The sequence below is a fragment of the Paenibacillus sp. FSL M7-0656 genome (assembly GCF_038003225.1).
GTDB lineage: Bacteria > Bacillota > Bacilli > Paenibacillales > Paenibacillaceae > Paenibacillus > Paenibacillus amylolyticus.
On the sequence record NZ_JBBOOT010000001.1, the window covers coordinates 1,211,101 to 1,441,786 of the forward strand.

The 230,686-nt window shown below is 45.6% G+C and carries 177 protein-coding genes and 1 riboswitch (2 of these 178 running past the window's edge); of the genes, 43 read left to right on the top strand and 134 right to left on the bottom strand.

The window, feature by feature from the left end; all coding sequences use genetic code 11:
* From MHI01_RS05110 to MHI01_RS05170, 13 genes are all read right to left on the bottom strand, one after another.
* Positions 1-187 carry the 5' portion of a beta-galactosidase gene (locus MHI01_RS05110; protein ID WP_340982677.1) on the bottom strand. The gene continues 2,153 nt to the left of window position 1, outside the view, so 187 of the gene's 2,340 nt are visible here — the first part of the coding sequence; its start codon is at positions 185-187; the stop codon falls past the left edge of the window.
* 51 nt (positions 188-238) lie between these two features.
* Positions 239-3,577 carry a tetratricopeptide repeat protein gene (locus MHI01_RS05115; protein ID WP_127545687.1) on the bottom strand — a complete coding sequence of 1,113 codons (3,339 nt, stop codon included), beginning with the start codon at positions 3,575-3,577 and terminating at the stop codon, positions 239-241.
* Positions 3,578-3,750: 173 nt separating this feature from the next.
* Positions 3,751-4,461, bottom strand: a complete 711-nt coding sequence (gene treR / locus MHI01_RS05120) for a trehalose operon repressor (RefSeq protein ID WP_076249494.1) — start codon at positions 4,459-4,461, stop codon at positions 3,751-3,753.
* 127 nt (positions 4,462-4,588) lie between these two features.
* Positions 4,589-12,091, bottom strand: a complete 7,503-nt coding sequence (locus tag MHI01_RS05125; RefSeq protein ID WP_340982678.1) for a fibronectin type III domain-containing protein — start codon at positions 12,089-12,091, stop codon at positions 4,589-4,591.
* A 156-nt stretch (positions 12,092-12,247) separates the two neighbouring features.
* On the bottom strand, positions 12,248-13,270 hold the full coding sequence (locus MHI01_RS05130) for an SDR family oxidoreductase (RefSeq protein ID WP_076249496.1): 1,023 nt from the start codon (positions 13,268-13,270) through the stop codon (positions 12,248-12,250).
* 96 nt (positions 13,271-13,366) lie between these two features.
* The gene (locus MHI01_RS05135) at positions 13,367-13,792 is read right to left on the bottom strand and encodes a cupredoxin domain-containing protein (RefSeq protein WP_017688751.1); all 426 of its coding nucleotides are present in this window, start codon (positions 13,790-13,792) and stop codon (positions 13,367-13,369) included.
* 205 nt (positions 13,793-13,997) lie between these two features.
* A complete protein-coding gene (locus MHI01_RS05140) occupies positions 13,998-14,951 on the bottom strand; it encodes an EamA family transporter (RefSeq protein WP_340982679.1) in 954 nt (317 codons plus the stop codon).
* A 106-nt stretch (positions 14,952-15,057) separates the two neighbouring features.
* A riboswitch (purine riboswitch) is annotated at positions 15,058-15,168 on the bottom strand.
* A gap of 147 nt (positions 15,169-15,315) precedes the next feature.
* Entirely contained in the window at positions 15,316-17,535 is a 2,220-nt protein-coding gene (locus MHI01_RS05145) for a DEAD/DEAH box helicase (protein WP_340982680.1), read from the bottom strand.
* Positions 17,532-18,875 carry an ATP-binding protein gene (locus tag MHI01_RS05150; RefSeq protein ID WP_340982681.1) on the bottom strand — a complete coding sequence of 448 codons (1,344 nt, stop codon included), beginning with the start codon at positions 18,873-18,875 and terminating at the stop codon, positions 17,532-17,534. The genes MHI01_RS05145 and MHI01_RS05150 overlap by 4 nt, the downstream gene beginning before the upstream one ends.
* 6 nt (positions 18,876-18,881) lie before the next feature.
* Entirely contained in the window at positions 18,882-20,459 is a 1,578-nt protein-coding gene (locus tag MHI01_RS05155; RefSeq protein WP_340982682.1) for a TerB N-terminal domain-containing protein, read from the bottom strand.
* A 238-nt stretch (positions 20,460-20,697) separates the two neighbouring features.
* Positions 20,698-21,288, bottom strand: a complete 591-nt coding sequence (locus tag MHI01_RS05160; RefSeq protein ID WP_340982683.1) for a biliverdin-producing heme oxygenase — start codon at positions 21,286-21,288, stop codon at positions 20,698-20,700.
* Between the two features lie 302 nt (positions 21,289-21,590).
* Positions 21,591-24,713: an MMPL family transporter gene (locus MHI01_RS05165; RefSeq protein ID WP_340982684.1), complete on the bottom strand. Its 3,123-nt coding sequence runs from the start codon at positions 24,711-24,713 to the stop codon at positions 21,591-21,593.
* A 79-nt stretch (positions 24,714-24,792) separates the two neighbouring features.
* Positions 24,793-25,365, bottom strand: a complete 573-nt coding sequence (locus tag MHI01_RS05170) for a TetR/AcrR family transcriptional regulator (protein ID WP_017688759.1) — start codon at positions 25,363-25,365, stop codon at positions 24,793-24,795.
* Positions 25,366-25,524: 159 nt separating this feature from the next.
* On the opposite strand from MHI01_RS05170, the gene MHI01_RS05175 reads away from it, so the two are divergent.
* The 4 genes from MHI01_RS05175 to MHI01_RS05190 all read left to right on the top strand — a co-directional run bounded on the left by MHI01_RS05175 (position 25,525) and on the right by MHI01_RS05190 (position 28,521).
* Positions 25,525-26,322 (top strand): Nif3-like dinuclear metal center hexameric protein, encoded by a 798-nt coding sequence (locus tag MHI01_RS05175; RefSeq protein ID WP_340982685.1) that lies wholly within the window; start codon positions 25,525-25,527, stop codon positions 26,320-26,322.
* A gap of 527 nt (positions 26,323-26,849) precedes the next feature.
* Positions 26,850-27,275 carry a DMT family transporter gene (locus tag MHI01_RS05180; RefSeq protein WP_105409482.1) on the top strand — a complete coding sequence of 142 codons (426 nt, stop codon included), beginning with the start codon at positions 26,850-26,852 and terminating at the stop codon, positions 27,273-27,275.
* 44 nt (positions 27,276-27,319) lie between these two features.
* Positions 27,320-28,018 (top strand): Crp/Fnr family transcriptional regulator, encoded by a 699-nt coding sequence (locus MHI01_RS05185; RefSeq protein ID WP_340982686.1) that lies wholly within the window; start codon positions 27,320-27,322, stop codon positions 28,016-28,018.
* Positions 28,019-28,032: 14 nt separating this feature from the next.
* The gene (locus tag MHI01_RS05190; RefSeq protein ID WP_062834134.1) at positions 28,033-28,521 is read left to right on the top strand and encodes a DMT family transporter; all 489 of its coding nucleotides are present in this window, start codon (positions 28,033-28,035) and stop codon (positions 28,519-28,521) included.
* Between the two features lie 85 nt (positions 28,522-28,606).
* On the opposite strand, the gene MHI01_RS05195 is transcribed toward MHI01_RS05190, so the two are convergent.
* The 4 genes from MHI01_RS05195 to MHI01_RS05210 all read right to left on the bottom strand — a co-directional run bounded on the left by MHI01_RS05195 (position 28,607) and on the right by MHI01_RS05210 (position 33,810).
* Complete coding sequence (locus MHI01_RS05195) at positions 28,607-29,323, bottom strand: YebC/PmpR family DNA-binding transcriptional regulator (protein WP_036608916.1); 717 nt, start codon at positions 29,321-29,323, stop codon at positions 28,607-28,609.
* Positions 29,324-29,602: 279 nt separating this feature from the next.
* A complete protein-coding gene (gene cysI / locus MHI01_RS05200) occupies positions 29,603-31,324 on the bottom strand; it encodes an assimilatory sulfite reductase (NADPH) hemoprotein subunit (RefSeq protein WP_340982687.1) in 1,722 nt (573 codons plus the stop codon).
* A gap of 53 nt (positions 31,325-31,377) precedes the next feature.
* Complete coding sequence (locus tag MHI01_RS05205; RefSeq protein WP_340904154.1) at positions 31,378-33,213, bottom strand: assimilatory sulfite reductase (NADPH) flavoprotein subunit; 1,836 nt, start codon at positions 33,211-33,213, stop codon at positions 31,378-31,380.
* A gap of 219 nt (positions 33,214-33,432) precedes the next feature.
* Positions 33,433-33,810, bottom strand: a complete 378-nt coding sequence (locus MHI01_RS05210; protein ID WP_445744919.1) for a winged helix-turn-helix transcriptional regulator — start codon at positions 33,808-33,810, stop codon at positions 33,433-33,435.
* Positions 33,811-33,999: 189 nt separating this feature from the next.
* Here MHI01_RS05210 and MHI01_RS05215 point away from each other — a divergent pair, with 189 nt between their 5' ends.
* On the top strand, positions 34,000-34,560 hold the full coding sequence (locus tag MHI01_RS05215; protein WP_282321617.1) for an NAD(P)H oxidoreductase: 561 nt from the start codon (positions 34,000-34,002) through the stop codon (positions 34,558-34,560).
* 213 nt (positions 34,561-34,773) lie between these two features.
* Here the strand turns inward: MHI01_RS05215 and MHI01_RS05220 are convergent, their stop codons facing one another.
* Positions 34,774-39,969 carry an S-layer homology domain-containing protein gene (locus MHI01_RS05220; protein ID WP_340982689.1) on the bottom strand — a complete coding sequence of 1,732 codons (5,196 nt, stop codon included), beginning with the start codon at positions 39,967-39,969 and terminating at the stop codon, positions 34,774-34,776.
* 483 nt (positions 39,970-40,452) lie between these two features.
* Positions 40,453-42,009 carry an ABC-F family ATP-binding cassette domain-containing protein gene (locus MHI01_RS05225; protein WP_340982690.1) on the bottom strand — a complete coding sequence of 519 codons (1,557 nt, stop codon included), beginning with the start codon at positions 42,007-42,009 and terminating at the stop codon, positions 40,453-40,455.
* 197 nt (positions 42,010-42,206) lie between these two features.
* On the opposite strand from MHI01_RS05225, the gene MHI01_RS05230 reads away from it, so the two are divergent.
* Complete coding sequence (locus MHI01_RS05230; protein ID WP_100528913.1) at positions 42,207-42,680, top strand: SET domain-containing protein; 474 nt, start codon at positions 42,207-42,209, stop codon at positions 42,678-42,680.
* Between the two features lie 230 nt (positions 42,681-42,910).
* On the opposite strand, the gene MHI01_RS05235 is transcribed toward MHI01_RS05230, so the two are convergent.
* From MHI01_RS05235 to MHI01_RS05265, 7 genes are all read right to left on the bottom strand, one after another.
* Positions 42,911-43,531, bottom strand: coding sequence for a DUF1349 domain-containing protein (locus MHI01_RS05235; protein WP_235193804.1), 621 nt, complete (start codon positions 43,529-43,531; stop codon positions 42,911-42,913).
* A 45-nt stretch (positions 43,532-43,576) separates the two neighbouring features.
* Positions 43,577-44,923 (bottom strand): dihydrolipoyl dehydrogenase family protein, encoded by a 1,347-nt coding sequence (locus tag MHI01_RS05240; protein WP_340982691.1) that lies wholly within the window; start codon positions 44,921-44,923, stop codon positions 43,577-43,579.
* A gap of 50 nt (positions 44,924-44,973) precedes the next feature.
* Entirely contained in the window at positions 44,974-46,488 is a 1,515-nt protein-coding gene (opuFB, locus tag MHI01_RS05245; RefSeq protein WP_340982692.1) for an osmoprotectant update ABC transporter permease/substrate-binding subunit OpuFB, read from the bottom strand.
* Complete coding sequence (locus tag MHI01_RS05250) at positions 46,481-47,455, bottom strand: ABC transporter ATP-binding protein (RefSeq protein ID WP_076249515.1); 975 nt, start codon at positions 47,453-47,455, stop codon at positions 46,481-46,483. The genes opuFB and MHI01_RS05250 overlap by 8 nt, the downstream gene beginning before the upstream one ends.
* Positions 47,456-47,675: 220 nt before the next feature.
* A complete protein-coding gene (locus MHI01_RS05255) occupies positions 47,676-48,536 on the bottom strand; it encodes an ergot alkaloid biosynthesis protein (protein WP_340982693.1) in 861 nt (286 codons plus the stop codon).
* A complete protein-coding gene (locus MHI01_RS05260) occupies positions 48,526-48,972 on the bottom strand; it encodes a nuclear transport factor 2 family protein (protein ID WP_340982694.1) in 447 nt (148 codons plus the stop codon). The genes MHI01_RS05255 and MHI01_RS05260 overlap by 11 nt, the downstream gene beginning before the upstream one ends.
* Before the next feature lie 131 nt (positions 48,973-49,103).
* Entirely contained in the window at positions 49,104-49,688 is a 585-nt protein-coding gene (locus MHI01_RS05265; protein WP_340982695.1) for a TetR/AcrR family transcriptional regulator, read from the bottom strand.
* A gap of 168 nt (positions 49,689-49,856) precedes the next feature.
* On the opposite strand from MHI01_RS05265, the gene MHI01_RS05270 reads away from it, so the two are divergent.
* The gene (locus MHI01_RS05270; protein ID WP_076214772.1) at positions 49,857-50,219 is read left to right on the top strand and encodes an iron-sulfur cluster biosynthesis family protein; all 363 of its coding nucleotides are present in this window, start codon (positions 49,857-49,859) and stop codon (positions 50,217-50,219) included.
* A 242-nt stretch (positions 50,220-50,461) separates the two neighbouring features.
* Positions 50,462-51,235, top strand: a complete 774-nt coding sequence (locus tag MHI01_RS05275; RefSeq protein ID WP_340982696.1) for a M15 family metallopeptidase — start codon at positions 50,462-50,464, stop codon at positions 51,233-51,235.
* Between the two features lie 134 nt (positions 51,236-51,369).
* On the opposite strand, the gene MHI01_RS05280 is transcribed toward MHI01_RS05275, so the two are convergent.
* Positions 51,370-51,609, bottom strand: coding sequence for a hypothetical protein (locus MHI01_RS05280; protein WP_340982697.1), 240 nt, complete (start codon positions 51,607-51,609; stop codon positions 51,370-51,372).
* A 130-nt stretch (positions 51,610-51,739) separates the two neighbouring features.
* Here MHI01_RS05280 and MHI01_RS05285 point away from each other — a divergent pair, with 130 nt between their 5' ends.
* Positions 51,740-52,372 carry a nitroreductase family protein gene (locus MHI01_RS05285; RefSeq protein WP_340982698.1) on the top strand — a complete coding sequence of 211 codons (633 nt, stop codon included), beginning with the start codon at positions 51,740-51,742 and terminating at the stop codon, positions 52,370-52,372.
* Between the two features lie 269 nt (positions 52,373-52,641).
* Here the strand turns inward: MHI01_RS05285 and MHI01_RS05290 are convergent, their stop codons facing one another.
* Complete coding sequence (locus MHI01_RS05290; RefSeq protein ID WP_340982699.1) at positions 52,642-53,802, bottom strand: leucine-rich repeat domain-containing protein; 1,161 nt, start codon at positions 53,800-53,802, stop codon at positions 52,642-52,644.
* A gap of 166 nt (positions 53,803-53,968) precedes the next feature.
* Between MHI01_RS05290 and MHI01_RS05295 the strand changes: the two genes are divergently transcribed.
* On the top strand, positions 53,969-54,427 hold the full coding sequence (locus MHI01_RS05295; protein ID WP_340982700.1) for an AraC family transcriptional regulator: 459 nt from the start codon (positions 53,969-53,971) through the stop codon (positions 54,425-54,427).
* 96 nt (positions 54,428-54,523) lie between these two features.
* On the opposite strand, the gene MHI01_RS05300 is transcribed toward MHI01_RS05295, so the two are convergent.
* The 3 genes from MHI01_RS05300 to MHI01_RS05310 form a co-directional block, all read right to left on the bottom strand.
* Positions 54,524-55,780, bottom strand: a complete 1,257-nt coding sequence (locus MHI01_RS05300) for an aminopeptidase (RefSeq protein ID WP_340982701.1) — start codon at positions 55,778-55,780, stop codon at positions 54,524-54,526.
* Positions 55,781-56,018: 238 nt separating this feature from the next.
* Positions 56,019-57,611 (bottom strand): acyl-CoA synthetase MbcS, encoded by a 1,593-nt coding sequence (mbcS, locus tag MHI01_RS05305; RefSeq protein ID WP_253508015.1) that lies wholly within the window; start codon positions 57,609-57,611, stop codon positions 56,019-56,021.
* A gap of 267 nt (positions 57,612-57,878) precedes the next feature.
* Positions 57,879-58,883 carry an aldo/keto reductase gene (locus MHI01_RS05310; RefSeq protein ID WP_340984829.1) on the bottom strand — a complete coding sequence of 335 codons (1,005 nt, stop codon included), beginning with the start codon at positions 58,881-58,883 and terminating at the stop codon, positions 57,879-57,881.
* Between the two features lie 201 nt (positions 58,884-59,084).
* Here MHI01_RS05310 and MHI01_RS05315 point away from each other — a divergent pair, with 201 nt between their 5' ends.
* On the top strand, positions 59,085-59,930 hold the full coding sequence (locus MHI01_RS05315) for an AraC family transcriptional regulator (protein WP_340982702.1): 846 nt from the start codon (positions 59,085-59,087) through the stop codon (positions 59,928-59,930).
* Between the two features lie 69 nt (positions 59,931-59,999).
* Here the strand turns inward: MHI01_RS05315 and MHI01_RS05320 are convergent, their stop codons facing one another.
* The 13 genes from MHI01_RS05320 to MHI01_RS05380 form a co-directional block, all read right to left on the bottom strand.
* Complete coding sequence (locus MHI01_RS05320; RefSeq protein WP_082762737.1) at positions 60,000-60,398, bottom strand: Asp23/Gls24 family envelope stress response protein; 399 nt, start codon at positions 60,396-60,398, stop codon at positions 60,000-60,002.
* Between the two features lie 28 nt (positions 60,399-60,426).
* On the bottom strand, positions 60,427-61,506 hold the full coding sequence (locus MHI01_RS05325; protein WP_036608593.1) for an AI-2E family transporter: 1,080 nt from the start codon (positions 61,504-61,506) through the stop codon (positions 60,427-60,429).
* 35 nt (positions 61,507-61,541) lie between these two features.
* Positions 61,542-62,999 (bottom strand): sensor histidine kinase, encoded by a 1,458-nt coding sequence (locus tag MHI01_RS05330; protein WP_340982703.1) that lies wholly within the window; start codon positions 62,997-62,999, stop codon positions 61,542-61,544.
* Entirely contained in the window at positions 62,977-63,684 is a 708-nt protein-coding gene (locus tag MHI01_RS05335) for a response regulator transcription factor (RefSeq protein ID WP_047842723.1), read from the bottom strand. Before MHI01_RS05335 ends, MHI01_RS05330 begins: the two co-directional genes overlap by 23 nt.
* A gap of 240 nt (positions 63,685-63,924) precedes the next feature.
* Positions 63,925-65,370, bottom strand: a complete 1,446-nt coding sequence (locus MHI01_RS05340; RefSeq protein WP_253508002.1) for a 4-hydroxyphenylacetate 3-hydroxylase family protein — start codon at positions 65,368-65,370, stop codon at positions 63,925-63,927.
* Positions 65,371-65,543: 173 nt separating this feature from the next.
* Positions 65,544-67,502: an ABC transporter permease gene (locus tag MHI01_RS05345; RefSeq protein WP_340982704.1), complete on the bottom strand. Its 1,959-nt coding sequence runs from the start codon at positions 67,500-67,502 to the stop codon at positions 65,544-65,546.
* Positions 67,477-68,247 (bottom strand): ABC transporter ATP-binding protein, encoded by a 771-nt coding sequence (locus MHI01_RS05350; RefSeq protein ID WP_036608600.1) that lies wholly within the window; start codon positions 68,245-68,247, stop codon positions 67,477-67,479. Before MHI01_RS05350 ends, MHI01_RS05345 begins: the two co-directional genes overlap by 26 nt.
* Positions 68,248-68,558: 311 nt before the next feature.
* On the bottom strand, positions 68,559-69,542 hold the full coding sequence (locus MHI01_RS05355) for a sensor histidine kinase (protein ID WP_340982705.1): 984 nt from the start codon (positions 69,540-69,542) through the stop codon (positions 68,559-68,561).
* Positions 69,539-70,243, bottom strand: a complete 705-nt coding sequence (locus tag MHI01_RS05360; RefSeq protein WP_047842720.1) for a response regulator transcription factor — start codon at positions 70,241-70,243, stop codon at positions 69,539-69,541. The genes MHI01_RS05355 and MHI01_RS05360 overlap by 4 nt, the downstream gene beginning before the upstream one ends.
* A gap of 41 nt (positions 70,244-70,284) precedes the next feature.
* A complete protein-coding gene (gene nagZ, locus MHI01_RS05365) occupies positions 70,285-71,625 on the bottom strand; it encodes a beta-N-acetylhexosaminidase (protein ID WP_340982706.1) in 1,341 nt (446 codons plus the stop codon).
* 398 nt (positions 71,626-72,023) lie between these two features.
* The gene (locus MHI01_RS05370; protein ID WP_340982707.1) at positions 72,024-73,127 is read right to left on the bottom strand and encodes an NADH:flavin oxidoreductase; all 1,104 of its coding nucleotides are present in this window, start codon (positions 73,125-73,127) and stop codon (positions 72,024-72,026) included.
* A 332-nt stretch (positions 73,128-73,459) separates the two neighbouring features.
* Complete coding sequence (locus MHI01_RS05375) at positions 73,460-74,773, bottom strand: hypothetical protein (RefSeq protein ID WP_340982708.1); 1,314 nt, start codon at positions 74,771-74,773, stop codon at positions 73,460-73,462.
* A gap of 181 nt (positions 74,774-74,954) precedes the next feature.
* The gene (locus tag MHI01_RS05380; protein ID WP_074094829.1) at positions 74,955-76,004 is read right to left on the bottom strand and encodes a 2,3-butanediol dehydrogenase; all 1,050 of its coding nucleotides are present in this window, start codon (positions 76,002-76,004) and stop codon (positions 74,955-74,957) included.
* Positions 76,005-76,390: 386 nt separating this feature from the next.
* On the opposite strand from MHI01_RS05380, the gene MHI01_RS05385 reads away from it, so the two are divergent.
* A complete protein-coding gene (locus tag MHI01_RS05385; protein ID WP_340982709.1) occupies positions 76,391-77,428 on the top strand; it encodes a LacI family DNA-binding transcriptional regulator in 1,038 nt (345 codons plus the stop codon).
* Between the two features lie 178 nt (positions 77,429-77,606).
* On the opposite strand, the gene MHI01_RS05390 is transcribed toward MHI01_RS05385, so the two are convergent.
* Complete coding sequence (locus tag MHI01_RS05390; RefSeq protein WP_339187831.1) at positions 77,607-78,575, bottom strand: D-2-hydroxyacid dehydrogenase family protein; 969 nt, start codon at positions 78,573-78,575, stop codon at positions 77,607-77,609.
* An 80-nt stretch (positions 78,576-78,655) separates the two neighbouring features.
* The gene (locus MHI01_RS05395; RefSeq protein WP_036670661.1) at positions 78,656-79,237 is read right to left on the bottom strand and encodes a TetR/AcrR family transcriptional regulator; all 582 of its coding nucleotides are present in this window, start codon (positions 79,235-79,237) and stop codon (positions 78,656-78,658) included.
* Between the two features lie 286 nt (positions 79,238-79,523).
* Here MHI01_RS05395 and MHI01_RS05400 point away from each other — a divergent pair, with 286 nt between their 5' ends.
* Positions 79,524-80,744 carry an MFS transporter gene (locus tag MHI01_RS05400; RefSeq protein WP_340982710.1) on the top strand — a complete coding sequence of 407 codons (1,221 nt, stop codon included), beginning with the start codon at positions 79,524-79,526 and terminating at the stop codon, positions 80,742-80,744.
* Position 80,745: 1 nt separating this feature from the next.
* On the opposite strand, the gene MHI01_RS05405 is transcribed toward MHI01_RS05400, so the two are convergent.
* The 13 genes from MHI01_RS05405 to MHI01_RS05465 form a co-directional block, all read right to left on the bottom strand.
* Positions 80,746-80,907 carry a hypothetical protein gene (locus MHI01_RS05405; RefSeq protein ID WP_155985038.1) on the bottom strand — a complete coding sequence of 54 codons (162 nt, stop codon included), beginning with the start codon at positions 80,905-80,907 and terminating at the stop codon, positions 80,746-80,748.
* A gap of 32 nt (positions 80,908-80,939) precedes the next feature.
* Positions 80,940-81,395, bottom strand: a complete 456-nt coding sequence (locus MHI01_RS05410; protein WP_047842714.1) for an SRPBCC family protein — start codon at positions 81,393-81,395, stop codon at positions 80,940-80,942.
* Between the two features lie 160 nt (positions 81,396-81,555).
* Entirely contained in the window at positions 81,556-82,641 is a 1,086-nt protein-coding gene (locus MHI01_RS05415; RefSeq protein WP_076318079.1) for an HD-GYP domain-containing protein, read from the bottom strand.
* A 283-nt stretch (positions 82,642-82,924) separates the two neighbouring features.
* Positions 82,925-84,760 carry a UbiD family decarboxylase gene (locus MHI01_RS05420; RefSeq protein WP_047842712.1) on the bottom strand — a complete coding sequence of 612 codons (1,836 nt, stop codon included), beginning with the start codon at positions 84,758-84,760 and terminating at the stop codon, positions 82,925-82,927.
* A 215-nt stretch (positions 84,761-84,975) separates the two neighbouring features.
* Positions 84,976-86,307 carry a sensor histidine kinase gene (locus MHI01_RS05425; RefSeq protein WP_253507985.1) on the bottom strand — a complete coding sequence of 444 codons (1,332 nt, stop codon included), beginning with the start codon at positions 86,305-86,307 and terminating at the stop codon, positions 84,976-84,978.
* 2 nt (positions 86,308-86,309) lie between these two features.
* Positions 86,310-86,978, bottom strand: coding sequence for a response regulator transcription factor (locus tag MHI01_RS05430; protein WP_253507983.1), 669 nt, complete (start codon positions 86,976-86,978; stop codon positions 86,310-86,312).
* 29 nt (positions 86,979-87,007) lie between these two features.
* Complete coding sequence (locus MHI01_RS05435; protein WP_253507981.1) at positions 87,008-88,972, bottom strand: ABC transporter ATP-binding protein/permease; 1,965 nt, start codon at positions 88,970-88,972, stop codon at positions 87,008-87,010.
* A gap of 385 nt (positions 88,973-89,357) precedes the next feature.
* On the bottom strand, positions 89,358-91,310 hold the full coding sequence (locus tag MHI01_RS05440) for an S-layer homology domain-containing protein (RefSeq protein WP_340982711.1): 1,953 nt from the start codon (positions 91,308-91,310) through the stop codon (positions 89,358-89,360).
* 90 nt (positions 91,311-91,400) lie between these two features.
* The gene (locus tag MHI01_RS05445) at positions 91,401-92,459 is read right to left on the bottom strand and encodes a dockerin type I domain-containing protein (protein WP_340982712.1); all 1,059 of its coding nucleotides are present in this window, start codon (positions 92,457-92,459) and stop codon (positions 91,401-91,403) included.
* A gap of 192 nt (positions 92,460-92,651) precedes the next feature.
* Positions 92,652-93,944, bottom strand: a complete 1,293-nt coding sequence (locus tag MHI01_RS05450) for an amidohydrolase (protein WP_340982713.1) — start codon at positions 93,942-93,944, stop codon at positions 92,652-92,654.
* A 78-nt stretch (positions 93,945-94,022) separates the two neighbouring features.
* The gene (locus MHI01_RS05455; RefSeq protein WP_036608638.1) at positions 94,023-94,316 is read right to left on the bottom strand and encodes a hypothetical protein; all 294 of its coding nucleotides are present in this window, start codon (positions 94,314-94,316) and stop codon (positions 94,023-94,025) included.
* Positions 94,317-94,390: 74 nt separating this feature from the next.
* On the bottom strand, positions 94,391-95,494 hold the full coding sequence (locus MHI01_RS05460) for a saccharopine dehydrogenase family protein (RefSeq protein ID WP_340982714.1): 1,104 nt from the start codon (positions 95,492-95,494) through the stop codon (positions 94,391-94,393).
* Complete coding sequence (locus tag MHI01_RS05465; protein WP_036608640.1) at positions 95,478-96,185, bottom strand: class I SAM-dependent methyltransferase; 708 nt, start codon at positions 96,183-96,185, stop codon at positions 95,478-95,480. Before MHI01_RS05465 ends, MHI01_RS05460 begins: the two co-directional genes overlap by 17 nt.
* Positions 96,186-96,314: 129 nt before the next feature.
* Between MHI01_RS05465 and MHI01_RS05470 the strand changes: the two genes are divergently transcribed.
* Complete coding sequence (locus MHI01_RS05470; protein WP_340982715.1) at positions 96,315-97,421, top strand: helix-turn-helix transcriptional regulator; 1,107 nt, start codon at positions 96,315-96,317, stop codon at positions 97,419-97,421.
* Positions 97,422-97,663: 242 nt separating this feature from the next.
* Here MHI01_RS05470 and MHI01_RS05475 read toward each other — a convergent pair whose 3' ends face one another.
* From MHI01_RS05475 to MHI01_RS05500, 6 genes are all read right to left on the bottom strand, one after another.
* Positions 97,664-98,677 (bottom strand): FecCD family ABC transporter permease, encoded by a 1,014-nt coding sequence (locus tag MHI01_RS05475; protein ID WP_017688818.1) that lies wholly within the window; start codon positions 98,675-98,677, stop codon positions 97,664-97,666.
* On the bottom strand, positions 98,674-99,699 hold the full coding sequence (locus MHI01_RS05480; RefSeq protein ID WP_051447083.1) for a FecCD family ABC transporter permease: 1,026 nt from the start codon (positions 99,697-99,699) through the stop codon (positions 98,674-98,676). Before MHI01_RS05480 ends, MHI01_RS05475 begins: the two co-directional genes overlap by 4 nt.
* Before the next feature lie 117 nt (positions 99,700-99,816).
* Positions 99,817-101,784, bottom strand: coding sequence for an AraC family transcriptional regulator (locus MHI01_RS05485; protein WP_340982716.1), 1,968 nt, complete (start codon positions 101,782-101,784; stop codon positions 99,817-99,819).
* A gap of 287 nt (positions 101,785-102,071) precedes the next feature.
* Positions 102,072-102,959 carry a membrane protein insertase YidC gene (yidC, locus tag MHI01_RS05490; RefSeq protein WP_340982717.1) on the bottom strand — a complete coding sequence of 296 codons (888 nt, stop codon included), beginning with the start codon at positions 102,957-102,959 and terminating at the stop codon, positions 102,072-102,074.
* Positions 102,896-103,246 (bottom strand): hypothetical protein, encoded by a 351-nt coding sequence (locus MHI01_RS05495; RefSeq protein WP_176872672.1) that lies wholly within the window; start codon positions 103,244-103,246, stop codon positions 102,896-102,898. The genes yidC and MHI01_RS05495 overlap by 64 nt, the downstream gene beginning before the upstream one ends.
* Before the next feature lie 92 nt (positions 103,247-103,338).
* Positions 103,339-104,958, bottom strand: a complete 1,620-nt coding sequence (locus MHI01_RS05500; RefSeq protein ID WP_340982718.1) for a DUF4153 domain-containing protein — start codon at positions 104,956-104,958, stop codon at positions 103,339-103,341.
* Positions 104,959-105,092: 134 nt separating this feature from the next.
* Between MHI01_RS05500 and MHI01_RS05505 the strand changes: the two genes are divergently transcribed.
* Entirely contained in the window at positions 105,093-106,904 is a 1,812-nt protein-coding gene (locus tag MHI01_RS05505) for an ABC transporter substrate-binding protein (RefSeq protein WP_340982719.1), read from the top strand.
* Positions 106,905-106,947: 43 nt separating this feature from the next.
* Here the strand turns inward: MHI01_RS05505 and MHI01_RS05510 are convergent, their stop codons facing one another.
* On the bottom strand, positions 106,948-108,288 hold the full coding sequence (locus MHI01_RS05510) for an FtsW/RodA/SpoVE family cell cycle protein (RefSeq protein WP_340982720.1): 1,341 nt from the start codon (positions 108,286-108,288) through the stop codon (positions 106,948-106,950).
* The gene (locus MHI01_RS05515; RefSeq protein ID WP_340982721.1) at positions 108,285-108,620 is read right to left on the bottom strand and encodes a PadR family transcriptional regulator; all 336 of its coding nucleotides are present in this window, start codon (positions 108,618-108,620) and stop codon (positions 108,285-108,287) included. The genes MHI01_RS05510 and MHI01_RS05515 overlap by 4 nt, the downstream gene beginning before the upstream one ends.
* Before the next feature lie 283 nt (positions 108,621-108,903).
* Between MHI01_RS05515 and MHI01_RS05520 the strand changes: the two genes are divergently transcribed.
* From MHI01_RS05520 to MHI01_RS05535, 4 genes are all read left to right on the top strand, one after another.
* Complete coding sequence (locus tag MHI01_RS05520; RefSeq protein ID WP_340904070.1) at positions 108,904-109,488, top strand: AAA family ATPase; 585 nt, start codon at positions 108,904-108,906, stop codon at positions 109,486-109,488.
* Positions 109,489-109,797: 309 nt separating this feature from the next.
* Entirely contained in the window at positions 109,798-111,837 is a 2,040-nt protein-coding gene (locus MHI01_RS05525; protein WP_340904069.1) for a serine hydrolase, read from the top strand.
* Between the two features lie 128 nt (positions 111,838-111,965).
* On the top strand, positions 111,966-114,305 hold the full coding sequence (locus MHI01_RS05530) for a sensor histidine kinase (RefSeq protein WP_340982722.1): 2,340 nt from the start codon (positions 111,966-111,968) through the stop codon (positions 114,303-114,305).
* On the top strand, positions 114,302-114,937 hold the full coding sequence (locus tag MHI01_RS05535) for a response regulator transcription factor (protein WP_340982723.1): 636 nt from the start codon (positions 114,302-114,304) through the stop codon (positions 114,935-114,937). Before MHI01_RS05530 ends, MHI01_RS05535 begins: the two co-directional genes overlap by 4 nt.
* 134 nt (positions 114,938-115,071) lie before the next feature.
* Here the strand turns inward: MHI01_RS05535 and MHI01_RS05540 are convergent, their stop codons facing one another.
* From MHI01_RS05540 to MHI01_RS05590, 11 genes are all read right to left on the bottom strand, one after another.
* Positions 115,072-116,037 carry a sugar phosphate isomerase/epimerase family protein gene (locus MHI01_RS05540; RefSeq protein ID WP_340982724.1) on the bottom strand — a complete coding sequence of 322 codons (966 nt, stop codon included), beginning with the start codon at positions 116,035-116,037 and terminating at the stop codon, positions 115,072-115,074.
* A 288-nt stretch (positions 116,038-116,325) separates the two neighbouring features.
* Complete coding sequence (locus MHI01_RS05545) at positions 116,326-118,044, bottom strand: hypothetical protein (protein WP_340982725.1); 1,719 nt, start codon at positions 118,042-118,044, stop codon at positions 116,326-116,328.
* A gap of 205 nt (positions 118,045-118,249) precedes the next feature.
* Positions 118,250-119,122, bottom strand: coding sequence for a carbohydrate ABC transporter permease (locus tag MHI01_RS05550; RefSeq protein ID WP_036608671.1), 873 nt, complete (start codon positions 119,120-119,122; stop codon positions 118,250-118,252).
* Positions 119,123-119,160: 38 nt separating this feature from the next.
* The gene (locus MHI01_RS05555) at positions 119,161-120,063 is read right to left on the bottom strand and encodes an ABC transporter permease (protein WP_017688833.1); all 903 of its coding nucleotides are present in this window, start codon (positions 120,061-120,063) and stop codon (positions 119,161-119,163) included.
* A gap of 111 nt (positions 120,064-120,174) precedes the next feature.
* Positions 120,175-121,776 (bottom strand): extracellular solute-binding protein, encoded by a 1,602-nt coding sequence (locus tag MHI01_RS05560; protein ID WP_340982726.1) that lies wholly within the window; start codon positions 121,774-121,776, stop codon positions 120,175-120,177.
* 394 nt (positions 121,777-122,170) lie between these two features.
* On the bottom strand, positions 122,171-122,599 hold the full coding sequence (locus MHI01_RS05565) for a hypothetical protein (protein ID WP_340982727.1): 429 nt from the start codon (positions 122,597-122,599) through the stop codon (positions 122,171-122,173).
* A 184-nt stretch (positions 122,600-122,783) separates the two neighbouring features.
* Positions 122,784-125,027, bottom strand: coding sequence for a helix-turn-helix domain-containing protein (locus tag MHI01_RS05570; protein WP_340982728.1), 2,244 nt, complete (start codon positions 125,025-125,027; stop codon positions 122,784-122,786).
* A 21-nt stretch (positions 125,028-125,048) separates the two neighbouring features.
* Positions 125,049-126,272 (bottom strand): MFS transporter, encoded by a 1,224-nt coding sequence (locus MHI01_RS05575; RefSeq protein WP_243391424.1) that lies wholly within the window; start codon positions 126,270-126,272, stop codon positions 125,049-125,051.
* 49 nt (positions 126,273-126,321) lie between these two features.
* Positions 126,322-127,374 carry an ROK family protein gene (locus tag MHI01_RS05580; protein WP_282321666.1) on the bottom strand — a complete coding sequence of 351 codons (1,053 nt, stop codon included), beginning with the start codon at positions 127,372-127,374 and terminating at the stop codon, positions 126,322-126,324.
* Positions 127,375-127,410: 36 nt separating this feature from the next.
* Positions 127,411-128,616 carry an ROK family transcriptional regulator gene (locus MHI01_RS05585; protein ID WP_253507901.1) on the bottom strand — a complete coding sequence of 402 codons (1,206 nt, stop codon included), beginning with the start codon at positions 128,614-128,616 and terminating at the stop codon, positions 127,411-127,413.
* Between the two features lie 672 nt (positions 128,617-129,288).
* Positions 129,289-130,128, bottom strand: coding sequence for a YitT family protein (locus MHI01_RS05590; RefSeq protein WP_017688839.1), 840 nt, complete (start codon positions 130,126-130,128; stop codon positions 129,289-129,291).
* Between the two features lie 374 nt (positions 130,129-130,502).
* Here MHI01_RS05590 and MHI01_RS05595 point away from each other — a divergent pair, with 374 nt between their 5' ends.
* From MHI01_RS05595 to MHI01_RS05605, 3 genes are all read left to right on the top strand, one after another.
* Positions 130,503-131,561, top strand: a complete 1,059-nt coding sequence (locus tag MHI01_RS05595) for a fatty acid desaturase (RefSeq protein WP_036608678.1) — start codon at positions 130,503-130,505, stop codon at positions 131,559-131,561.
* Between the two features lie 87 nt (positions 131,562-131,648).
* The gene (locus tag MHI01_RS05600; protein ID WP_036608689.1) at positions 131,649-132,797 is read left to right on the top strand and encodes a sensor histidine kinase; all 1,149 of its coding nucleotides are present in this window, start codon (positions 131,649-131,651) and stop codon (positions 132,795-132,797) included.
* Positions 132,794-133,393, top strand: a complete 600-nt coding sequence (locus MHI01_RS05605; protein WP_036608692.1) for a response regulator transcription factor — start codon at positions 132,794-132,796, stop codon at positions 133,391-133,393. Before MHI01_RS05600 ends, MHI01_RS05605 begins: the two co-directional genes overlap by 4 nt.
* Before the next feature lie 181 nt (positions 133,394-133,574).
* Here the strand turns inward: MHI01_RS05605 and MHI01_RS05610 are convergent, their stop codons facing one another.
* From MHI01_RS05610 to MHI01_RS05640, 7 genes are all read right to left on the bottom strand, one after another.
* Positions 133,575-134,486: a hypothetical protein gene (locus MHI01_RS05610; RefSeq protein WP_340982729.1), complete on the bottom strand. Its 912-nt coding sequence runs from the start codon at positions 134,484-134,486 to the stop codon at positions 133,575-133,577.
* 44 nt (positions 134,487-134,530) lie between these two features.
* Positions 134,531-135,271 carry a polysaccharide deacetylase family protein gene (locus MHI01_RS05615; RefSeq protein WP_074094795.1) on the bottom strand — a complete coding sequence of 247 codons (741 nt, stop codon included), beginning with the start codon at positions 135,269-135,271 and terminating at the stop codon, positions 134,531-134,533.
* 470 nt (positions 135,272-135,741) lie between these two features.
* Positions 135,742-136,245 carry a ferritin gene (locus tag MHI01_RS05620; RefSeq protein WP_047842684.1) on the bottom strand — a complete coding sequence of 168 codons (504 nt, stop codon included), beginning with the start codon at positions 136,243-136,245 and terminating at the stop codon, positions 135,742-135,744.
* A gap of 156 nt (positions 136,246-136,401) precedes the next feature.
* Positions 136,402-136,521, bottom strand: coding sequence for a hypothetical protein (locus tag MHI01_RS05625; protein WP_017688846.1), 120 nt, complete (start codon positions 136,519-136,521; stop codon positions 136,402-136,404).
* 100 nt (positions 136,522-136,621) lie between these two features.
* Positions 136,622-136,879 carry a YolD-like family protein gene (locus tag MHI01_RS05630; protein WP_036608707.1) on the bottom strand — a complete coding sequence of 86 codons (258 nt, stop codon included), beginning with the start codon at positions 136,877-136,879 and terminating at the stop codon, positions 136,622-136,624.
* 153 nt (positions 136,880-137,032) lie between these two features.
* Positions 137,033-138,724: a DUF11 domain-containing protein gene (locus MHI01_RS05635; RefSeq protein WP_340982730.1), complete on the bottom strand. Its 1,692-nt coding sequence runs from the start codon at positions 138,722-138,724 to the stop codon at positions 137,033-137,035.
* Positions 138,721-145,431, bottom strand: a complete 6,711-nt coding sequence (locus MHI01_RS05640; RefSeq protein WP_340982731.1) for a DUF7507 domain-containing protein — start codon at positions 145,429-145,431, stop codon at positions 138,721-138,723. The genes MHI01_RS05635 and MHI01_RS05640 overlap by 4 nt, the downstream gene beginning before the upstream one ends.
* A gap of 232 nt (positions 145,432-145,663) precedes the next feature.
* Here MHI01_RS05640 and MHI01_RS05645 point away from each other — a divergent pair, with 232 nt between their 5' ends.
* The gene (locus MHI01_RS05645) at positions 145,664-146,803 is read left to right on the top strand and encodes a GGDEF domain-containing protein (RefSeq protein ID WP_282321673.1); all 1,140 of its coding nucleotides are present in this window, start codon (positions 145,664-145,666) and stop codon (positions 146,801-146,803) included.
* Positions 146,804-146,906: 103 nt separating this feature from the next.
* Here the strand turns inward: MHI01_RS05645 and MHI01_RS05650 are convergent, their stop codons facing one another.
* Positions 146,907-147,428: a hypothetical protein gene (locus tag MHI01_RS05650; RefSeq protein WP_036608711.1), complete on the bottom strand. Its 522-nt coding sequence runs from the start codon at positions 147,426-147,428 to the stop codon at positions 146,907-146,909.
* 71 nt (positions 147,429-147,499) lie between these two features.
* The gene (locus MHI01_RS05655; RefSeq protein ID WP_340982732.1) at positions 147,500-149,152 is read right to left on the bottom strand and encodes a sensor domain-containing diguanylate cyclase; all 1,653 of its coding nucleotides are present in this window, start codon (positions 149,150-149,152) and stop codon (positions 147,500-147,502) included.
* Positions 149,153-149,601: 449 nt separating this feature from the next.
* Between MHI01_RS05655 and MHI01_RS05660 the strand changes: the two genes are divergently transcribed.
* The 6 genes from MHI01_RS05660 to mnhG are packed head-to-tail and all read left to right on the top strand — an operon-like array spanning position 149,602 to position 155,510.
* Positions 149,602-152,556 carry a Na+/H+ antiporter subunit A gene (locus MHI01_RS05660; protein WP_282322184.1) on the top strand — a complete coding sequence of 985 codons (2,955 nt, stop codon included), beginning with the start codon at positions 149,602-149,604 and terminating at the stop codon, positions 152,554-152,556.
* Position 152,557: 1 nt separating this feature from the next.
* Positions 152,558-152,896, top strand: coding sequence for a Na(+)/H(+) antiporter subunit C (locus MHI01_RS05665; protein WP_036608715.1), 339 nt, complete (start codon positions 152,558-152,560; stop codon positions 152,894-152,896).
* Positions 152,889-154,367, top strand: coding sequence for a Na+/H+ antiporter subunit D (locus MHI01_RS05670; protein WP_047842678.1), 1,479 nt, complete (start codon positions 152,889-152,891; stop codon positions 154,365-154,367). Before MHI01_RS05665 ends, MHI01_RS05670 begins: the two co-directional genes overlap by 8 nt.
* 6 nt (positions 154,368-154,373) lie before the next feature.
* Positions 154,374-154,850 (top strand): Na+/H+ antiporter subunit E, encoded by a 477-nt coding sequence (locus MHI01_RS05675; RefSeq protein WP_036608718.1) that lies wholly within the window; start codon positions 154,374-154,376, stop codon positions 154,848-154,850.
* Positions 154,850-155,134 carry a Na(+)/H(+) antiporter subunit F1 gene (locus MHI01_RS05680; RefSeq protein ID WP_017688855.1) on the top strand — a complete coding sequence of 95 codons (285 nt, stop codon included), beginning with the start codon at positions 154,850-154,852 and terminating at the stop codon, positions 155,132-155,134. The genes MHI01_RS05675 and MHI01_RS05680 overlap by 1 nt, the downstream gene beginning before the upstream one ends.
* Positions 155,118-155,510 carry a monovalent cation/H(+) antiporter subunit G gene (gene mnhG, locus MHI01_RS05685; protein ID WP_017688856.1) on the top strand — a complete coding sequence of 131 codons (393 nt, stop codon included), beginning with the start codon at positions 155,118-155,120 and terminating at the stop codon, positions 155,508-155,510. Before MHI01_RS05680 ends, mnhG begins: the two co-directional genes overlap by 17 nt.
* Positions 155,511-155,648: 138 nt before the next feature.
* Here mnhG and MHI01_RS05690 read toward each other — a convergent pair whose 3' ends face one another.
* The 6 genes from MHI01_RS05690 to MHI01_RS05715 all read right to left on the bottom strand — a co-directional run bounded on the left by MHI01_RS05690 (position 155,649) and on the right by MHI01_RS05715 (position 163,620).
* Positions 155,649-156,821, bottom strand: coding sequence for a rhamnogalacturonan acetylesterase (locus tag MHI01_RS05690; RefSeq protein ID WP_143781413.1), 1,173 nt, complete (start codon positions 156,819-156,821; stop codon positions 155,649-155,651).
* A gap of 51 nt (positions 156,822-156,872) precedes the next feature.
* A complete protein-coding gene (locus MHI01_RS05695) occupies positions 156,873-157,892 on the bottom strand; it encodes a dienelactone hydrolase family protein (protein ID WP_076327838.1) in 1,020 nt (339 codons plus the stop codon).
* A 190-nt stretch (positions 157,893-158,082) separates the two neighbouring features.
* The gene (locus MHI01_RS05700) at positions 158,083-160,329 is read right to left on the bottom strand and encodes an MMPL family transporter (protein ID WP_076327837.1); all 2,247 of its coding nucleotides are present in this window, start codon (positions 160,327-160,329) and stop codon (positions 158,083-158,085) included.
* 114 nt (positions 160,330-160,443) lie between these two features.
* The gene (locus tag MHI01_RS05705; RefSeq protein ID WP_282321679.1) at positions 160,444-161,598 is read right to left on the bottom strand and encodes a type III polyketide synthase; all 1,155 of its coding nucleotides are present in this window, start codon (positions 161,596-161,598) and stop codon (positions 160,444-160,446) included.
* Positions 161,599-161,831: 233 nt separating this feature from the next.
* Positions 161,832-162,452, bottom strand: a complete 621-nt coding sequence (locus MHI01_RS05710) for a flavin reductase family protein (RefSeq protein ID WP_282321680.1) — start codon at positions 162,450-162,452, stop codon at positions 161,832-161,834.
* Positions 162,453-162,621: 169 nt separating this feature from the next.
* Positions 162,622-163,620, bottom strand: a complete 999-nt coding sequence (locus MHI01_RS05715; RefSeq protein ID WP_282321681.1) for an ABC transporter substrate-binding protein — start codon at positions 163,618-163,620, stop codon at positions 162,622-162,624.
* 422 nt (positions 163,621-164,042) lie between these two features.
* On the opposite strand from MHI01_RS05715, the gene MHI01_RS05720 reads away from it, so the two are divergent.
* The gene (locus tag MHI01_RS05720; RefSeq protein ID WP_180361767.1) at positions 164,043-164,693 is read left to right on the top strand and encodes a hypothetical protein; all 651 of its coding nucleotides are present in this window, start codon (positions 164,043-164,045) and stop codon (positions 164,691-164,693) included.
* Positions 164,694-164,830: 137 nt separating this feature from the next.
* Here MHI01_RS05720 and MHI01_RS05725 read toward each other — a convergent pair whose 3' ends face one another.
* Entirely contained in the window at positions 164,831-166,066 is a 1,236-nt protein-coding gene (locus MHI01_RS05725; protein WP_340982733.1) for a multidrug effflux MFS transporter, read from the bottom strand.
* Between the two features lie 6 nt (positions 166,067-166,072).
* Positions 166,073-166,816, bottom strand: coding sequence for a GTP pyrophosphokinase (locus tag MHI01_RS05730; protein WP_036608962.1), 744 nt, complete (start codon positions 166,814-166,816; stop codon positions 166,073-166,075).
* 245 nt (positions 166,817-167,061) lie between these two features.
* Here MHI01_RS05730 and MHI01_RS05735 point away from each other — a divergent pair, with 245 nt between their 5' ends.
* Entirely contained in the window at positions 167,062-167,946 is an 885-nt protein-coding gene (locus MHI01_RS05735; protein WP_340982734.1) for an alpha/beta hydrolase family protein, read from the top strand.
* Between the two features lie 86 nt (positions 167,947-168,032).
* Complete coding sequence (locus MHI01_RS05740; RefSeq protein ID WP_340982735.1) at positions 168,033-168,749, top strand: YoaK family protein; 717 nt, start codon at positions 168,033-168,035, stop codon at positions 168,747-168,749.
* Positions 168,750-168,876: 127 nt separating this feature from the next.
* On the opposite strand, the gene MHI01_RS05745 is transcribed toward MHI01_RS05740, so the two are convergent.
* A complete protein-coding gene (locus MHI01_RS05745; RefSeq protein ID WP_036608744.1) occupies positions 168,877-169,773 on the bottom strand; it encodes a LysR family transcriptional regulator in 897 nt (298 codons plus the stop codon).
* Positions 169,774-169,910: 137 nt separating this feature from the next.
* On the opposite strand from MHI01_RS05745, the gene MHI01_RS05750 reads away from it, so the two are divergent.
* The 3 genes from MHI01_RS05750 (at position 169,911) to MHI01_RS05760 (ending at position 173,267) form a co-directional block, all read left to right on the top strand.
* Positions 169,911-170,615 carry an O-methyltransferase gene (locus tag MHI01_RS05750; protein WP_127551599.1) on the top strand — a complete coding sequence of 235 codons (705 nt, stop codon included), beginning with the start codon at positions 169,911-169,913 and terminating at the stop codon, positions 170,613-170,615.
* 77 nt (positions 170,616-170,692) lie between these two features.
* Complete coding sequence (locus MHI01_RS05755; protein ID WP_340982736.1) at positions 170,693-172,003, top strand: MFS transporter; 1,311 nt, start codon at positions 170,693-170,695, stop codon at positions 172,001-172,003.
* Positions 172,004-172,151: 148 nt separating this feature from the next.
* A complete protein-coding gene (locus MHI01_RS05760) occupies positions 172,152-173,267 on the top strand; it encodes an AbrB family transcriptional regulator (RefSeq protein WP_255319953.1) in 1,116 nt (371 codons plus the stop codon).
* A 127-nt stretch (positions 173,268-173,394) separates the two neighbouring features.
* On the opposite strand, the gene MHI01_RS05765 is transcribed toward MHI01_RS05760, so the two are convergent.
* The 13 genes from MHI01_RS05765 to MHI01_RS05825 all read right to left on the bottom strand — a co-directional run bounded on the left by MHI01_RS05765 (position 173,395) and on the right by MHI01_RS05825 (position 190,584).
* Complete coding sequence (locus MHI01_RS05765) at positions 173,395-173,598, bottom strand: hypothetical protein (protein WP_017688872.1); 204 nt, start codon at positions 173,596-173,598, stop codon at positions 173,395-173,397.
* Between the two features lie 77 nt (positions 173,599-173,675).
* The gene (locus MHI01_RS05770; RefSeq protein ID WP_017688873.1) at positions 173,676-173,939 is read right to left on the bottom strand and encodes a YkgJ family cysteine cluster protein; all 264 of its coding nucleotides are present in this window, start codon (positions 173,937-173,939) and stop codon (positions 173,676-173,678) included.
* A gap of 222 nt (positions 173,940-174,161) precedes the next feature.
* Positions 174,162-175,010, bottom strand: coding sequence for a chemotaxis protein (locus MHI01_RS05775; protein ID WP_340982737.1), 849 nt, complete (start codon positions 175,008-175,010; stop codon positions 174,162-174,164).
* Between the two features lie 225 nt (positions 175,011-175,235).
* A complete protein-coding gene (treP, locus tag MHI01_RS05780) occupies positions 175,236-177,254 on the bottom strand; it encodes a PTS system trehalose-specific EIIBC component (RefSeq protein ID WP_340982738.1) in 2,019 nt (672 codons plus the stop codon).
* 28 nt (positions 177,255-177,282) lie between these two features.
* The gene (gene treC / locus MHI01_RS05785) at positions 177,283-179,004 is read right to left on the bottom strand and encodes an alpha,alpha-phosphotrehalase (protein WP_340982740.1); all 1,722 of its coding nucleotides are present in this window, start codon (positions 179,002-179,004) and stop codon (positions 177,283-177,285) included.
* Positions 179,005-179,300: 296 nt separating this feature from the next.
* Positions 179,301-180,656: a C4-dicarboxylate transporter DctA gene (dctA, locus tag MHI01_RS05790; protein ID WP_340982741.1), complete on the bottom strand. Its 1,356-nt coding sequence runs from the start codon at positions 180,654-180,656 to the stop codon at positions 179,301-179,303.
* A gap of 238 nt (positions 180,657-180,894) precedes the next feature.
* Positions 180,895-181,587 carry a metal-dependent hydrolase gene (locus MHI01_RS05795; protein ID WP_338708621.1) on the bottom strand — a complete coding sequence of 231 codons (693 nt, stop codon included), beginning with the start codon at positions 181,585-181,587 and terminating at the stop codon, positions 180,895-180,897.
* A gap of 102 nt (positions 181,588-181,689) precedes the next feature.
* Positions 181,690-183,402, bottom strand: coding sequence for a glycoside hydrolase family 13 protein (locus MHI01_RS05800; RefSeq protein ID WP_445744896.1), 1,713 nt, complete (start codon positions 183,400-183,402; stop codon positions 181,690-181,692).
* A 345-nt stretch (positions 183,403-183,747) separates the two neighbouring features.
* Positions 183,748-184,206, bottom strand: coding sequence for a VanZ family protein (locus MHI01_RS05805; RefSeq protein WP_127551585.1), 459 nt, complete (start codon positions 184,204-184,206; stop codon positions 183,748-183,750).
* A 41-nt stretch (positions 184,207-184,247) separates the two neighbouring features.
* Positions 184,248-185,117, bottom strand: a complete 870-nt coding sequence (locus tag MHI01_RS05810; protein ID WP_340020142.1) for an AraC family transcriptional regulator — start codon at positions 185,115-185,117, stop codon at positions 184,248-184,250.
* Between the two features lie 264 nt (positions 185,118-185,381).
* Entirely contained in the window at positions 185,382-187,814 is a 2,433-nt protein-coding gene (locus MHI01_RS05815; RefSeq protein WP_340982742.1) for a glycogen/starch/alpha-glucan phosphorylase, read from the bottom strand.
* Positions 187,815-188,284: 470 nt separating this feature from the next.
* Entirely contained in the window at positions 188,285-189,388 is a 1,104-nt protein-coding gene (gene glgD / locus MHI01_RS05820) for a glucose-1-phosphate adenylyltransferase subunit GlgD (protein WP_036608765.1), read from the bottom strand.
* A gap of 26 nt (positions 189,389-189,414) precedes the next feature.
* Positions 189,415-190,584: a glucose-1-phosphate adenylyltransferase gene (locus tag MHI01_RS05825; RefSeq protein WP_036608767.1), complete on the bottom strand. Its 1,170-nt coding sequence runs from the start codon at positions 190,582-190,584 to the stop codon at positions 189,415-189,417.
* Positions 190,585-191,211: 627 nt separating this feature from the next.
* Between MHI01_RS05825 and MHI01_RS05830 the strand changes: the two genes are divergently transcribed.
* Complete coding sequence (locus tag MHI01_RS05830; protein ID WP_340982743.1) at positions 191,212-193,698, top strand: hypothetical protein; 2,487 nt, start codon at positions 191,212-191,214, stop codon at positions 193,696-193,698.
* Here MHI01_RS05830 and MHI01_RS05835 read toward each other — a convergent pair.
* The 4 genes from MHI01_RS05835 to MHI01_RS05850 form a co-directional block, all read right to left on the bottom strand.
* On the bottom strand, positions 193,669-194,757 hold the full coding sequence (locus MHI01_RS05835; RefSeq protein WP_340982744.1) for a hypothetical protein: 1,089 nt from the start codon (positions 194,755-194,757) through the stop codon (positions 193,669-193,671). The two genes, MHI01_RS05830 and MHI01_RS05835, sit on opposite strands and share 30 nt — an antisense overlap.
* A gap of 44 nt (positions 194,758-194,801) precedes the next feature.
* A complete protein-coding gene (locus tag MHI01_RS05840; protein WP_340982745.1) occupies positions 194,802-195,740 on the bottom strand; it encodes a tyrosine-type recombinase/integrase in 939 nt (312 codons plus the stop codon).
* 158 nt (positions 195,741-195,898) lie between these two features.
* Positions 195,899-197,050, bottom strand: coding sequence for an iron-containing alcohol dehydrogenase (locus MHI01_RS05845; RefSeq protein ID WP_340982746.1), 1,152 nt, complete (start codon positions 197,048-197,050; stop codon positions 195,899-195,901).
* A gap of 246 nt (positions 197,051-197,296) precedes the next feature.
* Complete coding sequence (locus tag MHI01_RS05850) at positions 197,297-198,991, bottom strand: M3 family oligoendopeptidase (RefSeq protein WP_340982747.1); 1,695 nt, start codon at positions 198,989-198,991, stop codon at positions 197,297-197,299.
* 606 nt (positions 198,992-199,597) lie between these two features.
* Between MHI01_RS05850 and MHI01_RS05855 the strand changes: the two genes are divergently transcribed.
* Together MHI01_RS05855 and MHI01_RS05860 are read left to right on the top strand one after the other, a co-directional pair.
* The gene (locus MHI01_RS05855) at positions 199,598-200,353 is read left to right on the top strand and encodes a hypothetical protein (RefSeq protein ID WP_340982748.1); all 756 of its coding nucleotides are present in this window, start codon (positions 199,598-199,600) and stop codon (positions 200,351-200,353) included.
* Between the two features lie 117 nt (positions 200,354-200,470).
* A complete protein-coding gene (locus tag MHI01_RS05860) occupies positions 200,471-200,683 on the top strand; it encodes a hypothetical protein (protein ID WP_017688899.1) in 213 nt (70 codons plus the stop codon).
* Between the two features lie 49 nt (positions 200,684-200,732).
* On the opposite strand, the gene MHI01_RS05865 is transcribed toward MHI01_RS05860, so the two are convergent.
* Positions 200,733-203,480: a PAS domain-containing hybrid sensor histidine kinase/response regulator gene (locus MHI01_RS05865; protein ID WP_340982749.1), complete on the bottom strand. Its 2,748-nt coding sequence runs from the start codon at positions 203,478-203,480 to the stop codon at positions 200,733-200,735.
* Between the two features lie 210 nt (positions 203,481-203,690).
* On the opposite strand from MHI01_RS05865, the gene MHI01_RS05870 reads away from it, so the two are divergent.
* Positions 203,691-204,515 carry a protein-glutamine gamma-glutamyltransferase gene (locus MHI01_RS05870; RefSeq protein ID WP_076327827.1) on the top strand — a complete coding sequence of 275 codons (825 nt, stop codon included), beginning with the start codon at positions 203,691-203,693 and terminating at the stop codon, positions 204,513-204,515.
* 188 nt (positions 204,516-204,703) lie between these two features.
* Here the strand turns inward: MHI01_RS05870 and infC are convergent, their stop codons facing one another.
* From infC to MHI01_RS05960, 18 genes are all read right to left on the bottom strand, one after another.
* The gene (infC, locus tag MHI01_RS05875) at positions 204,704-205,195 is read right to left on the bottom strand and encodes a translation initiation factor IF-3 (RefSeq protein WP_047842654.1); all 492 of its coding nucleotides are present in this window, start codon (positions 205,193-205,195) and stop codon (positions 204,704-204,706) included.
* Positions 205,196-205,315: 120 nt separating this feature from the next.
* Complete coding sequence (locus MHI01_RS05880) at positions 205,316-206,248, bottom strand: manganese-dependent inorganic pyrophosphatase (protein WP_100528825.1); 933 nt, start codon at positions 206,246-206,248, stop codon at positions 205,316-205,318.
* A 444-nt stretch (positions 206,249-206,692) separates the two neighbouring features.
* Entirely contained in the window at positions 206,693-207,445 is a 753-nt protein-coding gene (locus MHI01_RS05885) for a metallophosphoesterase family protein (protein ID WP_340032774.1), read from the bottom strand.
* Between the two features lie 99 nt (positions 207,446-207,544).
* Complete coding sequence (locus MHI01_RS05890) at positions 207,545-208,552, bottom strand: LLM class flavin-dependent oxidoreductase (protein ID WP_340390234.1); 1,008 nt, start codon at positions 208,550-208,552, stop codon at positions 207,545-207,547.
* A gap of 234 nt (positions 208,553-208,786) precedes the next feature.
* Positions 208,787-210,724 (bottom strand): LTA synthase family protein, encoded by a 1,938-nt coding sequence (locus MHI01_RS05895; RefSeq protein ID WP_340982750.1) that lies wholly within the window; start codon positions 210,722-210,724, stop codon positions 208,787-208,789.
* Between the two features lie 115 nt (positions 210,725-210,839).
* Positions 210,840-213,212 (bottom strand): putative PEP-binding protein, encoded by a 2,373-nt coding sequence (locus MHI01_RS05900; RefSeq protein ID WP_340982751.1) that lies wholly within the window; start codon positions 213,210-213,212, stop codon positions 210,840-210,842.
* A 261-nt stretch (positions 213,213-213,473) separates the two neighbouring features.
* Entirely contained in the window at positions 213,474-214,508 is a 1,035-nt protein-coding gene (locus MHI01_RS05905) for a fibronectin type III domain-containing protein (RefSeq protein ID WP_340390231.1), read from the bottom strand.
* A 366-nt stretch (positions 214,509-214,874) separates the two neighbouring features.
* Positions 214,875-215,348, bottom strand: a complete 474-nt coding sequence (locus MHI01_RS05910; protein ID WP_340390229.1) for a hypothetical protein — start codon at positions 215,346-215,348, stop codon at positions 214,875-214,877.
* A 219-nt stretch (positions 215,349-215,567) separates the two neighbouring features.
* On the bottom strand, positions 215,568-217,046 hold the full coding sequence (locus MHI01_RS05915; RefSeq protein WP_340390227.1) for an AraC family transcriptional regulator: 1,479 nt from the start codon (positions 217,044-217,046) through the stop codon (positions 215,568-215,570).
* Positions 217,047-217,337: 291 nt separating this feature from the next.
* Positions 217,338-218,342: an ABC transporter substrate-binding protein gene (locus MHI01_RS05920; RefSeq protein ID WP_036608793.1), complete on the bottom strand. Its 1,005-nt coding sequence runs from the start codon at positions 218,340-218,342 to the stop codon at positions 217,338-217,340.
* 178 nt (positions 218,343-218,520) lie between these two features.
* The gene (locus MHI01_RS05925) at positions 218,521-218,895 is read right to left on the bottom strand and encodes a hypothetical protein (protein ID WP_315370902.1); all 375 of its coding nucleotides are present in this window, start codon (positions 218,893-218,895) and stop codon (positions 218,521-218,523) included.
* A 22-nt stretch (positions 218,896-218,917) separates the two neighbouring features.
* Complete coding sequence (locus tag MHI01_RS05930; protein ID WP_282321701.1) at positions 218,918-219,580, bottom strand: 3'-5' exonuclease; 663 nt, start codon at positions 219,578-219,580, stop codon at positions 218,918-218,920.
* A gap of 60 nt (positions 219,581-219,640) precedes the next feature.
* Positions 219,641-220,216, bottom strand: a complete 576-nt coding sequence (locus MHI01_RS05935; RefSeq protein ID WP_047844272.1) for a histidine phosphatase family protein — start codon at positions 220,214-220,216, stop codon at positions 219,641-219,643.
* Positions 220,216-222,438, bottom strand: a complete 2,223-nt coding sequence (locus MHI01_RS05940; RefSeq protein WP_340982752.1) for a class I SAM-dependent methyltransferase — start codon at positions 222,436-222,438, stop codon at positions 220,216-220,218. Before MHI01_RS05940 ends, MHI01_RS05935 begins: the two co-directional genes overlap by 1 nt.
* 27 nt (positions 222,439-222,465) lie before the next feature.
* On the bottom strand, positions 222,466-223,302 hold the full coding sequence (locus MHI01_RS05945) for an aminoglycoside phosphotransferase family protein (RefSeq protein WP_127546229.1): 837 nt from the start codon (positions 223,300-223,302) through the stop codon (positions 222,466-222,468).
* Positions 223,303-223,315: 13 nt separating this feature from the next.
* Positions 223,316-223,906: a GNAT family N-acetyltransferase gene (locus tag MHI01_RS05950; protein WP_127546225.1), complete on the bottom strand. Its 591-nt coding sequence runs from the start codon at positions 223,904-223,906 to the stop codon at positions 223,316-223,318.
* 8 nt (positions 223,907-223,914) lie between these two features.
* Positions 223,915-224,361 carry a RidA family protein gene (locus MHI01_RS05955; protein WP_047842646.1) on the bottom strand — a complete coding sequence of 149 codons (447 nt, stop codon included), beginning with the start codon at positions 224,359-224,361 and terminating at the stop codon, positions 223,915-223,917.
* Entirely contained in the window at positions 224,358-225,260 is a 903-nt protein-coding gene (locus tag MHI01_RS05960; protein ID WP_127546221.1) for an AraC family transcriptional regulator, read from the bottom strand. The genes MHI01_RS05955 and MHI01_RS05960 overlap by 4 nt, the downstream gene beginning before the upstream one ends.
* A 127-nt stretch (positions 225,261-225,387) precedes the next feature.
* Between MHI01_RS05960 and MHI01_RS05965 the strand changes: the two genes are divergently transcribed.
* The 3 genes from MHI01_RS05965 (at position 225,388) to MHI01_RS05975 (ending at position 228,652) form a co-directional block, all read left to right on the top strand.
* On the top strand, positions 225,388-226,677 hold the full coding sequence (locus MHI01_RS05965; protein WP_340982753.1) for a Gfo/Idh/MocA family oxidoreductase: 1,290 nt from the start codon (positions 225,388-225,390) through the stop codon (positions 226,675-226,677).
* A gap of 142 nt (positions 226,678-226,819) precedes the next feature.
* Complete coding sequence (locus MHI01_RS05970) at positions 226,820-226,966, top strand: hypothetical protein (protein ID WP_405159145.1); 147 nt, start codon at positions 226,820-226,822, stop codon at positions 226,964-226,966.
* Between the two features lie 30 nt (positions 226,967-226,996).
* On the top strand, positions 226,997-228,652 hold the full coding sequence (locus MHI01_RS05975) for an MGH1-like glycoside hydrolase domain-containing protein (RefSeq protein WP_340982754.1): 1,656 nt from the start codon (positions 226,997-226,999) through the stop codon (positions 228,650-228,652).
* Between the two features lie 176 nt (positions 228,653-228,828).
* Here MHI01_RS05975 and MHI01_RS05980 read toward each other — a convergent pair whose 3' ends face one another.
* A complete protein-coding gene (locus MHI01_RS05980) occupies positions 228,829-229,173 on the bottom strand; it encodes a hypothetical protein (protein ID WP_017688921.1) in 345 nt (114 codons plus the stop codon).
* A gap of 123 nt (positions 229,174-229,296) precedes the next feature.
* Between MHI01_RS05980 and MHI01_RS05985 the strand changes: the two genes are divergently transcribed.
* Positions 229,297-229,719, top strand: coding sequence for a hypothetical protein (locus tag MHI01_RS05985; RefSeq protein WP_101313901.1), 423 nt, complete (start codon positions 229,297-229,299; stop codon positions 229,717-229,719).
* A gap of 199 nt (positions 229,720-229,918) precedes the next feature.
* Here MHI01_RS05985 and MHI01_RS05990 read toward each other — a convergent pair whose 3' ends face one another.
* Positions 229,919-230,686, bottom strand: partial view of a bifunctional cytochrome P450/NADPH--P450 reductase gene (locus MHI01_RS05990; protein ID WP_340982755.1) — the end only. 2,406 nt of this gene lie beyond the right edge of the window; only the last 768 of its 3,174 coding nucleotides appear in the window; its start codon lies beyond the right edge, outside the window; its stop codon occupies positions 229,919-229,921.

Here is a 230,686-nt window from a genome sequence, read left to right on the forward strand (position 1 = left end):
AGAAATGAAACTCACCTACCACAGGAATATGGGGTTTAGCATTACGAGTCATATAATAGTTTGTAAAATCATACGATTCCCCTCGTGGGCTTTTGCCGCCACTGCCAGTCATGCGACCCGCACGAATCTCTTTATCTTCCGCATCCAATATGAAACGAATCTGGCTACCTGCTATAGTATCATTCATGGATTATATAACTCCTTCGATATAAATGGGATGTGTTGAAACGATTATCAATTATCGATGGATGATTGCCCCTTGATGATTCGGGTTTTTCTCCAATATCCGCTCCAACTCAAGTTTGGCTTCACTTGTCCGCCCCAGCCCCAGAAGACCCAATGCCCGCATATACCTGCAATGTTCTTCATTTCGCTGATTGAGATCGTCGTCAAACACTAGAAAATCGGGCAGAGATACCGCAAAATAATCCATTCGGATGTGATCATGCATATGTCTTTCCGCATAGTCTATGAGTTTGTTAAAGCGTCGGTTTGCTTCCTTCACATTGCCAAGTTTCTGCCAGGCCAGACCCTGATAATATATGGATTCCGGCGGTTGATCATTATAAAACATCGCGCTTGCCGGTTCATTCAAACCGATGGATGCTTTGTGGAAACTTTCCTCTGCCGCCTGATTACTCTTCAGTTGCTGGTAGGCACAGCCAAGATAAAAGTAAACTGGGTTGTCTCTGGCTCCCTCCAATTTACCTTCACCTAAGTTCTCCGGGTAAACCAAAGCCTTCTTCAACAATTCCATTGCTAGTTCAGGTTGTTGTTTCTCCAGTTTTCGCTTCGCCAGTTCTGTCAGTGCCGTAACATATTGTCCTGTTACCTTGCCTTCTCCACCCTCCCATGGATGAAACCGCCGGGTCTGAAGGGCATTCCATGCTTCTTGATGACTACCTTGCATATTCAGTAAAGTCACCCACTCGATATACAGATCATCACGGTGGTGAACCAACTCCATATGTTGTTCCAGCAATTTGACTCGATTCTCGCAGGAATACCCTATCTTCTTGTGCAATTGATCCAACTCGTAGAAGATTCGGGCATCCTGTGAATCCAACCGGAAAGCTTCCTCTAATGATGCCAGTGCAAGATCGGGGCGATTCAGCTTGTTATAATAAGCCAGTCCCAGATTCCGATGTACAGTCGAATATGCAGCATCCACCTCGCGTGAAGTTTCCCAATGGGTAATTGCTTCCTCGTAGCGTTTATGATCATATAACCAATTTCCCAGGTAATAGTGAGCACGCGCATCATTCGAATCCACTGCCAATGCATCCTGAAGCACCATGAATTCAAATAACGTATTAGGAAAACAATAATCCGTTGGAGCAGCTTTTCCCTGCTTTTTACATTCTCGGGCCTGCTCCACATCCCCCAGCTGACGATACAAGTAAGCCTGAACATAACCAACCATAGGATACGGCTGTGCAATTTCGGATTCAACATAAGAGAGTACCGTCAGTGCTTCTTCCCACAATCCACAATCCGCGTAGTCTGCGGCTAGATTCAGATAATTATAAACGTCTCCTCGCATCAGACGATGGAAATGCTCACGTGTTCGCCCCGCTTGTTCTCTCTCTGAAGGTGCAGTTGCTCCGCTGTAGATCAGGACTAATTCATGTGCAGCTCCAAATTCAACCGGGTCCAGTTCCAATGTCTCACGCGCATATTGAATGGCCTGTTTATTTTGACCCAATCTACGTAACAGAGCCACCTTCAGATGGCGAGCCTTATAATTTCTGGTGTTACGAATCAGCGAACGTTCGATGTGATCCAAAGCTTCGATGTACCGATGTTGCCCCGTATCGATCTGAGCAAGCATGTAATAACCTGTATCCTGATACTGTGCAGACCATACGGCTTTATACAGTGCTGCGTAGGCTTCTTCCTGTTTCCCCTGTAATTTCAAACTTAGACCGAGTTGGTAAAAAGCTTCACTATCATATGGATTCGTGTTTTTCCATGTCAGCGATTGTACTGCCTGTCTGAAATGCTTCTCTGCATCATGAAACAGCCCTCTACGCAGCAGCAATGTGCCATACGCTATGTTTAGACGAATATCCGTTGCATCACGCTTCAAACCTTCCACATAATAAGGTTCCGGTTCATACGTGGCATGCCGATATTGCTCCAAATGAAGACCAGCCAGATATAGTTGTTCATTCGTACGAATCTCGGATGGTAGCGGAAGTGGTGTGGCCGGATCGGGCACTTCCTGAATCTCAGAACGTTCAGGTTGATAGGCTACAAGTACTTTTCCTTCCGCAGTTCGAACACTTAACTTCAACTGATGCCATTCATCTTGTCCGCTCCACGGGAATGAAGATTTATATAGTTCCGTAGGTGAGATATTACATCTCTCATGGAGATATACCGTGGTTGGACCTATCGCTTCAACGGTCACTTGTTCAAAAACCGACGTCGCATATACCATTACGGTTACCATTCCGGTCGTTTCGTCCATTTCCAGATTAACCGCTGCATCAATCGTTGCATTTTTGACCATACCAATTCCTTTATACGGCATAAAATACTGCGAGAATGATTTCGCTTCATAGGGCTGTAACCACGTAAAATCAGGTTGATTATCGGTATAGATCCCGGTCATTAATTCAATATAAGGTCCATCCTCGTCCGTTAACTGACGATCCCAGGCTTGCCCGAATTCCCCGTTCCCCCAGGTCCATTGCTTCTTGCCCGGAGAAATATGATGATTGGCTACATGCAACAAACCTGCCTGAATCCCATGGTCATAACCCCCTACAAAATTATAATCCGACTTATACGCCATATAGGATGTTGGAACCGGTATGTTTTTGTATCGCGAGATATCCACACCTTCGGAATAGTCCATCTTGTAATAGGTGCCGGTTGCGATGGGAAAGCGGGATACGTCCCGTTTTCCATGGTCCAGCACAGCCGTTACATCAGGTGGAAACACGGATTGCGTATGATCGTTGACAGCTACAGCCGGGTTGGCCCACCATAGAAAAGTTTGAGGTGCGCTGGTGCGATTGTATACCTCGGCATGGATTTCAAGATAGGCTTTGCCGGGATGTAATGTGAAGCCAGCGGTCATTTTGGTACCATACATGCGGTCAATCTCACCCACCCACACGGTAGCGCTCCCATCTTGATTACTGCCAAATGTATAATCGACTGGACCAAACGTGTTGGGCCGATGATGCTGTGGCCAGTTGAATTCAATTCCTCCGGAAATCCATGGCCCTGCCAGACCCACGAGCGCAGGTTTAATCACCCGGTTATAATATACAAAATCGTAGTTGTTGGTCCGATCCAGCGCACGATAGATCCGTCCACCCAGTTCGGGCATCATCTCGATACGTACATATTCATTTTCGAGAATAACTAATCGATACGACTTCATTTTGGCCTCATCTTCAATGCTGTCGATCACGGGATGCGGGTACACCTTACCCGAACTCCCCTGGTAGATTCTCTTTTCAAGAAACATCGGATTTTTGTCCGGTTTACCTGTACCATAGGTTGGAATATCTCTGGTTTCTTCCCATATGCGAACATTTGATTTCGCTGTCACGTGATTCAATTCCCTCACTCCTCGGCCTCGTATATATTGTGATCATACGCTCCGACATGCAGGAAGAACATTGACATTAAGCGGTTCTTGATGGACGATCTTCGGATTCCCCCATAACCAAAGAGAGCACCTATCCACTCAATAAAGCAGTGAAAGGTACTCTCTAATCGATCTTGATTAACTTATCTGCGACGTGCAAAATCCACAAATCTGAACTTGTCCGGTCTGTGCCTCGACTCCGTATACTGAAATTGACTGGCATCCTCCAGGTACACCTGGCTCCTCACCACAACTACATTGTGGAAACCTTCAAGGTCAAGTAGTTCCCTGTCCTCTGCGGTGGGTTCTTCCACCAAAATCTCTTTTTTGGCAAACGAAATCGAAAGCCCCAGCTCTTGCTCAATGTACTGATAGATGGAATCATTACAGATCTCTTTGCTGAGCCCAGGAACAAGCCGCTGGCTAATATAATCTTTGTCCAGTATGACATGCTCTCCATCCACTTTGCGCACACGTCTGATCTCCCAGACCTGTTCATTCAGGCCAAAGTTAATTTTTTTGTGCAACGCCTGATCCACCTGTTGCTCCTCGAAAACCTTCACATACGTTTGAGCACGATGTCCCATTTTTTTGGCCAATTCCTTGAAGCTAACCAGACCTGAGATGGGAAAATCGATCTTGCGTATATCTAGTACAATCGAGCCCTTGCCTTGAATCTTCTGAATATAACCTTCTTCATACAACATTTTCAATGCTTTGCGAATAGTCTCTCGAGACGTTTGATAACTTTCCGATAGATCCAGTTCCGATTGAAGTAACGTCCCTGCCTCAATCTCTCCGGTCCGAATACGATCTGCAATATCTTCATATATCCGGATAAATTTATTATTCATTATTCATCACCATTGTTCATTACCCTTTTTTTATCATATTGGCAACCATTATAGCATTAAAAACCAATCAAGCGGTAATGTCGTTACTGCCGATGATTGCAGTATCACATGTAAGAATCAATTCAATCTAGATATGACGATCAAACGCTGACGCTTTCTCCACTTGATCTGTACGGTTCGCATCCATAACTTGAATCAGCTTATTTAAACGGAAGATCAGCGCTGCAGCTTCGGATCTGCTTAAGTGCTGCATGGGACGGAAGCTGCCGTCTTCATATCCGGTAATCATGTACAAACTTGCAAGTTCCTGCACTTCTTCTTTGGCCCAATCAGATACATCAGTCTGGTCGGTAAACGCTCTTGGGGAAGTCAGCGGTTCCGGTCTGATTTTACGAACAACATTTGCTATAATCTTGGATGCCTGTTCCCGTGTCACCAGCGCATGTGGAGCGAATTTGCCGTTCCCCATGCCTTGAACCATCTCATGATGAACGGCTGCCTTAATCTCAGGAGCAAACCAATCCTCATCGTTCACATCCTGAAATTCATGTTGTTCATTAACCGTTGTGTCCACACCCATCAGACGCACGATTAATGCAGTGAACTCCGCACGGGTGATCGGACGGCGTGGCTCGAAGCGAGTTTCACTTACACCTTGAATGATATTTTGTTCCGCCAGCCAGGTGATCTGATCTTTATTGAATGTTTGGCTGATATCAATAAATTTGATGATTTTTTTCACAGGTACATCAGGCTGCTCAGACGGTTCTGGTTGTGAACTCACCTCATCGGCTTGTTCCGATGTACCGTTTGGACTCGGGGTTGCACCGCCACCGCTCCAGGAGGATGGTGGATACGGAAAAGTCATGGCTGTTGCCCGTTTTCTTTCACTTTTTTCACCTGCTGAATTCTCCGTCCATACTTCCACCTCATAATGCTGCTCGGCATTCAGTCCTGTCCATACATGACTGCGCTGCGTGCCACGGTAGATCTCACGATCTTTATGGGTGATCACAATCACCTCATTTATTGAATCCAGTTCCCAAGTTAGCTTAATCGCACTTGTGCCTTGCGCTACGGCTGCAACTGTCAGATCCTCGGAAGGCAACGTCTCGAATTCCGGAACCTGGAGCGCCTCACCCTCACCTGCCTCATTAAATGGAACGATTGCAAAGTCAGTATAACGCTCGGCACTGTTTAATTCAGACACATGTATGGATGTCTCCGTTGTTGTTCCCACAAGCTCTTCGTTTCGATAAACTCGATAACCCCCAGCACCAGGAATCAGTTCCCATACAATGTCTGCACCATACATGGAACGCCCCTCTACTACAGGAGATGAAGCAGCACTACCAGGCAAAGTCATTGCATGAAGGTAATAACCACCATCACTACTGCCGGAGGCATTCATGGCCTTCACTGTATAGATATAGTTCACGCCCGGTTCGAGTTCCTTGTCGTCATAGAACAGTTCGTCTGCAGGAACACGAGCAATCTCTACACCGTCACGCTCAATGATAAACTGCTCGGCACCTTCGACCCGGCTCTGTTCCAATAGAAGACGAATGTGGTCCTTCGCCGAATGATACTCCACTTTGACCGGAGCTGCTGGCTTGGTCAGGACAGAATACGCCAGCTTCTCCGATGCATCTCCTTGATCATTCTCTGTGTAGATTTCAATCGAGTACTGTTTGCCTGCATCCAGTTGATCAACAATAAACTCTTTTTGTTTGCCTCGGTATACTTCTGTACCATCCAGTAATATAACGAAAGTTTCGTTCCCATAAGGGAAGTCCCATTCCAGTTTGGCGTGATCTGTCTCCGGATATATCTTCATTTCCAGTGAATCCACATGAGGCAAGGTGTAAAAAGGAGTCACGATCATTGGACTTCCTGAACCAGCCGTATTATAAGGAATAATCTGTATCTGATCATATCGGGTTGCACTCTCCAGATGAGTTAATCTCACCTCTGTGATATCCCCTTCTTCAATCGTGGTGAACATCTGATCTCCGATACGTACGGTATATCCCTCCGCACCTTGTACCTTTGGCCAAGAGATCAATCCCTCTTTTTCCCCAATCTTGCTTGCATGTAAAGGTTCATGAATGATCGCAGGCAACGTTCGCAAGTGAACTTCGAAACCGGAATCACTCTCTCCCGTTGCATTGGATGTTTTGATGGTATACGTGTAATGCTCTCCTGGTGTCAGTCCAAGATCTTCAAATGAAGCTTGATCCGCTGGAACCTTAGCGACTTCAACACCATCCCGCATAATGATGAATTGCTCTGCTCCCCGTGTTGAGCTTCCAGTCAGGTCCAATACCGCAGTCTTATCTGTGATGTGTGTTATGCCTGCCGTCTGAGGTGATATGGGTTTCGTTAAAACTTGAATCTGAATAGACTCTGACCGATGCCCATCTTCATTAATCGCAACAAGTTCGAATTCATACGCCGTGCCATCCAGGATACTATTGAGATGTACAGACGGTTCAGACACGCTCTGCACATCTCCCGTTACCCGATTACGAATCTCATATGCTACTGCTCCCTGAACAACATCCCAAGCCAGATCCACCACATGTGTTCCGGCTTTCACTGTTATACTTTCCGCAACCAATGGCAACGTTTGAGTCATTACACTGAAAGTAAGCGGCGCACTCGTTCCACTCGTATTGACTGCCCGAATCACATAAGTGTATTTCGTTCCTGGCAACAGATCCTTGTCTACGAAATGGGTTTCACTTAAATCCATCTGAGTGATCTCTCTTCCATCCCTTTCAATGACATAATGATCTGCCCCTTGGACACCAGTGTTACTGAAATCCAGACCCAGGCTGTTTTTTGCCACATCATATAACGCAATCTTAACGGGTTTCTCAGGCAAAGTCAGCAGAGATACATCCGTCGCTTCAGAACGAGTTCCCTGTCTGTTGACCGCCCATAGTTGATAGCGATGCCACGTTCCATCCTTGAGTCCTGTAATCGTTGCTTCATTCTCCATTCCTCTATAGATCTCCTTACCATTCTGCTCAATCACGTATTCAGCGGCACCTTCCACGACAGACCAGGAAACTTTTGCATGATGTACTCCTGAATCAACAAGTACTTCGGCAGGCGACACAGGTTTGGACAATCGGATGAGCTGAGCTGTTTCACCTGATCCAGAAGCATTCACAGCCTGAACTTCCAAAGCGTACTCTGTACCTGGCAACAATCCCTCAAGCATGTAGGCCAGTTCTGGTGTTCTGCCCATTTCTGTTCCATTGATTTTCACAATATAGAGATTCGCCGTATCTACAGCTTGCCATGCAAGTCCCATACTTGTCTCACCAGTCGATGTGACATTAAGTCCTTCCGGCCTGCTAGGTAGCGTAAGAATTGTACTACTGGTAGATACACCGTACCCGGCAGCATTGCCCGCCTGTACTTCATAGGTATACTCATGACTGCTTGACAGGTGGTGAACTGCGAGTTGTGTATCTGATATCTCATGGCTCTGTCCATCGGTGACCACCCGATATTTCGTTGCCCCAGCTACAGGCTCCCAGCTCAAGATTGCTCCCTGTTCAGTTACTTGAACAACGTGAAGTCCCGACGGGCTCTCCGGTAGTGTTGTTCCTGATACCGAACTGCGTATCCCCTGTCCACTTCCGTTCACTGCTTGTACATCCAGTTGATAAGATGTTCCTGAACTCAGTCCCGCATAGACCCATTCTTGGGTTCCGGCAGAAACCGTTCCCGACATCTCTCCATTCAACCATAACTCATAACGATCGGCTCCTCGTACTGCTTCCCAATTCAGACGAAGGCTCGCTGTGGAAGCATCGGATACCTGTAAGCCGGACACTTGCCCAGGTAAAGTCTTGAGCAGAGGTAATCCTGCCAACGGTCCTGTTCCTGTCTCATTTCCGGCAATTAACGTATAGCTGTACTCCGTTCCGCTATCCAGACCCGAGTCCAGATACTCCGTCTGCTCTCCTTCATATATGGCTGCTCCATCACGTGAAAGACCATAATACGTTGCAGAAGTCACTGTCTGCCATTCTAATGAAATATCATGCTCCTGAATTTGAACGGCCATAAATTCTCCGGGCATTGCCGGCAGTGTGAGAAATCCGGTTCTACTGCTACCACCTGCTCCACTTTCATTCATTGCCGTTACCAAAATGTTATGAATGGTTCCTGGAACGAGGTTGCTAACATAGGGAAGGCTGCCAGGATCAGATACCGTCTGATCAAATACGGTGGCACCGTCCGAAGTAGTCGCGATGATGCGGTAAGCATCTGCTCCTCGTACTGAATCAAAATGAATTTCGGCCAAATTGGGCTGTGAATCTACTTTTCTAACGTGCAACGTTCCGGGAGCTGCCGGGGTAGTTAATACTTGAACACTTACTGCATCACTTACTCCGGTATGGTTTCTCACTCTAACTTCATATTCATAGACCTGACCACCGCTTAGGGAGTTATCGATTATACTGTGGTTAGGATAATCCAGTGTCCATGACTGTCCTGTCGTTTTATTCGTTATCTCATACTGATATCCATCGGTATACCTTTCCCCAGTTGGCAAATCCACTGTAAGTTCAGCTGAAGTCTCAGCGATCTGTGTCGTTTTCACATGAGTCGGTTGCTGGGGCTTGCGTTGAATAAGGTAAGGTGATGATGTTGTCTCATATGTATTCCCTGCTCTGTCCATGGTTTTCGCATGGATGTACCATATACCTTCCGATTCGATGGATATTTTATGCTGGTCAGAGCGAGCTTCAAGCCAATGCTCCGGTGATTCTGCACTGTTCGTAACTTGATAGAATCGTTCCCGTTCCTGAATGCCTGAGTGGGCATCGGCATACTGAATGGTAGTGGATATATCTATATCCGTCCAAGCATGTCCGTTCGGTGCAAATGTAATCGTTGGAGCCATCTGATCCACATAGGCGATTCGACTCACTTCCTTGCTTACATTACCAACAGTATCCCTTGCTCTAGCCCGAATGGTGGTAGCGCCGTTTGTGCTTACTGTACCCGTATTGCCTGCAATATAAGGAGCATCGTTCATGCTGTATTCATAGGATATCGCTTGTTCATCCACACTTCCAGCGATAGTGAATTGCACATGTTCTTTACTCCATCCAGAAGGGCTTAAACTAATCACCGGCTCGGTTGGAGCTGTCGTGTCAATTCGAACTGTAGCCTGAGCGGACGTGCTTATATTGCCTACACGGTCAAGTGAGCGTGCATATACGATCGTTTCTCCCTCATCGGTAACCGTCACTTCGCCCGTGTAATCGATCCAGGGACCTTCTTTGTTAAGTCGATATTGGCTCTTGGCAAGCCCACTGCCCGCATCTTCACCACTGTTTATTGCAAAAGTTACATCCTCATTCGTCCAATCCTCTTCACTTAACGCAATCGTTGGTTGCTCAGGCCCAGTCTTGTCGATTCTGGCTGTTGCCGAAGTGGAAGCACTGACATTGGCGGCCCGATCAACACTTCGTGCGTAAATCTCAGTTATCCCTTCTTCACTTAGTGTAAGAGGAGCCTTATAGTCGATCCATTCTCCCTCACTTCCCAGCTTATATTGTGTCAGACCAATGCCACTCGCTTCGTCCGTACCCTCCGTTAATGTCACGATTACCGCCGCTTTTGTCCAATCGGGCGGATTCAGCGAGATGACAGGTGGCGTTGGTGCCGTCCGATCTACTCTGGCTGTCACAGCCGTTTCCTGTCCTGTATTACCAAACGCATCAATACTGCGTGCCATAACAGTTGTGTTGCCTTCACTGTTTACGGTAAACGGATCGCTATATTCACGCCATTCTCCTGCCGGACCAACTTTAACTTCAGTCTTCTGAGTTCCGCTCAAGGCATCCTTTCCTTCTTCAACCGTGATGAGAACATCTTCCTTGGTCCATGAGGATGGAGTGACTGTAACGGAAGGAGCAGTTGGACCCGTTGTATCTTTAATCATCTCTCCAGCGGATATAAACGGGGTCTGTATCCCTTCACCATTCAGTGCCGCCACAAGAACTTCATATTTACCATCCGCGAGTCCGGTCAGGGCAAATTCTGTACGTGTGGAAGTTGTTGTTCCCGTTGCGAGGACTTGCCCACCTGGACTGCGTATTTCCGTTTTGTAATGAGTGCCCGCAGGATTGCTATTATTATTCCAACTCGCTGTAACAGAGTTGCCTGATTGTGTCACAGCCGCAGCAGCGGGTGGATTCGCCAATGTATATTTGGTGGATGGACTGGAGTACCCCGTGAAGGAACCACTTGAATTTTTGGCACGTACAGCAAAAGAATAACTGGTATTCGGAGTGAGCCCTGTCACCTGCCGACTGTTTGACGCACCTGTATCCACGATCTGATTCGTGGTCATATTCTTCAGCTCATATGTAACAGAGGCGTCATTGGCCTTCTTATCCCAGTTGACCGTCAAGTTATTAGGGTTAACCAGTGTATAAGTCGGCGTTCCAGGCACAACAAAACTTCTAACCGTAAAGTTAACGGTTCCTGCTGAGGACACTCCACCTTTGTCATCCATGACCCATACTTGCAACGTGTGCGTACCATCTGGCAGGGTGTCAGGCAATGTGTAGTTAGTGTTGAAAGACTGATTTGAACCCGTCGCGGTCATCTGGGTCAAAATGTTCTCAGACCCACCATCAATGGACCATTTCACGGTCAATAGGTCTCCTACATCCGTATCTCGCGTTGTACCAGAGATCTGAAGTTGCTCGCCTTTGTAATACGTTTGCCCCGAAGAAGGAGCCGTTAGTGTAAATGAAGGCGGAACGTTCTGAGGGCCGATTCCCACGATCGTTGAAAATTTGCGTGAAGCCTGATTCGCTGTTGCTTTGGCATTCCACCAGAATTGCGCAGCTGTATCACTCGCCGTAACGGTCTGCCCTGTAGTGAATGACGAAGGTGAAGAACCCCCTGTTAGCTGCGCATTGTCCGGACCGCTGTACTGTCCCATGTATATGCGATCTGCATTCACAACATTGTACGTATTCGCATAAAAAGCCGTGACCTGAACGCCGCCGCTGTAATTGCGCCATCCATTCTCGATGACTTCAAACGGAGATGCATCATTGCCATTCACCATCGTATCCCAATAAAATGTTCCACCCAAATTCAGTGCCGATCCACTGCGGTTGATGGCTTCCAGTTCAACCTTCATGTATCCACCTTGTGAGGTAGCATTAACGATAGATACACGCAAAATATATTCGACATTGTCCTTTTGCCGGGACATTTCAATCACATTATTGTTAATTCGGTAATAATTAAGCGGCAATGTTTTGAAGTTCACGGGTGATCCATTATGGTCGATAATGGTGGATACATTCCCTGTATCACCACCGTAAAATACATTTGTGTTTGGTAGTAATACAATTCTGTATTTACCATCACTGTTCATCTCCACTTTCACCTTGGAGGACTGTACAGCCTTCATGCTGGACGTATCGGATACAATCCCGATGGTTTCAACCGTTTCAGCCATTACCGTCGTTGCGCCCCATTCAAGCAACAGGGCTTGAGGTGATAATAACGCAAATGCCAATACCACTTTGGTTAACTGTTCCGCTTGTTTCTTCACACGTTTTCCTGATTTCTTCAACGTCTACTCTCCTTTTTGGCACACAAAAAAAAGGAGGCACCCCAACAAAGGAACGATGTCCTAAGTTGGGGTGCCTCCCCTAACAAGTGTCATTTTTTCTTGATTATAACGATTAAGCACATGAATGTAAACACTTGATCATGAACGCCTTACTTCTCATTTCTCATCTCTGATCTTTAATAACGCTTCGTCTAGTGCGCCAACGACCTTGTCACACCATACATCAAATTCCGGATCTTCGGTCTGTAATTCAGGATGCGCCAGAATGTGCTCAATCGTACGTCGAATGCCCTGATCAGCTCTTGTCGTTGCTACAAATTCCGGAACAAGCCGCTTCAGCTTGCTGTTATCAAAGACAACGGTATTGGCTTTGTCACCCAGCAATCCGCCGCGAAGATCCTGATCACTGCATGCGGCCAAGAACTCAGAGGGTACATGCACCGCATGAAGCTTAACGCCCAACACACCAGCTATAATCTCATGAATCTGATTCCAGGTGACGGATTCATCCGAGGTGATATGTACCGATTCACCAATGGCATGGATATTTCCCATAAGCCCAATAAACCCTTTGGCAAAATCAGTATTGTGCGTAATGGTCCACAGTGAGGTGCCATCTCCGTGGATGATAACGGGTTTTCCTTCACGGATACGCTTGAGAACCTGCCAGCTGCCTTGAGCACCATGAACACCGAGAGGTACCGATTTGTCGCCATACGTATGGCTCGGACGCACGATGGTAACAGGAAACCCATGCTCGCGGTATTGTTTCATCAGATAGTCTTCACAGGCAATCTTGTTGCGAGAATACTCCCAGTATGGATTCGATAAGGGCGTACCTTCCGTGATCCGGTAATCGGCCAGAGGAGTCTGATACGCTGATGCTGAACTTATAAATATAAACTGCTTGGTTTTATCCTTGAACAAACGGTAATCTCGCTCCAATTGAGACGGTACAAAAGCGATAAAGTCTGCCACAACATCAAATTCCAGATCAGCAATCAGTTCCGCTACACGTGCCTCGTCATTAATATCGGCTTGAAGTACGTTGACCTCACTAGGTAAGTCATCGTTATGATTGCCACGATTAATTAAATAAAGTTCACAGCCTTGCTGTGCAAGCATCTCCGTAATGGCCGTACTGATGGTGCCTGTCCCTCCAATAAATAGCGCTTTCATTTCGCCACCTCCTGATCGATTTTACCCACTTTCTCATGATATCACGCACCAAAAAAAGGAGCAAAGCTCGGTGACCCGAAACCTTGCTCCTTCTGCTTATACGACCTTAATCGTTGCATATATCATGTACATGCCGCAATGGATCTCATATTCTCCCTTGGGCAGATCTTTGTCGACCGTATAATAATTGGGTCCCTTTTGCATGTATAGATCCATGCCAAGCTTTTGTGATCCCACTGATTTCACATGTGTCACCGACCGGGTCAGAATAAAGTTGATTTTGGTCGGTACGCCAGCTTTCACCTCGATAACGTCTGGTCCAAAACCATCGTTGCTCACGTCCACATCAATGACTTCATATCCCTTCAAATCCTCCGGAGTCTCAGCTTGTGCAGTTACTGCACTTCCCGATCCCGGGGATACGTCTTTGCCCATAAAATAAACCAAAAATGATCCAAGCAGTACAACAACGGTCAGACCCAGCGTTAACCAAGGCCATGTTTTTCCAAACCAGCTTTTCATATAAACACTCCTCATTCGATGTCCCATCAATATTCAATCAACAGACGGATGTATTCATTAAGCATACCTGATTCGCATGACAATGAAAATGACCCCTCTGGGCTATTGCGATTGAGCAAAAATATTTCAATAGAAAAAGCCTGATTTCTCAGGCTTATCTACGGGTATTCCCGTTCATGCTTTGCTATATCCCTTTTGGTATAACTCAGGAATAGATCGGTGTATTCCGAATTCGTCTCATGCGTAATTTATACAACTCTGGCAGGGCTACACCAATGAGCACAATAATAACTCCGAACCACTGCAATCCGCTGACATGCTCATGGAGCACGATTGAGGATAACAATACTGCAATTGGAAGCTCAACTGCACCAAGGATTCCGGCCATATCACCACCAATATGCGGAACGCCAATAGCGAACAGTACTGGTGGAATGAATGCCCCGAAGAATCCAAGTAGCAATCCAAATACAAGCAACTGGCTCCAGATCAATCCGTTAAAGAGGAATGTCGGTGGGAACAAAATGCACAACAAGATCAATCCGCCTGTAACCATCCACGCACTGCGGAAGGCTGGATGCGCTGAAGGAACCGCTTTGCCGCTGAACAAGACAAACAGGGAATAACTTACGGCTGCCATTAGTCCAAGAGCAATACCCAGACCGTTGAACTCACCCAATCCTTGTTCCAGGAAACCCGCTGCCAGCAAAGTTCCACCAAACAGAATGATCAACGTCAGGAACGTGACTTTGTCTGGACGTTGCCGTTTGCTTATCGCCTGAATCAATACGCTAATCCATGTGAACTGGAACAACAGGATAATGGCAAGTGAAGCCGGAATGTAACGCAAAGACTGATAATACACGAGACCTGTAATTACCGTTGGTGTTCCAGCAGCCATCAATATCAGACGTTGTTTCCACGTCAACCGCTTGAATACCTGTGCCACGGCTCCTGATGCTTTGCCATTTGCCTGTGACTTACGTTTTGTTCTAAATTTTGTGTATAGCGCGAGCATCCAGGATAGAAGAAAACCCGTGATCAGCTGTGCTCCCACAACCTCTCCAAGTTTATATCCTTCGCCGTACGCCAGAACCACAATCGTGGATAATATGCCATAGCTCATCGCTCCCGCGAGAACGGACAGATAATATTTCATTGTGAATAAACCTCCTGATGATAAGAAAAATACGCCCGCATGTTGGTTCATGCCAAGGTCACAGACACCATCTAAATGCAAAAAATCCTAACTACGAGCAAGGAATACATTGATTCCTTGGCATCGTAGTTAGGAAGTATAGGCTTCCCGTAGAGACCCTCGCCCTGTGTACACTTTCGGCCTGCGAGGTTATACGAAATGATATATGCAATTTGATGTAATTCGTGTGTGACGACTTTTCATATATTACATGGGAGGTGAGATGGTGTCAACCCTATTCCGTATAAAAAGTTGAACTAAATTATTACACCGAGTCGCTTCGATCGCTGTACCATTCTTCGAGCACTCTAATTACGCAAAAACGTCATGTTCGATTGGAGCCTGAGGAGTCCCACTCCAATGTTTGTTGTAAACCTGCCTTCAATCCATCCAAATCCAGCCCATCTACGGCAAAAGCCTCACGGATCAAAGGCGGCGCGACAAATTCATCATACTTGCCCAGATAAGGTGCTTCATCTTCAGCCAGTAACGCAGATGCGTCTTCAGCCGCCCGACACTCACTCATAATCTCGGCTAACAATGTTCGTTCATCGACCTTGCCCGACACTACAAAATAATATGGCTCCATGGGCACAACCGAACGCAAGGCAAGTTTCTTGGACAGATTATGCTTCATCAGGCGCTCCAATGTACGGAATGATTTACTTCCCACCCAAGGAAGAACGTACATCGAATCTCCCCCTGCCGGAATCACGACCTGCTTTAACAGTCCGCTTTCACGAGCTAGGCGGCGCGCCCGTTCAAGTCGATTGACGGCTTGTGGTGACAGATAGGGATAGATGGTCGAGTCGGACAACACTTCACGCATTTTCTGTACGACCGACGTATGAATATCTCCTCCCGCGCCAAGCCATAATGTATCTACTTTACCTTTTGCAGACTTCACATACACAGCCTTGTGCTTGTGATCGACCTCTTCCACTTTCCACAGTTTGCCTGCGAGCGAGAAGCAATAGCCAGGTGGGGGCACGGTTGTAATCGAACCAATCTCTTCAGAGCCGTTCAGTACTTTATGTTCCTCATCGTCCTTAAACACGGCGTAGAAGCGATAATTATTCACAATTTTCTCACCTGTCAGACCGATGATCAATGTTCGATCCTCTGTCCATTGCAGATGATCCGTCTCAATGAGGTAATTCAGGAAAACCTGATATTGATCAGGTCTAATCAACGCAAATGGGGCCAGCGAAAGGATGGCTTCCGCAAGATCTCTCGGCTCCGCCTCCCCCATACTTTTCAACATGCTCATCGTCTGATGGTAGAGCACACCTATGGGCATTTTGCGAGCTTCAAGCGGCTCGACCCATTTGGTTTTTACATATAGTTCGATAACAGCAATCGCACGCATCAACGTCCACGGCATACGTGCTGGCAATTGCGCTTCCTCATCCTCTTCCTCCGGACATACAAAAAGCATCTCCGATGCCATGTCCTCTCGTCTCCCTGAACGTCCCAGACGCTGTACAAAGCTAGACGCACTATACGGTGCACCGAGCTGAACCACACGTTCCAGTTCGCCCAGATCGATGCCCAGTTCAAGCGTGACCGTTGCCGCAGCAACCGCAGGCCCCGATCCAGTGCGTAGGGCAGCTTCCGTCTCTTCCCTCAGCATAGCCGAGATACTTCCATGATGCACATGGAACACATCACGCTCTTGCCTGCGAGCCGCGACTCGCCGCATCTCAAGAATGGTGACTTCTGCATCCGTTCGGCTGTTGGTGAAGATCAGCGCTTTTTTACGATGTGTGCTCTCATAGATGAAGTCGTAGTACGCTTTGCGTGCGTTATGAAGCTGCTCCGCCTGCTCCTCGTCCTGTGCATCTGGAAAAGAGAAATGTTCCACCCGCAGTCGTAGCTTGCGACCGCCCGGGGAAGAGACCACATCCACTCCCTGCTGCGTTCCCGCAGCAAGCCAAGATGTAGCCGTATCATAGTCACTAAGTGTAGCGGACAAGCCCACTCTTCGCGGTGCACAGCCAGCCATACGCTCGATTCTGGCAAGTTCGCTGAGTACTTGAATGCCCCGATCCGCTCCCATGAAAGCATGCACCTCATCGATGATGACATACCGCAGGTCATGAAACAGCGCCGGGATTGCATTCGGTCGATTCATGAGCAGACCTTCCAGCGATTCTGGAGTTATCTGGAGCACACCGGACGGATTTTTCATCAGTTTTGTTTTCTCCGCCTGAGGTACGTCCCCGTGCCAATGCCAAACCGGAATATTTCCTTCGGATAACAGATCCTTAAGACGTTCGAATTGATCATTAATCAGGGCTTTCAGAGGTCCAATGTACAAAATACCAACCGACTTGGAAGGCCGTTCATACAGCTCGGTCAATGCAGGAAAAAAAGCCGCCTCCGTTTTGCCGGAGGCCGTTCCCGCCGCAATCAGCATATGATGCGGGGTATGAAAACAGATATTGCAGGCCTCAATCTGGGCAGGACGAAGCGACTCCCATCTTTTTTTATATATAAATTCCTGAACAAACGGCGCCAGCCGATAGAACGGATTATCACTCATAATTCAAACTCCGTCAGAAAGTCGTCCAGATCATCTGTATTCGCGGAAGCATCTGCCCCTTTACCCGTTTCCTGAGGTTTGGCAACCCGCTCGCCAAGTAATTGAGTATAAGTCACTTCAGGATTCTGGTGTAACGTATGCAGAACATCCATAAAGTCTCGTACTACTTCACGCGTGGTCAGCAATTCATCCGCACCCAGCCGGTTCACCGCCGTTTGCATAAAATCAACCAATTGTTCATCCGTCAGACTTGCGCTGTATCCAAAATGCAGGGCATGAATCTGCCGCAGCTTCTGGAGCAAAATCAGAATCTCTTCATGCGATAACATCGCCAGCTTCAGGATCGGACCTGTGTAATTCGCATACGCTTTGGCTGCATAACGACCATCAATAAGCCTGGAGCGAAGCGCTTCATAGCTGTATAATCCGCGCCGTTCATCCTCCACAAATTGCGGCGTACCACCTACAAATATACCCAGGTGCTCCGCTTTGCCCTGCATCGTATCATTGAACATGGTCAGCAATTTCTCATAGTTGCTTTGGCGGGAGACACTGTTTGTAATTTTGTACAGATTCACCGCTTCATCAATGAACAACAGCAATCCTTTGTAACCAATGTGCGCTGTGAATTCAGACCACAATTTGAAGTAGTCATACCAGTTATCATCGTCAATAATGACCCCAACAGCGAGTTCTTTTTTCGCTTCCGTTTTGGTTGCAAATTCTCCTCGAAGCCAGCGAAGCGCCGCCTGTTTGCGATCATCATCAGCCAGCTTGTACCCGTTCCAGTACGACGCCAGTACTTTGGCAAAATCAAAGCCGTGAACCAGATTCTGCATCTCCCCCGTCACCGCATAGATCTGCTTCTCTACTTCCAGCGGCAGAGCGGGATCATCCGGGCGCAAGTTCTGACTCTGCATCGTGGACTGTTGCAACCCTGCGATCCATTTTTGCAAAATCGGCTCCAACGCTCCCCCATCCGGGCGTGTGCGTGTAGACAGACGAGTCATCAGTTCGCGATATGTCGCAAGTCCCTGCCCTTTGGTTCCCACCAATCGACGCTCAGGTGACAGATCCGCATCCGCAACAACGAAGTCACGATCCATCGCATAGTTACGAATCATTTGCAAAAGAAAGCTTTTACCGCTGCCGTAACGACCCGTAATGAGTTTAAACGCAGCGCCTCCCTCGGCGATATTATCCATATCCCGCAAGATGGCTTCCACTTCCGGTTTCCGACCAACAGCAATCTGCTCCAGTCCTATGCGCGGGACAACACCAGCTGTCAATGAATTTACAAGCGCGGTGGTCAGCCGCTTTGGTATTTTAAGTTCTGTCACTGCGTATCACCTCTTCACATGTTCGAACACATCTATATAATCAGGAACAATCCGTTCACCATCAATCAGAAGATCACCGATCGTTTCCATAGCCACATCATTAATTTCATCCAGCAGAAGCGTAGGCATCGTTCCATATTGCTCAGCCAGACGCATCAGCTCCGTATCTGGACTTGCGCCAAGTAGGACATGAATCGTTTGCACCTGCTGGGGGGAGAGTTCATTGGCAAAGAGCAGCCATTCTTCATCCAGATCAGCCTCAGCAGACTCGTCCCACTGCAACCTAATCGATTCTACTTCCGCTCCTGTTGCAATCTCTACTGCAGATGGCTCCGACTCCATGGAACCTTCAGTTGGAGTGATCTCATTCCTTGCTTCCAGTACATCGAATGGATTACTTGTAACATTTGCGCTATTAACCTCTTCATCCTTCACTTCAGAAGGGTGATCATCCTCAATTGTAAGCGCCAATCGCACGTACTCACTTTCCTGCTGTAAAGACGCCAGTTTCTCTGAATCAATACGAATCATCGGTTGTTCCACGGACTTCGCCTGTTCGATCGCGTATGTTTTGTCCAGGTATCGCTCAATCAGATTTGCAAGTTCGGGTTCAAGAGTCTGTCCTCGCAATCTGCCTCTGAATCCGAGCAGTTCACGAAGTTTATTTTCAGTACATCGATAGATCCGCGTAACCATCTGCACAAATTCAGCATGTTCACCTATGGGCATATATCTGAACGATACCGATCTTCCATAGATCGATTCATCATAGACTGCTTTGCGAAACAGAATGCGCTCCATCGTGCGTTCATCGTTGGGATCACACTCAGGCAACAGTCCAACTTGTCGCGTACGTTCCAGATACGAATCAACCAAGGCCATGACCCGCGGGATGTACTGCTCCATCACTTCTTTGCCGCCATCTCTATAAAATTTACTGAGTGTAATATCGTAATCATAATATCTTTGCAGCATATTCAGCGATATATCCGATGCCTTATCCTGTAAAATACGTTGCAGCTCCCTATCCAGCATCTCTGCTGGCAGGTATCCGCCTGAAAGGCCCATGATCTCGGATAAGGACATTTCCATCTGATGGACCAGCACATAATCGACCATCCACTCTTGCATATATATATTTAATTGGGGCAACCGTTCACGGTAGTTCACCCATAGCTGCTTCAATTGATCATAACCATCCTGAGGATTCTGCCAGCCAATGCCGTTAATTAACTCGTAGATATGAACAAATAGATAGGACAGATCGGTATCCGGGTATCTCCCCTGACGTACTTCCTTCCTCCAAAACATATACCACTTGCGCTGGGCTTCGTTCATCACGCCATACGTTGGCCAGTAACTCATAAAGGGAACCCACGGGGATACATCCCCCTCCATCTCTACCCACTGCTTACCTTCCTCTACAAAACGTTTTTCTGAGGACAATATGCCTCCTCGATGCTGCATCGTATCATGTGCAGACTGCACAATGGTTGAACGATCAGGAACCGGAACTGCTGCTGTTTCAGGTTCTTCACTCAGATCTATCTCCATAAATTCCAATTGTCTTGAGTTGTCTTTCATAGAACGTTATCTCACCCTCCTCCAAGACAGAATACGAACAAGTGTATCCATAGGGATCATTATATCACTTGTGCTGTGTCTGCGGTGACGAAATTTAGACATTCCTGGACACAAAAAAGAAGGCATTTCTGCCCTCTTTTCATCATGTCTATTTAACTTTTCTCTGTCCTCTCCGTTAGGTGTAAATGTATTGTTTCAACTTATATAGGTTCCTTTTAATATATGAAAAAAGTCCGCCCTACGTATTAATCCATTGATCTAATAGTCGGAATGTCTCTGATGCACTGTGTACCATGTTGTCATGATCTTCTGGAGTGCTGATGGACTGCTGAAGCAAACCTGTAAACTCGCTCCATCTTGTTCTTGTCTCAGAGCCGTAAGCATTGAAATATTCCAATCCACGATCAGCTTCAATGGTCAGGAACTGCGACAAGCGCTTGGTCATGATCTGTCCACCGTTCGTGGACCCCTCAATTACATACAGATATCCGAACAAACGGGCAGGTGTTGAAATATCCGGCAGTTCTTCACAGAGCGGAAGTTGGCTGATTTCCTCTTCACTGGCACCCAGATTTCGTAAATCTTTCTCCAACAGTCCAGCCTTGCCTCTAATCTCGATATCCAAACCCGTACTTCCCCAGAAAGGCTGTTGTACAGCCTGAACTTCCAGCGGTTTCAGGAATCCATAAAACTTCTCTAAATATGTTCTATATTCTTCTATAGTCACAGTTTGATTCATAATGGCTTTTGCATAAGGGTTCTGTTCTACTTGTCTGTGATAATGAGCTGTCTCGCTCTTCAGACGTTCCATAATTGTTGTTGCTGTCATCGTAGTTATCCCCTTTCACAATCTGTTTTATTGTTGCAAATGAATGCTGATCCTCAGTATATTGAAATAGAAACTGCTTTTCTTGCACTCAGCTCCATTTAAGACAAACAAAGACTCTATGTAAGTATACTTATTCTTGTTTGAGAAAACTATATGAATCCGTCATTGTTTCACGTTAGATTATTTCCCGCATTGTTATGATAACTAGTTATAATTCATAGGATAAAAAAATAAAAAACGACCCCTGACGTCATGTTTGTCAGGAATCGTTTGATATAAAGATGATTTATTTGTTTATTTGTTTATTTGTTTATGGGATCGGACCCCGAACCCCAGTTTTTTAACTTGTGTAATAGACTGATTAGAGCCGGAAGCAAGATTGGGAGCATGACAAAACTTAGCAAAACCAATCCGATGATGACAGAAATAGCTACTTCAATCAGTGTAACAACACCGGAAGGAATTAGTGCGGCGAAGGTACCTCCCAATATTACTGCCGCCGAGATCACGACCCCTCCTATATTACGGGAAGCTTCCGTAATTTTATGAATTGGATCTCCTTCAATCTCACGATATTTCATCATGAGGAAGATACTGTAGTCCACACCAAGTGTAACAATCATGATCAGACTGAAGAAAGGAACGTTCCAGCTCAGATAGTCAACGCCAAGCGGTCCAACCATCAGCAATTCATTCAGACCGAGGGCCACATAATACGTCAGGAATAACGCACCTATAATGATTACAGTCTGCCAAAACGAACGAATAATGAACAAAAGTATCAATCCAATTCCAATCAGCATGATCATGGACGTCCGAATCAGATCACCTCCGGATAATTCTTTCATATCCAGGTTCTGTGACGGTATGCCGCCCAGTGCCACTTTCGCCTCACTCAAATCCGTGCCAACCAAAGCCGTTTCCAACTGCTTTTTAAGATTTTGAACAACATCCATCGCTTCTTTCGAATAAGGATTGTCGGTCAAAATGATGGTGATTTCCGCTGTCTTCCGGTCCGAAGACATATACATGTCGAGCGAAGTTAGAAACTCTTCTCCTTTTAATACTTCTTCTGGAATGTAGAAGCTTTTCGCAGCATCAGACTGGCCAAGATGACCCAAATAATCTTCGGCATCACCAAGACCCTTCGACACATCTGAGAGTCCTTTTGTACTTTCGGTCAATCCGGATTTCAACTCACCCATTTTGTCCTGCAAATCGTTCAGACCGCTTAACAACTGACTCTGTCCTTCATTAATCTGACCCAGCCCATCTTTCACTTCCAATGTTTTACCCGCTATCTGCTTGGTTCCATTGGCTCCAGTGGCCAAACCTTTGGATAGCTCGCCAGCACCGTCTTCAAGCTGGCCGACACCTACAGCAACCTGAGTCAGACCGCCACTAATTTGAGCCATTGACTCGTTGGCTTCCTTGAAAGAAACCATAGCCCCATTGTACTGCTGTATCAACGGGTCCAGCTGTGTGTATAACGCGTTCAGTTCAGTTTGAGCCGCTTGAGAAATATTAATCACTTGTACAGCATCTTCTTCTTGTTGTAACTCAGGGTGATTCACAATTAGACGGGTCATGCTGCCTTCGATCTGAGCATAGGCATCAAGCGCTCCCTTAATAGCTGTCTTGATGCTTGTGAAAGTACCACTAAAGGAACCAAATCCCTGTTCAAGTTGCGTATACCCTTTTTGCAGATCATTGGCGCCTTTAGACAGGACTCCAACCTTTTCTTTAAGGGTAGTAAGTCCGTTTTTCAACGTCTCTGCCCCTTCTTCCCCATTATTCAGCCCATCAGATACCTGATTCATGGCGTCTCCCAATGCATTTACTCCAACTTGCAACCGGCTTGTCCCGTCAATCAACAGCTGTACGTTACTTAAATCATTTGATGATTGAAGCTGTCCAGCTGCAGAGGACAAACCTTCCTTAATTTCGCCCACACCATCGTTTGCTTTACCAATACCCTGATTAAGCTCCTCTGCTTGATCGTTAATATACAACTCTTTAATTTGGACTCCAGTTGGTCGAGTGACACTGTAAACCTCAGAGACACCTTCCACCTTGGACATCTTATCCGTCAGATCATCCAGTGCCTTCAGCAATGTCTGATTGTCCATTGCCTGCTCGGATTGCACAACCAATGTTGTTGGCGCTGAGAATCCTGGTGCATAATGCTCCATAATAAGATTAATCCCCTGTTTGGAATTGTAGTCATTATTGACTTCAAACAGGTCATTATAACTTAGTCGATTACTGTAACTGAATAATAAAGGAACACTAATCACCGCAACCAGAATGATTGCCAGGAAAGGTCTTTGTACCGATTTGCGGGATAAAAATCCCCACAGTCGGCTGTCCGCATGGCCTTCGAATTTTTTCGATGGCCAGAACATTTTTTTGCCCATGACAACCATGAAGAACGGGTTCAACGTATTGAGGACGATAATGAGAACCGCTACTGCGATCGCCACCGCAGAGGTTGCTTGATATAACTGAAACTTGGCAAGCAGGAGTGAAAGAAACCCGATGAATACAGCGATGCCGCTATACAATACGGTTCTGCCTGCTGTTTTAAATGTCGTTTTGGTCGCAAGAATCACATCGCCATTTTGTCTACTTAGTTCCTCCTTGAATCTGGTATATAACAGGATATTATAATCCGTCCCAATACCAAAGAGGATAACGACCATAAATATCTGAGTAAAGTTCGAGAACGGAAAGTTAAACCAATCTACAAGATATCCCACAATAGCTAATGAAACAACGTAAGATATACCTACCGTGAGCAGTGAAATAACAGGTATGATCGGCGATCTAAAAATAATAATCAGGATAACGAGGATGAAAATGATTGCGATAATTTCTGTTTTCTGCACACCGTCTTCAATCGATTTACCAAAATCATCATCGATCAGGTCAGCTCCCGTCAGATATGTATCCACATCAGGGATGGCTGAAGATTCTTTTAACAGACTAATCACTTCCGAAAGAGGAATATTGTCATCTTTAGTGACGGTAATTTGAGTCAGGATCGTGGTTCGGTCCTCGGATATAAGCCGATCAGCTTGCTCTTCACCATCCAGATGGGTTGTGATCGTCTCAATATTCAGTTGCTTTTTCTGATTTTTCAGGTTGGATAAAACGGATTCGATCTCCGTCTTTTGCTGGTTCGTTAATGCTTGTGTATCTTCTCCACTATTAAATACAGCAATGATGGAATAAGTATTCCCGCTATCCTTATCCATATCTTTCAACATAGTCGCAGCAACCTGGCTTTGTGCCGTTTTAGGAATTGAAATCTGTCCTTTTTCTTTTACCAGTTGACCAAAATCAGGCATCGCCACTACAGAAACGAGAGTAATAAGTATCCAAAAAATCAGGGAAATCGTTCTGGGATTCTTAAGTTTATTCATGATTTATCTTCACACACCTTATGTCTGGTATAGGAATGAATATTCATTCCGTTTATGTTGTAAAAAAAGGCCAATAGAATCAATGGACTCTAATGGCATTCCACAGGCACTCCTCAAGCTGGTTCATTAGCTCCGGCGTCGCTTCCAGGAGACCTTTGTTAAAGTGTTCAAACAAATGTATGAAAGCACCGTAAACTATATTCATTAAAGCTTCTGTAGGCAGTATAAGAATGGCTCCTTGCTGCTGCCCCTTATGTATGCATTCATTCAGAAACCCCATAAATTCATTGACACTTTCCTTGCTTTCATCGTGAAAATGCAATGCATTACCCGTAGAATTAATAAACTTTAGGCGATCCGGGTCGGACTCTGCGAACTTGAACAATCCACGAAAAATATGATGAAACTGGTCACGTACAGGTATCGGCTCATTCGGAAATCCTTGTTTTAAGGCATCAAGAAACTCCCTGATACTTTTCTGAAAAAGTTCATTCAACAATACTTCCTTGTTCGTAAAATAACGGTAAATAGTACCTGCTCCCACCTGAGCCGAATCAGCAATCATCGGCATGGTTGTTGCATCGAATCCCCGCTGGGCAAAAAGCGTTAAAGCAGCTGCAAAAATATCATCTTTTTTGCTGCTTTTAGCCATGTGGCTATCCCTCCTTTATATAGGAATGAACGTTCATTCCGTTATGTTTGATCAGTATAACTCCTTTTGTCACTTCAAGCAAGACCTTTCTATTCTACTGTTTATTCTTCAAAATGATACAATAACAATAAAATCTATTATTTTGGAGGACTTATGTTCATGAATATAACCATTCAAGACATTATACAGTATCTCACAGCCCATGTAGAGTTACCGGAGAACACGGTAGATCGGCTGATTACTGGCTCGTCCGACCAAACGGTCACGGGTGTGTTTGTTACTTTTATGCCCACTCAACATGTCATTGAACATGCCGTACAACGTGGGGCCAATCTAATTATCGCTCATGAATCCCCCTTCTACAACCATCACAGTCATACCGATTGGTTAGCCAATGATCCAGTTTATGAAACTAAAAAAAGCTTGATCACCGAAGCAGGCATTTCCATCTATCGATGTCATGATATCATCCACCGCTTCCAACCGGATGGCATTACCGAAGGACTGATTCAGGCCTTGGGGTGGTCCTCTTATGTAGAGCAACGACTACCGGAAGCAGACGTCCTTTCTTTTCCGGAAGGAAGCACCGTTGAAGTTATTGCTCACCATGTGAAAAGTTCCCTAGGCATCGATTATGTACGCGTTGCAGGCAATGCGGAAATAGTCTGTAGACGTGCAGCGGTACTGGTAGGTTTTCGTGGTAATGGACATGTGACGATTCCCTTGATTCAGAATGAGCAATTGGATCTCATCATCGCTGGAGAAGGATTCGAATGGGAGACACCGGAATATATCCGTGATGCTGTGCGACAAGGCAAGTCCAAGGCATTGATCATGATGGGGCATGCAGAGAGCGAGGCTTCGGGAATGAAGCTATTAACAGACAGGTTGGCAGAACGTTTTCCTGAATTGTTTGTTCGTTTTATAGGCGAGAAGCCTGTGTACACTGTGATCTAATAGGATCATTGGATTTGTATGGAGAGGATCAGAATCTTCTAGCTGATTGCTTCTAATCTCATTGCCTTTCCTACCCCGGAGCTTTGGCTACTTTCTATGCTCCGGGGTACGCTGGGCAGACTCTCGTTTCATTTCTTGGACAGCTACCGAACCTGACACACTCTATTTAGCGAATATTTGCCGATTTTCAAAAGTAATGAATCGTTGACACCCTATGCCTCCATTCCCCCTGTTTTACCGCCCATTTCTACCCAACATAGCCCATTTAACGTCGCTGAGATTTGTTAGATTTCTCAATTCAATCGAATCAGTACAACAAGGTGTCACTAGTTCGTTAGATTATGATGAAAAATGAGTACTGAGCACATATGCCACGCATCTTTTCATGCCCCCCATCTGGATTTCCCGAGTTCTTTATTGTACTCTAAATGCTGTGACTTCAAAGCTCAGGACATTTGTCCTTGGCGTTCAGAGTCAATTTATCATTTAATAATAGAAGTCGAAGTGATTGAATAAGGAGCGTACATATGAGAGGAATTATTTTTGCATTACTGGGCGGCGCGTGTATCACGCTCCAAGGTGTTGCCAATACTCGGATTAGCACCGACATGGGCACATGGCAGGCCGCTACGATTACACAACTGACGGGATTCATCTTAGCGGCGCTGATCCTAATCTTTGTTAGAGACACCAACCTTCAAGGACTCAAACAAGTAAAACCTATGTACTTGGCTGGAGGTGCTTTTGGCGCCGTCATTATTTTCAGCGAAGTGACAGCAATTCAGCAAATTGGGGTTACATTCACGATCTCGGCCCTGTTGATTGCTCAGCTGTTCCTGACTTTTCTGGTAGATAGTAACGGATGGTTCGGCGTGGTGAAACAAAAGATGAAACTGCCGCAATTTCTGGGCATTGCCTTAATGGTGACTGGTGTCATTATTATGAAACTATAGTTTTTGGAGAAGGATTGAACATATCGTCGGGGGTGAATAACAGCGTGCAAGAGATCCATAACGAGCAACAATTAATGCAGTATCTGAAGCAATATCAACTCGAAACTGTATTTCACGAGTCCCTGCGTACACATATGACGTTATGCCACTTTGAGAAGTGTGAACTGATCTGTCGTGAAGGGGAAACTTCCGAATATTTGTACGTACTGGTCGAGGGTAAAATCAAGATTTTCACCACCTCCGCTCAGGACAAAACGCTGGTGCTTTGTTTCAAAACACCGCTTGAAGTTGTCGGTGACATAGAGTATGTCCGTGAAAGCGATATTGTTAATACGGTTCAGGCCGTGTCACCTGTGGTGATGCTTCGCATTCATTATCAATGGCTCGCTGAGCTTGCCAGCGATTATGCACCTTTACTTAAATTTTTGCTTAAAATCATCTCTCACAAATTTTACATTGACTCGAACTTTTCCAATTTCAACCTGATGTATCCCGTTGAGGTTCGTCTAGTCAGCTACCTGCTCTCCATCTCAACAGAAGAAGCGGGCAACGTCGTTCATGAAGAGCTGGACGCGTTCAATCTGACCGACATCGCGAATCTGATCGGCACCAGTTACCGACACCTGAACCGGGTCATCCAGAAGCTCTGTGCAGACGGGTTAATTGAACGACATCAGGGATTGATTATGATCAAGGACCGGGCGGGTCTACGTGAAATAACAGGCCACAACATTTATGAATAAGGAGTTCGACAACCATGTTAATCACAGGTATTTCGCTTGCGCTACTGGCAGGTGCACTTGTCAGTCTGCAAACGATTTTTAATAGTAAAGTCAATGAACGCACCGGTTCATGGTCCACAACAACGATGGTGCTTTTCACCGGATTTATTGCATCTTTCCTAATCTCTCTGCTGGTAGAGGGCAAGAATACATTCAGCTTTCAGCATATGCAGCCCTGGTACTGGCTCAGCGGAGCCATTGGTGTTGGTGTAGTCTTCTGTCTCGTGCAAGGGATGAAGCTACTTGGTCCCACATATGCCATCTCGATCGTGCTAACATCCCAGCTGAGCTTTGCTCTATTGTTTGATTCCATGGGGTGGCTCGGTCTGGAGCAAATTCCTTTTTCGTGGAATCAGCTGCTGGGTGTACTTGTCATAGTGGGAGGAATTGTGTTGTTCAAGTTCGGTGGGGGTAAATCGGAAAAATCAGAGCAGTCCCCTGGAACGTTGCAGTCTGACTCGTAAACGAACAAAAAAGAGTGTCCGTCCAATCCCATAGATTGGTCAGACACTCTTTTTATACAATCAAACCACATATCGTTTCGTTCTCTTATACGAACTCTACGTTATGGTAAACTTGCTGAACATCTTCAAGGTCCTCAAGCGCATCGATCAGTTTCTCGAACTGAGCTTGTGCATCCTCTGGAAGTTCAATATGGTTTTGCGCAAGCATGGTCAGCTCGGCTACTGTGAACTCAGTAATACCAGCAGCTTTGAATGCTTCTTGTACAGCGTGGAACTGATCCGGTTCTGCATATACAATTACAGCATCGTCTTCGTCCACGATATCACGTACATCCACATCTGCTTCAAGCAAAAGTTCCAATACTTCCTCGGAGTTTTTGCCTTCTATACCGATAACCGCTGTTGGATCAAACATGTAAGCAACTGAACCACTGACACCCATGTTGCCAGCGTTTTTGTTAAACGCAGAGCGCACTTCCGGCGCTGTACGATTCACATTGTTGGTGAGTGCATCAACGATGACCATCGCACCATTCGGTCCGAAGCCTTCATAACGCAGCTCTTCATAGTTCTCATCCCCGCTGCCTTTTGCTTTTTCCATCGCACGATCAATGATGGCTTTGGGTACATTATACGTTTTGGCACGTTCCAGCACGACTTTCAGTGCACGGTTCGCTTCCGGGTCCGGTTCGCCCTTCTTGGCAGCTACATAGATCTCAACGCCGAATTTAGCGTAGACCCGGCTCGTGTTTGCATCTTTTGAAGCTTTCTTTTCCTTGATATTATTCCACTTACGACCCATATCGTTTCCGCTCACTTTCAACATTTAATCTGCTTTCTACTATGCCATTATATCTTGTTGAGCGTACTTCAACAAGTTAATACACACGAAATAATGGGAATAACTGCGGTGATTATCCATCTCTATTTGAAGATTAGTCTCAGTTTATCCTCTCATAAATCTCTCAGCAGCAACTAACGTTACCTCTATTCACTCCATATATAGCAGACAAGAAGCACCCCATAAAGGAATGCTTCCGCCCTAAATCAGTCCTAATTTCAGTTCATCTTACCCGGTCAATTACGCGTGAAATTGTCGACCATCCAACACTTCAGGAACATAACCCGCACGAATGACAAAGTCTCCGAAATGTTCACCTTCATTGCGCTCTTTGGCATACTGGTTCACCATTGGAGTTAATGTGTCCAGAATCTCGGTTTCGCCAATGTTTTCTTTGTACAGCTTATTCAAGCGATGTCCGGTGAAGCTACCACCGAGATACATGTTGTATTTACCCGGCGCTTTACCGATAAATGAAATCTCCGCCAGCATCGGTCTTGCGCATCCGTTCGGGCAACCCGTCATGCGAATGACAATCTCTTTGTCTCTCAGCCCGGCTTCGTCCAGTACAGGCTCCAGTTTGTCGATCAGGGACGGCAAGTAACGTTCGGACTCAGCCATCGCAAGGCCGCAGGTCGGAAACGCAACACAAGCCATCGAACTTCTGCGTAGCGCAGAGTAATGTGCACCATCGGTTAGATTGTATTGCTGAATCAGAGCTTCAATCTTTTTCTTCTTCTGGCTGCTGATATTACCGATGATCAGATTCTGGTTCGCAGTCAGACGGAAATCACCCGTATGCACTTTGGCAATTTCACGTAGACCCGTCATGAGCGGATAGCCGTCTACATCTTTTACCCGGCCATTCTGAATGAACAGCGTGTAGTGCCATCTGCCATTATTACCTTTTACCCAACCATATCGATCTCCGTTTGTCTCGAAATGATACGGACGTGCCGCATCCAGTTTCCATCCCAGACGGGTGGTCAGCTCTTCGACAAACCACTCCACACCACGATCATCCAGCGTATATTTGAAACGAGCATGTTTACGAACTGCACGATCTCCATAATCACGCTGAATCATAACTGTTTTCTCTGCAACATCAATCATTTGCTCCGGCGTACAGAAACCAATGACTTTGGACACCTGAGGATAGGTTTTGGCGTCACCATGAGACATCCCCATGCCACCACCAACGGAAACGTTGAAGCCTTGTAGCCTGCCGTTCTCCACAATAGCAATAAAGCCAAGATCCTGTGAATAGACATCCACATCATTGGATGGCGGTACAGCAATACCGATCTTGAACTTCCGTGGCAAATACACTTTGCCATAGATTGGTTCAACTTCTTCGTCCGAGTCCTGGGAATCAACCACTTTCTCCCCATCCAGCCACAGCTCATGATAAGCCCGGGTGCGAGGGTCCAGATGATTGCTCACCTGACATGCCCACTCATACACTTCAGCATGCACATCGGATTGATTCGGATTAGGGTTACACATCACGTTACGGTTTACGTCACCACATGCAGCCAGTGTGCTTAACAACGAATCGTTCACTTCGCGAATGGTGTTTTTAAGATCCCACTTCAGTACGCCATGCAGTTGGAAAGACTGACGTGTGGTCAGACGAATCGTCTCATTCGCATATTTATGCGCTACCCGATCCATCATCAACCACTGCTCCGGGGTTACAATCCCACCGGAAGCACGCACACGTAACATGAATTGGTATGCAGGCTCCAGCTTGGATTTGTGACGCTCGTTACGCAGGTCACGGTCATCCTGCATATAACTACCGTGGTGTTTCATCAGACGGTTGTCGTCCTCTGGAATAGCCCCCGTGATACGATCAGCCAACGTTTCGGTCAGACTTCCGCGCAAGTAATCACTTTTGATCTTTATATCTTCCACATCGCTATTCGTGCGCTGTGGGTTAAGTAAGTTATTATAAACCATGCTGCTTTCTCCTCTCGTCTCTGCGGGATGGTGCAATCCGGCTGGGCCGGTGATTAATAGACGTCCCGCTGATAACGTTTCTCCTGCTGTAACCGTGTCAGATATTCCGATGCCTGCTCAGGCGATAAACCGCCTTCTTGTTCAAGAATCGTGGTGAGCGCAGCATGCACATCATGTGCCATTTTTTTCTCGTCACCACAGATATATACGCTTGCACCTTCCTGAAGCCACTGGTACAGTTCTTTGCTGTGTTCCAGCATGCGATGTTGTACATACACTTTCTGTTCCGTATCACGTGAAAAGGCTACATCCATCTTAGTGAGCACACCATCTTTGAGCCAACGTTGCCATTCCGTCTGGTACAAGAAGTCCGTGGCGAAATGCTGATCTCCGTAGAACAGCCATGTCTTGCCCTCTGCTCCTGTCTCTTCACGCTCACCAAGGAAAGATCTGAACGGCGCCACACCTGTACCTGGGCCAACCATGATGATCGGTGTATCCGGGTTCTCAGGCAGCTTAAAATTCGGGTTATGCTGTATATATACAGGCAAGGTGTCGCCAGCTTCGATTCGTTCAGCCAGATGTACCGAGCATACACCGTAACGTTCTCTGCCACGTGCTTCATAACGTACCGAACGAACAGTAAGATGAACTTCATCCGGGAAAGACTTCGAACTACTCGCTATGGAGTATAGACGTGCCGGAATTTTGCGAAGAGCAGCTACAAATTCTCCGGCAGGAATCCCTTTCAGATTATAATCATGAACCAGATCCAGCAGATCACAGCTATTCATGACCGTGCGGAATTCGGAATCATCTGCGAGTAACGCTGTCAGGCCACTCCCAGGATTCAGTTTCGCAAGTTGTTCCACGACCGGTTTCGTCACAGCTGTAATTTCAAAATAACGCAGCAACGCTTCTTGCACAGATGTCTGATCGCCATTTTTATTCACGGTCACGCGTTCATCGGCATTCCATCCCATGGCTGCAATCAATTCATCTACAAGGCGCGGATGATTCTCAGGGAATACCCCAAGGCTGTCACCTGGCTCGTAATCCAGGCTGGAACCTTCCAAAGACAACTCAATGTGGCGTGTTTCACGGTCCGATCCTCTGCCATTCAGATTGAGATTCTCCAACACTTCAGCCTTAAATGGATTCGTACGATCATATTCGGATTCTCCGCTGCTCACCGCAGCTGTAACAGCCTCCGTGGTTACCGTACTCGCAGCAGCAGATGTACTGCTTAAGGATGCCAGTACTTCATTCATCCACTCCGCAGCTGCTTCATCAAAATCAACATCACAGTCCACGCGTGGTACAAGGGCTGTACCACCTAATTCCTGCAATCGTTTATCGAAGTCCTTACCTGTCTGACAAAAGAACTCATAGGAGGTATCTCCCAGAGCCAACACCGAGTAACGAAGTCCTTCAAGCTTTGGAGCCCGTTTGCTGTTCAGGAATTCATGCAGCGGAATCGCATTATCTGGTGGTTCGCCTTCGCCATGCGTACTGACGATAATGAGGAGATTTTCAATTTTCTTGAGTCCGTTCGGTTTGAAATCCCCCATCGATGACAACGTTACCTGAAGACCTTGCTCTTCAAGTTTCTTGGCCAGCTTTTTCGATAGGCCACTGGAATTCCCGGTTTGTGAACCAAAAAGCACGGTAACTTCCCGGGATACTGGCGGAGCACTGACAGGTGCAATACCTGTAGCTGGTGCAGCCTGTACCAGGTTAGCTGGAGCTGTTATTGTCGCGCTTGCCTGAATTGCTGCAATATATCCGCTCAACCAAGTACGTTGTCCATCGGTCAATGTAGGAATAAGACGATTAAGCAGTTCAACTTGTTCTTGATTAAAAGGGCTGTTTGTCACTTGAAGTTCCACTGTTTGCCACCTCGCGCATTGCTTCGATTTTAATTCCGACTAAAATCATCACATTAATTTAATTTCTTCTCTCTAAAACCTAACACACCGGGTGTTGAGGGTCAATTTCAATGATTTTATAGCATTTATCAGTTTCGCTGATAAAGGACAAAAAACAACAAAAACCCTCCTTTTTAAATCAAGGACGGTTTTGTTATATTTTTAAATTTGACAGCCAGCTCAAGTTGAAGTTGAAAGTGGAGTATAGTCACTAAAATGATTTCCCAGCACTCTGCTTTTATCTCCGTATACTCTGTCCAAGTGATTCTCTCCCCATAGACATATGCGGTCAATGATGTCCTGTAGTGTCAAGCCGTACTCTGTCAGCTCATACTCTACCTTGGGCGGAATCTGAGGATGAATGATCCGATGGATGATTTCATTCTTTTCCAGTTCACGCAGCTGCTGGGTTAAGACCTTCTGGGTAATGCCAGGAATGGCTCTGCGAAGTTCGCTTGTTCGTTTTTTACCTGATATCAGCTGATGCAGAATAAGAATCCTCCATTTTCCACCGACCAGTTCCAGCATCGCCTGCACACCACTCTCATATTTTTTCATTTCTTGTTCCACTTGTACTCCCCCATAATTCACATATATGTATATCCGTTATTAAAAGTAACCGAAGAACCCCAAAGTATCTACAGCACTCTCAGGTGCGTACTTCTCAAGAAGATGTCATGAAACTTATAATAACATTGGTCAGAATGTTTAACCAAAATAAAAAGAAAAAAGGATGGTTACTCCTACATGAAAGTTAAACTGGTCGTTACTCACCCAAGACAGGATTCCCTAACATTTGCCGTGATGAATCGTTTTATAGAAGGTATGCAGGAGAATTCCCATGAAATCGATATCCTCGATCTATATCATGACGGATTCGATCCCCTATATCGTGTAGAAGATGAGCGAGACTGGCAAAATCCCGATAAACAGCATGCCCCTGTGATTCGCAAAGAGCTGGATCGTGTGCTTGCGGCTGATGCCATTGTATTTGTTTTCCCGGTCTGGTGGTACAACGTTCCCTCCATGCTCAAAGCTTATCTGGACAAAGTATGGAACATGGGGCTGCTGAACAAGGCAAACTCCAAAAAGGCACTGTGGATTGCACTAGCTGGGGGGACGGAGGCTTCATTCCATAAATACGACTATTACAACATGATTTCGAATTATCTGAATAACGGTATCGCGGGTTATGCAAGAATGCAGGAATCACGAGTCGAATTCCTCTATGAAACCATTTCAGAATCCAAAGAACATATTGAAAGCTTGCTGGAGCAAGCATACCAAATCGGCAAACATTACAATTAACAATTCGCAGAAATTACAGATAACATTCGTAGACATTACAGATAACATTCGTAGACATTACAGATAACAACTGTAAAACGACATGAAGATACATGTTCGTTGAGTAAATTACTTTTCGCCCATGGCTGGCTTATAATTAAGAAGGCTTACTCCAACCTGGGCTCCAGGTCAAAGTAAGCCTTCTTTTTCACGCGCTACGATTCTGGTGTATCATCATTTCTTCCATACCAGTTTGCTCATCATCGCATATAACAACGTAGCCGATTCGGCTCGGGTTGCTTCGGCAAGTGGTTTCACCTCACCGTTGTACCCGTGGGCGATGCCCAGATCCACAAGTAATGCCACACTATCCCGGGCATAAGAGCGAATCTCGGAAGCGTCGCGGAAACGAGTAAGGTTATCTGTTCCAGCCTTCTCGGAGTCAACCAGTCCAGCCGTTGCAAGTGCGCGAACTGTTAATGTCATCATCTCTTGACGAGTGATCGTGGACTCTGGCAAGAAGCGCCCGTCACCTGTACCACTGGTGATACCTAGCGAACGCGCAGCTGTAACGGCTTGGTAATATGGAGCCTTTTCGTTTACATCAGAGAACGCATTCCCGGAAGAAGCATTCAAGCCCAGCGCAGTCATCAACCACTGCATGTATTGGCCGCGGGTCATCTCCTGTTTTGGATGTAACTGCGTGGAATCACCACTTGCCTCAGCATCAATTACACCTCTAACAGCCAAAGCCTCCATTGCTTTCTTGGCCCACTGCACTTCTGCAAGATCTGCGAATGTCTGCTCAACAGGCACAACAGCATAATTTCCTGTGAGTGATGTGACGGAAAATACAAGTTGCCCGCTTTTTTGATCGTAGTAACTTTGCGGCAATGGGGTTGCCACACCGTTCGCGCCAATGGCAAATGCTACAATCCGATCCTGCTGAGCATTTTGTGAGGATTGGAAAGGCAGACGAAGTATTAACTGGCTTTCCGATGGCCATGGTTGACCATCCAGTTGAAGTTCAAGCTGGACTCCATAATTCGTGCCGAGCTGATCTGCGACTGTTTCTGGCAGCTCCGTTCTGACCAATCGGATTGATGCAATCCCATCACCAACTATATCTTTTGTTAACAGTGTCGCGGGAAGCTCCAACATTCCCAGCTCTGTAACAATGTTGAACACATGTGACTCGCCCTGATCTATTAACGCAGAGGCAGGCAGAGATACTTCATATACCGTTGCTCCCGAAACCGGCTTCAGCCGAAGTTCGACCAAGCGCTGACCCGCATCTGTTGAGGGGGCAACTTTAAAAGCATCTTTAATCGTTGAAACATCCACGTTGGACTGCACTACACCCTTCTGATCAGACTGTCCCTGCAACTCCAGAACAGAACGGTCCTTCTCCGGTTTAGGTTGTGGTACCGCATTCTCTGCACTTGAGTTACCACTTCCGGATTGTCCACCATTGCTGGATGAACCAGAACCATTTCCTGGATTTCCACCGGAATTGCCACCTGAATTACCACCCGAACCAGGGTCCGTGCCTCCAGGGGAAGGAACAGATGCTGGCACCTTCACTTTCAACGGTATAGTCAGGGCTCTACTGTCGTCAGAAGTTCGAGTAATTTCCAACTCCAGTGTTACTGTTGTTTCCTTAGATGGTGGGACAATCGTTCCATCAGTTTGAATGACCGACGGTACCGAACTGGAAGCGATCTTCACCGTGAAACCTTGCGGCACGGAAGGGAACTTCAGTTTTTTTGCACCTGCGGAAGGCTGTTCCAACGCTGTAATGCTTGTGGCTACATCAGCAGCGCTCTGCTGAGCCGTGTGCACCTGATAAGCGGAAGATACACCTCGCACCGATTGCCCCGTGGCATCCAAAGCCTCTACTTTGTAATAATATTCCGTGCCGGGGTTCAGTTCACTGTCCGTGTACTCCCGTCCATTGCCGCTGTAGACCATCTTATACTCACCTTGCTCACGATCTGAGCGGTAGAGCTTGTAGCTTGCTGCACCAAGATGAGCATCCCAGCGAAGCGTTGCGCTCGTTGAATCCAACGTATCAGCATTAAGGCCAGCACTATCATTTACAGGTGGCGCGGCGTCAGGTTTAACGATCATAATCCAGCTAATCATCGGGTCCTGCGATGCCGTATTGCGCACGGTCAACTCCAGCTTGTTGTCCGACACGCTGATGCCTTTGTTGGCTCTAACGCTGGCAGGCGTAAAAGTAACTGCTCCGGTATTGGTGCCATTGATGATGAAATTCGCTCTGCGCGATGTATTGCTCCACGGATCGTTGAATCCGGCGTAGACATCGTATGTCCCGTTTGGCACATCAAATCTATAGGTTAAGTCCGTGCCTTTAGGAGAATTGCTGACATTTCCACCGTTCAGATAACGTACGGTCGAGAATATATCCCCGCCATTCGAACCGGATGCCAGTGCATCTGCGCTGACATAACCCCAATTACGTCCCTCAGCCGGAGCGTACATCTGATCCGCCGTTTCCGGGTTGGCAAGCGTTCCTTTCATATAAGCACCCATGAGACTGTAATCAGCCGTTTCGTAACCTCCGCTATTCACGAAATATAGTGTATTCTCCGGAATGACATTTACGCGAACTGCCTGCTTTTTGTTGTTATATTCCGGTGTCGTTACCTGTAATGTGAGCGGTCCAGGCTTGGCAAAATCCTCTGCCGTCATGGCCCGGTTATCAATCGTCCATACTGCTGGCGTTGATACCAGTGCTCCACCGTCGCGCACATTCAATGTTGTTGGCAGGGATGGTACTTTGCCTAACGCCACGGCTTCTGGCAACGGATCAGCAATATCTACCTTTCCCATCGAATTCAGCAGATCAGGTGTCCAGCTGTTATACCACTTGATCGCGATGTCGGAGCCTATTCCAAACTCAATTGGCAAGAACACGTATTTTGCAGCATCATTCGAGAAATTGCCACCATTCCACGTATCCCCCACGTAAATGAATTTGCCTTTTTCCGGATCGACCGGAATGACGGAAGTGGTCTGTGTGCCAAATGCCTTGCCTGGATCAGGATCGGTTGGCAACGTACGCACGAACGGATTGGTCTGCGTTGACCACGGGCCAAAGATGTTGTCCGCCACCGTCACTTTGTTTTCGTTAGGGGCCCAACCGGAAGCTCCCGAAGTCAAAATATAATATTTCCCCTGATACTTGAACATCGCCGGTGCTTCACGTTGCCCTCCCGGGAACACACGCACGTAATCGACGCCGTATTCCGCCTGATAGGTGGAATCTCTTACCGGATTGCCTTTGTCATCCGTTCGACCTTCCTTATGCCACCCTGTTACGTCACTGTAGTCTTCATTCAATTTGGAGATGTAGAGCGTCAGGTTTTCTTCGCTGGAATAGATCAGATAGCCGGTGCCGTCATCATCCTTGAACAACGTCATATCACGTGCCATACCCTTATCGGTTGGGAAGAAATCTTTCTCCCCTTCGGGAGCTCTGTCCATCCGGTAACTCTTCTGATATACAAAAGGTCCTGTTGGAGAGTCACTGATAGCGTAGCCAGCCCGTGCTTTACCGTAGTTCGCATTATTGTTGTACGGGTCCTTGTCTCCGTCCATATGAGCCCACATCACGTATTTCTTCATTTTGTCGTTATAGATGACCTTAGGCCGCTCAATGATCCGTCCTTTGCGGATATCTGCCCAGATATCCACGCGGTCTTCACGCCCCGCATACAATTTGGAGATCAACGGGTCATTGTCAAAATCATCCATGGATTGAAGTGTTGTTAAAGCCATGCCTTCATCCTTCCAATTCATCAGATCCTTGGATGAATACACACGCACACCAACAGCTGGCCAGCCGCCCTTATGATATTCGCCATACCAGTAATAGGTCTCCGTCTGTTCATCATAGAAAAAGCCAGCCCCATGAGCATCAATCGGCTTCCCGTCCAGATCTGGCCACAATTGCCCTGGTGTAATGCTTGTGCGAACTGTGGCAACACCCAGCGGTGCGGATGCTGGAGAAGTTACGCCGTCCACGGTCGCCTGAATGATGTAAAAATATCCTGTGCCCATCGTCAGACCGCTATCGTTAAACGTGTTTTCATTGCCACTATAGACCTGCTGATACGTACCCGTAGCACTGGTTGAACGGGACACGATATACGTTACATCAGATCCAGGCAAGACATTCCACCCCAGAGAGATTGATGTGTCCGTCACAGCTGTGGCAGCGAACTCTGCTGGAGAGTCAATGGAGTATGTCGTGGCTTCTGCAACAGTGAATGCTGACTCACCAGCTGCGTTATAGGCTGTTACGCGATAGCTGTAGCTGGTGCCCGGCTCAAGTGCATTATCCGTGAATGTGAGCCCTTTCCCTTCGTATATCTGCTCGTATTGCTCACTGCCAGATTCGGCCCGAACCACGCGATAACCCGTTGACTTGTCAACGGCGGGCCAAGATAGCTTCACACTCGTGGCATTGAGTGCTTCGGCCTTTAATTCGCCCGGAGCCTGTGGTGCTGCGGCTGTCGTCCGAACTTCCAGCGGAGCAGTCCATAATGATTCGGTTAGGCCTCCGTATTCATAAGCGAGCCTGTAATAATACACCGTATCCCCGCTCAATCCTTCATCCATGTGTTCCAAAGTTCCGGTACTGGTTACCAGAGAATAACCGCCTTCAGGCGTAGAGGAACGGTACAAGCGATAGGCTGATGCTCCCGCGATTTCAGACCATTGCAGTGAAACCGAAGAAGCCGTCTGCTCAGCAATAGAGAGCTGAATATCGTTCCCAGGCGGTTGCTCGGCAATGGTCACGTCATCTGCATGTACCGACTGCCACTTATTCCGAATGCCCACAGTACCTGACCCGTATGTAGGATCGACCAGATCAAATACCAACCGATCGGAGCCGTTTTCCGCGATATACCCGCGAATGGTGGTACCTGATAACACCACTTTGAGCGTGTACCATGTATCTTTGGCAAAAGCATAGTCCACCGTTTTCAAAGTTGTGTCTGATCCGTTCACCCGTTTGGAGAAAACGAGTTTATTATTGGGAACCTGCATTTGAAAATAGTAAAAGTTGCTCTTATCCTGAAACCGCGGCAATATTCCCGGATACCCCTGACCGGCTCCCGTGTAAAAGCGCATGGACACGGTCATGTCCGACATGGAGTCTCCAGTAGAGATGATGCCTTCATTGGTATCGCTCTGGAAAAGCGTAAAGTTGGACGCATCTGTCGGGTCAGCGAACACTTCCCAGTTGCCTGAGCTTACGTTCCACGCGGGTGATTCCGTGAAATTCCCATCCGAAAAATCGTCCTGCAACAACGTGGCGGGTATACTGCTCAGATCGGCATACGCCTTACTCGGTAGCATCAACGGTCCCGAAGACAGCGCAAGTGTTGCTGATAACATAAATATGATGGGTTTCCTGAGTTTATCCAATGTTCATTCTCTCCTTTGGCATGAAAGATGAAAGCATGGTTCATGTATGCGCGGTGTTGTTGTTCAGCCTATCCTCAGCAACCAGTGGTCAGTAACGAGCTTTTGTCCACCCCTTATTTTAATGAAACCGGTTTCATTGGAGTGCAAAAAAAAGACCCGTCTTCCCTTCTAAGTGCAATGATACCCATACGGAATACCGTGTTTTCTTTGCCCCTATGCAGTGAAACAGGTTTTTAATATATAAATGTAATCGCTTTCCTGAATTATATTATTGCCTTATTCAAGCTGTCAACTGTGAATTGGGCTCAAACATTTTTCGTTAAAACCACGCAAAAAAGACGCGAGTTCTGCCTGTTTTGCAAGCAAAATTCGCGCCTTTTCTCACGCTTCTAGCTTGTTCGCAAGCTCGCACGTGATTTGTAATCAAAAGCGGACTTTTTGAACAACCTCTATTTAGAATACTTTTGTTGTCCACGACTCACAGTTCCACGTCTCCGTAACGACATCACGGTAGAATTCCGGTTCGTGGGAAATCATAAGAATACTGCCTTTGTAAGCCTTGAGCGCACGTTTCAACTCTTCCTTGGCATCAACGTCCAGATGGTTCGTCGGCTCATCGAGCACAAGCAGGTTGGTTTCATTATTGATCAGCTTACAGAGACGCACTTTAGCTTTCTCGCCACCACTCAGTACAGCTACCTTGCTCTCAATGTGTTTTGTAGTCAAACCACATTTTGCAAGTGCAGCGCGCACCTCGAATTGGGTATAGGAAGGGAACTCCTGCCAGATCTCTTCAATACATGTATTGTAGTTGGCATCCTTCATCTCTTGCTGGAAGTAACCAATCTCCAGATGTTCACCACGTTGAACGATTCCTTCCAGAGCTTGAATTTCACCCAGAATACTGCGCATCAGCGTTGTTTTACCGATTCCGTTCGCACCAACAAGGGCAATCTTCTGTCCGCGCTCCATACGCAGATCCAGTGGTCTGGACAACGGTTCGTTGTATCCAATTACAAGACCTTTGGTTTCGAAAATGAGCTTGCCGGATGTTCTTGCATCACGGAAGTTGAACTGCGGTTTCGGTTTCTCCTTGGCGATCTCGATGACATCCATCTTGTCGAGTTTCTTCTGTCTGGACATCGCCATATTACGTGTAGCAACACTTGCTTTGTTCCGCGCTACAAAATCCTTGAGGTCAGCAATCTCTTGTTGTTGGCGTTTGTACGCCGACTCCAGCTGCTGTTTTCTCATCTCATGCACTTCCTGGAAGTGATCATAATCGCCCACATAACGAGTTAGATTCTGGTTCTCCATGTGATAGATCAAGTTGATAACACTGTTCAGGAACGGAATATCGTGAGAGATCAGAATAAAAGCATTCTCATATTCCTGCAAATAACGTTTCAGCCATTCGATATGCAATTCATCCAGATAGTTCGTAGGCTCATCCAGGAGCAAAATATCGGGTTTTTCCAGCAGCAGCTTGGCAAGCAGTACTTTGGTACGTTGTCCACCACTCAGGTCATTGACGTCTTTATCCAGACCGATATCCGTCAGGCCCAGACCACGTGCAGTTTCATCCACTTTGGCATCAATCATGTAGAAATCCTGGTTTGTCAGCGTATCCTGAATCGTACCTACGTCTTCAAGCAGTTGTTCAAGCTCCTCCGGGGTAACATCGCCCATTTTGCCATACATATCATTCATTTCCTGTTCCATGTCAAACAAATACTGGAACGCGCCGCGAAGTACGTCACGGATCGATTGGCCTTTATTCAATACAGCATGCTGGTCCAGATAACCAACCCGCATCCGTTTGGACCACTCCACCTTGCCTTCATCCGGCTGAAGTTTTCCTGTAATAATGTTCATGAAGGTGGATTTACCTTCACCATTGGCCCCGATCAGACCAATATGTTCGCCCTTCAACAGGCGGAATGAAACGTCGTTAAAGATAGCACGGTCACCAAAACCGTGACTTAATTTTTCTACATTTAATATGCTCATTCATGACACCTTTTCTATATAGACTTAATTCTTTGTATATTATAAGCGTTATATCCTGCACAACTCAACGCCATATTAAAAATTATTCCACCTTTTTGTCTGAAATTTGCCTTATATGAAAGTATGGGTTAAAATTTTGCCTTAACGAATTACTATTATATAGAACGGAGCTCTTCGAAGAGCATCAGGTGAAGATTATGATTGAAGTGAAACAATCCAAGTTGGGTGATGGTGGTGAGTTTAACCGCGGGGTATTTGCTACCGTTGATATTGCCAAAGGAACGCTTATCCATCAGGCACCCGTTGTGCCTTACCCAAATGAAGATCATGAGCATGTCGAAAAAACGATTCTGGAAGATTACGTGTTCGAATATGGGGCGAATCATACCGCAATTCTGCTCGGTTACGGCAGTCTGATCAACCACTCCTATGAACCTAACGCTACTTATGATATCAATTTTGATAACCACACCTTTGACTTCTACGCGTATACAGACATCAAAGCTGGCGACGAAATCGTAATCAATTACAACGGTGAGGAAGACAGCATGGACCCGTTATGGTTCCTGGACGATTACGAGGAGCGTATGCTGGAGTTCAATAAGTCCAATGATGATGAGGGTGAAAAAGAGACTGAACCCCATTCCCTGGATACGGACACGAGTAAATAAACGTTAAACTCAAGTAAAGTTCGCAAGCACTCTGTTGTATGTGCGAAAAGAACTCACTGTACCCGGTGAATGATGAAATGAGTAACTGGAGCCTTTTCACAGTCCAAAGTTTAAACACACAAATAAGCAAGTCCTCCGTTAATGGAAGACTTGCTTATTTGTGTTGTCTTGCTTTCTAAGCCAGATACACCTGTTCATGTTTTATTGTTTATCGTGCATCTTAACTTGTTTTAATCTGTAATCGGCGGATCTGTATGCAAGTCTTGATCGGGTGTCGTGGATCTCCACTTGGTAAAGGCTACCTCGAACCCTGCTCGCTTTGGTGAACACAGAAATGGACCTGCATGTTTGTTCGTTGGATAGGCAAACCGTGCAACCCGAATCGTACGCCAAGGATGCTCATCTGTGCGTGCACGAATGACAACAGCCTCATTACTGTAGGAGGCTCTGATTGTTACGATTCGTCCACCCCACTCTGGCACAGGAGAGAGTGACCAATCGGAATACGTATCCGTCACGACGGCTCCAACATGTGCCACACCATCATTGACCTCAACTCCGGCCTTGATCCATTGGTCTTCTCCGTACCATAACATTAATCCCGCCTGGTCATATAATTCGGTGAATGAGCTTAGATCAAACGATACCTCAATCGCTTCCGTTCCGTCCCATGGAGCAAGCATGGCATGTCCATCCCGATGACAGAACCCGTAGAATGTGTTCTCCCAGAAGTCACTACCTTCCCGAGCTTCCACAACGAAACGATCCCCATCCATCCGTGCAGCAACGGGTTCCTTAGTCCACTTGCCTTCATGAAGCCCAATAAAATCCGATGACATCGTTATTTTCATCCTTTCTTCCGTCCCAAAGGGGGGTTCATCCTCACTTCATCACTTCTAAATTAAAGAACCCAGATCCGATGCAGCAGTAGGATATGCAAAATTCATGGTGTTTAACTGATCGATAGTCAGATTGAACTGAATCGCCATTGCAAAAAGGTTAATCAATTCTTCTGTTTTGCTCCCGAGCACATGCGCGCCCAGAATACGCCCGGTTGATTTATCGATCACCACTTTGGCCATGGCAAATTTTTCATGAGTTCGCTTGTAAGTATACCATTTCGACATATCATTTACCTGCACCTCGTAGCCCTCTTTTTTGGCTTGTTCCGTGCTCATACCTACAGCTCCAAGGGCAGGGACAGTAAACACAATGGAAGGCATCACCTTATAATTAGGTTTGTGTTGATTTCCCTCCAACAAATTGAACGATACAGCCCGGGATTCCTGACCTGCTAACGGGGTTAAAGGCAACCCTTTTGTATACGTTACATCGCCAGCAGCATACACTCTCGGATTACTTTCACTTTGCAAGTACTCGTTCACCGTAATCCCCTTTTTGCTGTAGCTGACGTTGGCTTTCTCCAATTCCAGCCCATCCACATTGGGAACACGCCCCGCTCCATGAACGACAAGTCCGCACTGCCACTGGTGATCCGCACCATTACGCGTGCCATGAACGACATAGGCGTTCCCCTCTTGCCGTATGGACTTCACCTCCGCGTTCAAGTGAACATGAATGCCGATCTCTTTTGATTTTTGCAACAAAGATTCTACAAGCTCCGCATCAAACGACTTCAGAGGCTGTTCACTCCGATGCAGGATATGGACTTCTGTCCCGGCTCTGGCCGCAATATGCGCAAACTCAAATGCAATGTATCCACCGCCTACCAGAACTAATCGATCCGGCAGCTGTTCCAGATCCAGAAAGTCATCACTATATAAAAGATGCTCTGAGCCCTCAATCTCAAGTGGCGCAGGTGTTGCACCGGTAGCAATCAGGATGTGTTTGCCATGGAGCACTTCTTCTCCAACTTGAATATGGTCTTCATCGACAAATGAAGCTTTACCATGGAAAGTATCCATTCCGGCCTGTTTGAATTGATCTTCACTTGCTCTAGGTATGCTCTCGGTAAAGGTGCGTTTAAAGGCCATAAGTTCAGACCAGTTGATGGTCGCCTGTCCCTGAATTCCTTTCCCTTGCATCCGTTCATTCCAGTCAATCAGCTCAGCCGCTCCAGCCAGCACTTTCTTGGGATCACAGCCGCGCAGTGCACACGTTCCGCCGAACTCACGTTCATCAATTACAGCGATTTTCCAGCCAGCTTCAGCGCAACGGGTGATAACAGAGCTTGCCGCGCTTCCTGTTCCAATTGCAATCAAGTCATACGTTTCTTGTGTCATCATGGTTCCTCCTCATCCTTTTGGTGCATCTATTGCAGGGATGCCTGAAGTTACAGCAATCCAGCCTGTTTAAGGTACTCTGCTGCAACCTGTTCAGGATTCTCTCCCTCTACGTTCACGTCATAGTTCATCTGACGCATCTCGTCATCCGTAATTTTGCCAGCCAGCTGATTCAGCACCTCAACCAGTTGTGGATATTGATCTGCCGTTTCTTGACGAAGCATCGGCGCGCCTTGATACGGTGGGAATAACTCCTGATCATCCTCCAGCACAACGAGTTCATACTGTCTCAACTCACTGTCTGTGGAGTAAGCATCAACGAGATTAATATCTCCGCGCTGAAGAGCACCATAGCGAAGCTTGGGTTCCATTGTTGCAACGTTCGGGAATTCAATCCCATACTTTTTCTGTATGCCAAGGTATCCGTCTTCCCGATCCGAGAATTCAAGTGTGAATCCTGCTTTGATCTGCTGCTCAACCGGTTTGAGATCCGAAATGGTCTTGAGATTGTATTGATCTGCGATGCTCTTTGGAACGGCCAACGTATACGTATTGTTGTAATCCATTGGGTTCAGCAGCACCATGTTGAACTGGCTTAACATTCCGTCTCTGGCTTGTTCGTAGACCTCTGTTCGATCCGTACTCACAGCCGTTTCCTTCATAAATTCGGAGATCGCTGTCCCCGTGAATTCGGGATAGATGTCAATATCACCCGACTTGAGTGCATTGAAAAGGAATGGCGTTTTGCCTAACCCGGGTTTTAGTTCAACGGTCAGGTCTGTGTCTTTTTCGATTAACAATTTGTACATATTAATGAGAATTTCGGGTTCCGCCCCCAATTTCCCGGAAATGACGAGATCCTTCTGACCACCACGTGCCACGAAGGGAATGGTAATCACAAGTATCGCGATTATTGCCAGCGAACCAAGGGTAACCAATGTTTTCTTAAAGGATAACCGCTGGAACTGACGCAATAGTGCATCAAACAAAATAGCCAGCAAGGCAGCCGGAATGGCTCCAAGAATGATCAGTTCCGTATCGTTCCGATCAATGCCTAGCAAGATTAATGCACCCAAACCTCCTGCGCCGATCAAGGCAGCAAGTGTCGCCGTTCCTACAATAAGCACCATCGCGGTCCGAATTCCGGCCATAATGACAGGCATCGCCAGTGGCAGTTCCACTTTGATTAGACGTTGCCAACTATTCATGCCCATCGCATTTGCCGCTTCCACCATGGAAGGATCAACTTCGGATATGCCTGTGTACGTGTTGCGAAGTACGGGTAGCAGTGCATACACCACCAATGCAATAATTGCAGGAAGTGTGCCTATGCCGAATAACGGGATGAGCAATCCGAGAAGCGCCAAGGAAGGTATCGTCTGCAACACAGCCGTAACCCCGATAATTGGTTCAGCCACTCTTGGTTTGCGTGTAAGGTATATACCAAGCGGAATAGCGATGAGGACAGCAAAGAACAATGCGATAAATGAGATCTGAACATGTTCCAGCAGAGCAGACAACAACTGACCTTTGCGCTCACTGAACACCTCCGTGAATCTATTCATGTCCTTCACCTCGTTCCTGTAACTGACCAGACCAGTATTTCATCAGATCAACTCGACTGATCTCGCCAATAATCTGGCGGTTACGTTCAACCAGCAGATGGTCATGGGAAGCCATGATATCAACTAATTCCGTTAACGTAATGGATACAGGAACGGCAGTTTTGGCTGATTTTGGCACATGACCCGGTGAGAGTGGTGACATGATGGATTCGAGATCAAAATCAGATTGTGAACTCGTATCGGTGTTAGGACTTCCAACAAATTCACGTACGAAGTCATTAGCTGGCTGTCGGATCAGTTCTTCCGGGGTGCCTACCTGCAAAACCTGTCCATCCTTCATAATGCAGATGCGATCCCCCAGCTTCATCGCTTCCTGAATATCATGGGTGACAAACACAATTGTTTTTTTCATCTGACGCTGGATATCCAAAATATCATCCTGTAATTTCTCCCGACTCATTGGATCGAGTGCACTGAACGGTTCATCCATCAAAACTATCTCGGGATCGGCAGCGAGTGCACGCAACACACCAATTCTCTGCTGTTGTCCTCCGGATAACTCGGACGGTTTACGCTCACTGTACGTATCTCCGTGCAAACCCACCATATCTAGTAACGTATGTACACGCTCCTTGATTTGATCTGACTTCCATTTTCGGAGTTCAGGAACAACTGCAATATTTTCGGCAATTGTCATATGCGGGAATAGTGCAATCTGTTGCAGCACATATCCTATATTCCAGCGCAATTCGTGAATGTTGTATTCATCGATTGGGCGTTCATTAATGCGCACTGTTCCATCTGTTCGCTCAATCAGGCGATTGATCATTTTGAGCATGGTGGTTTTGCCACATCCACTCGGACCAATCATGACGAACAATTCTCCCTTGTTAATGTTGAGGTTAACCTGACGCAAAGCCGTTGTTCCATCAGGATATTGTTTTGATACATTTTCGAACTGAATCATTCGCTCTCTTCGCCCCTTTATCTAGGGCGTGTTTCAGACACGCCCTAACATTCATCTTCATCTATTTCCCCAAAAGTGTGTTCGTATAATCACTGCTTTCCGTAGTGTCCTTTGTTAGGGAGAGATCCATATTTGAATCAACGATGTCAACATGCTGGTAGACATGCAAAAAGACGGGCACCAGGCACCGTCTTTTCATAATACGAAAATATTTCTTCCATTATTTCCATACTTCCATATGATTCTGAATAAATTGCTCGAATGAAATCGGGTTATTCCCCGTTAATTTTTTCACCGTATCCGTCGTTTGATCTTCTCTCCCCTCCTCCCGGATAGGCACATCCAGTCCTGCGAGGGCAGCAGCGTATTCTTCTGACATTCCTGCGCGAATCATGCTGTTCCTCAATTCATCATCGGACAAAGATTCATGCTGGATGGACTGACCCAGTACACGGCTCAAGACGTCTGCAACCTGTCCATAGGACAACGTCTCCGGCCCTGTAATGATATGCTCCGTATTATGAGGAACAACATCTGTTAGAGCATGGAAGGCCACCGCAGCGATGTCATCTGCACTAACAAATCCAATTTTTCCGTTACTCGTAGCACTGTAAATTTTCCCGAGTTGCTTCGTCGTCTCCCGATGCGGTCCCTCCGTAAAGTTCTCCATAAAATAGGAAGGCTGCAATACAGCCCACTCAGGAGCATGGGCTTTTATATACTGATGTACTTTGCCAAATATAGGACCATTCTCATCGATCGAAGCACTGCCAAGTAAAACGAATCGCTTAACGCCGTTCCACAATGCTTCCTTGATGAACGGAATGATGACGTCTTCTGGGTTCATATCCATGACTGGCATGACAAGGTACACCTGATTCACATTTTTCAGCGCCAGCGCATATGTCTCGGAATCATACCAATCAAAATAGACATAATTATCGGCAGAACCAGAAAGAGATGGTTTAGTTCTTCCTGCCAAACGCACCGGATAATGATGCTTTTGAAGTATGGCCCCAACACGGCTTCCTGTCTTTCCATTAGCTCCGGTAATAAGTGTCAACGGTTTATCATTGATCATGCTTGTTTCCTCCTAAGTCCGATTCGAGTACGACCATCGGATTCCAATAGTCTTTATAATGTGTAATTTTTCCATTAGAGTGGCTCACTACAGAGATGTACGTTTGGTTGTATGGCTTGCCTGTAACTAATGAACGCCCTTTACAAGTAAATTCAGCCACAAACTGTTGTTTCGTGGAATCAGCCAAGATCACCGGTTCAGAAAACTGCTGGATTTCAATCATCCCCAGTAGATTATGAAGATGATTCGTAATTGCGGCTTTGCCTTCCAGTTTCTGAGGATATCCTGCTGGTGCATATGGGAATTCGAAAATAGCGTCAGATGTATATAGCTCCAACCATTGTTCTAGTTTTCCCTCCAGTAGCAATTGAGTAAATCCATGCATGATCCGATACGGTATATTATTGCCCTCTTCCAACTGCTGAGATTGTGTCATCCTTATTCCTCCTTCAGTTTGTTTGGTGTTCTTTTTCCAGACCAATCGGTCTATAATGATCAAAAAATAAACGCCCTAAGCGTTCATTTCCAAGAAAACGTAAAGAATTCTTACTCAAATCATGTAAAACGTTAATCCAAAGCCCTTAGGGTCATCTGTACAAAATCTCGTAGCGCTTCTGCGCTTGCACCGCTCTTCGCCGTAAAGGTCAATGAGAGTCGGGAATAATTCAGAAAACGGGCAAGACCGGGCAATTCTTCCTCTGCATGCCTCAGTTCGCCACTCCTCTGGCCTCGTAACAGCGCAGTATGAAAAACATCTTCCATTTGTTGGTTAGTGGTTTGAATAAAGGCCGCGATTTCGTGATTTTGTGGTGCCTGTTCAACCGCGCTATTAATGATGAAACATTCATTACGACGTTCGTTGTCTGTCAACACGTTAACCGCTTCGTTGAACAACTCCGTCACGCCTTGCCTCACATTTGTACATTCATTTAATAGTCTGATCCCCGCCTCTGTCTTCTGCTGAATATAGAATTTAAGAGCAGAGACAAATAAATCATGTTTAGTTCCGTAGGTGTCATACAGGCTTTGCCGCGCAATGCCAAGTTCACTCAGCAGTAAGCTCAAAGATGTACCTTCATAACCGTACGCTCCAAATACAGACGTTGCTTTTCTTAGAACAGTCTCCGTGTCAAACTCCTTGGCTCTTCCCAATTTCAGACCTCACCTCCCTATTCATTAACTAAAGAATACCTTTTCCAGACTGATCAGTCAAGAAAATAAATGCTTTGATTTTTGCCAAAGTGGTATAATGGGAATAGAAGCTGAATGAATTCTTTTACCATTTACCAACCATGACCACATATAAAGGAGTGTACCTATATGTATATTCAAATTACAGATTTGGCAGCAAAACGATTGACGGAAAGCCTGAATGACCAACCTGGATATTTCAAAGTGATCTATGACTTGGAAGGTTGCGGATGTAACGGAGTTATCGCTATTATCATTGTTGATGAACTTGCGGCTCTCGACGCGCAGATTGAAACCAATCTGGTTCCGTTCTATGTTGATCCGAAGCAGCAGCTGAACCTAGAACAACACATGAAGCTGGATACGGAAGAAAATTATCCTTCTTTTAAACTAAGCAGTGATTCTGGTGTGCTCAGCGCCAACGTTCGCGTTCGTGACACCCGTGCAGTAACTGCAGGAAGCTCCGGTGGATCCGACGCCTGCATGCTGTAACACAGTCTCCAGCATACTTGAAGTAATCTAGCATTATCTTTCTTCACATCAAAAGCCGTTGCATCTAATGCAACGGCTTTTTTAACGTGCTTTTCTTTATATGCCTCTATCAGAGTTGAAGAAGAAGAAGAAGAATCTAGCAAACTTTGTTTACAACTCGGAAACAATTGGAGAACCTATGGATATAATCCTCTAGTATACTCGGTATATAGATTCATATATTCCGAGGAGGAACACACATCATGAAACCTTTTACTCGTAAATCCATCATATCTACAATTCTCGTAGGCTCTGTTGTAGCAGGTTCTGCTTTTACTACGTTTCCCATCACTTCAAGCCTGAATTCCGTCGCGTCTGCTGCAAGCTCCAGCTTCACTCAATTTCTGCATGATAATGCACCTGGTCGTACGATCAAAACGATTAAAAATGTGGCAACTGTGACCAATGTGTCCAGTACGGTTGTACTTGTCAATAAAAAGAGAAATCTGCCTTCAACTTATGCACCTCAAGATTTGGTTGTACCTAATATTCCTTTTAGCTTCTCTGGCTCCAGTCCGAAGAAACAGATGCGTAAAGTAGCTGCAACAGCGCTAGAGAAACTATTTGCGGCTGCCAAAAAAGACGGCATCGATATCAAAGCGGTGTCTGGCTATCGCTCTTATGCGACCCAGAAATCGATCTTTGACCGTAATGCCAGCATCAAAGGTGAAGCTGTTGCCAATAAAACAAGTGCTCGGCCAGGACAAAGCGAACATCAGACCGGTCTAGCTATGGATATCTCCAGCGCTTCGGCTGGTTATGATCTTCAGCAAAGCTTTGGCAACACCAAAGAAGGCAAATGGCTGAAAGCCAATGCCCACAAGTACGGCTTCATCATCCGTTATGGCAAAGATCAGGAGAAATTGACTGGTTACTCCTATGAGCCATGGCATGTACGTTATGTCGGAGTATATATTGCTGGTGAGATTACCAACCAGAAACTTACGCTGGAGCAGTATTTGGAACGTGCTAAATAAGGCAGGTTTGAACCCAAATCTTAGACAGTTATTTGATTAGATAAAAGAAGTGTGACTATTGATAACATGGCTGAAGGAGAAGATGGGGCCGCAACTGGCCCTCTTCTGCTTTAATTTCTCATTTACACACTTCATCATGTTCCAACGATTTTTCTAAAGACCAGTGGCAGTCTCTTCAGACCTTCTGTTCCAGCCCAAGAGCCTACGCCAGCAAGTATTGCATTATGGCACAAATAAAGTGCAACATTGTACACGATAGGGCCTAGAATAATCTCCACGACTACAAAACGTTTTAACGTCGAAGATTGGATCACATATACCCGAAATTCATGAGGGTCACGTCCTCCCATATACTTTGCGATCAATGCTTTCATGAATCACCTCTAGTGTTTTATTTTAGCGTATGGCAGACAATCCTTGTCTTATTCTAAAATAATACTTACATAAAGTAACTAAGTGTGTTATAGTCAGTTTATAAATCATACATAAGCGAGGGAAACTACCATGAGTGAGTTGGAGAATCTAGTCAAAAACCGTAGATCGGCCGTTATTTTTGAAGAAGGAATTGAAATTTCGGATTTGGAACTGCAAGAAATGTTTGCCCTGAACAAATTTGCACCATCTGCCTTTAACCTGCAACACACGCACTATCTTGTGATTAAAGACGAGGAACAGAAAGAGAAAGTCTATGAGGCTTCCCAGCAATATAAGGTAAAAACAGCTTCTGCAGTCATCGTGGTATTGGGCGACGTCAACGCGCATCATCATATCCGCACGATTAACGAAGGCCTGCTGAACCTGGGCGCTCTTACTCCGTTCCAATACGAGCAGGAATCCCAAAGTGTCACCGAATTTTACGAATCTCGCGGAATATTCTTCCAACGTGAGGATGCGATTCGCAATGCCAGCCTGTCTGCCATGCAATTGATGCTGATCGCTCAGGATCGCGGTTGGGACACTTGTCCAATGATTGGTTTTGACTCGGAAGAACTGCAACGGAGTCTTGAAATCCCTAACCATTACGTACCGGTTATGCTGATCACCATCGGCAAAAAGTCGGAAGCCAAACAGCGCCCACGCGGTTACCGTAAACCGATTAACGAATATGTTAGCTTCAACAAAATGCACGCTGAATAACATATAATATAACAAATTATATAAGTTGAACTAACATTTACACGATAACGGAGAGGACAGAAAAAACCTGAAAAAGCGAAGCGTTCGCCTAAAAGCTTTCTGAAAGAAAGCTGCATCGGAAGCATACGCTATCCCCGGATTTTCCCCTTTAGAAAAGGAATGGAATTAAAATCTGGGGATAACAGCGATTGGAAGGTTGTTCTGTCATCGTAGTGTCAGTGTAAATAATCTTTAGTTCAACACAACAAAAAAGCCACGATCTCGTGGCTTTAATACGTTTCATAGATCAACGTATCCAACATGTGAAATTCATCGTCAAACTCCGCATATATGTACAGTCGACCAGCAGGTGTATCCCCCGCATCATAACCCAATCGGAAATATTGATCTCCCTGAAATTCTGCATCAGCCAAAATCAATGTATTGATATCTTCGTCCGGATGAGCCTCGGCAATGGTTTTAAGTGCCTGCTCACCTAGCATGTCCCACCGTTTCCACGTCTCTTCCATATATGGGGACAATATTTCCATCTCTGTCTTGGTTGAAACCTGTGCAGTGAATACCAGTTCTTTATCCTGAATAAGTAAGCTCATCTGATAGTTGGACATCGAGACGTCATACTGAAACAACCCCATACCCGGAACTTCATGATTGGATTCAAACATTAGATTATCTGCATACTGCAGTCTTTCCAGCTTGGGATTAGCGCTATAATCCAACTCGGTTAATTTGTTCTCGGAACAGTACAACTCTTTTAGTTGTACGTTATGGCGAATATCCAGCTTGCTAATATGGTTGTTAAAACAACGGATACTCTCTAAAACCATATTTGAACGAAAATCCAACTGTTTAATATGATTGTGGTTACAACGAAGTTCAATCAAGTTTGGACAACCGGTTACATCAAGTTCCAGCATGTAATTGTTGGCGCAATCAAGTCGCCGCAGTTGTTTATTGTGTTCAAGTTCAAGTGAGAAAAGAGCGTTATAACTGCAACTAAGTTCCTCCAACTGCTCAAGGGGCTCTGAAGCCAGCTCCGACAACATATTCCAATGACACTCCACCGTTATAAGTTTGGAATTATGAGAAAGATCCAATTTGCGAAGTCGATTAAAACTGCAATCCAGCACCTGCAAATCCGAATTGGAACGGAGGTCCAGTGTAAGAAGCTGATTCTCTCTGCAACGTAACGTCCTCAGCTTGTGATTCTGAGCCAGATCCAAACTGGTCAATTGATTATAGGCACAATCCAGCTCTTGAAGACCCCAGAAATACTCGATTCCATCAAGATTGCTAATATTGTGATTTGAGAGTTCTAATATCTCAGCCTCACAAACGTCACTCTCCTGGATGAAATCCCGCTGCTCACAAAAACGATCCAACACAACTTTCCTGAAATGTTCATCCGTGAAGGCATAAGTAATATCCATGTCTAACGCCTCCCCCTCTCGTTTTGCTCTATTGGAACAGTCTTCCAACATATTATCACTATTCTATGAGTTTCGTCGCCGGGATTCAACAATTACCTAAGCAAATTCTTTTATACCATGTTAGCATCCAATATGTAAGAGAAATCGTACAGAGAGGAAGATTTTCATGGAAATGGTTATCGAAAACCTCCCATCGTATCGTATCGCCTATGTTCGACAAGTCGGTCCTTACGGTCCAGCCAATGCTCAAGCGATGAATACGCTGAAACAATGGGCAGACAAAAACCAACTGCTTCATGAATCAGCAATTTTATTCGGTATTCCACAAAATGACCCAACTACCACACCTCCTCAGAACTGCAGATATGATGCTTGTATTGTTATCACTGAATCTGAACGTCTGGAAGATGAGTTTGTTGAGATTGGCGAGTTACTAGGCGGAGATTATCTCATCTGTAAGGTGAGACATACGGCAGAAGCTATTCAGCAGGCATGGAATGTGATCATCCCTCATTTACAAACAAGTGGTTATCAGATGGACAACAAGCCGGTTATAGAAAGATATCGTTGGGAACTGCTTAATCAGCATTATTGCGAGATATGTGTACCTGTAAGACCCGTGTAACCCATGTTACGAGGAAACGAAAAAAGTGACTTCAGGTTGAAGTCACTTTTTTTGTTAACGACTGTTACTACTAGCTAGTTAAGACTTGTTAAGATATTAAAATGCCCAGTTGCCTTTACGGAATACCGGCTCGATTGTACCGTCTTGTAACTCACCATCGATATCCAGTTCAGCGGAACCGATCATGAAATCAACGTGAGTCAAGCTCACATTACACTCATGCTTCAGCAACTCTTCGTTCGACATGGTTGTGCCATCTTTAATGTTGAATGGATACGCACTTCCCACAGCCAAGTGGCAAGATGCATTTTCATCAATACCCGTATTGTAGAAAATGCGATTCAGGTTGGAGATCGGAGAGTCATGTGGTACGAGTGCGACCTCACCCAGATAACGTGCTCCTTCATCGGTGGCAAACAGGTTCTTCAAATGCTCTTCACCGGATGCTGCCGTAAACGCTACAACCTGTCCATCCTTGAATGTGATTCTCATCTGGTCTACCAGTTGCCCGTTCAGGTTCAAAGGCATTGTGCTGCTGACATACCCATTCACTCCACTGCGCTTAGGCATGGTGAATACTTCTTCTGTCGGCATGTTGGCAACCGTGTATACGCCTTGTTTATTTTCGCTACCACCGCCACCCCAGATGTGGTTGTGGACCAATTCAATTTTCAAGTCTGTACCTGGCGCACGGTAATGCAGGCTCTTATAGTTCTTTTTGTTCAGAAGATCACTCATATTATTCAAGGTATCCAGATGTTCTCTCCAATTTTGTACGGCGTCTCCGCCATCTACACGGTTCATTTTGAAGATGGTTTCCCACATCACGTTGATTCGGTCTTCTTCCGGGATGTCGGCAAATACTTTGTTCGCCCAAGCTTTGGTTGGGGCCTTGATCAGACACCAGCTAATTTCATGGTTGCGTGTGTATTTGGCATATCCGCGACGTGCGTGTGCAGCTGCCTTAGTAGCACGGGAAACGCTGTCGGAGTCAATTCCGTTATACAGTTCAGGATCTGGAACTTTGATCGTCAAGGTAGCGCCGCCTGCTTCCGCAAACTTCTCCATCATATCCGCTTTCCAGGCTGGATAGTAGTCAAAGCTGTCATTGGAACCATGTTCAAAACGACTGCGGGTAATGTTGTCATCATCGAAGTCCACTTGTACATAGTTTGCACCAGCCGCATAGGCTTTTTGCACAATCAGACGTGTGAATTCAAGCGTTTCGATTGGTGCAGTAACGAGCAGATCCTGTCCTTTTTGAATATTCACGCCAACTTTAACAACTAGTTCTGCGTATTGTTCCAATGACTTTTCAAAGGTCTGTTCAAAGGTCTGTTCAAATTGACTCATGGTTGTGTTCACTCCTGTTTCATATATTATGGCATGGTTTGCAAACTTGGGATCTGTTGAGTGGCCGTTACAGCGAAGGATCGTTCTTTAGATCGTCGTTGTCTCCAAATTTTCTTCATCGTATTTTTCAAAGGTTAATATTCGGAGACAAATACGACCGCTTTCGCTTCTGCAGAAATCGATTCCTTCTCTTTCACTACGCAGGCACAATCCCCAAAATTTCATCTATACAAATGATCTAACCATTACGTTTTTCTTGTTCACGTAACTCGATCCGGCGGATTTTACCAGAGTTAGTCTTTGGCAGATCCGTAACAAATTCGATCTTACGTGGATATTTATAAGGTGCTGTGATTTCCTTGACGTGGTGTTGCAGTTCACGCATCAGTTCCGGTGAAGCCAGTGAATCGTCTCTCAACACGACAAAAGCTTTGACAATATTGCCACGGATCTCATCCGGACTTGCAACCACCGCACATTCCTTCACACTGGCGTGTTTCATGAGTGCTTCTTCCACTTCAAATGGTCCAATCGTGTAACCCGAACTGATGATAATGTCGTCACTGCGACCTTCAAACCAGAAGTAACCTTCTTCGTCTTTGCGTGCACGGTCCCCTGTTACAAAATAATCGCCACGCTGACTTGCTTCCTTCCGTCCCTCATCCTGATAATAGGACCGGAACAAAGCTGGCATCTCTTTGTGTACCGCGATATCCCCCACTTCACCCGCAGGCACAGGTTGTCCCTCTTCATCGATGATTTCAATCAACCCAGGTGTAATCGACTGACCCATCGAGCCAATACGTACAGGCGCATCTTTGAGACTGCCGATTAACAACGTGCTCTCGGTCTGTCCATATCCGTCCCGAATAGTCAGGTCAAAATGACGCTGGAAGATTTCAATAACTTCCTGATTGAGCGGTTCACCCGCTGAAACAGCACTGCGCAGATGAGACAGGTCATAATGTCCAAGATCATCTGCTTTGGCCATCAACCGATATTCTGTTGGTGTACAGCAAAGGACATTAATCTGATGTTCCTGCATCAGTTCCAGATAACGCTTGGGCTGGAATGATCCATTGTAGACCAGTCCAGTCGCGCCTCTTCCGAGTACCGACAGGAATGGGCTCCAGATCCATTTTTGCCATCCGGGTGCAGCCGTTGCCCATACCGTATCCGATGGTTGAATATCCAACCATAACGAGGAAGCGATCCGCAGGTGGGCATATCCCCAACCGTGGCTATGTACAACTCCTTTGGGATTACCTGTTGTGCCCGAAGTATAAGCAAGGATAGCCGTATCATCACGATGAGTCTCCACCGCAACCATCTCTTCGGGTTGATTCTGCATTAACTGATGCACATTGACCCAACCTTCAGCAGGTACGCTAACTTCTCCATTCGGTGATGCCACGATTCGATGTGCCAGTGACGGCAGATCCGCGTCCATCTTTTCTACTTCTGAGGTCGTCTCGGACCATACAATAACAGCCCGCGCCTCAGAGTGACGCAGACGATATTCCAGATCTTTTGCCCGTAACATCTCGGAGGAAGGAATAACGGCAATCCCCAATTTCAGACAAGCAATATAAATGACATAGGCAATAATACGGCGTGGTACCATGACCAACACCCGATCACCCTTCTCTAGTCCAAGTTCACGCAGACCTCCAGCAAGACGATTCGCCTGCTTAAATAAATCACCATACGTGATCTCTTCCACCTCTCGTTGATCGCTGAGCCATCTAAGTGCAATCCGCTCTGATGGATGATTCTCCATCTCGGATGTCAGGTTATAGCTTTCAGGCGAAATCCACTGTTCAAAGTTCAAATGGAGCCTCTCCTTCGTAGTTCAATTGTAAAGCTTCTATATATTATACCCTAAATCCTAGGACCAGGTGCTATGAACTAGGTTCATTCTGAAAAAATAAACATAGGTCAATTAATGAACTATTATAATAGATCTTATCCTATAAAGAAAATGACATATACAAAATGGCGCCTCCCCTGATTGATCAGGTAGGCGCCATTTTCATTCTTCATTTATATTACATTAGTTTTACCTAACTATAATTTTCACACAGCTATACTGTGTATGTTACCACGGATAATTACCCATTCCATCCAAAATGCTTTCGATCTCATTCAACTCTTCCGTTGTCAGGTCAGGTGCGCTGAGCGCAGCTACATTTTCTTCAATCTGGGACACACGGCTTGCACCAATCAGTGCAGAGGTTACACGGTTACCGCGCAAGATCCAGTTCAGAGCCAGTTGGGAGATCGTCTGACCTCTTCGTTCCGCAACCGCCTGAAGTGCATCGAACTTGGCAATCCGTTCGTCCGTATATGCTTCTTTTTTCAAATTTCCTGTTGGATTGACGCGTTCTTCCTTGATCTTGTCGACATATTTATTCGTCAATTGACCGCGGCCAAGTGGACAGAACGCAATGGAACCTACGCCTTGCTCATCCAGTACGTCTTGCAAACCGTCTTCAATCCAGCGATTCAGCATCGAGTAGTTTGGCTGATGAACCAGACATGGCGTACCTAAACGACGCAGAATAGTTACCGCTTCTTGTGTCTGTTCTGCATTATAATTGGACAAGCCTACATACAGTGCTTTACCTTGCCGCACGATATGATCCAGCGCCGTCATCGTTTCTTCCAATGGCGTGTCCGGATCTGGACGGTGATGATAGAATATGTCCACATAGTCCAGCCCCATCCGACCAAGACTTTGATCGAGACTGGCAATCAGGTTTTTGCGGGAGCCCCACTCGCCGTAAGGTCCATTCCACATATGGTAGCCTGCCTTCGATGAGATAAGCAGTTCATCCCGGTAAGGACGAAGATGTTTTTTGTAAATCACGCCAAAGTTCTCTTCCGCTGATCCTGGAGGTGGACCATAGTTATTCGCCAGATCGAAATGGTTAATTCCGAGGTCAAAGGCACGCAAAATCATTTCTTCCTGAATATCCAATGTACGGTTGCCACCAAAGTTCTGCCATAGACCCAGCGCAATTTGCGGAAGTCTGATTCCGGATTTGCCGGAACGTACATATTTTATCTCATCATATCGTTGTTCACTCGCAGTATAGGGCATCGTTATTCTCACTTTCCTGTAAGGTTTGTTGAATCCCTTTTCATCTTAGACATTTTCCTGGATAAACGGTATGGCATTTCACTTTGAACATATGGAATAATGATTGTTATCTATATATACTAATGTTAAATAGTTAATCTTTTCAACTATTTAGTATGTTAAAATGCAAGATGAGACGAAATCGTACAGGAGTGAATACCCTTGATTACGTATATGTTCAAAAACAATCATTTTCAGGAGCTACAGCTCCTTCATTATGGTACGGAAGCATGTACACCAGGTCACCACTTTGGCCCTGCCATGCGAGACTATTACAAAATTCATTATATTTTGAATGGCAAAGGCACCTTCGAAGTTGGTGGCAAAACGTATTCCCTGCACAAAGGGCAAGGATTTCTGATCGTTCCGCATTCCGTCGTGCATTACGAAGCAGATCAGGATGACCCATGGGAATACAGCTGGGTTGCTTTTCAAGGCAGCAATAGTTCATCCTTTTTACAGCAGGCTTGTCTGTCAGAGCATCATCCGATTTTTGAACTGGGCAATGAGGATGACGAGATGCGATCCTGTCTGCATCGAATGATTAATTCGCGGCATACCCATAAAGGCTGGGAGATCAGCATGACTGGGTTGCTATATCAATTCTTCTCTATTTTGATTGATCAGGCCAATTCAGATCATCTTCAACCCATGCCGGATTATTCGAAGGAAACGTACGTAACGCAGGTAATGGACTTCATTGAAATGAACTATGCCAATGCCATTACCGTTCAATCCATCGCGGCCCATGTCGGTTTGCAGCGCAGTTACCTGTGCTCTCTCTTCAAGGACCAAATGGGAAGCAGTATTCAGTCGTATCTGGTCCATTACCGGATGCGCAGGGCAGCCGAATTGACGCTTGATCCCTGTCTGACCATTGGTGATATTGCCCGTTCTGTGGGCTATACCGATCAATTGCTTTTCTCCAAAATGTTCAAAAAAGTGATGGGCGAAGCGCCCACCTACTACCGCAAACATAAAACAGCACCCTCCCAGTTAAGTTGTTAATTGGGAAGGTGCTGTTTTTGTTAATCGTTTATCCTTACAAACGTTATTCCTTACATTCTTTTTAATTGTTTATACCGTCTCCGGCATGGATACACCAACGACTTGTACTTTAATTTCATTGACCATAACGCCAGCTAATTGTTCTACAGCCTGTTGAACATTATGTTGAAGTTCACGGCAAACCTCATGCATCTTGTTGCCATATTGAATGTTGATGCGCAGCTGGATGGTTGCCTGATCGTCTTTGACGTGTACGTCAATCCCTTTTTGCAGACTCTTGCCGCTGATACTCTTGGCAATCCCTTCAGTCAGTCCAACTGACATGGAAGATACGCCAGCCGTTGATTGAGCCGCCATCCCTACGATCTTGGACAGCACATCATTCGAGATATGAATGGTACCCATTTGAACAGATTGAGGTGCGATATATTCAGGTTCATTGTATTGTTTTTCGATAATTTCAGACATGTGCTCCACTCCTTCGAATAATTAAATTCTATGCATTCTGCCATTTGTCCTTGAAGAACATGTTATAGATTCGAACCAAAAGAATTTTAACGATCATATAAACCGGGATAATAATCAGGATGGCAATAATTCCACCCAGGTCGCCTGCACCCAACACCAGAATGATGGTCGTGAGCGGGTGAATATCCAGCTTTTTGCCGAATACGTACGGTGCAACCAGGTTGTCCTGAATCTGCTGAGCGACAAGAATAATAATCAGAGACCAGATGGCAACCGATGGTGATACCACGAGACCCATGATCACAATAGGTACGGACGACACAATCGCGCCGATAAACGGAACAAAGTTCATGATGACCGCAATTACCGTGAGCAGTAATGCGTACGGCAGTCCAATGATGAGGAAACCGATATACATCAATACACCCAGCGCCAGATTGACCAAAACTCTTCCCACGATAAAACCACTCAACGCCTGATCAATCTCAATTACAACATCACGGCTGTCATTTTGGAAACGTTTTGGAGCGATATGTGCCAATTTACGACCAAATTTCTCGCCTTGTAACAGCATATAGAACAAAAGAATAGGTAGTGTAAACAAGATGATCGCAAAACTGGAAACAAGTGAGAAAAATCCACTTACATAGTTGGTTACAAAGTTAAATCCTTTGTTGATATACTCCGTGATCTGGGAGAAAGGTGTCGAGCCCTCAGGGAACAAGGCCTGAATGGCACCATTTTGCTCCAGCTCTCTGAGCTGGTCACTTAATGAATTAATTAAACTTGGTGCGTTATCGACCAGATTGATCAGTTGCTCACGTAACGATGGCCATAAACCAATGATGAAGAACACTCCCAGAATAGCAATAACCAGATAGATTAGCAAAATACTTAGCGTGCGATTTATTTTCTTTTTCTCCATATAATTCACAAGCGGCCTTAGCAGATAATAAAAGAACACCGACAACATCATCGGCACGGTAATGACCGTGATCATGGTGACGAGCGGCTGAAAGATGAAGCTTACACGTGATAATAAATAGATATTAACCAATATCAGCGCCAGTGCAATACTGAACCGGACAAACGTATTTACTTTGAACAAAATATTTCCCCCCACATGGACATTTCTTCTCTTATTTAATTTGGAATCTCAATGGTAAACACGGTGGTCTCTCGCCCACGCCGGGAAAGGATCAGCCGTCCGCCCATTTTCTCCGTATTACGTCGTGCGATGGACAAACCAAGTCCGGTGCCTCCGGTCGCTGTCCGCGCCTCATCCCCTCGTACAAACGGGTCAAAGATCGTTGACCATAGTTCTTGAGGTATGCCCACTCCGTTATCTGCCACCTCTATCACCACATGGGTATGAAGCGGAATGAGTTCGACGCGCAGTTCGGTCCCGATTGGATTATAAGACAGAGCATTGGTAATCAGATTCTGAATGACTCTGGATAACAGCTCCGGATCATACCTCGCGTAGATCACCTCATCAGGAACAAGTACATGAAGGACAAACTGTTTCTGTTCAATCTCCCCATAAGTATCTGCCATAATCTCGCGCAGGAATTCTCCAATCTCTCTTCTCTGAATATGCATGCGAAAATCGGGCGAATCCACCTTGAGCAGCTCCAGCATATTCTGTATCATGCGTGCAACTTGAACAGACTTGTTATAGATGTACCCCAGATATCTTTGCTGCCTATCCTTGTCCTCTCCACGTCCTTCCACCAATGCCTGCGCATATCCCTGTATGGATGTTATCGGTGTCTTCAGATCATGTGATAAGTCTACAATCAGTCGCTGTTTGCTCTCTTCGGCGTAACGTTTCTCCGCAGAGGTGTTCTCAATGACGTCCGCCATGTAGTTGAAAGTCTCACCTATCTGGACAAATTCCCTCTCGGCTGAGATCGACATCCGTGTACTATAATTTCCCTGTATCATCTGCGTAAGACCCGAGGAGAGGATACTGAGTGGTTTTTTGATTCTCCGTGCGACCCAATAGCTATAGACAAAGATCAATAACAATACTAAACCGATGCCAATCATAATGTAAAAGGATAATGGATGTTTCAGATTAGTAATCAACTGATTATCATTAATCCGCACGCTGACCAGATCACGCGGGATTTTGAGCAATACATACGCTACCGCTCCTTCTGTCGAAAGAGGAGTGATCGAATAATAGTATTCCTGGTCACTCCGATTTTCCAATCCATCATACAGATCGGCTTCACTGTATTGTGTGAACGCATCTTGCTTGTCTCCCACATGACGAATGACATTGCGATTCGCATCCAATATTTCAATCCAGCCGCCGCTATCCTTGAGACGTTGAATCTCTGTGTCTTTGCCTTTCGACACCGAACCTCCACCGGAGTAAAATTCGTTCTCCAGCTCTGCTACATACACGTGGGCTTCAACATTCAGATCTGGATCAACCACCTGATCCGAAATGCGAAAATCCACGACATCCAGTGAAACCATAAGGTACACAATCAATACCAGTAACAGCAAAAAGAAGTTGAACAGCAAGAAGTCCAGTGTCAGGGATGTCTGCAACAGTCGCTTTTCTCTAGCTTTCCATGGGCGCTTCAATTTTGTATCCCAGTCCCCTTATCGTTTTGAGATATTCCGGTTGTCTGGAGTCACGCTCGATCTTCTCCCGAATGTTGCTGATATGTACCATAATCGTGCTGTCCTCGTGCGCATAATAATCGCCCCAGACCGCTTCGTATATTTTTTTACGGGTGAACACTCGGCCAGGTTGATCAAGCAACAATTCCATAATTTTATACTCTGTAGAGGTCAATGTTACAGGACTTCCTGAACGAAAAAGGATACATTGGGATCGATCCAGCGTCAGATCACCTAATACCAGATTCTGTTCTTTCGCTTCGGGGATCTCCGCTGCATCAAATTGATTAACTCTTCTGAGCAACGCCTCTACTCTGGCGACAATCTCAAGCGGGTTGAACGGCTTCGCTATATAATCGTCTGCCCCAAGTCCAAGTCCAAGGATTTTATCGTGATCCTGACTTTTAGCGGATAGGAACAGTACAGGCATGTGATATGTGGCTCTGATTTGTTTGATCAACTGCAATCCATCCATTACAGGCATCATGATGTCCAGTATGACCAAATCGATCTGTGTTGAACGTATGCATTGTAATGCCTCGGCTCCATTCACCGCAGTTTTAATGGTATAGTCCTTCTCCAGATATAGTTGAAGCAGTTCAACAATCTCTGGTTCGTCATCTGCAATTAATACGGTGTATCTCATGTTATTCCTCTCATTTCCTATACTCTATGCCTATCTCTACATTATTACTATATACTACGTCTCTTAATTCAACCTAAATCATTTCTAAAGATAATCTAAATAAATAGAAATAGAGCCCTGGCTCAGGCCAAGGCATTAACTAAAATAGGGCTGTTTGCTGTTTTCAGCCTACATTCAAGCTTTTCGTTCTTCATTCAGGCTTTTCGATCTTCATTCGACCATTTGTATTAGATCATCAGATCAGTCCTTAAGCGAACGAAGCCACGGCTCAACTTTCCCCAATAAACGTTCCTTGTCATACTGCACATATTGGTTCGCCCGATTGCGCACGGGATCACCCGCGTAGAAACGTTCATATAGGTCATGCCTTGCTCCGAGTGGACTTCCGGTCAGCTCCCATGCGAGTTGAAAGAGACGAATCTTCTCCGCGGCTTGCATCGTTACTCCACCAAGATATTTGCCTACCAAAGAACCCATCATTTCATTAGTCTCAAACGTACCTGAAGGAATCTGAATCAGACCACCCGCAGCAATGGTCTTCAAAATCTCCACCGCGCGGGGGTAATAGCGATTGCCCAGATTACGTGCGGTTTCAATATATTTGAATTCCGGCAACCAGTTGCCAAATGTGTCTGGTTTGGACTGTGCTTCAGCAGCAATAATCAGTCCCTCGATGGTCTGCATCTGACTGATCAGCTCTCCGAGTTGTTCCTGTACATTCAGGAAAGAGTCCACCCCAATCTCCTTGGCAATGGATGAGGTCACGGCTGTAATAAACTCCAGTTTCGAGTGTAATCGAATGACACTCTGATGGTAGGCCAGACTGGCCGAAGCTGTATTGCAGCGAATCTGCCATACGGCTTCAGGGTTATTGTGCAGTAATACACGTTCCCAGGGCACAAATACATCGTCAAAAAATAATACAGCATCCATCTCATCATACTGCGCACTGAGTGGATGTGATTTATCTGTATCTTTTGTGGCAAAAGATTCACGACACATCATGTGCAAACCCGGACTGTCCGCGGCTACAATTACCATATGGGCCAGCTCTGGCAGGTGGCCTGGAATTCGTTGAACGGGATAAGCAATGATATCATCGGCATAAGGCGCTGCTGTTGCCACCATTTTGGCCCCGCGGATCACAACGCCCTCTGTATTCCTTTTGACAATTCGCAGCATGGCATCCTCATCTTCTCCAACAGGCAAGGAACGATTAATCTGTGGGTCCCGCTGGACAATTGTCAGGAATGCATCTTTTCGTTTGGCTTGTGCAAAATAATCCGATATTTTGTCTGCAAATGCCGGGTCATGCGCTGTCATCTCATGTCGTGTTGCATACCAACCGGTCAGCCTGGATCGGGCATAATCAGACAATCGGCTCATCACCCCATACGTCCGATCGGCCCACAGCCGAAAAGCATCCGCCCTGCTGTTCACGTCAGGAAGTGAACGAGGCACAAGAAAAGAGCGATGCACGTAACTTCCCGTCTGTTCGTCCCAATAGGCCACGATTTCCCTTGTCTCCGGGTCATCCACCAGATTGAACAATCCTTCTATGGTTTGAAGTGTTCCCTGAAAGGCCTGATGCCCAGTTACCTGGATACGCTCTCCGTCCAGCCATACATTCCGCTCATCATTCAGACGCTGAATGTAAGCTTGTCCACGAGACATCGTGATACTCATGATATGTCCTCCCTCTCAGGCACCGGCCTGACATTTCTGTAACTCCATCCTTCTAACTGCTTGAGAAACTATGTAATGATACATTCTGTATCTAACAAAATAGTACTGTGCCAGAGATAGAAAAGTCAACAGACACCGAGCGAAGAGTCCGGTGTCTGTTGGGCCATGCTATTTTATACTAATTTGGAATACATGTGACGCAGATACCGCCAGCGAACGAGTGCAAAATACAAAATCTGCATGGAAGCAAACACCAAGAAGATGCGCAGGCTGTATCCAAAGACCGAGAAATCAACCAGTTGCTGCAACGCCACAAAGGCAACCGAACTGTGGATGACCGCCACCAGAATCGGCAGGAAGAACATAAGCAATAGCTGCCTTGTTACGATCTTACGGAGTTCGGGACGACTCAGTCCCATTTTGCCAATCATGCGATACTGCGCTTCATCCCGTTCTAGATCTGCGTAAAGTCTGAAATACGTGAAACTTGCTGCAAAGGTGAAGAAAACAATGCCGATCAGGCCGCTCAAAATTAGAATGATGCCATTGGTCTGCTTGGAATTAAGCCAATCCACCACAAGCGCGCTGACCTCGTAATAACCTTTTTCGGAATGATCATCTTGAATGGATTTGATCAATTCAGGAGCAAAGCTGCGTGTACCCATCCAATCTTTCACGATAAATTGTATCGTTCGACTCGAATAGAAACCTTCAGGCATGCCAACTTCCTCGTTATACGCCGGTCTCAACTTCTCAAACAATTCGTTGGTTACAACGTAGAGATTAATTTCATTTTGAAAAGGAATCACAATATCGGTACCAGGTGTCACTAGCCGAATCTGTTCCGACCGATTATCAATCTCCAGATCGACCTCCGTCCCTGAGAATCCTTGTTCAGCCTGATCACGGTACTTCTTACGAACCGCCAAATTGCTAGGTGTCATAAATGACTCATCGACCTGTTTCAACGTACGTTCTTCGTACCCAAGTGCCTTCGCCAGACGGTTATAATCACTCAGTTTGATAATCCTTCCATTATTATTTTCAGGTATATGAGCATAACTGCCCTTCACGTAGGGAACTTGATGATCAATCAACGTTTCTTCAATCTTCCGAATATGTCGCTCGGAGTTGGGAGTATCCCAGTTATTCATATAACTGAATGCGTACGGATTCGACATGGACGACAACCCCGGGTCAGCAATCGCGAGCATGGTGCCAATTCCCGTGAATGAAGAGGCTGAAATGATACTTACCATGAAAAACATGATGGCGTTGTCTTTCATTCGATAGGTAAGTTCAGATAGGAAGAGCAGATTGGTTTTACGGAAAAACAACCTTGGATTTCTTTTCAGTGCCCGAATGATGTATACACTGAGCTGTGTGAACAGGAAGTACGTACCTGCAATAACAACCACGACACTTGCGAGTAATAACGGAAAGGAGAAGCTTATCCATACAAAAGTGAATACTCCTGCATAACCCCCGCCAATTAACAATACCGATAACAAGGCGAGTAGACGTGATGCTTTGGGTTCCGGTTTCGGTTTTTCCTCTGATTTCACAAGGTCAATGAGAGTTCCTTTGCGAATGAGCAAGGACGAGGACATCGCGATCACAACAAACAGCAGCAGAAATGCACCTGCGGTCAGGGCAATGCTTTTTAGCGGAAAATAGAATCGAAGACTGTTCTCAACAGCCAGCATGGAGCCACAGATCAGCAGGATCAATTTGCCGAAAATAATTCCGAGTCCAATCCCGGTAATGATGGAAGCTAATCCGATACACATGTTCTCCATAAACAGAAGTCTGTTCATCTGTTTACGTGTCATGCCTATGATCAGGAAAATACCAAATTCCTTCTTGCGCGTCTTCAGAAATGAACCAACGGAGTAGAGCAGGAACAGGAATGAAAAGATGAATATAATGATCTCTGCAATCACAAACCCCTGATTTGCAAGCAACGTAACCGTCCCACTTGATCCCTTTAAGCCCGCTTTCAAGTCGGGATGGAACAGGAGCAATGCGTAAGTAAAAAAGATCATAACGGAAAATGTACTGCTCAGAAAATGAGCCAGATAAATTCGTTTGTTACGAACAACGTTATTAATGGCGAACTGGCGAAAATTCATGTCCTGAACCTCCCATTAGGGATAATACATTAATAATCTTCTGGTAAAAGGCTGCGCGATTATCGCCGTAGTGAATTTCATTATACAGTTTGCCATCCTTGATAAAGACAACCCGACTGCAATAACTTGCAGCTACTGCATCATGAGTGACCAGCAGCATCGTAGCCTGATCCTCCTGATTGCGCGTTTCGAGAATCTCCATGACATCTCTTGCCGCCTTCGAATCCAGGTTGCCTGTTGGCTCATCGGCCAGAATCAGCTTCGGGGAATGGATAAGCGCTCTGGCAATGGCCGTACGCTGTGCCTGTCCTCCTGATATCTCATATGTCCGTTTGTTCAGAATACCCTCGATCCCCAACTTGCTTGCCAGCTGTTCGACACGTGTGTTCATCTCTGCTAGCGAAACACCGTCAAGAGTCAGTGGCAGCACAATGTTTTCCTTGACTGTCAGTGTATTCAACAGATTGAACGATTGAAAAACAAATCCAAGCTCTTTGCGCCGGAACAGCGCGAGTTCGTCCTGATTCAATTCAAACGGATTCTTTCCTGCAATCCGCAGTTCGCCTGATGTTGGGTGATCAATGGTTGAGATCATGTTCAGCAGCGTTGTTTTGCCACTACCCGATGGTCCCATGATGCCAACAAACTCACCTTCCTGAATACTGAGGTCAATACCTGATAACGCTTCATAAGATACGATGCCTTTGTAGATTTTACTGATCTGTTTCACAGAACAAATCTCCATGGTTACAACTCCTTAGTGATATATGAATTCAAAATCAAGTTACATTCATGCTATGTGCATGTGTATTGTGCGTGGCCTTTCCTGTACTCTTATGACTACAGTCTATCGAAGTTTCGGCCATTCTCCTATGGTTTAACCTTTCATCAACATGACAATGTTGTAAGGTTGCATCATGAAAATCAAAAAGACGCCTTCGCCCCGATCAGGCAATAGACGTCTATACGTACACTCACACTGTAATTCATACTCCACTCACACTTCTTCAACAAAAATACACACCTCACGGCCCAATCTTACCTCAATCTGTCACTTCAGGAGTTGAATGTGATTCGTACAGTCGTTCCTTCGCTGTACACGGATTCAAGATCAATCCGATGATTCATCCGTGTTAACACTTCTTTGGCAATATACAGCCCCATGCCTGTGGACTCTTTGAAATGCCGCCCGTTCTCCCCGGTGAAGAAAGGCTGGAATACCCGGTTTAGATCAGACTTCGGAATTCCGATGCCCTGATCCTGCACTTCCAGTATGATGGAGCGTTCGGCTTCATACGCACGCACATAGATCTTTTGCCCGCTGCCCGCGGAGTATTTGATTGCATTGGACAGTAACTGTACCAAGACAAAACGAATCCACTTGGCATCGGATTGCACAACCAGCGCAGAATCGATATGCATCTCTGGATAGACGTGATTGCGAATAAAGAATCGCTTGAGTTCATGGATCGCTTCTTCCCCAGCGGTCTTCAGTATCACAGGTTCGACACTGAAATCCTGTTCGAAGGTATCCAACCGGGCCACATACAGCACAGTCTCCAAACCTCGCCTCATCTGGTCCGCTTCCTCCCGAATGCTTACGAGCCGAGGATCATCATCTTCCTGACCTTCCACGGTCAACTCAATAACGGATAACGGTGTCTTCATCTGATGGACCCACTGGTTCATGAATGTCAGATATTCTTGCTGCCGTTGTTCCAGCCGATGGAGATGAGCATGGTACTGTCCGTATTGTGAATCCAGCAGCTTTTCCAGCGCCAGTGATAAAGGACTTGTTTCGTTCAATGGTACAAATTCCTTCAGCGAATCCATCGATCGTGACATCCGGGTATAAAAGGAGCGATGTGAATAATAACGATACACCAAATATCCGATGTATAAAAATAATCCCAACGCTACGGCATAAGCAGCCGTGACCCAATCGTTGTAACCGTCATACCAGAACACTGCAACAACGGTGAACAAGATGGCAACAACCCAGCACGTTAAAGCGAGATGTTCTCGTATAAACAATCTCATGATGGTGAAGAGGCCTTCCAGGTATTGTTCAATCGGTAACCCGAACCTCTGACCGTTTCCAGTGCGTCCGTAATACCAAGTTCGGCTAATCGTTTACGCACCCGAGTAACGTTAACGCTGAGTGTATTGTCATCCACAAAAGAGTCATCCCACAGCTTCTCCAAGATTGTCTCTCTGCTCACCAGCTTGGGACTGCGGCGGAGTAACGTTTCCAGCAGAATCGTTTCCTTCTTCGTCAGCTGTACTTTGCGATCACCAAGCTGAATCTCCAGTCTTTCCAAGTACACGACCAAACCGTCCAGTTCCACCTTGCGTTCTTCATCACGAGCAGCATAGTCCCCATATACCCGGCGCAGCTGACTTCGAATTTTTGCTATAACAATCTCATGCTCAAATGGCTTCGTAATATAATCATCCGCCCCGTTCTCCAGTGCCATGACCTGATCCATCTTCCCACTCCGTGCGGAGATAAACAAAATGGGGCATGTAGACAGCGTACGAATCTGGCGACACCAATAGAAACCATCGTAACTGGGCAAGTTGATATCCAAAAGTACCACATGTGGCTGTACCTGCTCAAACTGTTGCACAATCATCTCAAAATCCTCGACCAGAACGGCCCGGTCCCCGTAGCGTTCAATATGTGATTTCAATAATCCCGCAATCTTGGGATCGTCCTCTATTATCATAATGGTATACATTATTGGATCTCACCTCTGGCAAAATCATAACACAGGATTTATTATCTAGCATCGATTTGCTTACGCCAATCCACAATATCTGCATTCAATTGCTTCAGGTCTCCGGAAGCTTTCTGATCATCGGATAACTTGTATTGTTTCTTCAATGCCAGGATACGATATACACTTTCATCAATTCGGGACTCGGTGATTTTGCCTGACTTTACTGCACTTATTAGCGTATCAAAAATCGTCTTGGCACTCTCATAACTGTGAGCTACCAACAGAATGTCACTTCCTGCTTTAACAGTTGCCAGGGCTGCCTGGTCCAACTTGTAGTTCTTCGCGATTGCACCCATACTCAGGTCATCTGTGATGACGACACCATCATAATTGAACTTCCCGCGCAGATGTTCACCTATAATGACATCCGATAAGGAAGCCGGATGATCCGGGTCCAGCTTCGGGAACAAAATGTGTGCAACCATGACCGCCTCTACCTGCTCCTTCACTGCGGCCTGGAACGGAATCCATTCAAGCTCGGCCAGTTGTTTTTCCGTTTTATTCACGACAGGGAGATCGAGATGGGAGTCTACGGACGTATCACCATGACCCGGAAAATGTTTCACTACCGGAATAATGCCTTCACTACGTAATCCCTTCATCTCTCCAATCCCCATACGTGACACCAGTTCTGCCGAGCTGCCGAATGAACGATCTCCAATCACCGGGTTCTTCGGGTTACTGTTCACATCCAGCACAGGAGCAAAGTCCACATTAAAACCCGCAAGCTGAACCTGTCTCGCCAGTAATTCGCCCATCGTTTCAGCAAGCGCGCTATCTTTCGTCTCCCCTACTTTTCTACTGGAAGGAATGGATTCCACCGTCTCCGGCATACGGCTCACTTTGCCGCCCTCCTGATCCACACTCATGAAGATCGGTACCGGGTTGGACTGATTCGCTTCCTTGATGGATTGTACAAACTTGGCTGTTCCCTCGAGTGTCGATACATTGTTGGCATAGAAAATAATGCCCCCTACCTTTTGATCGGTAATCATCTGTTTGGCTTGATCATCCAACGTTGTCCCTTGAACACCGGCCAGTATCATCTGTCCAATCTTCTCTTCTAACGTTAATGAACTAAGTTGCTCCTGCACCGGATCGACTTCTTCTTGCGGTTCCTCTGGTACTTCTTCCTGCGGTGGCGCGGTATTCTGCTCCGGCGATGAGGAAGATTGCCCTGAGTTGGAGCCAGCGTTCGATCCGGTATTCGAGTCCGTCGCGGAGGAAGGTTTCTGTGCTTGGCCACATGCCGATAAAAGCAGAACGATCCCCAGCAGAAGACACATCATATGCAGTGGTTTTCTCCATTTATTGTTCGAGTTGTACCTATAGTTGTGCAAGGATATTCATCCTCCTTATGTAATGTCATCTTGGCAACCCTTGGGTTCAGGCCTAACCTTATCATAAGGTGGTGGATTCTCAAAATAAGTCGTACTGAAGATTGAATCGTTGTTCAGACACTTAAGTGGTAAAAAAAGTGGTTGCACTGGAACCTGAGATGTGGAACTTAATGGTGTTGTGACTAGGCGCGTGTGCGATGTATATGGAGAATAAATAGGAGTAACGGTGCAGAAAACGATTTTCTATTGTGAATTTTTCATATGTTGAAATTATTAGTATAGACAAATCGAAAAGCCGCCCAAAGGCGGCCTATTTGTTCGTTTTTGTTTTACTTTTCGTTGTAAATCGTTGCCGTTCAGTGTTAGTTCACCTTTCACCAAACGTTATTAGGCTTCTATTAATGGAGTGTTTGCAACACTTCCGTTGTAAATGGAATGATTTCGGATATGCGATCTTCACGAACTTTGGCAGGCCATTCGGGATCACTAAGCAGAACACGACCCAAGGCGATCAAGTCAAATTCATTGTTCTCCAACTTCTCATTTAATTGATCCAAATGGGCATCACCTGTTCCCTGGTTCTCGGTTGCTCTGTCTACGAATTCAGCTTCAAGACCTACCGATCCAACTGAAATAGCTGGTTTACCCGTTATTTTTTGCGTCCAACCCGCAAGATTCAGCTCAGATCCTTCGAATTCCGGTAACCAGAACCGGCGTGTAGAGCAATGGAATATATCCACGCCAGCAGTACTAAGCGGGGCCAAGAATTGCTCCAATTGTTCTGGCGTCTCCACCAGACGTGCCTCATAATTCCCCATCTTCCATTGGGAGAACCGGAGCACAATTGGGAAATCAGGACCAACCGCCGCACGACAAGCTTCAATCACTTCAACCGCAAATTGGGTTCGCCGTACCAAATCACCACCATAATTGTCGGTCCGTCGATTCGTCTGCTCCCAGAAGAATTGGTCAATCAGGTATCCATGGGCTCCGTGCAGTTCAATGCCGTCAAACCCGATTCGCTGTGCATCCGCTGCCGCTTGGGCAAATGCCTGTACAAGACCTTGAATCTCCTCTTCCGTTAATGGTTCACGTGATGGTTCACCTGCCATGCTAACCCCTGACGGACTTACAGGCTCAGCTTCTGCGTTAGGCAAGTCACCGGAACGACGTGCTGTACCCACATGCCACAATTGTGGCATGATTTTGCCACCCGCTTCATGTACTGCTTTCACTACATTAGCCCATCCTTGCAACGAATCTTCACCATGGAATAATGGAATACTCGCTCCACTAACCGAAGATGGATGATTAATGCCTGTGCCTTCCGTTATGATGAGCCCCACTCCACCTGCTGCTCTGCGACGATAGTATTCAGCAACTTCTGGTCCAGGTACACCCTCTGGTGAGAATCCGCGAGTCATGGGTGCCATAACGATTCGATTAGACAATGTTAGCTTGTCCGAGGTGAAAGGTTTGAATAATGCTGAAGGTACGTTCATAGTACATTGCTCCTTTGCAATTGGAAGTGTGGAACTCCGCATCCACATGAAATGCGACATGCTTTTGTATATTGTAACACGTGTAATCCAGTTGACTGGTTTAGGATTATTTCTCTATCCATTTTATAGTTTCTTAATTTTATTTTCAAATTTTCGAAGTTGGGCGTTCAAACTACTCTTATAGAAAAAAAAGAAAGCTACCTTACGGCAGCCTCTGTTGGATCACACTACCGAAGCAGTCTGACATGCACTCTACTACATCTTAAAGTATTTTCCCGGTCACCAATAATGTGGATGTAGCATAGTATATAATCCATAATCTTCCTTCCAATTTAATTAGCATTCACGGGGATATCACTGCGATTCACTCGAAGCAATTTCCCTGATGAAGTTGATAACACATCCGGATCGGTACCCAGACCAAAGTAGAAGTCACCCTCATTCTCTTCGAAAGACTTGGCATAGGTGTCCTGGTTAAAACTTAAAATCTCATTCCATGTGGTCAGATCCGTTGATTGGTAGACCCGATTGATATACAGATTGGCACTTTGGCGAGTATACGTAAGCACATACACCTTGCCATCACGCAACAGCACATCGGTTGGGAGCGCCTTGACATCTGGCAGATTAACTCGCCTTGCCTGATTGATGTCGGTCATGACATTCAAAGATTTGGGCAGCAGCTGCCCATCATTAAACACGCCACCTGCTATATAGAGCAACTTGTTATTGAAGTTAACATTTTTGCCTATTTTATTATAAGGAATCGTGCCCGTTTGATAGGTTATTCCAGGCAGCATTTTGTTACCATAGATGACAACATCCCGTTTCTCAAGATTTTCATTAATCTCCAAAATATTAGTTTTGTCATTCCATATTTTATTGGCAGGATACATCATGCCAGATGCATATAACTTGCCATTAAGATGGAACATGGTATAAGCCCGGAAACCAAACGTATTAATAGTCGCATATTTTTGCCAAGTTTCACCTTCATTATGAGAGATTAGAATGGTTGGTTTGGACTCTGTACCCAGCGCGGCAAACATCTTGCCCTGATAAGATGCCAAATCGTATACGTGTACACCCAGCGGCAGATTGCGATATTTGGTCCACACCTCTCCATCCAGACGATAGAAGTTGCCCAGTTCCCACTGTTCACTATCAGAATCATTGCCAGGAATATATAACTTGTCGTTTAGTACTCTGTAGATATCAATCTGTTCCTCATCCACATACATCTTCGTTGATGGCAAGATGCCCGGGTTGCTGTTCGTCACCGACTGGGTCTTGAATTTTGCATTCGCTGTATCATAATAAATGACTGGAATAGGGCCTGAATTAGGAGCTACGCCCAGATTGCTACTATTTCCGTGGCCCAAATATATCTTGCCGTTGTACAGTTGCATGTCCCAGACGTTATTAGCATATGGTGTTTTGGTAAAAGGTCTGCCTAGCAGTTCGATCTTCGATGTTACATCCGCTGAACTGATCGGTGCATTCGACACCTTGGCAAGCCCACGTTCCGTCGCAGGGGGTTGACTCGTTGAGGTGGTGTTTTTCGGCTTGGAGTTCCCCATAAGCATCCAGCTCATTCCTGCGACAATGGTCAAAATTACGGCTGTCCATTTTGTATGTCTCTGCATGTCCGCTTCCTCCTTCATTTTTTCATCATCATTACCTTCACACCAAGATGATACAATTTGTATCTTTTTATACTATGTAAAACCACCCGCACATGCAACAAATTTCGCCCTATTTATACAAAAAAAGTAGACAATCACATCTGTTGATGTGCTGTCTACTTGTTCTTAATGTCTGTGATTTCTATTCAGCTTTTACCAAAATCTTAACCTGATTTTTCTCTTTCAACAGTGCTTCAAATCCATGCTCTACCACTTCATCCAACGAAATTCGTTTGGTCACCAGCTTGTCAGCCGGGAAGAAACCTTTATCCATCAGACTGATAACAGCCGGGAACACATCGCGATAACCAATAATGCCATTAACTGTACGTTCTTTCATGACAATTGAGTTCGGGTGAATCGGCGCTTCCTGTTCAAAAATACTGACGATCATCAACTCTCCACCAATACGTGTCGAATCGATGGCTTGTTGCAGAACACGTGGAACACCGGTTACTTCATAAGCTACGTTAACGCCACCTTGTGTACGTTGATGGATCTCTTCCACGACATTAAACTGCGTTGGATCAATCACAATGGCACCGAGCTCTTCGGCTTTTGCTTTCCGTTCATCCGATAACTCCACTACATAAATATCCGATGCTCCCGAAGCTTTAAGCGCTTCGATGACCAGTAGTCCGATTGGGCCTGCGCCAAACACGGCTGCCGTATCTCCCACTTTCAGCTTGCTTTGGCGCACAGCGTGAAGTGCTACAGCTGAAGGTTCAACCAACGCACCTTGCTCATACGAGATTGAATCCGGAATGGCATGTACCATATTTTCTGCAGCAGTTACATACTCGGAGAATCCTCCTCCGCCTCCAGCGAGTCCAAGGAAACCCATCTGATCGCACAGATTGTATCTGCCCTGTTTACAAGCTTCGCAGTGTCCACATGCATAGATGGGTTCTACCACAACACGATCACCCGCCTTGAAACGCGTAACACCTTCCCCTACTTCAACCACCTGTCCTGAGAATTCATGCCCCATAACTATAGGCGCTTGTTCCCCTGTTAGCGGATGCGGTGCTTGAGCGGGAATGAAGATTGGACCTGCTGTGTACTCGTGCAAATCACTGCCGCAGATACCGCACCATTCCACTTTTATTTTGACCTTTCCTTCTTCAGGGTGAGGTTCATTAATATTTTCGAGACGTAAATCTTTGACTCCATGCCAACGTAATGCTTTCATTCATTTCATCTCCCAGATCATAATTTGTGATATAATCGGAAACGTTTCCGTAAATTAAATATGTCACATTTTAGATACGCTGTCAAACATATTTCTCCACTAATATGGCTATTTCATGATCATATCGAGTTCACTTAAGAATGCTCGCACTTTAATTCAAGTGATCTTAGGGGTATTACAAACGATGTAATCCTTGTTATTAACATATATCATGGCAAATATTATTGTAGTCCCATTGAAATTTAATCAGGCGTTGCCATAAATCTGGCCCATTCACGGGATACTTCATTGTTCAAATGTTATAATCAAGTTATATAACTATCGTGAAGTTCATACATATTCCTAATAATTCGGAATCGTTTCCGATAAAGTGAGGTAACCGTACATTGAGGAAAGAACAGAAACTTACGATCAAGGACGTTGCAGAGCGTGCCGGCGTGGGCATCGCTACCGTATCCCGGGCCATCAACAATTCAGAAGGCATCAGCAGTAAAACACGGGATAAGGTGATGCAGGCCATTAAAGAACTGGGGTTTGTACCCAACACCTCGGCACAGAGTCTGAAAATCCGGCAAACGCACCAGATCGCGCTTGTTGTACCCGACATACGTAACGCCATCATTCCGGAAATCTCCTGGTCTGTAGAGCAAACGGCGAAGCAACATGGGTACCATGTCGTTCAGATCAATACGGCAGGCAATGCCAGAACGGAGCTTGAAACCATTCGTAATGTCAAAAAATTGCATGTGGACGGACTAATCTTCATGCCTCTGGCGTACCCCAAAACGTTACCCGGACTGATTGATAAGGCGCCGCTCCCTATCTCCATGATTAATTACGGCAAGAAACTGGAACCGGGTATGAAAGCGGATATCGTCTCTCTCTCTCAACCTGAAGGAAAATTGGTAATGGAACATCTGTTCAAGATCGGTCGAACTCGAATTGCATATGCGGGAGCACCGAAGGACATTATTGAAGAACGCTTTCGTGCGTATGAGCAAGCCGTAGGCCATGTGGACATTTCTCTCGTCTACTTTGGTGAGGACTTTTCATTGAATACAGGTGCCAATGCTGCAGATTATTTTTACGGACTTACGCATATGCCAGATGCCGTCTATGCCATTAATGATATGGTTGCCATCGGATTGGTTAATCGGTTCAAGGAGTTAGGGGTTCGTGTACCTGAAGATGTGGCTGTTGTGGGTGTGGATAACAATCAATGGACAACCGTCACGTCTCCTCAGATTAGTTCCGTGTCCATTATGGGCGAAGAAGTCGCCAGACTTGCTACCGAGCTGTTGTTAAAACGGATTCGGGAGATGAGCACGACCGATTACGAACACATCCAATTTGAACCACGCTTAATCGTTCGTGAATCAAGCGTCGCCATGATTCATTCCTCCCAGCGAGGACCACACAGTTAAGTTTGGTGAGAGGGATAGGTCAGCAGGATAGAATATATTTTACGGCTATCCCTTTATTTGTCCTGCTACACAGATATACTAAAAAGGTGTTGCTCAGGTCTAACTCTTTCCTGGCAGCACCTTATTTGTCGTTGATTCTATATAACTATAGCAGAGTCATACTAAGCATACGTTCATTCTAAGAAAGCAGTTGTCTGATCGGTGTTCCCTTCAGGAACATCGCTATATTCTCTACGGTATGATTATAATAGATCTCATAATTGCCACGAGTCACATAACCCAGATGCGGTGTTGCCAGGACGTTGGGTAATGTTCGCATCACATGGTTAACGGGGAGCGGTTCCTGCTCATATACATCCAGACCTGCACCAGCAATCACACCACTCTGCAATGCCTCCACCATAGCTTCCTGATCGACGATGCCCGCTCGCGACGTATTGATGAGTAGCGCACTCGATTTCATTAGTTGAAACTCGGCTTGTCCGATCAGATTCCGCGTACGATCACTCAATACTAGATGTATGGATACGATGTCGCTCTGTGCAAGCAGTTGCTCCTTGGTCTCGGACCAGATCACACCATGTTTTCCGGCTTTTTCTTGTGTTAGATTCTCGCTCCAGGCCATCACATTCATGCCAAATGCTTGTGCGATCTCAGCCATGCGAGTGCCTATTTTGCCCAAACCAAGCAATCCAAGTGTTCTCCCATGCAAATCCAACCCGACCGTGCTCTGCCAGTTTCGATTGGAGCGAAGTGCATTATTTTCTGTAACCAGTTGTCTGGACAGCCCCAGAATTAGTGCCCATGTAAGCTCCGTCGGCGGATTAGAGCTTCCCTCAGTTCCACACACAATGATGCCGTTCTGCTCTGCAACCTTGAGATCTATCGAAGCGTTGCGCATACCACTTGTAATCAGAAGTTTTAGCTTAGGGAGCTGCGAAATGACCTTCTCTGGAAACGGTGTACGTTCCCGCATCAGGACTACAATATCAAAATCCTGCAATTCCTGAATGACTTTTTCTTCCGAGCCCATATAGTTGTTGAATGTCTGAATCTCCACCTGATCCATCAACGGCCCCCAGTCCGCCGACGTCAGCGCAACGTTCTGATAATCATCCAAAACGGCACAGCGCAACTTCGTATTCATTTCTGATCTCCTCCTATATCTGCTCAATTCTTAAACATATTGTAGCAACTCCGCATCACTTTAAACAGAATAATTCCCTATTAATGTAACAAAGACAGCGTAACTTGGATGCTCTGCTCTACAAATAAGCGGTCTGGTCCTGATTTCATCAGTACAGTCAGTCCAATCATGGATACTACCAGGGACTGTGCGACCGCACTCGCGTTCATGTCAGTAGACAATTCCCCGCTCTGTTGCCCTCGTTCTATCGTTTCTTTGAAAAGAACACCCAGGTACATCTGATGCTCCCGTGTAAGGACAGCGAATTTGGGATCATGTGGAGCCAGCTCAACCATCGTATTAATGCAAAAACAGCCGTGACTAGGCTCGGTCACACTCCCCTCTGCTCCAATATGTTCAAACAATCCACGAAAGGCTTCCCGCACGGAGGAGCCCTGTTGAAGTCTGGCTCTGACTTGAGCCGCGTGCTGAGTGGTATACCTGCGAAGTGCTGTTTCAAATAATTCCTTTTTATCTCCAAAAGCCGCATACAGACTGGGACGTTGTATGCCCATTGCGGTCGTCAAATCATTTAAAGATGCCGCTTCGAACCCTTTGTCCCAAAACGTATGCATCGCTGCATCGAGTGCTTTATCCGTATCAAATTCCCGTTGTCTAACCATACAATTCACCTCTTTATGTATCGATCAGTATGTTTATATATTTTAACCTCACTCTTATTACAAAGTCAAAACCTAATAACCAGAAAGGCGTGTTTAGCTATAAATGAATCGAAAAATCTGGAATAGAAGCGATCGGATAATTATTTTGTCGTCATATTCTCTGGGTAAAAAATCTTTAATTTAACCCTCACCCATTTCTCTGTTGACAAAATTCACGCAAATAAAGTATGTTTATCCCGAAACATAACATACCAATCAGTACATAATAGAAAGGTGACATCCATTTATGCAAACTTCTTCTCCAGATGCACAATTATCCAATAAAGATCGTCCTGCCATGTCACGGTTAGTTGCTCTTCTTTTTGCCGTGTGCAGCGGACTTGCGGTCGCCAATATCTATTATGCTCAGCCTTTACTGGACTCCATCGCTCAAGAATTCAGCCTCTCGCCATCATCCATTGGGATTGTCATCACAGTGACTCAAATATGTTATGCCCTGGGGCTGTTCCTTCTTGTTCCGCTTGGTGACCTCTTAAATCGCCGCAAGCTGATCATCATTCAAATGCTCTTATCCGTGCTTGCACTGGTTCTCGTAGGAACCGCACAATCCAGCTCACTTTTATTCGCGGGCATGGCTGTCGTAGGTCTACTCGCGGTCATTACGCAAACGCTTGTTGCCTTTGCTGCACACTTGGCAGCTCCTTCCGAACGTGGTCGCATTGTCGGGTTGGTAACCAGCGGGATCGTCATTGGCATTTTACTTGCACGAACGGTTGCAGGTACGCTGAACGATTGGCTCGGGTGGAGATCGGTATATCTCTTCTCCGCCAGCCTTACATTACTCGGAATTGTCGCCTTATTTTTTGTTCTCCCAAGGCAACAATCAACACAAGTAAAACAAAGCTACTTCCAATTACTCGGTTCCGTCTTGCAACTGTACCGTGAGTTGCGTGTGTTACGAGTACGAGGTGTGCTGGCCATGCTGATTTTTACAGCCTTCAGCATCTTATGGACTTCTATGGTACTGCCACTAAGCAGCCCTCCACTGTCCCTGTCTCATACAGTCATAGGTGCATTCGGTCTCGCAGGAGCGGCGGGAGCATTGGCTGCTGCCCGTGCAGGTAAACTTGCCGACCGGGGCCTTGGGCAGAAAACAACCGGTGTCGCCCTTGTCATTCTGCTCTTGTCCTGGCTACCCATCGGTTATGTCCATCATTCTCTCTGGTTTCTGATCCTGGGTGTTATCCTGCTCGATCTCGCCGTGCAGGCCGTACATGTTACCAACCAGAGTCTGATCTACGAAGTTCGTCCCGAAGCGCAGAGCCGCCTGACGGCAGCTTATATGATCTTTTATTCCATCGGCAGTGCAACCGGCTCCATCGTTTCTACCCAAGTGTATGCATGGGCAGGCTGGACAGCCGTTTGCTGGTTAGGTGCTGGCGTTAGTGCAGCAGCCCTTGTATTCTGGATGATCGATCGTTATATGCATCGGAATATCGATCATTGAATTAGTCCAGTTTATTCCACACCACAATAAAAAGAGTTGCCAACGGACCAAATAACAGGGAAATCAGAAACCAGTTCCGACCACTTCTGTTTTTTCCCTGAGCCAGTCCGGCATTAATCAAGGCAAGTGTGCCCCAACCTACAAAATATTCATTATCCATCAAATGTCTTCTCTCCTCTATCCATTTAATTCTGGCTACTGCTCAAGCATATCTTTGAGCTTACGATTACGATCCTCCAGAAATGCCTGCATGTATCTCTTCAGCACAAGTCGTTCGGTTGCCCATCCCAGCAATCCAAGTGGAGCTTCGAATCGAAGTGTATCTCTCATGCAAGTCATCTGATCCCCAATTACGCTGAAATGATGTTCATGTCGCATGCTCTTGAAAGCCCCTTTCTCCATCTGATCCACAAAGAGGAAAGGTCGTTCAAACTGCACAATTCGGGACTTCAGCTTTTGTCTGACCCCAAAATGAGTAGCCTGAAATGTAACGGTATCCCCTGCTCCAATTCTTCCTGTTGTTACTCCTGCAACTGCTCGCTCTCTTGTATGTTGCCAGACGGTCTGAGTATGTACATCAATATCCCGGGCATAGTCAAAGCATCGTTCAATCGAGGCATGTATTGTAATCTCGGTTGTCACTTCAATCATGGCGATCGCTCCTTGGCAGGAAAATAAGGTCTTTGCAAAGTACACGCTTGCTTCCTTGGTCGAACAACACATCTAGGATGATATAACAAAAAACGGGTCCCCTGTCTTCGTACAGGAGGCCCGTCCTCAATATAAGTAAGGAATACAGATCATATTTAGATTAAATAAGCAATTCATCAATGGCAAGCGTACGCTCTTTGGAGAGATCGCGATATTCTTCAGACTCCACTTTGATGAGTGGTTTGAAAATATCGGACGTATTGTTCATGACAATAACACCTTTTTCTCCATTGCTGAGCAGTACCTGTTTCCCGATGAAATTAGGAAGCAAATGTTGCATCAATGCCTGAACCGGTTTTTCATTCAATTTACCAAATCCCATTCCATAGATATCTCTAAGGTTGTTGATCAGATTTGGATTGCTTCCTCCGTGGTTCCCGGATCTCATGCCTATATAGATATCCGCTACAGATACAATCTGTGTATATGGATGAATTTCACTTTTCTCAAGTTGCATCGGATAACCCGACCCATCTTCCCGCTCGTGATGTTGCAGAGCAACCAGTGCTGTCGCTTCATCCGTCATCGAATTTTTGATAATTTCATGACCATATATGGTGTGACGCCGCATTTCAAGCTGCTCATCATCCGTCAATGGTTCTGTTTTGTTCCGAATCCGGTGGGAAACTTTGCACTTTCCAATGTCATGCAGATAACCACCGCGACTAATCTGATAACTCTCCTTCTGAGAATATCCAAGCCAATTCGCGAGGTAGAATGACAACAATCCTACCTGGATTGAATGTGTATAGTTATTGACGTCATCCCGCTCCAGCATCATCAGGAGATGAACGACATCTTTCTGCTCATCCAGTCCTTCAACCATCGGTTGCAGTGCATCATCCACCATGGTGGCGTTGAACTTGCCAACGGTCAGAGCTTCGAGAAAAGCATTTTGATAATTATGTACAGTCTGAATAAATTGGGACTTCAGCTCTTCTTCAGGCGGTTCTTCCTTCGTAGTTATCCCCGAAGCATGCTTTGCGGCTGCTGCAAAAAATTCTGCTTCAGTGATTTCTTCTTCGCGTGATTCAATATCTACATAATCTACACGGTGCTGCATAAGCAAGGTGATATCCTCACCTTTGATCACAGTTCCCTTCCCGAGAACGTGTAATCCTGCATCGCTGAATGTATCCGCAGTTAGACGGTCTCCGTCTTGCAGGTTCATAATATGGATTCTCAAATCGGTATTCCCCCTGAACAATTCATTATAGTAACAGCACCCAACGGAACGGGGCCACAAAAATACCTATACTTCTTTATATCGTTATAATTCTTCATTTCATACATAGTTCAAACGACCTTAATCACAATGGTAAATACGAACGCCTAAGACTTTATCCTCACTCCAATATCCAAATTAGTCCCGGTTTTAAACTTTTACACACTTTTGTGCCTCATCGCCGTATCAGAGTAAGCCAAAGAAGTTCAAACGCTCCGTTTGAACTTCTTCAAGACATCTCAAATTAGATTTTGATCGAACCCAGACTAGCACCTTTAACAAAAAATCGTTCAATGCTCTTCTCGACCGAAGCATCGGGAATCAGCGGCGGTGCCTGATGGGGTTTGGTACGTGCATCAATAATCACCTGATCACAGCCCCAATGCTTGTGGTCATATCCGCTATTAACCCCGTACATGTCATGTGAAGGGTTGCTGCGAGTAAAGGTTGCCCATAAGAAGTTGCTGAGGTTAGCACTCAGGAACGAACTGTCGTCACATAGAATGATCATCGGACACGAGTCCAGACCTCCCTGTTCTTTCAATAGCGACGTGAATGCTTGCATCTCCTGTGCTGTATCCGCATAACTCGTAAAGGCCGATGTCTGGATCGAAACGATACCCGGCATGATGAGCTGTGGATTCTCATAACCACGAATGTTTTTCAAAGACTCTGGCACTTCCGTGCACAACTCTCGAACCTTGTCGCCATAGGCTGCAAAAACAACTTTGCTTCCGCTGTTCAGTCCTGTACCCGAATAATCGAGTGTATCAATCGTTGTATGGGTATGGAAATGAATATCCCGCTGCATATCCATACGCTCCAAGATATAAGTCAGGAATTCAACTTCCTTGTGGGTATCCAGAGGTTGCTGATCCTCAGCAGTAATAAACAGGTACTTCGCCAGACTAAGCTGACCCGTACCCAAAATACGGTTGGCAATCGTAAGCAACTCTGTCGGCTGCTTCACCGCCTGATACGGCGTGTAACGTTCACTGCCGATGGCAAACAGCAATGGATGGACCCCTGCCGCATCGACCGCATGCACTTCTTTGACACCTGGAATCTCCTGTTTGATCGCGTCTCCAGTAATCTCATGAATCAAATCACCAAACGCCGTATCCTCTTGCGGCGGACGACCAACAACCGTAAACGGCCAGATGGCATTAGGTTTGGCATAGACTTTATGCACACGCATTAACGGGAATTCATGTGTCAGACTGTAATAACCCAGATGATCACCGAACGGCCCTTCGGGTTTTGTCTCACCTGGGTAGATATCACCCGTGATGACAAAATCAGCATCATTACTGATGCAATATCCGTCCTTGTAACTGTACCGGAAGCGACGTCCAGCGAGCAAACCGGCAAATGTCATCTCACTTAGTCCTTCAGGCAGAGGCATAACCGCTGAGAGTGTATGTGCAGGTGGACCTCCAATGAAAATACTCACTTTTAGTGGTTCTCCCTTTTTCACAGCTTTGGCTTGATGTATACCAATTCCGCGATGGATCTGATAGTGTAATCCAATTTCCTTGTTCATTTCAAAATCATTGCCATCCAGTTGAACCCGGTACATCCCCAAGTTTGAATTCATGATTCCTGGTTTGTCCGGATCTTCCGAATAAACCTGTGGTAGCGTCACAAATGCCCCACCGTCCATAGGCCAGTGTTTGATGAGCGGCAGATCCGAGATTTGAATCTCTTGCGCGGACACCGGCAGGCTTATAGACTTCTGTTTTGGCAGCGCCTGCCACGCAGCAAGACCTGTTTGGACATGCTGAAATGGCGTCTTAAGCGCCTTCATGGGATCGTCACGAACAGCCATGACCCGTTGTACGCCTTCCAGCGTACCGCGAAACATGAATTTGCTTCGTTCCACCGTGCCGAACAGATTGGATACGGCCTGGAACTTTGAGCCTTTTACATTTTCGAATAACAAAGCAGGGCCTTTAGCCTCGTGCACTTTCATGTGGATCGCTGCCATCTCCAGATGAGGATCAACCTCTTCTTTGACCCGAATCAAATGACCGTGCTGCTCCAGATCGTTAATACAATCTTCCATATTGCGATATTTCATTGGATGGCTCCATTCTCTGTATGATTAAATTAATTAAGTTCATAGATTCACATAACGTCTCTTCTATTTTATCAAATGATCCACTGCTAAACAAAACTATATGTGAAATTTTGTCGCGAATACAGATATCAAAAAAAAGCAATCTGGCAGCAATCTGAATCCTGATGGCACAGGGACCGATTGTTTCCATATTGCTCTCTCTGTTCTGGCTTGCCTTAAGGTGTAATGGTCGATCTGGGGATCGTGACAATAAACTGTGTACCTTTTCCCATTTCGCTCTCTACATCAATTGTACATTGATGCAATTTCAATATTTTAATCACAATGGACAAACCCAATCCATTCCCTCGAAGCGAGCTGCTTCGCGCTTTGTCCACCATGTAGAATCGATCAAAGATATACGGGAGTGCTTCCTCAGGTATTCCTTGTCCAGAATCTCTAATCAATACCTTCACAAATGAAGATGACGTCTCAATTTCGACATGAATGATACCCTGTGGACCGGTGTATTTGATCGCATTGTTTATTAAATTTTGCCAGACCTGATCAAACAAATCTTTGTCCACTGTGATCTCGCAGGGCAACAAGTCCAGTTCGATCTGGATGTCCTTCTGAGCCCACTGCGGCTCTGCCAGTAAAATCGCCCTTCTTAATTGTTCATCTACCTGGAACGTGGTGAAATGAACCGGATGATGCTCTGAATCCAGCGAGGCTAGCCGAAGCAGATTATCACTGAGCCTCGATAAGCGCAGCGTTTCTTCATATATAATATCCAAATGCTCTTTCTGCTCTTCTAATGGAATAACACCATCTTGTAATGCTCTGGTGAATCCTCTGATCGATGTGAGCGGAGATTGCATTTCATGAGAGACGTTGCTGACAAAGTCATCACGAACTGAATCGATTTTTTGCAACTCACTGGCCATATGATTAAAGCTCTCCATCAGTTCGCCAAACTCATCCTGATTATTATGTTTCAAGCGGACCGACAGGTCACCTGATGACATCTCCTTCGCCGCAACCGTTAATCTCTTAATCGGTTTCACAATATACCCGGACATGAACAGGATTAATAAGCTGCCAATGACCAGAACCGTTAACAGTGAGGTTAAGAGTGTGTTTCGCAGTGTATGAAAAAGAGATGAGAAATCACTTTGAATCAGAAATGTGCCGATCCCCTCGTTTGTTCCGGGAACACCTATGGTCGCGATTCCATCTTTACTGGACAGAAAAATGGCATCCGTTGTACCCGCCTCGAATAACGAATGCACTTTGTCCTCTGGCAAGGAAGATAACACTTCACTTTGTTCATTCACGGGAGTGATATTTAAGCCGTAGCGAGCAAAAATATCCAAGCTTGATTTCACTTTTTCCGGATCATCAATCAGGTTAATCAGTGTAGCGAGATCTTGAGCAAAAGTAACCATAAAACGATTCGGTGTCTTTTCCTGGGACCCGTTATTTATCATAAAGGAGAGAATTAAACTCACCAGAACAATCCCGATAAACGTAGCTACGATGCGAAGTCGCAGGCTTTTCCTAAACATTTTCATACCCGCTCCAGCCGATAACCGAGTCCTCTTATCGTTGAGATCACTAACTCAGGAACATGTTCAAGACGTTCTCTTAACCGTTTGATATGTACATCAACTGTACGCTCATCTCCTTCGTAATCGATGCCCCATATGTCATCTATAAGCTGTGTGCGTGTGAATATTTTCCCTGGCGAACTCGCCAGAGAAAATAACAATTCACATTCCTTCTTTTTCAATTCGATAGATTGTCCATCCGCGATGACCATCAGGTTGCCCAAATCAATCGTAACACCGCTGATCTGAATCATGTTTGATGCACTTTTGTTATATCTTTTCAATAATGATTTTACACGCAGGATTAACTCCACAGGATCAAACGGTTTAACCAGGTAATCGTCTGACCCGGCATTAAATCCTCTGACTTTGTCCTTGGATTCTCCCTTGGCAGTCACCATCAGGATGGGAATATCCAGATAAGACCGGATATCTTCCGTCAGTTCAATACCGTCTATTCGCGGCATCATCACATCCACAATCGCCAGATCAACTTTTGTATGCGAGAGGATATCTAACGCCTCTTGACCGTCTGGTGCTTCCAGCACGGAAAATTGATTCTTTTCAAGATAGATTCGGATCAATTTGCGGATATGGGAATCATCGTCCACCACCAGAATTGTGTTCATGTAGCCATTATCCTTTCCAAAATTGATATTTATTCGTATCGTAAGGATTCCATCGGGTCCAGCTTCGCCGCTTTTGATGATGGCATCAAACCGGCAACGATACTAATCGCTGTACTTACCACGATCCCAAACAAGATATAATATCCCGAGAGATTAATGAGTTTGGCTCCAAACGCATTGTCCAAAAGAATGTTTAACACATAACTAATGATCACTGCAAAGATTACCGCAATAATACCACTAAATACGCCTAATAAGGCAGATTCGGAGAAGAATATTCGCTTGATATCTTTCTTTCTTGCTCCAATTGCCCGAAGTATTCCAATCTCCTTCGTCCGTTCCACGACACTAATATAGAGTACTACCAGTATCATAATACCGGATACGATCAACGAAATACCTGCAATACCCGCGAGTACAATGGAAGCCATACTTACATATGTGGTGATATTCTCCATGACCTTGGCCATTTGGGAGCCTGCGAAGCCAGCATCCACTGCAGCTTCATTGATATCATTTACATATTTCATATCGGTTGCATAGGCGTTAACTTGAATTGGCCCGATTGTTATTCCTTCGTCGGCATACATTTGCTCCAACGTCTCTGATGAGATGTATCCCGGGGATTGTTGCATTGGAGAGCGTGGATCTGCCGCTTCATAGATCCCTGAGATCGTTACTTCTTTCTCCAAAGTCACTGGTTTATTATTACTATCCATCTCATTGATATATAAAAACACGGACTTGCCGATCATGGTTTCAGCTTGATCATTTCCGCTTAATTGTTTCGCTGTATCGAGAGGTAACAGCATCTGATTTTCTACCGGCAGAACACCAGTTGTCATCAATGCTGGATCAAAAGCATCCGTTAACGTTGTTAACTGTGTGAGTCCTACACTTTGTTTTTCATTCACCATAGTGGATTTGCCTGTAATGGTCGTAATTGTCTCTACATGATCCACATTAGGAAAATTGCGAATCGTCTCTACATCAGCTTTGGTGAACGGTTCACCTGGCGCCATCAAGGCTTCGGGACCTTGCATGTCCTTGGCTTCTTCACTCGGCTTTGTTATATCCACGAGCAAAGGGTCCATACTTGAATTGATTTCGTCATTCATATATGTTGTTATTCCATTCCCCAAGGAGAGCATCAGGAGGACACTTAATATACCTATAGATCCACCCAATGCTACCAGTACATTACGCTTGCCGTTGAGTTTCATATTTTTAAGTGCCATCTTGAATGAAGCAAGCAAGCTCAGGCTCCGGGAAGAATCCTGACCACTCTCGTAAACAGCCGTAGAAGGATCTTTCAGGTGAATATCGTCACTAATACGCCCCTCTTCAACCTTCACAATCCGTGTACCGGAGTCAGCGACTTTCTGCGAGTGAGTTACGGCAATCACCAGCATTCCCTTTTTGGCTATACTGTCGAGCAGAGCGAGGATTTGATCTCCGTTTTCCCTATCCAGAGCACCCGTCGGTTCATCTGCAAGAATAATATCCGGATTGTTGGATAATGCCCGTGCGATGGAAACCCGTTGCTTCTGACCGCCAGATAACTGGTTGGGACGTTTGTTCAGATGATCCTTCAGTCCCACCTCTGTCAATATATCAACAGCACGTTGGTTGCGATCCTTCTCATTGGTATCCGTCATTTGCATCGCAATCGTTACATTTTCGAGGACAGACAGATGCGGGATCAGATTGAAATTTTGAAAGACAAAGCCGATATTATTCTTCCGATAATCATCCATTTCCTTCTCTGTCATGGCACTTAAGTTCTTGCCACGAACAACGACGTCCCCTTCATAGTCGGAGTCCATACCACCAATGATATTCATCAGTGTCGACTTACCACAGCCAGATTCACCGAGGATGGAGACAAATTCCCCTGTCTCAAAACTTAAGTTCAAACCGTGGAGTACCGGAACTCTTTCTTTTCCATATAAGGTGTATGATTTCTTCACATTTTTAACCTCTAGTATTTTCATATGGATCTCTTCCTCTCCTGATCATGCACGATATCTATCTATTTGATGTTCATATCGTAACAAATCAGTATGAACTGATAATGAACTGGACCATTGCACCTATAAGAGGTTGTTCAAAAGAACTATATACAAAAAAACCGAATCCTTAGATATAAGGACTCGGGTTGTCTTATTTCGTTATTGCATTTGATAATATAAGTTAAACTAATCATTTACACGATAACGGAGAAGACAGAAAAAACCTGAAAAAGCGAAGCGTTCGCCTTTATCCCCGGATTTTCACCTTCGGAAAAGGGATTCAAAAAATCTGGGGATAACAGCGATTGGAAGGTTATTCTGTCGTCGTAGTGTCAGTGTAAATAATCTTTAGTTCAACTTATAAAGTTTAGATTAATCCCGCTTTTGCCAGCAGCCTTTTCACAATCGCTGCCGACTGCGCACGACTAATGTCTGCATCGGACATCAGTTTGCCATCAGCACCTTGTACCAGCTCTTGTTTAATCGCGGATGCAACTGGCTCTGCTGCCCAAGCCTGTACTTTAGCGCTATCGCTATATGTGCTAAGCAGACTTGTTGTCTCTGACGCGTCGGCCTGTGCCAGACCGACCATTTTCATCGCACGTGACACAATAGTCAGCGCTTCAGCACGAGAAATTTCGCTATTCGGACGGAAGCTGTCGTCAGCATAACCTGAGATTAGGCCGTAGGACACAGCCGTCTGAACCTCATCCTCATACCAGCTACCAGTCTTCACATCTGTGAACGACGCCGCTTCTGTACTGCGCGGGGAGTGCAGCCCCAAACCTCTTAACAGAACAGCCGTAAACTCTGCCCGTGTAATACTCCGGTCTGGCGCAAACACGTTCTCACCGGTACCTTGTACGATCAGACGAGATGCCAGATCCTGTACGTCATCCCGACTCCAGTGACTTGATACATCGCTGAAAGTTGCCGGATGATAGATCAGAGCGTAAGTGCTGTTCGTCAAGCTGTTAATAATAGCAGAATCTTGCACGTTACCTTTGATAACCTTTGTCGGTACATGCAGAAGGCTGCCATCTGGCTGAAGCACAACTCCTGTCGTGATCTTTGAACCATCGACACCTTCTGGCAAAGTAATGGAGCGCTCTACATAAGAGTTGAAACGATCTACATTAACTTGCTGTCCATTCCAGATCGCTTTTACTTCAAAATCAATCGGAGCTGCGATCACCGTTGTGTTCTCCAGCTTACCCGCTGCAGCCTGAATTGCTGTTTGTTTAGATGTGGCACTAGGCACAATAGCGATTTGGATTGTGATATCTTCCAATGGAACCGTGCTTCCGAATTGGTTCAGAATCTGATCCACCTGAATCTGGTTAGCTGGAAGTGTGTACGTACCGCTATCAGTCTGAATGACAACTTCGGCATTACTTCCTTCCATTGTTTTGACCAACTTGCCGTTCAGTTCACCAACGACCGCACCCTTGCCAGTACCTGTAATAGGCAGCAGAAGCGTTTTTAGTCCACTTCCAATCTGATTGATGACTTTGTCATTATCCACATGAACCGTGGTGGTAACCTGATTGTTTACCGTTGATGTGCTAGCCGTAGCAGACTGTTCCTGTTTCTGACCGTTCACATAGATGTCTACACCTTTAGTTACCGCCGGAGTCGATGGAACTGGGGTAACGACTGGTGAAGTTGGTGATACACTTCCTCCTCCTCCACCTGAAGAGTTACCAGGATTCGGTGTAGGTGTCGAACCAGAATTGTCGCCACCTGAATTTGCTGCTGTAATTGTGATTGTTCCACCAGACAACTGAGCACCACTATTGTGTTCTACATTTGTAAAATGCCAATGTTCTGAATCAGTTTGATCTACGGATAGCTGTTTCGTTCCAGGCGCCGCATTGCTTTTGGCTTTGATTTCCATATCAAATAATTGGGTTTCATCTACAATTGAGTGGTCACCCCCAGTAAAATCAACCCAGATGATCCGTACCCAGCCTTCCGCATTATTAATTTGGTACTGGAAGTCTGCTACACCATCTTCATTTGGGGATGTGCTGATGACGTTGACAGATTTAGGCGTGATCCGAACAATTTCCAGTGCAGACGTATCATAATCAATCTGCATATTATAAGCTTTCACCCCGAAATAGGGCTTCTTCAATGCAACAGGTACATGAACGGTCTGCCCTGCCTGTACGCTCACATTTGCAAATTGTACTTGTGATGGTTCTACCGGTTCTGCTCCAGCTACATTTGGCAATATGAGTGAAGAGAGTAATGTCAGTGCGATCAGACCTGACATTGTTTTTCTGATTCTAGGACGTTTCTTTTTCGGTTGAAACATGTGATAGCCTCCATGTCTGTATCAATTGATAGATCGTATGGTAAAGATAGAAAATGTATTGTTATTCGTTATCTAAAATAAAAAATTGAATTAATCAAGGCGTTGTATTTTTTCTTTTCCAACAATGTATACTTTTCTAGGCTCCGTATTCGAGTCCCAAGTGGACTGAGTAATAACTTCGAGCACAAGATAATAACCTTCGTCCTCATCTTTAACGGTATACTTTGCTCCTGTTTCCCCCTCGATTGGCACCATATCTTCTCTCGAAGCTTCTGTTGCGCGGTACCACTGGTAAGAAGGAGTATTAATGTAATCATTGTAATCAATATCCATTATATAATGACTAACGCCAATTTCATTTCCAATTAACATGGCATTCTTCAATTCACCATTTAGTACATACGGCGCATCATCTACTTGCTTAAAGGTCAACACATAGTCATTGTTTTTTCCACCAAGTGTTTTGCCTTTGTATCCTATTAACAAAGCATCCATGTCCCCCAGAGTGGGTTCCGTATTACGATCTACATCCATTCGGTTCATCTCTACATAAGAAAAGCTGCGGCGAGTCATCATGTTACGAATATAATTGAAAAGGTCTACGGCATCCAAAGAATTCACTTTTCCGTCTGCATTTACATCCCCTTTTTTACTAATGTAAAGTTCAATGTTATCCGTAACAGTCTCTGGTGCACCAGAGATCATATAATTCGCTTTCAATTCGATGTTGATTTTGCCGCTTTGGCGAGGAATAACCACCAATGTACTGACAGGCGTTGTCATATTCTCATCCTGTCTCGTTTCTACATACGCCTCAGCGATGCTGTTATCACTTGAGCTGGCTGTAGGCGGGCTATACTCATCGGATCGAAATTGTGTACTTAGATTGATTCTGATGATATTATTGGTGGTTACCTCAATAGGCACTTCGGGCACAAAAGAAGGATTATCTTGTGCCGATGAATAACTTAACCAGTTAATGCCATCGTTAAGAACAGGTTGTGAAATCTTAATCTCCGGACCAATCTCTCCTGCGTTAGCTTGTGGAAGCGCTCCACCTATAGGCAATGCAATGGTCAGCCCGAGTGCAGTCAACATGCTTTTTTTCAATATCGGCTTAAGCCGTTTTTTGTTTTGTTTCCCCTTCAATTCATGTTCCTCCTCGTATACATTTCAAATTTGAACAACTACATGCTCAGTATAACGAGTCATTCTGAACCGATTCTGAACAGGACTATGGAACTATTTCCAGTTGTAATTCGACAAAAAACGCCATGGAGTATGCCTCCATAGCGTTTTGAACACAAATCATTTTCCAGTTCGCATCATATTCACCTAAAATTAAATTCCCTCAACAATCCGTTTGGCTCTAACCTTCACCTCACGGTAAAGTTCATCCTCATCGATCGTGAGCAGCTTTCTGCCTCTCATGAGGATCTGGCCATTCACGATCGTGGTGTCCACGTCCGCCCCATTTACGCTGTAAGCCAGTAACGATTCTACCTCATGTACCGGTTGAAGATGTGGTTTCGCCAGATCGATCAGGATCAGATCAGCTTTGCGACCCACCTCAAGCATCCCTACGTCATCCTGTAGACCAAGCAGACTAGCATTTCCGCGTGTAGCCATGCTTAGTACGTCCTTGGCTGGCAAGCGAGTGGGATCGCTATAGTCCAGCTTTTGTAGCCAGGTCGCGGCTTTGATCTCCTCGAACATATCCACGGTTGTGGCACTTCCCGCTCCATCCGTTCCGATTCCCACGTTGATTCCCTGAGCCAACATCTCGGTAATTGGAGCAATTCCACACCCCAGCTTCAGATTGCTGACTGGATTGTGTGCTACACCGCCGCGCATGCCCTTCAATCTGCCGATGTCCCTTCGATTGAGGTGCACACCATGCGCAAGCAACACATGTGCCTGTTCGAACATACCCGCCTCTTCCAGATACTCTGTCGGTGTCATGCCATAGCGCTCACGAATCTTCACAACTTCTTCCTTCGTCTCAGCCAAATGAATATGTAGCGGGATATCCTCCTTGACAGCCAGAGCAATGACTTCACGTAACGGTTCCATGGGACAAGTGTAGGGTGAGTGGGGTCCATACATGGTTGTAATCCGCCCATCGGCCGCTCCAGACCAACGTTGTACAAGATCGATCGCCTCCTGCAATCTGCGTCCCCCATCATCCTCCATGAATACCATTCCACGTGTAAGCGATGCCCGCATACCCGTTTGTTTAACCGCTTCTGCAATCTCATTCATATGAATGTACATATCCGCAAACGCAGTGGTACCCGAACGGATCATCTCGGCAATGGATAACTTGGCACCCCAATAGATGTCTTCCGGGTTCATCCGTGCTTCAGCAGGCAGCATTTTGCGTTCGAGCCAGTCCATCAGCTTCAGATCATCCGAAAATCCCCGGAGCAGACTCATCGGTGTATGTTGGTGGGCATTAATCAGTCCTGGCATGGCAACCTTATTGCGTCCATCGATAATCTCATCTTGGGGGTGAGGCACAATGTGATCAGCAATCTGCGTAATGCGATCACCCTCAACACGAATATCCCCCGTAAAGGGGGCATCGGCATCTTTCATCGTTAGGATCGTAGCTTGCTGAATCAGTATACTCATTACATTCACGGCTCCTCTGAATTGGTTATGGTTCTTTCCATATCCGAGGGTAAGCCTTCACGTAACGGCAAGGTCAAGTCATTTTAATTTTTGAATCGTCATCTTTCTGAAATGTTGTATAAAAGGTTTGGGGTCGATCTCGACCATATATGGATATACTCCTGTGCTTGTGTGCAAATAGAAAAATCCACCTTCATCACCCATACGGCGAAATGACATGTCAAACACTTCCGTGATGTTGAACTCGCGGTATTTTGTCACGATTTTATCTGAATACAGAATCATGGAACGGGCATTCATCTCAATCTCTTGGGCGAGACCCGTCACTTCTCTCTGTACTTTGTAATAAGGTAATACAGCAACGCAGTTCATGATCTCCCTCCATTCATGCCATGATTATTGTTCCATCATAGCAGATCGAAGGTTCCCAGCAAAAGAGCATGAAACTAGGTGATCTTGGTCGTCACCTTTAGTGGCGTATGAAGTGCATCCTGAATGTCTTGCAGAGAGAGACACTGTTCAATATGAAACACACCATGTGGCAACTCTGACTCCGTTCTATATACGCGTTCCGCCACGGCTGCTGCCACGGCCGCTGTTGCATCTGCTTCCTTTGCGCCGACCAGTAGTTGTTCGACGCGGATTTGCTCACCATTTTCCCAACCTAGGGCATCGACCTTGACCGCGTACATTGGCTCTCCTCCAGGAATAAAGCCAAATGCCTTAACCGCTCCACTTCGAATAGACGGGATACGCAGTAGCGAAAACAACCCTGCACGTTTGGAGATTGCCATGGATCTTGTGATCAAGCGGGAGTCCAGACAGAGTCTGGTAGATACAGTTGGTATACGTAACGTCCGAGCAACCACGTGCTGATCCGAAAAGTTAAATCGATAGGCCTTCCGCTGCCCAAGTTTTGCTCCAAAATCAATCCTTTTGCCATCTCCGAAACTTTGTACCTCAGCAGGTTTGCCCTTTTGCATCACTTGGTAAGTGGCATTCATCTGATCAACGGTCCACTCCACGGCAGCTTTTCCGTGCTTCTCTCCAAGTCCCAGCATTACGGTAATGTCTGCTTCCTCCACCTGATCCATATGCATGGTCGCTTCGCGCACAAGCAAATTAGTCACTCCAGGTGATAATCCAACGCTGAGGATCGCGGTCGATTGGGAACGTTGCATTTTGGTGTGGAGCTGTTCAACCTGAGCGAGAAAATCATATTTTGCAGAAATATCAATATAATCGGTTCCGGCTTGTGCGCAGGCTTCAACAAACCGGGTATCGCTCTGATCCACACACATGATGACCAGCTTCACAGGCCGTAACATGGATGGCTCCACAGGTTTTGTTACATCCAGTTGAAGCGGTAGCACAGCACCACCTGTAGACCTGCTGAACTCTTCCGCACGGTTCATGCGTGTACCCGCAGCCCATACTTTACCCGGGAACAATTTCCCCAGTTGAGTACATATCATCTGCCCCACTTGACCATAACCACCAACCACCCAGATCTGATCTTTAATAGGCTTCACGCTAGTTTCGAATTGCATAATACCCCTCCACCCAGAACGCCCCGAAGTAACGTGTAATATGTGAGAAACCGCATTCGGTCAGTAGCTGAGTCATCTCTTCAGAGGATATTGGATCGGATTCACGGCCCAGGGAAGCAGCAAAGCGCTCCCACTCTTCAGGAAGGACGCCCACACTCAACATGTGATCCTTCCAAGCTTGCATCATGATTGGATGTGCAGGTGAACGAAGATCGGCATTTACAGCCGCAATGATCAGTGGTGCACCCGGTTTAAGTCTAGCTGCGAGGCTGGTCAGAAACGTTCTCTTGGCCTCCATCCCCTGAAGGAAATGTAACATGAGCATGCTTGTCGCCCCATCATATACAATATCCTCCGGCAATTCTTCAACCGTGACAGGTTGCAGTTTCACTCTGGAACCGATGCCCGCTTCCGTGACTCGTTTCTCAGCAAGTTGCAGCATGGGCTGTGATGGATCTACTCCAGTCAATGTCCAACCGGCATGACGTGATCCGAGCAGAGCAATCTCTTTTCCCCCTCCCGCACCGGCAACAAGGATATGAATATCGTTGTTATTCGCAAATGATGCTGAAAGCAGCCGTTCCATTAGATCATGCATATGAGAATAACCCGGAATTTTCAGGGCTATCGATTGTTCGTAACGATGAACATCTGCTGTTTCCCAGCTCATCGGTGATAGATTGTGATTCATGGACACCGCACTCCTCTTGAATTGAAGTTAGACTTGACTCGTTGTTCGTCTAATTTCATTATAGAAGGATACGGCGAGCCTACAATCCCAGAACATTGGGATATGCGCACAGAGAGAGGAGTAATCTTGTTGACATCACGTATTGATCGGAACCACAGACTTATCACTTCTCTTGAAAAAGGAACCTGGACCTCACATACCTATCGGGAAGCTGTTCTCAAGCAGATCCATACGGTTATACCTTACGATGCATACTGTTTCACTACCGTTGATCCTCTGACTCTTCTCTCCACAGGAGCCGTGACAGAAGATGGCATTGAGGCCATTCATGATCGGTTATTCATCAATGAATACATGGAAGAAGATATACATAAATACGCTGAATTAATTCGCAGCGGTGAGCATACAGCTACACTTCATACGTCCAACTTACAGCTTGAACAAAGCCCTCGATATATCAACATTCTTCAGCCAGCGGGGTTCGGTGATGAACTACGTGTTGTATTGGTTAGTGGAGACGCTTGCTGGGGATATCTGACCCTATATCGTAAGACAGAAAGTGCTGTCTTTACAGAGGAGGAGCGGTTGATGATTCAGTCCTGGACCGCTTCTATTGCATCGATGCTGCGGTCCACGAGCTTGACACTGATCGATGAGATCACGAGTGAAAGTCCCGAGGAACCCGGAATTTTGATCACCTCAGACACGTTCCAGCTCTTATCCCTGAACGCCTCCGCTCAATATTGGCTGTCCCAATTGCGCATGCTGGAACATGTAGGGCCTGATGTTCTGCCCCGTCCGGTACGTGCAGTGAGTTCCCACCTGCAGCGCAAGAATCGGGCAGAACTGGTCGTGGATACTCAGATCGCTCCCGAATCACCCTCCAAAGTTTGCATCCAACTTCCGGATGGGCGTTACCTCATACTTCATGCTAGTCTTATGCAACAGCTTAAAGGGCCGGATCAGATTGCTATCCGTTTGGAGCAGGCGATGCCACAGGATTTGCTGCCCTTGCTCGCTGAAAGCCATGGATTATCCAGTCGAGAGCGGGAACTGCTCGGATATGTTCTACGTAGCTATTCGTCCAAGGAAATTGCTGCTGCGATGCATATTTCCGTCTACACGGTTCAGGATCATTTAAAATCCATTTTCGCCAAAACCAAGGTATCCTCACGTCGCGAGCTCATCTGGTATTTCGTTTCCCGTTTTCAGCTGTCGGATGAACCTGCCATATAAATCCTGATGTAATTTTCTAGTAATCCACTTGACTAGCGAATAATTAGAAAAAATCAAAAGATGCCAATACGATATCTTCGTAATGGCATCTTTTTCTATAGCTATTGTTTAAGAAGCATAGCGGTAACACAGGGTAACTTCGATGTTTGAACTTTTGATATCGTGCATTCTGCTTTAAAATGCAGCGCACAGTCCTGCCAAGCCGTTTTCCACAAAAAATTCCGACTATATTATTGATTGTGTTATTTGGCTTTTGCTAGTAAATAAAGAAAATATGGAACACTAATAACTGTAATAACGATTCCTGTTGGCACATCTCCTACGAGGCTAACCGTGCGCGTAATCGTGTCAGCCAACACCACGACTAGTCCCCCAGCCAAGCTGGCAGCCGGAATGAGCAATTTGTGATCGGGACCGACCAGTTTTCTGGCCATATGCGGAGCGATCAATCCAACGAAAAAGAAGCTGCCTCCCACAGCTACACTGCCAGAGGATAAAGCAACAGCAGCGATTGACAACCCCAAGAACTGTCGCTTCACGGAAACACCAAGCCCCTGTGCTGTCTGATTGCCCAAATGGAGGGCATTCAGTATGCGAGCCTTGTAAAAAATATAGCCGAGTAAGATCAAGACCCATGGTGTCAGTATGGAAATATAACCCCAATCATCGCCCCATAGGCTTCCTGCCAGCCAATACAGCATGAAGTTCATCTGCGAATCATCCAGCTTGAGTGTCAAGAAGGTCGTCAGCGCCCCGTACCCGCTTCCTAACGCGACCCCGGTCAAGATCAAACCGATTGGCGAGATGTCTCGTCCGCGGCGATACGATAATAAGAAGATCAAACCCGCTGCCAATAGTCCGCCAACAAAAGCCAACAGAGGCAGAGCAATAAAGGAACTCTTGCCTGTGGATGCAATGAATACAACGAAGAACAGGACAAACAAACCCGATCCCGAACTAATTCCCAGTGTTCCCGGACTAGCCATGTCATTACGCAGCAAACTCTGCATCACGACCCCCGCCGCTCCCATTCCCAGACCTACCAAAATCGAAAGTACAATTCGTGGCAAACGAAAATCAAACACAATTAGATTTTGCTTATCGGTACCGTTTCCTATGAGAACGTTCAGCACTTCTAGCGGTGAAAGATTCATTTTGCCAGAATTCATGCTAATGATCGCAAACACAAGTATGAGCACCATAAGCACTACATTGATGATAATGCCTCGTTTCATCGTATAACGCCGCTTGATCATTCATATTCCCTCCTTTGTCTTCGAGCCAAGAAGAGAAAATACGGCACACCAATGATAGAAAATATAATGGCAATCGGCGTTTCGAACGGTTTATTGATCAAACGTCCAGCCAAATCGGCCGATACGGTCAGCAACGCACCATATAAAGCCGCTGCCGGAATAATGTATCGATAGTCGACACCTACCATATATCGCACAATATGCGGGGTGATCAGACCCACAAAACCAACAGGGCCAACGACAACAACAGCCAATCCAGTCAGCACAAGTACAATAATTGTCGACAAAATCTTGACCAGTCCGCTACGAATGCCGAGTCCACTTGCCACATCATCTCCCAAACTGAGCAATGTAACGGAAGGGGACAGCGCCAGTGCCAGAAGTATACCACCAACAAAGAGCGGTGAGATAATCAGCAATTCTCCCCATTTGACCCCCGCTGTGCTACCCGCCGTCCAGAATGTCAATGCTCGCCCCAAATCATAATTGATTGCCAAGTACTGACTGAGTGCGCCAAACAACATTGAAATAGACAGACCTGCCAGTACAAGCCGCTGAGGCGTCATTCCGCGATTGCCCAGTGACGCGGTAAAGTAAGTCATACCGGTGGCGATCGCTGCTCCCAGACAAGCGAACAACATCATCTGCCAATACGAATAACCCGGCAGAAAGGCCAGGCATAGTGCAATTGCAAATGCTGCGCCAGAGCTAATCCCCATCAGCCCGGAGTCGGCCAGCGGATTACGCGTTGTCCCCTGCATGATAGCGCCACATACCGCAAGGCTGCACCCAACGATCAGATCAGCTACGGTACGCGGGAGACGCATGGTTTGAATAATTTGATGTTCAGTGAGCATTGGATCAAATCGGAAAATAGCCTCCCATACCGTTGCTAACCTCATATCAGCAGCACCAAACATAATGGATGCCGCCGACATGAGAACCGTTAATCCAAGCCCTATTACCATGTACATGGTGAAGTTCATCGCCCCACGGCGTTTTTGTTCAGGCTTGCTTTTCATCTCGTTTCCCTTTCATCACCTATTTACAATCCAAACGAATATGGATAGTAACGTCCATAAATTCGACTGGTCATGTTTGAAAATTTGGAGTGCTCAATTAAAATTCCGTTCTAACTCTTATTTAGCTAATGCTAGCAATTGACTAACAATATAATCAATCAATGCACTGGAAGTCATTACGTCGGTGGACCAAGATAGCGAAGAATCTACCTTTACGATCCGATCATGTTGCACAGCAGGTATGGCATTCCACACTGCATTATCAGAAGCAACGTTTCCATCTCCTAAGAAGATCATATAATCCCCAGAGTAAGCGGGTAATACTTCCATGGAGACATCGCCCCAATATTTATCTGCATCGATAATATCCGTTTGGACTTTGGAAGGTGCCTGCAATTGAAGTTCATCGTAAACAAGCTCGCCAACGGCATGCTTGGCTCCAGCTATGTAGTTACTTTTATCACTGAATTCTCCAACCGTAATGGTTACATCGGATAGGCCCGCATTCTGAAAAGCTAGCTTTGCTTCTTCAATTTTTCCGGTATAAGCATTCAAAACATCCTTAGCCTCTTCCTGTTTGTTCAAAACATCGCTAATAAATTGTATCCGCTCTTCTGTAGTCATATCACCATAGGGAACATAAATGGTGGGGGCAATTTTGGATAAATCATCATACGACTCATCACTCCATGCCAAAATGATAAGATCCGGCTCAAGCGTCATGATATCTTCCGGCTCCATGGCTACTTTTATGGAGTCTGTAATCTGGTTAGCATAAACAGGCTCTGTCTCTCCCCGTGCAGCTCTAGCCACACCTAAAGGAGTTACACCTAGGGCTACCACATCACCAACCAAATAATCGACTACAACTCGCTGAGGGTTGTTAGGTACCTCAACATCACCCTTAACTGTGGATATCGTTCTGGTCTGCGAGACTGCTTCTGAAGCTTTTGTCTCCGACCCTTCTTGTTGTGTCGCCTGCTGTGTCTGCGCAGGTGTTGTATTTGCCGTTCCCCCATTATTCGCTGGCGTCCCCGACGTACATGCCGTCAATAAGAGCATCATGCTTATCGCCGCCGCCAAAATCATTTCTTTACTTCTTAATGTTCCAAACATCGTTGATTCCCCATCTCTATAAGACTTGACTAGACTCGCTAGTTCCCTCTCATCGTAAGGGAGATGAGAATCATTATCAATACCATCAACCTGCATGGATAGTGCGTTTATTTTCCGATAATCACTTGGTGTCATCTTGTAATGCTTCTTAAACATGCGGAACAGGTTTTTCTCATCTGTGAAACCAGCTCCTGTTGCGATTTCTTTAACTGTCGCTTCTGTATGTTTCAAGTCATGACAGGCAGCTTCAATCCTTCTCTGAATGAGATACTCCTGTAAGTTCATCCCTTCCCTTTTTTTGAACAAACGCGTCAATTGTCCACCACTGATCCCAAACATATCGGCAATTTGTTGAAACATAATCGGCTCCCTGTAATGTTTATCGAGATATACCTTGGCAGAACAGGCTGGATCTGGCTGGAGATACCGAATCTCACCACCCCCCAAATCCCTGTACACCTCATGAATCAATTGATATAGAAAACTTTTGGCCTGTAGCTGATCCATCGCTTTGCCACGTTTCCAGCCATTCATCATTCGTTGGAACCAATCACGTAGCAAGATGGGATTACTTGGCGTATAACCAAACTGTTGAACAAATGGATTTACTTGCTCCAGTAATTGTTGCAGATGTTTCTTGAAAAAGAGAGGTGATTCTGCTCTATAAAACACCATAAAGGTCTTCACCATCTCCTCTTTAGGCGTAATACTGAGCAGGCTCCCCTTCCCGCCGTGAACTAAACCGAAGCGTTCCATTGCAAATGTGGTTTCATTCAGTTGGATTTGCGCTTCACCCCCATATGAATAGATAAACATGCTACTAGGCATTTTATATTGCTCTAACGGGTATTGTGACGCTACATTCTGAAAGCGTACATCTATTAATGTAATAATCGAACGTGTCCAGATACTGGCCATCATATCAATCATCTCCGGTGTAAATCCCTGTCTTGCTTCTTCCTCTTGCATCTATCCGCACTCCTCGTTTCACTTTTTCCAATGTATACATCACTCAATAATTGATATTGATTATCAATATCACATTTGATCAGGTAAGTATATATCATTAAGTGATATTGGGGAACAGGCAGTGGACGTTATGCTTTCCATCCGCTTTCGTAAAAAACTAAAAAGGAACACCTGATAGTACAAAAAAGAAGCCTGATCCATATGGATCAGGCTTCTTCATCATGTTTATTGTATTTAACAAGATTACGTAGTCACCATGTTTCTCTTGTCACCTGCAACCAAATTTATTAAGACTTTGCCGGTTTCCGAGAAGGTTTGGCGGAGCTGGATTTTTTATTCTTTTTCTTACTTACTTCCACAACCACAGGCTCCTGTGGGTGCTCCATCGGGTACATTTTGCGGAACAATAATGTCTGTAGTACCAGGAATGAACCCCCAACTGTCCAGTAGAGCGGCATCGCTGCCGGAGCTGTAAGAGAAAAGAATGCCATCATCAATGGGGAGAGATAACCCATAATGGCGAACTGTTTTCGCTGCTCAGGCGCCATATTTGCTTGTGATACCTTGGCTTGAATCAGATATATGACCGCGACCACCACAGCGAGTACGTAGTCCGGCGCTCCCAGTTTGAACCACAGGAAGGAGTGGGAGGACAACTCCGGTGTAAGTCGGATGGCTGTGTAAATACCTGAAAGTATAGGTAGCTGAATGAGCATCGGCAAGCAACCAATATTCAGCGGATTGAACTTATGTTTCTTGTATAGCTCCATCGTTTCCTGAGACAGCTTTTGCTTATCAGCAGGATCATTTTTGCCTTCATATTTTTTCTTGAGCGCATCCATCTCGGGTTTCATGGCGTTCATGATGACTCGTGTTCCCTGCTGGGACTTGGCTTGACGCATCATCAAGGGCAACAGTGCTAAACGAATGACCAGCGTAATTACAATAATCGCGACCCCGTAGCTTCCGTTAAATATGGTAGCAATATGCTGAATCAGATACGACAGTGGAAATACAATGTAGTGATTAAAAAATCCCGGTGTCGATGAAGTAATCTCCGACACGTTGTTGCTGCATCCGGCAAGCAGCATGACTGCAAACAAAATGACAATCAGGCCATAGATCCGTCCCTTGCCCGATCTAAAAGTGAATCCCTTGTTAGTCTTATGTTCCATATATATCCTCCTCGTTGATTTGTTGACCAATCGTTCAACGAGGAATGACAATCTGGTTCATCTTCATCGGGCGCTTCTCTTCGTCTAATCATGCGACTCCAGTCTTCCTGTCTATGCTGTCTGTCCAAACACAGGGCGGGAAGTACAGGTTCAAGTCCACCACCGGCGCCACCTTCCATCCAGTACTCTGTCATGCCACAATGAAGATGGGCAATATAGGCATAACTGACGGTGAAGATGAGTCCAATCGAAAATAAATATGGTAATAACTCCTGCAGTTCAAACAAGGGATTCACCCCCTTTATAGGTTAGTTTTTATATTATAACACTTACATATTGTTTTTGCATAAATCCGTACGTGAAAACAACTACTATTCAGCTATTCCGTTCTCAATTTGGACATTTCTAGTTCAGCTCGGTGTCTCGCCACGTTATAAGAAGGCCATGAACGATCTGATGCATCCTCGTCCAGGTAGGCTTGACGTTCCAGCATTTCCCTCTGAAGATCCGGATACTCCTCCTGGGCAAACTCTCGAAGTAACGGAACTGCATCTGCCGACAGACTTGCCAGATAGGTTGCATCAATATTGCCAGTCTGATGATAACGTTCAATATTCAGCTCGGCAATCCGTTTATCCATGCCCACATAATTGACAGCAACATATGCAGTGAGCGCCAGCACAATATACCAGCGGATCAGCGGTATTGACGTGTACCGTATACGAAGGCCAGCAATCAGCAACAGGAGTGCGAGGAAGATCATGAATGCGTGTACCAGGAAGCGGATGTACGTATATCCATATGCCTGCTCATAAAGATTCAGGCGCATAAACGCGGAATACAACATAATTGCTGAACAACTGACTAGAATCAAGAGAAGTACCTGATGCACGATGGAACCCGTTTTGCCACTCGAACGGGTATACTGCAAAGCAACAATAAGAATAAAGAAGTTAATACCTGTGACGAGAATTAACTCTGCGAATCCACTTCTCGCATAATCTGCGTAAGACAGATCTACCGGAAGATGCCCCTCTCCTGCACCAAACAGATACGAAAACTGTACAAGTACAAACAAAACGTACACACAGTTAATGACAATCAGCATCGTCCCCACAATGATGGGGTCCAATCTGAATGGTTCCCGCTGAACCGGAGTGCGTTCGGGCTCGGGTGTAATCTTATTGGTAACCTGACCTTCAGTGGCCGGGTCCACAGGAGAGAATATATAGGTGTGATCACGCTTATCAACCGTGGATGCTGCTCCATTTTTCCAATGTGCGTTCACTCTCTTCTCTGCCTCATATTGCATTGGCTGTACAAATCCCCATACATAACCAAACAGCAATACACCTGCGATGACAATCCAGATGATTCTCGGTATCCCTGGAGTAAAAGCCAATTGATTCAGCCACTCCGGAAAACCGGCTAAATACTGATCAAAGACCCCGTCAGCAGAGGACAGTAATGCGACGACAACAATGAGGATAGGCAAGGACGCCACAAGACCAATGAGTACTTTGAAAACAACTGTTTTCTGGGATTTGCCCATGCCACGCCCGCCTGCTCTCACAGCAATAGCAGCAACAGTCCCCCAATGACGTATGGCTTGAGGCAGCAAGTGGTCAATAGCCGTACCAATCAAGCCAATCTCCCACCACTGCTTCTGTTTTCTGCCCATCAGATACGTCATATGTAAGATAACTACGCCAGGTATGACCAGAAAATTAAGAACATACAGCGGTTCATTGTCGTATAACAGAAACGTTAGCGACAACAATAGCACTACAGCCGCTACAAAAGCATCAATGAACTTGAAAGACCTCATGCGATCCCTTGCAAACAGATACATGAACACATAAAAGAGAATTACAAAGATAGGATACGATACGCCAATCTCATTACCATAGAATAAATACTGGTGAATGATCGCCAACATCCATGCAGACAGTAGCGTGATTAGAGCGCGTTGCGGTGAAGCCATTATTTTATCAATCATGGGAAAAACCTCCATTAACCTTTCTATGCTATATTCTAGATGATAAAATAGGAATATAAATAGAAATTAAAATCGACAAAACTTCTTATTTTAGAGGAATACGTCAGAGTTCACCTCCAGGAGGGAATCAACACTTGAAATTACATCAGCAATATCTGCTGTTACATCGTCATTACGGTCACCATACAGAACATGAACTTACACTCGCCGATCTCGCTGAGTTGCTAAATTGTACACACCGCAATACGTTAACGATTGTCAAAAAGATGGTTGCCCATGATTGGATTCGTTGGGTTTCCCAGCGTGGCCGGGGTCGGCGTTCTTCACTGACCTTGCTTGTTCCGGCTGATCAAATCGCCGCAGAATATATGATGCAGGCCATGAATCGCCGGGAGTTACAGGAAGCTGCCGAGCAGGTGAGCGCATTCTCCAGTTCAACAATCATGCAGGATCATCTAAACCAGTGGTTGCTTGGGTATTCAGGACATCATACGGAAGCCGGCACCAATAATGAGCAGATTGATACGCTTCGGTTGCCCCTGCGCCAACAGCTTCATGCGCTTGATCCGCTGTACATTAATCTACTAGCTGAATCCTTTGTTACCAGCCATGTCTTTGACGGGTTGGTTCAGCGGGGTGAACAGGGAGAGATTCTCCCATGTCTCGCTCATACCTGGGATGTCAGTGCAGACCGAAAGACCTGGATCTTTTATTTGCGAAAAGGTATTACATTTCACGATGGTCAGTTGTTGACGGCCCATGATATTGTTCATACGTTTGAACGACTGCAATCTACAGATCGCCGGACACTGTACCGTGATGTAAGTAAACAGATTCTATCTATTGAAGCGGTCGATTCCTTAACCGTGTGTTTCCAGCTTAAAGACCCTCACGAATTGTTTCTGTCCTTTCTCACAACAAGTCGTGCAGCGATTGTACCTTCACCAGGGACAAACGAACATAAGATGAAGCATTCGGGTGATGTGCATGGGATGCAAAAACCTGTTGGGACGGGACCGTTCAAGGTCACCGCCTGGGATGATCACTTGTGCAGACTTGAAGCCTTTTCATCATATTTTCAGGGTAGAGCACATATGGACCGGGTAGATATCCTGCAGATTCCGTGGAGTGCCTCGGCAAAAATGGACGATAGCCAAGATATCGAAACTCCGTTCTTTCATCTTGTTCATAATCCGTCTTCGTCTACGGGTGCAGAATGGACACAGATTAGTGCAGGTGTGATGGTTCATAAATTACTCACGTGTAATACACAAAAAACCGGACCGTTAAACGATCCGGAAGTAAGAGCACACCTTCAGTCATGCCTTGCTGGAATGTATAGAGATGACCGACATGGAGATAACTCTGAGGTCGTGGAGACTGATTTTAGTGCGGTGAATGCCGGAATGGTTGACCCGGAAGGGTTTAGAGATATTACTAAACGACTCACTTCGGCTAGTCCCATCTCCCTGCACATTGCAACCATTCCACAATATCGCAGGGATGCTAAAAATCTGGCGTCCATACTGGAGCAGTGCGGTTTCTCTTGTACCGTCCGAACCGCTACGATGGAACAGTTCAAAGGAAATCTGCGGCTGGAGTCCGATCTGATTCTCTTCTCGCTGATCCGGGACAGGGATGAAGAACTGCGCAGATACGATCTTTACTCCACGTTGTCTGAGCATCTGGAAGATTCTGCTCGTATAACGATCCATGAGATCTTACAAACCATCGTCGCCTCTCCCATCGCTGCGGATCGAACTTGTGAATTAGACCGCATTGAGCAATTTTTGGTTGGTCAGAATTTACTGTTCCATTTATCCGAAAAACCGGTAGAAACCGCTTATCTGCCTTCAGTACGTGGTCTATCTTTCAACAGCCAGGGCTGGGTGAACCTGCGTCATATCTGGTTTCCTTCTGACGCACGAGGACATCAGTCTGATTAAACATCGTATTATATGACTTATACCATCCGATCACGTATCTTTTTTATTTTGACATTGTCGTGATCGGCTCTCCCTGTTTGCTTCTCAATGAAATAGTATCTTTACGTCGATATACTCCAAGCAGTAAACCCATCATGGCGTATTCTAAGATCACATGAGAACCAAATCCAATAAAAGGGAAAGTAACGCTGACAATCGGAACCTTTCCCGTAGTCATCGCAAGGGAGTAAAGCATTTGCAAAGAAAACATCACCGTAATGCTGAACACGATCATACGACCAAATTCATCGAGTACACGAGGTAGCATTCTCAGCATACTAGCAAGAAACCATACGATTCCAAGCAACAGCAGTATGCCTGCTAACCAACCAAATACATCAATAAGCATTACACCTGGATAGTCCATATAATACCCTTTAAAGTGATGGTCAAAAGAAGTGTCAGAACCGTTTCCCCACCATCCGGCGGAATGAAGAATATTCATAATCGTTTGGTTATTGTAACCGTTTCCTAACGGATCATTCTGGAGATTCAAAACGACTGAGAGTCTCTCAAACCGCCTGTATTCACCTGTCAAAAACAATTGAAATAAAATGACACTTCCCATTATAGTAGTTCCAATGAAAGTAAAAATCCATTTTCGTGTAATCCAGGCAAACATGATGACAGTTGCCGTTCCGAATAGAAATAATCGTACCCAATCTGAAGCTTGAAATAAGCTGAATGATGGCAAAGCCACAAGAAGAATATACGTTGAGACGGATTGTACGTCGAACTTAGTACGCAGCTTATCCAGCATTATCGAACCTATGGCGAGGGGCAATACCCACATGGATATCGTCGTAAGATCAATTGTTAACCCCAATATGCTCCAGAACCGTTGCACGCCATAATTAACCGGGGATACTAGTGGATTAATCCACAACAGGCCCGTGAGTAAAATATATATCCACCAAGCATTCCTTTTCCATTTTCGATAATCAAAATACATCAAAATCACCATCAGTACTAAACCAAAAATAGTGTAGATCACATGACTTATATAAAAGAACTGAGAGGTTTTAACTGCGATATTTGTCGTAAAAATCCACATCAGCAACAGGCTTATGATTAGCAAACTGGCAATTCCCACTAACAGCCCCCAATGCATACGATGGCGATGCAATCGGTGCATACTCTTGCCTACGACAGTAGGATCGCCCATCTGTTCAATGGCATATGCAATTGCTTCTTCCTCTGTATAACCTTCTTGTTTTTTATCCAAAATCATCTCTTCCATGTGGTTTCCCAACTCATCACGCAGGTCGTTATGTACTTCGCGAGCTTTAACCTCAACACACATGTGATCAAGATAATGCTGAATTCGCTCATCTCGATTTGTCATGTCAGGCCTCCTTCCCCAAGAACCCGATCCACAGCTCTACGGAACATATTCCATTCTGCTTTTTTACTTTGTAAGGCCTCCATCCCCTTGTCACAAATCGAATAATATTTCCGTTTACGGCCTTCGACCTCCATCCAGTACGACTCTACCCATCCTTCAATCTCCATGGCATGCAAAATAGGGTATAACGTGCCCTCTTTCAGATTAAACACACCCTCGGATTGACGATGTAGTTCCTTAATTAATTCATAACCATACAACGGTCGTTCCTGAAGCAGGGTCAGAATCAATGTTTCGGTACTGCCTTTAATCATTTGTTTGTTAACCTGCAACGCACTCACTCCTTCCTTTTTAATTCATTTAGCAAGAGTTTTAGATTTCGAAAAATACACTTTTAAAGCTCTTCTTTTCATATACATCGGAAACCTATGCATAGAACAACTAGGTATAATATTACCTTATCCTTCCTTTTTTGTCTAGCCAACAAGCTTCTTTATTTATGTTAAAATAAACAAGTCCTTTCATTCACGAACTCTAATGATAAATCTATATACTCGTGTATTTTTCAATTACATATCCTATTTTTTGAATCTAATTAAAGGAGGCATTACATTCATGAGCAAACTAATTTTCTTTCTCGGCGGGGCCGGAAGTGGCAAGACCACCCTTGCCAAAGCCCTTTCCCGTAAACATAAAGCTTCTTTCTTCGATATGGATATTCTGCTTCGTCCCGCGGCTGAGGCGATCATGACGCTTCAGGGACTTGATCCATCCGACCGAGATTCGCCTGAATACAAAAGGTTGTGCCGTGATCTTGGGTACCGCATTACGATGGACGCCGCTCTGGATAACGTTCAGTTAGGTATCGATACGATCGTTGTGGGGCCATTTACCAAAGAAATCGGTACCCCTGACTGGATCGAGCAGGAACTCGCTCGAATTGGACATACCCTGGATGATACGGATGTGCGTGTGGCCTATATTTATCTTGAGAATGAAGCGTTGTATTACAAACGAATCTCAGCAAGACAATCCCCACTAGATGAATGGAAGTTAGCCAACTGGGATGCCTTCACAGCTTCTCTCGTCCGTAAAGAAGTAGCTTGGCCGCTCCCTTCAGCATCCGTCGCTTATATTGATAATTCCAGTGATGATCCTGCGTTTGCCTATGCTGAACTTGAACGACGGATGTACGAGTAGTTTTATAAAATCTACGTCCCAATTCCTTTGCACGATGTCGCTTTGCATGGAAAATAAAAAGACGAAACAAAAAGAGGTATTTGTCGAGACCCCCGTTGGGTCATCATGACAAATACCTCTTTTCATATATTCAAGATTATTCAAAACTCACTCTTCATCCTCCACAATTGCGGGATCACGCAAAAAGGTTTGCGGTAGTCCTGCCGTAATAAGTGCGTACTACGGAATCGCCATTACATTCGAACTGATAGATTATAGATGTACTTGAATGTAAGAGAACGAACATATCTCAACTCAAAGGAGAATTTCATGAAATCTCACGTAGCAACATGTCCAACTCGACAACAACAACACAGCTACAAATCAAATCCTAATTGGAAACGTGCCGTAGCCAACATCCTCCTGGTTGCATCTCTGAGTTTCACCACGATGACCAGTGTATCAGCTGAAAGCAGTCTCCCCCTTCATCAGGTAAGTCCTCAGGAAACTGAATCGTTCATCAATCAATTCTTCGCCCGACCTGAAGTGAAGTCTGCTCTGAAAGGTGCGGTAGTCACCGTTGTTCACGATCAACAGATCGTTTTGAATAAAGGATATGGTTATGCCAATGTGGAAAAACAAATCCTCGTCGACGCCGACTCCACTCTATTCCGTGTAGCCTCCATCTCCAAAACGCTGACAGCAACTGCCATTATGCAATTGGCCGAGCAAGGTAACGTAAAGCTTGATCAGGATATCAGCGCATACACAGATGCTTTGCATCTGACCAACCATACCGGAACAGCGTTAACATTGGAACATCTGATGACCCACACCAGCGGGTTTGATTTCACAGATGCAGCAGCTACACCCAGGGAGTTGAATCATTCTTATCCGCTTGAGCAATTCATCCAGGACAACAAACCGTCCGTTGTTCGCAATCCAGGAGAAGTTTTCCGTTACGACAACTACGGTTATGCACTCTTGGGCTACATCGTTCAGAAACAGTCCAAACTTCCGTTTGAAACTTATGTACAACAGCATATATTCAACCCTCTTGATATGTCGGATAGCCATTTTACACTAAGCAAAGACACGCTGAGTAAACTCGCAACTCCTTATGGCGCTGAAGGACAGGAACTTCCGCAATATCCCAATGTACCGAACAGCTCCCCTGAGGGCGGATTAATTACGACTGGACGGGATATGGCTCACTTTATGCTTGCGCAGCTCAATCAAGGTTCGTACCAGGGTGCACGTATACTAGAACCGTCATCCGTCCAAGCGATGCAAACGTTGGATGTGTCCATACACCCGGATATACCTGGCACAGGTTACGGATTCGAATCCACCTATTCGCAGTATAATCATGGACGGAAAGTCGTGAGTAAAGCAGGCGATCTGGACGGATTCCATTCCAATCTGTGGCTGTTGCCTAACGAGAAGACTGGACTATTTATCGTCTCCAACAGTGATGGACCAGATGTGCGAGAAGCGCTTTTCCAAGCATTTATGGATCATTTTTATCCAAACAACAAGACGCATTATAGTGATTATAGCGTACCCAAGTCTTCACTTCGTACCTATGAGGGACTATATCGGGATATCCGCTTGCCCGCATGGTTGTATGATATTTCAGCAACAGAGAAAGGTCTTCAGGTTATAGATGCTTATGGCACTCACACCTTAACCCCCGTTAAGGACATGCTGTTCATGGATGAGGACGGCAAGCTTGCTGGTTTCAAAAAAAATCAGTCAGGTGAAATCACGTATTTCTATTACAACAAGTCAGATAGCTGGTCCGAGAAATTGCCAGAAGCCAGGCCTTATGAAGATGTGCCAGAAGACCATCCCTATGCTCCGTACATCTATCGCTTAACACAGATTGGCCTGTATCCCCAGGATCAATCCCTATTTGAACCAGAGAAGCCTGTAAGTCGTGGGGAGTTTGTAACACAGGTTGTGGGGATAAGTGGAATGTCTATTTCAGCTCAATCACCAACATTTAAAGATACCCAATCAAGTCCCTATGCCGCCTACATTCAAACAGCCCTTGAACTGGGTATTGTGCAAGGCAATACCCGTGGATTGTTTCATCCCGAGCAAGCCATAACAAGGCAAGAGGCCGCGGTGATTATTTCGAGAACGGCACAACAACTCCTTGGCGCACCTCCCGTAACTGCCGATCTCATCGGTTCACAGGATCGTTGGGCTGAGGAAGGTGTCCAGTTTGTGGTTGCTCTAGGTCTCTACGGTCCGGAAGTATCTGTATCCAGCAGCGGTGCTGTGGATTATAGATCGAAGCAGCCTATGCTCAGGCAGGAATCATCAGTTTTGATGTACAAAATGTTAGGCACTCTGCTACATTAACATAGAGTGATGCTCGGCAAGCCATGTCATTGCTACATGGCTTGTTTTTCCACTTCATTTTACCAATGATGCATTTTATAAGAACGGATGATTTTACCATGCGACTAAAACTCTCATTACATAGATTCATGAAAACTAAATTTATTTTCGTGTGGTTTGTAACAATGTTGTGCTTTATACTAACAGCCACATATATCCATATCTCTTCATTTCTGAATCCTTATATCGGACTTTCGTTGACACCAAATGCCTCCAATTCTTGGGCAGTACATGATGTAGATCCGCAAGGTTTAGCATATGCATCCGGGATTAGATCAGGTGACACCGTTATCTCGCTGGAACCCAAAGGAGGAGTCCAGTTACTCCATCAAAAAGGTGTATTCTTAGTGACTGAAGCCTACACCATCGGCGTTGAGAATTCTCATGGTCAGGCATCCCAACATACAATGAAGCCTGGACCACGTGAATGGTTCAACATCGGCTTCTCATCCATAGTAGAATTATTGCTATTGTTGACCGGAACCTATGCCTTGTTTAGCCAACCGGGTTCACGAGTGATGCGTCTGTTCTACCTCCTTAACCTGTCCATGGCCATATGTATACTGACGATATACACATCCCAGTTGCCTTTATCCAATTATATTTTGGCCTTTTGTTCGGCATGGTTACCTTACTGTCTAACTGCTTTTTATGTGTCTTTTGTATTCCGTACCCGTCTGCATCGTTTCCGATGGTTATTAATCATCAGCAGATGTATTGCCGTTGCCTACTCTACTGGCCTTGCCTTTCTGTACATCAAGCAGTGGATGATGACCGATGTTCAGTTCAATCAAGGCATTACTACCGTCAGTACTCCTGTTGCACCGTCTGGTCCAACCAATCTGCTTAACTTTATTCTTTGTGCAACCCTTCTGATCTTAATCTGGATGACATGGGTTAATCGTAAAAGCTACAATCGCAAGGAGCAGAACCAGCTATTGCTCATGTTAACAGGAATACTTGTTAGCCTGATTCCCTTCATCATCTGTTTTGCTATTCCAACCCTGCTTCAAGGTGAACCATTATTGCCTGTAGAGTACACATTAATTGGATTTCTGCCTTTATCATGGATGTTCACTTATGTACTTGTACAACGGAGTATGCTTGACCTCAAACTGGTTATGCCAAGATTGATGATTCATGGACTATATGTTTTGATCGTATTTTTACTGTTTCTGGCTGCTTCTCACCTGCATTCGTTAATTCATATCAGCTTGTTGTTTGTCTCGTTTTTGCTGATCACTTGGGTGTATCAGTACATGCTCACCCGCTCACGTAAGAAAAACAAACTTAACAAAGACTGGTTGGAACACCAGCAACTGCGGTTGACTGTGCGAATGGCTGAGCAGCAAAACATGCGGGACATGATTCACGTGTTTGCCGAGATGTTCCACAAGATGCTGGATATTGAAGGTGTAATTGTCATATGGATTGATGATAAGCACAGATATTCTCAGGAAGGTACAGGGATTTTTACTTCCATTCAGAATATAGATAACCAGGCGTTGGATATTAAAGTTTTACGACAGAAAGTTGATTTGGCACAGGTTTGGGAGCTGTCAGGTGAACCCACTACGGAGACGATAGGATTTCTGGGCATTGGTCACAAAGAAAATCGCACCCTTTTTTCAGCAGAGGAACAGGATATCATTGATAAAGGCAGGCTGGAAGCAATTCGAATGCTCGTCAATGGCAGACTCTTATCCGATCTGCAGAAGCGATATGAACACCGTGTAGACCAGACAGCTTTTCATGAACACCAGATACGCCGTCATCAGCAGTTCAATGATATTATGATGGAAGCCCAACAGGCAGAGCGTATGAAAACCTCATATTTCCTTCATGATCAACTGCTTCAAAACCTGATTTTCCTGTCTCGAGATTTGGAGGAATTACACGATACCGGAGAGACGCATAAGGATCAAACGGCTGTTTGGCTGGAATGCCTGTATGCTTCCCAGAGAGATATACGTCAATTGTGTGATGATCTCTACCCTCATATTATGGATCGAAGTGATCTTGAAGAAGCGTTGCAATGGCTCATCCGTACACTTCAAATGCAAAGTGGCATCAGAATGGAACTAAACTACAACGCCCTCTCTGAAGAGTTGAAGCACGAACCTCTGAAGTCCACCGTCTTTCGGACGGTCCGCGAACTCATCATGAATGTGATGAAGCACGCACAGGCGTCGTTCTGCTCTATTCAGGTACATACAAGGGATACTGACTTGATTCTCCAAGTAGAGGATGATGGCTTGGGATTTAATGTTCATACCACATTTGATACTGCAACAGGGCACTTCGGTTTGATATCCATACAAAGCAGCATTCAGCATCTCGGTGGAGAATTCACCATACATTCCAGCCTTGGCAAAGGAACCTCAATCAACATCCGTTTGCCTTTAACCAAAGGAGCAACTGAACAATGAGCGAACCCATTACAGTCGTACTGCTTGATGATCACCCCCTGGTCATGGAAGGTCTCAACAACCGCTTAAACCGCGAACCCGGCATAGAGGTACTGAAAACATTCAGCGATCCATTGCTTTTTTTATCCGAAGTAGAGGCGTTGCGACCAGATGTTGTTGTGATGGATATCCGCATGCCCCAGCTTGACGGGTTCGAGGTTGTGAGAAGATTGAAAGATCAATACGGGTTATCCGTCAAAATTATATTGTTATCCGGATACAACTATCACGAATTCCAGTTAAAAGCTTATGATCTGGGCGTTCATGCCTACTTGTCGAAACAAGCAACGTATGGACAGATTATCAACGCCATTCACCAGAGTATGTTGGGTCATGTTCTTATTCCAGAGACCATGTTATCCCCTAATCTGGAGGAATCACTCACAGCAACTGAACGGGAAGTGCTTAACCGCATTGCACTGGAGATGACCAACAAGGAGATTGCACAGGATCTGGCGATCAGTCCACGTACAGTGGAGTATCATATAACTTCTATTACGCAGAAATTTGGTGTTAAGTCCAGAGTTGGTGCTGTAGTCAAAGGCTATCAGGCAGGGATTCTCGGTGACGTAACACTCCCTGAGAAACGGTAAAAACATGTACCACTTTAAAAGAACAACAAAAGAGCGGCAGAACACCCTGTAATACAACCTGAGGTTTGTTCTGAACCGCTCATCTGTTGGTTTACTTTCCTATAAGGTGCATTCATGCTTGATGCGTGTGCTCCCTATCCGCGCTGACGCGCCGCATGACGTTCAGCAATACGAGCCGTGATTATTCCATGACTCTCATCGATTTCGTCCGGTGTACACGCGGCTTTTAATTCATATACTTTCACCGGAGAACGGTCGATAATATCCAAAAACGAATCAAAATATGTCATGTCTTTACTATGGATGTATGGGCACCAATGATCTGATAACCCTACGGTTTCATGAATATGCACGCCAACCACGTGATCAATCAACGCGTTAGCCTCACGTACATTATCGTACAACCCCATTCGATCCATCATCATGCCGTGACCAATGTCGTACCAAAGACCAAGCGGCGCGCCCTTCATTTGTCCAATAATCGTTCCCGCTTCGTGCAAAGTCGGCATCTGATAACAGCGTGAACGGGTCTCAATACCGAAATTCACCCCGTATCCTCGCTGCTCCGACAAGTCACATACCTCTTCCAGACTCTCCTGAATCCGGCTCAGGTAATGTGCGCTGCCATCTTCCCGTTTCTCCAGCATCTCTTGCCATAAAGATTGATATGCCGGTGAATCCGGCCCTTGATCGTGGTATATCTTCTTCAACGCTTCATCTATATTGTATTCAAACGGAACCTCACCGGGATGTACAACAACAGCCTTGGCTCCAAAACGATGTGCGTACTCGGCTGAGCGAAGTAACAGCTCAATCGCCCGTCTGCGGCGCGGCTCATCATCGAATCCAAGCAGGACGGAATCCGTCCCGTAATCGGGATCAGCCACATGCGGAAATGTATTATGCACACTGGATACACCGATCTCGCCCCGTTCAATCATCGGTTCTATCGTCTGTTGCATCTCTTCCGTTACGTTGTAATTCAGTTCAACTTGTTTGAATCCAAGGGACTTGATCTCCTCGATCATGCCTTGTCCGGTCGTATGACGTTTGATATTCCAACATGTTGAGAACGAATATTCCTGTTTGTCCGTATACATCATTGGTTCCTCCTGTCTCTAATTCTATCGCCTATTCATATTCCATTTATCTCTATCTATATAAGTTGAACCAATAAACTTACACTAGATCACTCCAATTGCAGTACCATCTTCCAATCGCTGTTATCCCCAGATTTTTTTGATCCCTTCTCCAAAGGGAAAAATCCGGTGATAGCTTATGCTTCCGATGCAGCTTTCTTGCAGAAAGCTTTCAGGCGAACGCTCCGCTTCTTCAGATCGGTTCTGCACTCTTCGTTCTCGTGTAAATGTTCAGTTCATCTTATATACCTATTTATTCCTCAAACCGTTGTCTTCACGAAAAGTCAATTCGAATCTCATCTTGTTCGCAGTCTTCCCAGGCACATAACGATAGATGATCTCCGCATGATTCACGTACATTAACACGGATGGTTCAGGTGCTTCAGCCTTCACGGTACACGTAAGTCCAGGGAACTGCCATAACACTGGTGTAATATCCTGCTGACGAAGGGATGGCCCTCTGATTTCAAAATAAACATCGATCTCTTCCGCCGTATCCAGCTCCACATCAATGGTTAACGAATCTGGCGTGAGGTCCGCATCAAACGTTATTCCGCGCAGATGGCTGTTCCAGCCCTCACCTACCTCACGACGGATCAAGCGTAGATAATAACGTTCACCCGTCTCTGTCTGCCAGTGGATCGTGGCTGGATGCATCTGGCCATTGGTATTCACACTTCCCGACATGGCCCCGATCATCCGATCTTCACCGATCCAAGCTTTGGCTGTACACAAATTCCGATTGGACGTTGGATCATTGCGCTCACACAGTTCCATGAACCGTTTCTGCACAAGCCGATCTTCTTGATGAGCCTTGAAATACGGCACGGCTTCAGCGGGCACATCCACCCCAAGGAGCGCAATCAGTGGATCATGGCCTGACTCACAGTTGATTCCTGCCAGATATTCATACCCTTCTCCAAGCAAGAGATAGATAAATACACCGATCGAACTATGCTCTCGCATTTCCATGTCGTACGCCCGAGAGAATGGGCCGGAGAGATTCTCCAGATTGGCATTGTAATATAGCGCAATATTATTCCACAGCCCATGTTCAATCCGGTGTCCAATTTCGATCAAACGTTCCGTGAGTCCATACTTTCGATACATGCCAAGCACGGACAGATCCACCCCGTAATACGTTGTCGTATTGAACTCCGCGAATGTACCGTTGTATTGTTCAAACTCCTTCACCAACCCCTCCGCCTGTTCATCCGAATGCTGAATCCAATCTGTTCGGTTCAAGCGATGGCCGTAGTAGTGGGTGATGAAAATGTGCATCAACTCAATATTCGTGTTCATGGGGATTACATCGGATAACCTGCGTTCTATTGACCCTTGCACAGCCAACTCCATCGCATGGTCCATCCGTTTCATGAGTGTCTCCGGCATAAGTTCGGCGAATTCGGCAGTCACAACCACACAGACACAAGCGATAAACTCGCGCCAGTTGGGATCATAGCTGATCCAGACCGGTGGCAGAACCTGATTCACTGCCGAATAAAAAAGGTGTTTCAGTTGTTTGGGGTCTGCTGCCTCTGTTAGCAGAGAACCCTCTTCCTGTAGTTTATGGATAAACTGCGCAGACACCTTCTCAAAGGTGCGTTCCAGGAAATAGGCCGTGCCTGGCGCAAAAGATTTCCAAGCATAGTGACCCGCTGGTGGATGCACATCAGTTGGTCGGGTCGCGAAGGTTCCGTGATAGATCTCATCCGGAGCGTCATATTGAACATCGAGCACCTTGTGGAACACTCGTATCGCGCGTTCCACATCACCAGGCTCATTTCGAATTAACAATCCGAGCGCATAATGTGCACTGGCTCGTGTACTGTGCTGCGATGAATCCTCTTCTTCGAAACTACGAAGCAGATCCATTTCCTTGTCATAGAAGCTATCCATCATCAACATGGACTGATTTACAAGATACTGTTGCTCTTTCGACATCTTCTCTACCATTCGTTGTGTCATGTCATGTGACCTCCCGAGACTATAGGTGTGTGTTCAAAAAGATCAGTTTTCAGTACCAAGAAGATGGAATTAAGCTAGAAATGGAGTAGCGGAGCGTAGGACAACTACGTGAGCAACGGACATTTCGGCTAAATTTCATATTCGATGCTGATGATGCCACTAGGCATCATTCGTAATCAAAAGTGAACTTTTTGAACAACCTCTATTAACCTTTTACAGCACCTACCATTACGCCACTGATAAAGTACCGCTGCAACCACGGATACACAAGCAGGATCGGTAACGTGGAGAAAATAACGCTGGCTGCTTTCAGACTCTCAGGCAGGACCTGAACGGCGCCAATGCCTTCGTTCTGCATCAGTTCTGTAATCTGGTTTTGCTGAATCATCTGATACAACTTCAATTGCAAAGGGTATAGTTCAGGCTTCGTAATATACATGAGTGCATCCTGGAAACCATTCCATCGTCCTACCGCGTAGAATAGGCTCAGTGTCGCCATAACCGGAAGGGATAGTGGCAAAATAATGCGCATAAGTGTTCCAAAGTGGCTGCTTCCATCAATGCCTGCTGCTTCTTCCAGACTTTCGGGAATACCTCTGAAGAAGGTAATGAGGATAATCATATAAAACGGACTAATCAATCCAGGCAGAATAAGTCCCCATGTGCTATCAAGTAGATGTAGATTTTTGATCAGAATGTACTCGGGGATAATGCCGCCACTGAAGAACATCGTCACCACAATGACAAGCATGAACCACTTGCGCCCTTTTAGATTACTCTTCGCCAGTGGATATGCCGCTGCAATGGTCATCACCATGCTTAGCACCGTACTCAGGACGGTCAGCCAAATGGTATAGATGAGGGAACGAATCATTGATCCATCTGCAAATACCTTGGTATACGCCTCAAAGGACAATTCTTTGGGGAAAAAGGAAACTTCTCCTGAACCGATCGCCCGGTTGGAACTGAGGGAGATCGCAATAATATGAATGAATGGTGCAAGACACACCACCATCGTAATGATAATAAGAATGACGTTTACCGTGTTGAATATTCGATTCGCCGTGTTTTCAGACATCTCACTCACTCCTTACAGATCATATGTGAATCAATCCACTACATAATGCTCTCATCGGTTAATTTCTTGGACGTATAGTTCGCTCCGAGTATGAAGACAAGTCCAACTAATGCCTGGAACAAACCTACAGCTGTTGCGAGCGTAACCTGACCAGATTGTAAACCGACACGATAGACAAATGTGCTGAGCACATCCGAGTATTCACGTACAGCCACGTTACCGATAATAAACGGTCGGTCGAAGCCAATAGAGATCATGTTGCCGACATTGATGATCAATAAGGTAACAATCGTTGTTTTGATGCCTGGCAAGGAGATGTGCCAGATTCTGCGTAGCCGACTTGCTCCATCCACTTCTGCGGCTTCGTAGAGTTCCCGGTTAATGCCCGTGAGAGATGCCAGATACAGAATCGTACCCCAGCCTGCACTCTGCCACACGCCTACCGCAAGATACGTGAAGAGCCAATAGTTTTTGTCTGAAAGGAAAGGTAATGGATCAAATCCCATGCTCATCAAGATATTGTTAATAAAACCGGATTGTGTACCGAATACCTGAAGTACGATCCCTCCAATAATGACCCACGAAATAAAGTGAGGAATGTACAGTAAAGTCTGTGCCAACTTTTTGAACCAGGCCTTCTTCAGCTCGAACAATAAGATGGCTAATATAAGTGGTGCCGGGAAGGAGACCAGTAGATCCAGCATGTTAAGCACTAACGTGTTGCGTAATGCCGTGTAGAATCCCTGATTTTGAAACACTTCTCTGAATGCATCCAAGCCAATCCACTCACTACCGGCGATCCCTTGAAAGAAGTTAAAGTCCTTGAACGCAATCTGCACGCCATACATTGGCCCATACTTGAAAATAATGAAGTAGATCATGGGCAGTAGGAGCAACGCATATAGTTGCCAGTTTCTGCGGAAATAGATGCTTGTTTTCATATACCTTCCCCCCATGTCATTCAGGATTCTTCATCAAGGCGATGTTGCCATCGCCCTAATGAAATCCCTGTTCTTTGTTGTCATACACATTAGATGTGATCTCTACTCTACTTATTTCATCGCTTTGTAAGCTTCTGTACGTTCATCCAGGATTGCTTGGCCACCGCTCGCCATGTAGTCCTTCATCATGCTGTCATACGTGGCTTCAAAATCAGCAGGTTTGGAAATGGTTGTTTTCACGAAGAACTCCATAAACTTGTCTTTCAAGCCGTTACCGTAGCGTGCTTCCGCCTCAATCGGTTTGGAGAAACGTACCGGTTGAATGGTGTCCGTGTTAGAGATCGCTACCGACTTGCGCATATCATCCCGATATTTCGACTCTACCTGAACGACATAGGCCTCTTCATTTTTCTTGTCATCCCCAACGTATTTACCGTTCACGATAATGGCAATGTCACCGGAATTATAGATACGGCCTGCAATTTCAGGAGAAGCATCATCTTTGATCAGTGGTACCCCATCCACAAGTTCATAGTTCTCGTTTTCAACACCGAATTGCAGGTCGAACAGGTTGTTGCCCGAAGCCATCCAATCCAGATACTTCATCGCGGCTTCCGCATTTTTGCTCGATTTCGGGATCATGACATACATCGCATTGGGTGCATATGCCGGTTTGGCAAATTTGCCCTCGGAGTTTTTGAATGCATCAATCGGTGTCATCACTGCACCCGGTTGATTGGTTTGCAGGTTTTTGTACGTACCGGAGATATAAATCTCCCCTGCATCCTCGGTGTAGAATCCAACTTTGCCGTTAGATACATCTTCCCACAGCTTTTTCTTGTCTTTGTCGAGTCCAAAGTCCTTGCTCATTAATCCTTCATTATAAAGTGTGTTCATATATTTCAGGGCGTCCTTGAAACCAGGCAACAACGTTGGATAGTCATTGGAACCCAGTTGCTGCGTTAATGTATATTTCTGTTCTTCCGTCAGCGGTTCAATGAATGACCAGATCAGTGGTTCATATTGAGCCGAGGCAATCGACATCCCCATCGGAATAAGTCCTGTGCCAACCTTACCCGGATCTTTTTCCTTGAAGGCCTTCAGTGTTGTATGCAGCTCCTCAGCTGTCTCAGGTGATGGCAATCCGAGTGCATCCAGCCAGTCCTGACGAACATAGGATGCGTACTTGCCAAGTACAAGACGTTTACCTGGAACCGCGAACTGTTGTCCATCGTATTGACCGTAGGCCAGAGTTTCATCTCCCAAGAACTTCTTCAGGTTAGGACCACTTTGATTGATCAGATCCGTAAGTTCGGTCAGACCTCCTTGCTCTGCATACCGGTTGAATGTTCCCGAATCATAGGTAAAAACGATATCAGGTACTTCCGAGCCACTCGCCATCAGAACGTTAAGCTTCTGTACTTCCTCCGAGCGTGGTACCGGAACAAACTGAACGTCGATGTTGTTTGGATCACCAAACTTCTCTTGAATGAAGCGAGTCAGATAACTGTCCGAAATGGTGTAGCCCGCCGGAGTGTTTCCCCGATCAAAGATTTCTACTTTCAAAGTCGTTTTTTCCCCCGAACCCGACTCTCCAGATGAAGATGTTGATTCGCTTCCTGATGAACATGCAGATAATAATAGAGTGAATGCTGTTACCACTGCGAGGATTGAACTTACCTTGCCTGCCTTACGTCTTTGAAATAATCTCATTTGACCTTTCCCCTTTCGCACACTCTCTGAATGGATTCACATGATTGCCACTCCACTTTGTTCATCCCATTTCGTTGCACCTGTGAATGTCACTAATCATTACATACGATCTGATATTTAGACAATAAACTATTTTCAAAATGTGAAATTCACGTTTTTCAAGTTAAATACCGCGATATATAAACATATTTCCTGACAATATACAATTTTCACACCTTTAATGTTAACTATAATAACATATTGCGTTGTATTCATTTTGATTTCTCATAGACAATCTGGCATCACCCATCTTGCAATAATCTTTTTTCCATTAAATCTCTCTTCAAAAAATGAAAAAGAGACCACATCTTAAGTGATCTCCTTGTTTAGCAACACGTGTAGAACGATTCCACGACTAATTCCTCGGCGGAAGATTAAACTTCATTTGACCAAACAACGTATAGAGGGCATTTCCCGCAAATTGATCGATGACATGTTCGTTGGTCGTGTCCGTATGTTCCAAAATCAACACATTATACTTCTCATCATAATGCATTCCGCCCAAAATAAATCGTACTGGAATGTTCTGAGCTGCCCCTGCCTTCGAAATGGCCTGAATAAGTTCGGATTGATGCCTTTGTTGACTTGTCGTGTAGGTACCAACAGGTATAGTTATCGTATATGACGAGTCATCTACATGAAATGCAAATGTGTTGTTGCTTGCTGTAATGGTAACCTGTTTACTGATATCTACCGATCCCCACACTTGCTGTCCATATTTGTACACCATCTTCAACTCCTGCCCTATTAATCTATGAATTGTCATAATGCTAGTATAGGACATTCGTAAAATTCCTTAACAACATACCAGCTACACTGGCCTAAGATCGTGGTTGAACATCCAAAAAATCTCCTGCAAAGGACGATAAGGGACAAAACCTTATTGCCTCATACAGGAGATTTCATAGATATCTCTAGGATTATTGGATTTCACCCGATACTCGGATGTTCTAACACGTGCAATTCCGTTATTGATCCCCTTGTTTTCCACTCTGCTTGCGGTAGTCTCCTGGTGTCACGCCCATAATCCGTTTAAATACTCTGCCGAAAGAGATGGCATTGGCATAACCCACTTGCAGAGCAATATCCTGAACAGCCATATCGGATGCAGACAACAGACGACAGGCCTTTTCGACCCTCAGTTTCACCAGAAAATCAACAAACTTCATCTCAAACTCTTCCTTGAACAGATAACTCGCATATTTGCCCGAGATCTGGAACCGATCACTCAAATGTTTCAGCGACAGATCCGGATCATCAAAATGCTCTTCAATATATATCCGCAGCTCGTTGATCATCGCTCGATGACTTTTCGTTTCATTCACAGATACATAATTGCGATAAACCTCTTTAAGCCACTCCTGCAAAATCTCTTGAATCCCCTCGAGTGTCTCCACCTGCTGGATATCACTGCGAAGACGAGTCAGGATTTCCTCGGAAAATTGGCTTTGCAACCGCTCAGACAGCTCCCCGAATTCACGGGACAACATCTGGATTAACGCCTGCAGCAACATGCGAATATCGTTATCTGTAATCTGATCTTCGTTAAACGCAACAAACATCTGGTCCAGCTGCGTTCGCCAACCATCACCGGTTAGTCTGAATTCACGGACAAAGTCTGCGAGCATCTGCAAATACTTGTACGATTGCAGCTCAATACGATCCGGCAGTTGCTCACTGAGAACGATCGCATCTTTACCAAGGGTAAGTCTATGCTGCAAACCCGCATCTGCACTCGCATAGGAACGAGTAATCTCCTCCCAGCCCGGTACGGTTCGTCCAATCCCGAACGTAAACCGTAGGCGGAAGTTTTCCGCAATCCACATATGCATCTGCTTAGCCAGATCCATAAGTAATTCACGGTCCAGTCCTTCCTGCTCATCCGATGCAATCATCACAATAAGCCTGCGGTTCCCAAACCATTCAGCCCAACCGCCGAACTGGGTCTCATTCTGCACAAGTTCTTCCACTACATTCATGAGCGCAATCTTAAGAATATTCTGATTGGTCGAGAGATCGTCACCATTCATCTCCGCAATGAGGACAGCAACACTCTTCGGTTCCATGAATCGTTCCTCTAGCGGTTGCAGATGGCGAAGTCGCTGACGGAACGAATCCATCCGCTCTCCTTCCATCAGATCAACAAGCAACTGTCTGCGATGAATCAACAGGTTTTCATGATGTTGTTTCTCATAGTCAACCGTTTGAGCAATCAGATGTTCCAGCGCACGGTCGATGAGTGCCAGTTCATCTTTGACGGATGGAGTTGCTTCATTCTCCTCGGCACGTGGCTGTAACGCCTGAATTCGATTCATGATCAGCTGGATGGGGCGTGTATTTCTGCGAGTAATGTAGATTAGTCCCGCCACCGCACCAACAATCGTTAATAAACCAATACCGATCCACACATAAGAAACAAGGGATACCCATGAATACAGCTGTCCGGATTGAATACCACTCTCGAAGACCAGACCAAGCTTGTCCGCAGTCACATGATTAAGGATTTCACCTGCTGAAGGGTCCATTTGATGCGCGGTATAGATCAGATTGTCGCTTTTATCCCGAACATGAAGAACAGATAACTTTTCATTGGTCATGTTATCAATCTGCCGTTCCACTGCATACATGCGGATGGTAATGACGAGCAGTCCTTCCCCGCCCCACGGTAACGGAAGCCACTTATTCATGCTAATCACCTGTGAAGGTACGTCGAAGGAACGTTCCTTATAATCACGTGGCAGATTCCAACCGAGGTTATCCCGATCTTTCAAGGCTTGCTCAATATAGGCACGATCTTCGAAATCTTCCAAACGCATCATGCCTCTGGGCGTAAGAATCTGGGAATCGGACATGCGATAGAGATAAATGGATTGAATCATATCCTGCTGATCCAGCATACTTCCCAGCCCGCTTGCCGCATCATAGATGAACTGACTCGATAATTGTCCCTGACCAGCTTCCAGAAAGCGACTATATGTTTTGTTTGCACCAATGTCTTCAAGCAACCGAAGTTCAATGTCGCTTAGTGAGCGCTCCAGTGTATCCACGATATAGCGGGTGGAGATCATGTCAGCTTTTTGTGTTTCGTTACGTGAGAGTTCGTTGACAATCAGGAAGGAGAGAAAGATCAGAATGGAAATCGTAAGCAGAAAAATAGGAAAATAGGAATACATCAACTTGGTGTGCCAATTCCGCTTCAGATTTACTTTCATAGGCTCCAACTCCTTCCATCTCTATTCTAATGAGTATGCTCTTCTCTGTTCTTTGGCCTGCCTGCTGACGATATACAGAATCACTGATCCTAGTGCCGCACTGATCGTGCAAGCCAGATACATCAGTGATGGACCGCCGGAATCGAGTAAATATCCGTTAAGCATATTACCAACAATTCCGCCCAGGCCAGCAAACACCATGTTAAATAAACTTTGTCCTGTGGCCTGCATTTCCCGTCCCGTAACCGAAGCCACATATTCCACTGCTGCGATATAAAAGAATCCGAAGGATAACCCATGTAGCACCTGAACGCCAATCATGACCTCAGGTGTCGGCCATAGCCATTGTATCCCCCAACGTAACATATACGCCCCCGCTGCAAGCAGCATCGTGCGTTCATGCCCCCATTTTCGGAGTATGAATGCCGCTGCCAACATGGATGGAACATTGGTAATCGACGCAAGCAACAACGCCGTACCTGTCATGGTCACAGAACCGCCAGCCATCTGAAATGAAATAACAAAAAAGGAGTTAAACGCAGTGAGCGTTTGGTTAACCAGGAAACAACCTGTTAGAAATAGAAGGAATGTCCGGTTTCGGAGCAATCTTGCCAAACCTACGGAGAAGGTTACCGAGGACGAGGATATACTCGTCTGCCGGGGGAGTGTACTTGCCAGTATAGCGCTCAGAATGTTAAACAGGAGAAATGGTAGCCATAACATGTGAATGGAAAACTGGGAGAGATACATCCCTGCGGCAAATCCCCCAACTCCCGTTCCTATGCTGCCGAAGAGTCGGATCATGCCATATGAGGTGTTCGCGGCTCTCGCAGCTGTAACCGCATAGGAGTCAGCAACGGGTATTTGAGTCACTTGGAATATAGTGCATAAAGTATAAATCAATATTAATATAAAGTACACTTGAATATTGTAGAAATACGCTAACGATGCAGGAACAAGCAGGCTTATCACCAGTACGAACCGTGTCTTTTTAAACTTATCTACCAGAATTCCCCATATAGGTTGAAGAATAATGGATACAAGTGTGCCAAACGCCATAATAAATCCGGTTTCTTTACTGGAAAACCCTTGTGCTACCAATATGGGATTAATGTACGGGTTAAACATCCCACCAGCTAGCCCCATAAACAGATATAGGCCCTGTAATTGGAGTAAAACACGTTTTGCATCATTGGAATCGGCTTTTATTTTCTCTGTGTAAGCCTTCATATGTCTACTTCTCATCCGGATCTCCATCCTTTATTTCTGTAGTTGCTTCGCCTATTCTCTATTTTTATGTGCGTGTCAGACTGGACTTGATTGCAGCCAATGCCCCGATTGCTCCTGCTTTGTTCCCCAGTTCAGCTACAGCTAGAAGTGTAGGCAGAACAGTGTAACGTTGGAGGCGTGTGCGCACTTCATTTAGATAATAGGATGGGTTGGATGCAGCCACGCCACCACCGATCACTATAATGGAAGGATTGAGTAAAGCCGTAATATTCGCCAGACCTCTCGCCATATAACGCATGGGTAGTTCCAGAATCTCCAGGGCAGCAAGATCACCCGACTCCGCTGCTTTGAATACATGCCTGGCTTCAATCTGTTCCGCTTCCCCTCCTGCCAGACTCATGATCAGGGATAAGGAACTCCCCTTTCCAGCAGCAAAATAACGCCTCGCCTGTTCGGTAATTCCCGTACCTGAGGTCACTTGCTCAAATACGCCAAAGGAATCCGCATCCGCAACGTAACCGGTATAAAGCCCTTCGTCTCCTGCAATGAAATGCCCAATCTCACCTGCTGCTCCATTCTGGCCGCTATAGAGCTGTCCATTCAGGATAAGAGCAGATCCAATGCCTGTTCCAACCGTGACCATTACACAGTGTTGATGTCCCTGTGCTGCCCCTTGATCATATTCTCCCATTGCCGCCATATTCACATCATTATCCAACATGATATTCCCGCTGTAGTACTTCGCAATAACAGGGCGAATATCTAGCTCAGGCCACTGAAAAGCGGGAGCATTTCGCAGTATCCCCTCCTCTTGCAGAATCACACCAGGGAATCCCAAGCCTGCACCTTTAAGTTGATCCAGACTGCATCCAACTTCGCGGCAGAATGTTTCTAATTCAGCGAATAACCATCGGAAGAACTCATCCGGCTGATCACTGGCAAGCGTAGGCAAGATACGTTCATGAACTTCATTTCCAGCCTGTTGTGATGACAAGAGCATTAATGTTTTGGTGCCTCCAATGTCAATACCTGCAATCCAGCCGGATAGATCACCTCCAACCGTACCATTCTGATTGGTCTGATCATTATTACTTACGTTTTTCACGGATTCTGTCATGCCTTTTCCCTCCTCACATGTTGTATATCCAATCTATTATTCCATGGCTTCCTGCTGAAGGTTCAGCATCGTTTGTTGTATGGCCACCTGTACCGCGCCAGTGACAACAGCCTGCTCACCAAGCTTGGAACAGATTAACTGTGGTTGCACAGGGAATTGCTCAGAGATGATCTGCCTCAGTAAAGGCAATAACACATCACCGTTCCCTCCTACACCTCCGCCAAGCACAATGAGATCTGGAGCAAGCACAACGCTAATCTGACGCAGAGCGGAAGCAATCTTCTGGCTGTATTGTTGTAGAATGTCTAACGCCTCTACTTCTCCACTGCGCGCAGCTTCAAATAACTTCTCGGGAGTCAGGTGTCTGTGAAGATCATCTGCACCCGAATCAGCAGCCTCCAATAATAGTTCATCATGCTGATCTAGATAATCTTTCGCCAGTTGCATCAGACCATCAGCGGACAGCACTTCCTCCAGACGTCGGCCATCGTCCACCAGCATCTCCGCGATCTCTCCAGTTAAGCCACCTAAACCTCGAAGCAGTTGGCCATGTACCATGATGCCAGCGCCCGTCCCTGTACCGATGGAGAAAAAAACAAACAAGGGATATCCTGCTGCTACACCACTCCGATACTCCCCAAGCGCTGCAAGATTCACATCATTTTCTAGAATTACTTCACAGGGAAAAGCTCCTGACAACGACTCTAAAGAGAAAGCTTCTTCCAGACCCGCTAAAGGGTCCACAATACGATTGATACGCCCTGATTCAGGTAGCACTACGCCTGGTATACCGAACCCGATGCACTGAATCTGATCCCAGTTCAGATGATTCTCATCAAGCAGTTCGTTCATATGGCTTCGAAGAAGCTCGAGCATCGTCGCTTCTGCTCGCTCATAAGCTTCTTGAACAACCATGGGATATGTTCGATAGGCAATGATCTCTCCATTCAGATCGGATAATGCAATCCGAATACGAGTTGCGCCGATATCTATACCACAGACATAATAAGCCGTTTCGTTGAAACGAATGAGGGTTGCTTTTCGACCCTGAGCGTTGTCAGCTGGCCCCATTTCCCTCACCAGATTACGGTCAATCAGATGTTCGACTGCCAAAGATACTGTTGGTTTACTAAGTCCGGTCTGACGGCTGATATCCGCTCTCGACATGGTTCCCTGAATTATGAGGGCATCCATAATGAGATTTTCATTCAGATTGCGGATATACTGCGGTGTGCCAGCCATGTTATCGCCTCCTCTTATAGTTAGCATTTTTCATAATTCGATTAAAGTCGCTCTCGGGTACAAAATATAGACGAATAACACCGTTTCGATCTATATCTTGCTGATTGTAAAACGCTCCTGGAAATTATGCTAAATGCTTAGTTAGTTAGGTTTATTAACAAATTGATTAAATTCAATATATCATCGTGTTTGGTAGGTGTACAGCTTTTTGTCATTGCACTCTTTTAGTAGAAAGTTTTACTAGAAAGAACTAACCTTCACCTGTAACACAGAAGCCTAATAAAGGAATTATTATACAATAATAGACGTTTATACATTTCCGAAACAGTGACACGCTCATAGAATACCTTATCACGATCAGGGAGGTTTTAATATGTATAGAAAACATCATAAATGTCATCATCCAAGACCAAAGTGTTTTTACAAAAAAATTACGAAAACTTGTGTTACCAAAGTTAAATATGTCCCTACAAAGTGTAAAAAACACTGTCATGTCACTGTTGAATATTGTGGAGTCAAAAAAAGAAGACATTACTAATACTCTTTTGCCCTTCTCTTCGGAGAAGGGTTCTTTCTTATTGAACTAGATTAATACCGGATACCATTAACCTATCAAAAAAGTTGCGGTGATATTTCACCGCAACTCCTTTCTTCCTTATATACATATATTCATCAAGTTTTAGAGAGTTCAATAAATCCTTCACCGAAAACATCACGCACGTCATGAATGGTGATAAAAGCAATCTCATCTTCTGCTCGGACAATCTTCTTCAGCATAGAAACTTCCTGCTTGCTAATCACAATGTATAGAATTTCTTTCTTATTTTTTGTGTAATAGCCATGACCGGACAGGACGGTTACTCCGCGATCCATCTTCTCAATGACTTGCTTTGCGATTTCATCCTGTTTGGAAGAGATAATCATAACTGCTTTTTTCGGATTGAGCCCTTCAATAATGAACTCCATTGTTTTGGTTCCAACAAACAGCAAGACAATTGTACACATTAATCCTTGTGGTCCAATGATGAAGTATGAGGAGAAAGCCACAATCAGATCGAAGAACAGAAGTCCGTAACTGATATTCCAATCCAGATATTTGTTGGCAAGTCGGGCCAGGATCACTGTTCCCGCCGTTGTGCCTCCTACTCTAACAATCAAGCCAATACCAAGACCGGCAAATAATCCAGCAAAAATGGTATTGATCCAGAGTTCATCCGATGCAATCGTCCAACTCTCCGTCAGATGCAGGAACAACGAATTGAATACCACTGCAATAATCGTATATACCGTAGTCGTTTTATCAAGAAACCGATATCCCACAATTAACAAAATACCGTTCAGGATCAAGTTCATCAGTCCAGGGGACCATTCAAACAGGTAATACAAAATAATCGTGATACCCGTGACGCCGCCTTCAGCCAAATCGTTCGGGATGACAAACAGGTTCACCGCCAGTGCAAACAGAAATGCACCTGCCATAATAAATAGGATATCCGTAATTCGTTTCTTCATTATGCATTCCATCCAATCCATCAGAAATCAACCTAATCGACCCGTCTCATAAGTTGTCATAATCACTCAAGGATAGATTTTACCATGCTCACAACAAAATTTGTATACATAATACAAATTGTTGCGTAATTTGTGCAAAGGAATTAGTAAAACCTGCTCTTCTGTCTTCTGCAGAGCTATTGAGTATCATACACCCATGACAAATGTCATGGTCCATCATTGATATTCATCATTACAGAAGGCTGACGTTTATGACTTACTGTCATGTTCGGATTGTTTTACAATGATAAAAACGCTTCCTACAGGAAAGTCTAGCGGGAAACGCCAAGTTGTAGCTGATTACAGTTATAACGATTGAAGGAGGACACAATTTTATGAACAGATCAAAAGAAATGGCCTTAAAAAAAGAAGTTACCCCTTACGAAAAAAATGATCTCAGACTAAGTATCCGCCAGTTAATCAATACATTGCTCCCGCTCTTCTTGTTATGGGCTGCAGCTTACTTTAGCTTATCGGTTTCCTACTGGCTGACCTTCCCGATTGCCTTGGTGGCATCCGGATTTGTACTGCGGACCTTTATTATTTTCCATGACTGCTGCCATGGTTCATTCTTCAAGAGCAAACGCGCCAACGATATTCTCGGTACCATTACTGGTGTATTAACAGTGACACCCTATCAGCAGTGGAAAAACGAGCATTCTATCCATCACGCAACAAGCAGTAATCTTGACAAACGTGGTGTAGGTGATATCTGGGTTATGACAGTTGACGAATATAAAGAAGCTTCTCCTTGGGGTCGTCTCTTCTATCGGATTTATCGTAACCCGTTTGTATTGTTTTGTATCGGACCCATTTACGTGTTTCTGTTGGCTTACCGTTTTAACCGCAAAGGTGCTAGACGTAAAGAACGTATCAATACACACCTGACTACCGTATTAATCGTAGTGCTCTATGCATTCATGTCCTGGTTAGTCGGATGGCAGGCTTTTGTAATGGTGCAGGCACCTATCTTCTTCTTCTCCGGTTTCTTTGGTATCTGGTTGTTCTACGTCCAACATCAGTTCGAAGAGACGTATTTTGAACATGAAGATGAGTGGAGTTATGTAAAAGCAGCTGTTGAAGGCAGTTCTTATTACAAATTACCAAAATTATTGCAATGGATCAGTGGTAATATCGGGTTCCACCATGTGCATCACTTGAGCCCACGTGTACCTAACTATTTCTTGGAAGAAGCACATAACGCAACACCACCTTTGCAAAAAGCAACGACTATTACACTACGTTCCAGTCTGGTTGCCCTGCGCTTCCGTCTGTGGGATGAAGATTCTAAACAGTTTATTAGCTTCAGACAGCTCAAAAAGCTATCCCGCAAGCCGTATGTTCAACCGCCTATCCGAGTAACCAATCCAGCGGGTCTGACAGAGAAGCCTTAACTCTGTCGGATTCGTTTTCTTGTGTTCAAGCCATAGTCATGCTACAGTCATGCTACAGTTGAGTACAAGTTTGAGGAGGAGAATTCCATTCAAAAGTGGATGCAAAATTTTTATAAAAAAACAGGGTTGAACCTTTATGTATGGCTCGCCTTTTTCATCCTGCCATTCTATTTTATATCGCAATATTCTAAATTATGGACGATGGTAACCGGCATCATCATTATCCTCGTCTTCTTCGTCTGTTACCTGCTCGCCTTCATCACCAAGGGCTGGCAGGTGTACATGTGGATTGGAATGCTTATTGCCATATCCATTACGATGACGATCGCCTATGATTATGCCTACTTCTCATTGTTTCTTGCTTTCTTTATTGGGAATATTAAAAATAAAGCTGGTTTCTTCACCCTCTACTCGGTGAACCTGGGAGCCAGTTTCGTAACCATTAATTACGGTTTCATTAATCAGAGTTCTCTGTTGGTGAGCCAACTCCCGTTTGTATTCATCAGCTTAATGGCCTCCATCCTGCTCCCAATCAGTACGTATAACAAAAACAAAACTGAACATTTGGAAGGCCAATTGGAGAATGCGAACAAGCGACTTGATGATCTCGTAAAAATGGAAGAACGCCAGCGTATTGCTCGTGACCTGCACGATACACTTGGACAGAAGCTCTCTCTGATCGGTCTGAAAACCGATCTGGCGAGACGGCTGCTCCGCAATAATCCCGATCAGGCCGAGATTGAATTGAACGACCTCAGACAAACGGCAAGTACAGCTCTGAAGGAAGTCCGGGAAATGGTCACCACTATGCGTGGTACACAATTGGTTGATGAACTGTTCCGGGCGGAGCAGATTCTGAAGGCCGCTTCGATTGAATTTGTGCTGGAAGGTAATCCGAAGTTACAGGATACGTCACAATTGAATGAAAATGTGCTCGGTATGTGCTTGAAAGAAGCTGTCACGAATGTCGTCAAACACAGTCAGGCAACAACCTGTACTATCATCATTAAGGAAACACTAGCGGATAATGTAGTAACCGTTCAAGATAACGGTGTTGGAATAGAACGAACTCGCAAACAGGATCGGCGTGGAACAGGAATTTTGGGCATGAAGGAACGACTTGAATTTGTGAACGGATGTCTGGATATTCGCTCTGCGACAGACATCCCGGGTACAGCGATCATTATTCATGTTCCGAAACTCGTTCGCAAACCGATAAAGGAGGCAGAATCATGATTAGAATTGTAATCGCGGAAGATCAGCGCATGATGCTCGGCGCCTTGTCCTCCCTCCTCAATCTGGAGGAAGATATGGAAGTCGTCGGACGTGCCAGCAACGGCCAGGAAGCCCTTGCCCTTGTCCAAGAGCTTGCACCAGACATCTGTCTGATGGATATAGAAATGCCCGTGAAAAGCGGCCTTGAAGCTGCAGAAGAACTCAAAGGAATGAGCTGTAAGGTCATTATCCTGACCACTTTTGCCCGGACCGGATATTTCGAACGTGCCCTAAAGGGCGGTGTCCGTGGTTACTTGCTCAAAGATAGTCCAATTGAAGAACTGGCCGAATCGATCCGCCAAGTTATGAATGGCAGACGCATCTTCGCTCCCGACTTGGTAGATGAAGCTTATGTAGAAGAAAACCCCCTGACAGAACGGGAAAATGCCGTACTAGGCCTCATGGCAGATGGGAAAAACACCAAGGAAATCGCTGGGCATCTGTTCATCACAACGGGCACGGTGCGTAACTACATCTCCATTATTCTCAACAAGTTAAATGCCAGTAACCGCATTGAGGCCATCACTCGCTCCAAGGAAAAAGGGTGGTTCAAATGAAAGCACCGCTTTAACCTATTGAAACAAAAATAAGCATGTACCCCGGGCTACATAAGCTGCGATAACATGCTCAAAATAAAAAGCTTGGCCCAGCAATTTCTTCCTGGGCCAAGCTTTTTTTAGGTGTATCGTAACAATCCCACACTCATTTCTTCTACATTGCAGGATAACCGTAGAATACTTAAGATTTCACAGATACAACCATACCAAGAGCTTCTAATGGCACTTGATCGGTCTTAAGCTGATGAATTTGGTTACCGTCCTGCCATGAGATCGTTACATGAACAGACTGTCCACCACTTGGATATTCAACCTTGATATACCCTTTATCTTTGGGTACAGGCAACGTATGTGACTCCAGATACTCCACCATTTTCTTCGCTATGCCCGGATTATTCATTTCATCTTCGGATACCGAACGAATTTCCAGCGTCCATCTACCTTCTTGCCAAGTCAGATATTGACTGCCTGCGGCACCTTCACTCATGCCTTTGATACCATGTCCTAGATCCACAGCCATATCTGCTGGAATATCTTTCAGGTCCGTCTCAGGGAATATTTCTGGCTGATCCGGGTCCTTATAGGTCTTCACTTCATAGGAAGCCAGTACAGGTATCTTACTGTCGGATGCAGTTAAAGATTGATCATTAATGGCAACAGACTGAGTGGTAGCGTAGAAGTTTACCTTAAATGCATCAGCAGTATTGGACAGTATTGCCGCCCCCAAAGATGTACCCTTGTCCAATGAAAATGAAGTGGGTAACGCTGCATCCTTCATCTTCAACTGGTTGCGAACTTGTTTGATCACATCATTCACACCTGAATGACCAGTGGCAACTTGGTTGTCATTTGCCTTCGATCCTGATGTGTCTTCATTATCTGTTGTGCCCGTATTCTCTTTGGTTCCTGTTTCATTTTCATTAGAGAAATCAGCACCACCGCTGCCGGTCTCGGTCTGCTCCCCCACTGTTGTCGTTGGTGAAGAACTATTCTCTGATGATGCTGTATTTGAATCCGGTCCGCCACATCCTGCCAAAGCAAGCAAAACCGCTGTCGTTACTGGAATCGTGATCCATAATGGCTGTTTCTTCATGATGTGTACCTCCTTCGTTGTAGCCAATCTAAAAATTCAAAAGATTAACGCTTGTCGTTCCAGAAGTTAACCGGCTGTACTTTTTTGCTTAATACTTCAAAACGATACCCTTCTGCCTTCAATGTTTTCAATACTTGCGGTAATACTTTCAGCGTTGCTTCCTGGTCGTGCATAAGCACAACAGGTGTTGTTCCGCTCTTTTGCACATTGTGGATCTGCTTCATTACACTGTTATAGACTTTCTGGTGATCCTTCTTGTATTTCCAGTCTTCCGAGTCGACATTCCAATCCCATAGATGGAATCCACCCTGGCCCAGCAGTACATTACGGAATGCCGGTTTGAGATAAGGTTTACTACCATATGGCGTCCGAACGAGACTTGTTTTAACTCCGGCAACCTTGTTCAGACTTGCATTGGCCTGTTGCATCTCTTTCAATCCGCTATATGCAGATTTATAGAATTTGCCTGGAACGTGAGTCACACCATGCAGACCCAATCCATGTCCGTCAGCTACAATTCGTTTGGTAGCCTTCTGAAATTGCTCCATTTGAGGTCCCAGCATAAAAAACGTTGCCTTCGCATGATACTGATCCAGAATATCCAGTAACTGACCCGTATGAGCGGTTGGCCCATCATCAAACGTCAGGTATATGATTTTGGAATTTGCTTTGCTTGCACCATCCTTGGATGCAGCTGATTTGGCAGATACCGACTGCGGCAATAATAGTGGAATGATTAATAAAATAGCAAGTGTGACCATGATAGATTTACGAATATGTAGCATAATTAAAAGTCTCCCTTGTGTGTTATATTTCCCCGGGTGTCCATGTTTTTCTACCTTCATCCCTTGGCGATTTATCCTAATACTATCAAAGATAGTGGCTCCTGTTCTCGCTCCAAAGGCTACGGTAGAGTTACACTTTTGTCAGATAAACCTAAAATTTAATACGAATTTGATAGATTTGCGCAAAATAAGATCCCGGCAGGATAGATCAATTGTGACATATCCTCTATTACCCACATTCAGAATTTTGATAGACCTTTACTCCAATTCAAGCAAATCTATACAATCATTCAATCTGTGCATGCAAAAAAACCTGCACAAGTGCAGGCTTCTTTGTCTTCAATCAGCATATGGCATCAAACCATCACCCTTTGCAAGGAGATTGCCCCCATTGCTTTCAGGATCATTACCTCATGCTGTATGTAAATGGTGTTTTGACGCTGGAATCTTCTCGACTCCCTACGTGCAATTTATTCAGTTGGAGCAGTGAACGAACGTTTGCCAAACTCGGCATCCAGCATGTAGAAGGCATTGCTGTCTTTTTCAATGCGGCGCAGCTTCTGAATAATATTGTCAAACAAAGCTTCCTCTTCAACCTGCTCATCAATGAACCATTTCAGGAAATACATCGTTGCATGTTCACGTTCATTCAGAGCGATGTCAGCCAGATTGTAGAATTTTTTCGTGTTTTGCTGTTCATGAGCATAACCATGCTCAAATACATCCAACATCGAAGCATATTCATTCTTCGGTTCTGGCAAAGCCTCAAGTGTGGCACGTTGCCCACGATCATTCAGGAATTTGTATATTTTCATGCCATGGAATCGCTCTTCTTCCGCTTGCACGATGAAGAAGTTCGCAAATCCATCCAGACTTTTGCTGGAACAATAGGCTGCCATAGCCAGATATACATGAGCGGAATAAAACTCAAAGTTCATCTGTTCATTTAAAGATTCTGTTAACGTTTGGCTCATAATCAAAACACCTCTTTCTTTCTCTAGGGATGGTTATATTCTAACATAACGTAAGCAGGACTTACACCGATTTTCTACAAAATTCGCCAAAGACTGAACGAACAAAAAAGCTCTGCCGCGATGGCAGAGCTTCTTTCATTCTTTAGAGATATGCAATTATACCAAGAACGCTTTGGAGATGATAACCAACAGGATGAACAGAACCAGAATGGCACCTACAGAAGTGAAACCTCCGTATCCGTAGCCTCTTGTTTCTCCACCTAATACTTCGCTCATTGACCGTACCTCCTCTGCAACAGGTATGGGTTATCTTATGCAGGAAGAACGACTTTGACAGGGCGGATGCCCTAATTATTCAGATTGCTGTTTTTTTCGTTCAGTACCGGGGAGATTGCACACGCATGATATCCAGAAAAGGTACCTTCGCTGTGAACTCTTCTTCGGTATACTCTACATGCACGAGTCGTGTACGGGAGTCCATTTTGACGATGACTCCTTGCACCTGATCTTCTTTGCCCCATACCGTCAACAGTACTTCCGAACGTTCCCGAAAAGCTTCAACCAGCTGGTTTCCCAACTCTTCGAGTTCAAACTCATCCCGTGTAGGTCTTTTTGCTACTTTTGCTTTTGCCAATGTGGCTGCCTCCTCTACTCCGACGTCCCGATTCCACGGGTTGATTGCCGAGTTCATATTCAATTAGTATACCATTCATTTACGTTCGTGTAATCTCATGGCAACCAGAATGAGCAAATTCCTCAGGCAAGTTACCGTTAACCGTGATACCTCCTATTCTTCTCTATACTCCACAATGATGCTGTACTCATTCGATCGGGTTTCGCCAGCCCGTTTTTGTCCATTCCATTCATACGTGTACTTGGCAATCAAGTCTCCTTGCAGCGTCCCCACCTTCTCAGAAGCTAACTTCGCTACATACGAGATGTTCTTTTCCGTTCCAGGCTCAATCACGCCCACATGCAGAACCCGTGGTGTGGAATACTCTGATATGCTCAATTGGAGCTCACCCGTAGCTTGACCAAGCCATCTGGCACCCTCAGGTAAAATGCTCCCAAGTTGTACACGTGCCGGCAAATTACCCGTATTCCCCACACGTACCTGAAAAGTGACGGTACCTCCCTGCTCGACCAATGTGGGTGTCACTTGAACATAAGCCTGAATTATCGGCGCTTTCAATTCGACCACAGCTTCATTGGATGTAATCATCCGCTGCACTGACCGTGAATCTGGCAATCGAAATGTATACATCAGGCTAGCATGATTCACATACCTGTAGTCATCAGGCATCGATTCATCTCGATCTGGAAGTTTCGCTTCGAACTGAATATTCAGAACCGACCGGGCTGTCAACGTCCCCAGATTAAGCCCTTTAGCCAGATTGGTTCCGGGACGTTTAACCCCATTCCAGCGCAGGCTGCCTTCGACAAATGTCACACCTGTGGGCAGTCCATCCAGGAGAGTTCCATCCACCGCATAACTGCTTGCATTGGAGACGGTAATATTATATTGGACGACATCGCCTAATGTGGCCGTTACCGGGAGCACACTTTTCACCACAGAGACCTGGGGCTGTATCACTTCCAGGGTAACCTGATTGGAGTAGACCATCTCCTGCTGTCCTGCCGAGATATATGACAGTACAGCTACACTTGATATTCCGTTTGCATCGCTTCCCCCCGTAACCTGAACCCGATATTGTATCCTAATTGAGCTTCCGGGTAAAATCTCTCCAAGTTGTATGCCCGTATCAGGCGTTACTTGTGGCGCAAACATTTCATCTACGATGACACTCGCAGGTATAAAAACAATACCCTGTGGCAAAGAAATCGTTACTTGGGCATTGGTGGCTGCAATAAAACCCGGATTGCTCACGATGACGGTGTACATGACAATATCCCCTGAGAAGGTATAGATGTGATCCGCCTGAAAGGAGATCTCCAGCCGGGATGAGACCAGATTGACCTCCACGATATTGGATTGTTCCATACCTGTAACCGTCCTGCCTTCCGGTGTCAAAAACTCATAGTTAACCTGTGCCTGATTCAGCAGCTTCAGTGTCTCAGGTAAACGCAAGATTACAACTTGGAAGTGGTATCGCAACGTGGCTCCGGGCGCGATTTCAGCTGGAGGCAATCCTCTCTCCGGTGATGCTCCCGGTAACGGAATACCATCACGCAGTACACTGTTGGGAAGCAGTGCCGTCTCTGCAGATAGCTGATCCAATAGGTACACTAGGGCCGTAAGATTTCCGGTGTTAACAATTTCAACACGGTAGATAAGAGACTGCCCCAAGGCAGCCTCCGTGACATTGCAGACTTTTCTGACTTCAAGCCTGGGGCCGATCCACGGTGTTACAACCGTATTCGAATAGGATACCTGTTCCAGTTCAGTCGCACCCGAGCTGAATCGAACCAGGGACTGATTCTTTAGCCAGTGGGACAACGGACCGGAAGATTGGCTCATATCACCACAACCTCTACTCTGAATGTAACCGTAACGGAAGCACCCGCAGCAATCGAACCAAGCGTGATGCCTGTATTCGGATTCCCTGTTGGTCTTGGCACACCATCCACCGTAACACTTCCTGGCACAAATACTGTACCGACAGGTACCGGGTCAACCATGACCACATTATTAACCACTTCAATGCCGCTATTGGTTACTACAACCGTATAGGTGATTACATCACCAACAACAGCATCAATGGCACTTGTACTTTTGGCAACAACAACATTTGGTGCAGATACCGGGATAACCAGAACATTCGAAGATACGGTCCCCGTCAACAGACGGCCATCGGGTGGACTAAATGTATAGTTGGCCACCGCCTGGTTAACCAGTTGCTGATCCTGTGGCAACGTATCTACAGTCACTTCGAGGGTTACCGTTACAATAACCGTACCTCCGGACGGTATGGTACCCACAACGATACCCGTCTCTGGATTGGCACCTGGCTGTGGAACACCATCAATCAGAACACTGTTGGGAAGCAGTACGGCTCCATTCGGTATATTGTCCGTTAATGTCAAACTTGCATCAAGATTTCCGCTATTGTTAATGGCAAAAGAATAGGTGATGGTGTCACCAATCGTTGCATTGGAGGTGCTCCCTGTTTTGGTTACGGCAATAATCGGCTGATAGATTGGTGTTACAACCGTATTGGAATACGCTGCTCCCGAGAAAACACCCGATGTGAAACTTACGGAAGACTGACTGCTCACTTGTGGTGGTGTTGGAAGCGTATTGACCCGAACTGCATACGATACCGTTATCGATGCTCCAGGGGCTAAACTACCAAGGGCTATGCCCAGCGCCGGGTTTGCCGAGGCCCGTGGAACGCCATCTACCAGGACGCTGCCAGCAACAAATGTTACGGCCGGACTGATGGGATCGGTTAACACAATATTGTTTACAGGGTCAATTCCTTCATTGGTCACAACCATTTCATACACAATCGTGTCGCCTACCACGGCATCAACTACCGAAGCCGTCTTAACTACACTGACGTTCGGAGCAGATACTTGAATGTTGAGTGCGTTGGACGTAATCGTGCCTCCAAGTGTTCTTCCATCAGGTAATGTATACGAAAATGTCGCAGAAGCCTGATTGGTAATGGACTGGCTCAAAGGTAACGTCACAATCACAACGGAGAAGGTAACTAGAGTTGTTGTGGAAACGACACCAAGCGGAATACCCGAAGCTGGATCTGCACCTGGTGCAGAAGCCCCGTTAATAATAACGCTATTTGGAACAAACTCTGTTCCTGCCGGAATGGTATCCGTTAACGTGACAGATGCCCCATAGTTCCCGGTATTGGAAATGGCGATGCTGTACACAACGGTATCCCCTACCGTTGCTATCGTCTGATCTCCCGTTTTCACTGCAGCCAGAATAGGTTGAAAGACCGGAGTTGTAACCGTATTGGAGAATGTGGTCGCTGAGAAAGCCCCTGATGTAAAGCTGACCGTGGACTGATTGTTTAACACTGCACTTGCCGGGAGCGCCGTAACCTGCACACTAAATACAACGGTTACCGTAACGCCAGGTGCGATGGAACCAAGCGTTATTCCCGTAGAAGGATTGGCACCAGGGCGCAGAACACCATCGACAAACACGCCGGTTGGCGCAAGAACGGTACTTGTCGGCACTGCATCCGTGAAAACCACATTGTTGACCGTTGCAATTCCGTTATTGGTTACAGCGATGCTATACGTTACGATATCACCAACTGATACCGCCGTTGAAGTTGTGGATTTGACCACATCGACATCTGGTGCCGATACGGTAATGGTCAACACATTGGATAGAACAGACTCCGTGATGTTCCGCCCATCCGGCAATGTATATGATAGAGCTACCGAAGCCTGATTCACCAGTTGTTGCGGACTTGGCAGCGTATCAACAACTACTGAAAAGGTAATGGTGGTCGTAGCTCCGGGAGCCACATTACCTGCGGGGATGCCCGTTGCTGGATTTCCTGCTGGCAGCGGTTGACCGTTCACAATAACGCTATTTGGAACAAGGATGGTTCCGGCTGGAAGGTTATCTGTCAGGTTAATCTGGGCTCCATAGTTTCCCTGATTGCTCACGGTTATCGTGTAGCTGACCGTATCCCCAACGGTAGCATTTTGTGTACTGGCTGTTTTTTGTGCTGAAAGAATAGGCTGGTACACCGGAGTGACCACGGTATTTGAAAAGGTTGTGCTTGAGAATGTACCTGAGGTAAAACTGACCGTAGAGCGATTGCTCAACTGATCACTTGGCGGGATCGCGTCGATACGGATACTGAATGTGACCGTCGCGGACGTTCCGGGCCCCAATGTACCAAGGGGTACCCCACCTGCCGGATTGGCTCCGGGTTGCGCAACCCCATTCACTGTGACACTCCCTGTAACAAAAGAGGCTCCAGCTGGAATCGGGTCTGAAAACTGAATATTGTTCACCGGTGCAATTCCGCTGTTGGTCACCAGAATGGAATAGGTCACCGTATCGCCTACCGTAGCCGCAGTGGAAGCTGTGCTTTTGACAACAGCGACGTTTGGTGACGAGACCGGGAACGTGAGTGTATTCGAAGTGGCTGAGCCAGTCAACGTCCGCCCATCTGGAGGTGTAAATGTAAAGGATGATGTAGCAAAATTGCTAAGCTGCTGTGGGGATGGAAGTGAATCCACAACAACGGCAAACGTGACAACAGCCGTCGCCCCTGCTGCTACAATGCCTACCGGAATACCTGTTCCTGGTGTTACTCCCGGCTCTGGCACACCGGATACAACCACACTGTTGGGTACAAAAGTAGTCGCAGAAGGAATGTTGTCTGTGAGAGTAACATTTGCTTCCAGATTGCCAGCATTGCTGACCGTCACCGTGTATACAACCGTATCACCTACAGTTGCATTTACGGTATTTGCTGTTTTGACAAGTGAAATCTGCGGTTGTATGACCGGAGTCTGAGTGGTATTGGACGATGATGACCCTGAAAATGAACCGGATGTGAAGCTGACCGTCGACTGATTGTTAATCTGCGAAGGAATCGGCATGGTAATCGTCACCTCAAAAGTTACGGTAACCTCGGCTCCTGGAGCCAACGTACCGATTGGAATGCCGGCGGTCGGATTGGAGAGCGGGAACGAAGTCCCGTTCACAATGACACTTCCGGGTACAAATGGGGTATTCGAAGGAAGAGGATTGACATATACCACATTATTAACGGCTACTGTGCCGTTATTACGAATAACAGATGTGTATCGAATGACATCTCCGACTACGCCGTACTCTACATTGTCACTGTTGACAATCGTAACATTGGGCAGAGACACTGGAATAGTGATGGTGTTTGATGACGAGAGACCGGCAATCGTTCTCCCACTTGGGAGTGTGTAGGCAAATGAAGCAACCGCCTGATTAATTAACTGCCTTGCATCTGGCAAACTGGTAACCGTCGCAACAAAGGTGACCGTTGCACCTGAGCCCGCAGCAATCTCTCCTAGACTGATACCCGACTCCGGGCTGACTCCAGGTGTAGGTACACCATTAATAATGACACTATTTGTGCTGAATACTGCTCCTGCTGGAATGGGATCTGTCAAGGTAACCGTTGCAGCTATGTTACCTGTATTGTTAATTTGGATGGTGTAATTAAACGTATCGCCTACAGTCAAACTTGTTGTACTTGCTGACTTCACCACTTGGATCACTGGCAGAAATATGGGGGTATTTACTGATATAGAAGAAGAAACACCGTTAAAACTGCCTGATGTAAATGCTGCATTGGCCTGGTTACTAACCAAACCCGTAGATGGAACGGAATTCACTCGGGTCTGATAGGTCACAGTTACACTGCTTGAGCTATTCAATGAACCCACTGCGATTCCCGCAACGGGGCTTGCACTGGGAACAGCAGATCCATTAATCGCGACACTACCCGGGACAAATTCAGAGCCGGATGGTGCATCCGAAATCACCAGATTTTGTACTGCACTAATTCCTGCGTTTGTTGCAACAACGGTATACGTAAGCACATCTCCAACTGTAGCATCTGGTGTGTTTACTGTTTTACTAAGAGAAATATTGGGAGCCGATGCAGATATACGAACGATATTGGATAAGCTACTGCCTGAGAGATTCCTTCCACTTGGAAGCTGGTACGTATAACTTGCTGTCCCTTGATTCTCCAGTGTCGGGGGATTCGGAAGTGTGGTGAGTGTAGCGCGAAACACCACCGTAGCCGCAACTCCCGGCAGGAGGCTGCCCAGTGTTATTCCGGTTAATGGGCTTGTTCCAGGACGTGCAGTACCATTCACAGTTACCGAATTCGGGACAAACGTCAGCCCCGCTGGAATCGTATCCGTCACATTCACTTGAGTCGCTATATTCCCACTGTTCGTGACCACAAGTGTGTATGCAATCTGATCCCCCAGTGTCGCATTGGTTTGGCTTGCTGACTTGTTGATACCAACAACAGCTTGGTATACAGGGGTTGTAATGGAATTGGAGTTGGAAATGCCCGTGAACGAACCAGAGCTATAGGACACTACCGCTCGATTGACTAACGAACCTGAAGCAGGCAGAGACTGCACATTCAACTGAAACGTCACCGTCGCAGAACTTCCGGCCGCCAATGTCCCAATAGAGATACCACTGCTCGGATTCGCAGACGGTACGACAGTTCCCCTTACGATTGCACTGCCGGGAACAAAAGTTATTCCAGCAGGGAGCGCATCTGTAAGTACCACATTGTTAATCACCTGAATACCGCTGTTGGTAGTAACTACGGTGTACGTGAAGGTCTCCCCGACAGCAACATCGGTAACGGATGCTGATTTTACCGTGGTCACATTGGGCAATGTTACCGGGATCGTTAAGGTATTCGAGGCGATGTTTCCCGTGATCGTCCGACCATCAGGTGAATTGAAGGAATAAGAAGCTGTCGCCTGATCCACAAGAGTCGGCGGTGTCGGCAAGCTTGTTACAAGTACCTGAAAAGTCACGGTATTGGCACTTCCTGCCGCGAGGCTCCCCAGATTAACGCCGGTAACCGGATTGGCGCCAGCAATCACATTTCCATTCAGACGAAAGCTGCCTGCTACATATGAGCTACCACTTGGAATGTTATCCCTCAATGTAACGTTGGCAGCAACATTCCCTCCGTTGTTCACTTGCAGTGTATAGGTTACCAGGTCACCCACCGTGGCATTGGTGGTACTCGCCGATTTCACAATGGACAGGTTTGGCGAATAAACCGTAAGGGTGGAGTTATTGGACGGAATAACTCCGGTAATGACCGGCCCCCCTGCTACACTTTGAAATGTAAAGGCTGCATTGGCCGAATTCACCAGTTGCAGGATGCTTGCATCCTGACCGATGAGTGCTCGATAGGTTACAACAACACTGCTGGATAAAGTTAACGAACCCAGCGGAATGCCTGCCGTCACATCAAGTGTTGGACGGGATACACCTGCAACCGTGACACTGCCTGGAATAAAGGTAAGACCTGCAGGAAGTGAATCTGATAAAACAACACTGGCCGCACTCGCAGTGCCTGCATTGGTAACGGTGACCGAATATAGAATACTATCCCCGGCAACTGCACCGGCGGCGACCGTTGCCTTAGCCAATGTGATTTTGGGTGCATTAATATCAACTTGAATTGCATTGGCGTTGACAATGTAGGCATCCCCCGAGGTCGTTAATGTCAACACCGCAGATGACTGGTTATTGATCAGTCTTGCTGAAACATCCACATTGGTAATATCCCAGCCTTGACGTCCACCGATAATATTTGTACCTGGAGCTCCGTTGATCTGATTTCGTGTCCCAAACGTTCCTGTTGTATTAAGCGCTCCGGTATCTCCGTTAATCTGAGAAGCAAAAAAGTTCGCAGCTAGATTATTGGGCCCGGACAAAGCAACCGATGTAGCTGAGGTTGGCCCGAATAATGCCTGGTCACCGGTCCGGTTTGCGTCGCCCTCCTGCGCACTGAACAGTATTCTTCCTCCCAATACACCGGAAAGGGGCGTTGCAAATCCAGTCAGTGTGGTAACAACAGGTGGTGAAGTGGATTGAACGAGTACGCCGCCTGCACGCAAAGACATGTTGCGAAAAGGCAGATTGGGATTCTGATAAATGACTCCAAGTGTCCACCCCGCATGATTGGCCGTGGAATCATTTGTAATAACTATAGTCCCTACCACTGCACCGGTGATATATGTACCTGCTCCCCCATTTTGTACAAGTGTGGTTACGTTGGCGGAACGTACATAGCCAGCAGCACCGCCCCCCAGATCGAATTGATTGTAGGTAAGTGGATCAGGGGTAACACTGGAAGTCCCTGCGGGTGTAATAAACGTAACCGGATTGTTAATGGCAGCACTCAGATTGACTGTACCATTGATGTAACTGCCGCCCCAGATCAATTCTGCATACAGAACGGTACTTCCAGCAGGTAGTGTAAGAATGGCTGCTGAACTGTTGCTCTGATACAGGCTTGTCGTTCCCAGTGGATAGGTGCCGTACTGGAGGCTGGTGTTGGTTGTGATAAAACCTCCAATACTGTCCTGTGTTCCGGGTACTCCCGCTGTTTCCGAACGACTCAGTCCAAGCGTATTTCCTGTAAATGTAATTGCTCCCGTAGCATTAACGGTTGAACGAACGACAAGAGGAATGAAGATCACCTCCCCTTCATCAATGATTTCCTACATATGGAACGGAGCCATGTATATAGTCTATGAGTGTATTGTTGAGTTTTGTTTGTCCTCCATAAAAAGTTTGTGACAACTCGAAACTTATGTGAGTCTTGTTCTCACATAACAGTTAAATACATTTGCGTTTTGTTCATTGTGATTTATAATTATCATATACGAGAGTAATTCTGTCGTACCATTATGATGCAGTCAGCGGTGATATATGAAAGGTTTCCATACGCACAATAGTCACATTCCAACAGAGTACGAGTTCAAACATTCCAAATGGATTAAAAAAATGCTTCATGCCTACTGGGTTGTTACGATTGCACATTTCGCCATTCAGATTGGCTGTTTCCTGTTTCTGGAGTACGATCGCACACCTACAGATTTCTTGATGAATGTCCTCTTCTGGCCTACGGCCGTCAGCAGTTCATGCATTTTGTTCGCAAGTTGGGTTGATCGGCGCTTCAGTTCATATTCCTTTTACACCATGTCTATAGCCAGCACGGTTATCGCCTGGACGATTATTCATGTCAATTATGACATTCGGATTATATTAGCAATCTGTCTGTTGCCCATCTTTGCTTCGGTGCTGTTCTTCAGTAAAAAAAGAGTCTGGATTGTCTTTCTGATGCAGATGACTGGTTACTTTCTGGTTTTGTTCGATCCAGCCTACCGGTTGTACTTGTCTTCATTTGACATGGTATCCATTCCTGCTTTTCTAATCCTAGGTACATATGTAGCACAGGTTATCGTAACCAGCGGCGTTGAGGTGCTCGATGATCTTCAGGCCAGCATGCTTGCCAAGCAGGACCTTATTGTGCGAAATGCCATTATGACCAAACAGTCCAAAACAGACGGTTTAACCAACCTTTATAATCAAAGCTCATTCAAGGATTATTATGAAAAAGCATTTGAATATGCCAACAGTGGCATGAGTCTGCATCTAGCCCTGATCGATATTGATGACTTCAAATCCATTAATGATACGTATGGTCATCGGGTTGGAGACATTATTCTAGAGAAAGTGTCTCTGATCATTCAGGAAACCATTACCTCAAGTGATATTGCAGCACGGTACGGGGGCGAAGAATTCGCCTTATTGATGTTTGAGCAATCTTTCAAGCAGGCTTATGCCTTGGTGGAACAGATTCGCCAAAAGATTGCCCTGATGGGCCATCTGGAACTTGAAGGAGCTTCCATCACGGTGAGTATCGGTCTCAAAAGCTACAGCCCTAATCTAACCAAAGACAAATTGTTCGAGGAAGTGGATGCCTGTCTGTATGCCGCCAAACGAACAGGTAAAAATAAAACCGTAACATCACTTGATCTGACTTCGTCCTTGGCAGAGAAAATATAACTAAAAAAGTTGTGCTGTACACCCGAATTCCGGTTTGTACAACACAACTTTTTTTGGGTCTGAATACGATCAGCACGCCAATCTTCTTCATACATCTATGTTTTCATTCCGCCCATTCCCAGCGATGGCGATTTTGCTCCAGCATCGGATGCAGGTATTCGGACGATCCATCAATGATGAGACGCAGCTCTTTGATCCAATCCTTGAAGGAATCAAATGAAGCAAACATATTTGCCATCTCTATCGTCAAATACAGAAAGTGAGGGGCTGGATATTCCGCAGTGATATGGCGCAGCGCGCTATCCACAGGTGTATATTTCTTTCTCTTGCCCTCAAGCCCCTCCACACGTATCCGTGAAGTTGGATGTTCTCTCCGCCAATCATGCAGGCGGTCTTCTCTTTTGTAATATGCCTGTATCGAATCCTTGCTCATTCGTTTAAACGTGCTCTCGTGTAAAGGATACAACACAAGCTGTATGAATGAACGGGTATCTACCGTTGCAGCGGCGCGCTCGAGTTGCTCATCAGTCACATGTTCAAACGAGTCATAAAAAGTCAATGTGCCTTTGCGGCTGGCCGCAGGTGGCTCATAACCATAAGGTACAGATGTATATTTTCCAGACATTTCACCCCTCCTTGTTTATACGCACATTCGCACAAAGGTGATTGGGATAACCCAGCTCATGTTATTATACGCTAACGATCCTGCTTCAACTCGGAATAAAATGTCATTCTGTTCTTGCCTGCACGTTTGGACTCATACAAAGCTTCGTCCGCCATCCGAATAATCTCACTTGGGTTGTCGCTGTTGGTAGGATATTCGGCTCCTCCAATGCTACATCCAATTCGAATTCGCTCGTAATCGATAATAAACGGCTTGTTCAAGCTTTGAATGATGGCTTCTGCATAAGCCATGGCTTCTTCCCTCGGATGACTTCCAACAGACTGAAGTACAATCAGGAATTCATCTCCGCCCAATCGGACTGTTATCCCCTTCACCTGACCAAGAGCAGACAGTCGCTGGGCCACTTTCTGTAACAGCACATCTCCAGTCTGATGTCCAAGTGTATCGTTGACCCGTTTGAATCCATCGAGATCCAGATAGAGAAAAGTCAGCGTGTGATTTTCACTTTCGGTCTCCAGAGACTCCTCCAGATACACTTCAAGGGCAGTGCGATTTGGCAGTCTAGTCAACTGATCAAAATGCGCCAGATTCTGCATCACGACCAGCTCTGAGTTTTTATTCATAAGAGAGGTCAGCATATCCCGAAGCGAACGGGACAACACTTCAATCTCCTTAATCCCCTTAATCGCAGGAATCTCAAGCTCTTCCCCTGCACGCAGTCGATTGGCTACTCTGGTAAGACGCACAAGTGGGGCAGAGATCAGACGTGAGACAACCCAGCCAATCAGTGCAAACAGTACGGTAACGGCGAGTCCAGACCACACATTAAACCACATCAGGTCAAACACAGACGCAAAAGCAGATGACTTGACTTGACGAATGACTACGGTCCAGCCTAATCCGGGATAATCCAGATGACCCTGGCTGTAGGCAAACCCTGTCACATATTCATTACCATCAGGCCACTTTTCAATGGACCAACTGCTTTTGTTGAGCTGGGCCTCTTCGATGCCAGGCAATACCAACGGTTTACCGACCCATTCCTTCGGCCCCAGCAACACTGTATGTTCCTTTTTGCTTACGATAAAAAACTCAATGTCTTTTTCTTCCCTTTTCAATGGGGCAAGTACGGATTCCTCAACTTCCTTCGCCCATTCCCAGCTTAAATGTGCAGCGAGCACACCTTGAATCATTCCTTTGCTATCCTTCAGCGGGAAACTGATATCGACAAATTGCAACGGCTCTCCCGTTGGATTCGGAAGCAGCTTGGCAAGAAGTACTGCATTATGCACATCTCCAATGAATTTACCCTTGACTCCCTCCTGATACACAGGTCGCTCTGATAAATTTTCCCCAAGCAAGATACCATCCGTAGCAGCTAACACTTTTCCCTTCGGGTCCATGAATCCAACCCATGAGAATGAGGGAAAGCTATCTTGTAACTGATCCAGCAGCATCTGAATCTCATCAGGTTGGAATTCATCTTCCAACGAAGCCATTCGGCCCAGCAGGTCCAGTTCACCTGCGCGAGCCGACATGAATCGATCCAGCTTGTCCGAAGCCTGTGAGGCCGCGCCTGTAAGAGAGTGACCAATCTCAGTCTCTACAGCAACAAATGACTTTTGGCTAAAAATAGACCCAATCGTCAGGGTAACCAGCAAGGATAACACAGCAAAGATGACTGTAAGCACAGTTCTAATTTTGAATGACATTACTTCCTCCATTACACGGTGAAACCATCTTGCTTCTCAACATAACTATGCTGTAAAGAGTACACGGAATGTCACCTCGGACGTGTCTCAAAACTCGCTGAAGTGCATCTTTTACCGCCTTTTCGCCCCCTGCTGCGTCACTTTCCCTTGACGTGCCCCGGCACGCCTGCGGAAAACTTCCTGGCTTGGAACGAAAATTCGGCAAAATCTGCTTCTTCGGAGTTTCAGACACGCCCTAATCGTTTTCATATTTATCGGAACTTGTGTGTTTTTTTATTATACATGCCCATACAATATTATACTGAAATCTTCACCGTGTTTCTTCCATTCAAAGAATAGACACGATTCTGTATATACATACTTGGGTTATGAATATAGAGAGCAAGCATATCCTTCAAAGGATCATGCGCCTGTATGTCACAGAGAGAGTAATCGAAATACTAAACATTGGGGGTGTTATGTTGAGCCTGCTTCATGTTGCTGTTATTCTGCCTTTTGCCGCTGGCATTCTTCTTGCCATGCTGCATCGTTTCTTCCGTAAATTACATTTGGGATGGCCGGTTCTCCTTGTCCCGGCACTATTATTTGTATACTTTGCGAGTCTCATACCCGCTGTGTCACAGCGCAATACCGTATCCGGAAATATCCCATGGATTCCTTCACTGGACATTGGATTTAATCTGTATCTGGACGGTCTGAGCCTCATGTTGACACTGCTAATCACCGGAATCGGTGTCCTCGTTGTTCTCTACTCCATCTTCTACATGGATATGAAAGAAGCGCTGAACCGTTTCTACCTGTATCTGTTGATGTTCATGGGAGCCATGTTGGGCGTGGTGCTGTCTGATAATATGATCGTGCTCTACGGATTCTGGGAATTGACCAGTATTACGTCATTCCTGTTGATTGCATTCCATTACAAACGTAAAGCCTCGACTTCAGGAGCACAAAAATCATTCCTGATTACGGTATTTGGCGGTTTCGCCATGCTTACCGGATTCATGATGATGTATCTCATTACCGGAACATTCAGTATTCGTGCAACCATTACAGGATTGGGTCAGTTTCAGGAAAGTGCACTATTTCTACCCGCACTTATCTTGATCCTGATTGGAGCTTTCACCAAGTCAGCTCAGTTCCCGTTCCATATCTGGTTGCCGGATGCCATGGAAGCTCCGACACCTGTGAGTGCCTATCTTCACTCAGCCACCATGGTCAAGGCCGGACTGTACGTTGTAGCACGGTTTACACCAATCTTCGGTGGACAGGGACTCTGGTTCTGGCTCGTTACCGGCGTTGGTCTTCTGACTTTGTGTTATGGATCATTCCTGGCGGTGAAAAAAAACGATCTCAAAGCGATTCTTGCCTATTCGACCATCTCTCAACTTGGTCTGATCATGTCCCTCTTAGGGGTTGGATCTGCTGCTCTCTACTTCGGATATGGCGAATCCTCTGCGATGTATACTGTTGCAATAACCGCTGCGCTGCTTCACCTGTTTAATCATGCAACCTTCAAGGCCGCTCTGTTCATGGTCGTAGGGATTGTTGATCATGAAACGGGTACACGTGACATACGGAAGCTCGGTGGACTTGCTTCATTCATGCCAATCACATTCACCGTGGCATTGATCGGCTCACTTGCCATGGCGGGTATCCCGCCCTTCAACGGATTCCTGAGCAAGGAGTTATTCTTCCAAGCGATGGTGGAAGTCACGCATCTACGAATCTTTGGACTTGGGTCCTGGAGTGTTCTATTGCCGGTATTCGCTTGGCTTGCAAGTGTGTTTACCCTGATCTATGCGCTTATTATCGTGTTCAAAACATTCCTCGGTCGTAGCCAAAGCGAGATCCCTGCCGAGAAGCTGCACGAAGCGCCCGCTGGCATGCTCATTCCGCCTGTTGTTCTAGGTGTTCTTGTCGTTGTATTCGGACTCTTCCCGAATCTGCTGGCCGGATCACTGATTGAACCGGCAATGGCCGCTGTGCTTCCATCCCTCTTGAATGGGAATGAGCGCTTCGATGTACATTTCTCCCTGTGGCATGGATGGACTCCGGAACTAATCATGACAATCGGAGTTGTAATTCTCGGAATCACTCTCTACAAGCTATTGCCACGATGGAGGAATATTTATGAGCATTATCCACAAGGATTAACAATTAACAATATGTACCATGTTGTGCTGGATAATCTTCAGCATTATGCACGCAAATGGACGGAAGCCTATATGAATGGCTCGGTTCGTAATTATCTCGTTTACATTTTCTCATTCACGGTCGCGTTGCTGGTCTATGCCTTCTTCCGTTCAGGAGAAAATATTAGCTGGAATCTGCAGGGCAATGCACCTTTCTCATTTTATGAGGTGGTACTGCTAGTCACGCTCATCGGTGCTGCAGTTTCGATTCCTTTTGCCAAGAACAGACTGTCAGCAGTCATTATGACCGGAGCGGTTGGTTACCTCGTAACCCTACTGTTTGTACTCTTCCGGGCGCCAGATCTGGCGTTGACACAGATGATTGTTGAGACGGTATCTGTTGCACTGTTCCTGCTCTGCTTCTACCATCTGCCTGAGCTTCAACGTGGCAAATCAAGCCGCAGTTATCTCACGGTAAATATGATCGTAGCGATTGCAGTCGGGATCGTGATGACTTTTGTTGCATTGGCCGCAAGCGGAACAGCCTCACTGGACAGCATTTCTACTTTCTTCCTTCAGGAAGCCTATGACTCAGCTGGTGGTAAAAATGTCGTGAACGTGTTGCTGGTAGATTTCCGTGGCTTCGATACATTATTGGAGATTATGGTGCTTGGCGTTGCTTCGTTATCTATCTACTCCATGATTAATCTGAACCTCGAAGCAAAAGATCTTGGAGCCCGCTTGAAGTTCCGTAAGAAGGACGAGAGTCAGGATTCCGAACCTGCTCTAGATGATGAAGCGGACAATACGAAAAAGTATGGTAACCGGGAACGCAGCTCATCCTCGTGGGATACTGTCCCTTTGCAGAGTAATGATGTATTGCTGCAAACGACCACCAAGGTTGTTGTGTTCATCATACTGACGTTTGCCATGCACCTCTTCTTTGCAGGTCACCACAATCCGGGCGGAGGTTTCATCGGCGGCTTGGTCACAGCGGCAGCGCTCGTATTGATTGCCCTGGCATTCAGTACAGATACGATACGCAAAGCGTTACCGGTTGACTTCCGTATGCTAACAGGAATCGGATTGGGTATAGCTTTACTCACGGGTGCGGGTTCATTTATATTTGGAGTCCCGTTCCTAAGTCAAACCTTCGGCTATTTCGAACTTCCTTTGCTGGGAGAGACAGAACTCGCCACGGCCATGCTGTTTGATCTTGGCGTGTATCTCGCTGTCCTGGGTGTCACCATGACCATCATTCTACAGATCGGGGAGGATCGCTGATATGGAAATATTGATGTGTGTAGCCGTTGGCATTCTGTTTGCGGTTGCCGTCTTTTTAATCTTGTCGCGGAGCCTGCTCCGTATCGTACTCGGCATGTCCATACTAACCCATGGCGTGCATCTGCTCTTGATCACCATGTCACGTCTCAAAACTGGGGCACCACCGCTGCTTGGGGAGATGGCTGAACGTTATGTCGATCCTCTTCCTCAGGCTTTGATACTAACTTCGATTGTTATCAATTTTGGACTCACTGCGTTCTTCTTTGTTCTCTCCTATCGTTCTTATCTGAAGCTGAGAACAGACGATATGGAAGAAGTAAGGGGGCGCCCATATGAATAATCTCGTCGTTCTGCCGATTCTCTTGCCTTTGATTACAGGTGTTCTGGCTCTGCTATTCTTCCGAAAAATAAATATCCAGCGGATCATTAGTGTCATTGGACTTTTGTTTACAGCAGCGGTCTCAACGATACTCATTACGCGGGTAGCTCAGACTGGAGTTCTAACGCTTAATATGGGTGGATGGGCACCTCCCTATGGTATTGTGCTTGTTGCGGACATGGTATCGGCGCTACTTGTCGTTGCCGCTTCCATCATTGCACTGGCGTGTCTGCTGTATGCGTTCCGCAGTGTGAACAAGGAGCGGGAAGAGCACCACTTCTATCCGTTCTTTCATTTTCTGATCGCGGGCGTTAACGGTTCATTCCTAACCGGAGATCTGTTCAATTTGTTTGTCAGCTTTGAACTGATGCTCATCTCTTCCTATGCACTGATCGTATTGGGAGGTACGGAAAGACAGCTTCGGGAAACGATCAAATATGTCTTGATTAACATCGTTTCTTCAGCTCTTTTTGTCGCTTCCATCGGCTTCCTCTACTCCATAACTGGCACACTGAACATGGCAGATTTGTCCGTCAAAATTGCTGAAGTGGGACAGAGCGGAGTCATTACCTTAATTGCTGTTCTCTTTCTGATCGTATTTAGCATCAAGGCCGGACTGTTCCTGTTCTTCTGGTTGTCGGGCTCTTATGCGGCACCACCTGCTGTTGTCACTGCATTGTTCGCAGGATTGCTTACAAAGGTTGGCTTGTACGCGATTGTGCGAACATTCACACTGATCTTCTATCATGATCCTGATTTCTTCCATGCACTAATCGGATGGATGGCTGGAGCAACGATGGTCCTGGGTGTCATCGGTGCGATCTCATACCGCGATGTAAACAAGATTCTCATCTACAACGTGGTCGCAGGTGTAGGGTTTGTCGCTTTTGGTATGGCTGCGGCCAGTCGCCCTGCACTGGAAGGTCTGCTCTTCTATATGCTGCATGATATGTTGATCAAAACATTGCTCTTCCTGCTCGGCGGTGCCTTGATCGCTGTTGCCGGAACATCCAAACTTGATAACATGGGCGGGCTAATCCATCGCTATCCGCTGCTAGGCTGGATGTTCTTCATTAGTGCACTTGCCTTGGCAGGTTTGCCGCCATTTAGTGGATTTCCGGGGAAGTTGCTTCTCTTTGAAGGAGGCTTGCAGGCAGGCTTGTATGGTCTTACCGGCATTGCGGTGCTTTCGAGCTTGTTGATGTTATATTCGGTACTTCGTATCTTCATACAAGCGTTCTGGGGCGAACCGCCTGCCGGGGTTACAAGACGCCCTTACGCGGTGAACGGCCTTCTGATTCCTGCCGGAATTCTGTTTGTATTCATCATCGTAATGGGTGTGGGGGCTGAAGGCATGTTCCAATTGACCTCCCGCGCAGGCGATATTCTACTGCATCCCAATATTTATATTGATGCCGTATTGAAGGAGTAGATGTCTATGGCCTTTCAGATTGTACTGAATCTTATCATTGCTTTTGTATGGATGTTTCTAAACAACGCCTGGAATGGTGTTGGTTTTCTCATAGGTTACCTGCTCGGACTGCTTCTCATCGGGGGGATGCGCAGATTCTTCCCCCAGCGCTTCTATATTGTGCGAGTCTGGGCCATCTTCAAACTGATTACTCTGCTATTCAAGGAACTGGTGCGAGCCAGCATTGAGGTTATACGCCAGATTATCAAGCCCAAGTTAGATATAAGGCCCGGTATTTTTACGTATAAAACTCAATTGTCCTCGGATTGGGAAGTTACTCTGCTCTGCTTACTCATCTCATTGACACCAGGTTCTCTGCCGCTTGAGATCTCGGGTAATCAACGCAAACTGTTTATTCACGCACTGGATATCAAGGATGAACAGAAAATGAGAGATGATATCCAAAATACATTCGAAAAAGCAATTATGGAGGTGACGCGTTAATGTTATCCTCACTGTTGTTCATCTCATTGCTCATTCTCTCCTTAGCCATTCTGGGTTGCTTGTACAGGGTGCTTCGGGGACCATCCATGGCTGACCGGATCACGGCACTGGATACCATCGGTATCAATGTGATTGCCATCGTTGCCGTTCTGTCGATGATGCTGCAAACTCAAGCCTATCTGGATATTATCTTGCTGATTGGCATTTTGGCTTTTCTAAGTACAGTGGCATTTGCACGTTATATTGAACGGGGGGCGGTATTCAAAAATGATGGAGATCGTTAAAGTAGCCGCTGAAACAGCTATAGGTCTACTCGTACTGCTCGGTGCACTACTCAGTGCACTCAGTGCATTCGGACTTATTCGTCTGCCTGATGTATATCTACGTGCCCATGCCGCAACCAAAAGTATGACACTTGGAGTGTTCTGTGTATTAAGCGCTACATTTTTCTACTTCTGGTATTTCGATAACTATATCAGTGCCCGCTTGTTGTTAGGTATCCTGTTTGTATTCATCACGGCTCCGGTCGCCGGACATCTGAACGGACGGGCCGCCTATCGCACAGATGTACCGCTGTGGGAGCAGAGCGTGCAAGATGAACTGGAACCCTTGTTAAAAGGAAAAAAAGTGAACCATGAAGCCAAGGATATGATGGAGTAATCCCCAGCCTAGGCATAACAAATACCCCGAGGATCAGCCGCCCGTTTCGCGGGTTGTTCCCGGGGGTATTTTTTTGTTTTGCATAAACGGATCATATCAAGCACTGATTATGCAGACTGATTAAGTAGCATAGCATAGTCAGAATCCATTCAGTCCCTGTCTTCTCAGGTCCGCAGCCACAATACGTGCAAGCTCCGCAGCCCCTTGACGATTCGGATGCAGACTATCCCCTGTCATATACAGAGCAAGTGTTGCTGCTGGACCAATGGACGTGAAATAAGCAGAACTTAACTTATTCAGTTCAACCAGGGTGACTCCCTCTTCCTGAGCGAGTGCACGGGTTGATTGATTGTACCAGCGGTTCTCCGCTTGATGCACATTGGCTGTATTAAAATCTGTTGCCCGGCCCTGAGGCGTGGAGAGGATAACCGTTGCTCCTTTGTTCTTCGCCTTACGTACCATATCCCGCATAATCTCCTTGAACTGTGCCTCCGTTGTATTATTCTTGGCATTGGTATCGTTAATTCCGAATTGCAAAATAAAATAATCTCCCGGCTTGATATACTTCAGAATCGCTTCCATCTGACCATCATCGCGGAAACCTCTCGCAAATTGACCACTTGCCGCCATATTTCGAACCTGGAAGGTGGCATTGTTCACATAGGACGGAAACAACTGTCCCCAACCTCCTTGTACACTGCTACCTAGCGGATAGTAATTGCAAACTGTTGAGTCACCACCAATGTAGATCGTGCGGTTGGTAACGGTTTGATTGGATAACTTCCGGATTTCAAGTGCACTAAGTGTGAAGGCGGTGCCTGTCTTTCCTTCTGTAACCAGCAGGTTTAATTGCCCGTCAGTCACCGGAATTTGAAACTGGTCCGTTGCCCCGTTGCCTGTCATATTAATGATCTGGTAGACACCTTCTGCAGCCACACTCGCTCTGGCAGTATTGCCCAGGACCACTTTAACTTCATATAGGCCATTGGACAGATTCACATTGAAGGTATTGGTGCTCTTGGTGCCGTAAGTCAGAAACTGCACAGCGTCACTCTTAACCCCGCTTCCTGAGGCAGACACATTCCTCATCTGTGCAGGTGTGTTGAAGCCATAACCTTTCGTAGGCGTATAAGCATCTCCTGCGGACACGCCTGTGTAACCGCTCTCAACACCACCCGAACCAAAATCAAATCTGTAATTGTCCGTTGCCGCTTCGGCGACTTGCCCTCCACTGCTTCCCAAACCGATGCCCGTTGTACTTGCAAACAGAACAAAACAGAGCAGAAGCTTTACCGATATTGACCATTTCATCACTGAATTCTCCTCTCGAATCAGAATTATATTAGTTGAAGATCCACAGCTTCACAGAACTTGATCAAGCCAGTCATAAGCCTTCGCTCCGCTAATCTCATGTCCACCGGTAAAGAAATCCGCATCCAGTGATTCTGCTGCTCCCGCCTGCTCATATATGTGTGTCAAACGGGCATACGCCTCTCTCGCTGCATGGATTGGGAACACCTGATCATCACTTCCAGCTTCAATAAAAAGTGGCCTAGGCACAATCAGGCCGATGAGATCCGGCAACTCCGCTTCACGCAGGATACCTGGCACATAGTTGTCGAGACAATGGTTCCGATCCAATATGCTACCCTGGAATGTATTTGCATAACCGCTTACCACAGTTGCACTGAACCGTTCATCCAACGCGGCTGTAAATGCGGTCACCAGCCCACCGCCCGAGATACCCATGCTTCCAATTCGCTCCAAATCCACTTCTGGCCGAGTCGATACATAATCCAATACACGTGTTGTTTCATACACCCTATGACCGGCGAGGGTCTTCCCCACCATGAGCAGATGCGCAGCAATCTTCGTACAGGAGCTTACCCCTGGTGGCGCATCGCGGTCCTCTTCCAGTCTTCGATCACCAAATCCGAGCAACTCTGGAGCCGCAACCACATAACCACGCTTCACAAGAGCTACTGCAAAGTCCTTGTGTAATCCGGGCTCGCCTGTCCGTAGTGACCCATCCGGTTCCATACCCGATATCTCTCGGCTACCGTAGCCATGCCCATGACAAGCAACGATAGCAGGTCTCTTGTTTTCGGTAATGCTTCCATCACCCGGAATTAATAAATACACTGGCATGCGAAGTCCTGCATAGGTCGTGATTTCAATCCGATCCCGAATATATCCGTCACATGTAATGCGCTCCAGTAAGACAGGATTCAGTGCGGCCGCCATCGTGGGAAAACCTCCCAGCCGTTCTTTCACACGTGTACGTAACTGACTGCGCCATAACTCCAGGGGTTGATCTGCATGATACGCGGAACGACCACGAAGATTCGTTTGTTGTTGTAGATAGGCTTCAATATCAGACATGGGCCTGTGTCCCTCCTGTTTTTAGTAGGATAACGTAGATAAAAGACTGTTATATGGAATTAATCCCATCCATTATAGAACATCCATGTCACCCATGAATTGAACATGTTTGCCTGTTTTGAATAAAACACACGCTTTCTAGCCAAAAAAAGGATATCTCCAACCTGAAGACAGGTTACGGAAATACCCTTCATTTCATCTGACCTGGCAGCCACCAGTTCCACCTGCCCATTAATTTCATCAATGCAGGTACCAGTATTAGACGGATTAATGTAACGTCAATCAACACCGCTGCCGTGATTCCGATCCCTAACTGCCTCACACCTGCGACTTCAGCAAAAGCAAACGGCACAGTCACCGCAAGCAGAATGGCCGCTGCGGAGGTGACCAGACGACCTGTAGAAGCCAATCCCTGTTGGACAGCCACATCACTGTCTCCGGTTCGTCTATACACTTCCTGAATACGGCTCAGCATAAACACACCATAATCCATGGATATGCCAAACACCAATCCTGCAATGAATACAGGAATCATAATGGCAATGGCTGACGGCTCCATACCTAGATGTCCTTCATTGAACACCCACACCAATATGCCAAATGAAGCGGCTAAGCTGAGCAGATTCATCAGAATTGCCTTAATTGGAATGAGCATCGATCGGAATGCCGCCAGTAACACAAGATAATTGGTGACCACTACAAATACCAGCACTTTGGGCAGTTGACTTGTGACTTCCTGCATTATTTCATACTGCTTGGCAGCTTCCCCACCATAACGTAGTTTTACGTTGTTGGAACCTGGTGTATGATCGCTATTCCTCATTCGTTCCAGCCAGTCTGCGACCTGCTCCGACCCGGGCTCCCCGTACACGTTGGCTATTAAGCGTATGGAATGATCAGAGACCGTTGAACGTAGCCATGCCGTCCTTATTGACTCCTTGCCTTCTATGGAAGGAGTCAATAAGGACGGTGGAATTTGAAAAAGGCTCTGCGAGCCATTTTGATTCGGCTGTAATAGGCCCCATGGTGAAACAATGCTCAATACGCCCGAGTCCTGCAGTAATTGACGGGCTTTGTTGTGGGCCAAATGCCAGTGAGAGGCAGTCAACAGTTCCTGCTGTCCGCCAATCACGATCTCGATGGCGGAGGTATTCTTTCGCCCCAAATCATGTTGCAACTGCTCTGCTGCCTGGCGGGACTCCATTCTCTCTGGCAGTGAAGAGGCATCCGGGACGGACAGTTCCAGCCGTGTCACTGGATAAACACACAGGAGCAGCACAACCGTACCTCCAATGGCCATACTGACTGGGCGTTTCATGACCATTGCAGACCATCTATGCCAGACCGAGCTTCTGGGTAACGAATGGACTAACTTTCGCCTGAAGACCCGACCCGCAGACAGTGACAGCAGAGCTGGCAGCAGCGTAACATTTAACAGTAGCGATAGGAGCAGAACAATAATGGCCCCCAAGGAGACACTCAGAAACATCGGCAGTCTGATCCAGAGCAGACCCAGTAGCCCAAGGAGCACGCAAGCTGCCGAGAACAACACCGCTCTGCCTGCTGTACGTAATGTTCGCTGAAGAATCTCGCTCCGAAGAACCTCGCTCTGCATATCCAGACTGCTTCCTGTAAAGTTAACTTCGCCTTCATCTTCATAGGCCCGCTGAACTTCTTCCCTGTACCTGCTCAGGATGATCAGGGCAAAGTCTATACTCAGTGCCATGCCCACCATGGGAATCACATTAATGATAAAGTTGGACAATTCCAGATTATAACCAAGGAGTGACGTGACTCCCATCGCAGTAATCACAGCACTGATCCCCATCATGACAGCAATCAACGCGGCATATAGCCCCCTGAATGCAAAACACAAAACGATCAGGGCAATCGGTAGGCCCACCATCTCTGCCCGTTCCAGATCACGAAAGCTCAGATGATTGACATCCTGCTGCACGACTGCCTTCCCCGTCAATTGCACCGTACCTGGACCGTCTGTTGCCAGCACGGCGCGCAACTGCTCCAGTAGGGGACCCATCTGATGCGCGGGCACATCCATTTTCACAAGGGCATATGCCCTTTGGTCTTGCAGCGTCACTCTTTCGCTAACATCCAGAGGGGATGTGATAGAGGTTACCGCAGGCAACACTTGAACCTGTGTCAAACGATCCTTGATCCACTGCCGGAACTGTAACGGCGAGGTATTTTCCTTTTTCTCAAACACCAGAATAACCGGATCAGCAGGAGATCCAAATTCGTCCTCCAGAACAGCTTCAACTGCTTGCGCATCCCCGTGAACCCGTTTTAATCCGTGATCCTGAACAATGTTAGGTAACTTCCATGCCCAGACCGCTGACATCCCGATGATAAATACCCAGCAGAGAATAATGAACCGCGGATATCGGCTGATGAAGGCAGCAAGTCTGCGATAACCCATACCTAAGCTCCTCTGCGATCAGATTAGTCATTCGATTACATTCATCGGTAAGGGTAAGATCATAAGCACATTCATACACTTGCGGTGTATATCTCCTTCACTCGGGTTCGCGAACTATTGGATGCCATGATTCACAGGCGTTCTGTTCGCTATGGCGGCAGGGATGTATGTAAAAGGAAGTAACTCTGCTGTCAGTCCCGGGCCAAAGGCCAGCGCTATCCCACTGGAATGCTCTTCCTTCTGTCTGTAATCCTCGCGGATGGCTTGAAGAACAAAAAGAATCGTCACGGACGACAGGTTACCATAATCCCGCAGGATGTTTCGGCTGTAGGAGACCTGCTCATCTGTCAACTGATACAGCTTCTGAACGGCATCCACGATGCCTCTGCCTCCCGGATGGATCGCCCATATTTCCGGTAAACCGCTCCCCTCCAGCAACCGTTCTATCTCTGGACCGAGATGCAAACCAAGCAGCTTCGGAATCTGTGGTGACAGGTAGAGATCAAAGCCTGTATTGCCGACTTCCCAGATCATTTCTTCTGCACAATCCGGGAGCAGCGTTGAGTGCCCTCGGCCTAGTCGAAAACATTCATTGCGGTCTGTACCGGACGCGCCAATAACACAGGCAGAGGCGCCGTCTCCGAAGAATGATGCGGCATACAGGTCGTCCCGTTTGGCAGATGGCTGAAAGTGAAGTGTACATAGTTCCACACACACGATGAGAACCGTAGCCTTCTGATCTGTCGTTACAATGGAATTCGCCAGTTGGATCGCCTTCAGACCGGCTGCACATCCTTGAAACACCAGTGGAATCCGGTTGATCTGCGGTGACAGTTCAAGCTGTTGGATCAGCCGAACATCAAGTCCGGGCAGGAATTGCCCCGTGCAACTCACCGTAATGAGATGTGTAATTTCCGAGGAGGTTACGTCTGCATCCTGAATGGCCTGTCCGGCCGCCTCGAGACCAAGTGGAACAGCAACAGCTTTGTATTTGCCCATACGCTCGGATGTAGTCGGAACCTCGTCCGCATTGGTAAAGGGTAAATATCGGCAAGAATCAACAGGCTCAAGCAGATTCGGTTCACACGTATACCGAGTCTCCACACCGCACTGATTAAAGATTCGTTTGGCCCACCTTCTCGCATCCGGCTCATGTTCCAGCGCTTGCGCGAGACGGGCAGACACATCCTTTTGCTCAATACGGTGGGCAGGCCACGCCGTTCCTATTCCCATAATACTTGCCCCAGTAGTTGCCTCAAGCTGGTTCATCGGCTTAACCCCCTTATAGTACGTGTTCAAAAGTAGGCTTTTTAAACAACCTATATATAAAATAGGTTCATATGACATGTGTGCAGGATATAGTACAAGTCTATTCACTACCTGTCCTGTTTATGTTCATATTAACAAGCAAAGGCGGACAACTTATGCGAGTTTCGCACGTGCTGTCCGCCTTTGATACCGGATTAAACCCGTTCCTATATTACATATTCGATCTGTCAGAACTATTCAGGCCGAATTATCGTGAATCTCTCCCCAAGCTTGGCATAATCATTACCTGCCAGTCGACTTACTGGTTTCAAATGGTCCATCAGGATATAGCCCTTGTCCGGATTGTAGACTTGTTCACTGAAATGATACTGTACAATGCGTACCAGCAGCAGGTCACTCACTGGTTTGCCCTCATCATTCGTGATCGGAATGTGTTGATACAGCTCACACTCCATCCGAATGAGTGCTTCCTGAATTCCTGGCACAGCAACCTTGGTACTTGGCACTGTAGTCAGTTTTGTCCGCTCAAGCTCACTTTCGTGGGGTTCCAGTATGGCTGCTGTCTCATTCACTTCTGTTATGATTGCTTCATCACAGATATGCACGACCAGTTCTTGATGAGTAAGCACATTACGTGCAGTATCTTTCATGATACCGTCTTTACGTGCAATAGATATGGATAACAGCGGTGGGTCCGAACTAACCACATTAAAGAAACTAAAAGGCGCTGCATTAATTACACCATTCTTATCTGAAAGTGTCGTCACAAAAGCAATTGGACGTGGCACCACCGAACCACTCATCAGTTTATAGTTGTCTCTCCCCGTTATTTCACGTGGATCCAATGTATACATATGTAAATATCCCCTTCCATGCTCGTGAAGCAAATGACAACTCTACTTCATGATACGACAATGTTTCTACTTCTTTATTATATATCGTAAAATGCTAAATTAACAAAAAAACTCCCTGGTGCCCACTGCACCAAGGAGTTTGAACATGCCATTTCGTATTGGCTATTTCTTATTTAACGATGCTGTTCTGAATGTCTTCCATAATTTGAAGATTCGCTTGAACTCCGCTGTACAACCAGCTACTGGACCGGGTGAATTCAAAGACATTACCTGTCTTTACAGCAGGAATGCTCTGCCATACGGCATCTTTCAGCGCTTCTGAGCCTGCTCCCTTGTCACTGTTCACCAGGAATAGATAGTCTGTGTCCATTTCCGCGATCTTCTCCAGTGAAATCTCAGACCAGTTACCCGTTGCTTTCGCGGATGCTTCCTTCACAACATTAGGCTCTGCAAGTCCAAGTTCGTTGTACATCACTTCACCACTGGAAACATTGTTGCTTACAACATAAAACTTGTTATTGAATAACCACAACGCTGCAGCGGATTTTGTTCCTCCAGTAACAGCAGTTACTTTTTCTTTGATTTCCTTTGCCTTGGCATCATAATCATCAAGCGCCTTCTGCGCTACATCCGATTTGTTCAAAAGCTCGCCGATCTTGAGCAGAGCCTGACGCGAGTCCTTGTTGACCTCATCTCCGAGTACATAAGTAGGGGCAATTTTGTTGTACTGTTCGTATTTCTCCCCTTCCACTGTACTTTCAGAACCCATAATAATCAGGTCTGGTGAGAAACTGGCCATGGCTTCAAAAGGTAGATCACTTGCAATACCAGGTATGCCATTCAGATCATTTTGCAGATAATCCTGCAAACCATTGCCGTTGTTGATGGACCACTGTGCCGCTGGCTTAACACCGAGTGTAACGAGATGGTCTTCCAGATAAGACGCGATGACACGTTCAGGGTTAGCCGGGATGGTTACTTCGTGTCCCATTGCATCTGTTAATGTGCGCTCTGTAGCGGCTTCTGTTTGTGTCTCAGTCTCCGTTTTTGTATCGTTCTCTCCTGCTGCTCCATTCTCTGCAGGCTTCGCTCCACACGCGGCCAACCAGATGGACAAAACCATCACCGTCATTAGAAGCATGATCATCTTTTTATTTCTCTTAAACACTTGATATATCCCCTTTCAATTCATTATAGAAACCTTATTCGGCGCTATTGTGACAGATTTCAATGTTCAAAAATATTGAAACTATTATTGATACATATAATATCCGCATGTACATTTTTCCGATTCCATTGACAATGATAATTGTTATCAGTTCAGTTGTCAATTCGATTATATTCTGCGCTATACAGTTGAACTAAAATTTATTTACACTGACACTACGATGATAGAACAACCTTCCAATCGCTGTTATCCCCAGATTTTTTCAATTCCTCTTTCTCTAAGGGAAAATCCGGTGATAAATGCGAGCGCTTCGCTTTTTCAGGTTTTTTCTATCTTCTCCGTTTGGTGTAAATGATTAGTTCAACTATATAGATCATTTAAAATCTTCTTGACGGCATTCACCTATAGGCGGATGCCGCCATATGCTGAATGCAGAATACGACGACAGGAAGGATGTTCTGTACATGTATTACGAATATAACCCTTATCTAAGTTATGGAGAAGACCGTTCCTTTCAATTGCCTCCACTGTTCCCAGGAGGTGGCGGTGGCGGCACACCGGGTGGTCCGACGTTTCCTGGTATCCCTGGCGGTCAAGGCGCCTATCCTCCCTACATTCCAAGCGGAGGACCCGGTCCATATATCCCTGGAGGCATTCCAGGTACAATTCCGGGTACAGCACCGGGCGTACCTGCGCAACTGACTCAAGGCAACCTGCCCACCCTACTTAGTGCCTATCCTCGTCCGGTAGGTCAGCCTCCGGCAGAAATGCTTTTTCTGTATAACCTGATCAAAAGCAGCCCGGGTCTGCTTCCGCTTTTCCTCCAGCAACAGCCGCAAAGTCTCACTCAAGCTGTGCAATTTGCACAGACTGGTGCAGCGGCACCACGAGATAACGAAGAACGTGCGCTGCCCAACTTTTGCTATAACCGGTGGTCCCTTGTCTTCACATACAATGATGTCTACCTGATGTGGCCTGCAATTAATCTGTTTGGTTTTGTGGTGGGGTACTTCTATCCATTCCTCACGCCAGGTATACTGTCCAATACACAGATTTTGTTTGCGCTCTGCTAAACCTCTCCTTACCTACAGCAAGAGCCCCACTTGGAAGCATAATTCCTTCCAAGTGAGGCTCTTTTTCGTCCTTTTATCCAGATGTACCTTTACATTACTAAGACTCCATAAACGCAAGGTGTACAGAATCAGTACCTTTAACTCAACACTTGATCGTTCTGGCGCTTCCCGCCTCTACTGACCATTAGGAAGTAAATCACCAAGGCACCGAGATCAGCACACGCAATAACGATTCCCATTGGCACGGCTGTTCCTTCTCCCCCGAGACCTACGAGGGGAGCGACAATACCTCCGAACAGGAACGTCATCACACCAATTAGCGCAGACGCACTGCCTGCCGATTTCTCCTGATTGGCCATCGCCAAAGCGAAGGACGCGGTATTGACCAACCCAACACTGGATACCACCAAAAATAGCGGAATCAGTACAGAGATTAGATTACCTCCAGCCAGAATGGCGATGAGCAATGAAGTTCCTCCGAGCGCCGCGGTTAGCAGCCCCGCGATTAACAGGCGATTCTCTGATACCTTTCCTGCAAGTCTACCGGCAATCTGACTGGCCAGAATAATGCCTAACCCGTTAATGGCGAAGCATACACTGAACATTTGCGGGGATACCCCGTATATTTTCTGAAGCACAAACGGTGAACCTGATATGTACGCAAACATGCCAGCAGCTACAAATCCTTGGGTTAACGCATAACCCATAAACTGACGATCCCCCGCGATTTGGCGAAACGTAAGTAATGTCTGCTTCAATCCTCCGCTTGATCTGCGATTGGAAGGTAATGTCTCTCCAAGACCGAAAATGACAGCCAACAGCGTCAGTATACCGATAAGGCTGAGCAAAATAAATACGCCGCGCCACGATGTATACGTCAACAATTGTCCACCAATGATTGGTGCAGCAATCGGGGCTACGCCGTTTATCAGCATTAACAGAGAGAAGAACCGTGTCAGTTCCGGGCCCGAATATACGTCTCTTACGATTGCGCGCGAGATGACAATCCCTGCCGCTCCAGCTACACCTTGAATGAACCGTAGCACAACAAAAGAGCCCATCGTCGGGCTGACCAGGCAAAGTATGGAGGCAATCGTATAGAGCACAAGCCCTGCAATGAGCGGTGTTCGCCGACCACGTACATCACTTAGAGGTCCGGCAAGCAACTGTCCAACCGCAAGTCCAATCATACACGCCGTCAGACTGAGTTGAGCATACGAAGTAGATGAACCAAACTTATCAGCCAGCGTGGGCAATGCGGGTAAATACATATCCAGGGACAACGGCCCGAAGGCCGACAGTGTCCCCAGAATTAAAGCCATCCGTACACGAGATGTGGAGTTTGTGTTCAATGAAACTGTTGTACTTTTCATCAAATACTACTCCCCGCTACCCAGCAGCTTGAGCAAGTTGGATGGCAATGTGAACTGTTGATTGTTAATAATAATACGGCGCAATTCTTCTTCATCCCGCTCATTGTCGGCGTCCTTAATCTCCTGAATTTCCCGGTGAAGTCGCTCCATCTGTTGATCCAGCGCATTTGCCGAATCTGCCGCACTCTTTAACTCTCTCGTCAAATGCTCGGGAACATCCTTATTGTATTTATAAAAAATCTTATGCTCCAGACTCGCCCAGAAATCCATCGCGATTGTACGGATCTGGATCTCCACACATGCTCGTTCCTCACCATTGGACATGTACACAGGCACTTCCACCAGAAGGTGAAGGCTTTGGTAGCCGTTTGGCTTTGGATTCTCGATGTAGTCTTTGACCTCCAGTACACGCAGATCACTCTGGTTGCACAGCATATCCTTAATGCGATAGATATCCGAGATAAAGGAACATGTAATCCGTACCCCGGCGATATCCTTGATATTTTGCTTAATGCTCTCAAACGTTAACTCATGATTTTTGCGGAACATCTTGTTCATAATGCTCTCAGGAGATTTCAGTCTGGACTTTGTATGCTCAATTGGACTGTAATCATGCAAAGACTGGAATTCTTCCTTCAGGACTTCAATCTTGGTCTCCATTTGATCCAGAGCAAATTTATAGATCATCATAAATCTGGTAATTTCATATTTGAATTTCTTGAATTGATCAATTGGATGTGGAGCGTTCATCATGGCTTTCTCCCTTTCTTTCTGCACACTAAAATTAGTTTTATGAATATGAGAACAAGCGGTCAATCCACATGTCTCCTGAACCATTATAAATCATATGGAGCCAATAAACGAATTTCTCACATTTGGGCTGGCGATTCAGCCTGGAAGGTATGGGAACTTATTTTACGCGCATCCTATAGAAGCATCCCTTTCATTTGGCCCGCAATTATTAATAAAAGAGGTGGATTTTCCTGCTCTATCAAGTGACGTATTCATCCGATACACTTCGGGTTAAAGCTTATTTATACCTGCCACAAGGTTGTTCATTACCTGATATCACGACATATGAAACTTCTCATCCCGGCTCTGTCTCCTCTGCCTTTCCGGAATTCGCTTCCATACATAAGCCTCTACATCTTCATCTGCAACCGCTCGCCAGCCATTACCCTGCTGCAACAATACATGATACGGATAACTTACCGGAACAGTGGCCGGTTCTGATCTATTGCCGCGGCGGACTTGGCAGCTATGGCGGGGTAAATACCGTTTGGCTTGAGCAATTTGTACATAAAGGTTATATCGTGTTCGCCCCATCCTATCGTGGCAACGAAGGAGGTGAGGGCCGTGACGAGTATGGCGGGAAAGATGCCGAAGATGTGCATGCCGCTTACCGGTTGATACAGCGTTTACCCTTTGTCGATCCGACTCGGATATCGTTAATGGGGTTCTCCCGTGGGGCCATTAATGCTGTACATACCGCAACGACCTATAATGAAGGACCGGACAGAGTACATAAGTTAGTTCTTTGGAGCGGTGTCGCCGATGTGGAACGCACTTACCAAGAGCGAACCGACCTGAGGCGCACATTGAAACGGGTCCTGGGTGGTTCCCCACGCACGGTTCCAGAAGCTTATCTCGCCCGTTCTCCCTTGTCGAAAGCGAACAAACTATCTTGTCCCGTGCTGATCATGCATGGTACATCAGATACACAAGTGAATTATAGTCACGGAACCCGAATGTATCACTGGCTTAAGCGGCAAGGTGCAGAGGTCACATTTCACGCTTATGGCGGGCAGGATCATCATTTTCACGAGAAAATACATCAGTCAGCAGTGAACAATATGTTTGATTGGCTCGCTGCACCTTAAATCTTGCGCGATGAATTTCATTTTGAAGATGCATGGGTTATGGCTGTATACTGGAGGAGCTACGTTTTTTTGAAAGGACGGATAGGATGAATCAAAGCACCCTCCAAAAATACGCCATGTTGCTACTCTGCATGTCTGCCGGAATGGTGGACCTGATCGGATATCTGGGACTGGGGCATGTGCTCACAGCCAATATGACGGGAAATATTGTTTTGTTGGGTATTGCCATTGCCCGTGCTCAGGAATTTGTCGTGCTGCGGTCATTGCTTGCTCTCATCGGTTTTATTGCCGGCAATGCCATTGCAGCACATATGGTTGAACCTGTGCAGACCAAAAATGGCTGGTCTTCTAAGGTCACAGCTGTATTTACTGTTGAAAGCATATTGCTCCTGCTGTTCGCGATCGCCATGATTAGTCCATTTTCAGAACAACTGTCCTATCTGTTAATTGTCATCCTAGCCGTTGCAATGGGGATGCAAACAACTGCGGCACGCCGCATTGGCATTGCTGGCATCTCAACAACCGTGCTCACCAATAATTTGGCCGCTGTGGTCGAGGATACCGTAAACATCCTCAAAAAGCTGCGACATGCCAATATCCGATCGTTAACCAAAGCCTTGTCCACAGACTCCTACCTTCGTGCAGGTGCTGTTGTCATCTATTTGATCGGCGTCATTGCAGCCGCATTGTTATTCCACCGTGTGCCCATGATTGCAGTCTGGATTCCTATCCTGATCATTGGCGGCGTAACCCTATACGCCCGATTACATGCATGGGGAACTTCACAACAAAGCGAAAGTTAATAAAAGTTAATAATAGAAGAAGTACCCTGTCCATGTTCAAGTGGCTGTTCAAAAGTCCGCTTTAGGATACTGAAAACTGGTCTTTTTGAACACGTACTTTAAGTTGTTTTAAGTACAATCACGCTATTTATTTCATCAAAGCAGCTTCTTGGCGGATAAGCTTGACCAGATGCTGTGCAGCAGGTGATAATACCTCCCCGGCTCGTGTACATACGGCAACCGTATTTCTCAGCTGTACACCTCGAACAAACACACGTGCCAGCCTGCCTTGCTGCACATCTTCGTTCACAACCAAAGAAGATATAAAGTTGGCCCCATAACCTGCCTTCACCGCACTAATCGTTTCGTTCAGCCCGTTGAACTGAAGCGCAATGCGGGGAGCGGCCAGGTTATTTGTTGTGCAAAGGGAGACAAGTCGCTCACGTGTAGCACTGCCTTCTTCGCGCATGATGAACGGTTCTGCCATCATCTCATGCAGCTCGATTTCTTTTCCCGCATACGGATGGTCAGGGTGCACAACAAACCACATCTCATCGTCAAACAATTCATCCCATTGGACACCTGCATGTGTAATGCCACTTCCACCATACACTGCAATCTCTGCCTCATAACGAAGTAATTGGTCAAAAGCCATCCGGGTGTTGGTTGTGCTCACAACAATCTCCACATCCTCGTGCATTTGCTTAAACCGCGCAATCCAGCCCGGCAACAGAAAATTCGAAGGCAAGTAGGTTGCCGTAAGACGGATCAGTCCTTTCTTGCCCTCCCGAAAATCCTGCACAAAATTCTCGACATCCTGCTCCAGCATGAACAGACGTTCCGCATAACCTGTTAACTGTATCCCCGCATCCGTAAGCACCAGTCTTCTTCCCTCCGAAACAAAAAGCTGGATTCCCAATTCACGTTCAAACTTCTTCACCTGAGAAGATACCGCAGGCTGACTAATATTTAGTTCCTCTGCGGCACGAGTGACCCCGCCATATCTCACGATGGCATGAAATAATCGTAATCCATGCAGATTCATGTTTACACCTCTTCCACGTCAAATACATAATCTAAAGTTATATTATCATACATAATATATATTTTATTTATATATCTACTCCATTTATAGTTGAAATATGAAATCCAATACAAGAAACAAGGAAGGAACATGTGAACATGAAAAATATAAATACGACCAACCTACAGCATACCTGGACTCAAGTCGACGACTACATGAACGATCTGCTGATTCCATCAGATTCCCTGCTGGAACATACACTGCAAAGCAATACTGAAGCTGGACTCCCTGCTCATGACGTAACCCCCAATCAAGGAAAGTTACTTCAGCTCCTGCTGCAAATCCAAGGCGCATCCCGTGTACTTGAAATAGGCACATTGGGTGGATACAGTACCATCTGGATGGCAAGAGCGCTGCCTGAACACGGACGCATCGTCTCACTGGAATCGGAAGCACATCATGCAGACTTGGCTCGAGCCAATCTCACACGAGCAGGACTGATGCACAAGGTTGACCTGAGAGTTGGTCCTGCCCTAACTACCCTTCCCGATGTTCAGGAAGAATACAGGGAACCGTTTGATATGATCTTCATCGATGCTGACAAACCGAGTAATCCCGATTATCTGAGATGGGCCCTGCGACTGACTCGGCCGGGGAGTCTTATTATTGGTGATAATATCGTCAGGGACGGTGAAGTGATCCGCACAGACAGCACAGATCCCAGAGTTCAGGGCGTTCGATCATTCCTGCAGTTGATCGCGGATCACCCTCGACTTGAAGCTACAGCACTGCAAACGGTCGGTAGCAAAGGTTACGATGGATTCGTCATTGCTCGTGTGATTGATGCCCCTGAACCAAAATAAACAGTGGTCAATTCTTCCGCAAATTCCCCTTTCCTGTTAAACTGGAATCACTGCACAGGCAGACTGGGGGGAACCACTTGAGAGTTTTACAACATATTAATGATGAAATTCGCGGCTGGTCCCGCAATATTCAACTGTTTTTCCTGGCTAGCATTCTGTATCAGATCGGAAATGGCATGTTCTCTGTCTTGTACAATCTGTACATTCAGGGTCTGGGCTATAATGATACAATGAACGGCCAGATAGTAAGCATTCAATCACTCGCAACAGCCATTATGTTTGTTCCTATCGGTCTATGCGGTGATCTGTTCAGCCGCAAGCGATTACTCATTACCGGGGCGTTATTCAGCGGAATCTTTCTGATCGGACGCTCCTTCGATTATTCGGCTACAGGACTGATCTGGTTCGCGGTATTCTCTGGCCTTTTCGCTGGAGTATTCCAAGTACTGGCCATTCCTTATCTGGCGGAAAACGTCAAGAAAAGCCAGCGGCTGAAGATGTTCAGTTATTATTCATCTCTTGTGCTCGCTTCCCAGGTGCTTGGTAGCCTGGGTGGCGGTGTATTCGCAGATTTGTTACATACGGCAGGACTCGCCAAAGTGACCGGATTGCAGACGGTTTTATTTGTCGGTGGTGCAGCAACACTGGTTGCGTTTATTCCACTGTTATTTGTAACCGAAGGCAAGACTGCTCCGCAGACCTCGATTCCGGTGCAACCCGTTCTTCAACCCAATACGGATCTAAAAGAAAGTTCAACAAATACCCCAAGCACGGACGATTCGATCACGAAGAAAAAAGATTCCCGACTGATTGGTCAGTTTATAGTGACTCAGTTGTTAATTGGATTAGGTTCCGGACTGGTTGTACCGTATTTGAATCTGTATTTCACCAATCGATTCTCGGTTTCTCTGAGCGGCATGAGCTTACTAATTGCACTTGGTCAGATTATGACGATTGTATCCATGCTGATTGGTCCTACCTTGGCGGCAAAGGTCGGAAGCGTAAGAGCCGTTGTCATTTTCCAGGTCATGTCGCTACCCTTCCTTCTATTAACAGGCTTCACCAATCTGTTGTTCATCGCTTCGCTCAGTTTCTTATTCAGACAAGCATTGATGAACGCAGCCAATCCCATTCATTCAGCCATACTGGTGGATCGGATCTCGGACAAACGCCGCGGCATTGCCAATTCACTGATGCAGACCTCGTTCATGATTGGATGGGCGACCATGGGACCCGTTCAATCCTATCTGGTCACCACGTACGGAACGTATTGGGGTTATGCGATCACATTCAGCATCACAGGCTGTCTATACGTTATTTCATCACTGATGTACTTTGTAATGTTCAGAGAACCCAAACCTTCCGCTACGGCTCTAGCAGGATCTTAATGAGTTGAACAGTAGCAGTCTGGTTGTTCCGCAGATAACGCAACGTATCTAATCATCAGGAGTGATCACACATGAACATGAATCCTTCATTAAACCTGAGTGCATACCCGAATCTCATACCACCTCATTCAACCGGTAGGCTAAACGGATGGAACTGATGCGCAAGCTTGGTTCCCACGTTGTCTTTCGGTTTTTTCTTAGTCTGGGTGTCTCTGTTCTTGGCGGATTGCTGTTCACAGCCATTCATACACCAATCCCGTGGTTGCTCGGGCCAATGGTATTTATGCTACTTGGCTCCCAAGTCGCCAAATGGCCCCTCATGTGGCCTGCCTCCATCCGGGACTATGGCATTCTGATTGTTGGTTATTCGATTGGACTCACCTTAACTAAAGAGGCCCTGCACGGCATTTTGCAACAACTTCCCATGATGCTTCTGATGACCTTGCTGTTAATCGGATTGTGTGTAATTACGGCCTACATCGCTTCAAAGATAACCGACTTTGACTTCCCCTCCCTGCTGGTTGGCAGCATTCCAGGAGGACTGTCCCAGATGGTGTCCCTTGCAGAAGAGATGAAATCCATCAATCTGACGCTGGTTACCTTTTTGCAGGTGACTCGGCTGATCATGATTGTCTTCTGTGTTCCGTTCCTGCTGTTCAGTCCGTGGATTGGAGGTATCGCAGGTGGCGGTTTGGATCATCCGTTCATTGACGTAGCGACGTGGGGTTCCCTTTTCCCCGACATTCTTGTCTATGCTCCGCTCTGTGTAGCTGGTGCATGGGTTGCACGCAAACTCCGATTTCCGACGGCCTTTATGCTGGGTCCCATGATTGTCATGTGTGTCGTTCAATTAAGCACAACGATGCATACGCCCAGTCTGCCAACCTCTCTCTTAAACGTATCGCAATTGATGATTGGCAGTCACGTTGGACTGATGCTCAAGCCGGAACAGTTGCAACGTAAGACACAGACGGTGACCCTAGCCGTGATTAGCAGTGTACTTCTCATTGCTGGTGCGCTTGGATTGAGTTATCTGTTAATGAATGTATTCTCCCTCTCGGCGGCTACCTCACTACTCAGCATGGCCCCTGGCGGGATGGATCAGATGAGTATCATGGCACATGAAGTGAATGCCGATCTTTCGGTTGTATCCGGGTATCAATTGTTCCGCATCCTGTTTATCTTTTTCATCGTCTCTTCCGTACTGAAGATGATTCTTGTACATATGTTAAAAGAAAAGAAAGCAGAGCCCTCACTTCAATGATCATATTTTGTCTGATCCCATGCCAAAGAGAGTATCCATTTGATGCCACATCCTGCGGATACTCTCTTTTTTTGTACAGACTTAACTTCAGCATTTGGCTTCATTCAATTTTAAGCATAATGACTACTTATGAATAAATTCGGTTGTACATCCAGCCTACAATGCCCACCGTAACCACTGTTGCCCCAATAATAAATGCATAATAGCCAATCTTACTTTTGGACTCCGAAGTCTGATGGTCATAATAATCCGAGTTACGTCGGTAAAACCCCATCCATAACTCTCCGATCATATTCACAACAACCAATACAAAACGTTTAACAAGCCCCATTGTATTCGCGTCTCCTCTCTCTGATCAACCTTCTTCCCTATTAAGTATAATTATCCCAATTCATTAAAACAACCTACTCATATTACCTTTGGTGCAGTTTCTTGCTCCAACCAGGTTAGAATATCAAAGGCTTCCTGATCGGTGCTACCACACATCTCTTCCTCAGCTTGCAATCCACTGCATACCGCAGGACGATCTTTTTGGCCAAAAATTCCGCAGCGATTATCATCGGTAAGCTGCACACAACGTACACCTGCCGGCTTGCCATGAGCCATGCCCGGTATCGGTGATGATATGGAAATCGCGATACAACATGCGGCACAGCCTGTCCTGCATTCCATACATATTCCCTCCTCATTTCAATAACTATAGTACATACAATACATGTTCAAAAAGACCGGTTTTCAGTACCAAGAAGATGGGATGAAGCTAGAAATGGAGTAGCGGAGCGTAGATAGAGCTACGTGAGCAACGGACATTTCGGCTGAATTCCATATTCGATGCTGATGATGCCATTAGGCATCCTTCGTAATCAAAAGCGGACTTTTTGAACTACCTCTTAATTATGAGCGATTTACCCAGGTCCAGGTTCGAGCCAGCCCCTGAGCAATTCTCCGATTCATACTTCGATTGGAAAAATACCCCCCATGACTTAGCGGATTCCAACTCATAGCCACGCCGCCAGAGTTCACTTCAATGTCTTCTTTGACCGCTTTCTCATAAGCGGGATCAATGGGGCGTAATGGATAACCCAGAATATCATCCCGATCGTAGAAGTTCACCCACTCCCCTTCCAGCCCTGCATAATACTGATTCACATGGGAAGAAGGCACCTGAATTGGGCAACTAAAGTCATGGTAACGCAAGCTCCATAAGGGCAAGGTTGTACCAAACGAGTAAAAATGGGTCAGCGTATCCCCTCGCTCCAGAGCCGAGTTCACATCCACAACCTCAGGCACACGACTGGAGGGATATTGCAGATCGTAGAAGAAGTTACTGGCGATTACGGCACCCAAACTATGGGCAACCACACAGAGCGGAGCTTCCGGTCCATTGCGCTGTGCAAGGGTATGCATCGCCTGATTCAACGTTCGATGTACGGCATCGTAGTTATGGCCTTGATTTTCCACCGGTTGATAAGCAACCGCATCAGCCAGGTAGTGGATGACAAATCGGCGCAACGCCTGAAAGTTCAATCCCGGAGAGCTGACGAGCTGTTGAAAGAGCGCCTCTTCCCGCTCCTCAAATACATCCGCCCAATATACAGGTTCGATATCGAGCATCTGTTTAGAGGCTCCAGGCAAGACCATCACCTTGTCCAATTCCTTATGCAAACAAGCAATCAGCTTGTCCGCGTACCCATCCTTCCGCATACCCAGCCCATGAATGACCATCACCGCAATACGTGTCATGGCTCTCCTCCTCATCGATCTAGGAACTCTTTCTCCACCATATGAACGCCACGACTCGAACATGCCTGAAGCTTGCTTTGTCAGAAGAACCTTTCCAACCACCATTATTTTAAAAATGTGATTCTTCCATTTTATATACAGTTTACCATGATCGTCATGAAAATAACGACCATACAGCAAAAAGGAGCTGCGCATCATGCAGCCCCTTCTTGTTGTTGTATTCAATTAACCTTTCAGATGAACCTTCAACACACCATTTTGATTAGATGTAACATCACCTGTCGTGACTTCCACCCGTTCAACCATATCCTGACCATCTGGAATGATAATCGGTGTAATCAGTGGGTATCCCGCATCTTCAATCACCTTACGATCAAACTCCAACAGCTTTTGTCCAGCTTTTACATGTTCGCCAGCTTCGACATGCATGTTGAAGCCTTCACCCTTGAGGGATACTGTATTAATCCCGACATGGATCAGAACTTGTAATCCACTCGCGTGTTCAAGAATCACCGCATGTTTACTTTTGATCACATGAGCTACCTGAGCATCAAACGGGGCAACAACAACGTTGCCGGAAGGTTCAATTGCTACACCCTCACCCATCTGTTTCTCAGCAAAAGCCGGATCTGGTACTTGCTCCAGTGACACGGCCTGGCCTGTTAAAGGCGCCATGATTTCCAGTGTATTCACGGCTTCGTCTCCTACTTGAGCTGCACTACGTGTGCGCTGGTTTGGATCTGTTTTTGCAGTTGAAGAGGTAACACTCGAAGCAGACTGCGATGTAGCCGCTTTAGGCTCAGCAACGGTTTCATTACTTTCATTACGATCTTCTTTTCTCAGTTTGGCTCTGCCAAAAAGGACGGTCAGTACAAATGGTACAACCAGGACAATCGCCATGCCGATGAAGAAGACACCCCATTTGTCAGGGAAAATCGACAGGAATCCAGGTACACCACCTACACCGATGGAGGTTGCCTGAACATTATTCATCGTCAGCAGCACACCACCAATTGCGGAACCGACCATACCAAAGATAAACGGATAACGGTAACGGATATTCACTCCGAAGATCGCCGGCTCAGTTACCCCGAGGAAGGCCGATACCGAGGACGTTGCCGCAAGTCCTCTCATTTTCTTCTCACGCAGGACAAGCATCATTGCAAGTGCCGCCGAGCCTTGTGCGATATTGGACAATGCCAGCATTGGCCACAGGAACGTACCGCCCTGACTACCAATGAGCTGAACATCCACCGCGAGGAACGTGTGATGCATACCGGTGATAACGAGCAAAGCGTACAGACCACCGTAGATCAGACCACCCAGCGCCGCGTATGAATCGTATACATAGATCAAGCCGGATGTAATTGCATTTGCAATAGCAAATGTAACCGGTCCAATAATCGTAAATGCCAGGAATCCGGTAATCAGCAACGTAACTGGTGCAACGACCAGCAGTTTGATCGAATCATGTACCCTTTTATTCAGGAAAATTTCCATCTTCGCAAGCAGATAGGCCGATACCAGTACTGGCAGAACCTGCCCTTGATAACCGATCTTCTCAATCTCCCAACCGAACAGATTCCATGTTGGCACCGTGCCATTATTCACAGCATCAGCGTAACCATATGCACTCAGCAGATCGGGATGTACCAGAATGAGACCCAGCACGATCCCGAGCAGCGGACTGCCGCCGAACCTTTTTACAGCTGCCCAACCAATTAGAGCCGGCAGGAACGTGAAGGCTGTACTTGCGATTGTATTAATAATGGACGCAAGATCCTTCCAGGCTGGATAAACATCCACCAGTGATTTTCCATCAAAGAAAATGCCTGGGCCTGTCAGAATATTGTTAATCCCGAGCAAAAGACCTGCCGTAATGATTGCAGGCAAGATCGGAATGAAAATATCCGAGAGTGTTTTAATCGCTCGCTGGATTGGATTTTGCTTTTTACCAGCAACCGCCTTCACATCATCCTTGGAAGAACGATCTCCCCCGGTAATCTGAATCATCTCATCATAGACTTTATCCACCAGACCAGGCCCAATAACGACCTGGAATTGTCCTTGGGAAGAGAACTGTCCTTTGACCAGATCATTCTGATCCAGACTTTCAGTATCCACTTTACTCTCATCGTACAAGGCAAACCGGAGTCGTGTAACACAGTGTGTAGCAGCTTCAATATTCTCTTTGCCACCGACAGCCCGGACGATCTCCTCAACCTGTTTTTTATCGATTGCCATAGTGTCACTTCCTATTTATAAAATGTGATTAGTCCTGTTGTGGCACAAGCCACATATAGGATGCATACGGACTGAGAGAGATTTCCTGCGTCAGCACAGGGGCTGCCTCCGTATTTCCTATGAGTAACTCTGCTGATTTGCCTGCAATGTGATCATTCCAGACCGCTTCCGGAAGCGAGAACGTGACGTCTCGTTTACTGAAGTTGGATACAACAATCAGGGTTTCATTTCCATTGGTCCGTGCGTACGCGAATACATCCGGATGTGCATCGTCCAATCGTTCATACAGACCGTCGATCAGCACGTTAACCTGTTTACGTAGGGCAATCAATTTGCGGTAGTGGTAGTAGATCGAATCTGGATCAGCCAGCTGCTGTTCCACGTGAATGGAAGGATACCGCTCATCCACCTTCAGCCAAGGTGTTCCGGTAGTAAATCCGGCGTTCTTACTTCCATTCCACTGCATCGGTGTCCGAGAGTTGTCCCGGGAACGCTCTTTTACAATGTTGAAAGCTTCTTCAGCGGATTTGCCTCGTTCTTCCTGAAGCAAACGGTACATATTCGTTGATTCGATATCGCGGAACTCGCTAACGTCATTCCAGACCGGATTCGGCATGCCGATCTCTTCTCCCTGGTAGACATAAGGCGTACCTTGCATGCCGTGTATCGTTGTTGCAAGCATCTTCGCACTCTCGGCACGATAGTCACCATCATCGGCGAATCTGGACAGTGCCCGAGGCTGATCATGGTTATTAAGGAACAGCGCGTTCCAGCCACCACCAGCTTGCATGCCTGTCTGCCACTCACTAAAGAGCTGCTTCATCGCTTCGAAATCATACGGCATCAGTTCCCACTTCTGACCATTCGGATAATCTACTTTCAGGTGATGGAAGTTAAACGTCATCGAAAACTCCCGGGAAGCCGGGTTCGAATATTGGATACAATGTTCCAGTGTTGTGGAGGACATTTCCCCTACGGTCACCATGTTGTAAGGCCCGAATACTTCATCGTACATCTCGGTGATGTACTCATGCACACGCGGTCCATCCGTGTAGTATTTGCGTCCATCACCCGGTGACACGCTACCATCATCATCAGGGAACCGCTGGTCTTTGGAGATCAGGTTGATCACGTCCATACGGAAACCATCCACACCTTTTTCGGCCCAGAACTTGATCATATCCCGCACAGCTTTGCGTACTTCTTCATTCTCCCAATTCAGATCTGCCTGCGTTTTATCAAATAAAGTCAGGAAATATTGTCCCGTCTGTTCATCGAACTGCCAAGCAGGCCCACCGAACTTGGATTGCCAGTTGTTTGGCACACCGCCATCCGGAGCAGGATCTTTCCAAATATAATAATCCCGATACGGATTATCCTTGGAAGAACGGGATTGCTGGAACCACTCATGATCGGTCGAGGAGTGATTCACCACGATATCAATCATCAGTTTCATATCACGAGCCTTCAGACCTTTCAGCAGTTCGTCAAAATCCTCCATCGTTCCATAATCCGGATTAATCCGATAATAGTCCGCTACGTCATACCCATTATCATGCTGCGGAGATATATATACCGGCTGCAACCACACAATATCGATACCCAGATGTTGCAAATAATCAAGCTTCTCGGTTAATCCACGAATATCTCCAGTACCCGATCCGGTTGTATCATTAAAACTCTTCGGATATACCTGATACACCGTTGATGTCTTCCACCAAGATGACGGAGTTGTGTTATTAGAACTCATGTTAACGCCTCCAATAAATTGTAATGCTCTTATGTGATGTTCTCGGCTAACTTCATATCTATATTACATAAGTAAACATGTATATACAAGTTGAAACTATAATATGTATATTCTCCGCCTCTTCTACACATTCCCCATAAATCTTTCCTCTGTAACATTTATTTTGGAACCTGCGTTCGTGAACCCAATGATATCTGTATTGGGACAACAAGAAACCGTCTGTTCTCCCCACCATTGGTGCGGGCAACAGACGGTCTAATTTGGTTGAACTTGGTTGAATTTTTCAAAAACGCCTCTTACGACATCTCCGGTGAAACTACGGTTATCCCTTGTTTTTCCTGCATATTCAACTTCAATAGAGATAGTGCAGCTTGCTCTTCCCTTTCCAATTCAGCAGCACTGATCTCACCAGAGAGTACGGCACGCATTCGCTTTTGATCCAGCAGACCTTCCCATTTTGCCACCACAAATGCTGCGACACAGTTGCCCATCAGGTTGGTGAATACACGCATTGTATCCATGAATCGATCTGCACCAAGCAGCAGAGCAACCGCTGCTACCGGAAAAGCATTGACAGCCACTGCCGTTGCGGACAGGGCCAAGAATGCGGAGCCAGGTACTCCTGCCATGCCTTTGGAACTTAACATCAACACCAGCAAAATCGTAATTTGCTGCATCAATGTCAGTTCAATCCCTACGGCCTGAGCAACAAAAACCGTGGCCAAGGATAAGTAGATCGAAGCGCCATCCAGATTAAACGAGTACCCCGTTGGCACCACAAGACCCACAACAGCACGATCACAACCCGCCTTGGTTAGTTTGTCCATCATGCGTGGCATCACCACTTCTGATGATCCGGTTCCAATCGCCAGCATCACTTCAGAACGGGTATATTTCACAAATTGCAGGAAATTTAGCCCGGTAATCCACCAGGCAGCCAATGCCAACATGACCAAAAACAGCAGTGCTGCGCCGTAACAGGCCAGAATCAGCAGACCAAAGGACGACAATGTGGATGCCCCATAGGCACCTACCGTGTAAGCCATGGCTCCAAATGCACCAATTGGTGCGAGTTTCATGATATAACCGATGATACGAAACACAATGCCGAGCAAGTTCTCAATCAGCGTCAGTACATTCTCTTTTGCCTTACTCTCCGTTGCTGCCAGGGCAACCCCGAACAGGCAGGCCACGAGCAGTACTTGCAGAAGCGCATTTTGTGCAAAGGCATCTACAACACTTGTCGGAATAACATTCATGATAAAGTCTACCGTATGCGGTAACTCGGAACCATTGGTTTTTGCTTCAATGCCGCTTGCATCTATGGTTGAAGGGTCCACGTTCATTCCGGCACCGGGGCGAAGCAGATTGGCTGTTCCCAATCCAAGTACCAGCGCCACTGTAGTTGCAATCTCGAACCACACGATGGCTTTCAGTCCGATGCGACCTACCGACTTCAGATCACCGATCTTGGCAATACCTGTCACAATCACCATGAAAATCAGTGGTGCGATGATCATCTTGATCAATTTGATGAAACCTGTTCCGAGCGGTTGCAGCAGGCTACCCAGATCCGGCCACAGGATGCCTACGCCAATCCCGATGATTACCGCTACAATAATTTGAAAAAATAATGATTTCATAAATGACATGAACGCTCCCCCTGTTTGCGGTCAATTCGGATTTCCGTTTGGTTTCCGTGTAACTTTTTATATCATTCTAAAAGGGAGTTCAACAATGGAATTTCAATGTTTTTGTCATTTGTACCAACTCTATCGGTGAAAATTGAACCTGGAACCGAAAAAAGACGAATATCGCGTCAGTTATCTTGACGTGATATTCGTCTTTATCCATAAATCCATTTATTATTGAACAGGGGTTAAATGTGCATCACAGGGTAATCGATTCTCCCGGGGCCAGCACACGTCCTTCCAACCCTTTTGCAGCCAGCTGCTGCACAAAGTGTTCCGCATCCTGACGAATTACCGGGAACGTATCATAATGGACCGGAATCGTCAGTTTGGCATTAAACCATTCGGCCGCTTGCAGCGCATCCTCAGGTCCCATGGTGAAGTGTCCACCAATCGGCAAGAAAGCTACATCAATATCATGACGATCACCGATCATTTTCATATCCCCGAAGAGACTTGTGTCTCCGGCATGCAAAATTGTTTTACCACCAATGTTAATGATATATCCAGCAGGCAAACCTGCATACATGATCCGTTGTTCTTCTTCGAGCACAATCCCGGAAGTGTGGAACGCCTGAATCATTTTAGCTTGAGCAAATTCAAGATCTACCGTTCCGCCCATGTTCATGCCGAGTGTATCCAGACCCTTCCAAGACATATATGTAGCCAATTCAACAATAGCCACAACTTTGGCGTTATTTGCTTTGGCAATAGGTTCAGCATCGAGGATGTGATCCATATGTGCATGTGTCAGCAACACAACATCTGTCTTAATATCTTCAGGCTTCGTGACGGCAAGCTCGTTGCCACGCAGGAAGGGATCAATGATCAGAGACTTTTCTTCTGTGCCCAGCTGTACACTGGAGTGACCGTGGAACGTAATATTCAACAATTTGGATTCCTCCCGACATATGTTTTATTATTTTATTTTGAAAACCACTATATATTATAAATCATACCTCTTCACCAACGCAAAATTACGCTAGCCTCCGTGTTATCGCTGCTTACGATACACCCTTGCTTCATACGGCTGAAGCTGAATCGCACCTTCATCGGTAGAATAACGTCTGCTTACATTGCTGATGATCAGCTTGGCATGCTCGGAAGTCCAACCTTCCGGCCAGTGCATCTCAGGCTCATGCCCACGGAAATTCAGAATCACCAACATCTGCTCATCATCCAGCGTTCGTGTATAGGCATAGATATCCGGATCATCCGGCAACAGCAATTCATACGCGCCATAGATAAGCACTTTATGTTGTTTGCGAAGCGCAATTAACTTACGGTAATAATGCAAAATGGATTGCGGATCACTTTCGGCATCAGCCACATTAATCTCAGGATAATTATCATTCACCTGAATCCACGGCTGACCCTGGGTAAAACCTGCGTGTTCCGTCTCATCCCATTGCATCGGCGTGCGGGCATTATCGCGACTCTTCAGCCAGATCGCCTGCATGACTTCATGCTTCGACTTACCTTGACCAATGTAATGATTGAAATAATTTTTGGTCTCGATGTCCCGGTATTGTTCGATATTCGGGAAAGCGACATTGGTCATGCCGATCTCTTCTCCTTGATAGATGTAGGGGGTCCCTTCGAGTGTAAGCATCCATGTCGCCAGCATCTGGGCAGACCGTACCCGATATTTACCGTCATCACCAAAACGAGAAACCGGACGTGGCTGATCATGGTTCCCCATATAATTGGCGTTCCAGCCTCTACCATGCAAAACCGTTTGCCACCGGCTCATGATTTCTTTGAGATCTGTCAATTTCCATTCCTTATAGTTCCATTTACCAATTCCGGAGGATTTGGCATCGATAAACATATGCTCAAACTGGAATACCATATTAAGCTCATCACGATCCGTCCCCACATAAGCCAACGCCTGCTCAGGTCCAAGTCCTGAAGTCTCGCCAACTGTCATGGGTCCGTAGGGTTTCAGGATCATGTTATTCAGTTTCTTCAGGATGGAGTGTACCTGTTCCAGGTTGGAAAAGAGCTGATACGCTGGAACCACCGGCAGATTATCCGGATTGTGGGCACTTGGCAGACCCTCTGCCTTGGCGATATGCGCTACTGCATCGAAACGGAATCCGTCGACCCCTTTTTCCAGCCACCAATGCACCATCTCATACATCTCTTCTGCCATCTGTGCATTGTTCCAGTTGAGATCCGGTTGCTGTTCGGAATACAGATGCAGATAATATTCATTTGTCTCGGGATCATGCTTCCACACCGAACCTCCAAAATAGGACTCCCAATTATTCGGCACCTGCCCATTTTTGCCTGAACGCCAAATATAATAATCCCGCTTCGGATTCATCTTTGATGAACGCGATTCAGCAAACCACGCATGTTCATCTGACGTATGATTCAGCACCAGGTCCATCATGATCTTGAGACCACGCTTGTGTGCCTCTGCCAATAATCGATCAAAATCCTCCATCGTGCCATACTTGCGTAAAATGCCGTAATAATCCCGGATATCATATCCGTTATCATGTCCTGGTGAATCGTAAATGGGACAGAGCCAGAGCACATCTACGCCCAAATTCTCCAAATAATCGAGCTTCTCATAGATTCCCTGCAAGTCGCCATATCCATCCCCGTCCGAATCTTTAAAGCTGCTCGGGTAGATCTGGTATACCACACTCTCTTTCCACCAAACGATATCGCCCACCTCGCTCTCATCATTGTTCAATATATAAATTGAACTAAAGAATATTTACACTGGACACTCCGATGACAGAACAACCTTCCGATCGCTGTTATCCCCAGATTTTATGAATTCCCCTTATAAGGGGAAAATCCGGTGATAGCTTATGCTTCCGATGCAGCTTTCTTTCAGAAAGCTTTTAGGCGAACGCTTTCGCTTCTTCAGGTTATTTCTGTCCTCTCCGTTTCGTGTAAATGTTTAGTTAAATTTATATATAATCTCTGCTCACTGTATTAAGCCGTTAATATGTTTTATCCGAAATAATTCCCTTGTAAACATTTGAAAGGTATCTTATGCAAAAAGACCCGGTCATGGACCGCGATCTGCGGTTCAATTCCGAGTCTTTTTTTGTGAATATAAGACTAACTTAAATCCAGCGTAACCTATCCAGGCACCAATCGTGTTCAGAATAATGTCATCCACATCAAACGAACCTACACGTGTAATCAATTGTGTGACCTCAACACCCAGCAGAAGCAAAACAACTGTAGATGTAAAGGTCAGGAATGTACGACACCTCCGAAACAACCATGGGATCCAGATACCCAGCGGAATGAACAATACGATATTGCCAAACAGGTTTTTCACCCAGGTATCTGTATTGTACCTCTCCCTCTCCATAAGAAGTGGACGAATCGTCTCGAAGGGTACGAGATTATATTGATAATACATGCCTGGTGTTCGACCACTGACAAACAGTAAAATGCCCATAATCAGTATGTAGAGCGCTGCCATGCAAGCAACAATGGTCAGCATCCACTTGGAGTGGAGCCACGACTTTTCGCTCATTCATCTGTCCTCCGACCTTGAATTCCGCGAAGCGGTAAGGTCTATTTTAACGGGATATATATCTTCATGTCCAGTTGTTCAGGGGTCGATTTCCAGACATCCGTCACTTCAAAGTCTGGTCCTTCCCTCCGTTCATAGTTCGACTGCGGCAACCAGCTGCCATAGATCATTTTCCGAATATCCTGCCCGGAGCCTTCCACGGTGAACTCTGCATACAAGCCGCCCGGAATTTCAATCGAAGTAAAACCGGGTTCAAGTACCTGCAATGCTCCACTGCTTTCTTCACCCACAATAAAAGAAAATGCTCCATCCTCTTCAAAATGACAGGCCACACCATAAGCCATATCAGGGCGTGTCCTCTCCGGGATCGCCATGAATTTCTGTTCCATGCCAAAATCGTGATAAAATCCGGGTATTTCAGCATAATGCTGATTGTCATTCAGGTTGGTCTTATATTCATAGCCGACAATCCAGTTCGGTTCCCGTGTGACCAGACGGGGTGTGTTCATGTGGAAAGTTCCATCAAGCCGAGTTCGATAATCGTTAAAATCAATGCTCTGTTGCATCTTCAGAAGAGACAACTGATCCACTTCCAGCTTACGCAGCTTCGCCGGTGTCATTCCAAAGTAGGCTGAAAATGCACGGGTAAATGCCTCTTGAGATTGATAGCCAAAGCTCATCGCAATGTCCAGTATGCCTTCCGATGTGCCCCGCAGCATCCCTACAGCTTCCGTTAATCTGCGTCTGCGCACGTACTCCAGTACCGTGAATCCCGTGATCGCCTGAAATAAACGCTGAAAATGAAACGCCGAAAAGCTAGCAGCAGCGGACGTCTCTCTGATATTAAAATCATCTTGCAAATGTTGCTCCAAATACTCAATAGCAAGCTGAATTCGTGTGTAATGATCCATAGTGACGGCTCCCCTATCTAATTCAAAATATCAAACGATTTCTTATGTAGTATGACTGAGATCCAGATCTTTTTTTTGATTTTGTGTGCGAACTTGTATGACGAAAGATACGCGAGTTCCGATTCTCTTCAAGTTGAATGACACTATGATACACTGTATGCCAAAAACCCCTTGTTCTACAAGGAGATGCTCTCTACGCTGGTTGATTTACCAACAGAGATAGCTCTTGTGAACAAGGGGACTTGTTTGTTTAACAATCTATGCTTAACCTTTCCAGTTCCCGGACACGGGATGAATACCCCAGATATCTGTCGCATACTCACTAATGGTACGATCACTGGAGAATATGCCGGAATGTGCCGTGTTTAATATCGCTTTCCGAGTCCAGCCCGGAATATCCCGATACGCCTGGTCAATCGCAGCATGGGCGTCTGCATAAGCAACAAAATCACGCAATACAAAGTATTCGTCACCATGGGCCAGTAAGGAGTCATAAATATCCCAGAACTCCCCGTCACGATAACAGAATGCACCTGGATGCACCAGTTGCTCCACGACCTCGCGAATGCGTTCATCGTGCTGCACGATCTCATTCGGACGATAGCTGCCTGAACGATAATACTCAAGTACTTCGTCTGCACGCAGACCATAGATGAACATATTTTCTTCCCCAACCTGCTCCGCCATCTCCACGTTGGCTCCATCCATCGTGCCAATCGTTAAAGCCCCGTTCATCATAAATTTCATGTTGCCCGTACCGGAAGCTTCCTTACCTGCGGTTGAGATCTGTTCACTAACATCCGCAGCGGGAATGATCTTCTCTGCAAGAGAGACGGAATAATTTTCGAGGAAAAATACCTTCAAGCGGTCATTCACGGCCGCATCCCGATTCACCGTGTCAGCCACGTTGTTGATCAGCTTGATAATTTTCTTGGCAAAATAATAACTCGGCGCTGCCTTGGCACCAAAGATGAACGTACGTGGCACCATATCAAACGAAGCATCATTCTTAAGCCGGTTATACAAATGCATAACATGCAGAATGTTCAACAGTTGACGTTTGTACCCGTGTAGTCTCTTCACCTGTACATCAAAGATGGAATCCGGATTCACTGCTGTCCCGGTATGATCCAGAATATACGCAGCAAGCCGCTCTTTGTTATCCCGCTTAATTGAACGGAACTGCTCCTGGAATGATGTATTATCCGCAAAACCAGCCAACTGGTCCAGCTTGCCCGGCTCTGTTATCCATTCGTTACCGATTGTATCCGTGATGAGATCCGACAGTTTCGGATTGGCATGCATCAACCAGCGACGATGGGTGATACCATTCGTTTTGTTATTGAAACGCTCTGGATACAGTTCGTAGAACGGAGCCATCTCGCGCTCTTTCAAAATCTCGGTGTGCAGAGCAGCAACACCATTCACGCTATGACTGCCTACAATCGCCAAATGCGCCATCCGTACCTGATCGTTTGCAACAATAGCCAGATGCCCTATGCGATCCTGATCTCCCGGATACCGGTCCAGCAGCATGCCACAGAAGCGTTTGTTGATCTCTTCAATGATCATGTAGATTCGTGGCAGCAGCCTGCTGATCATGGATACAGGCCACTTCTCAAGCGCCTCACTAAGCGTTGTATGATTGGTATACGATACAGTACGGGTTGTGATATCCCATGCTTCATCCCAGCCGTAACCCTTCACATCAATCAGGATGCGCATCAGTTCTGGAATAACCAAGGTTGGATGCGTGTCATTAATGTGGAAGGCCACTTTATCAGGCAAACGATCATACGGTAGCTCCAGCTTGTTGAACGTACGCAAGGCGCTCTGTACACCTGCTGAGCACATGAAGTATTGCTGCTTCAATCGCAGCAACTTTCCTTCGTACTGGGAATCATCGGGATACAGGAATTCCGAGATTGATTCAACCGATCGGCTATAATCCAGATAACCGTAATAGTTCGAAGGGGTGTCGAGTGAAGTCTCGCGCTTTGGCTCGGCACTCCATAGACGCAATGTATTCACATGGGTTTGACCATAACCGATGACAGGCACGTCATACGGTATGGCGACAACAGATTCGGCATCTTTTGTAACAAACTGATATTCTCCATCCTGCTCATGAGCTTCTACTCGGCCCCAGAACTGTACTTCCACCTTTTTGTCTGGACGGCGGACTTCCCATTCATTGCCCTTATCCAGCCAATTGTCGGGTAACTCTACCTGATTACCATTGATGATTTTTTGCTCAAACAACCCGTATTTATATCGAATCCCGCAACCATGTCCTGCATATCGTAGTGATGCGAGTGAATCCAGGAAACAAGCAGCGAGTCGTCCCAGACCTCCATTACCGAGTCCTGCATCCGCCTCCTGTTCTTCTATCTCCTCCAAGGAGAAGCCCAGCTCAGCTAAACTGTCACGCACCAATTCCAATTCATTCACATTCAACAGATTGTTGCCGAGCAGACGTCCAATCAGGAATTCCAGCGAGAAGTAATAGACCTGTTTATCCTGGCGCTGCTTGAACCCCTGATTCGACGCTGCCCAATCCTGGCCTGCATATTCACGAATCATGCTTCCCAGTACATGGTACACGTCTTCCTGTGTTGCTTCTTCAATCGGTTTGCCCAATTTGCTGACCAGATTCCGTGTAAAGATACTCTTGAACGTTTCCTTGTTGTCAAACAAAAGTAGGTTCCTCCCGGGGAAATCCTGCAGGATGGTGGCGGTTCATATAAATTGAACTAGAGAATATTTACACTGGACACTTCGATGACAGAATAACCTTCCGATCGCTGTTATCCCCAGATTTTTTTGATTCCTTTTTAAAATGGGAAAATCCGGGGATAAAGGCGAGCGCTACGCTTCTTCAGGTCATTTCTGTCCTCTCCGTTTTGTGTAAATGTTTAAGTTGAATTTATATAATCAAGGGTAAAATTTGAAGACAGCATATGCTTTCGAAGCAGCTTTCTTGCAGAAAGCTTTTAGGAGAGCGCTTCGCTTCTTCAGAATCGATTTCGTCCCCTCCACTACGTTTGCACGTATGAAGGAGCTCTAACAGTGGCACCCGATGCTTAGTAAGTGTATAAACCTTAAATCCATCCTACAGGATTTTTATTTTATATATATTTATAGAAGATATCGGTTACGTGGGGGCATTAGATAATAGTACTTTTCGCTAAAATGTATGGATTCGACGGGTCGCCGATCAGCGTCTGTCCTCCGGTCAGCTTCACGTCTTTATCGAGAATGACATTCTCAAGTACTGTCCCCTCACCAATGTAACATTTCTGCATGATGATGGAACCTTTTATTTTGGCACCCTTGGCCACCTGTACCCCACGGAACAGAATGCTGTCCTCCACCTCTCCACCTACGATGCAGCCATTCGCGAGAAGTGAATGTTTAACATCGGCGGTATCCAGGTATTTGGCAGGCGCTTCGTATTTAATTTTGGTCTGGATCGGATCTTCCTTGAAAAGTTGTTCATATTGCCCTGTGTTCAGCAGATCCATACTGTTGCGATAATAACTGTCAATGGAATTGATGACTGCGTGATAGCCATCATATGCATACGCAGCGATATTCAATCCATCCGGATTTTTTTGAATCACATCCCGGAAGAAATGGCTCTCGCCATGATCGATGCAACGTTGCACCTGACGCAAGAACAATTCTTTTTCCATGATGAAAATTTCTGTATATATATTCGGGTGATTAGCGCTTTGGTGAATGTCCACCACGTTACCGTCCCCGTCATGTTCAACTTTGACACAGGCGTCATGCTCAGGCAGCAGCTGATCTACTTTTTTGCAGACCAGTGTAACGTCCGCTCCTTTACTGATGTGATACCTGTAGACATCCTGGAGGTCTGCTTTGGTCACATGGCGACTGCCCGCATGCACAACATATTGTCCTGCCCCTCTGTGGAAAAAGTCCAAATTGTTATGGAAATGTTGCAAATCCCCTTGTGATGTATCTGTTGGATCGTTCCAGTCTGGTGGCAAAATAAACATGCCACCATGCTTGCGATCCAAATCCCAAGGTTTACCGTCACCAAGATGGTCCATCAACGAGCGATATTTTCGCCGTACAAATACACCAATACTCTCAATTCCGGCATTCATCATATTGGATAGAACAAAATCGATTAGACGGTAACGTCCGGCATAAGGCACCGCGGCTCCGCAGCGAAAATACGTCAATTCCTTCAATTCTTCAAGTTCATGGTCAAGGTTAATAACTCCGATCAATTGTTTCATCGCATGCACCGTCCTTTTGACTTCAATTAGGCCTTGCTGGTTATTCCTTGGCGAAGCTGACGTTCCAGTTCTTCCTGATCCACGAGCAATATATCACTCTCATCTTCCGGTGCAGGCGAAATCTGTGTTCCATCCGGAATAACCAATCCTTCTGCGATAATAGCTCGGTAAATGCGCACATTTTGCCCGATTTTCACTCTTGGCATGATCACCGAATCGATGACCGCACTGTTCTCACCAACTTCAATTCCATAGAACAGCACAGAATGATTGACCTCACCATGCACTACAGTACCTTCACTAATAATACAATTCCGCACCTTGCCCGAAGGTGAGATGTATTGTGCAGGTTGGTTTGGATTACGTGTGAAAATACGCCAGTCCGGATCATTCAGATTAAACGGTGTGTCTTCGTCCAAAAGGTCCATATTGGATTCCCACAGACTGCGAATGGTACCAACGTCTTTCCAATAACCTTCAAATGGATACGCATATAAGGATTTTTCATTTTCAAGCAATAAAGGAATAATATCTTTACCAAAATCATAGGAGGTGGATGCCTGTTGTTCATCTTGGATCAGGAAACGTTTCAGTACATCCCACTTGAAGAGATAGATACCCATGGAAGCCAGTGTGCTCTTGGGCTCAGGAGGTTTTTCTTCAAATTCATAGATGCTATAGTCATCGTTGGTGTTCAGCACTCCGAACCGGCTGGCTTCTTCCAATGAGACATCAATGACCGATATGGTGCAATCCGCATCTTTTTCTTTGTGATACTGGAGCATTTTTTCGTAGTCCATCTTATAGATATGATCCCCTGACAGAATGAGCACATGCTCAGGATCGAATTGTTCAATAAAGTTCAGGTTGCGGAAGATCGCATCCGCTGTACCCCGGTACCAGTTGCTACCGTCTTCACGTTCATGTGGAGGAAGTACATATACCCCGCCGTTTTTCCGATCCAGATCCCAGTCACTGCCAATGCCAATATAGGAATGTAAGACAAGTGGTTCATATTGGGTCAATACACCCACTGTATCAATACCAGAATTAGAGCAGTTACTCAGCGGGAAATCAATGATTCGGTACGTGCCCCCAAAATATACAGCTGGCTTAGCCAGTGATTTGGTCAATCCTTTTAACCTCTTACCTTGCCCTCCGGCAAGTAGCATCGCTACAACTTCTTTTTTCGCCATCATTACAGCCTCCTCCACGTGCATTCGTTCTAATTCATTTCAGAGCCCATAATCGATATTCTGTTATGTGGACACTGTTGTCTTGATTAGGAGCTTGCTGTACAGATGTGTAACCAGTGAATCTTTGTTGCAGTTGAACTTCTTGGATTGTAAAGCCTGAAATAGAGATGATGCTGGTGTAGAATTGCTTGACTGTCTTACAGAGGTGAATGTTAGATGCAGAACTTAAGGTGTAGCTCGTGAACAATGAAATAGTCTACTCCTATTTAACATTAAACACGAAACGGACTGGGGAATCTTACTGGAAAACATCGACATCAAGTTGCGGGTAAGATTACCCTTTCTCGTGCCGCTGTTATTCATATTGTATTCGATATAAGAGAAGTAAACTCCTTTTGGAAAATTCATGGTAAAAGTGTGACGCTACTAGACCCATAAACCTATAAAATCAAAAATGCAGGTCTTACGAATCAGAAAACGGCAATCAATTTGTAAATTTTTAGAGGATTATATAGAAATGTGTCGAATAGATAATCGTGGTCTTAAAATAGTAATTAGAAATTGCTAAAGCATTAAGTCTATCGAGGAATTACATACTAATAACTATAAATTATTTGGAGGTTGCGAATGACTCACTCTTTACTACATCATCAACAGGAAATTAAGCAACATATTTTAGGAGGAATAAGAGATAACAGAAAGTTATTTCTTATTGAAGGCTTATCTGGAACAGGAAAATCTTATCTCACTCATAGTATTATCAGTGAATTATCATTGATAGATGAGTTTGAAATTTTTCTTATGGAAGGAAATAGTCAGTGCATAACTAGAGATTATTATCCTTTTGAAAGATGTATATCTTCAAAAAAAAGTGGTTTGAAAAATCGGATTAAAAGTAAAACATTAAAAAAAACAGTATCCAAAGCAAGTAAGGGTATTCCCTTTGTGGGAGATTTAGCGGAACATATCTCAGAAGAGTTTCTTAATCATAATGATATCAAATTCGATAAAGACAATTCTTATTTAACGGATTCTGAAAGAAGCATAATATATAGGATACGTTATTTAACAAAGAAAAGAATTGTGTTTATTATAGATAATTTTCAATTTTGGGATGAAAAGTCAGTAAGTTTGATTTATCAAATTCTAAAAGAAAGAGAGAATAACCTATCTATCCTAGAAGAACTTGTGATTATTATTAATTGGACATCTGATCAGGCTTTAAACAACGAGAAATTCAATAATGAAATTCTTAAAGAATTTCATTTCGACACGTACAAACTAAATGTTATCGAAAAAGTCGGGTACAAATCTGCTTTGGTATCAATGGGTTTACTGAAAGAAATTAACAATGATTTAATCAACGGATTATACTCTATAACAGGTGGACATTTGCATCTTACCAAAGAAATCATCAAATTTTTTAACCATTCTTCTATAGAGTCGACTGAATTGATAAACTTAGGAAATACAGGGAAAATTATGACTTTGATCGAAGACCGACTAAAAAATCTTGGAGCAAGAGGCGAGGTTATCTCAGAAGTCTTAAAATACGCTTCTATTCTCGGTATATCTTTTACCTTTTTTGAACTAGAAAAAATAACTAATAAAAATCAAGCTGAGTTACAACAAGTTATTACTGAAGCAAATAAACTTTATTTTGTAGAAGAAAACGATAAAAAAGTTAATTTTGTACATGAGATTATTCGTAATTTATTTGAGAGCAAATTAGAAGATAAGAAAACATATTTTCAAGCTTATGCAGAGTGCCTAAAAGTAATTAAGCCAAATGACTATACTGCACGAGCACGAGCTTTGTTGAAAGCTGGTTATGTAGATGAAGCGGCATTGCAATACATTCTTGCTTATGTAAAAAAGCTTCGTAATTCAGAAACAATTAATCATGACTTCTCTCAAGAAATATTGATGTCTGTAAGCGAGCTTCGTGCTAATGAATATGTTGATATCATGCAACAAGCTTACTCAGACTATTCGAACAAAGATTTTGATAAAGTTATTGAGGAGTTAGGGTGGATTGAGGATTCTTATCCAATTCTGCTAAGAGCAGAAAGAGATTATCTCTTAGCCATGTGTTTGACAAAAAAAATAGATAGTGATTCGCGAAATAAATCTGTTTCTATCCTTGATAAGTATAAAGATATTAATTCACTTAATGGTGAAAGTGAATTATGGTCTAGAATTTTATCTGTACAAATGATTAGTTATATTCACATTAATGATAAAACAAGCGCTATAAAAAATGAGAACTTACTCATGCATTACTTAGGTGATCGGGCATCATATGACATGGATGCAGAAGACAAAATCAATATCCTCCGTCGAAAATCAAGTGCTGTTCATTCTATAATTTTTGCTCAAAGAAGTACTATGAAAAGTGTAAAGTACTTTGGACCATTAGAAAACGGTGGAGTTCCACTTAATCCAATTCAGTATTATTATTCATTAAACAACCATATTGCTAACACACTGGTTTTGGGTAAGTTTGAGGAAAGTTTCGAAGATGCTACACAATTAAGAAAGTTTATTGCGAACCATAAAGGAATCCCATTTCCACGCCCTGAGATTCCTTTAAATAACTATATCTTGAGCGGAATAGCTTCAGAAAATATATCTTTTGAAAAAGGTCTAGAGATATATAATGAAATGTTTAATAAAATAAAATCAAGTGCAGATAGTATACTACTTAAAATTAATCAAGCTGTATTGTATGCAGCAACTAACCAGTTAGATCAAGCTCGGTATATACTTGACACTTTGAAAAGAAAATTGATTCGACAAAAAAATATCGAGTTATACTATCAATACTATGTTGACTCTAATCTCATGGTAGTAGAATACTTACTGGGTAACCAATCAGAAGCTTTAGAATTATGGAACACTATTTCGTATATGCCTTCTATTGGAGATCAAAATTATTATGAAAAACGCCATGAACTCATAAAAGAATTGTTTGATTCTAACATACAGTTATCAGGATTAGAATGGTTTACTATTATTGATAAGATGTATCCCGAATTTGTTGAACGTTCTAAAGAAAAATCATATGGAAATGGGTTCCTTATGTCAGATATTCAATTTTGGTCGGAATCCTAAGTCGTATTTTGCAATTGTAATTGCTACAAATGTGGCCAACATTTCGTTATATGTATAACCTAATTCAATAAATGATTGATGAAAAGAACTATGTTTAACAATATGTGGGTTCGTGGCAATATCTGTTACAAAAAACTCATTTTTTTGATTTATTCGATAATCAACCCTTCCAAAACCTGTTATGCCTAATACTTCAGCAACTGCAGTTGTTGTTTCAATCAATTTAGCATTTATTACTTGATTTTCCGTAGAATAATTATAAAAAGAATACTGGTCCTTACCTCTTATTTCATAAGTCAAAATTTGATCAGAAAGATTTCTGATTTCGTTCAGTTCAATTCCCATAGGAACTAAAGGCGTAATTTCTTTATCGACTACAAACGGATGCTCTACTTCATATCCTTCAATGAATGCTTGAACAATGATCTCCTGTCCGTACTCTATGCACAATTGTTCTATCATTAAATCATCTGAAGATTCGTAATTAATGATGTTATTCTGATCAATCCCAATACTCGCAGATTCATTATTCAATTTAATAATAACTCTACAACCTTGAGGTGGCTTTTGTTCAAAAAGCCACCCTTTTTTTGTATATAACCAGCTCTCAGGAACAAGGATACCATGCTGTTTCAGTAATATACCTGAATGATATTTGTTTCTACACAGGCTAACGGTGTATGGATTGGAACTTGTATATTTTAAATTGTATAGATCGCAAAAGGCTGGTAACAACGATTTTCTGCCGATTTTTTTCCCTTTTTGGGCCATACTTAATACTATTCCGATATGATCTCTATTTAATATTGGATGTTTGCTCGTAGCTACCTTTTGTATAAATTCTGTCTCGTCAAAATGAATGATGGTTCGGAAACCAAAATCTTCAAACCCTTGATTGAGTACTTCTAGCTCAGATTCGCTTAAGTACTCTGAAATTAATGAATTATTATGATAATCTTCAAATTCATTTGTCTGATTATCCACATTAGTTACTAACACTACAGTCACTTTTTCTTTTTGTTGTACTATTTTATCAAGATAATTTTTAATTAATTCCACAATCTAAACCTCCAAATAATTTATAGTTATTTGGAGGTTTTTCTCTACACTTTTAGATTATTTCTCGGATTAAACCGTGAAAGTACATCCTTCTTCCGTTCAACAGACACTTCTGTGTATATTTGGGTCGTGCTGACATTGGTATGTCCGAGAATTTCCTGAACTGATCGTAAATCTGCACCATTATTCAGCAGATGTGTAGCAAAGCTATGTCTGAGGTAATGAGGTGTTGATTTTTTGCTAACTTTAGATAAGTCCCTGTATTTAGAGTAAATATCCTCAATGGAGTAAATGGAGAGTCGATCACCGTATTTGTTAAGGAACAGAGCATCAGATTGGGGGTCGAAATGTTCGCGGGCATGCAACCATGTTTTAATTTTATGGATGACTTCGCTGCTTGAAATGTAGAGCAATCGCTCCTTACGACCTTTTCCAAAAATCAACACGGTTTTCTCTTCGAGATCGATGTGCTCCATATCAATATTCACTAGTTCTCCAATACGAATTCCAATAACATAGAGCAGTTCAATGATAGCATCGTTGCGAAGGTTGATTCTTCTTCTAAAACTCGTGTGTAATTGTTTCATGTGCTCTTGTGGTGCATTTAATAACTTTTCAACCTCATTGACAGAAAGTGTCTTTGGAATACGTCTTGCCGTTTTGAATTTTTTTCCGAAACCAATAATTGGGGACTCGATTATATCACCGCTTTGAACCAAATAATTAAAAAATGCTTTGAAGCATATGTACTTTCTTTTAATGGTCGAGTCTTTAAGTGTGTGTTCACTGTTTAATTGTTCCAGATACATTCGTAAATTTTCTCTGGTTACATCATGAATATGTTTAGTATCAAGCCATTCTACAAGTCTGTTGAGATCAGACAGATAGGCTTTAATGGATTTAAGGGATAGATTACGCTCCACGCTTAAATAAGTCTCATATTGCTTAATATAGATGTTTAGGTTACTTGTACTAAGTCTCATGATGCCTCCTGATGTCGATGTCATATGTTGCCAATGGCCCGACCTACATTATTACGCATTGAACTCCATTTGTGAAGATGCCCAAAGGCATAGATACAATATCCGAGATTTGAAAAACAAAAAAGAGCCGGATCCCCTCCGACTCGATACGTTCTCACTTATATAATTTTGCGGAACAGCTCCATCACCTCATCCTTGGACGGTTGATAGGGATTGCCTGGTGCACAGGCGTCTTTCATCGCGTTATCGGCAAGCAGTTCCACATCGGGATCTTTTACACCCAGTTCAGACAGTTTCTCAGGAATGCCGACTTCCTTCGATAGCTGACGTATGGCCTCAATGACGTAATCGGAACACTCCTCATCACTTCTACCCTTCACATCCATACCAATTGCCTTAGCAATATGACGGAATTTTCCGGGTACATGCTTGGCGTTCAACTCTTCCACAAAGGGGAGTAACATTGCGTTACAGACACCATGCGGCAGATCATATACGCCACCCAGTTGATGCGCCATCGCATGGACATAACCCAGGCCCGCATTATTAAAAGCAATCCCGCCAAGGAAACACGCATACGTCATATGTTCCCGCGCTTCCAGATCACTGCCGTCTCTCACGGCTCTTGGCAAGTATTCAAAGATCAGTTCAACAGCTGCTGCAGCTGTCGCACTTGTCACTGTAAATCCACCGGGTGTAACCATCGCTTCTACGGCATGTGTCAACGCATCCATTCCTGTGGCCGCTGTGAGACTTGCAGGTTTGCTGAGCATCAGCTCCGGATCATTAACCGACAGGGAGACCAGACTGTTGCGGTCCACCATCACCATCTTCACTTTACGTTCCTCATCTGTAATCACGTAGTTAATTGTCACCTCGCTCGATGTGCCAGCCGTTGTGTTAACCGCCACAAGTGGCACGGACTTATGTTTTGATTGATGAAATCCTTCATATTCACGGATATGCCCACCGTTCGTAGCTACAATGCCAATGCCTTTGGCAGCATCCTGCGGTGAACCTCCGCCTATCGATATAATGGCGTCACAGCCATGATCCTGGAATACTTGTAGTCCATCATGTACATTCTGACATGTTGGATTAGGCTGAACCTCATCATATACTACATAGTCTAACCCTGATTTTCTTAGTATAGACAGTACCTGTTCAGCAACGCCTGAAGTAATCAATTGGCGATCGCTTACAACCAGCGCCTTGCGGATACCCATCTGTTCAATCATCTGACCTGCTTCCTGTAAACAGCCTCTACCCATCAAGTTCACGGGCGGAACATAATATGCATGTGTTGCCATTTGAACCAGCCTCCTGTAACCCCTGATTTACTATCTTCATTGTAACTGAATCCGTTTTCAGATATAGTGAAATAAATCACAATGAATCCGATAAATGTTACACTTGAGATTGATTTTTCCCCGTAATGAAAAAGACGACCCAGACACCCGAAGGTCTCCAAGTCGTCTTACTTATCTATCTTAAAGCTTTATCCACTACTTATACCTTACCGAAGGTACTTACACTAAAAGCATCCTTACGAAGGCTTACAGCGCCTTATCGTTCACGCCGTCAAGCCATGCCTCAATCTCACCAATTACGGAGGATACACAGCCATCCTCGAATGGAGAGTTCAATCCAGCCAGTTCAACCAATCCGGTGAAGGACAGGCTTCCTCCCGCTTTGCACAATGTCAGATAATCGGCCCATGCGGACTTCATGTCCTCATTGCTGCGTTTCCAGAACTGGAATGCACAGATTTGTGCCAACGTATAGTCAATGTAATAGAATGGCGATGAGAAAATGTGACCTTGCTTATGCCAGAAACCACCCTGCTCCAAATACGCATTATCTTTGTAATTGATGTGTGGCAGATAGTTCTTCTCAATGTTGCGCCATGCCTGCTTACGCTCCGTTGGAGTTGCATCCGGGTTCGCATACACAAAATGCTGGAATTCATCCACAGCTACACCATACGGAATGAACAACAGACCGGAAGACAGGTGATCAAACTTGTACTTGTCCGTATCTTCCTTGAAGAACAACTGCATCCACGGCCATGTGAAGAACTCCATACTCATGGAATGGATCTCAGCCGATTCATATGTCGGCCAGTTGTATTCAGGCACTGCAAAATCACGGCTTTCATACACCTGGAAAGCATGACCTGCTTCATGCGTTAATACATCAATATCACCGGATGTACCGTTGAAGTTGGAGAAGATAAACGGCACTTTGTAATCGTTCAGGAACGTACAATATCCGCCGCCCTGTTTACCTTTTTTGCTTACCAGATCCATAAGCTCGTTTTCGGTCATCATCTGGAAAAATGCATCCGTCTCTGGTGATAATTCAGCGTACATTTTTTTTCCATTATCGATAATCCAGTCCGCGTCACCCTTAGGTGTCGGGTTACCCGTCTTGAAGCTGAAGCCCTGATCGTAATAATACAGCGTATCCACATCAATCCGATTACGCTGACGCTCTCTGAGCTTGGTCGCCACAGGTACGATATAATCACGAACTTGCGCCCGGAAGTTAGCAACCATCTCTGCGTTGTAATCCGTGCGATTCATGCGATCATAGCCGAGTTCCACATAGCTTGGATAACCCAGTTTCTTCGCGATCTGTGTACGCACTTTAACCAGTTCATCGTAAATGCGATCAAATTCAGCTTCATGTTCAGCCATGAAAGTGTATCTGGCTTCCGAAGCACGCTCCCGCATGGAGCGATCCGTGGACAGTTCAAATGGATGAAGCTGTGGCAACGTGCGCTCTTCACCTTCGAACGGAATTTTGGCCGATGCGATCAACTGATTGTATTCTGTGGAAAGTTTGTTCTCCTTCTGGAGCTCTTCAATAATTTCCGGGCTGAATGTTTTCAGTGAAAGATCCGCCAGTTGGAACAGCTGTGAACCCCATTTTTGTTCCAACTCGTTGCGGAATTTGGAGTTAACCAATGCACGGTAAAAATCCGTAATGTATTCCTGTACAATTGGTGCATTCTCATCCAGAAATTCGTTCTCCGCCTTGTAAAACTCATCATTGGTATCAATGGAATGACGGATGTAGACCAATTGGGCTTGTGTCTCAAAATCACTGCGCAGCGCGTTAATCTGATCCATGAACCCACTCTGTTCTTCAACCGTTGCCGCAGCTTCAAAACCGCTCAACAGCTCACGGAAAGATGTCTTGATGTGTTCCAGATTCGGACGTGTATACGTATACTCACTAAATTTCATTTATGTACACCCTTTCCTGTTTGGCAGAATTTCGGGAGTATCCCGAGTTAAACTACCCCCTATTATACAAAAGAGCAGCTAAAAAATCCCATAATTACGAAAAATATTTGTCCATCGGTCAAATTGTGCAACATGAATGGTTACAAATATTACTTACTTATGTAAGGTCAGTGCCTCAAAATTTTTCCCCACACAAATAAGCCCGCCTCGCGTTAGCGAAGCCAGCTTATAGGTTGTCTCTCTTCTTTTCACATTTAAACAATACTAGCTTTGGTCTTTATCCATAATCTGATAGAACCAGCCCATTCCGACCATGCCCACGACCATAATAACGGCCATAATAATGATATATGTCATGAATGTAACCTCCCTGCTTCCGTATATTAATCACACTACTACTAGTGTACACGGTGAATCGCCGTTTGAATTGACCGAACATTGACAAAAATACGAAATCTTTAATTTTAATAAATGGATTATTTCCCCGATCACACTAAATCATACGTACCTCGCTACACGGTGCAAAGTTTCATCCGCCATGCTTACGGTGTATACTATACTTCTATGAAATGGAATTTGGATTTTTACGCAGAAAGGTTGAAAGACATGTCAACTCGCATTCCCTTACGTCAGCTATTTCTTACTGTTTTATTAGCCCTTATGTTATCTGTTTTGACCGCCTGTGCTGATGGAGAAGCCCATCTAACGGTAAATATGGATGGATCAACGGATCTGGATCTCAATCTCAACGTAAAGAACTCCGCTCTTGGAAAAATTGGACAAGACAATCTCATGCCTCTGATCGCAGATGCATTGAATCGAAATAACTTCCAGGCAGAGGTTTCGGAACAGGGAGATCAGAAGCAGCTCACAGCGACCACCCATTATGAAAAAAGCAATAAAACCAGCTTTGATACGTCCAAGTTACCACAAGGGATCAAGGTTGAACAAACAACTTCCCCCGGCTTCTTCACTTCCAAGATGCACATTACAGCAGAAGCCGATCTCATGGAGTCCATGCCCGATGGTGAGATCAAAAATCAAATTAACAAGGTGCCTAGCTTTCTTAAAAACCTATTGTTAAAAGATGTTAACTTTAACTTCAAGTTGTCTTTGCCCATCAAGGCAGCCGATTCGAATGCGGATCAAGTGGAGGATGGCGGAAAAACGCTCATTTGGCACGTTTCACCCCTCCAGATGAATAAACTGGATCTGACTGTACAGGTCCCAAATATCCGGAATATCATCATAATTGCAGTCATTGGCCTATTATGTATCGCTGCTCTGCTCATTTGGTTTTTTGTTCGTCGCAGACGGGCCAGACAGCGCCATAGTGCAAGATCACATCGGGGAAAAAATTAATTCTTCACACCAATTTTATTTGTGACTTGCCAAACGGTGTTATGGATAGTAGAATACATCCGTACTGTGTGAACGGTTAATTTTTTATTAAGCAAAGCTAAAGAGGTGACAGGTTTCATGAATATCCGCGAATGCCCACTACCTGGTATCGGAGTTAAGTACCAGTTTGATACAAAGGGCGGCCATCAGTTAGTCATTATTGTGCATGAGGACGGACGCCGTGAATTATTCTCCGTTGATCCACAAGACAACGAAGAACTCACTCTGATTGCAGATTTGGAAGATGACGAATGCGTAACCCTCTCCGGTTTAATCGGAGGCTGGTCGTAAATGACAGAATAACCTGTACCTTGAATTCAAGGTACAGGTTATTTTTCTGTTACGTCACCCTTTGAGAGCGAATATATGGAACCCATGTATTCAGTACGCGGCTAATCTCCGTGGAATGAAACGGTTTGCTGATAAAGTCCTGCATTCCGCATTTCAGACACTCCTCACGGTCACCGGCGCCTGCAAAAGCTGTAATCGCTGCAATAACCGGTATTTCTGGGTGGCTCTGTCTGATGTGGCAGGTCGCTTCAATCCCATCCATAACTGGCATTTGAATATCCATAAACACCAGGTCATATTGAACCTTGTTCAATATGTCGACGGCCTGTGCACCATTCTCAACGATATCACAGACTCCGCCAAACTTGCGCAGCATCTCCTCCAACAGATGACTGTTGACCGCTTGATCCTCAGCAATCAAAATTTTGATGTCATGGGCAAGACTCGCTCGATCCAATTGCAGTTCATCATTCGTGGTGACTTCAATCGGGTCATTACTTTCCTCCAACCACCGCTCCACTACGAGGGTGAACTGGAATTCTGCCCCCTCACCGATCTCACTCTGTACGCCAATCGCTCCGCCCATTAACTCCACCAGTTTTTTGCTGATCGCAAGCCCCAGACCTGTCCCGCCAAACTTACGATTGATGGCCGGATCAAGCTGTGAGAAGGATTGGAACAACTGATGCTGCTTTTCTATTGGAATGCCAATGCCCGTATCTCTTACCTTAAAGGTCAACATCAGGTTATCCTGACCATGCTCATCTGAGAAATCAGCACCTACGCTCACCATAATACGGCCCTGCTCTGTGAATTTAACGGCATTACCCACCAGATTAATCAAAATCTGCCGGATTCGTGTCTCATCCCCTCGAATGCGTTCAGGAATATGGTCCGACACTTCACAATAGAGTTCAATATTTTTTTCTGATGCCTTCAGTGCAAACAGCTCGATCACCCCACCCAGCATCGCCTTAATATCAACAGGTGCGCGCTCAAGATCCATTTTGCCTGCTTCGATTTTGCTGAAATCCAAAATTTCGTTCAAAATGTACAAAAGGGATTCGCCGCTATCAATCATGATTTCCGCAAAACCTTTCTGTTCATCATCCAGCTCGGTTTCCATTAACAGATGGGCCATGCCCATGATGCCGTTTAATGGCGTACGAAGCTCATGACTCATGATGGCGAGAAACTCGGACTTGGCCCGGTCTGCATGCTCTGCTGCTTCCTTGGCACGTATGATGTCCTTAACAGATGTCATATCACGGAAAACCAACACTGCTCCGCGGGTTCTACCCTGATCCATAATCGGCTTCAATTGGAACTCCGCCAGGAAACTGGACCCATCCTGTCTCCAGAATACGGATTCGGTACGTGGCAGACCTCGTCCCTCACGAACAGCCTGTAGAATTGGTGTATCCTTGGATGGGTAGGGGATGCCTTCGCTCTGCATTTGGATCATCATCTGCTCTAATGGTCTGCCATTCAATTCACTTGGACAGAAGTTCATGATCTCCGCAGCGGCCGGATTGGCAAAGTTCAGATTCCCTTCCAGGTCCAGTCCAATAACACCTTCAGACATGCCATTCAAAATCAATGCCCGTTCATAACTAAGATTCTCGATTTCCTCGACGTAACGTTTGGACTCAGTAATGTCACTCGTAATCCCGTAGATCCCAACAACTTTGTCCTCAAGTATAATAGGAACATTAATCACATTTGTTTCAATCCGCTGCCCATTTTTGTGAATTAAACCTATCTCGTAGCTCTGTGCATTGCCTTTCACCGTTTCCTCAAAATGATATCGAGTCTTCTCCAGATCCACAGGATCAATGAGGTGATCAAAAGGCCGACTCAGCAGCTCCTCCTTGGTGTGTCCTGTCAACTGTTCCTGACCCATATTGGCTTTCAGCAGATTGCCTTCCAGATCAAGAGAAGCCACACCTAGGGGATTACAGTCAAATAACGATCTGTACTCCTGCATGCTTAACTGTTGTTGCTGGCTGGCTGTGATATCGCGGGTTACGGCGACCATCTCCATTAATTCACCTGAATCGTCATATACATAGTGCGTAATCGTATCTGCCCATACCGTAGATCCATCCTTATGTAACAGGCGATAATTGAGCCGTTTGGGAGCCAGACCCTTTCTCTGCTCTTCTACGTACGCTTCAACCAAAGGCACATCCTCCGGATAGATAACAAATGTTCCCGGCTTACCTATAACTTCTTCCAACTCATAGCCCAACATGGTTTTACATGCATTCGATACATATTTAAATGTACGACTTGAATCGGCATCATGTATTGCAATCAGGTCTAGTGAAGACTCCGCCAGCAGGCGAGAGATGCGACTGCTCTCTTCCAATTGCTTACGTTGCACAATGAGGATTTCCTCTGCATCTTTTTGTTTCGTAATGTCAGCAGCCTGTACCAACAGATACAATGGCTCACCATTTGTTTCATCCCTAACAATGCAAGCTCTAATGGTTGCCCATAATAACGAACCGTCCTTTCGTTTCAGACGAACCTCCGTCTCGTACATCGGACTTGTTTCATGAGTCATTTCCCAGAACTTGCTGCGGAATTCCTCCATATGCAGATCTTCTTCGTAGATCATATGTATGACCGAAGTATCGATCAGTTCATCTTCACTGTATGCAAGCATCTCGCAAAATGCAGGATTAAGCTGCAACCACCGTCCATTTACATGCGATGCGACAGCAATGCCGATTGGTGCGTGCGTATACAATTGTTCGAACAGAGATCGGCTCTCTGTAATGGATTTCGACATTACATGTCCTCCTTTATGAGAATCTGAATGTATTCCGTATGAATAGATAGACCTGAACATAACTTCATCTATAGAGTACTACCCCAAATGCCATGATTGATAAACGAGATCGGGCAAAATCCCTGCATGAATCGACATATACTACACAATACCCGTGCTCTCCCGATTATACAATGTTGAATATTCGAATAGGAACGGAGGTTATGGATCATGATCATTGTTGCTAATCAACCCGTCCAGCTGAACCGCTCGGAATGGTCTGATTTTGAATGGTATTGGTTACAGCAACTCCAGAATCGTCCAACGAGGTATGTGTACCAATCCATGGATCATCTTCGATTTGAATGGGACTTGAGGGGCTCTCTCGTGGAGGCCGCGGAAGGACTGGATCGAAGCGGTGTGAGTTTTGCATCCTTTGAAAAATCCAGATGTAATCCTGCCTACTGGAATCGTAATGCGGAAGGTGGGTTTGAGCTAAGATCAAACGTGACCCCCGCCGACGGCATCCGGGATATCTGGAGGAATGGACACTTATATGCTTTTGAATGTGCAACAGCTACCGTTATTGTGCTGTATGGTGGAGTGCTGGGAAGCATTCGCGAAGACGCCTTTAATTCCCTGTTTCGCAATCTGTTACTCTTTGACTGGCATTATGACAGTGACCTGCGATTAACCGAAAAAAACGGTAGCGAAACCGCCCTGCCAGGAGATGTGCTGTATTTCAAAAATCCGGATGTTTCTCCGGAAACCCCCGAGTGGCAGGGAGAGAATACGTTCATGCTGCGCGAGAACTTGTATTATGGTCATGGCATTGGTATTGCAAGTGGCGAAGAGATTATACGTACCCTGAATCAGTTCCGCGTTCCAGGTAGCCGAGTCTCCGCCTACTTAATGGATATGGTGATCTATCCGGACTTCTTTTATTTATCCCGATTCGCCAAAAACAGCCAGAATAATATTGCCGCTGGTTCTACGCCCGTATTACCCGGACAGTTATATGTACGACTTGGTGGCAGCCGTTATTTACGCAGCTGAACTACTGAAACGGAAACGGATTTTGCATTCAATTGCGAACAATACCTCAATCCAAGTGATGACAAACAAGCCCAATACAGTAGCAGTTAACCTGCCACCTCATTGGGCTTTTTTACATCCAAAAAAAAATCATTACTATATCGACATTCGCTTTACCTTTGTGCTACATCGAGGATCGCTCTGGCAGTTTACGCATTCGGGTCCAGTTGCACAACAACCTGTTTACCACTTACCTGAACACCTGTCGTTTTGCTACCGAATTCAGCCAGCGATTTGCTCAGTTGCTCAGCCCACTCCTTGCCTGCAACTCCTTCTTTGGCTCCATGCACCTGGATGACGAGTTTTACCGAATCACCCTTCTTCAGAATGCGCTCCGCCTGAGACTGCTTCGTCTCCCGGTCATGATCTTCCATCGCAAGGTTCAAGCGAATTTCCTTGACTTTACGTTTATCGGGAGATTTACTCGCTTTTTTCTTCGCCTGTTGCGCTTCTGCTTTGGCTGCTCCAGCTCCAATCAGCTTGCATGGTGGTGGACTCGTCATCAAGGACAAGCACACCAGATCCACTTTATGCTGCTTCGCAAGTAGAAGTGCTTCCTGCGTGGACATGACACCCAGATCTTCACCATTCAGGCCGGTCAGCTGCACTTCGGCTGCTTTGATCTTTTCATTTTTGATCATCATTCTTCCTCCTCTACATCAAAAGCCTGTCCTGACCATTTACGGATCAGAGCAGGCTAGGATGGTGTTGCTACTTATTTGTAATACATATCAGCGTATGAATATGCCAATCGGTTTGATTTACAGCGTGTTGAATGCTTCCGTCAGAACCGGTACAATTTGTGATTTGCGTGATACTACGCCTTTCAAGATAGCTCTGCTATCAGACAGCGTCACATTGTAGGCTTTCTCCACTGCTTTAGTGGATGTACCGTATGCCAAAGCTACGGAATCGTTGTTCAGAATGTCTGTTACGACAAATACAAACAGGTCGAGACCTTTGCTGGAAATGATCGCATCAATAGCTGCTTCAAGCTCAGGTTGCTTCACGAGAACATCATTCACGTCAACAGCATTAACCTGTGCAATTTCCACTTTGGATTGACCCATTACGAATTCTTTGGCATCCAGGGAAATCAGTTCAGCAATTGTTTTTTGGCTCAGATCCGCACCGGCTTTCAGCATGTCCAGACCATAAGTGTCTGCATCTACACCAGCAATGGCAGCCAGTTCACGTGCAGCGGCTACGTCCTGCTCTGTGCAAGTCGGGGATTTGAACAACAGGGAATCGGAGATAATGGCAGACAACATCAGACCAGCAATCGGTGCACTCACTTCAATACCATTTTCTTTGTACATTTTATTCAAAATGGTTGCTGTACAACCTACAGGCTCTGCACGGAAATACAGAGGTCCGCTTGTCTCAAAGTTAGCAATACGGTGATGGTCGATAACTTCAACAACAGTCACTTCCTCAATATCGCTTACACTTTGCTGACGCTCGTTGTGGTCAACCAGAATAACTTTGTTTACTTCATTTGCAGCGGTTTTAATCAGACGCGGTGCTGCAATTTTGAATTGATCCAGTGCAAACTGGGTTTCACCATTGACTTCGCCGAGACGAACAGCTTCAACGTCCTGACCCAATTTTGTTTTGAGATCCGCATAGGCGATTGCCGAACAGATCGTATCCGTGTCGGGATTTTTGTGACCGAAGATTAACGCTTTTTCCATATTCATAGCCCTCCGTCAATTCTGATTTATATAAGTTCAACCAAAGAATGTTTACACTTGCCACTCCGATGACAGAATAACCTTCCGATCGCTGTTATCCCCAGATTTTTTGATTCCCTTTTAAAGGGAAAATCCGGTGATAAAGGCGAACGCTCCGCTTCTCCAGCTTTTTTCTGTCCTCTCCGTTCTCGTGTAAAAAGTTTAGTTGAACTTATATAGAAAATATATGTCATATTTCAATCATACCTTACTGATTATAGCGCTAATAAGGCTAAATTCCAATCCCTTTACAGCGAATTAATTGCAAATCATTCTCAGGCAAGTCATTTTGGAAAATAGCCAAACTTGGTTCATTCCCCTCAAGCTGATATGGTATGTATCCTATTTATTCCATCGTACAACCTTATAAATTAGCATACGAAACTCTGATACGCAACGAAAACATTAAATCTCAGGCTCTTCCGCGCTCTGCCCTTGCCGTACAAAAAAGGTCTGTAGACTGCCGTCCTCGCTAATCTCCAGCAGGTTCAGTTGTGCTCCGTAGGCACAACCACCATCAATGCCAATTTTGTCTCCGCTCGGGTCAAACCAAATGCCTGTCTCATCATGCAAATGCTTCACGGGGGTGTGTCCAAATACGACCGTCTCTCTAATCGTTGTTGGTCTGGAATAGAATGATTCACGAATCCAAATGAAGTCCCGCTCGGACTGGCTTCTCCAATCCTCGATATCCGGGTTGATCCCGGCATGCACAAAAATATAACCCGGAATCTCGTACACCAGCGGAAGCTGTTCCAGAAAACGAAGATGGTGTTCATAGTGTGTACGTATCCACTTTTTGGCTTCAGCATAAGCTTCCCAATCTATCTGTTGCTCATCATAAGTAAGTTCCAGATCCAGATAACTTGCCATCGTCTGTAATCCGCCATTACGAATCCAGTGTTGATCATATTGCTCAACATCCTGGGTTAACGCCTTGACCATCATGGCATCGTGATTGCCTTTAATCACCATAATATCGTGCTGTTGCTGAAGCTGCATAATCTGTTCGATGACCTGTTTGCTGCTTGGACCGCGATCCACATAATCACCAAGTAAAATCAATTCATCCTGCTGCGGATTATAATCTGCAAGCTTAAGCAGTGCATTAAATTCATCGTAACAGCCATGAATATCACTAATGACACATCTGCGCATGTGAATCTCTCCTCTCCCTGATCACGCAAGAGTATAACTGGAACCTTGCATGAGCAAGATTCCAGTCTGTTCAGAGTAGTTATTCCCGCTTGCTTACCATTAGTCCTGCTTGAGTCCAAAGGCTTCTGCAATCAAGCCGAATGAGCGCAGACGTGCTTCAAACGAATGGACCGCTGATGCAATAATGACTTCATCTGCTTCATGGCGTTCAGCCATTGCGGTAATTTTGTCTTTCACCTGATCCGGTGTTCCCACGATGGAAAAAGAACGACGTTGACGAATCTGTTCCATCTCCATCGCTGTGTATGGATAGTTGTTCACCGTCTCCAGAGATGGGAATGAACTTTGTTCAAGACCTCGTCCAAGGCGTAAGAAGAAAAGTTCATTGCTGCGTGCAAGTTCAGCAGCTTCTTCCTCTGTCTCCGCGCAGAATGCCGAGACAGCAATCATTGAATGTGGTTTGTCATTCAGGATGGACGGTTTGAAATGTCTGCGGTAATGTTTCATCGCTTCTTCGCCGCCTGGTGTTCCAAAGAATTGGGCAAACGCATACGACGTCCCTTGTGCCGCAGCAATTCTTGCACCTTCGGAGCTGGAACCCAGCAACCACACTTCTGGTACCGTGAGAACCGATGGTCCGGCTACCAGAGATGCAAACCGATGATCCTCGGGCAATTGCTCATGGAAGTATCCACCCAGATCCGCAATCTGTTGCGGAAAGAATTGTACATTCGATGATTTCCCTTCATTCAGAGCTCTGCTGGCAATCGGCATGCCGCCTGGTGCTCTGCCAATCCCCAGGTCAATCCGCCCCGGATGCAAAGCTTCCAGCAGACGGAAATTCTCCGCAACCTTATAAGCACTATAATGAGGTAACATAACGCCACCGGAACCTACGCGAATCCGATCCGTATGTGCAGCCACATGTGCAATCATAACTTCAGGACTGGAGAATGACAGCGCACCACTACCGTGATGCTCCGACATCCAGAACCGGGAGTACCCCAATTGATCCGCATGTTGTGCGAGTTTCACCGTTTCCTGCAACGTATCCTGTACACTTCGTCCTTCATTGATATGTCCATGTTCGAGTACACTCAGTTTCATATATATTCAATCCTCTCGTCTGTTAGGTTCATAAGTTCTGTGAATATGAGATCTGCGAATATTACGCGCTTTTGCTCACTTCATTCTTGCTCATTCCATTGTAACATTAATTATTACAGTTTCAAACTTTAGTTATCCTCTTTATTACCACACTTGTGCAAGAAACATGCAAAAAAACGCCACCAGCTTTTGAACTGGTGACGTTTTTGATCTGACCTATTGCAGAAAATTAATTTATGGTGCACGTTTCGGTAACAACTTCACATACTCGTCAGACAGTTTCATCAGGCTGAGCACATGTTCATAATCGGCACGATACGGTTCCAAATCCGTTACCGTCTCGTATGTCTTCAGCGAATAGGCTGTTCCATCGTCAAAGCCCGCACCCGGGATAAACATAATGTCATCGTTGACAAATGAACCCGTTGGCAAGTAATACCGGATACCAAAGGCATTGTGGTCCATGTTGAGCAGATCATGTCCGAAGGCAGTGAATTTCTCATCCTGGAGCGAAACTCCCATCAGATTCATGATCGTTGGCAGCATATCCAGCTGACCGCCAGGCTGCTCGATCAATTGTCCTTTGGTCTGTTTCGGCGTGTGGATCATAAACGGGATGTTGAATCGACTTACTTTGCCGTCATAAGCAACGCCCAGATTGGCCTGGATTTGCTGTGTAATCTCTTCGTCAGCAGGCAGACCAAAGTGGTCTCCGTAGAGAACTAAAGTAGTATTATCCCATAATCCGTTCGCCTTCAACTCATTAATGAGTTGACCGATGGCATAATCCGTATAGTTGATCGCTTGCAGATAATCGTGAAGCAGCTTGTTCGTGATGGTCGCAGGAATCGTGATCCGTGCACGATCAGCGGGAACCGTAAACGGCGAGTGGCTCGATGCCGTTATGAACTGAGCATAGAACGGCTGAGTCGCAGCCTGATGCGCAGTCATTTTTTCCACACCTACACGGTACAGCTCTTCATCCGATGGTCCAAAGTCATTGAATCTGTCGTTCTCGAAGCTGGGCTTGTCGAAGTAACGAGTGAATCCGAGTGCCGGATACATTTTGTTCCGGTTCCAGAAGGTGACGTCATTAACGTGATACGTCTCGGACTCATATCCTTCTTTACCTAATAACTTGGGAAGACTCGGCAGTTCACGGTCACTATACCCTGCTGACATGGGAACAACTCCGGTTGGATAGATAGACGTGTTCGACATGAACTCCGCATCTGATGTGTTTCCCTGTCCGATCTGTTGGAAAAAATGAGAGAAATAATAGCTTTCTTTGGCCAGATCATTCAGTACCGGTGTTAACTCCTGACCATCCAATGAAGCATTAATCGGGAAATTCTGAAAGGACTCCAGTTGCAGTACAATCAGGTTACTACCTTTGGCCTGACCAAAATATTTGGCTTTCACGGCTGTACCGTCACTTGGTTTATCCTGATACGGATACTGGCTAACCAGCTCATTGATCTTGGCAATGGTTTCGTTAATGTTGCCATTGGCAATGGCCTCATTTTCTTTGCTCGTCAGAATGGCAGACGATACCTGGTAGTTCAGGAAACCGAGATTCTCGGCTCGCACCAACTCGTTATCAATCGTTTCACCTTTGACAATAAAACTGCCAGACAGCACGATGCAGAATGCAGCAGTAAGCGCAACGCCGAGCTTGCCCCAGTAACGTCTGCGAATTCTGCCAAACGTCAAACCGCTATCGCGGTAACTACTGTGGTTACGCCCGCCAGCACGTTTGCGCATAATCAACCATATTGGCAATGCCAGTACGATGTCTGCAAAAAACAGAAAGTGCTCCGGTCGTACCAGTGGTCCGATACTTCCCCGTACTTGGGCAACTTGCCCCAACTCACTTAGCGCGGTATATGTGGGTACCGAACTGAAATGAACGTTATACAGCGTAGCCGCGAACAACACCAGAGAAAACAGAATATTGAATCCTCCGTATACTGCTCGCTTCCAGCCTTTGGGCACGATCAGATCCAGCAGGCATACCACGGTTAGTGCGCCTAATGCGTCAGTTAACAGACCGATGCCGGACAGACCCTGGAAAAAGAAATACCGCAGCAGTGACAGCTTCAGCAGCATAAGAATGAATAACACGGCGAATAAGGTCCGTGATGAAGTTCGTTCATTTTTGGAATTATACATGGTCGCTTTCAACCCTTACCCTGAAATTTTACGTTCATTTTACAAAACGCATATTTCAGTATAACAGTTTTCTGGTTGCTATTCCATGGAAGTTCCGTGTAGGACAGGGTGAGCGTTACGCAATTGTAGAAATATCCGTGTTCTGCGTGTCTGCTCCCTCTCTCTGTGCCTTAATGGCTGCTTGTGCAGCAGCAATTCGTGCATAAGGGATCTGTTCAGGCAAACAGCTTACGTAATCCAGTCCAATGCGGTGGCAGAACGTAATCGACTCCAGGTCCACAACATTTTCCCCACAGATCCCTGTCTTCAGATGAGGTTTTCGAATTCGACCTTGGACTACCGCCATCTCAATCAGTTGTCCGACTCCCTCAATGTCCAACACATGAAATGGATTATTCGTTACCGTACGAGAGTCCGTATCACGTTGAAGGAGAAGGAGCCGCTTCTCAGCTTCATGACGGCTATATCCAAATGTCATCTCTGTCAGCTCATCCGTGCCAAACGAGAAAAAGTCAGCCTGGCGTGCAATATGAGTCGCCGTCAGCGCCGCTCTCGGAGCTTCGATCATCGCCCCTACTCTATAGAGACAATGCCGCTTTTCTTCACCCAGCACTTGGTCAGCCACATGATCCACCAGGTCTCTCATCACCTGAAGTTCATGCACATGACCGATCTGCGGGATCATAATCTCGGGACGTACCCACCAGCCTTCCCGGATGCCTTTCACCGCTGCGCGGAATATCGCTTCCAGCTGCATATCAACGATTTCCGGGAATACCGTACTCAGCCGACAAGCCTGTTGCCCCAATGTCGGATTATGTTCATGCAATTCAGAGACTCTGCGAATGACACGCTCCAGTTCCTCCAGTTCAACCTGATGGTCTTTTTGCTCCTGCCACTCCTCTGCTTGTAACCACTCACGTCGTTTCTCCAACACTCCCAGATCCGGTAACAGTTCATGCAACGGCGAATCGAGCAAACGTATCGTTACCGGGTATCCATCCATCGCTTCGAATATCTGTTCAAAATCAGACTGCTGCATCGGCAACAGACGCTCCAAACCACGCCTGCGCTCGGATTCGCTGTCAGCCAGAATCATTTTTTGTACAAATGGTAACCGCGCAGGTGATAACAGCATGTTCTCCGTCCGGCATAGACCTATTCCCTCGGCCCCTTGTAGCCGTGCTGTCATGGCATCCTGTGGATGATCTACATTGGCCAGTACCTTCAGCTCTTTCACTTCATCAGCCCACTTGAACAGTAGTTGCAGATCTGCTGATAAAAGTGAATCTGAGTTGTTATAAGCTGGACATTCATCATTAGTTACTGGCTGGATCTGTATGGGCAGATGTCCATTGCTCGCTTCGCTGTTAGAATCTGTGTAGTGTTGCTTCAACACTTCCGTGATATGCGCAGGTTCGATGCGAAGAAGTGTATCCTCCTTGGTGAGGAGTCCTTCATGGACAAAATCCACAGTACTCCTCAGTGTGGCTGTTGAGGATAATCGTGCGGGCTGGGTCTGCACAACATACAACGCGCCGGATTCAATCACAAAGGTGATTTCCTGCACTTCTCCCTTATGCGTCTCCAGCTGGCTACCTATCTCCAGCAAACTTGTGTACAGCTCAGGTTCGTCATTCCGTAAACGCTCCAGGCTGTGATCTGTCTGGCTCGCGTTCCCGGTTGGGACATATTGTCCTGTAATTCCCTTTTCTCCTGTAAGTGGGTTACACGTATATATTGTTCCGATCCCGCTTGATTCTCCACATTTTCCATGCATCATCGTCTGTATAAGAACAGGAGCGCTTTGCTCCGAAGAGATGTAATATGATTTACGCATGATCTCGTCCTGAGATCTGGATGCTTTAATACGCTGTGAATGATATACCGCACGTACTGCTTCTTTGAATTGAATTTGAACATCTTGAGGAAAAGGGTTACGCCCCTCCCCTTCGATCAAATATTTAAACTCGGTAATGGTTAATTCAAGTTCCGTTTCATCCCGACCCTTGACGTGACTCGATATTTCTGTGAAAGATTCAGACGGAATTGCATATACCAGCTGTCCATATTCCTCTAAGTAATCTAGATAACATTGGAGTGCATACAACCGATCACCAGTTTGACGTGCGAGTCCTTCCACAGTAACATCATTCAGACCAACATTGAGCAGTGATTGTGTCGCAGTTGCTGAGGTTCGATCCTGGTCCGTACGTACCGCGAGTAGTAGCGGGTTCACCGAATGTCCGAAGAACTTCCCGGTTTGCTGTTCCAGATGCCGGATCGCGTTAATAATCTCTTCCTCTCCTTCACCGGAAAGATGTCCAAGACGGGTACAGAACTCGCGACAGCATTCCGTTGTGACCACAAATCCGGCTGGGACAGACCACCCTGCATGGATAAGTTCTGCAAGATCAGCCCCTTTACTGCCCATTAGCCCTTTCATCTCTGCCGTACCTTCTTCCAACAGAATTACCCGTTTTGTCATTACAGCTCTCCCATCCGCCATTCATGGCTATGCTTGAAGGCTTCAATCCCTGCGTTACAGATCAGCCTTCACTCTAATGGTATGTCACAATCGTTCAGTCAAGGACATCCGCTTTTGCATTTTGTGCTCGTTATCCTGTTTTTTTGTAAACGCTACACTAAAATAAGATGAAACAAGCCTTTCGGGTAATTGTATTGGCTCATTCATCACTGGGAAGCAAAAAGAAGCCCCTTCAGCTAAGCTGGAGGAACTTCACATTTTTTAGTATTCACTTACCTCAAACGTCAACACCCGATCAAACAGGATATAATCCTTCCGACTCTTAAATGGCCCTTTGTTGTTGTCGTGTTTATTGATCGCATACGATGCTTTTCCGCTTCCCGCTTGCTTGGCTTCATACCAGTTGATGAAATCATTTACTTCTTTCATGCTTAGGTCGAATTCTTTCTCCAAACCTGTTGTCATGGTAACGACGAGAATCGCACGGTCGCCAGGAGGTTGTTCTGGTGTTGGAGTGTCGGTCTCCTTCTCATTCACAGCTAATACAACTTCATTGGAAATTACGGTTTCCACTCCATTAAATATGGCAACAATTTGAAAGTAGTAAGTTTTACCGTATTCTAAATTAGGCACTTGGTAAACTGAACTTTCTTTCCCTTCAATTGTAACCGAATCTTTATAACTCCCTGAATCAGTACCATATTGCAGTTTATATCCTGTTGCATCATTTATTGTATTCCAATTTAAGGTGGCAGTCGTTCCTTTAACGGAACCATTTAATCTAATATCTTCTAAAATACCTAAAGTTATCTCATCAATTGCCAACCAAGAAGACCCGCCTTCTCCATCAATCTTTATTCCTTCGTATTTTCCTTGTGTAACTTTAATTGGCGGAGGTGTGTTGAACCTTTCTGATAATGATTGTGTTTCTTTTTGACTTATAGCGGTCCATTTTCCATCCTTTAGACCATATATTTGATATGAAACCGCTCTAATAGGCTCTGCTGCAGTGCTAATATGAACAAAGTTTAACTCAGTTGGCTCGGGAAATTTAAGCTCTATGCTACCATTATATGTACCAGCATTCCATTCGTTTTTTAATTTCCTATCAATTACATTTTTCGCAACGTAAATAGAATACTCACTACTTGCCTTAACTTCAGTTCCTGTAGGTGGAGAAAATCCAAGCATGCCATCTACCTTATTACTCAATGGAGATGCCGCTCTTGTTGTCGACTGAGAAAACAACAGTACTATAAGCAAAACAGTCATAAACGCCAAACAATTTTTTTTCATCGTTAATCTCCTTATTCATTATTCTTGAACTAACTATAGCGACCTTCCAGATTAACGTCTAAACATAAACTTGCTGATCTATAAATATCAGCTAATTTCTTGAAATTTTATTTTTTATTGGATTTTACACTTCACAAAATACTCGTTTCTATTCATAAAAACTGAGTTTAATTACATTGCATCTAATAAGATACATAGAGATACGAAAAAAAAAGCCTTATGTATAATTGAAGTTAAAGTACCCCCATTAATTGTCTGAAATCATTCTCTAACTCTTCTTTCAATGAGGTATGGATGCATTTATAGAGTTCCATGCATCGTGCCATACATCTTTTTGTCTTACTTGCGAGTCTTCAGTGCCGTCTATTAATGTGAATCTCTCATAGCTTCTATAATACGCAAGGACTCCTTAATTAGCATATCTATACTTTCGCAAGTAGACTTACCGAAAAATATCTTATTAAGCTGATAAAACCTCAGAAATTCTCCAACAGCTTTGTATGCCTCTTTTGCTCTATCTTCAAGGTATAATGGCCCTATGTACTCTTTTGGCCAAAAAGTTTGCACCAACCAATGCTCCATTTTCACTAAATGGCTATACATAATTTTTATCACTTCTGCCCGATCATTATGCAATTTAATATTTCTAATTTGATGCAACTGCAACTCTCTTTGAATTTCATACTTATATTGCTCCACTGATTTATTTAATTCGGATTTGTGGGATTCAACATTTTTATTGAGCCAACTAGAAAATATGGACTTTGTAAGCCAACCAGCCCCACCCACTATCACTGCAGTTTGACCTATTTGAGTAAAAACTTCAGATACAACATCCATAAACTCATCCTTTCAAACAAAATAAGAGGGCCGCCATCAAAATACTGACAACCCCTTTTACCATTGTCTTCGGAATTATTTTTCCCAAACTACCACACTTATCCTTCTGCTTTCGGGTCTCTCATGTCTCCATTTACCTCGCGGAACACTGCTAAGAAATAGCGTCTTAACCCTATGACATTTCTTCCATCTTAAATTGGTGCACCAGGATGCGATCCCTCAAGCCATAAACCGCAATATATCCTCAATCTTCTTCCCATGAGAGATCACACCGTAGTTCATCCACGACATGAAATCCACTTCATACACATTGCCGCTCTTCACCGCAGGCAGACGTTTCCATTCATCCCTTTCGAGTAGTTCGCGCTCATCTCCAGGTTTGGCAGAATTTCCAGTGTCAAATGTAATCAACAAGTGATCCGCATGAAGCTGACTTAACTGGTCCAATCCAATGAAAATCCTCCGCTCGTGTCTTGTCCATTGCTGTACACGGGAGTGCGGAGTCAGTCCAAGATCCTGATAAATTACAGGCCCAACGTAACCCTGCTGATCCCCATAGAGAGTAATATCCGAAGCAGATATACGCAAAAAAGCTACCGTCTGACCACGCATATAACGTGCTAACCGGCTCTTAGCTTCCATTGCCTTGTCCTCATACGCACCAATTACATCTTGAACCCGATTCACTTTTCCCAATACATCGGCGGTCGATCTCAAAATAGAGCGCCAATCCTCCCCCAGATGATCTACGTAAAATGTAGGTGCTACCTGCTCAAAGCGGTCCAGATTCCATCGATCATATCCCTTATCCAGCATGATAAAATCAGGTACATTGCATAGATTAAACTGCGCATCCATCTGGCTCACATCAAATTCAGGTACGTCATCCAATCCCAAATAATGCTGTCTACCCCAGGAGTGATGCGAACATTGCAATACGGGTTTTACGCCAAGAGCCAACACAAAGTCCTCCAGATACGGAGCAAAGACACGAACCTCTTGACGGTGATGACGGCGGTATAGTCCAGGTGAAATACCAGCATATTGCTTAAATCGGCGGCCAAAATAATACTCGCTGCTAAATCCCACATTCTGTGCAATTTCATGGATGCGATCATCTGTGAGCTGCAATAGTTGCTTCGAGCGTTCAAGCCGAACCGCATTTACATATTCAAGCGGGAGTTTGCCCGTAATTTTTTTGAATTGCCGAGTGTAGCTGGCTCTGGTAAGACCAATATCTGCCGCGAGCTCATCCACGGTTATCGTCTGATCATAGTGGTCGCCAATATAACGAATTGAACTTTGAAGACGGGCACGATCATCGGGTACTTCTGTTTCGGGGGCACTCTGGCGAATTAAGGCACGGAACCACTCTTGGAAACGAAGCTGTACCTCCCATTGCTCCAGCCAATCGCCAGTGACCTGTTGACGCAGTATTTGTTCCAAGGCTTCCAGACAAGAACTCCACGGACTGAAGCTGAGTTGCATAAGAGGTAAAAATGTCGAAGAATCTGAACTTTGGAAAAGTTCCTGCTGCTCCTCCGTGTTTCTTCTAGACAAAGCGTTCGAAATATCTTCGCTTAACTCAGCCACCATCAGATCAAGCTTATAATACTGCAATTCACTTTCTGTCCAAGGCGAACCTTCTATTTTAACGGATGTTCCAGCCGGAACAAACATAATCATTCCTTTTTCCAAATGAGATTCCCGATCTGAGCAAACTATTGAACCCTTCCCAGACGTTACAACAAAAATAGCGTGTGAAGACGACGTTCTGTATAACAAACGTTTATCGATATGAGATTGATGGTGATCTACGTATTCCATATGCTGAAGTGAGCATAGCCAGGGCTTGGGGATCAGTTGTATTATCGTAGGGCACATGTTCATCGTCCTTAACTGAGAATTATTATCATTTAAAATAGTGTATACGAAAAAAGAAAGCTCTTCAACCCTGGCTGAAGAACTTTCTTTAAGTAATCGATTCAATTATGGAGTCAATTTTTCCAAGAGATCATCAATTTTCATGGAATTTGCTGTAATCGCACCTGATTGCCAATGTGATCTTTCCATAATATATACCTGATTGTTCTTAACGGCCGGAAGAGATTTCCACAATTTGCTGTCAAGTACCTTCAAGGCTTCCTTGTTCTCAGGAGAAGACCATTCACCATTGGAAGGGAACACAATAAGATGATCTGCATCAAGTTGCGGCACGGCCTCTTCAGACAGAATTTCCTGGTATTCTTCCATCTTGTTAACCAGAGGATGAGGTGTTAGGCCAAGCTCCGAATAAATAAATCCGGTGAACCGATTTTTCACACCGAACAGTGCCAGTGTATCATCGTTAACATTCAGTCGGACAACTGCGACAGTCTCGTCTCCAACCGCTTCCTGCAACTTCGCCTTAGCATCTGCAATCTTGGCCTTAAATGCCGCAGCAACTTCTTCACCCTTGTCCGGTTTCCCTACAACATCGGCAATGGTTTTCAAAATTTGATTCGAATCCTGCAGTACGCTCTCAGGCAGACGATATGTCGGTGCCACCTTGGAGTACATCTCATATTTCTCCATATCTACCCCACCATCTACAATGATGAGATCCGGATCATATTCCAACAAAGCTTCAATACTCCCCGTAGTATCAAATTGAGGAACATCCAGTCCTAAATAATCCTGTACACCCCACATCGGGTTATACCACTGCACTACAGGTGTAATATCAAGCGCCTTCAAATAATCTTCCACATATATTCCAGCAATCCGCTGTGGTTGAACCGGAATTGTCACATCTCCAAATTCATCCTGTACAACTCGTGTCGCAGGCTCTGTCTCGGTTCCAGAAGTATTTTCTCCAGAAGCCGCACTTTCAGTTGCAGTTGCAGGAGTCTGTTCCGCATTCGTAGCGGTATTTGTACTACATCCTGAAATAACCAGACCCATGAGCAGTAATGTAATCGTCCACCCTTTGAAACCTTTAACTAAACCTACCATGTTACCCTTCACCCCTATGTGATCTGTTGATGTAACCGTGAGAATATCTCACATATAATGATTATCATTCTCATCGATTGCTTAGGTGAATTGTACCTTATGCCTCAGCCGACCCACAATGTACATTTGATGCTGTTTTTTTATACAAACGAAAACAACCCTGTTGGTCCTCCCCCGCTTATCGCAGGGGCAACCTGCCTTGACGGTAACTTTCCAACAACTGATCCACAAAGAAATCGTTCGCCGTACCCTGTAACAATGCAGCACCAATTAAACCCATATCATCACTCACATACCCCGCTAACTCAGGTTCGCCGGTGAGAGCCAAGGTTTGTTTAAACGCCTGTTCCCTGCATGCGCGCAGCACCTCTTCTTCAGCTACCGCGGTATCTTGAGCCCATCGTACAAAAGCTTGCATCCACTCGTCAGCAAATGCAGAAGCATCCCTTTCATCCAAGTAAATTTCCACATCCAATCCTTCGAATGTCTGCTGGGTCAGAATCTGTCCCTCGTTAAGATCCAACAGTAGCTTCTCCACATCCGTTTTGCTCATTGATCTCTCCTCCAGTTCCTCGTCAAGTCAGATACATCTCTGGTATAACGAAACGTTTCATCATCTGCTTTGGATCGGCTGTAAAATGATCCAATTGAAGTTCCTCATATTCGCTAAGGATACTTTCAAAGATACCAGCGATCACACCACAATCTGCCAAAGCATTGTGCCTGTGAATTCCATCTGTATTCAGATCGTAATACCGAATCAGAAAATCTGTAGAAACGACCTCGTTAATCTCAGGATGAATGTAGGTGAACATCGCTTTTGTATCGAGCACCGGGTTGGTCAACATCGGAAGCCCATACTCATCACAATGCCGCTTCAAGATGGGTAGGTCATACTCATATCCAGCTTGTGTCACAAGAACGTTATCACCAATAAATTTCTGAAATTCCTGAAATGCTTCTACGAACGACGGAGCCTCCAACATTTCCTCATTCGAAATTCCTGTTAATTTCGCCACAGGTTCTGGTATTGGTTTGTTCGCGCGTGTTAGTGAAGAAAATGTTGTCTTGCATTGTTGACCTCTTTGGTAATGCATCGCACCAAATTGAGTCACACTCTCCACCACAGGATTAATGCCTGTACCTTCGAGATCAAATATGCAGTACATTCTATCCTGTAATGGAGATACGCTTAGATTTTCAATAAAGTATGTATCAGGCAAAAGCGTAATTTTCATCCGCCAACTCACTCCTCCCCACTATCATTCTGGCAAATGCATTTCTCATATATAACTCTGTCACTCCCACAATCGGGTGACCTGGACCAACTTGCGCGTTCCATCAAACTGCAATTTAAAAATATCCGGCATCGTAGTACTCTCCCAAAAGTCATACCCGTAGGAAGAATCATAGTGTTGTAAAATAAGTGTCATTACATCTCCATGGGTTCCGATGACTACCTTGTGACCCACATGTTTATCCAAAATTTTCTCAATTACCGCTACTGCCCTTGAGCGAGCCTGTTCACCAGACTCCCCACCTGAATACGCATACGTAGGATCACGGTACAACTGCTGCTTGGCTTCACGAAAATTAGCATGCTTCACATCTGAACTCGACAACTGGCGTTCACGCAAATCTTCCTCTGTCACCACAATTCCATCTGACCAATCTGCCAGAATCTGAATCGTATCTACCGCTCGCCTGTAGGGGCTAGAATAAAACAGTTGAATCTGCTCCCCATGGAGCAGACTGGCAACCGTTCCCGCATCTTGATGACCTTGCTCTGTCAGTCCACGCTCGCGTTCCTGTCCTTCAACATATCGAGACTCCGCATGTCTGACAAAATATAAAAACGTACTGGCCTCACTCATCATCCATCCGCCACCCCTTTTTTCTTCTCAATGACAATCAGGCAGGTACTGTCTGGCAAAGGCGCAGGCTCACCATTTTCCTTCATGAAGATCATTCGTTCTCCAAGTGCTTCCGTGTACCCCTCCTGGAGAAAATGTCGGAACGTAATCATCTCGGCTTGTTCACCCAGCGCTTCTCGAATACAGTTCTCATAGGCTGTCGGCGTGAATATACCGAACTGTTCCTGAACTTCATGCACGTATGCCTCTTCGCCCCACGTATAGGTGTAGAGAAACTCCATTGCATCGTTGATCGGCAATACGACCTCATTGTCTGAGACCCGCTCATATTGAATTGCACGTCCCTGAAAATCCTCTGCATACCGCTCCAGCCAGCGCATCCCATCCGGTTCCAGGAAACGAATCCGGCGCTTCTGCGCCTCCGGCTCACTCATGATCCCATCCCGAATCAGAATTCTTCCTCCAGGTGACAGCACACGGAATGAACTTCTCAGCGCTGCTACAACCGTATCGGAATTAAATCTTCGACCGTCCAGTTCAATATATGAATATAATTCATGCAGAATGGATGAAAAAATAACCGTATCCACTGTGCCCGGCTGCACATATTGCTCCAGTTGTAGGGCATCGCCCTTCATCACTTGCCAGCGATGTCCCTCACGTTGTTTTTTGCGTTCCAGCGCTTCAATGACATTGGCTGAGATATCGATACCAATCGGCTCCACTTCCGGTTTTTCCTGCTCAATCAGATCCAGCAGAATTCCTCCACCTGGACCAATATCCAGTACTCGTTTACCAACGATATAGTCGAGCAGTACTTTTTTGTAATCACCGGAGCTGTTCATATCGGACAAATACGTCTCTTCGTTGTGGAAACGATCATACGCATCCCGGCGTAATCCGAACAGGTCAAATAACAGCAGTACAGCCTTCTCGTATAACGGCGACTTCTCCGCTTCAATACAGAATGCAATCAGCTTCTCGGCAGCCGGAGAAAATTCGAAGGTCACGAATAATGTATCCGGCAGATCCGTATGACGTTCAATGCGATGGGTTAGATGGGGATAGACGATCTGCTCCCCTGCCACAATCTGTTCCCACGAATACTGTTCCAAATATTTTTCAATCATTCGTTTCTTGTAAATATTGAGCTTCTTGACGCCCTTATAGTCGTAATACATCGTATTCATCAATGGTTCAAAGCTGATATGGCGAACGATTTCAGATCGACTCTCCATGGATGTTGGATGCATTCTCTCGCTGCGAAGTGTCAACAGGAACACTTTCACCATCTCCTGCAACGAAAAATCCTGCATGGCCGACTCCACATACCATAATGTGCGATGAGCCAGCGGAGCCAGCGCCTGTTCTACATCCAGTTCCGTTTGGAGCCTGGCATAAGCCGTATCCATAGCTTCTCCTTGCCGAATGGATGAACTTCTTAAGCGGGATAACCGTTCCTTCACGCTCCAGTCCTCATGATTCGGTCCGGTGATAATCCAGCCTACAATTCGCTGTACCTCAGCCTGAACCTGATTCCATAACGCTCGATCAACGCCTGCAATAATGCACTCATTTAATGCCATCAGTATGGTGTGCAATTCATCTGTAGTAAGCCATCCTTTGACGATCAAGCCGTGAAGCGGAGCATTTTCGGCAAATGGAATCTCACCCCGTATGTATTGACCAATAAGTCCATGTGTAGCAATTAGAGTACGTATAATCTCATGCCTTGGAGTGTGTGTATTCAGCGCATCATGCTCGCTTATATCCGCATTGTTACTTAGAGCACCACTCGGAGAACCAAGTTGATATATACTCGTCTCCTTGGTCTTATCGATGTCATTATCCAGGTGCTCTGCCACTGCGTATAAGTCATATAACTGAGCGGACCCCACATTGTGTACAAACAAGTTAACGCCCTGCTTTTGCCATACCCGCCGTTGCTCCCGTGATCCGGCCTTCGCCGTCTCTGACCAGGTTAATACGTCTTCCAGAATTTCTCGCACCCAAAAAGAAACCTGAAGCTCCTCCAACACATGCAGTGTACGCTCGGTGTAGTCCAGTACTGGATTTGTTCCCTCAAGTTCGGCAATGGAATGAATGCGTTCGAGGTTAATATGGGGTTTCTCCGCTGCTGCCAGCAGTTGCAGCCATAGCTGCTGGGCTTCCGGCGTATTACCTGACTTGTATGATTGTATGGCCTTTAATGAATGCAGCATAAATATGTCCCCTCTCTTTCTCTACCCTTATATATAAAAATCATTAGATTCGTCTAACCGACGAATTCGTTCCTGAACAAACTTGAGCAGCTGTTCCACCTCTTGAGCGGGCAAATCCTCGTCAAGACGCGCGGCAGCAACTGGCAGCATCCAGGACTCTATTGCTTCACGTGTAATCCCGGAAAGTTGCATATAATGATGGATGTAAAATTCGACCAGCGATTCACGAGCCGTTTCAAACCCCATTCGTATAGCAGGATCTATATCTTCCGGCAATGTGGCACTCATTAATATTACCCAGCTTCGAGCCACATCACCCGCAGGATCACCCGACATACCAGTCATCCAATCAATGACCCAGTATTGATCGCCAGCCTCACTGAGCATAACATTATCAGGGTGAAAATCGCCATGACAGATCTGTTGCTGATCAGGCAATGTTGTTAAGTAAGAAAGGACTCGCGCTTGATCGTCCTCCGACAATAATTGAACATTGTGAATCGCTCCAGATAAAATCTGCTTCTGGGAGGGGAGTGTTCCTTCATCATCTCGCTCGCAATGAAGTCTGTAATGGCAGTCAGCCATTTTAAACGCCAGCTGCTCTAGTAACTCCGGTTGCTGAATGATAAGTGATAACAGGGTAATCCCCTGGATTCGCTCAAAAACGATGCCTGCTCGCGATGTAGTATGTTCTATTAAGGATACTGCCTGTGGGACGGGGAGTCCTTTTTTGAATGCCAACTCACTTATTCTAAATTCATTCTGGACGGCTTCGTGAGGAAAATCCATTCGATATAACTTCATAATGTGCTCGTTCGAATACGCATAGATTTCCGCAGTTCTTCCTTGACCGATTCGCTCCATATCTACCCTCCCTTTACTCGAACTCACTGCCTCTGATTTTGGAGAAAACCATACAATCGACCAGCGTACCTGTGCTGTCACGTCTCATCTTGCGCAGTACACCTTCCAGTGTATAACCCGCTCGTTCGGCTACTTTGGCACTTCGCACATTGCGGGCGTCACAGCGGATCTCCAGCCGATTCGCCCCCAGATGAGTAATGGCAAATTGCTCAATGCCTTTCACCGCTTCTGTCATCAAACCCTCACCAGTTCGCGATGTTCGAATCCAGTAACCGATCTCAAAACAGCGTGCATTCCAGTCAATACGATGTAACCCGCTGCTGCCTACGAATTCATCCGTATGTCTATCACGCAAATGTAACATCATGTCGGTACGTTCCAGATATTGCAACCTTGCTTTGCGAACAGTCACTTCAGACTCTTCCAATGAAGGGATTTTCTCGGCAAAAGGTAACCACAACCGTAGCTGCTCCGCACTCTCACGGACCGCTTCATTAACGGCTACGCCATCCCCCCACTGTGGTGCTCGAATCGAGAGGCGTTTCGTATGGAAGCTCTCGGGAATCGTTAGCATAATTGGATTAAATGAAGACGATTCTGTCATCGTTATACCTACTCCTCCACTTGAAAAATAGAATCAATGATCAACGGCAAATTATCTCTTACGGACACTGCACCGAATACTGAACGAGCGTGTACCCCCTGATCCCCAAATACCTCCATCATCAGATCCGAGAATCCATTCAGCACTTTATGATGCTCCTGATACGAAGCGGACGCATTAATGAATCCCTGCACTTTAACCACTCTCTTCACCCGATCCAGTGAACCCAACACATCTCGAACGACAGCAAGCACCTCCAGTCCAGCATTCCGGGCAAAATCATACCCCTGCTCTGTTGTGAAGTCTGATCCCAGTTTGCCGCGTTCGGAGGTATCCGGTCCTTTCCCGGATACATACATGATTCCATTCACAATAACGGCATTAGCGTATTTCGCTGCGGGGGCGCTTGCCTGTGGCAAAATGATCCCCAGTTCATTTAATCTCGCTTCAATCATCGTATATTCTCTCCCTCTTTTAGGGTCCTCACGGAACCCGATTCCTTGTATTCCTGCCTATAAACTCTTGGTGATACCTGAACGGTACGTTTGAACATCTTGCCAAAATGAGAGAAGTTACTGAATCCCGCAAGCCAGGCGATATCCGTAACGGATTCCTCACTTTCTCGCAGTAAACGTTGTGCTTCCTTTACCCGTAACAGATTCAGATAATCACTGAAGGTAAACCCCGTCGTTTGTTTGAACAATCGACTCAGATAATGCGGACTAATGCGAAACATGCCCGCCACCTCCGGTAATGTCAGTGGTTTCTGATAGTTCTCATTCAGGTGACGTACAACTGCCTGTGTCTTGGGATGAAGAACCGGCTCACGATCATCGGAGCTTAACCTGCCCAAGTGTTGATTACGATAGGCATGCAGCAACAATTCAATAGCCCGGTGACGGAGCAACAGGTTGCTTCCAGGTTGAGGACGAAGCATTTCATCCACCATTTCGCTAACCATCCGTTCTAGAACCTCCGTGACTTGAGATGGAAACCTTACAATAGGAATCTCCCAACAAAAGGGTTCCTTCAAGCCTTCAACTAACTCCGTGGAAATAGCTATGGTTGCAAAAAGCTCAGGCTTCAAATACAGCACCATCCGTTCATGGTCAGGCATGCCACTCTCCAATGTTTTATGAACCGTATTTCGGTCAACAAACACCAGATCACCAGCCTTTACCCGGTAGGTCCGGTCCTTAATGAAATAGATACGCTCACCAGACAACAGGTAATATAACTCATAATGATCATGCAGATGGTCATCCGTCATCGAGAAATATCCAATGCGACGATCATATTCGATGTGCAGTAAATCCGAGGGATCATGAAAATCTGCACTGAAAGGTTCTGTCATATCGCCCTCTCTCCTTTCCATAAATTATAGCAAAATATGCGGCATTTGAAAGCGGTTACGCATAAAATGCGGCGAAAGAAGTACTCCCTTGTTATAGTCTAGAGCTATATTCAAGGAGGCGATAGACATGAGTAACAAAAAACGTTATGTATTAGTCGGAACTGGCGGCCGCGCCGAATTTTTTTATGGTGCTTTGACCCGGGATTACAGGGATACATCCGAGCTTGTCGGCTTTTGTGATATAAATCAAGTCCGCATGAACTACGCGAATCAACTATTGAAGGAAAAGTACGAGTATCCTGAGGTACCCACTTATCCTGCAGATCAGTTTGATCAGATGATTGAGAACGAGAAGCCTGACTATGTCATCGTAACGAGTGTTGACCGCACCCATCACAAGTACATCATTCGTGCGATGGAACTGGGTTGTGACGTTGTCACCGAAAAACCGATGACCATCGATGAGGAGAAATGTCAGGAGATTCTGGATGCTGTCAAGCGGACTGGCCAGAACGTAAGAGTCACCTTTAACTACCGTTATGCACCGCACCATACTAAGATTCGAGAACTTATTCTGAATGATACCATCGGGAAAGTCACTTCCGTTCACTTTGAATGGCTGCTGAATACCCGCCACGGGGCAGATTATTTCCGCCGTTGGCATCGGGACAAGCGTAATAGCGGCGGATTACTCGTGCACAAATCCACCCATCACTTCGATTTGGTGAATTTCTGGATTGGCTCGCAACCGGATACCGTGTTTGCATTTGGTGATCTGATGTATTACGGCAGAGAAAACGCAGAAGAACGCGGTGTAACGCAATTCTACAACCGGGCAACCGGCAACCCGATCGCAAAGGATGACCCTTTTGCACTGCATTTGGATTCAGACGCACATATGAAGTCCATGTATCTGGATGCCGAATCGGAAGATGGTTACCAGCGCGATCAGAGTGTATTTGGGGATGGCATCAACATTGAGGATACAATGGGTGTTCTTGTGAAGTATCGGAACAAAGCCATTCTGACCTACTCCCTCGTTGCCTACCAGCCATGGGAGGGTTATCGCAGTGCCATTAATGGCACCAAAGGCCGGATTGAAATGAACATTGTGGAGCAATCCTATGTCAATTCATTGGGTGACAAAAGTAAAGAAGGTGCTTTAATCGGTAAAACGTTGCGGGTTCTTCCAATGTTTGATGCGCCATATGAGGTTGAAGTGGAAGAGAAAGCAGGTGGACATGGCGGAGGTGACCCGGTTCTGCTGAATGATCTGTTTGGAGAGCCTGTAGAAGATCCGTTCCATCGTGCTGCGAACCACGTAGACGGTGCCAGATCCATTCTGACGGGTATTGCTGCCAATCGCGCCATCGCGACGGGTTTGCCTGTCAACGTCAATAATCTGGTTCGTTTCTAAGTCCCCCAGGTCTGCACTACATTATTAATTTCATTTAAAGGCTGCGCATATCACGCAGTCTTTTTTATATTATTGTGCCTAATCTGCAAGTCGACTCGGTAAAAACCTTGTCTCTGAAGCTACGAAAACTGAACCTTTTGAGGTGAGTTACAATCCTCCGGGATTTGCAGAGTTCTCCAAGTTAGCTCAGAAGACAAATCAAGAGATCGGATTTGGACGAAAAAGTGTGGAGCAAGCTGTCTCCGACTTCTATAACGGGACCGTTCGTATTTTTGAATTGAATCAATAACCAGAAACCAGACACTGTGAGGAGGAACATATGACAGAAGAGTTACTGAATCGGCTGCGCAACATTTCGATTATGGATCAAGTTCAGCCAGTTAAACCGGAAGATCAGCAGTTATTACAAGAATGGCATGCGTCGGGTATCCGGTTTGCGGCATCAGGCGGACAACTGGAAGCTACGTATTATGCAGCGGTGGGGAATTTGCTTGCTTGTATCCTGCCCATGGGAGACAGCGATCCTATTTTACAAGAAGGTGGCATCTATCTGGGTTGTTGGTTAGAGAGTACAGGTACCATCAATGCGGAGCTGCTGTCTCGCCTGCTTCCATCTGTGTCCGAAACAACGTACCTCGCATTTGCCAAGCAGCAAAGAGATGATGGATTGCTCCCGTATAAACTCACGGCAAACGGACCCTCTTTCCGGCAAATCCAGTTGGTCACTCCGCTGGCACGCAGTGTATGGAACCACTATCAGCTTCATATCAATCATGGCAAGCAGTCGCCTTTCCTGAACACGATGTATAAGGCTATGGTTCGTTACGATGAGTGGATTGCCCACAACCGTAATACCCGAGGAACTGGCTGTGTAGAGGCCTTCAGTACGTTTGACACCGGACATGACTTATCCCCGCGATTCTGGCATGTTCCGGATACACCTTATATGAATGATGCTTCTGCCTATCATCCGGATTCTCCGATTCTGCCTTTTCTGGCACCGGATCTGACCGCCAATATCTATTGTCAGCGCATGTATCTGTCCCGTATGGCTGAAGAACTGGGAGAATCGGGAACGGATTGGAAAGCAAAAGCCGAGTCTAGCCTGGAAAGTCTTTTCCGTTATTGTTACGACGAACAGGATATGTTCTTCTATGATCGGGATCGTAATGACGAATTGGTCAGAGTCCAATCTGATGTGTTGCTCCGCGTAATGGCCTGCGAGGTGGGTGACCGTGAATTGTTCGATAACCTACTGCGTCGGTACCTGTTGAATACAAGCAAGTTTTTCGCTAAATACCCGTTTACATCGATTTCAATGAATGATCCCAGATTTGATCCCTTTTCCTCCTATAACAGCTGGGGAGGGGCATCCAATTTCCTGAGTCTGATTCGGGCGCCACACGCATTCGAGTATCATCATCGATATGTGGAGCTAACCTGGGTAATGCAGCCTATCTTGTCCGCCCTATCCAAAGATAAGCGATTTGGTCAGGTACTAAGCCCATGGACCGGAGAACAAGGTTTTACCGAGACGTACTCACCCTCCATCCTCTGTCTCCTCGATTATGTGGAGCGACTATGCGGAATTATGCCTGTTGGATCGAATCAGCTCTGGTTTACCGGACTGCTCCCCATCGACATAGATCATGGTGAGATCGTATCTGGCAACACGGCTTATAGCCGAAAAGTCAACAAAGTAGGATATGAATTGGTCAACACGCCTGATCGCATGACGGTATATCTGGAAGGCAAGGTTCATCTGGATGGCCCGTCAGGGATTCGACTGGTGACGGATCATAGTGGACATCTGGAAGGCGTTATTGGAATGAGCGTTCGCACAGTCGAGGGAGAGCTCTTCTATCAAGGAGAGCGCATTCCGATTCGGGTCAAAGGAAATGAAATGCAGCGTTACGCTGATGGAAGTTTGAGCACCGAACGCGATATTGGCATCATCCATCCTACGTATCGATAATTTGTTTGTATGCAAAAAAGCGCAAGTTGCCGAGGTATACTTCCCCTGCACTTGCGCTTTTCCCCTTTGCGCGTTTATATTCCTTTATTTCTTATTCATAAGGACACAAGATTTAGAAATTGACTACCACTGCGGAAATCATTCTCTCTCTGGTTACAGAGGAGATGAGTTTCACCTTACACCTTCCGGTTCCACGCCGGGTGACGATAAAATTCAATCGTATCAATATAATTTACCGTGAACTGCTGTTCCACATCCGACAGGTTCAACAGTTTTCGGTCGATTTGCTTCATCCCCATGACCACATCATGCCTTAGCAGGTCCATCGCAATTTTGCCTACAAATCCGCCTTCCATCTCCTTATGCTTGGCACGGAACTCTTCATTGTAGATCAGTTCAGGCGTGAATGCCGCTTCAACGAAAGCATTAACGAGCGTAAGCTCATTGCCCTCGATCTGCACTGCTAGATAATAATTGCCACGCTCATCCTTAATGAGGTCTTTATACATCTCTACGATCATGTGAATCACTCCTCTATTATAAAAGAAACCCCGTTAGCCGTAACGAACATGGGCTATCAAACGTACACCTTCCTACCCCGTTCCTTCATATACTAGGTACAAATGGCGAACGGAGGAATACTTATGAGCTGGCAGCATCTCCATACTGGAAAAACACTTCAGCAGCGCCTGGCAGAACTCCAGGGGCACCTTGCAGAACTGAATACTCCACTCTCCGGGTTGGAACCGGGACGTATTCGTCGTGTCTATCCAAGGCAGTTTATCAAAGTAAACCGGCAGTTATTCATTCCACTCAGTCTGAATTCCATTCGGGTATTCGATATTCCTCGAACACGGCGAGGCGTCAGAGTGGGAATCCGCACGACTTTCCCTTCCAGGAATGCATTTAACAATATCAGACTTGTGGGCGTGGGACTGGATTATCTTGAACTCCAGGGAAAAGGCAGAGTCCCTTCCCGTATATTATTTCCTCTCTCCAGCGTCGAGTCGATCTATCGGCCAACCACTGGAAGAAAAAAACTGAAACGGCCTTGTAGGCGGAAGTAAAGCTGGTTCTTTTCGCAAGCCATACAATGGTTCCCAAATGTCTGCATACGGGTGCTCCCTTCCAATATATAATTATAACCCATGCAACCACTTATCTGCTGAAGAATCATTTTATGTCAAAAAGCGGTGAGAACAGAACTGCTTCTGTATCTCACCGCTCAGCCAGTTACGGATCAAGCTGACCCTTCACATGTGTACATCAGATGCCTGTCCATACGTCCTTGGCATAACGACCTTCCTGCTGAAGCTGATTAAGCCAATCTTCTGCTTCCTTCGCGGATTTGCCATGAATATCAGCGTATGCCTGCTGGAGTGTGGCTTCCACATCAGGTGCCATCTTGCTGCCATCACCGCAGATATACAGATGCGCTCCCTCTTCAAACAAAGGAATCAGATGACGGGCATCGTCTCTCATCAGATGCTGTACATAACATTTCTCCTCCCCGTCTACACGGGAGAAGGCCGTATGAAGCTTCACAAGCCCTTCTTGCTGGGCTGCTTCCAATTCATTTTTGTACAGATAATCATGCTCGGGATTCCGGCATCCAAAGTACAGGTGGGCTTCGCCAACCTCACGACCTTGTTCCTTCAATACGTGCCTTGCCTGCAAGAAACCTCGGAATGGAGCAACACCTGTACCCGGACCTACCATGATAACGGGAACCTGTGCATCCTCCGGCAGTTGGAAGCCGGATTCCGGTGTCCGCGTGAACATGACGATCTCGTCACCCGGTTTCAGGTTTGCCAGATAGTTGGACGCAATGCCTTTGTATTCTCCCTGTCCACTCCATGCTGGGGCGCGCACAACACTGACCGTAATACTCGCTTGATCGGGCTGAACACGCGGTGAACTGGAGATCGAATAATATCTGGCTTTTAATGAAGGCAATAATTCAAGGAAACGCTCAAACGGCAGTTCACATGCCTCATATTTCACCAGATAATCCAGCATGGAGATCCGTTTATT

Bases quoted from the DNA above. Each gene is read 5' to 3' on its own strand.
- treR (WP_076249494.1), bottom strand. From the start codon at position 4,461: ATGAATAATAAATTTATCCGGATATATGAAGATATTGCAGATCGTATT.
- MHI01_RS05130 (WP_076249496.1), bottom strand. From the start codon at position 13,270: ATGAAAGCGCTATTTATTGGAGGGACAGGCACCATCAGTACGGCCATT.
- MHI01_RS05135 (WP_017688751.1), bottom strand. From the start codon at position 13,792: ATGAAAAGCTGGTTTGGAAAAACATGGCCTTGGTTAACGCTGGGTCTG.
- MHI01_RS05140 (WP_340982679.1), bottom strand. From the start codon at position 14,951: ATGAAATATTATCTGTCCGTTCTCGCGGGAGCGATGAGCTATGGCATA.
- MHI01_RS05145 (WP_340982680.1), bottom strand. From the start codon at position 17,535: ATGAGTGATAATCCGTTCTATCGGCTGGCGCCGTTTGTTCAGGAATTT.
- MHI01_RS05155 (WP_340982682.1), bottom strand. From the start codon at position 20,459: ATGAAAGACAACTCAAGACAATTGGAATTTATGGAGATAGATCTGAGT.
- MHI01_RS05160 (WP_340982683.1), bottom strand. From the start codon at position 21,288: ATGACAGCAACAACAATTATGGAACGTCTGAAGAGCGAGACAGCTCAT.
- MHI01_RS05165 (WP_340982684.1), bottom strand. From the start codon at position 24,713: ATGAATAAACTTAAGAATCCCAGAACGATTTCCCTGATTTTTTGGATA.
- MHI01_RS05170 (WP_017688759.1), bottom strand. From the start codon at position 25,365: ATGGCTAAAAGCAGCAAAAAAGATGATATTTTTGCAGCTGCTTTAACG.
- MHI01_RS05175 (WP_340982685.1), top strand. From the start codon at position 25,525: ATGAATATAACCATTCAAGACATTATACAGTATCTCACAGCCCATGTA.
- MHI01_RS05180 (WP_105409482.1), top strand. From the start codon at position 26,850: ATGAGAGGAATTATTTTTGCATTACTGGGCGGCGCGTGTATCACGCTC.
- MHI01_RS05190 (WP_062834134.1), top strand. From the start codon at position 28,033: ATGTTAATCACAGGTATTTCGCTTGCGCTACTGGCAGGTGCACTTGTC.
- MHI01_RS05195 (WP_036608916.1), bottom strand. From the start codon at position 29,323: ATGGGTCGTAAGTGGAATAATATCAAGGAAAAGAAAGCTTCAAAAGAT.
- cysI (WP_340982687.1), bottom strand. From the start codon at position 31,324: ATGGTTTATAATAACTTACTTAACCCACAGCGCACGAATAGCGATGTG.
- MHI01_RS05210 (WP_445744919.1), bottom strand. From the start codon at position 33,810: ATGAAAAAATATGAGAGTGGTGTGCAGGCGATGCTGGAACTGGTCGGT.
- MHI01_RS05215 (WP_282321617.1), top strand. From the start codon at position 34,000: ATGAAAGTTAAACTGGTCGTTACTCACCCAAGACAGGATTCCCTAACA.
- MHI01_RS05220 (WP_340982689.1), bottom strand. From the start codon at position 39,969: ATGTTATCAGCAACACTTGCGCTGTCTTCGGGACCGTTGATGCTACCG.
- MHI01_RS05225 (WP_340982690.1), bottom strand. From the start codon at position 42,009: ATGAGCATATTAAATGTAGAAAAATTAAGTCACGGTTTTGGTGACCGT.
- MHI01_RS05230 (WP_100528913.1), top strand. From the start codon at position 42,207: ATGATTGAAGTGAAACAATCCAAGTTGGGTGATGGTGGTGAGTTTAAC.
- MHI01_RS05235 (WP_235193804.1), bottom strand. From the start codon at position 43,531: ATGAAAATAACGATGTCATCGGATTTTATTGGGCTTCATGAAGGCAAG.
- MHI01_RS05240 (WP_340982691.1), bottom strand. From the start codon at position 44,923: ATGACACAAGAAACGTATGACTTGATTGCAATTGGAACAGGAAGCGCG.
- opuFB (WP_340982692.1), bottom strand. From the start codon at position 46,488: ATGAATAGATTCACGGAGGTGTTCAGTGAGCGCAAAGGTCAGTTGTTG.
- MHI01_RS05250 (WP_076249515.1), bottom strand. From the start codon at position 47,455: ATGATTCAGTTCGAAAATGTATCAAAACAATATCCTGATGGAACAACG.
- MHI01_RS05255 (WP_340982693.1), bottom strand. From the start codon at position 48,536: ATGATCAATGATAAACCGTTGACACTTATTACCGGAGCTAATGGAAAG.
- MHI01_RS05260 (WP_340982694.1), bottom strand. From the start codon at position 48,972: ATGACACAATCTCAGCAGTTGGAAGAGGGCAATAATATACCGTATCGG.
- MHI01_RS05270 (WP_076214772.1), top strand. From the start codon at position 49,857: ATGTATATTCAAATTACAGATTTGGCAGCAAAACGATTGACGGAAAGC.
- MHI01_RS05275 (WP_340982696.1), top strand. From the start codon at position 50,462: ATGAAACCTTTTACTCGTAAATCCATCATATCTACAATTCTCGTAGGC.
- MHI01_RS05280 (WP_340982697.1), bottom strand. From the start codon at position 51,609: ATGAAAGCATTGATCGCAAAGTATATGGGAGGACGTGACCCTCATGAA.
- MHI01_RS05285 (WP_340982698.1), top strand. From the start codon at position 51,740: ATGAGTGAGTTGGAGAATCTAGTCAAAAACCGTAGATCGGCCGTTATT.
- MHI01_RS05290 (WP_340982699.1), bottom strand. From the start codon at position 53,802: ATGGATATTACTTATGCCTTCACGGATGAACATTTCAGGAAAGTTGTG.
- MHI01_RS05295 (WP_340982700.1), top strand. From the start codon at position 53,969: ATGGAAATGGTTATCGAAAACCTCCCATCGTATCGTATCGCCTATGTT.
- MHI01_RS05300 (WP_340982701.1), bottom strand. From the start codon at position 55,780: ATGAGTCAATTTGAACAGACCTTTGAACAGACCTTTGAAAAGTCATTG.
- MHI01_RS05310 (WP_340984829.1), bottom strand. From the start codon at position 58,883: ATGCCCTATACTGCGAGTGAACAACGATATGATGAGATAAAATATGTA.
- MHI01_RS05320 (WP_082762737.1), bottom strand. From the start codon at position 60,398: ATGTCTGAAATTATCGAAAAACAATACAATGAACCTGAATATATCGCA.
- MHI01_RS05335 (WP_047842723.1), bottom strand. From the start codon at position 63,684: ATGAGATACACCGTATTAATTGCAGATGACGAACCAGAGATTGTTGAA.
- MHI01_RS05340 (WP_253508002.1), bottom strand. From the start codon at position 65,370: ATGAGTATCACGATGTCTCGTGGACAAGCTTACATTCAGCGTCTGAAT.
- MHI01_RS05345 (WP_340982704.1), bottom strand. From the start codon at position 67,502: ATGAATTTTCGCCAGTTCGCCATTAATAACGTTGTTCGTAACAAACGA.
- MHI01_RS05350 (WP_036608600.1), bottom strand. From the start codon at position 68,247: ATGGAGATTTGTTCTGTGAAACAGATCAGTAAAATCTACAAAGGCATC.
- MHI01_RS05355 (WP_340982705.1), bottom strand. From the start codon at position 69,542: ATGAGATTGTTTATACGAGAACATCTCGCTTTAACGTGCTGGGTTGTT.
- MHI01_RS05360 (WP_047842720.1), bottom strand. From the start codon at position 70,243: ATGTATACCATTATGATAATAGAGGACGATCCCAAGATTGCGGGATTA.
- MHI01_RS05370 (WP_340982707.1), bottom strand. From the start codon at position 73,127: ATGAACGTACCTTCAGCATTATTCAAACCTTTCACCTCGGACAAGCTA.
- MHI01_RS05375 (WP_340982708.1), bottom strand. From the start codon at position 74,773: ATGCAGAGACATACAAAATGGACAGCCGTAATTTTGACCATTGTCGCA.
- MHI01_RS05380 (WP_074094829.1), bottom strand. From the start codon at position 76,004: ATGAAAGCATTACGTTGGCATGGAGTCAAAGATTTACGTCTCGAAAAT.
- MHI01_RS05390 (WP_339187831.1), bottom strand. From the start codon at position 78,575: ATGAATACGAAGTTGCGCTGTGCCGTTTTGGATGATTATCAGAACGTT.
- MHI01_RS05395 (WP_036670661.1), bottom strand. From the start codon at position 79,237: ATGGTTAGACAACGGGAATTTGATACGGATAAAGCACTCGATGCAGCG.
- MHI01_RS05400 (WP_340982710.1), top strand. From the start codon at position 79,524: ATGCAAACTTCTTCTCCAGATGCACAATTATCCAATAAAGATCGTCCT.
- MHI01_RS05410 (WP_047842714.1), bottom strand. From the start codon at position 81,395: ATGATTGAAGTGACAACCGAGATTACAATACATGCCTCGATTGAACGA.
- MHI01_RS05420 (WP_047842712.1), bottom strand. From the start codon at position 84,760: ATGAAATATCGCAATATGGAAGATTGTATTAACGATCTGGAGCAGCAC.
- MHI01_RS05425 (WP_253507985.1), bottom strand. From the start codon at position 86,307: ATGTTTAGGAAAAGCCTGCGACTTCGCATCGTAGCTACGTTTATCGGG.
- MHI01_RS05430 (WP_253507983.1), bottom strand. From the start codon at position 86,978: ATGAACACAATTCTGGTGGTGGACGATGATTCCCATATCCGCAAATTG.
- MHI01_RS05435 (WP_253507981.1), bottom strand. From the start codon at position 88,972: ATGAAAATACTAGAGGTTAAAAATGTGAAGAAATCATACACCTTATAT.
- MHI01_RS05440 (WP_340982711.1), bottom strand. From the start codon at position 91,310: ATGTTTCAACCGAAAAAGAAACGTCCTAGAATCAGAAAAACAATGTCA.
- MHI01_RS05450 (WP_340982713.1), bottom strand. From the start codon at position 93,944: ATGAGTATACTGATTCAGCAAGCTACGATCCTAACGATGAAAGATGCC.
- MHI01_RS05455 (WP_036608638.1), bottom strand. From the start codon at position 94,316: ATGAACTGCGTTGCTGTATTACCTTATTACAAAGTACAGAGAGAAGTG.
- MHI01_RS05460 (WP_340982714.1), bottom strand. From the start codon at position 95,494: ATGCAATTCGAAACTAGCGTGAAGCCTATTAAAGATCAGATCTGGGTG.
- MHI01_RS05465 (WP_036608640.1), bottom strand. From the start codon at position 96,185: ATGAATCACAATCTATCACCGATGAGCTGGGAAACAGCAGATGTTCAT.
- MHI01_RS05475 (WP_017688818.1), bottom strand. From the start codon at position 98,677: ATGATCAAGCGGCGTTATACGATGAAACGAGGCATTATCATCAATGTA.
- MHI01_RS05480 (WP_051447083.1), bottom strand. From the start codon at position 99,699: ATGAAAAGCAAGCCTGAACAAAAACGCCGTGGGGCGATGAACTTCACC.
- MHI01_RS05485 (WP_340982716.1), bottom strand. From the start codon at position 101,784: ATGCAAGAGGAAGAAGCAAGACAGGGATTTACACCGGAGATGATTGAT.
- yidC (WP_340982717.1), bottom strand. From the start codon at position 102,959: ATGGAACATAAGACTAACAAGGGATTCACTTTTAGATCGGGCAAGGGA.
- MHI01_RS05500 (WP_340982718.1), bottom strand. From the start codon at position 104,958: ATGATTGATAAAATAATGGCTTCACCGCAACGCGCTCTAATCACGCTA.
- MHI01_RS05510 (WP_340982720.1), bottom strand. From the start codon at position 108,288: ATGACAAATCGAGATGAGCGAATTCAGCATTATCTTGATCACATGTGT.
- MHI01_RS05520 (WP_340904070.1), top strand. From the start codon at position 108,904: ATGAGCAAACTAATTTTCTTTCTCGGCGGGGCCGGAAGTGGCAAGACC.
- MHI01_RS05525 (WP_340904069.1), top strand. From the start codon at position 109,798: ATGAAATCTCACGTAGCAACATGTCCAACTCGACAACAACAACACAGC.
- MHI01_RS05530 (WP_340982722.1), top strand. From the start codon at position 111,966: ATGAAAACTAAATTTATTTTCGTGTGGTTTGTAACAATGTTGTGCTTT.
- MHI01_RS05535 (WP_340982723.1), top strand. From the start codon at position 114,302: ATGAGCGAACCCATTACAGTCGTACTGCTTGATGATCACCCCCTGGTC.
- MHI01_RS05540 (WP_340982724.1), bottom strand. From the start codon at position 116,037: ATGTATACGGACAAACAGGAATATTCGTTCTCAACATGTTGGAATATC.
- MHI01_RS05545 (WP_340982725.1), bottom strand. From the start codon at position 118,044: ATGACACAACGAATGGTAGAGAAGATGTCGAAAGAGCAACAGTATCTT.
- MHI01_RS05550 (WP_036608671.1), bottom strand. From the start codon at position 119,122: ATGTCTGAAAACACGGCGAATCGAATATTCAACACGGTAAACGTCATT.
- MHI01_RS05555 (WP_017688833.1), bottom strand. From the start codon at position 120,063: ATGAAAACAAGCATCTATTTCCGCAGAAACTGGCAACTATATGCGTTG.
- MHI01_RS05560 (WP_340982726.1), bottom strand. From the start codon at position 121,776: ATGAGATTATTTCAAAGACGTAAGGCAGGCAAGGTAAGTTCAATCCTC.
- MHI01_RS05565 (WP_340982727.1), bottom strand. From the start codon at position 122,599: ATGTCCTATACTAGCATTATGACAATTCATAGATTAATAGGGCAGGAG.
- MHI01_RS05570 (WP_340982728.1), bottom strand. From the start codon at position 125,027: ATGAAAGTAAATCTGAAGCGGAATTGGCACACCAAGTTGATGTATTCC.
- MHI01_RS05575 (WP_243391424.1), bottom strand. From the start codon at position 126,272: ATGAGAAGTAGACATATGAAGGCTTACACAGAGAAAATAAAAGCCGAT.
- MHI01_RS05580 (WP_282321666.1), bottom strand. From the start codon at position 127,374: ATGACAGAATCCGTGAAAAACGTAAGTAATAATGATCAGACCAATCAG.
- MHI01_RS05585 (WP_253507901.1), bottom strand. From the start codon at position 128,616: ATGGCTGGCACACCGCAGTATATCCGCAATCTGAATGAAAATCTCATT.
- MHI01_RS05590 (WP_017688839.1), bottom strand. From the start codon at position 130,128: ATGAAGAAACGAATTACGGATATCCTATTTATTATGGCAGGTGCATTT.
- MHI01_RS05595 (WP_036608678.1), top strand. From the start codon at position 130,503: ATGAACAGATCAAAAGAAATGGCCTTAAAAAAAGAAGTTACCCCTTAC.
- MHI01_RS05605 (WP_036608692.1), top strand. From the start codon at position 132,794: ATGATTAGAATTGTAATCGCGGAAGATCAGCGCATGATGCTCGGCGCC.
- MHI01_RS05610 (WP_340982729.1), bottom strand. From the start codon at position 134,486: ATGAAGAAACAGCCATTATGGATCACGATTCCAGTAACGACAGCGGTT.
- MHI01_RS05615 (WP_074094795.1), bottom strand. From the start codon at position 135,271: ATGCTACATATTCGTAAATCTATCATGGTCACACTTGCTATTTTATTA.
- MHI01_RS05620 (WP_047842684.1), bottom strand. From the start codon at position 136,245: ATGAGCCAAACGTTAACAGAATCTTTAAATGAACAGATGAACTTTGAG.
- MHI01_RS05625 (WP_017688846.1), bottom strand. From the start codon at position 136,521: ATGAGCGAAGTATTAGGTGGAGAAACAAGAGGCTACGGATACGGAGGT.
- MHI01_RS05635 (WP_340982730.1), bottom strand. From the start codon at position 138,724: ATGAGCCAATCTTCCGGTCCGTTGTCCCACTGGCTAAAGAATCAGTCC.
- MHI01_RS05645 (WP_282321673.1), top strand. From the start codon at position 145,664: ATGAAAGGTTTCCATACGCACAATAGTCACATTCCAACAGAGTACGAG.
- MHI01_RS05650 (WP_036608711.1), bottom strand. From the start codon at position 147,428: ATGTCTGGAAAATATACATCTGTACCTTATGGTTATGAGCCACCTGCG.
- MHI01_RS05655 (WP_340982732.1), bottom strand. From the start codon at position 149,152: ATGGAGGAAGTAATGTCATTCAAAATTAGAACTGTGCTTACAGTCATC.
- MHI01_RS05665 (WP_036608715.1), top strand. From the start codon at position 152,558: ATGGAAATATTGATGTGTGTAGCCGTTGGCATTCTGTTTGCGGTTGCC.
- MHI01_RS05670 (WP_047842678.1), top strand. From the start codon at position 152,889: ATGAATAATCTCGTCGTTCTGCCGATTCTCTTGCCTTTGATTACAGGT.
- MHI01_RS05675 (WP_036608718.1), top strand. From the start codon at position 154,374: ATGGCCTTTCAGATTGTACTGAATCTTATCATTGCTTTTGTATGGATG.
- MHI01_RS05680 (WP_017688855.1), top strand. From the start codon at position 154,850: ATGTTATCCTCACTGTTGTTCATCTCATTGCTCATTCTCTCCTTAGCC.
- mnhG (WP_017688856.1), top strand. From the start codon at position 155,118: ATGATGGAGATCGTTAAAGTAGCCGCTGAAACAGCTATAGGTCTACTC.
- MHI01_RS05690 (WP_143781413.1), bottom strand. From the start codon at position 156,821: ATGAAATGGTCAATATCGGTAAAGCTTCTGCTCTGTTTTGTTCTGTTT.
- MHI01_RS05695 (WP_076327838.1), bottom strand. From the start codon at position 157,892: ATGTCTGATATTGAAGCCTATCTACAACAACAAACGAATCTTCGTGGT.
- MHI01_RS05700 (WP_076327837.1), bottom strand. From the start codon at position 160,329: ATGGGTTATCGCAGACTTGCTGCCTTCATCAGCCGATATCCGCGGTTC.
- MHI01_RS05705 (WP_282321679.1), bottom strand. From the start codon at position 161,598: ATGAACCAGCTTGAGGCAACTACTGGGGCAAGTATTATGGGAATAGGA.
- MHI01_RS05710 (WP_282321680.1), bottom strand. From the start codon at position 162,452: ATGTATACATTGGATCCACGTGAAATAACGGGGAGAGACAACTATAAA.
- MHI01_RS05720 (WP_180361767.1), top strand. From the start codon at position 164,043: ATGCTGAATGCAGAATACGACGACAGGAAGGATGTTCTGTACATGTAT.
- MHI01_RS05725 (WP_340982733.1), bottom strand. From the start codon at position 166,066: ATGAAAAGTACAACAGTTTCATTGAACACAAACTCCACATCTCGTGTA.
- MHI01_RS05730 (WP_036608962.1), bottom strand. From the start codon at position 166,816: ATGAACGCTCCACATCCAATTGATCAATTCAAGAAATTCAAATATGAA.
- MHI01_RS05740 (WP_340982735.1), top strand. From the start codon at position 168,033: ATGAATCAAAGCACCCTCCAAAAATACGCCATGTTGCTACTCTGCATG.
- MHI01_RS05745 (WP_036608744.1), bottom strand. From the start codon at position 169,773: ATGAATCTGCATGGATTACGATTATTTCATGCCATCGTGAGATATGGC.
- MHI01_RS05750 (WP_127551599.1), top strand. From the start codon at position 169,911: ATGAAAAATATAAATACGACCAACCTACAGCATACCTGGACTCAAGTC.
- MHI01_RS05760 (WP_255319953.1), top strand. From the start codon at position 172,152: ATGGAACTGATGCGCAAGCTTGGTTCCCACGTTGTCTTTCGGTTTTTT.
- MHI01_RS05765 (WP_017688872.1), bottom strand. From the start codon at position 173,598: ATGGGGCTTGTTAAACGTTTTGTATTGGTTGTTGTGAATATGATCGGA.
- MHI01_RS05770 (WP_017688873.1), bottom strand. From the start codon at position 173,939: ATGGAATGCAGGACAGGCTGTGCCGCATGTTGTATCGCGATTTCCATA.
- MHI01_RS05775 (WP_340982737.1), bottom strand. From the start codon at position 175,010: ATGACACGTATTGCGGTGATGGTCATTCATGGGCTGGGTATGCGGAAG.
- treP (WP_340982738.1), bottom strand. From the start codon at position 177,254: ATGGCAATCGATAAAAAACAGGTTGAGGAGATCGTCCGGGCTGTCGGT.
- treC (WP_340982740.1), bottom strand. From the start codon at position 179,004: ATGAGTTCTAATAACACAACTCCGTCATCTTGGTGGAAGACATCAACG.
- dctA (WP_340982741.1), bottom strand. From the start codon at position 180,656: ATGTCATTTATGAAATCATTATTTTTTCAAATTATTGTAGCGGTAATC.
- MHI01_RS05805 (WP_127551585.1), bottom strand. From the start codon at position 184,206: ATGAGCGAAAAGTCGTGGCTCCACTCCAAGTGGATGCTGACCATTGTT.
- MHI01_RS05810 (WP_340020142.1), bottom strand. From the start codon at position 185,117: ATGGATCATTACACACGAATTCAGCTTGCTATTGAGTATTTGGAGCAA.
- glgD (WP_036608765.1), bottom strand. From the start codon at position 189,388: ATGAAACAATTGATCGGAGTTATTAACCTTGACCATGAACTTGAAGAA.
- MHI01_RS05825 (WP_036608767.1), bottom strand. From the start codon at position 190,584: ATGGCGAAAAAAGAAGTTGTAGCGATGCTACTTGCCGGAGGGCAAGGT.
- MHI01_RS05830 (WP_340982743.1), top strand. From the start codon at position 191,212: ATGACTCACTCTTTACTACATCATCAACAGGAAATTAAGCAACATATT.
- MHI01_RS05840 (WP_340982745.1), bottom strand. From the start codon at position 195,740: ATGAGACTTAGTACAAGTAACCTAAACATCTATATTAAGCAATATGAG.
- MHI01_RS05845 (WP_340982746.1), bottom strand. From the start codon at position 197,050: ATGGCAACACATGCATATTATGTTCCGCCCGTGAACTTGATGGGTAGA.
- MHI01_RS05850 (WP_340982747.1), bottom strand. From the start codon at position 198,991: ATGAAATTTAGTGAGTATACGTATACACGTCCGAATCTGGAACACATC.
- MHI01_RS05855 (WP_340982748.1), top strand. From the start codon at position 199,598: ATGTCAACTCGCATTCCCTTACGTCAGCTATTTCTTACTGTTTTATTA.
- MHI01_RS05860 (WP_017688899.1), top strand. From the start codon at position 200,471: ATGAATATCCGCGAATGCCCACTACCTGGTATCGGAGTTAAGTACCAG.
- MHI01_RS05865 (WP_340982749.1), bottom strand. From the start codon at position 203,480: ATGTCGAAATCCATTACAGAGAGCCGATCTCTGTTCGAACAATTGTAT.
- MHI01_RS05870 (WP_076327827.1), top strand. From the start codon at position 203,691: ATGATCATTGTTGCTAATCAACCCGTCCAGCTGAACCGCTCGGAATGG.
- infC (WP_047842654.1), bottom strand. From the start codon at position 205,195: ATGATCAAAAATGAAAAGATCAAAGCAGCCGAAGTGCAGCTGACCGGC.
- MHI01_RS05880 (WP_100528825.1), bottom strand. From the start codon at position 206,248: ATGGAAAAAGCGTTAATCTTCGGTCACAAAAATCCCGACACGGATACG.
- MHI01_RS05885 (WP_340032774.1), bottom strand. From the start codon at position 207,445: ATGCGCAGATGTGTCATTAGTGATATTCATGGCTGTTACGATGAATTT.
- MHI01_RS05890 (WP_340390234.1), bottom strand. From the start codon at position 208,552: ATGAAACTGAGTGTACTCGAACATGGACATATCAATGAAGGACGAAGT.
- MHI01_RS05895 (WP_340982750.1), bottom strand. From the start codon at position 210,724: ATGTATAATTCCAAAAATGAACGAACTTCATCACGGACCTTATTCGCC.
- MHI01_RS05900 (WP_340982751.1), bottom strand. From the start codon at position 213,212: ATGACAAAACGGGTAATTCTGTTGGAAGAAGGTACGGCAGAGATGAAA.
- MHI01_RS05905 (WP_340390231.1), bottom strand. From the start codon at position 214,508: ATGAAAAAAAATTGTTTGGCGTTTATGACTGTTTTGCTTATAGTACTG.
- MHI01_RS05910 (WP_340390229.1), bottom strand. From the start codon at position 215,348: ATGGATGTTGTATCTGAAGTTTTTACTCAAATAGGTCAAACTGCAGTG.
- MHI01_RS05920 (WP_036608793.1), bottom strand. From the start codon at position 218,342: ATGGTAGGTTTAGTTAAAGGTTTCAAAGGGTGGACGATTACATTACTG.
- MHI01_RS05925 (WP_315370902.1), bottom strand. From the start codon at position 218,895: ATGAGCAAAACGGATGTGGAGAAGCTACTGTTGGATCTTAACGAGGGA.
- MHI01_RS05930 (WP_282321701.1), bottom strand. From the start codon at position 219,580: ATGAAAATTACGCTTTTGCCTGATACATACTTTATTGAAAATCTAAGC.
- MHI01_RS05935 (WP_047844272.1), bottom strand. From the start codon at position 220,216: ATGAGTGAGGCCAGTACGTTTTTATATTTTGTCAGACATGCGGAGTCT.
- MHI01_RS05940 (WP_340982752.1), bottom strand. From the start codon at position 222,438: ATGCTGCATTCATTAAAGGCCATACAATCATACAAGTCAGGTAATACG.
- MHI01_RS05945 (WP_127546229.1), bottom strand. From the start codon at position 223,302: ATGGAGCGAATCGGTCAAGGAAGAACTGCGGAAATCTATGCGTATTCG.
- MHI01_RS05950 (WP_127546225.1), bottom strand. From the start codon at position 223,906: ATGACAGAATCGTCTTCATTTAATCCAATTATGCTAACGATTCCCGAG.
- MHI01_RS05955 (WP_047842646.1), bottom strand. From the start codon at position 224,361: ATGATTGAAGCGAGATTAAATGAACTGGGGATCATTTTGCCACAGGCA.
- MHI01_RS05960 (WP_127546221.1), bottom strand. From the start codon at position 225,260: ATGACAGAACCTTTCAGTGCAGATTTTCATGATCCCTCGGATTTACTG.
- MHI01_RS05965 (WP_340982753.1), top strand. From the start codon at position 225,388: ATGAGTAACAAAAAACGTTATGTATTAGTCGGAACTGGCGGCCGCGCC.
- MHI01_RS05975 (WP_340982754.1), top strand. From the start codon at position 226,997: ATGACAGAAGAGTTACTGAATCGGCTGCGCAACATTTCGATTATGGAT.
- MHI01_RS05980 (WP_017688921.1), bottom strand. From the start codon at position 229,173: ATGATCGTAGAGATGTATAAAGACCTCATTAAGGATGAGCGTGGCAAT.
- MHI01_RS05985 (WP_101313901.1), top strand. From the start codon at position 229,297: ATGAGCTGGCAGCATCTCCATACTGGAAAAACACTTCAGCAGCGCCTG.